The 230,686-nt window shown below is 67.6% G+C and carries 186 protein-coding genes (1 of these 186 cut by a window edge); 89 read left to right on the forward strand and 97 right to left on the reverse strand.

Going from position 1 to position 230,686, the window contains the following annotated elements; genetic code table 11:
• The 26 genes from IPP91_07290 to wecB form a co-directional block, all read right to left on the reverse strand.
• A partial coding sequence (locus IPP91_07290; GenBank protein ID MBL0141867.1) for a hypothetical protein occupies nt 1–903 on the reverse strand: 903 nt, incomplete at its 3' end.
• Nucleotide 904: 1 nt separating this feature from the next.
• Nucleotides 905–2,884: an asparagine synthase (glutamine-hydrolyzing) gene (gene asnB / locus IPP91_07295; GenBank protein MBL0141868.1), complete on the reverse strand. Its 1,980-nt coding sequence runs from the start codon at nt 2,882–2,884 to the stop codon at nt 905–907.
• Nucleotides 2,885–4,888 (reverse strand): asparagine synthase (glutamine-hydrolyzing), encoded by a 2,004-nt coding sequence (gene asnB, locus IPP91_07300; GenBank protein ID MBL0141869.1) that lies wholly within the window; start codon nt 4,886–4,888, stop codon nt 2,885–2,887.
• A 16-nt stretch (nt 4,889–4,904) separates the two neighbouring features.
• On the reverse strand, nt 4,905–6,278 hold the full coding sequence (locus IPP91_07305; protein ID MBL0141870.1) for a class I SAM-dependent methyltransferase: 1,374 nt from the start codon (nt 6,276–6,278) through the stop codon (nt 4,905–4,907).
• Nucleotides 6,275–6,877: a hypothetical protein gene (locus IPP91_07310; protein ID MBL0141871.1), complete on the reverse strand. Its 603-nt coding sequence runs from the start codon at nt 6,875–6,877 to the stop codon at nt 6,275–6,277. The genes IPP91_07305 and IPP91_07310 overlap by 4 nt, the downstream gene beginning before the upstream one ends.
• Entirely contained in the window at nt 6,874–7,662 is a 789-nt protein-coding gene (locus IPP91_07315; protein MBL0141872.1) for a class I SAM-dependent methyltransferase, read from the reverse strand. Before IPP91_07315 ends, IPP91_07310 begins: the two co-directional genes overlap by 4 nt.
• Before the next feature lie 3 nt (nt 7,663–7,665).
• Nucleotides 7,666–8,394 (reverse strand): phosphocholine cytidylyltransferase family protein, encoded by a 729-nt coding sequence (locus IPP91_07320; protein ID MBL0141873.1) that lies wholly within the window; start codon nt 8,392–8,394, stop codon nt 7,666–7,668.
• Nucleotides 8,391–9,020 (reverse strand): gamma-glutamyl-gamma-aminobutyrate hydrolase family protein, encoded by a 630-nt coding sequence (locus IPP91_07325; GenBank protein ID MBL0141874.1) that lies wholly within the window; start codon nt 9,018–9,020, stop codon nt 8,391–8,393. Before IPP91_07325 ends, IPP91_07320 begins: the two co-directional genes overlap by 4 nt.
• Nucleotides 9,017–11,338 carry a phosphoenolpyruvate synthase gene (locus IPP91_07330; protein MBL0141875.1) on the reverse strand — a complete coding sequence of 774 codons (2,322 nt, stop codon included), beginning with the start codon at nt 11,336–11,338 and terminating at the stop codon, nt 9,017–9,019. Before IPP91_07330 ends, IPP91_07325 begins: the two co-directional genes overlap by 4 nt.
• A gap of 9 nt (nt 11,339–11,347) precedes the next feature.
• A complete protein-coding gene (locus tag IPP91_07335) occupies nt 11,348–12,097 on the reverse strand; it encodes a methyltransferase domain-containing protein (GenBank protein ID MBL0141876.1) in 750 nt (249 codons plus the stop codon).
• Nucleotides 12,094–12,627, reverse strand: coding sequence for an adenylyl-sulfate kinase (locus tag IPP91_07340; GenBank protein ID MBL0141877.1), 534 nt, complete (start codon nt 12,625–12,627; stop codon nt 12,094–12,096). The genes IPP91_07335 and IPP91_07340 overlap by 4 nt, the downstream gene beginning before the upstream one ends.
• Nucleotides 12,628–12,631: 4 nt before the next feature.
• On the reverse strand, nt 12,632–13,789 hold the full coding sequence (locus IPP91_07345; GenBank protein ID MBL0141878.1) for a hypothetical protein: 1,158 nt from the start codon (nt 13,787–13,789) through the stop codon (nt 12,632–12,634).
• A 40-nt stretch (nt 13,790–13,829) separates the two neighbouring features.
• Nucleotides 13,830–15,605 (reverse strand): ATP-binding cassette domain-containing protein, encoded by a 1,776-nt coding sequence (locus IPP91_07350; GenBank protein ID MBL0141879.1) that lies wholly within the window; start codon nt 15,603–15,605, stop codon nt 13,830–13,832.
• A complete protein-coding gene (locus tag IPP91_07355) occupies nt 15,598–16,413 on the reverse strand; it encodes an ABC transporter permease (GenBank protein ID MBL0141880.1) in 816 nt (271 codons plus the stop codon). The genes IPP91_07350 and IPP91_07355 overlap by 8 nt, the downstream gene beginning before the upstream one ends.
• 3 nt (nt 16,414–16,416) lie before the next feature.
• A complete protein-coding gene (locus IPP91_07360) occupies nt 16,417–19,041 on the reverse strand; it encodes a methyltransferase domain-containing protein (protein MBL0141881.1) in 2,625 nt (874 codons plus the stop codon).
• A 13-nt stretch (nt 19,042–19,054) separates the two neighbouring features.
• Nucleotides 19,055–21,637, reverse strand: a complete 2,583-nt coding sequence (locus tag IPP91_07365) for a bi-domain-containing oxidoreductase (protein ID MBL0141882.1) — start codon at nt 21,635–21,637, stop codon at nt 19,055–19,057.
• 102 nt (nt 21,638–21,739) lie between these two features.
• Nucleotides 21,740–23,545 carry a glycosyltransferase family 39 protein gene (locus IPP91_07370; protein MBL0141883.1) on the reverse strand — a complete coding sequence of 602 codons (1,806 nt, stop codon included), beginning with the start codon at nt 23,543–23,545 and terminating at the stop codon, nt 21,740–21,742.
• 43 nt (nt 23,546–23,588) lie between these two features.
• Nucleotides 23,589–23,936, reverse strand: a complete 348-nt coding sequence (locus IPP91_07375; GenBank protein ID MBL0141884.1) for a hypothetical protein — start codon at nt 23,934–23,936, stop codon at nt 23,589–23,591.
• The gene (locus IPP91_07380; protein ID MBL0141885.1) at nt 23,933–24,886 is read right to left on the reverse strand and encodes a methyltransferase domain-containing protein; all 954 of its coding nucleotides are present in this window, start codon (nt 24,884–24,886) and stop codon (nt 23,933–23,935) included. The genes IPP91_07375 and IPP91_07380 overlap by 4 nt, the downstream gene beginning before the upstream one ends.
• Entirely contained in the window at nt 24,883–25,728 is an 846-nt protein-coding gene (locus IPP91_07385; GenBank protein ID MBL0141886.1) for a methyltransferase domain-containing protein, read from the reverse strand. The genes IPP91_07380 and IPP91_07385 overlap by 4 nt, the downstream gene beginning before the upstream one ends.
• A complete protein-coding gene (locus IPP91_07390) occupies nt 25,725–26,462 on the reverse strand; it encodes a class I SAM-dependent methyltransferase (GenBank protein MBL0141887.1) in 738 nt (245 codons plus the stop codon). Before IPP91_07390 ends, IPP91_07385 begins: the two co-directional genes overlap by 4 nt.
• 10 nt (nt 26,463–26,472) lie before the next feature.
• Nucleotides 26,473–28,341, reverse strand: a complete 1,869-nt coding sequence (gene asnB / locus IPP91_07395) for an asparagine synthase (glutamine-hydrolyzing) (GenBank protein MBL0141888.1) — start codon at nt 28,339–28,341, stop codon at nt 26,473–26,475.
• 1 nt (nt 28,342) lies between these two features.
• Nucleotides 28,343–29,290, reverse strand: a complete 948-nt coding sequence (locus tag IPP91_07400; GenBank protein ID MBL0141889.1) for a glycosyltransferase family 2 protein — start codon at nt 29,288–29,290, stop codon at nt 28,343–28,345.
• On the reverse strand, nt 29,287–31,455 hold the full coding sequence (locus IPP91_07405) for a Gfo/Idh/MocA family oxidoreductase (GenBank protein MBL0141890.1): 2,169 nt from the start codon (nt 31,453–31,455) through the stop codon (nt 29,287–29,289). The genes IPP91_07400 and IPP91_07405 overlap by 4 nt, the downstream gene beginning before the upstream one ends.
• On the reverse strand, nt 31,452–32,702 hold the full coding sequence (wecC, locus tag IPP91_07410) for a UDP-N-acetyl-D-mannosamine dehydrogenase (protein MBL0141891.1): 1,251 nt from the start codon (nt 32,700–32,702) through the stop codon (nt 31,452–31,454). Before wecC ends, IPP91_07405 begins: the two co-directional genes overlap by 4 nt.
• Nucleotides 32,699–33,820 (reverse strand): UDP-N-acetylglucosamine 2-epimerase (non-hydrolyzing), encoded by a 1,122-nt coding sequence (gene wecB / locus IPP91_07415; protein MBL0141892.1) that lies wholly within the window; start codon nt 33,818–33,820, stop codon nt 32,699–32,701. Before wecB ends, wecC begins: the two co-directional genes overlap by 4 nt.
• A gap of 385 nt (nt 33,821–34,205) precedes the next feature.
• On the opposite strand from wecB, the gene IPP91_07420 reads away from it, so the two are divergent.
• From IPP91_07420 to IPP91_07435, 4 genes are read left to right on the forward strand one after another with little or no spacing between them, the layout of a single operon-like run.
• The gene (locus tag IPP91_07420; protein ID MBL0141893.1) at nt 34,206–36,161 is read left to right on the forward strand and encodes a tetratricopeptide repeat protein; all 1,956 of its coding nucleotides are present in this window, start codon (nt 34,206–34,208) and stop codon (nt 36,159–36,161) included.
• Between the two features lie 5 nt (nt 36,162–36,166).
• The gene (locus IPP91_07425; protein MBL0141894.1) at nt 36,167–38,044 is read left to right on the forward strand and encodes a glycosyltransferase; all 1,878 of its coding nucleotides are present in this window, start codon (nt 36,167–36,169) and stop codon (nt 38,042–38,044) included.
• A gap of 39 nt (nt 38,045–38,083) precedes the next feature.
• On the forward strand, nt 38,084–38,440 hold the full coding sequence (locus IPP91_07430; protein ID MBL0141895.1) for a DUF2304 domain-containing protein: 357 nt from the start codon (nt 38,084–38,086) through the stop codon (nt 38,438–38,440).
• Nucleotides 38,441–38,473: 33 nt separating this feature from the next.
• On the forward strand, nt 38,474–38,971 hold the full coding sequence (locus tag IPP91_07435; GenBank protein MBL0141896.1) for a YcxB family protein: 498 nt from the start codon (nt 38,474–38,476) through the stop codon (nt 38,969–38,971).
• A gap of 179 nt (nt 38,972–39,150) precedes the next feature.
• Here IPP91_07435 and IPP91_07440 read toward each other — a convergent pair whose 3' ends face one another.
• Entirely contained in the window at nt 39,151–39,600 is a 450-nt protein-coding gene (locus tag IPP91_07440) for a class I SAM-dependent methyltransferase (protein MBL0141897.1), read from the reverse strand.
• A 140-nt stretch (nt 39,601–39,740) separates the two neighbouring features.
• Between IPP91_07440 and IPP91_07445 the strand changes: the two genes are divergently transcribed.
• A complete protein-coding gene (locus IPP91_07445; GenBank protein MBL0141898.1) occupies nt 39,741–40,235 on the forward strand; it encodes a hypothetical protein in 495 nt (164 codons plus the stop codon).
• A gap of 135 nt (nt 40,236–40,370) precedes the next feature.
• Here IPP91_07445 and IPP91_07450 read toward each other — a convergent pair whose 3' ends face one another.
• From IPP91_07450 to IPP91_07465, 4 genes are all read right to left on the reverse strand, one after another.
• A complete protein-coding gene (locus IPP91_07450) occupies nt 40,371–41,138 on the reverse strand; it encodes a fumarylacetoacetate hydrolase family protein (protein MBL0141899.1) in 768 nt (255 codons plus the stop codon).
• A 94-nt stretch (nt 41,139–41,232) separates the two neighbouring features.
• The gene (locus IPP91_07455) at nt 41,233–42,225 is read right to left on the reverse strand and encodes a potassium channel protein (GenBank protein ID MBL0141900.1); all 993 of its coding nucleotides are present in this window, start codon (nt 42,223–42,225) and stop codon (nt 41,233–41,235) included.
• 133 nt (nt 42,226–42,358) lie between these two features.
• Nucleotides 42,359–43,330, reverse strand: a complete 972-nt coding sequence (locus IPP91_07460) for an aldo/keto reductase (protein ID MBL0141901.1) — start codon at nt 43,328–43,330, stop codon at nt 42,359–42,361.
• A gap of 146 nt (nt 43,331–43,476) precedes the next feature.
• Entirely contained in the window at nt 43,477–45,363 is a 1,887-nt protein-coding gene (locus IPP91_07465; GenBank protein MBL0141902.1) for an acyltransferase, read from the reverse strand.
• A gap of 90 nt (nt 45,364–45,453) precedes the next feature.
• Between IPP91_07465 and IPP91_07470 the strand changes: the two genes are divergently transcribed.
• From IPP91_07470 to IPP91_07550, 17 genes are all read left to right on the forward strand, one after another.
• Complete coding sequence (locus tag IPP91_07470; GenBank protein MBL0141903.1) at nt 45,454–46,635, forward strand: MFS transporter; 1,182 nt, start codon at nt 45,454–45,456, stop codon at nt 46,633–46,635.
• Nucleotides 46,636–46,648: 13 nt separating this feature from the next.
• On the forward strand, nt 46,649–47,122 hold the full coding sequence (locus tag IPP91_07475) for an OsmC family protein (GenBank protein ID MBL0141904.1): 474 nt from the start codon (nt 46,649–46,651) through the stop codon (nt 47,120–47,122).
• A 115-nt stretch (nt 47,123–47,237) separates the two neighbouring features.
• Nucleotides 47,238–48,686, forward strand: coding sequence for a DNA-3-methyladenine glycosylase 2 (gene alkA, locus IPP91_07480; GenBank protein ID MBL0141905.1), 1,449 nt, complete (start codon nt 47,238–47,240; stop codon nt 48,684–48,686).
• 1 nt (nt 48,687) lies between these two features.
• Nucleotides 48,688–49,182, forward strand: a complete 495-nt coding sequence (locus IPP91_07485; GenBank protein MBL0141906.1) for a methylated-DNA--[protein]-cysteine S-methyltransferase — start codon at nt 48,688–48,690, stop codon at nt 49,180–49,182.
• The gene (locus tag IPP91_07490; protein ID MBL0141907.1) at nt 49,179–50,063 is read left to right on the forward strand and encodes a DMT family transporter; all 885 of its coding nucleotides are present in this window, start codon (nt 49,179–49,181) and stop codon (nt 50,061–50,063) included. The genes IPP91_07485 and IPP91_07490 overlap by 4 nt, the downstream gene beginning before the upstream one ends.
• A 233-nt stretch (nt 50,064–50,296) precedes the next feature.
• Nucleotides 50,297–52,375 carry a thioredoxin domain-containing protein gene (locus tag IPP91_07495; GenBank protein ID MBL0141908.1) on the forward strand — a complete coding sequence of 693 codons (2,079 nt, stop codon included), beginning with the start codon at nt 50,297–50,299 and terminating at the stop codon, nt 52,373–52,375.
• Nucleotides 52,376–52,388: 13 nt separating this feature from the next.
• On the forward strand, nt 52,389–52,700 hold the full coding sequence (locus IPP91_07500) for a c-type cytochrome (protein MBL0141909.1): 312 nt from the start codon (nt 52,389–52,391) through the stop codon (nt 52,698–52,700).
• Nucleotides 52,701–52,824: 124 nt separating this feature from the next.
• Entirely contained in the window at nt 52,825–54,069 is a 1,245-nt protein-coding gene (locus IPP91_07505; GenBank protein ID MBL0141910.1) for a branched-chain amino acid ABC transporter substrate-binding protein, read from the forward strand.
• 120 nt (nt 54,070–54,189) lie between these two features.
• Nucleotides 54,190–55,188 (forward strand): branched-chain amino acid ABC transporter permease, encoded by a 999-nt coding sequence (locus IPP91_07510; protein ID MBL0141911.1) that lies wholly within the window; start codon nt 54,190–54,192, stop codon nt 55,186–55,188.
• A 52-nt stretch (nt 55,189–55,240) separates the two neighbouring features.
• Nucleotides 55,241–55,624, forward strand: coding sequence for a GxxExxY protein (locus IPP91_07515; protein ID MBL0141912.1), 384 nt, complete (start codon nt 55,241–55,243; stop codon nt 55,622–55,624).
• A 180-nt stretch (nt 55,625–55,804) separates the two neighbouring features.
• The gene (locus IPP91_07520; GenBank protein ID MBL0141913.1) at nt 55,805–56,896 is read left to right on the forward strand and encodes an ABC transporter ATP-binding protein; all 1,092 of its coding nucleotides are present in this window, start codon (nt 55,805–55,807) and stop codon (nt 56,894–56,896) included.
• A 1-nt stretch (nt 56,897) separates the two neighbouring features.
• Complete coding sequence (locus tag IPP91_07525; protein MBL0141914.1) at nt 56,898–57,689, forward strand: ABC transporter ATP-binding protein; 792 nt, start codon at nt 56,898–56,900, stop codon at nt 57,687–57,689.
• A 232-nt stretch (nt 57,690–57,921) separates the two neighbouring features.
• The gene (locus IPP91_07530) at nt 57,922–58,629 is read left to right on the forward strand and encodes an ABC transporter ATP-binding protein (protein MBL0141915.1); all 708 of its coding nucleotides are present in this window, start codon (nt 57,922–57,924) and stop codon (nt 58,627–58,629) included.
• 147 nt (nt 58,630–58,776) lie between these two features.
• Nucleotides 58,777–60,555: a hypothetical protein gene (locus IPP91_07535; protein MBL0141916.1), complete on the forward strand. Its 1,779-nt coding sequence runs from the start codon at nt 58,777–58,779 to the stop codon at nt 60,553–60,555.
• Nucleotides 60,556–60,559: 4 nt separating this feature from the next.
• Nucleotides 60,560–62,479, forward strand: a complete 1,920-nt coding sequence (locus IPP91_07540; protein ID MBL0141917.1) for a protein kinase — start codon at nt 60,560–60,562, stop codon at nt 62,477–62,479.
• Between the two features lie 68 nt (nt 62,480–62,547).
• Nucleotides 62,548–63,333 (forward strand): EcsC family protein, encoded by a 786-nt coding sequence (locus IPP91_07545; GenBank protein MBL0141918.1) that lies wholly within the window; start codon nt 62,548–62,550, stop codon nt 63,331–63,333.
• A gap of 2 nt (nt 63,334–63,335) precedes the next feature.
• Nucleotides 63,336–63,629 (forward strand): DUF1330 domain-containing protein, encoded by a 294-nt coding sequence (locus IPP91_07550; protein MBL0141919.1) that lies wholly within the window; start codon nt 63,336–63,338, stop codon nt 63,627–63,629.
• A 77-nt stretch (nt 63,630–63,706) separates the two neighbouring features.
• Here the strand turns inward: IPP91_07550 and IPP91_07555 are convergent, their stop codons facing one another.
• The 7 genes from IPP91_07555 to IPP91_07585 all read right to left on the reverse strand — a co-directional run bounded on the left by IPP91_07555 (nt 63,707) and on the right by IPP91_07585 (nt 74,319).
• The gene (locus IPP91_07555) at nt 63,707–64,939 is read right to left on the reverse strand and encodes a DEAD/DEAH box helicase (protein MBL0141920.1); all 1,233 of its coding nucleotides are present in this window, start codon (nt 64,937–64,939) and stop codon (nt 63,707–63,709) included.
• Nucleotides 64,940–65,260: 321 nt separating this feature from the next.
• Nucleotides 65,261–66,166, reverse strand: coding sequence for an oxygen-dependent coproporphyrinogen oxidase (hemF, locus tag IPP91_07560; GenBank protein MBL0141921.1), 906 nt, complete (start codon nt 66,164–66,166; stop codon nt 65,261–65,263).
• 57 nt (nt 66,167–66,223) lie between these two features.
• Nucleotides 66,224–67,495, reverse strand: a complete 1,272-nt coding sequence (gene purD / locus IPP91_07565) for a phosphoribosylamine--glycine ligase (GenBank protein MBL0141922.1) — start codon at nt 67,493–67,495, stop codon at nt 66,224–66,226.
• 25 nt (nt 67,496–67,520) lie between these two features.
• Nucleotides 67,521–69,089, reverse strand: coding sequence for a bifunctional phosphoribosylaminoimidazolecarboxamide formyltransferase/IMP cyclohydrolase (gene purH, locus IPP91_07570; protein ID MBL0141923.1), 1,569 nt, complete (start codon nt 69,087–69,089; stop codon nt 67,521–67,523).
• 69 nt (nt 69,090–69,158) lie between these two features.
• The gene (locus IPP91_07575; protein MBL0141924.1) at nt 69,159–69,452 is read right to left on the reverse strand and encodes a Fis family transcriptional regulator; all 294 of its coding nucleotides are present in this window, start codon (nt 69,450–69,452) and stop codon (nt 69,159–69,161) included.
• Complete coding sequence (gene dusB, locus IPP91_07580; protein ID MBL0141925.1) at nt 69,430–70,443, reverse strand: tRNA dihydrouridine synthase DusB; 1,014 nt, start codon at nt 70,441–70,443, stop codon at nt 69,430–69,432. The genes IPP91_07575 and dusB overlap by 23 nt, the downstream gene beginning before the upstream one ends.
• 222 nt (nt 70,444–70,665) lie before the next feature.
• Nucleotides 70,666–74,319 carry a hydantoinase B/oxoprolinase family protein gene (locus IPP91_07585; GenBank protein MBL0141926.1) on the reverse strand — a complete coding sequence of 1,218 codons (3,654 nt, stop codon included), beginning with the start codon at nt 74,317–74,319 and terminating at the stop codon, nt 70,666–70,668.
• A 121-nt stretch (nt 74,320–74,440) separates the two neighbouring features.
• Between IPP91_07585 and IPP91_07590 the strand changes: the two genes are divergently transcribed.
• The 3 genes from IPP91_07590 to IPP91_07600 all read left to right on the forward strand — a co-directional run bounded on the left by IPP91_07590 (nt 74,441) and on the right by IPP91_07600 (nt 77,324).
• Nucleotides 74,441–75,409: a TRAP transporter substrate-binding protein gene (locus IPP91_07590; GenBank protein ID MBL0141927.1), complete on the forward strand. Its 969-nt coding sequence runs from the start codon at nt 74,441–74,443 to the stop codon at nt 75,407–75,409.
• Between the two features lie 91 nt (nt 75,410–75,500).
• A complete protein-coding gene (locus IPP91_07595) occupies nt 75,501–76,019 on the forward strand; it encodes a TRAP transporter small permease subunit (GenBank protein ID MBL0141928.1) in 519 nt (172 codons plus the stop codon).
• A 6-nt stretch (nt 76,020–76,025) separates the two neighbouring features.
• The gene (locus IPP91_07600) at nt 76,026–77,324 is read left to right on the forward strand and encodes a TRAP transporter large permease subunit (GenBank protein ID MBL0141929.1); all 1,299 of its coding nucleotides are present in this window, start codon (nt 76,026–76,028) and stop codon (nt 77,322–77,324) included.
• A gap of 22 nt (nt 77,325–77,346) precedes the next feature.
• Here IPP91_07600 and IPP91_07605 read toward each other — a convergent pair whose 3' ends face one another.
• Nucleotides 77,347–77,958 carry a response regulator transcription factor gene (locus IPP91_07605; GenBank protein MBL0141930.1) on the reverse strand — a complete coding sequence of 204 codons (612 nt, stop codon included), beginning with the start codon at nt 77,956–77,958 and terminating at the stop codon, nt 77,347–77,349.
• Nucleotides 77,955–79,847 (reverse strand): PAS domain S-box protein, encoded by a 1,893-nt coding sequence (locus IPP91_07610; GenBank protein ID MBL0141931.1) that lies wholly within the window; start codon nt 79,845–79,847, stop codon nt 77,955–77,957. The genes IPP91_07605 and IPP91_07610 overlap by 4 nt, the downstream gene beginning before the upstream one ends.
• Nucleotides 79,848–80,110: 263 nt before the next feature.
• On the opposite strand from IPP91_07610, the gene IPP91_07615 reads away from it, so the two are divergent.
• The 6 genes from IPP91_07615 (at nt 80,111) to IPP91_07640 (ending at nt 85,610) form a co-directional block, all read left to right on the forward strand.
• Nucleotides 80,111–81,124 (forward strand): TRAP transporter substrate-binding protein, encoded by a 1,014-nt coding sequence (locus IPP91_07615; GenBank protein ID MBL0141932.1) that lies wholly within the window; start codon nt 80,111–80,113, stop codon nt 81,122–81,124.
• A 60-nt stretch (nt 81,125–81,184) separates the two neighbouring features.
• Nucleotides 81,185–81,817: a TRAP transporter small permease gene (locus IPP91_07620; protein MBL0141933.1), complete on the forward strand. Its 633-nt coding sequence runs from the start codon at nt 81,185–81,187 to the stop codon at nt 81,815–81,817.
• A complete protein-coding gene (locus tag IPP91_07625; protein MBL0141934.1) occupies nt 81,814–83,097 on the forward strand; it encodes a TRAP transporter large permease subunit in 1,284 nt (427 codons plus the stop codon). The genes IPP91_07620 and IPP91_07625 overlap by 4 nt, the downstream gene beginning before the upstream one ends.
• Before the next feature lie 50 nt (nt 83,098–83,147).
• Complete coding sequence (locus IPP91_07630; GenBank protein MBL0141935.1) at nt 83,148–84,290, forward strand: ABC transporter substrate-binding protein; 1,143 nt, start codon at nt 83,148–83,150, stop codon at nt 84,288–84,290.
• A 65-nt stretch (nt 84,291–84,355) separates the two neighbouring features.
• Nucleotides 84,356–85,111, forward strand: a complete 756-nt coding sequence (locus tag IPP91_07635; GenBank protein MBL0141936.1) for an NRDE family protein — start codon at nt 84,356–84,358, stop codon at nt 85,109–85,111.
• Nucleotides 85,112–85,364: 253 nt separating this feature from the next.
• Nucleotides 85,365–85,610: a hypothetical protein gene (locus IPP91_07640; GenBank protein ID MBL0141937.1), complete on the forward strand. Its 246-nt coding sequence runs from the start codon at nt 85,365–85,367 to the stop codon at nt 85,608–85,610.
• Between the two features lie 16 nt (nt 85,611–85,626).
• On the opposite strand, the gene IPP91_07645 is transcribed toward IPP91_07640, so the two are convergent.
• The 3 genes from IPP91_07645 to polA all read right to left on the reverse strand — a co-directional run bounded on the left by IPP91_07645 (nt 85,627) and on the right by polA (nt 89,740).
• Nucleotides 85,627–85,905 carry a hypothetical protein gene (locus IPP91_07645; protein ID MBL0141938.1) on the reverse strand — a complete coding sequence of 93 codons (279 nt, stop codon included), beginning with the start codon at nt 85,903–85,905 and terminating at the stop codon, nt 85,627–85,629.
• 65 nt (nt 85,906–85,970) lie between these two features.
• Nucleotides 85,971–86,954 (reverse strand): threonylcarbamoyl-AMP synthase, encoded by a 984-nt coding sequence (locus IPP91_07650; GenBank protein ID MBL0141939.1) that lies wholly within the window; start codon nt 86,952–86,954, stop codon nt 85,971–85,973.
• Nucleotides 86,936–89,740 carry a DNA polymerase I gene (polA, locus tag IPP91_07655; GenBank protein ID MBL0141940.1) on the reverse strand — a complete coding sequence of 935 codons (2,805 nt, stop codon included), beginning with the start codon at nt 89,738–89,740 and terminating at the stop codon, nt 86,936–86,938. Before polA ends, IPP91_07650 begins: the two co-directional genes overlap by 19 nt.
• Nucleotides 89,741–89,761: 21 nt before the next feature.
• On the opposite strand from polA, the gene IPP91_07660 reads away from it, so the two are divergent.
• From IPP91_07660 to IPP91_07675, 4 genes are all read left to right on the forward strand, one after another.
• The gene (locus IPP91_07660) at nt 89,762–90,487 is read left to right on the forward strand and encodes a TIGR00730 family Rossman fold protein (GenBank protein ID MBL0141941.1); all 726 of its coding nucleotides are present in this window, start codon (nt 89,762–89,764) and stop codon (nt 90,485–90,487) included.
• A gap of 71 nt (nt 90,488–90,558) precedes the next feature.
• Nucleotides 90,559–90,906, forward strand: coding sequence for a DUF2782 domain-containing protein (locus IPP91_07665; GenBank protein MBL0141942.1), 348 nt, complete (start codon nt 90,559–90,561; stop codon nt 90,904–90,906).
• 20 nt (nt 90,907–90,926) lie between these two features.
• Nucleotides 90,927–91,877: a homoserine kinase gene (locus IPP91_07670; protein ID MBL0141943.1), complete on the forward strand. Its 951-nt coding sequence runs from the start codon at nt 90,927–90,929 to the stop codon at nt 91,875–91,877.
• Between the two features lie 10 nt (nt 91,878–91,887).
• Nucleotides 91,888–92,631: a hypothetical protein gene (locus tag IPP91_07675; GenBank protein MBL0141944.1), complete on the forward strand. Its 744-nt coding sequence runs from the start codon at nt 91,888–91,890 to the stop codon at nt 92,629–92,631.
• Here IPP91_07675 and IPP91_07680 read toward each other — a convergent pair.
• The 4 genes from IPP91_07680 to IPP91_07695 all read right to left on the reverse strand — a co-directional run bounded on the left by IPP91_07680 (nt 92,618) and on the right by IPP91_07695 (nt 103,113).
• Nucleotides 92,618–95,998, reverse strand: a complete 3,381-nt coding sequence (locus IPP91_07680) for a UvrD-helicase domain-containing protein (GenBank protein ID MBL0141945.1) — start codon at nt 95,996–95,998, stop codon at nt 92,618–92,620. The two genes, IPP91_07675 and IPP91_07680, sit on opposite strands and share 14 nt — an antisense overlap.
• A gap of 107 nt (nt 95,999–96,105) precedes the next feature.
• Nucleotides 96,106–99,498 (reverse strand): IPTL-CTERM sorting domain-containing protein, encoded by a 3,393-nt coding sequence (locus tag IPP91_07685; GenBank protein MBL0141946.1) that lies wholly within the window; start codon nt 99,496–99,498, stop codon nt 96,106–96,108.
• Nucleotides 99,499–99,600: 102 nt separating this feature from the next.
• On the reverse strand, nt 99,601–102,063 hold the full coding sequence (locus IPP91_07690) for an IPTL-CTERM sorting domain-containing protein (protein MBL0141947.1): 2,463 nt from the start codon (nt 102,061–102,063) through the stop codon (nt 99,601–99,603).
• Nucleotides 102,064–102,261: 198 nt separating this feature from the next.
• On the reverse strand, nt 102,262–103,113 hold the full coding sequence (locus IPP91_07695; protein ID MBL0141948.1) for a FecR domain-containing protein: 852 nt from the start codon (nt 103,111–103,113) through the stop codon (nt 102,262–102,264).
• 218 nt (nt 103,114–103,331) lie between these two features.
• Here IPP91_07695 and IPP91_07700 point away from each other — a divergent pair, with 218 nt between their 5' ends.
• The 10 genes from IPP91_07700 (at nt 103,332) to IPP91_07745 (ending at nt 113,587) form a co-directional block, all read left to right on the forward strand.
• Nucleotides 103,332–105,941, forward strand: a complete 2,610-nt coding sequence (locus tag IPP91_07700; GenBank protein ID MBL0141949.1) for a leucine--tRNA ligase — start codon at nt 103,332–103,334, stop codon at nt 105,939–105,941.
• Nucleotides 105,942–105,966: 25 nt separating this feature from the next.
• Nucleotides 105,967–106,425, forward strand: coding sequence for a lipoprotein B transmembrane (locus IPP91_07705; GenBank protein MBL0141950.1), 459 nt, complete (start codon nt 105,967–105,969; stop codon nt 106,423–106,425).
• On the forward strand, nt 106,422–107,420 hold the full coding sequence (locus IPP91_07710; GenBank protein MBL0141951.1) for a DNA polymerase III subunit delta: 999 nt from the start codon (nt 106,422–106,424) through the stop codon (nt 107,418–107,420). The genes IPP91_07705 and IPP91_07710 overlap by 4 nt, the downstream gene beginning before the upstream one ends.
• A gap of 8 nt (nt 107,421–107,428) precedes the next feature.
• Nucleotides 107,429–108,748, forward strand: a complete 1,320-nt coding sequence (locus tag IPP91_07715) for a glutamate-5-semialdehyde dehydrogenase (GenBank protein ID MBL0141952.1) — start codon at nt 107,429–107,431, stop codon at nt 108,746–108,748.
• Nucleotides 108,735–109,430 (forward strand): nicotinate-nucleotide adenylyltransferase, encoded by a 696-nt coding sequence (nadD, locus tag IPP91_07720; protein MBL0141953.1) that lies wholly within the window; start codon nt 108,735–108,737, stop codon nt 109,428–109,430. The genes IPP91_07715 and nadD overlap by 14 nt, the downstream gene beginning before the upstream one ends.
• A gap of 8 nt (nt 109,431–109,438) precedes the next feature.
• Nucleotides 109,439–109,993, forward strand: coding sequence for a ribosome silencing factor (rsfS, locus tag IPP91_07725; GenBank protein MBL0141954.1), 555 nt, complete (start codon nt 109,439–109,441; stop codon nt 109,991–109,993).
• A complete protein-coding gene (gene rlmH / locus IPP91_07730; GenBank protein ID MBL0141955.1) occupies nt 109,994–110,464 on the forward strand; it encodes a 23S rRNA (pseudouridine(1915)-N(3))-methyltransferase RlmH in 471 nt (156 codons plus the stop codon).
• Between the two features lie 4 nt (nt 110,465–110,468).
• Nucleotides 110,469–111,080: a septum formation inhibitor Maf gene (maf, locus tag IPP91_07735; GenBank protein MBL0141956.1), complete on the forward strand. Its 612-nt coding sequence runs from the start codon at nt 110,469–110,471 to the stop codon at nt 111,078–111,080.
• 216 nt (nt 111,081–111,296) lie between these two features.
• Nucleotides 111,297–112,751, forward strand: a complete 1,455-nt coding sequence (rng, locus tag IPP91_07740) for a ribonuclease G (GenBank protein MBL0141957.1) — start codon at nt 111,297–111,299, stop codon at nt 112,749–112,751.
• Nucleotides 112,752–113,296: 545 nt separating this feature from the next.
• A complete protein-coding gene (locus tag IPP91_07745; GenBank protein MBL0141958.1) occupies nt 113,297–113,587 on the forward strand; it encodes a hypothetical protein in 291 nt (96 codons plus the stop codon).
• 72 nt (nt 113,588–113,659) lie between these two features.
• Here IPP91_07745 and IPP91_07750 read toward each other — a convergent pair whose 3' ends face one another.
• From IPP91_07750 to IPP91_07775, 6 genes are all read right to left on the reverse strand, one after another.
• The gene (locus IPP91_07750) at nt 113,660–116,143 is read right to left on the reverse strand and encodes a dynamin family protein (protein MBL0141959.1); all 2,484 of its coding nucleotides are present in this window, start codon (nt 116,141–116,143) and stop codon (nt 113,660–113,662) included.
• A gap of 206 nt (nt 116,144–116,349) precedes the next feature.
• Nucleotides 116,350–116,583, reverse strand: a complete 234-nt coding sequence (locus tag IPP91_07755; protein ID MBL0141960.1) for a hypothetical protein — start codon at nt 116,581–116,583, stop codon at nt 116,350–116,352.
• 178 nt (nt 116,584–116,761) lie between these two features.
• On the reverse strand, nt 116,762–116,935 hold the full coding sequence (locus tag IPP91_07760) for a hypothetical protein (protein MBL0141961.1): 174 nt from the start codon (nt 116,933–116,935) through the stop codon (nt 116,762–116,764).
• A 199-nt stretch (nt 116,936–117,134) separates the two neighbouring features.
• Nucleotides 117,135–117,719, reverse strand: a complete 585-nt coding sequence (locus tag IPP91_07765) for a YggT family protein (GenBank protein MBL0141962.1) — start codon at nt 117,717–117,719, stop codon at nt 117,135–117,137.
• Between the two features lie 2 nt (nt 117,720–117,721).
• The gene (locus IPP91_07770) at nt 117,722–118,534 is read right to left on the reverse strand and encodes a pyrroline-5-carboxylate reductase (GenBank protein ID MBL0141963.1); all 813 of its coding nucleotides are present in this window, start codon (nt 118,532–118,534) and stop codon (nt 117,722–117,724) included.
• A complete protein-coding gene (locus IPP91_07775; protein MBL0141964.1) occupies nt 118,531–119,229 on the reverse strand; it encodes a YggS family pyridoxal phosphate-dependent enzyme in 699 nt (232 codons plus the stop codon). Before IPP91_07775 ends, IPP91_07770 begins: the two co-directional genes overlap by 4 nt.
• Before the next feature lie 87 nt (nt 119,230–119,316).
• On the opposite strand from IPP91_07775, the gene IPP91_07780 reads away from it, so the two are divergent.
• Together IPP91_07780 and IPP91_07785 are read left to right on the forward strand one after the other, a co-directional pair.
• Nucleotides 119,317–120,360 (forward strand): type IV pilus twitching motility protein PilT, encoded by a 1,044-nt coding sequence (locus tag IPP91_07780; GenBank protein ID MBL0141965.1) that lies wholly within the window; start codon nt 119,317–119,319, stop codon nt 120,358–120,360.
• An 18-nt stretch (nt 120,361–120,378) separates the two neighbouring features.
• On the forward strand, nt 120,379–121,518 hold the full coding sequence (locus IPP91_07785; protein MBL0141966.1) for a PilT/PilU family type 4a pilus ATPase: 1,140 nt from the start codon (nt 120,379–120,381) through the stop codon (nt 121,516–121,518).
• Nucleotides 121,519–121,563: 45 nt separating this feature from the next.
• Here the strand turns inward: IPP91_07785 and IPP91_07790 are convergent, their stop codons facing one another.
• Nucleotides 121,564–124,056, reverse strand: a complete 2,493-nt coding sequence (locus IPP91_07790) for an MASE1 domain-containing protein (protein MBL0141967.1) — start codon at nt 124,054–124,056, stop codon at nt 121,564–121,566.
• Nucleotides 124,057–124,102: 46 nt separating this feature from the next.
• Between IPP91_07790 and IPP91_07795 the strand changes: the two genes are divergently transcribed.
• The 7 genes from IPP91_07795 (at nt 124,103) to IPP91_07825 (ending at nt 132,048) form a co-directional block, all read left to right on the forward strand.
• Entirely contained in the window at nt 124,103–124,852 is a 750-nt protein-coding gene (locus tag IPP91_07795) for a response regulator (GenBank protein MBL0141968.1), read from the forward strand.
• A 31-nt stretch (nt 124,853–124,883) separates the two neighbouring features.
• On the forward strand, nt 124,884–126,902 hold the full coding sequence (hyfB, locus tag IPP91_07800) for a hydrogenase 4 subunit B (protein ID MBL0141969.1): 2,019 nt from the start codon (nt 124,884–124,886) through the stop codon (nt 126,900–126,902).
• The gene (locus IPP91_07805; GenBank protein ID MBL0141970.1) at nt 126,899–127,846 is read left to right on the forward strand and encodes an NADH-quinone oxidoreductase subunit H; all 948 of its coding nucleotides are present in this window, start codon (nt 126,899–126,901) and stop codon (nt 127,844–127,846) included. Before hyfB ends, IPP91_07805 begins: the two co-directional genes overlap by 4 nt.
• Before the next feature lie 12 nt (nt 127,847–127,858).
• Complete coding sequence (locus tag IPP91_07810) at nt 127,859–128,518, forward strand: formate hydrogenlyase (GenBank protein ID MBL0141971.1); 660 nt, start codon at nt 127,859–127,861, stop codon at nt 128,516–128,518.
• Nucleotides 128,518–129,969, forward strand: coding sequence for a hydrogenase 4 subunit F (locus IPP91_07815; protein ID MBL0141972.1), 1,452 nt, complete (start codon nt 128,518–128,520; stop codon nt 129,967–129,969). Before IPP91_07810 ends, IPP91_07815 begins: the two co-directional genes overlap by 1 nt.
• Nucleotides 129,970–130,033: 64 nt before the next feature.
• Nucleotides 130,034–131,530: an NADH-quinone oxidoreductase subunit C gene (locus IPP91_07820; GenBank protein MBL0141973.1), complete on the forward strand. Its 1,497-nt coding sequence runs from the start codon at nt 130,034–130,036 to the stop codon at nt 131,528–131,530.
• Complete coding sequence (locus tag IPP91_07825) at nt 131,530–132,048, forward strand: formate hydrogenlyase (GenBank protein MBL0141974.1); 519 nt, start codon at nt 131,530–131,532, stop codon at nt 132,046–132,048. Before IPP91_07820 ends, IPP91_07825 begins: the two co-directional genes overlap by 1 nt.
• A gap of 34 nt (nt 132,049–132,082) precedes the next feature.
• On the opposite strand, the gene thrH is transcribed toward IPP91_07825, so the two are convergent.
• Nucleotides 132,083–132,703 (reverse strand): bifunctional phosphoserine phosphatase/homoserine phosphotransferase ThrH, encoded by a 621-nt coding sequence (gene thrH, locus IPP91_07830; GenBank protein ID MBL0141975.1) that lies wholly within the window; start codon nt 132,701–132,703, stop codon nt 132,083–132,085.
• 139 nt (nt 132,704–132,842) lie between these two features.
• Between thrH and IPP91_07835 the strand changes: the two genes are divergently transcribed.
• From IPP91_07835 to IPP91_07865, 7 genes are all read left to right on the forward strand, one after another.
• The gene (locus IPP91_07835) at nt 132,843–137,867 is read left to right on the forward strand and encodes an SBBP repeat-containing protein (protein ID MBL0141976.1); all 5,025 of its coding nucleotides are present in this window, start codon (nt 132,843–132,845) and stop codon (nt 137,865–137,867) included.
• Between the two features lie 47 nt (nt 137,868–137,914).
• On the forward strand, nt 137,915–138,559 hold the full coding sequence (locus IPP91_07840; GenBank protein MBL0141977.1) for a DsbA family oxidoreductase: 645 nt from the start codon (nt 137,915–137,917) through the stop codon (nt 138,557–138,559).
• Between the two features lie 145 nt (nt 138,560–138,704).
• A complete protein-coding gene (locus IPP91_07845; protein MBL0141978.1) occupies nt 138,705–138,908 on the forward strand; it encodes an amino acid transport protein in 204 nt (67 codons plus the stop codon).
• A gap of 223 nt (nt 138,909–139,131) precedes the next feature.
• The gene (locus IPP91_07850) at nt 139,132–139,464 is read left to right on the forward strand and encodes a two pore domain potassium channel family protein (GenBank protein ID MBL0141979.1); all 333 of its coding nucleotides are present in this window, start codon (nt 139,132–139,134) and stop codon (nt 139,462–139,464) included.
• 90 nt (nt 139,465–139,554) lie between these two features.
• Nucleotides 139,555–140,247, forward strand: a complete 693-nt coding sequence (locus IPP91_07855) for a two pore domain potassium channel family protein (GenBank protein ID MBL0141980.1) — start codon at nt 139,555–139,557, stop codon at nt 140,245–140,247.
• Nucleotides 140,248–140,406: 159 nt separating this feature from the next.
• On the forward strand, nt 140,407–142,110 hold the full coding sequence (locus tag IPP91_07860; GenBank protein ID MBL0141981.1) for a cation:proton antiporter: 1,704 nt from the start codon (nt 140,407–140,409) through the stop codon (nt 142,108–142,110).
• A gap of 68 nt (nt 142,111–142,178) precedes the next feature.
• Nucleotides 142,179–143,144 (forward strand): universal stress protein, encoded by a 966-nt coding sequence (locus IPP91_07865; GenBank protein MBL0141982.1) that lies wholly within the window; start codon nt 142,179–142,181, stop codon nt 143,142–143,144.
• Between the two features lie 51 nt (nt 143,145–143,195).
• On the opposite strand, the gene IPP91_07870 is transcribed toward IPP91_07865, so the two are convergent.
• The 11 genes from IPP91_07870 to IPP91_07920 form a co-directional block, all read right to left on the reverse strand.
• Nucleotides 143,196–144,008 carry a crotonase/enoyl-CoA hydratase family protein gene (locus tag IPP91_07870; protein MBL0141983.1) on the reverse strand — a complete coding sequence of 271 codons (813 nt, stop codon included), beginning with the start codon at nt 144,006–144,008 and terminating at the stop codon, nt 143,196–143,198.
• A gap of 58 nt (nt 144,009–144,066) precedes the next feature.
• Nucleotides 144,067–145,335: an acetyl-CoA C-acyltransferase gene (locus tag IPP91_07875; protein ID MBL0141984.1), complete on the reverse strand. Its 1,269-nt coding sequence runs from the start codon at nt 145,333–145,335 to the stop codon at nt 144,067–144,069.
• A 23-nt stretch (nt 145,336–145,358) separates the two neighbouring features.
• Nucleotides 145,359–146,249, reverse strand: a complete 891-nt coding sequence (gene ubiA, locus IPP91_07880; protein ID MBL0141985.1) for a 4-hydroxybenzoate octaprenyltransferase — start codon at nt 146,247–146,249, stop codon at nt 145,359–145,361.
• A gap of 7 nt (nt 146,250–146,256) precedes the next feature.
• The gene (locus IPP91_07885; GenBank protein ID MBL0141986.1) at nt 146,257–146,781 is read right to left on the reverse strand and encodes a chorismate lyase; all 525 of its coding nucleotides are present in this window, start codon (nt 146,779–146,781) and stop codon (nt 146,257–146,259) included.
• Nucleotides 146,778–149,213 carry an ATP-dependent DNA helicase RecG gene (gene recG, locus IPP91_07890; GenBank protein ID MBL0141987.1) on the reverse strand — a complete coding sequence of 812 codons (2,436 nt, stop codon included), beginning with the start codon at nt 149,211–149,213 and terminating at the stop codon, nt 146,778–146,780. The genes IPP91_07885 and recG overlap by 4 nt, the downstream gene beginning before the upstream one ends.
• A gap of 359 nt (nt 149,214–149,572) precedes the next feature.
• The gene (locus tag IPP91_07895) at nt 149,573–149,920 is read right to left on the reverse strand and encodes a type II toxin-antitoxin system Phd/YefM family antitoxin (GenBank protein MBL0141988.1); all 348 of its coding nucleotides are present in this window, start codon (nt 149,918–149,920) and stop codon (nt 149,573–149,575) included.
• Between the two features lie 876 nt (nt 149,921–150,796).
• Nucleotides 150,797–151,192 (reverse strand): RidA family protein, encoded by a 396-nt coding sequence (locus IPP91_07900; GenBank protein ID MBL0141989.1) that lies wholly within the window; start codon nt 151,190–151,192, stop codon nt 150,797–150,799.
• Nucleotides 151,189–153,372 carry a bifunctional (p)ppGpp synthetase/guanosine-3',5'-bis(diphosphate) 3'-pyrophosphohydrolase gene (locus IPP91_07905; protein MBL0141990.1) on the reverse strand — a complete coding sequence of 728 codons (2,184 nt, stop codon included), beginning with the start codon at nt 153,370–153,372 and terminating at the stop codon, nt 151,189–151,191. Before IPP91_07905 ends, IPP91_07900 begins: the two co-directional genes overlap by 4 nt.
• A gap of 9 nt (nt 153,373–153,381) precedes the next feature.
• Nucleotides 153,382–153,603 (reverse strand): DNA-directed RNA polymerase subunit omega, encoded by a 222-nt coding sequence (locus IPP91_07910; protein MBL0141991.1) that lies wholly within the window; start codon nt 153,601–153,603, stop codon nt 153,382–153,384.
• An 11-nt stretch (nt 153,604–153,614) separates the two neighbouring features.
• The gene (gene gmk / locus IPP91_07915; protein MBL0141992.1) at nt 153,615–154,223 is read right to left on the reverse strand and encodes a guanylate kinase; all 609 of its coding nucleotides are present in this window, start codon (nt 154,221–154,223) and stop codon (nt 153,615–153,617) included.
• Nucleotides 154,224–154,228: 5 nt separating this feature from the next.
• Nucleotides 154,229–155,095, reverse strand: a complete 867-nt coding sequence (locus IPP91_07920) for a YicC family protein (GenBank protein MBL0141993.1) — start codon at nt 155,093–155,095, stop codon at nt 154,229–154,231.
• A 122-nt stretch (nt 155,096–155,217) separates the two neighbouring features.
• Between IPP91_07920 and IPP91_07925 the strand changes: the two genes are divergently transcribed.
• From IPP91_07925 to IPP91_07955, 7 genes are all read left to right on the forward strand, one after another.
• A complete protein-coding gene (locus tag IPP91_07925; protein ID MBL0141994.1) occupies nt 155,218–156,162 on the forward strand; it encodes a serine/threonine protein kinase in 945 nt (314 codons plus the stop codon).
• A gap of 19 nt (nt 156,163–156,181) precedes the next feature.
• Complete coding sequence (locus IPP91_07930) at nt 156,182–157,087, forward strand: serine/threonine-protein phosphatase (protein MBL0141995.1); 906 nt, start codon at nt 156,182–156,184, stop codon at nt 157,085–157,087.
• Between the two features lie 22 nt (nt 157,088–157,109).
• The gene (gene rph, locus IPP91_07935; GenBank protein MBL0141996.1) at nt 157,110–157,826 is read left to right on the forward strand and encodes a ribonuclease PH; all 717 of its coding nucleotides are present in this window, start codon (nt 157,110–157,112) and stop codon (nt 157,824–157,826) included.
• Nucleotides 157,827–157,935: 109 nt separating this feature from the next.
• Nucleotides 157,936–158,538 (forward strand): RdgB/HAM1 family non-canonical purine NTP pyrophosphatase, encoded by a 603-nt coding sequence (gene rdgB / locus IPP91_07940; GenBank protein MBL0141997.1) that lies wholly within the window; start codon nt 157,936–157,938, stop codon nt 158,536–158,538.
• Nucleotides 158,539–158,579: 41 nt separating this feature from the next.
• A complete protein-coding gene (locus tag IPP91_07945) occupies nt 158,580–159,749 on the forward strand; it encodes an oxygen-independent coproporphyrinogen III oxidase-like protein (protein ID MBL0141998.1) in 1,170 nt (389 codons plus the stop codon).
• An 89-nt stretch (nt 159,750–159,838) separates the two neighbouring features.
• On the forward strand, nt 159,839–161,884 hold the full coding sequence (locus tag IPP91_07950) for an elongation factor G (GenBank protein MBL0141999.1): 2,046 nt from the start codon (nt 159,839–159,841) through the stop codon (nt 161,882–161,884).
• 256 nt (nt 161,885–162,140) lie between these two features.
• Entirely contained in the window at nt 162,141–162,698 is a 558-nt protein-coding gene (locus tag IPP91_07955; GenBank protein ID MBL0142000.1) for a DUF2857 family protein, read from the forward strand.
• 41 nt (nt 162,699–162,739) lie between these two features.
• Here IPP91_07955 and IPP91_07960 read toward each other — a convergent pair whose 3' ends face one another.
• Entirely contained in the window at nt 162,740–163,855 is a 1,116-nt protein-coding gene (locus IPP91_07960) for an aromatic ring-hydroxylating dioxygenase subunit alpha (protein MBL0142001.1), read from the reverse strand.
• A gap of 251 nt (nt 163,856–164,106) precedes the next feature.
• On the opposite strand from IPP91_07960, the gene IPP91_07965 reads away from it, so the two are divergent.
• The 5 genes from IPP91_07965 to IPP91_07985 all read left to right on the forward strand — a co-directional run bounded on the left by IPP91_07965 (nt 164,107) and on the right by IPP91_07985 (nt 168,153).
• Nucleotides 164,107–164,343, forward strand: coding sequence for an exodeoxyribonuclease VII small subunit (locus IPP91_07965; GenBank protein ID MBL0142002.1), 237 nt, complete (start codon nt 164,107–164,109; stop codon nt 164,341–164,343).
• Between the two features lie 44 nt (nt 164,344–164,387).
• Nucleotides 164,388–165,236, forward strand: coding sequence for a polyprenyl synthetase family protein (locus IPP91_07970; GenBank protein MBL0142003.1), 849 nt, complete (start codon nt 164,388–164,390; stop codon nt 165,234–165,236).
• Between the two features lie 90 nt (nt 165,237–165,326).
• Nucleotides 165,327–167,225, forward strand: coding sequence for a 1-deoxy-D-xylulose-5-phosphate synthase (dxs, locus tag IPP91_07975; protein ID MBL0142004.1), 1,899 nt, complete (start codon nt 165,327–165,329; stop codon nt 167,223–167,225).
• Nucleotides 167,215–167,691: a hypothetical protein gene (locus IPP91_07980; GenBank protein MBL0142005.1), complete on the forward strand. Its 477-nt coding sequence runs from the start codon at nt 167,215–167,217 to the stop codon at nt 167,689–167,691. Before dxs ends, IPP91_07980 begins: the two co-directional genes overlap by 11 nt.
• A gap of 84 nt (nt 167,692–167,775) precedes the next feature.
• Nucleotides 167,776–168,153, forward strand: coding sequence for a hypothetical protein (locus tag IPP91_07985; GenBank protein ID MBL0142006.1), 378 nt, complete (start codon nt 167,776–167,778; stop codon nt 168,151–168,153).
• Between the two features lie 77 nt (nt 168,154–168,230).
• On the opposite strand, the gene IPP91_07990 is transcribed toward IPP91_07985, so the two are convergent.
• Genes IPP91_07990 through IPP91_08000 form a run of 3 tightly spaced genes read right to left on the reverse strand, consistent with a single transcriptional unit; the run spans nt 168,231 to nt 170,735 of the window.
• Nucleotides 168,231–168,800, reverse strand: coding sequence for a hypothetical protein (locus tag IPP91_07990; GenBank protein MBL0142007.1), 570 nt, complete (start codon nt 168,798–168,800; stop codon nt 168,231–168,233).
• Entirely contained in the window at nt 168,751–169,794 is a 1,044-nt protein-coding gene (locus IPP91_07995; GenBank protein MBL0142008.1) for a site-specific DNA-methyltransferase, read from the reverse strand. The genes IPP91_07990 and IPP91_07995 overlap by 50 nt, the downstream gene beginning before the upstream one ends.
• A 17-nt stretch (nt 169,795–169,811) precedes the next feature.
• Nucleotides 169,812–170,735 (reverse strand): IS1595 family transposase, encoded by a 924-nt coding sequence (locus IPP91_08000; protein MBL0142009.1) that lies wholly within the window; start codon nt 170,733–170,735, stop codon nt 169,812–169,814.
• A gap of 176 nt (nt 170,736–170,911) precedes the next feature.
• Between IPP91_08000 and mgtA the strand changes: the two genes are divergently transcribed.
• Entirely contained in the window at nt 170,912–173,443 is a 2,532-nt protein-coding gene (gene mgtA / locus IPP91_08005) for a magnesium-translocating P-type ATPase (protein MBL0142010.1), read from the forward strand.
• Nucleotides 173,444–173,504: 61 nt separating this feature from the next.
• On the opposite strand, the gene IPP91_08010 is transcribed toward mgtA, so the two are convergent.
• Both IPP91_08010 and IPP91_08015 read right to left on the reverse strand, forming a co-directional pair.
• Nucleotides 173,505–174,206, reverse strand: a complete 702-nt coding sequence (locus tag IPP91_08010) for a glutathione S-transferase N-terminal domain-containing protein (protein MBL0142011.1) — start codon at nt 174,204–174,206, stop codon at nt 173,505–173,507.
• 63 nt (nt 174,207–174,269) lie between these two features.
• Nucleotides 174,270–175,346, reverse strand: coding sequence for an NADH:flavin oxidoreductase/NADH oxidase (locus tag IPP91_08015; GenBank protein ID MBL0142012.1), 1,077 nt, complete (start codon nt 175,344–175,346; stop codon nt 174,270–174,272).
• Nucleotides 175,347–175,452: 106 nt separating this feature from the next.
• Here IPP91_08015 and IPP91_08020 point away from each other — a divergent pair, with 106 nt between their 5' ends.
• From IPP91_08020 to IPP91_08030, 3 genes are read left to right on the forward strand one after another with little or no spacing between them, the layout of a single operon-like run.
• Nucleotides 175,453–176,457 carry an isoaspartyl peptidase/L-asparaginase gene (locus IPP91_08020; protein MBL0142013.1) on the forward strand — a complete coding sequence of 335 codons (1,005 nt, stop codon included), beginning with the start codon at nt 175,453–175,455 and terminating at the stop codon, nt 176,455–176,457.
• Entirely contained in the window at nt 176,458–177,015 is a 558-nt protein-coding gene (locus IPP91_08025) for a GNAT family N-acetyltransferase (GenBank protein ID MBL0142014.1), read from the forward strand.
• On the forward strand, nt 177,002–178,132 hold the full coding sequence (locus IPP91_08030) for a patatin-like phospholipase family protein (protein MBL0142015.1): 1,131 nt from the start codon (nt 177,002–177,004) through the stop codon (nt 178,130–178,132). Before IPP91_08025 ends, IPP91_08030 begins: the two co-directional genes overlap by 14 nt.
• A 16-nt stretch (nt 178,133–178,148) precedes the next feature.
• On the opposite strand, the gene IPP91_08035 is transcribed toward IPP91_08030, so the two are convergent.
• Both IPP91_08035 and metH read right to left on the reverse strand, forming a co-directional pair.
• Nucleotides 178,149–179,111, reverse strand: a complete 963-nt coding sequence (locus tag IPP91_08035; protein ID MBL0142016.1) for a tripartite tricarboxylate transporter substrate binding protein — start codon at nt 179,109–179,111, stop codon at nt 178,149–178,151.
• 47 nt (nt 179,112–179,158) lie between these two features.
• Nucleotides 179,159–182,857, reverse strand: a complete 3,699-nt coding sequence (metH, locus tag IPP91_08040) for a methionine synthase (protein ID MBL0142017.1) — start codon at nt 182,855–182,857, stop codon at nt 179,159–179,161.
• A gap of 262 nt (nt 182,858–183,119) precedes the next feature.
• Here metH and IPP91_08045 point away from each other — a divergent pair, with 262 nt between their 5' ends.
• From IPP91_08045 to IPP91_08060, 4 genes are all read left to right on the forward strand, one after another.
• Entirely contained in the window at nt 183,120–184,163 is a 1,044-nt protein-coding gene (locus IPP91_08045) for a hypothetical protein (GenBank protein MBL0142018.1), read from the forward strand.
• A gap of 75 nt (nt 184,164–184,238) precedes the next feature.
• Entirely contained in the window at nt 184,239–186,173 is a 1,935-nt protein-coding gene (htpG, locus tag IPP91_08050; GenBank protein MBL0142019.1) for a molecular chaperone HtpG, read from the forward strand.
• 40 nt (nt 186,174–186,213) lie between these two features.
• Nucleotides 186,214–186,726 (forward strand): TlpA family protein disulfide reductase, encoded by a 513-nt coding sequence (locus IPP91_08055; protein ID MBL0142020.1) that lies wholly within the window; start codon nt 186,214–186,216, stop codon nt 186,724–186,726.
• Nucleotides 186,727–186,809: 83 nt separating this feature from the next.
• A complete protein-coding gene (locus tag IPP91_08060) occupies nt 186,810–187,961 on the forward strand; it encodes a tetratricopeptide repeat protein (GenBank protein MBL0142021.1) in 1,152 nt (383 codons plus the stop codon).
• Nucleotides 187,962–187,982: 21 nt separating this feature from the next.
• Here the strand turns inward: IPP91_08060 and IPP91_08065 are convergent, their stop codons facing one another.
• A complete protein-coding gene (locus tag IPP91_08065; GenBank protein ID MBL0142022.1) occupies nt 187,983–189,911 on the reverse strand; it encodes an ATP-binding cassette domain-containing protein in 1,929 nt (642 codons plus the stop codon).
• A gap of 340 nt (nt 189,912–190,251) precedes the next feature.
• Here IPP91_08065 and IPP91_08070 point away from each other — a divergent pair, with 340 nt between their 5' ends.
• Both IPP91_08070 and IPP91_08075 read left to right on the forward strand, forming a co-directional pair.
• The gene (locus tag IPP91_08070) at nt 190,252–191,454 is read left to right on the forward strand and encodes a pyridoxal phosphate-dependent aminotransferase (GenBank protein MBL0142023.1); all 1,203 of its coding nucleotides are present in this window, start codon (nt 190,252–190,254) and stop codon (nt 191,452–191,454) included.
• A gap of 8 nt (nt 191,455–191,462) precedes the next feature.
• Complete coding sequence (locus IPP91_08075) at nt 191,463–192,530, forward strand: ionic transporter y4hA (protein ID MBL0142024.1); 1,068 nt, start codon at nt 191,463–191,465, stop codon at nt 192,528–192,530.
• A gap of 16 nt (nt 192,531–192,546) precedes the next feature.
• Here the strand turns inward: IPP91_08075 and IPP91_08080 are convergent, their stop codons facing one another.
• The 11 genes from IPP91_08080 to IPP91_08130 all read right to left on the reverse strand — a co-directional run bounded on the left by IPP91_08080 (nt 192,547) and on the right by IPP91_08130 (nt 208,500).
• On the reverse strand, nt 192,547–192,927 hold the full coding sequence (locus IPP91_08080; GenBank protein MBL0142025.1) for a carboxymuconolactone decarboxylase family protein: 381 nt from the start codon (nt 192,925–192,927) through the stop codon (nt 192,547–192,549).
• Nucleotides 192,928–192,981: 54 nt separating this feature from the next.
• Entirely contained in the window at nt 192,982–194,316 is a 1,335-nt protein-coding gene (locus IPP91_08085; protein ID MBL0142026.1) for an FAD-dependent oxidoreductase, read from the reverse strand.
• Nucleotides 194,317–194,324: 8 nt separating this feature from the next.
• Nucleotides 194,325–196,016, reverse strand: coding sequence for a dihydroxy-acid dehydratase (locus IPP91_08090; protein MBL0142027.1), 1,692 nt, complete (start codon nt 196,014–196,016; stop codon nt 194,325–194,327).
• Nucleotides 196,013–197,092: a LacI family DNA-binding transcriptional regulator gene (locus tag IPP91_08095; protein ID MBL0142028.1), complete on the reverse strand. Its 1,080-nt coding sequence runs from the start codon at nt 197,090–197,092 to the stop codon at nt 196,013–196,015. The genes IPP91_08090 and IPP91_08095 overlap by 4 nt, the downstream gene beginning before the upstream one ends.
• Before the next feature lie 2 nt (nt 197,093–197,094).
• Nucleotides 197,095–198,075, reverse strand: coding sequence for a tripartite tricarboxylate transporter substrate binding protein (locus tag IPP91_08100; protein MBL0142029.1), 981 nt, complete (start codon nt 198,073–198,075; stop codon nt 197,095–197,097).
• A gap of 46 nt (nt 198,076–198,121) precedes the next feature.
• On the reverse strand, nt 198,122–199,342 hold the full coding sequence (locus IPP91_08105) for a CoA transferase (GenBank protein ID MBL0142030.1): 1,221 nt from the start codon (nt 199,340–199,342) through the stop codon (nt 198,122–198,124).
• A 34-nt stretch (nt 199,343–199,376) separates the two neighbouring features.
• Nucleotides 199,377–200,984: an FAD-binding oxidoreductase gene (locus IPP91_08110; protein MBL0142031.1), complete on the reverse strand. Its 1,608-nt coding sequence runs from the start codon at nt 200,982–200,984 to the stop codon at nt 199,377–199,379.
• Nucleotides 200,985–201,098: 114 nt separating this feature from the next.
• A complete protein-coding gene (locus IPP91_08115; GenBank protein ID MBL0142032.1) occupies nt 201,099–202,616 on the reverse strand; it encodes an ABC transporter permease subunit in 1,518 nt (505 codons plus the stop codon).
• A 7-nt stretch (nt 202,617–202,623) separates the two neighbouring features.
• Nucleotides 202,624–206,241, reverse strand: a complete 3,618-nt coding sequence (locus IPP91_08120) for an aminopeptidase (protein ID MBL0142033.1) — start codon at nt 206,239–206,241, stop codon at nt 202,624–202,626.
• Between the two features lie 9 nt (nt 206,242–206,250).
• Nucleotides 206,251–207,141, reverse strand: a complete 891-nt coding sequence (locus IPP91_08125; protein MBL0142034.1) for an ABC transporter ATP-binding protein — start codon at nt 207,139–207,141, stop codon at nt 206,251–206,253.
• A 162-nt stretch (nt 207,142–207,303) separates the two neighbouring features.
• The gene (locus IPP91_08130) at nt 207,304–208,500 is read right to left on the reverse strand and encodes an NrdH-redoxin (GenBank protein ID MBL0142035.1); all 1,197 of its coding nucleotides are present in this window, start codon (nt 208,498–208,500) and stop codon (nt 207,304–207,306) included.
• 138 nt (nt 208,501–208,638) lie between these two features.
• On the opposite strand from IPP91_08130, the gene IPP91_08135 reads away from it, so the two are divergent.
• Nucleotides 208,639–211,296: a cation-transporting P-type ATPase gene (locus tag IPP91_08135; GenBank protein ID MBL0142036.1), complete on the forward strand. Its 2,658-nt coding sequence runs from the start codon at nt 208,639–208,641 to the stop codon at nt 211,294–211,296.
• Here IPP91_08135 and IPP91_08140 read toward each other — a convergent pair.
• Genes IPP91_08140 through IPP91_08150 form a run of 3 tightly spaced genes read right to left on the reverse strand, consistent with a single transcriptional unit; the run spans nt 211,293 to nt 214,946 of the window.
• Nucleotides 211,293–212,699, reverse strand: a complete 1,407-nt coding sequence (locus IPP91_08140) for a HAMP domain-containing protein (GenBank protein MBL0142037.1) — start codon at nt 212,697–212,699, stop codon at nt 211,293–211,295. The two genes, IPP91_08135 and IPP91_08140, sit on opposite strands and share 4 nt — an antisense overlap.
• Before the next feature lie 51 nt (nt 212,700–212,750).
• A complete protein-coding gene (locus IPP91_08145) occupies nt 212,751–214,541 on the reverse strand; it encodes an OPT/YSL family transporter (protein ID MBL0142038.1) in 1,791 nt (596 codons plus the stop codon).
• A gap of 30 nt (nt 214,542–214,571) precedes the next feature.
• Nucleotides 214,572–214,946, reverse strand: a complete 375-nt coding sequence (locus IPP91_08150; protein ID MBL0142039.1) for a VanZ family protein — start codon at nt 214,944–214,946, stop codon at nt 214,572–214,574.
• A gap of 95 nt (nt 214,947–215,041) precedes the next feature.
• Between IPP91_08150 and IPP91_08155 the strand changes: the two genes are divergently transcribed.
• Genes IPP91_08155 through IPP91_08165 form a run of 3 tightly spaced genes read left to right on the forward strand, consistent with a single transcriptional unit; the run spans nt 215,042 to nt 217,529 of the window.
• On the forward strand, nt 215,042–216,199 hold the full coding sequence (locus IPP91_08155) for a CoA transferase (protein ID MBL0142040.1): 1,158 nt from the start codon (nt 215,042–215,044) through the stop codon (nt 216,197–216,199).
• Nucleotides 216,196–216,819, forward strand: coding sequence for a cysteine dioxygenase (locus IPP91_08160; GenBank protein MBL0142041.1), 624 nt, complete (start codon nt 216,196–216,198; stop codon nt 216,817–216,819). Before IPP91_08155 ends, IPP91_08160 begins: the two co-directional genes overlap by 4 nt.
• Nucleotides 216,820–216,827: 8 nt before the next feature.
• On the forward strand, nt 216,828–217,529 hold the full coding sequence (locus IPP91_08165; GenBank protein MBL0142042.1) for an enoyl-CoA hydratase/isomerase family protein: 702 nt from the start codon (nt 216,828–216,830) through the stop codon (nt 217,527–217,529).
• A gap of 8 nt (nt 217,530–217,537) precedes the next feature.
• On the opposite strand, the gene IPP91_08170 is transcribed toward IPP91_08165, so the two are convergent.
• The 7 genes from IPP91_08170 to IPP91_08200 form a co-directional block, all read right to left on the reverse strand.
• Nucleotides 217,538–218,143 (reverse strand): class I SAM-dependent methyltransferase, encoded by a 606-nt coding sequence (locus IPP91_08170; protein ID MBL0142043.1) that lies wholly within the window; start codon nt 218,141–218,143, stop codon nt 217,538–217,540.
• A gap of 109 nt (nt 218,144–218,252) precedes the next feature.
• Entirely contained in the window at nt 218,253–220,652 is a 2,400-nt protein-coding gene (locus IPP91_08175; GenBank protein MBL0142044.1) for a heavy metal translocating P-type ATPase, read from the reverse strand.
• A 328-nt stretch (nt 220,653–220,980) separates the two neighbouring features.
• Nucleotides 220,981–224,112: an efflux RND transporter permease subunit gene (locus IPP91_08180; protein MBL0142045.1), complete on the reverse strand. Its 3,132-nt coding sequence runs from the start codon at nt 224,110–224,112 to the stop codon at nt 220,981–220,983.
• A gap of 1 nt (nt 224,113) precedes the next feature.
• Nucleotides 224,114–225,679: an efflux RND transporter periplasmic adaptor subunit gene (locus tag IPP91_08185; GenBank protein ID MBL0142046.1), complete on the reverse strand. Its 1,566-nt coding sequence runs from the start codon at nt 225,677–225,679 to the stop codon at nt 224,114–224,116.
• Nucleotides 225,676–226,989, reverse strand: coding sequence for a TolC family protein (locus tag IPP91_08190; GenBank protein MBL0142047.1), 1,314 nt, complete (start codon nt 226,987–226,989; stop codon nt 225,676–225,678). The genes IPP91_08185 and IPP91_08190 overlap by 4 nt, the downstream gene beginning before the upstream one ends.
• 63 nt (nt 226,990–227,052) lie before the next feature.
• Nucleotides 227,053–227,436 (reverse strand): hypothetical protein, encoded by a 384-nt coding sequence (locus IPP91_08195; protein ID MBL0142048.1) that lies wholly within the window; start codon nt 227,434–227,436, stop codon nt 227,053–227,055.
• A gap of 92 nt (nt 227,437–227,528) precedes the next feature.
• Complete coding sequence (locus tag IPP91_08200; protein MBL0142049.1) at nt 227,529–228,788, reverse strand: amidohydrolase; 1,260 nt, start codon at nt 228,786–228,788, stop codon at nt 227,529–227,531.
• A gap of 101 nt (nt 228,789–228,889) precedes the next feature.
• On the opposite strand from IPP91_08200, the gene IPP91_08205 reads away from it, so the two are divergent.
• Complete coding sequence (locus IPP91_08205; GenBank protein ID MBL0142050.1) at nt 228,890–229,285, forward strand: rhodanese-like domain-containing protein; 396 nt, start codon at nt 228,890–228,892, stop codon at nt 229,283–229,285.
• On the forward strand, nt 229,245–230,600 hold the full coding sequence (locus IPP91_08210) for an MFS transporter (GenBank protein ID MBL0142051.1): 1,356 nt from the start codon (nt 229,245–229,247) through the stop codon (nt 230,598–230,600). Before IPP91_08205 ends, IPP91_08210 begins: the two co-directional genes overlap by 41 nt.
• A 19-nt stretch (nt 230,601–230,619) precedes the next feature.
• On the opposite strand, the gene IPP91_08215 is transcribed toward IPP91_08210, so the two are convergent.
• Nucleotides 230,620–230,686, reverse strand: the 3' portion of a protein-coding gene (locus IPP91_08215; protein MBL0142052.1) for a DUF3482 domain-containing protein. The gene runs 1,457 nt beyond the window's last position; 67 of the gene's 1,524 nt are visible here — the last part of the coding sequence; its start codon lies off the right edge, out of view; the stop codon is at nt 230,620–230,622.

A 230,686-nucleotide genomic window follows, 5' to 3' on the forward strand; every position in this document is an offset into this window, starting at 1 on the left:
GTCGCTCACGACGACGATGAGGTTCGCCGCGGCGAGGCACAGGTCCTCGATCTCCTCGGCGAGCGCGCCGCGCGCGGGCGCACGCCCCCAGTGGCGGTCGACCCAGATCTCCGAGCCGTTGTACTCGAGCACGAGGGGCACGCCGAGGTCGCGCGCGAGCGCCACGCCCGCGAAACTGTTGAGGCCATAGCGCACGTAGAGGAAAGCCGGGCTGCGCCCCGCCAGCGCCTCGAGCACCATCCGTCGCGCGCGCGCGTTGAAGGCCAGTGCCGGCATCTCGAGGTAATCCCAGTGGCGCTCGTCGGGCAGGACCAGGTGGAACTCGTGCGCGGCGGAAAGCAGCGGGTTCGGTGCCGGAGCGAACACCAGCGGTGGCTCGAAGAACTCGCCGAGGCGGTTCACCACACCCGCCATGTGCGTGACCGAGCCGCCCGCTGCCGCCGAGAGCCACAGGTCCGTCTTGAGGAACACCGGCGGGCCGGGCTTGAGCGCGAGCGCCCGCGGCCCCGCGTCCACCCACTCGCGCAACTCCGTCACGGACCGACTCACCTCGGCGAGGATGCGGTGACGGGCGAGCCCGTCGGCCAGCAGTCGCAACGCGAGTTTGGCGAGCAGCCGCGGCCCGACGGCCACGGCGCCGCCCCCGGGGTCGCGGATCCAGCACCGGCCCCGCGACAGCAGGCGCAGCACCACCGCCACGGCGAATGGCCGGGGGCGCCGGCCCGCCCAGGGAACGACGAGCCCGACCTCGCGCCAGCCGAAGAGCGCCCCCCGAAGCCACCGCAGGTCCCGCACCTGCTCGATGAAGGCCGGAAACTGCATCAGGTCGGCGCCGGCCACGTCCACGTCGGCGGGCACTTCCCCATCGCACACGATCAGCCGCGGGATGCCCGGAGAGACCACGCTACCGGCCCGCGAAGGCGCCCGGCTCGACCCAGCGGTCGTGCCACGCGCACAGATTGTGCAGCGCCCACAGGTTCGTCGCGTAGTCGCGCCGTCCCTCGCGGTGCGCGCGGAAGAGGTGCCGCACATACGCCGGCCGGAACCAGCCCTTCGCGAAGAGCGTCGATTCGAGGATGCCGCGTTCCACGCGCTCGCCGAATTCGCCCTTGAGCCATTGCGCGACGGGCGCCCCGAAGCCGACCTTCGGCCGGTCGATCACCTCGTCGGGCACCAGCCCCCGCACCGCCCGCTTGAGGATCGCCTTGGGCACGCCGCCCGCCGTCTTCCACGCCGACGGCAGTGCGTAGGAGGCCGCCACGAGGCGGTGGTCGAGGAACGGCACGCGCGCCTCGAGGGAATGCGCCATGGTCATCTTGTCCACGCGCATGAGCAGCAGCTCCGGCAGGCGGTACTCGAACTCGCGGTTGATCATGCGTGCGAGCGAGTCTCCGGGCGCAGCGCGGGACACCGAGTCCGCGGCGCGAACGAGCGCGAAGCTGTCGTACTCGCGCCAGGCCGAGTCGTCGAGCAGAAGGTCCGTGGGCCCCTGCCGCGGCAGCGCGTCGCGGTCGAGAAGTAGCGACTTCTGCGTCTCCCAGAAGGTGATGGCCCCGCCCCAGAAAAGTTCGCGGTCGCGCGCGGCGCGGTCGAAGGCATCCGCGACACCGGCAAGATCGGGCCACCAGCGCATCGCGCCTCGCGCGATTCCCGCCGCGAGCGTGCGCAGCGGACGCGGCACGAGGCGCCGGTACGGATCCCAGTAGCGCCGCTCGATGTCGAGGTAGTGCAGGTATCCGTCGTAGCCCGCGAACTGTTCGTCCGCGCCCTCGCCCACGAGCACGACCTTCACGTCGCCTGCCGCGAGCTTCGCCACGTGCCACAGCGGGAAGCAGACCCAGTCGGCGAGCGGCTCGTCCTGGTGGTAGAGGATCTCCTCCCACGAGGCCTCCAGCGTATCGAGCCCCACCACCACTTCACGGTGCTCGGCGCCGAAGCGCTCGGCCATCTCTCGGGCGCGATCGCGTTCATCGAGCGCGGGGAAGCCCTCGTAGCCGACGGAGAAAGTGCGCACGCGCCCCGGCACCACGGAAGACAGCCGCGCGAGGAGCGCGCCCGAATCCACGCCCCCGGAAAGAAACACGCCGATGGGCACGTCCGCCATGCAGTGCTCGTCGAGCGCGTCGTAGAGGATCTCGCGGACGCCCTGCGCCGCCTCTTCCGGCGTCGCGGCCCCCGGCCCGGCGGCTTCCGGCATGCGCCAGTAGCGGCGGACGCTCGCCTTTCCGTCCCGGGCAATCGTGACGCTCGTCCCCGGTGGCAGCTTCTGGATGCCCGCGAAGAGCGTCATGGGCGCCGGCGCCGCCATTCCCCCGAGGTAGTGGTACATCGCGTGCGGGTCGATCTCCCGCGGCACGCCGGGCACGCGCAGGATGGCCTTGATCTCGGAGGCGAACACGAGCCGCCCGCCGCCCTGCCACACGTAGACCGGCTTGATGCCGACGCGGTCGCGCGCCAGGTGCAGCACGCTCGCGTTCGCGTCCCACAGCGCGATCACGAACATCCCGCGCAGGCGTTCGAGCATGGCGTCCCACCCCCACGCTTCGAAGCCCTTCACGATGACCTCGGTGTCGGCGTGGTCGGTGCGGAATCGCTGCCCGGCCGCTTCGAGTTCGCGTCTCAGGGCACGGTGGTTGTAGATCTCGCCGTTGAAGACGACGGTGACGGTTCCCGCCTCGTTCGCCATCGGTTGCGCCGCCGCCGCAGCGAGATCCACGATGGAAAGGCGGTTGTGCACCAGGCCGAGCCGGCGGTCGGGCGCCATCCACAGTCCGAAGGCGTCCGGACCGCGGTGGCGAGTGGCCTCTCCCATGCGCTCGAGCGTTGCGCGCTCGACGGCCGGTCCCGCCGGCGAGTACTGGAAGATGCCGCCGAGGCCGCACATCTACAGGCAGTCCGCCCGGCCTTCGATCCACGACGCGTGCCAGAGCACGGCATTGAGGACGGTCCAGACCTGGAAGCTGTTGCCGCCTTGCCCGGCCATCGTCCGCTTCATCATGCTCTCGAAGTAGGCGTCGTCGAAGAAGCCTTCCTTGCGCAGGGCGGAGCGCCGGTACGCGGCGAGGCAGCGCTCGCCGAACTCCTTCTCGCGGAACCACTGGTCCATCGGCGCGCCGAAGCCCTGCTTCTTCCGGTAGATCATGTCACGGTCGAGGTAGGGCTCGGCCGCCTTCTTGAGGAGCCACTTGCCCTCGCCGTCGCGAAGCTTGTACTCGGGCGGCAAGCGCGTGGCGAATTCCACGACGTCGTGGTCGAGGAACGGCACGCGTGCCTCGATCGAGTGTGCCATGGTGAGCTTGTCCACGCGCATGAGCAGGTGCTCGGGAAGGCGAAGCTTCATCTCCATGTAGGGGATCTTCTGCAGCACCTCGGGATCGACGAGATGCCCGGCGAGCGGGCCGAGATAGTGCGAGACGACCGCGTGACTGTCCACGCTGCCGAATGCTTCCGGCATCAGCCCGGGTACGGGGCACTCCACCGGCTGCGCGAACATTTCGGGGTGCGGCGTGAGCTGTTCGCGCGCGGATCCCCACCAGCAAACCGCGCCGCCCCAGAAAAGTTCTTGCCCGGCCCGCGCGCGTGCCGCGATTTCCGCGTCCTCGGGCGTGAGGCCCGTGGCTGCGCCGGATGCTGCGTGAAGGAGCCGCTTCCACCATGGCGGCGGGCCCGCGAGCGCGGGCTTGTACACGCTCTCGTACTTCTGGCGGTAGTGCTCGCACCACCAGTAGCCGAGGAAATTCTCGTCTGCGCCCTCGCCCACCTGGACGACTGTCGTCTTCGTATCCTTCACCAGCTTCGCGAGGAAGTAGAGCGGGATGCAGACGTTGTCGGCGATGGGCTCGTCCTGCAGCTGCACCAGCAGGGGCAGGAACTCCTGGGCATCGCGGTGACTGATGATCGACTCGTGGTGATCCGTCTTGTAGCGCTCGCTCACGCGCCGCGCGAAGCGGAATTCGTTCGTGTCCTCCTGACCCTCGTAGCCGATGGTGAAGGTGGTCACCGGCCGGTCCATGAGCTCGCTCATGAGCGCCACGTTCATGCTGGAGTCCACGCCGCCGGAGAGCAGCACGCCGAAGGGCACATCCGAGACCATGCGCCGCCTGATCGATTGCTTGAGGAGCCGCGTGAGTTCGGTGACCGCGTCGGCCTCGCTGAGATCGGCGGTCGTGAGCGTCTTCTCGCGGTCGGGTTTGCAGTCCCACCACTGCTTCGCCGTCGCGCGGCCCTCGTGGTCGATCGTCATGCGGTGGCCCGCGGGCAGCTTGAAGATGCCGCGGAAGAGCGTCATGGGCGCGGGGGTCACGATGAACGTGAGGTAATGCCAGAAGGCGGCCCGGTCCATCTCGGGCGACAGGTCGGGGTGCGCGAAGAGCGCGCGGATCTCGGAGGCGAAGAGCCATTCGCCGCGCCCCGTCCGCGCGAAGTAGAGCGGCTTGATGCCCACGCGGTCGCGCACCAGGTGCATGGCCGGGCGGTTGCGGTCGCGCGCGTCGTACACGGCGAAGGCGAACATGCCGTGGAAGCGCTTGACGCAGTCCAGGCCCCATTCCTCGTACGCGTGCAGCAGGACCTCGGTGTCCGAGTGGTCCGTCGTCCAGCGGTACTTGCCCAGCGCCTCCAGCTCGCGGCGAAGCTCGGCGTGGTTGTAGATCTCGCCGTTGAAGACGACCTGCACGCTGCCGTCGCCGTTCGCCATCGGCTGCAGGGCCGCGTTCGACAGGTCGATGATCGACAGGCGGCGGTGCACGAGGCCGCATCTCCCGTCGGGAGAGCGCCACAGGCCCACGCCATCGGGGCCGCGGTGCGGCATGCGGTCGCGCATGGCGGCGAGCACCTCGTCCGGGCAGACATTGGCATTGGGGTGGAAGGCGCCGGCGATGCCGCACATGGATGATTCTCCCGGGCTATTTCCGTCCGACGATCCGGGCAAGGGTGCCGATCGGGTCGCGCAACGCTTTGAGCGCGCGCCGGATCTGCAGGTACTCCTGGTCGGAGCGCACGAGACGCTCGTGGGTCTCGCGAAGTTCCGCCTCTGCAGCCGCTAGCTTCGCACGAAGCTCCTCTTCGTTCGAAAGCGGCGGCATGAGAGCCTCGGCCTGCGCCGCAATTCGCCCATGGCGCAAGCGGCGAAGCTCGGCGATCGGCGCGGTCAGATGCCCGGCCGACTCGCGCCGGCAGGCGACCGCGAAGAGAATGGGCGACAGGAGCGCGAGGCGTTCGATGAGCGAGACCGCGGGGCCGATCGAGGTGAGAACCTCCGCGGCTGCTGGCGGCAGCCCACCGTCGACCGGATTGCCCGCCAGCAGGTCGGCCGCTCCCCGGTGGCCGCCTACCGCGTAGGATGCCAGCTCGAGGAGATTCATGCCGTACTGACAGTCGATGTCGAGGAGGGTGAGGCCGTTTCGCGCCAGGAGCTGCTCGAGGTTGGCCGGCGAGAAAAGATTGATGTGGCCGGCGGTGTCGAAGCCACCGTTCACGAACGCGCAATCGGCGCGCTGCGCGCGCACGAGCGGCGAGAGCTGATTGGGTACCGTGAGGGCGACGAGACCGTCGGCTTCGAGGACGGAGGCGGCCGAGCGCAGCGCAGCGCCCGGGTCGCCGATGTGCTCGAGGGACTCCCAGAAGCTCACCAGGGCGAAGCGCTCATCCGCGCGAAGCGCCTCCACGGGCCGGACATCCAGCCCGTTGCGCTGCCCGATCTCGATGCACTCCGTGGACGACTCAACTCCCGTGCCCGCGAGGCCCAAGCGGGAAGCCGCCTGCAGCGAGTGGCCGAGCCCGCAGCCCACGTCAAGATAGCGCCCTCCGTTGCCGTCCGGCAGCAACGGCAGCAGCGTCTCGAGGTAGCCGCCGATACGCTCGAGGTCGACAGCGACGTTCTCCGGCGACGACCGCTTCGCAAAAGTGCGCGCGCTCACCTCCCGCGCCTCGGGACACGCGGCGAAGAAGCGCTCGAATACTTCCGCCTCCACGACCAGCGGAACGTACCAGCACTTGCACGACTCGCACTCGACGAACGGGTAGCCGTCGTAGGACTCGAAGAGCGCGCGGCGCCGGTCGGCTCCGCACGTCGGGCAGGACCTGGGCCGCATTTTCGTGAGGAACGCGCGCCCGTGGTGGTTCCAGAGCGCGACGGCCTCGGCCCAGTCCGCCTGCGTCGTGTTGTTGAAGGGCGTGGTGAGCGACACGCCCGAGGCGGGCTGCGCCTGCGGTTCGCGATGGAGATGCTCGCGGGCAAGCTCGAGCAGCGCCGAAGTCAGCCGGTCGACCGTCGTCACGGCACACGCCTCCAGCCCGCCGCTCGCTGTCCCGGCAAGCGGGCGAGCAAGCTGGCAAGGGTGAACACGGCTCGCACCACGAGCCGATACGCGCGCAGCCGCCGCGGGCGCGCGTGGAGACGATCCCGCAACAGGCGCGAATCGAGCACACGCATCGTGCCATATGCTTCGTCCAGCGCGAGGTAGAGCGCCGGGATGCGTCCGACCAGTTCGGCCACCGCGGTTTCTAGGGGGCGCTTCACAAGCACACCGTAAGCGTCATATGGAGCGCAGGATACGATGATTCGCGGCGGCGGATCGAGCGCGGCCAGCCTCGAAACCACGCCCGCCCAGTCGCCCATTCGCCAGCCGGGAAACGTCACCGGCATCACGCCGGGACGCGCGGCCACGGCCCAGGCGCGCACGGCGGGAAGGGCCGCTTCCGGCGCGGCGAGATGCGCGACGCAGCCCGGCAGGTGATCGAGCCATCGCGCGGCAGCCGCCTCGCCTGCGGCCGTCTCGTCATCGATCAGGACAAGCGCCGCGACGGGCCCCGAGTGGGTGACGACCGCCGCCAGGTCGCGCAGGAACGCGGGCGTGGGGAAGTTTTCGCGTTTCATTTCCACGCGCGGATCCACAGGAAAAATCCGAAGCGCTTCTCAAGCCAGGCACGCGCAGTCCCGTCGCGGGGGAGGCCGATTTCCGGAATCTGCTCCGGCGTGAGGCAGGAGGTGCGGTACTCGATGCGGGAGAACGCCCCGAACAGCCCGGGCAGATCGCGCGGGCCATAGTGCCATGTCTTCGGGTAGCCAATTCCGTCCGTGTACCAGTCGAGCACCGTGTCCCGGCCGAGCACCGCATTCTCACCCAGCGCCCAGCCGTAGTAGAGGCGTGTCTTCAGCCAGTAGTGAAGGCTCGACCGGTTGTAGAGCATGATTGTCGTTGACCCGCCCGGCCGAAGGACGCGGTGAATCTCTGCTAGTGCCCGACCGATCTCTGCGAATAGCAGCAGCACCCCGCACGAGTACACATGGTCAAAGCAGGCCGCCCCGAAAGGCAACGATCGCGCGTCAGCGCGAAGAATGCGTGACTTCGCGCCCAGCGCCTTCAACATTAACGAAGTGATCACGCAGTGCTTCGGCGTAAGGTCAATTCCGGTAGTGCACGCGCCCTGCGAAGCAAACATGTAGTGGTCGCTCCCTTGCCCAACGCCAACTTCGAGGACGTCCTTGCCTCGAAAGCTGGAAAATTCGGCCATATCGGGAATGTGTGGGTAGAGCTCGTACCGATGGCGAAGTGCTGCACGAAAATAATCTTCGGTGAGATCAGGAAACCGCTCGCCGAGGTATCGACGCGCAAGCTCCTGATCTGATGATTGGTAATAGTCGACGACTCTGGTTGCCACGGGTCACACCGTCCGCAAGCCCTGAAAGACCGCCAAGTCCTCTTCCGAATCTACCTCGCCCCACGGCTCGTCGTAGGGCAATGCAACGATAGGGACTCGCCCGGCGTCAATGACCCGTTGAAGTGTTCCGGTCATGTGTATGCGATCGCGATCCGCCTCGGGCAGCTCGGAACACACCCGCTCGATTTCGTTCCAGCCTTCCGGAGCGATTCGCAAGAGACCCATGTACTGCCCTTGCACCTCCTCGACTGAGTGCGGCTTGTTCCCGATTTCCGCGAGCGTGCCGTCAGGGTTCATTCGGAACGTCTCGGCGTCAAGCAGCGGATCACCGAATCGGTCCTTCCACAATGAAAGCCAGTTGCGGTCGTAGGTCACGGCCAGCGCCGCAGGGCAGTTCGTGAGCGCCACGACCGCCTGCGGAGCATAGAAGATGTCCGAGTAGCTCACCACGCACGGGCCCTCGATCAACCACTCACGGGCACAGGCTAGGGAGGAAACCATGTTGGTCTCCGCCCACCGCGCATTGTGGAATTCCGCGAGCCCCCGCCCTGCGAGTAATTCCCGCTGGTAGCCAGTGACAATCCCAATCTGCGCGATGCCGCCGTCGCGCAGGGCCTGCAATTGCCATTCGAGAAGTGGCCTCCCGCGCAATTCGACCAGACACTTCGGGCGATCGTCAGTGAGCCCTTTCATTCGGCTACCGCGTCCGGCCGCGAGGATGATCGCCTTCACGCTCGCGCTTCCAGCCGGAACAGGGCGCGCGCCCGGTCGATGTTCCAGGCCGCGAACGATTCCTCGCGCTCGGGATGCCACATCCACCCCTCCCAGCTGCGAGCCAAATGGCGGATCGCCTCGATCTCGTCATCCTCGCTGGACGCGAGAACCCCGTAGCCTGCGGGGCACTGAGCCAGCGCCTGGCCATGGTAGCTGTTCACCTCTTCACTGATGGCCCCCCGAAGCGCATGCCGCACGCGAACGTGCCCGGCCACCGGTTTAAGAGATGTTCCCGCGAAGACCGCCAACATCTGCATCCCACGGCATATGCCGAGCACGGGCAGCGCGTGATCCTGCGCATACACAAGCAAGGTCCTCTCCGTCGTGTCGCGCTCCGGAATGTGCCCGACGTCGTTTCCCCCGGACAGCACGATGGCGCAGGGCCGCGTGGCTTCGAGCCAACGACTCAGTTCCTGCACCGCCTCCTCGGGTGCCGCCGCCAGCCAATTCGGGACCGGAATCGGAACCAGCCCGACCGTCACGAGCCATCTCGCGAGCCGCTGGTCCAGCGCATCGCGCCGCTCCGTCCGGTCGGCGTGCACATCCACCCGCTGGCTCACCGCGGCGATGGGACCGATGCTCACGCGAGGATTTCCACGCGTTTGCCCGCGCAGTCAACCTGCAAGCGCCGCGCGGACGACCACCGCCGGAAGAGAACTTCACCGGCCCCGATGACTGCGGGAAGGCCCAACTCGCCGGCCCGGATCGCCATGTGCGAATTCGCGCCGCCCCAAGCGGTGATGAGGCCCGCAATCGGGTAAGAGAACAACCAGTCGAATCCGGGATCGGCGCTGGGAATGCACACGATCGCTCCCGCCAGGGACGCCCGGTCCTCGTAGCGGGTCACGGGAGCCGTGACCTGGCGCTGCGTGATGAAGTTGGGGGATGCGTCAGGCCATCGGAATCCCCATATAGAATCGGGATCTGCGATCACGGGCGGAAGGGAAAGTGCGAGCGTTTCGCGGTGACGAGCCTTACCATGTTCAATGCTGATTTCGAGCGCCTGCCGGGGATCGGACGCAGCCACGTGCAGCTCCTGAAACACGCCGATATCGCAATAAGCGAGGTCCGCTCGCGAGAGGCCAAGCTGGTCGCCGAATTCAGCAGCGAGGGAAAGTGCATCCGAGAGGTTTCGGGTAAAGTGAAATTTCGCGGACTCTCGCAACTCGATACCGGCCTGAAGGAACTCGAAGAGTTCCACCGCGTCCGGATGGAGCCCGTGAGCTTCAAGCTGCCGGACCACTTCCCGCATCTGCGGCAGCGTGACGGAAAAGCGCCCCGCGGGCCCCGGTGGCGGCGGACGCCGATCCCAGTCGAAATAGAGGTCCGGCGCTTCGTCGTAGCGCGGCGAGAGAATGTCGTAGGTCCCGGGACGCAGATGCCCGTACTCAGCCAGGAACTCCCGCTTGCCGAGCTTCGACCGGTCGCCGGCGAGCTGGCTGCTCACCGTCGATACGCCACCCAGGAACGCATCGTAGTCGGCGTCGGTGAACACGCCCGTGGCAACGAGCGAACGCAGCATCTGCACGGCAATGAATCCCGCGCGCGCGAGCCCAGCAAACGGCAATGTTCCGTATCGCTTCGCGTCCTCGAGCAGCCAATAGATGCGTTCGAGCGTGTCTGCGCCCGACGACATCAACTGCTCGCGGCGTGCGCGAAGGATATCGAGCTTTGCGGCATCGTGGCGCCAGAGCCCCTCCTTGGGATGGACGATGCGGTTGGTCAGGCGCCGCAGGCTGTCGGCGATGGCCTCGCGCTCCGGCCCCGTGAATCCTGCGTCGCCCAGCCGCGCCATCCGCTCCGGGAGATCGAGCGTATAGCAGGAGAACACGATCTCGAACTCGACCTTGTCGTGCAGGGCGGGCTCGGCGAGGAGGCGGTCGATGTAGTGGTCGACCAGCCGGCCGGCCAGGGCCTCGTCCAGATCCGCCGGGATGAACGAGTTGAACGACAGCCGGACGTCGATGTACGGCAGCCCGAAAAAATGCGGCATCAAAGGAAAGCTGCGCAGGTTCCGGTAACCGTAGTTGTGGCGCTGATATGCCCAGATGGCGTCCGTCACGAGGTCGCGATAGAGGGAAAGAGCGAGCGGCTTCGGACGTACGCCGATGATCTCGGCGGGATTCCAGTCCGGCATGACGCCGTAGACGGTGCGACGACCCATGAGGAACGGATGCGGGCGCATGCCGCGCACGACCTTCTCGTGAATCTGCCGCAACCGCATCTCCTGCACGGCCTCGTCCTGCGGCGGCTCGCGCAGCACGAGCGGACGCGCCTGGAGCAGCCACAGCGTCTCGCCCGGGTCGCCTGCGGATCGCGTGAACGCGAACTCGCAATCCACTGGGACGCCGTCGCACAACGCGAGCAGGTCCTCGAGCAGCGCAATCACGGGCGCGATGCCGGCCGGCGGATCGATAGGCGAACGCGCGGCTTGCTGCCACGAATGCCCCCCCATTCCGCGGGTCACGATTCCAGTGTCCTCGCCCTCCGCCCAGTTGATTACGCGATACGGCGCGCAGGTATTGGGATCGTGGGAGAAGGCGACGCCGGAAGTGACCACGTAGCGGAGCATCGGCTGGATAAGAACCTCATCCTCCTGGGTCGCCGCGCCGTAGGATGCGATCACCCTCTCGATCGCATCCCGAAGCTGTGCGGGGGCGATATCGGGGACGGACAAGAACGCGCCGGCATTCGACTTTCCGGGTCGATCTTCGCGAACGCAGCTTGATCGCACGATCATGCTGTCGACGCAAAGGCTTGCTCGGACGCGGGCGAGACATTCGTCGGGTCCAGATAGCCATTCCCGCACCGTGATACATACCTGCGGGGCGATCCGGGCGGACCGCAACCGCCCTTCGAGAGCGGCAAGCGTTCCAGCCTTGGTCGAGAAGACGACGGACATGATCCTGGCTCAGGTCCGCCGTGCGACCCAAACGTGCGTCGAATAGGGCACTCTCACGATCCCTTGCGGAAGTCCCGACACGTAGCCCGCAATCTCCTCCACGACGGCGCCGAATGCCGGCCCCGCTTGCCTCTGCAGGGTCGCATGGGAACGCCAGGCCTCGATACACTCGGCCGCTGTCTGTTCGTGGACCACGCGCGAATCCAGATGAACAACGGGGCCGAACAGGCCGCTTGCATCGATCACCGCGGTCTGGTCCTCGCGTCGGGTCCCGTACCCATAGTCGGGCACGCTTCCCTTGATGAGCGCCTCGATACGGGCCTGCACTGGATCGTCAAGCTGCCGATGATTCCAAAGGCAGGCGAACCAGCCCCCATGCCCAAGGATGCGGGCCGATTCCTTCAGTGCCGCCGGGCGATCGCAGACATTGAAGGAACTGCCGAAAGTGACGGCGCGAAACGCGCCGGAAGGCTGGCCCGTGTTCTCACCGGTCCCCTCGTGCCAGCGGACGCCCTCCAGGTGCTGCGTGCGCGCAATTCCGTGGCCGCGCATGGCGTCATTTGGCTCGACAGCATCCACGAAGAGTCCGCGCTTGGCGAGGGGAAGCGCGAGGTGCGCGACGCCCGCGCCGACGTCGCAGACGCGATCGCCGCGTCGGACTGTCATCACCGCGAGCATCGCGTCGATGGCCGCGTCGGCGTAATCGGGGCGCTTCAGGTATGCATCCGCGAGCGCCGTGTAATCCCACTCAGTTTTCAAATTGTTCCCTTCCCCTTCAAACGTTCGAGCAGTTCGTCGGCCAGTGCTTCTGGCGCGCGGGCCGCATCGAACTCGACAACCCAATCGGCCTCCTGAGGCTCGTCTACGGGCAGGTCCAGGCCCGCCACGTCTGCCAGTTCACCCGAGTCGAAGCGCCGGTAGATCCCCTTGGGATCCCGGCGCCGCAGTTCCTCCAGCGGCACCTTGAGGTAAACCTCGAAATAGCCCGGCAGGTTCGCCCGGTTCCACCCATGCACCTCCCGAAACAAGGAGATCGTGGCGATGACGACCGTAAGATCCTGCGACGCCAGCAGCCGGCACAATCGGGCATACCGCATCGCGAGTGCCAGCCGGGCTTCGCGATCGTGGCCGGCAGCCGCCTCGCTTCCGGCACTAAACATCTCGCGCAATTCGTCGCCGTCCAACGCCACGACGGCCAGGCCGCGCCGGCGCAGCTGCCCGGCGACCTGGCTTGCGAGGGTGGATTTGCCCGATCCGGACAGCCCGGTTATCCAGATGCAGGTTGTCATTGTCTCATTGGTTGCGGTAGGAGGTTCGTTCTCGAAGCGCGCGCAAAAACCGACTGCGCTCACGCCACATCGATTCGCGCGCCACGTACCGGCCCTTGCGTCGATCCAGCCGGTCGGCGAACCAGAGTGCCCAGGCCGGCAAACGCGCGGCCCAACGGGCCCTACCCTCCCCGAGCCGAGGGTAGCCCGCCTCGGCGCCGATTCGACCTGCACCCAGTTCGAAGAACACGTGATCCCGGTTTATCCACGAAGGTTTGCGAATCGCCCGGGGCGGCTTGGGTCGACGTCTCGGCTCCGTGTAGGAATCACCCCACCAGGGCAGGCCGTACGCTGTCGGCTCGAGTACTTGCGGGGCGTCCACCGACACGCCGATCCATCGGCAAGCTGCTCCAACCTCCGAGACGGGATCTTGCCGCAGCGCATCAAGATGTACCACGCGAGTGTCCAACTCGCCGGAGCGCAGATATTCCAATCGAAGCCAGTCCTGGACGAGAAGTCGCATGTACAGTTCGAACCAATCACCCGCCTCAGTCGGGGACGCACAGGCCTTTTCACAGAAGGCCTCGGTGGAGTCGATGGTGTCCACCGGATTACGGACAGACACAATGATCTTTTCGGGGCGAATCAGGTCAATGCCGCGCCACGGCAAGTGCGGCTCAATGTTGTAGGTTTCGACGAGATCGTCGGGCCAAAGCCAATCTCCATGGTGCAGGTGGATGAGCATCGCCCGAGTGTTCGCCGTGCTCCAACCGAGGCAGCTTGCCAGCGAAGCGTGAATTGCGGCAACCAGATTCCGGGGGTTACGCTCCGCCCGCGGAAGCGCGGCGGTCATGGCCTCGAGGAACCGGTCGCGGTCGACGGTAACCACGGCGCGCATGTCCTCTCCAAGCCGCCCCCCGTGAATGACGGAGCGGCTGGAATCGAAGAGCGCGTGATGTGCGGGAAAGTCCAAGAATGCTTTGCCGAGATCGGCGCCATCACGGCTCGCGAAGTCAGTGTTGGCCGCCAGGAAGTCGAATAGCTTGAAAGTGTGGGGCCACTGCAGGATCTCATTATGGCCGTCGAGAAACGCTTGGACCAGCATGGACCCGCTACGGCCCGTGGCCACGAGAAACACCAGCGGCAGCGCAGCCAATCTGCCGACCTCGGCGGGGGTGGGCAACGGCGCTTTCCGAGGCGCTTCCGGGGTGGCGTTCACTCCTTCAATGGCCCTGTACGCTTGAGCGCGTCCACGCGCCCGTACCCACGAAGGCCGCGCCCGTCGCGAGCAGGCCTCCCTCGACCACGAACTCGGCCACGTCGGGCAAGCTGAGGTAGACGTCCTCGTTCACCGAATAAAAGCGCGTCTGCTGCCGACTGAAGTAGCCGTTCTTGGCGATGAAGATCCAGACGTCGAAGCGGCCGGTGCCGAAGAGTAGCGGATCGACGCGCAGCATGATCGTCCCCTTGCCTTCGCGCGCATCAAGAGATATGTCTCGGGTCATGATCCGGCTGATCGGCTCTCTTGTGCCGGCCCGGAAATACACGAGGCAGATGTCCGGGCGTTCTGAGAAGTCCCGATCGACGACCTCGTATGTCATAACGAAGGAAGCAGCCTTGCCGTGCTGCAGCTTGCGGCTTGGCGTTCCGAGGTCATCGAGAATCTCGAAGTGGCGGATAGCGATGGCACCTGTGCCATGCGCACCATCCGCTGAAATCCCGGATCCGACGTTTCCCGAGGTCGGATCGCGCTCTTCGATCCTGACGAACTCCACCGTCACGTGTTCCTTCGCGGCTCCCAGCGAGCCCCGGAACTCAATCATTCGCTGCTGGGCGAACATCCGGCAGGAAAGCATCGCGGGGCGATCGCTCGCGCAGCTCAAGGCAATCCCGAGCTGATGGCCCGGAGCCACCTCCCCGCGGCCGATCTCGAGCACCGCAACCGCCTTGCGGAAGATGCCGAAGCCATTGATCCACCGCCCACGCACTCCGCCAAGCGTCTCTGTCCGACCCCAGCACGAACCCGTTTCGACGAGCCCGGGGCCGGAAACCATGGCCTGCGGTTCGCATTCAGCCGGACGCAGCGTCGCCAACGCAACGCCCGATCTCATGAGTGCCAGCGATGCCACGTGGATGGAAACCGGATTTCCGGTGTCGTCGCAGGCCGAAAACTCGAGCAGGACGCGACTACTGCCCGCGTCGTCTGCCGCGCGAATCGCCGATAGTGTCTTCAGCCGAAGCCGCTCCTCCTCCTGCAGGCGGATCGAATCCTCGTAAGCGCGCATCGCCGCTTCCGGCGAACCGTCGAGGAGGATCTGGCCACGGTCCAGCCAGACCATCCGGTCGCACAACCGCGATGCCGCGTAGATATCATGGGACACCAGGACAATCGTCGTCTGGTTCTTTTCGCACATCTCGCGGATGCGGTCGAAGCTCTTCTGCGCGAAATAGGCGTCACCCACCCCCAGGATCTCGTCGAGCACGAGCAGCTCGGGGTCAATGGCCGTCGAGGTGGCGAACATCAGACGCGCGACCATGCCGGTCGAGTAGGTCTTGATTGGCTGGTCGATGTACTCTTCCAGTTCGGCAAACTCGACGATTGCCCCAACTCGCGACTTCGCTTTGTCGCCCGAAATGCCGAGGTGCGCAAGGTAGGCTAGCGCGTTCTGACGCCCAGTAAAATCCGGGTGAAACCCCGCACCGATCTGAAGGAGCGCATGGGCTCCCTGGCTAACCTCGAGGATGCCCGACGTCGGCTCTATCACCCCCGTAATCAGCTTGAGCAGAGTGCTCTTCCCCGCACCGTTGCGACCGATGAGGGCGACCCGCTCGCCGCGTCGGATCGTGAGGCTCACGCCGTCGAGCGCACGATGCTCGGTATAGGCAGCCGGATTGCGCAGCAACCCGAGCATGTCGAGCACCCGATCGCGAGGTCGCGTATACAGCCGGTACGTTTTCGACAGGCCTTCTGCCCTGACGATGAAATCTTCTTTACTCATGGTCTGCGAGGACAGCCTTAAACCGCTCGAAAAACGCGGTGCCCGCCCAGTAGCTCGCGAACGCTATCAGGACGAATCCACCCATCGGGATTGGGGAAGGGGATTGTCCCGCGAGAAGGACTTGGCGGTATGCCTCCACCATGTAGGTAACCGGATTCAGATCCACCAACATCATGAAAGGTTCTGGAATCATTTCGCGCGTATATCCGATCGGCGAGACAAACATCAGCAGCATCAGAAAAAGATTTACGAAGTAGCTCACGTCAGTGAGTGCGACGGCCAAGGAGGCAAGAACAAGCACGATGCCCACCAGCATGAGAACCTGAAGCGCCACCAAAACTGGCAGTAAGAGCGCCTTCCACGCGAGATGGCCGGATGCGGCAAGCAGCGCGAGAAGGAGCGCAAGACTCACCATCTGCGTGGCAAGACTCGCCAACACGCTTCGGACGGGCACGAGTTCAATGGGAAGCATCACGTTCTTGACCAGGTGCATGTTCTGCTTGATGCACAACGTTCCGGCCGACAACGCTTCCGAAAGGCCAATGAATGGAATGAGACCACAGAAGACAAACAGCGCGTAGTCGAATCCCTTGTACTGCGGCAACTGCATGCGGAACACCACCGAATACACGAACAAGTAGATAGCCAGCAGGAGCAGTGGATGGAGCAGCAGCCACAGCATTCCGAGCACGGAGCCGGAATAGCGCTTCTCCAGTTCGACACGTGTCACGGCAACGAGCACCTTGCGGTACCGCCATGACAGCCTAAGGAGCGCGGCTGGCGCGAAGGATTGCCTGCGATCACTCATCGTTCAGAGCGCTCTCGGCTTCCTCGCCTTGAGGACGAGGTTCCAGCCCATGTGGCGCCCCAGCGTCTCCACCGGCACCCACGCGAGCACGCGCGGCACCTCCACGGGAATGAGCTGGCGCTTCACGATCGAGATGTCCTCGAACGCGGCGAACATCGCGCGAAGGCGCCGCGCGGTGTAGACCTTCACGAGGGGACGGGCGCCCGCCTCGCTCAGCTCCACGGTCTCGGACATGACGTCGCCGATCGAGCGCGTGGCGAGCTTGCCGTGCACCAGGCCCTGCCAGCCCACGAGGTTGCGCCAGTAGTGCAGCGAGTTCTCCGCGTAAACCATCACGATCGCCTTTCCGCCCGGCTTGAGCACCCGGAAGATCTCGCCGATCACCGATTGCGTGTTGGGCGTGTGGTGGATGACGCCGTTTGTGTAGACGACGTCGAAGGTGCCGTCCGCGAAAGGGATGCGCTCGGCGTCGTGGTGCACGAAGGTACCCTCGAGTTCGCGCAGCGCGAAGTTCTCCTTCGCCAGTGCCAGGTGTCCCGAGGAGAGGTCCAGGTCGGTGACGATCGCGCCATTCTTCGCGAATTGCGCGAGGTCCGTTCCCATGCCGCCGCCGATCTCGAGCACCTTCTCGCCGGCGTGTCCGGCGAACTCCATCGTCTCGGCCATCCACGGCCCGTACTCGCCGTAGCGGTAACGCTCCGCCTCGGCGAACCAGTCGAGCGTGTGCGGCTGGGCAACCTTCACGTAGTGCGAGCCGCAGGGATCGTTGTCCCACTGGTTCTGGACCTCATCCTTGTATGCGTCGCCCGTGGCGAAGCGCGAGCGCCGCTCCTCGGCCACGAGGGGGCCTGCGGCGGCGACGCCGGACTGCTCGGCGGCGAATGCGAGGAGGCGCTGCACGTGGTGCGCCCACGAATACTCTTCCTCGGCGGCCTTTCTCGCATTGGCACCCAGGGCGCGCGCGAGTTCCGGGTTCGCGCAAAGGTGAACGACCGCCGCCGCGAACTCCTCGACCTCGCCGGGGCGGCAGAGCACGGCCCGCTGGTTCGTGACCTGCGGCCGGCCCTCGAGATCCGCCGGCCTGAGCGCCGGGCTCAGCACCTCGCCGATCTGCTCGAGGTCGCTCGCGACGATGCCGCCGGCGAGCCCCATGTACTCGAAGAGCTTGGTCGGCGAGCCGAAGAACGGGCTGTCCACCATGTGCGAGTCGTGCGGCGAGACGTAGAGGTCGCAGGCCTTGAGCAGCCTCGCCCCCTCCTGCTGCGGCACGCTGCCCGTGCACACCACGCGCTCCCACAGGCGATGCTGCGCGAGGGCGGCGTCGACGATGGGCTTCTTGGCGCCGTCGCCGATGAGGAGAAACTTTGCGTTTGGCGCCTGCGCGCAGACGAGCGGCAGCGCCGCCGCCAACACGTCGATGCCGTGCCAGCCGCCGAAGGTGCCGATGAAGCCGACGACGCAATCCCCGTCCTGGAAGCCGAGGCCCTCGCGGATCGCGCGCTTCTCGCCCGGCGTCGCGGGTGCGTAGGTTTCGATGTCGACGCCATTGGGATTCACCAGGATCTTCGACTCCGGGATCCCGCGCGCGACGATCGAGTCCTTCACGTGCTTCGAGATGACGGAGATGGCGGTCGCCTGGCGGAAGGCACCCTCTTCGATCCGGAGCAACTGGGCCTCGTACTCGAAACCGCCGCCCCCGAAGCTCCGGCTCATGGATATCTCGGAGCCGTTGTACTCGATGAAGTACGGAATGCCGAGTTCGCGCACGAGCCGCGCACCCGCAAAATTGCCGAGGACCAGCCGCTCGTATACATACGACGGGCGAAGGGCCTCGAACGCCGCCTTGAGGCGGGCGTAATAGTGGAAATTGGCGAGCATCACGGCCTGCTCGGACGATTCCTCGTAGGGGGGCGCCACGACCACCTGATCGAGGCCCATTTCGTCCAGCAAAGGAAAGCCATGCCCCATGAACGCCGTGAATCCTTCGCTCGCGCGGGCGAGCTCGTTGGCCACATGGCAGGTGTGCCCGTAGCTGCCGCCGGAGGTGATTCGCGCCCAATAGTCCGTGCGCAGATAGGCCCCGCGTCCCGTCGCCTTCCATCGCCCGTTTTCCCGGGATAGCCTCTTGAGGGGCACCGGCCGCGGATGGCTCGCGATCTCGTTCAGCCCCTGCGTCGCGATGCGCTCCCAGTTGTCCGTCGTGACCGTGCTTGCCTGGATCGGCCCGGGCGCCGAAGGGATCAGCCAGGGCCTCAGGATCCTGACTCGGCGCAGCACGGGCAGCGAGGTCCGGAATGCCGCGTTCGCGAGCCCCAGCCATCGATAGCTCCGGCACCGGTCCTCATCCAGCCGTTCGACGGCCGATTCGGCCGGCCAATAGAGGAAGACGCGGGCCCCCGCCCGAATCCAGCGGTCCGCAATCCGCAACGCCGCGCGCGAAGCGATGCCACTCGCCATCTCGATGACAAGGCCGGCGAATCCGGCCGACGGCTCGGGCAAAGGCGCCTGCGCATCCGGGAACACCGGATCGAGTCTCGCCTTGTGGCGCTCGGTGAACGAGGCGAGTTCTGCGTTCTCGACCTCGCCGACGCGATCCAGCGCGGCGGTGGCATAACGATATCGATGCATTTCGCCCACGAACCTACGCCCTCCCGTGGAGCTGGTCTTCGATCTCGAGGGCGACCGCGGTTGTTTCGACGATTTCCTCGAAGGCGATGGGTGCGGGTCCGCCGGTGGCGAGCGCATCGCCGAAGCGCGAGAGTTCCTCGAAGTGGCCCTTGTCCACCTCCCCCTCCCACAGCACCTCGCCGGTGCGCGCCCGCGTCACGCGCCTGTAGTCGTCGAGCACGTAAGCCTCGCCGTCGCAGAAGACCTCCACGCGCTCCTTGGGCAGGCCCTCCCTGGGCCCAAGCGCGGTGTAGGTGAGCGTGCACAAGCTGCCGTCGGCGTAGCGCAGGGTCGCGGAAAAGTTGTCGCTGCGCAGGTAAGGCAGCGCGCCCGGATCGATGGCGGCCGCCTCGATGGAGGCCACCGGTGCGCCCGCGAGAAAGCGGAAGCAGTCGTACATGTGACAGGCCTCGCCGATATTCCGCCCCCCGCCCTGCGGGCCCTGGATCCAGTGGTCCGGCGGGATGTAGCCGCCGTTGAGGCGGTAGTGCACGACCAGCGGGGTCTTGCGGTTCGCGGTCGCCTCGCGGATTGCGCGCATGGCGGGCGAGAAGCGGCGGTTGAAGCCCACCATCACCATCGGCGCTCTCTCGAGATCCGCATGGGCGCGCGCGACGCGATCGAGTTCCTCCCAGGTGATCGCAAGCGGCTTTTCGACGAAGACCGCCTTGCCCGCCTGCAGGCAGCGAACGACCTGGTCGGCGTGCTCATTGTGTCGCGTCGCGCTCACCACCAGGTCGAATCCCGGGTCGGAGAGCACCGCTTCCAGGTCCGAGGCGAGGACTTCCACCTGGTTGGCGCGGGCGAAGTTGCCCGAGGTGGTGGCGTTGCGGCTCACGACGCCGCGCAGGAAGAAGCGGTCCGGGCGCCTGGCCATCTGCGGCACCAGCATCGAGGTGCCGAACGCGCCCGCGCCCACGAGCGCGTACTTGAGCGGCCCGGCGGGAGCGGGGCGGTGGCCGCGGATGACGATGCGAGCCGCATCGGGGGGCTCCGGAAGCGCGCGCGTCTCGTCCGGATACTCGATGAGCACCGCCAGGGGTGCGGGGGCATCGGACTTCGCGAGCTCCGCATAGGCCCGGGGCGCGTCGTTCACCGCCACCACGCGCTCGACGAGCGATTCGGGATGGATCCTCCCGGCGGCAGCAAGCTCGAGGTAGGCGCGCATGTTGCGGTTGAGCGTCCAGCGCACGTAGGCGAACGGGTAGTCGCGCCCTTCCTCCTCGTAGGCGCGGTCGTAGCGCCCCGGGCCGTAGGAGGTGCTCATGCGCAGGTCGATCTCCTTGCGGTAGAAGTCGTCGCGCTTCGGATGCAGGCCCACGTCGCCCACGATGACGACGCACCCCTTGCGGCGCGAGAGCGCCATCGCGAGATTCATCGGCGCATCGGATTTCGTGGCCGCGGTGATGAGCACGCGATCCGCGCCCTGCCCGCCGCTGCGGTCGCGCACGAGGCGCTGGAAACGCTCCGGGTCGGTCTCGCCGTCGCAGAGCCCGAGTTCGCGTGCCCGCGCGAGCCGGCCCGCGTCGAGGTCGAAACCGAGGACCGTGACGCCGTTGGCCGCGAGGAGCTGCGCGGTGATCTGGCCGATGAGCCCAAGGCCGAGGACGCACACCGTCTCGCCGAGTTGCGGCTCGGCGCGGCGCACGCCCTGCAGCGCGATCGCGCCGACGGTGGTGGTCGCGGCCACCTTGAGATCGCAGCCCGCGGGAACGCGGCACACGAGGTTTCGCGGCACGGCGACGTAATCGGCGTGGTTCGCCTTTCCGGCCCCGCCGCAGGCCACCAGGTCTCCCGCGGAAAGATCGCTCACGCCCGCGCCGACCGCGACGACTTCCCCGGCCGCGGAATAACCGACGTTCCACCCCTGTTGGTCCAGCTCCGATTGCGGAAGGTTGTCTTCCACCGCCGGCGCAAAGCGGATCGCGACGTGGTCGATCCGCACCGTCAGGGGCGATTTCACGCCCGCGTTGGCGACCACGATCGAGAAACGCGTGGAGGCACCCGGCGCGAAGATGAGCCGGTCCTCGAAGGCGCCCGGCGACTGGTTGCGGCTGCCGATCCATTCGGCGCCGCCCTCGCCCAGCAGTCCCACCGAGGCCGGGCCCGGGCCGGAAACGGTGCCACGCACCTCGACGATGGGAACGGTGCCCGCGGGGATCGCGATCTCGCCGGACATTGCCTGGTAGCCGAATTCGGACGAGTCGGTCGTGAGCTCGAATCCGCTGCCGCCCGCGGCGAAATGCGTCGCATCGACTCGGCGCCAGGCGATCGGGCCGGAAAAGAGCTCGGATCGGGATTCGGCGGGAGCCGGCTCGGGAAGGACCTTGCGCACCTCCCGGTAGGCGATCTCGGCGACGCGGCGCACGGCCTTGCGCGGGTGGCGCGCGGCGAGGCCGAGGTAGGTGGCCGCGAGCTTCGCGCGGTCACCGAGCGTGGGCGGCGCTTCGCCGGGCGCGAGGCCGGGGCGGAGCGAGGCAATCTCGGTGCCGGTGCTGATGAGCGAGTAGCGAACGCGCACGAGCACCTCTCCGCGTGCGGGAGTCGGGCGGGGCATCCGGGCGACGAGCGCGCCGGCACTGTTCAGGAGGATCTGCCGCATCTGGGTTGTTCTCTATCCATGCGCCTGCCGGCGACGTCTTGTTCGCATTGTGCCCGGTCACTTGCTGCCCGTGCCGGTTCCGCAGGGCCGCGGGTAGCACTTCAGCTCGAAATCACGAAGTGTTGCTTGCGAGGAACCGCCGGCAGGCTTGAAATTGGAAACGACGACCTTCACGGTATCCCGCTCCCCTGCGTAGCCGAGCAGTTGTCCTTCGAAATCGCCGGCGGACTTCCGGCTCGATAGCGCGATAAAGCGCGACTCGTCACCCAGCAACAGGCCGATGCTGACGCCACCCGAAGCCACGTGACCCGAGAAATGCGCCATGACGACCGATCCCTCGGGAATCTTCACCGTCGCCATCGCCTGATAGTCGAAGGGCTCATTCGAGGTGACGACCTCGAGCGCGCAGTCGCGGCGGACAACCCTTGCCCCCGGCACGAACCCGGAAAACTCGAGCGCGCACAGGTTGTAGCCCCCTGGCAGCGGCCCGCGAGCGGCGCTCGCGGTCGCTGCGGCGAGCATCCGGGCGCCTTTCGCCTCGAGCCTCGCATACGCGAAGACATCCCCGGCGACCCAGGCAGTGACGGCGCAAGCAATCGCGAGGATGCCCAGCCCTGTCCGCCGAAAGCGCTCCCCGACGCGCCCCGCAAGGTAGTCGAAAAGCATGAGGAAGGCGAACAGATACGAAAGGTGCAGGTAACGCACATACCGGGCTTCCCAGTGAGTCATTCCAATGCTTCCCAGCGCGTAGATCACCGGCACCAGGACCAGGAGCAGCCTGCGAGGCGAACGAAGATACAGGAGGGTTGCAAAGGTCACCATGGCCATGCCGCCGAAGTCGAACAACCGCTTGAGCCCGTAGGCCGAGCCGGCTTCAGGCAACCAGTTCTCGGAATCGGTCAGCACGTGCCGCCAGCGCCACGAGATGACGCTCAGCACGAATTCGGGGTGCTCTCGCCAGGCTCGAAAGTATTCGGACGTGAAATAGCGGTTTGCCTCGACGGACAGCCATTTCATGCCCTTCTGCTGAAGGACCTCACCGGCCTTGCGGTCGTCCAGCACGAAACCGTAGTCGTTGGGCAACTCGCCGAGACCTTCCCAGAGCGCATTGCCGCCGCCCGTGGTCGAGAATACCCAGTGGCCGTTCTCGACGCGGTTGTGCAGGCCCCATGCCGCAATCGGGAGCGCGAAGGCCGCAACGAGCACGGCGACGGCCGCGATTCCGCGGCGATTCGCGTGCTGCCAAAGCAACCACAACGCAAGAAGACCCGGCAGCAGCAGCATGTCGGGGCGAATCAGCGCGGCAATGCCGAGGTAGACGCCGGTCGCCGCACAAAAGGCGTGCCGCGGCCTGTCCCCCGCGGCGCAGATCACGGTAAGCGCGAGTGCTCCCAGAATCAAGACGGGCGAGATGAACTCCGCAAGCAGGAACGTGCTTCCGAAGGCCCAGAGCGGATACACGGCATAGAGGACCGCGCCGCAAAGCGCGAGCACCGTCGCGAGACCCGCGCGCCGCAGCAGGAAGTAGACGAGCGGCACTCCGGCACAGTCGATGACGGCCTGCCCGACGCGCATCGTCTGGGGCCCGTCCATTCCGGCGAGTCGAAAGGCCGCGAGTAGCGCAGGGTACCCCGGGGGATAGGCCAGCGAAGTGTAATCGAGCGCGATGACGTCATTCGCAAGCTTCAGGTACATCGGCGTAATTCCGCCGAAATAGTTCTTCGTCGCCCAAACCAGGTAGTCGACTTCCCCGCCCTGGATGGCGATCGCCTGAACGCGGACGTAGATCGCGGCAGCGACCGCGAGAATGAGCGCGACCCAGACCGCGCCAGGCTGCGCACGCGGCACGGAAAGCCGGCTCATGACGGATCCCTTCCGGAAGAGGTGCCGCGGCTGCCGGGAAGCATCATGCCCGCGACCAACCCACCACCGCGATGCCGCTCGCGATGAGCACGATGCCCACCCACTGGGCGGCGCCGATGGGCTCGGAGAGCACCAGGCGCGAGGCGAGGATGACGGCAATGAACTGCGCGGCCGCGAACGACTGGGCCACGTTCAGCGGCAGCCACCCCAGGATCATCACGTAGATGAGCGCGGCCACCCCGAAGGACGCCAGCCCGAGCACGAGCTTCCACGACTGCAGGCGCTCGATCAGCGGGCCGGGAACGGCAAACTCGTCGGCGCCCGTCTTCATGAGCAGGTTGGCCATGACCGTGAAACCGATCATGGCGGCGAACGCGAGCGCGATTTTCACGATGCGGGACCTCCTGGCTTGCGCGCGACGCCGACCACCTGCAGGCCCGCGCGCTTCAATCCCGGCAGGCGCGTGGTGAGCTCGTCGACGGCCGTCGCGAAACGGGTGATGGCGCGTATCCCGGGGATGAAGCGGAACAGCCGGTTGAACACGAGCACGTCGCTGTTCATGAAGAAGCAGAAGCCCAGGAAGCCGTAGGTCTTCCACGACACGACCTCGAGGCCCGCGGCTTCGAGCGGCGGCACGGTCTCGGCCCACAGGAGCGGGCGCTCGGTATCGGCGTCCAGTGCGGGCGACAGGCGATAGATCACGGCGCGGATGAGCCGCCAGAGCACGAAGTCGCTCACGGGCTCCCGGAAGAAGAACCGCCCGCCGGGCTGGAGCACCCGCGCCACTTCCGCGAAGAGCGCCGCGCGATCCGAGACGTGGTGCACGCCTCCGAGCATGAAGACGGAGCCGACCGAGGCGTCCGCGAGCGGCAGGCGCGTCGCGTCGCCTTGCGCATAGAGATAGTCCGGGCGCCCGGCCGCGGCGCGGCGCGCCTGCTCGAGCATCGGCAGCGACACGTCCACGCCCACGCCGAAACGCACGCGCGCGCCGAAGAGCTTGAGCATCTCGCCCTGCCCGCAGCACAGTTCCGCAACGCTCTCGAGGTCCTGCGGCCGCACTTCCTTCTCGAGGCAATGGTCGAGATACGCCATGTACTCCTGCGTATGCGGGTAGGCGAGGTTCTCGCTGTACTGGCGCGCGAACGACTCGTCGTAGTGCTCCATCTGCCGGCGCGCGTCCTCGGATGTGTCGGGAGGCAGCAGGCGCGGGATGCCGGAGGCAGTCACCTCGTAGCGCTCCGCCGTCGAAGGCGTGACCAGCGCGCCGTCGGCGGCCGCGAGCGGCTCGCCCGTGGCCGGGCAGCGCAGCAGCGCGAGGTGCCGGGGGTCCAGGGAAGTCATTTCTCGCCCACCACCGTCCAGCTGTAGCCGCGCCGCGCCGCCGCGCGCACGTTGCGCAATCCCTGGCCCTCGAGGAGGGCCACGGCCTCCTCGCGCGTGTAGTACTTCGCGTAGGCGGGGTTCAGCTGGTCGTAGATCACGAGCCGGCGCTTGTCCGGGCTCATCCGGAAGAGCACGTTCTCGAGATAGTCCCTGAGCGGCAGCGGCACGATGCGGCTGAGCATCCGGTAGGCGACCAGCCCGGCGTACAGGAGCCACACCACCGCCGTGAGGAGAGGGTGCGGCAGGCGCCGCGTGATGGCGCGCAGCGGCAGCACGAGCGCAAGGTAGAGCCCGTTGCCCTCGCGGCCGTAGAGCCACACGAGGAAGCGCCCTCCCGGGACGAGCGCCTCGCGCACGCGCGCGACCACAGGCGCCGGATCGGGAATGTGATGCAGCACGCCGATCGAGAGCGCGAGGTCCGCCGACACGTCGGCCGGCAGCTCGTCGCCGGCGCAGCGCAGCGCGCGCACGCGAGCGGCCGTCTCCGGCGGCAGCGTGGCCACGTTGCTCGCGAGCACGTCGTACGCGTCGGAGGGCTCGACGGCCGTCACCTGCCCGGCGCCGGCGGCGAGCGCCATCTGCACGATGCGCCCCGTGCCGCTGCCGATGTCGAGCACGCGACGGCCGCGGAAATCGGCCGGGTCCACGAGGCCGTTCAGGATGTCGGCGAAGAGCTCCTGCGACCCGTAGAAGCCTTCGTTCGAGGTGTAGCGCGTCCACTGGTCGCCGAAGTCGGCGATCGTCTGCCGCTTGAGGGTGTCTTCGGCAGCGTCGCGCTCGGCGGGGCGGGAGGAGCTCATGGGGCGCTGCGTTCCGCGAGGGCGAGGATGGAGACGCCGAAGGGCGGCCGCAGCACCCGCGCGAGCGCCACGTCGGCCGCGAAAATGGCCTTCAGTATCCCGTTGAGTGCGGGCGTGTTCACCTGGTTCTCGCTCTCGAGCCGGATGCCCAGGAGCCGGATCACCTGGCGCGCGAGCCAGATCGGGACGAAGAGCAGGAAGTTGAAGTGGTACGACTCGCGGCAAGCGAGACCGGCGCGCGTCACGCGCTCGAGCAAGGGCCCCGCGCGGTAGCGCCGCTTGTGGTGCGCGACCTCGTCCTGCAGGCCCCAGAGGGACGGGAACGCCGGCACGGTGAGCAGAAGCGTGCCGCCTGGCTTGAGCACGCGGCGCAGTTCCGCGAGCGCGCCCACGTCGTCGTCCACGTGCTCGATGATGTCGGTGGCGATGACGAGGTCGAACGTGGCGTCGGGGAACGGGATGGCGGCCACGGTGCCCTGGTCCACGACGCCCAGGCCCTTTTCGGCGCACCAGCGGATGGCGTCCGGGCTGGGGTCCAGGCCGCGGTAGCGCGTGAAGCCCATTTCCTTCAGCAGGCGCAGGTTCGTGCCGGTGCTCGTGCCCACGTCGAGCACCGCGGCATCGGCCGGGAGGCGCAGCGCCTCGATATGCGCGCGGAAGAGCCGGCGCCGGCCCACGAACCACCAGTGGGTCTGCTCGACCTGGCTTTCGACCGCGTAGGTTGCGCTGTCCACGAGCCGGGTCCTAGTGAAGCGCCGGGGCGTCGCGCAGGTGGCGCTGCAGCACCAGCCAGCACCACAGGAAAAGACGCTCGTCGCGGCGCCCTTCGCGGTGCGCGGCGAGGTGCCCATCGAACGCGGCCCGGTCGAAGGAAAGCGCGGCCGAAGGCTCTGGAAACTCCCAGTCCTTCAGCCAGGCGGTGAGCGGCATCGCGAAGCCCTTCTTCGGCCGGTCGAGCAGCCGATCCGGCACCCAGCCCCGCATCGCCTTGCGCAGGATGTGCTTGCCCTTGCCGCCGCGGCACTTCATCGAGGTGGGCAGGCGGCGCGCGAGATCGACGACCTCGTTGTCGAGAAAGGGCGCGCGCGCCTCGAGCCCGACCATCATCGTGGCGCGATCCACCTTCGCAAGTACGCTGTCCTGCAGGTAGAAGCGTGCGTAGAACTCCGTCGTGCGGCCCACGGGATCGGGCGCGCCGCTCGACTCCCACGCCTCGATGGCATCGGCGTACACCGCCTCCCAGCTCGCCGGCTCGCGCAGCAGCTCGCCGATCTCGGCCGGTTCCAGCGGCCCCAGCCAGGCGGGGTTCCACGCGCTGGGCGGGTAGTCCAGGCCGCGCAGCGTGCGCTTCACCTTGAAGTCGAGGCTCAGGTATCCCTCGGAGCTCGGCAGGCTCTCGACTCCACGGCGCACCAGTCGCCGAATCGCCGCGGGAACCAGGCGCGTGTAGACCGATGCGGGGCCCAGCGCGCGAAAGGGCGCGTAGCCGGCGAAGAGCTCGTCGCCTCCGTCGCCGCCCAGCGCGACCGTCACGTGCTTGCGCGCGAATCGCGCGAGGAGAAAGGTGGGGACGATCGAGCTGTCGCCCATCGGCTCGTCGAGCAGGCCCATGACCGGGTCCGCGTTCTCGCGGGCCGTGGCGATGTCGAGGATCTCCTCGCGATGCTCCGTGCCCGCGTGCTCGGCCATTTGGCGGGCATATCCCGACTCGTCGAAGCTCCTCTCGCGGAAGCCGATGGCGAAGGTCTTCACGCGATCGACGTTCGTCTCGCGAGCGGCGCACGCCACGATGGCGCTCGAATCCATGCCGCCGGACAGGAAGATGCCGATCGGCACGTCGGCCACCATGCGCCGGCGGACGGCGGCCGACAGGCGTGCCCGCAGATCCTCGGCGACTTCGTCCTCGCCCCGGTTCGCCATCGCGTCATCGGGCTCGACCGCGAAACGGTAGTAGGCGTCGGATCTGGCTGCGCCCGTCGCGAGGTCGAAGTCGAGCCGGTGCCCGCCCGGCAGCTTGGCGATCGCGCGATAGAGCGTGAGCGGCGCCGGGATGAAGCCGTACGCGAAGTAGCGCTTCAGGCCCAGCGAATCGATCTCGCGGCCGACGCCCGGGTGCCGAAGCAGCGACTTGAGCTCCGAGGCGAAGGCAAGCGTGCCCCCGGCGATCGACCAGTACAGCGGCTTCTTCCCGAAGCGGTCGCGCGCGAGGAAGAGCCGGCCCGCCGTGCGGTCATACACGCAGAAGGCGAACATCCCGTTCAGGCGCAGCGGCAATTCGCGCCCCCACTGCCGGTAGCCGTGCACCAGGACCTCGGTGTCCGAATGATCGGAGCGGAAGCGGTGCCCGAGGCGCTCGAGCTCGGCGCGCAGCTCGCGGTGGTTGTAGATCTCGCCGTTGAAGATGACGACCGTGGTGCCGCCGGCATCGGACATGGGCTGCGCGCCGCCCTCGTGGTCGAGGATCGACAGGCGCCGGTGGCCGAGCGCCACGGGACGGTCCGGGCAGCGGTAGAAGCCCTCGCCGTCGGGACCCCGGTGCGCCAGGGCCCGCGTCATCGCCTGGAGCACATGAGGCCCCGGGTCGTGGCCGGCGACTCCCGCGATTCCGCACATCTCACCGATCCTCGAGGTTGAGCGTGTCGCGCACCAGGTACACGGACTTGCCCTGCGATTCGTAGTACGTGCGCATCACCAGCTCGGCCATCAACCCCATGAGGATCGACATCACGCCCGTGATGAAGGACATGACGACCAGGAGCGGCAGCGGCGTGAGGATGAAGGCCACGCCCTCGAAGAGCTTGAGAAAGATCGCATAGGCGCCGGCCACCACCGAAATGAGAATGCTCACCAGCCCGAAGCCCCCGAACACGTAGATGGGCTTTGTGGCGTACTTGGACAGGAACTTCACGACGATCAGGTCGAGCACCACCTTCGCCACGCGCTCCAGGCCGTACTTGGAGGCGCCGTGCATGCGCGGGTGGTGGGCCACCGGGATCTCGGCCACGCGCGCACCGTGCCAGCTCGCGTAGATCGGGATGAAGCGGTGCATCTCGCCGTAGAGCTTCACGCCCTTGATCACGTCCTTGTGGTACGCCTTGAGGGAGCAGCCGTAGTCGTGCAGGTGCACGCCGGAGATCGCGGAGATCAGGCGGTTGGCGATGCGGCTCGGCAGGTTGCGCTTGAGCTCGCCGTCCTGACGGTCCTTGCGCCACCCGGAGACGACCTCGTAGCCCTCCTCGAGCTTGTCGAGAAGGCGCCGGATGTCGGCCGGGTCGTTCTGCAGGTCGCCGTCCATCGGCACGATGATGTCGCCGCGCGCATGGTCGATGCCGGCCATCATGGCGGCCGTCTGGCCGAAATTCTTGCGCAGGTTGATCACCTTGAACCGCGGATCGCGGCCGGCCACCTCCGCCAGGCGCTCCGTGCTCCCGTCGGTACTGCCATCGTTCACGAGGATCACCTCGAATTCGCGGCCGAGGCCCGGCAGCTCGGCGGCGAGCTTGTCGTACAGCAGCGGGATGTTGTCCGCCTCGTTGAAGATCGGAATGACGACGGAGATCATCGGGGGCCTTCGGTTTCCGGCGGCGCAAGGGGACCGGCAAGGATCAACGCCTCCACCGCGAACGCCACCCGCATCGCCTGGAGCTGTGCCGCAAGCGAAACGGGCCACGCGCCGCCCTCGGAGAGGCAGCGGCCGAGCGCGCGCAGCTCCTGCATCTGGCCCTTCTCGACGGTCGTCGAGCGCCACGGCTTGCCCGACCCGCCCGCAACCGTCACCTCGCGGTAGTCGTCGAGCAGCACCGTCATGCCGTCCGCGTGGACCTCCATGCGTTCCTTCGGATGCGACTTCGCGCCGAGCGCGGTGTAGAGGAGTGTCGCCACGGAGCCATCGGAGAGCGACACCGTCGCGCAGAAGTTGTCGTGCTTGTGGAAGGCGCCGGCGCCCTCGACCGCGGCTGCGTTCACCGCCACGGGCTCGGCGCCCGTGAGGTGAAGGAAGAGGTCGTAGATGTGGCAAGCCTCGCCGATGTTGCGCCCGCCGCCCTCGGGCCCGTGCACCCAGTGCTCGCGCGGCAGGAACCCGGCATTCATGCGGTAGTCGATCATGAGCGGCGTGCCGCGGTTGGCGAGCGAGGCCTTCACCGCCTCGATCGCGGGAGAGAAGCGGCGGTTGAACCCCGTCATGAGCACGGGCTTGCCCTCGGTGCCGCCGGCGTAGAACGCCTCGATGCGCGCGAGCTCGGCTTCGTTCAGGGCCAGGGGCTTTTCCACGAAGACGTGCTTGCCCGCCGCGAGCGAGCGCAGCACGAGGTCCGCATGAAGGTGGTGGCGCGTGGCGATCATCACCAGGTCCACCTCCGGGTCCGCGAGCGCGGCCTCGATGTCGGTGCCCGCGTGGGCGGCCTCGAAGCGCTCCGCCACGTTCGTCGCCGTGGCCCCGGTGCGGCTTACCACCCAGCGCAGCTGGAAACGGTCGCGAAGCTTGTCGAGGTTGGGCAGGTGCATGCCCTGCGCGAACCCGCCCGCGCCCACGAGCGCGATCTGGATGCGTCCCGGCCCCCTGGCTGCGGCCGATGCGCCCAGCGCCACCGTTCGCGACGAGGCCTCTTCGCGTGCCGGATAGGCGAGGAACGCCAGCAGCGGCCGATCGGGCGACTGGATGGCCTCGAACGCGCCCGCGGCCTCGTCGATGGGCCACGTGCGCCTCGAAAGCGGCGCAAGCCGCACGCGCCCCGCGGCGAGCATCGCGAGGTAGGCGTCCATGTTGCGATTCTCGGTCCAGCGGACGTAAGGCAGCGGATAGTCCTGCCCGCCCTCCTCGTACGCGGGGTCATAGCGGCCCGGCCCGTAGGAGGTCGAGACGAGGAAATCGAGTTCCTTGCGGTAGAAGTCCTCGCGCTTCAGGTCGAGCCCCACGTCGCCCACGAGCACCACGCGCCCCTTGCGCCGGCACGCGCGCATCGCCTGGCTGATGATCTCGTGACCCGGCCCGGCCGCCGTCACGATCGCGGCATCGGCGCCGAAGCCGTCGGTGAGCCAGAGCACCCGCTCGATCCACGCGTCGCCCTCGGGCACGAGGCCCAGGTCGAGCCCGCAACCCTGCGCAACCGACACGCGGCCCGCGTCCGGATCGACGCCGACCACGCGGCAGCCGTTCGCCTTGAGGAACTGCACCGTCAGTTGTCCGAGGATGCCCAGGCCCACGACGACGATCGTCTCGCCGAGCGTGGGCGCCGCGCGCCGGACGCCCTGCAGCGCGATCGCCCCTAAAGTCACCGAGGATGCGTCCTCGATCGACACGCCCTCCGGCACCTTCGCGGCGAGGTTCACCGGCACATCGATGAGCTCGGCATGGTTCGCGATGCCTGCGCCGGCGCACGCAACGCGGTCGCCCACCGCGAAGCCCTCGACGCGCTCTCCCACCGCCACCACGTGCCCGGCCGCGGAGTACCCGGTGGACTGGCCCGCGGCGAGCATCCCGCGGATCACCTTCGTGGTGCGCGCGATGCCTTCGGTGCGCGCCATCTCGATCGCGAGCAGCACGTTCTTCGGCTGCTTGAGGGCGCGCCGGTAGAGCGGCATCGCGGCGGCGGCAAGTCCCGCGGCCTCGGTGCCCACGCTGATGCAGGAAGCCTCGACACGCACCAGCAGGTTGCCCGCCGCGGCGCCCGGGGCCGGCACGTCGGTCACGACGGCCTTGCCGCCCTTGAGGAGCACCTGCTTCATCGCCAGAACCCGCGCGTGTCGATCACCACCTTGCCCGCCAGGAGCTTGCGGTCGATGGCGGCGAAGGCCTTGTGGTTCACGAGCAGCAGGACGATGTCGGCCCCGCGCACGGCGGTTTGCGCGTCCACGAGCTTCACGTTCTGCCGTCCCGCGAGCGCCGGCGGGAGCTGCGCGGTGAACGGCTCGGCGATGAGTATCGGCCATGGATGCTGCGCGGCCAGATGCGTGGCGATCTCGACAGCCGGCGATTCGCGCAGGTCATCGATGTCCGGCTTGAACGACAGCCCGAGGCAGGCGATGGTGGGCGAGGAAAGCTTCTTCGCCGCCTGGCTCACCTTCTCGATCACCCAGTGCGGCTTGCCGTCGTTCACCTGCCGCGCGGCGCTGATGACGCGCGCGAGGTCCGGTGCGGAATCCACGATGAACCAGGGGTCCACCGCGATGCAGTGCCCGCCCACCCCGGGGCCGGGCTGCAGGATCTTCACGCGCGGATGGTGGTTCGCCAGCTCGATGAGTTCCCACACGTCGATGCCCAGGCGCTCGCAGATAAGCGAAAGCTCGTTGGCGAAGGCGATGTTCACGTCGCGGAAGGCGTTCTCCGTGAGCTTGGTCATCTCCGCGGTGCGCGCGTTCGTCTCCAGGCACGCGCCGGTCACGAAAAGCCGGTAGAACGACACGGCCATCGCCGTGCAGCGCAGCGTCATGCCGCCGATGACGCGGTCGTTGGCGATCAGCTCGTGCAGCACGCGTCCGGGCAGCACGCGCTCCGGGCAATAGGCGATGCGCACGTCGGCATCCTCCCCCGCCTGCTGCGGGAAAGTCAGGTCCGGCCGGGCCGAGGCGAGCCAGGCCGCCATCTGGTCGGTGGCGCCCACCGGCGAAGTCGATTCGAGAATGACGAGGTTGCCCTTCGCCAGCACCGGGGCGATGTTCTTCGCCGCCGACTCGATGTAGCGCAGGTCCGGTTCGTGCGCGCCCTTGAACGGCGTGGGCACGGCGATGAGGAACACCTCGGCCGGCTCGGGAGCGAGGGTCGCGCGGAAGGTTCCCGCCTTCACGGCATCGCGCACCAGCGTGTCCAGGCCCGGCTCGACGATATGGATCTCGCCGCGATTGAGCACGTCCACGATCTTCGGATCGACGTCCAGGCCGACGACCTGCACGCCACGGCTGGCGATCACCGCGGCCGTCGGCAGGCCGATGTAGCCCAGCCCCACGATCGACACCCTCGAAAACGCCTTGTTCATGACTGCGCAAGCCTCCCGACGATTCTTTCGGCCGCCTTCCCGTCTCCGTACGGATTGTGCGCCCGCGACATGGCCTCGTAGGCCTGCGCCGAGTCGAGCAGGCGGCCGGCTTCCTCGACGATGTGCGTGCGGTCCGTGCCCACGAGGCGAACCGTCCCGGCCTCGACGGCCTCGGGACGCTCCGTGGTCTCGCGCATCACGAGCACCGGCTTGCCGAGCGAAGGGGCCTCCTCCTGGATGCCGCCGGAGTCGGTGAGCACGAGGTGCGCGCGGCGCATGAGGTGGATGAAGGGCACGTAGTCGAGCGGCGCGAGCAGGTGCACGCGCGGCGCGTTGCCCAGCAGGCGGCGCACCGGTTCCTGCACGTTGGGGTTCAGGTGCACGGGGTACACCACCTCGACGTCGCCCCTCGCCGCCAGGTCCGCGAGCGCCAGGCAGATGTTCTCGAAGCCCTCGCCGAAGCTCTCCCGGCGATGGCCGGTGACCAGCACGAGGCGCTTCGAGGCGTCGAGAAAGGCGAATTCGGCATCGAGCTTCGAGCGCAGGGCCGCGTCCGCATCCAGTCGCGCGACCATCGCGAGGAGCGCGTCGATGACGGTGTTGCCGGTGACGACGATCCGCTCGTCCTCGATGCCTTCGCGCAGGAGGTTGTGCCGGGCCGTCTCGGTCGGCGCGAAGTGGTCACGAGCGATCACGGCCGTGAGCCGGCGGTTCACTTCCTCGGGCCAGGGCGAATAGATGTTGCCCGTCCGAAGCCCAGCCTCCACGTGACCCACGGGAATCTTCCGGTAGTAGGCCGCCAGGCTCCCGCCGAGCGAGGTCGACGTGTCGCCGTGCACGAGGACGAGATCGGGGCGCTCCGCGTCGAGAACCGGCTCCAGGCCGCGAAGCACGCCGGTGAGGATGTCGGAAAGGCTCTGGCCCTCTTTCATGAGGCCCAGGTCGTGGTCGGGCACGATGCCGAAGGCCTCGAGCACCTGGTCGAGCATCTGGCGCTGCTGCGCCGTCACGCAGACGCGGGAGACGATTCCGGGCGTGCGGGCCAGGCGCATGACCACCGGGGCCATCTTGATCGCCTCGGGACGCGTGCCGAATACGGAAAGCACCTTGCCGGCCACGATACTCGCGCTCCGCCTAGGAAGGGAAAAGGGACGCCGCGGCCGGCCGAGCCGGGCACGCGTTCGAAGATGCGGTCGTGGGCAGTCGGGTGGGTGTCACGGGAAATCGGCTTTTCGGGAACGGGCCCGACCTCGGAAGGCTCGGGCGGGCGATACGCAGATCGGGCTTGACGACCGGGGACGCGACCTGCGGCCGAGCCCCCGAAAATGCGCCGGGGGACCCCGTCGAACACAATCCGGAATGATACAATATTTCAGGTGCTTATGGCACCTCTTGCGCCCTGCGGACGCTCCGGTTGGCGGTGAGCCATCCGCCCGCATTTCCTCCCGGGAACGGCATCCGCATCTCCACGGCAACACAGACGGTTGGACGTATTCGAGCGTTATGACGGAAAAGCTTCGCAGGGACCTTCTCTGGCTGGCCGCCATCGCGGCGGCCTTGCTGGCGATCTATCTTCCCGGCCTGGGCAATCCGCTCGTCTTCGACGACGCCTACCTGGTGGACAGGCTGGCCGACCACCGCACGCTCAGGCTGCAGGCCCGCATGCTGTCGTACGGCAGCTTCGTGTGGCTCATGGACCTCCTCGGCGAGGGCTGGTGGAAGCAGCGCATCGTCAACCTCCTCTTCCATTTCGGCACGGTGGTCGCGCTGGCGGGGCTCTACCGGGAAATCCTGCGCGCGATCGAGCCCCCGCCGGCCGATCCCTCGCAGCCGGGGCGCGCACCCTACGACCAGTCCCCCGCCTTCTGGGTCGCCATCGGCGTCTTCGCGCTCAATCCGGTGGCCACCTACGCCACGGCCTACCTGGTGCAGCGCTCGATCCTCATGGCGACGTTCTTCGTGGCCCTGGGCCTGTGGCTTTTCGCGCGCGGTCTGCGGCTGAAGCAGCCCCTCCTGTACGCAGCCGCGGTGGCTTCCTACGGCCTTGCCCTCGTCTCGAAGGAGCACAGCATCCTCGCGCCGCTCGCTGCCCTGCCCTTGTACATCCTCGTGGCCCGCCCGAGCGCCCGGCGCCTGCTGGCGCTGGCCGCGGTCGGCGCGGTGCTCGTCGGCGGGGCAAGCTACGGGCTGCTGTCCGCCTACGGCAACATCCTCGCCAAGCCTTTCGACGAGACTTCCGAGGTGTACCTCGCGCAGCTCGCGCAGCTGAACCCGGACGCGGCGCGCTACGCCTATCCGCTCAGCGTCATGAACCAGATGTACCTGTTCTTCCAGTACGGCCTGCGCTGGTTCCTGCCGTTCACGGAATGGATGTCCATCCAGATGCGCCCGCCGTTTCCGATCACGTGGCTCACCTTTCCGCACGTGCTCGGGATCGCGGGCTATGCCGCCGCGGTGATCACGGGTTTCTTCTGCGTGATCCGCTACCGGGACTGGCGCGCGTTTGCCGGCATCTCGGTGCTCTTCCCGGCCCTGCTCTTCGCCACCGAGTTCGGGCTCGTCTGGGTGCAGGATCCGTTCGTGCTCTACCGCAGCTACCTCTGGGCGATCGGCGTGCCGGGCGTGGCCTTCATGTTCCTGCACGGCGCGACGCCCCGCGTGACGGGGATCGTGGCGACCGTGCTGGCCGCCTTCCTCGGGTACCAGGCGCTCGATCGCATCATTTCCATGTCGTCTCCGGAGCGCGTGTACTCCGATGCGATCGCCAAGCTCCCCGACGATCCGCGCGCGGTGGGCCGCTGGTTCCCGTACCTCAACCGCGGCAACATCTACTTCGAGCGCGAGCAGTTCGACCTCGCCACCCGCGACTTCGAATCGTCCGCCAGGCTGGGCGACGGCGGGTTCGGCACCTACAACGTCGGGTCCATCCGGTTGCTGCAAGGCAAGCCGCAGGAAGCCCTGCTCGCCTTCAACGACGCCGAGCGCCAGGGCTACAACTTGTCCAACCTGCCGTTCCAGCGCGGGATGGCGCTGCTCAACCTGGGCAAGCCGGAAGAGGCCAATGCCCAGTTCGACGCGGCGTTGAAGCTCAACCCTTCGGGCGAGGATCTGGAGGGACTTCGCCTGTATCACGGCCGGGCATCGCTGCAACTGGGACGGCCGGCCGAGGCGGTTGCGTACCTCGAACCGCTGCTCGCCGTGAATCCGCAGCACGCCGAGGGCCGGTACGTGCTCGGCATGGCCCGGATTGCCCTGGGCGACAACGCCCGCGCGCTCGAGACGCTCGGCCCGCTCTTCGCGCAAAGGCCCCCGCCCAGCGCCTACTACGCCCGCGCCCTCGCGTACCACGGCCTGAAGCGCAAGGCGCAAGCCCTGGCCGACATCGACGCCGCCATCAAGCTCGGCCTCGACAATCCCAACACGCGCCAGTGGCAGGCAAAGATCCGGGCGATGCCCTAGCGACGATGCGTATCCTGCACATCGGCAAATACTTCGCCCCGGTTTCCGGCGGGATGGAGCGCTTCCTGGGCGACCTCGTGGGCGCGCAACGCGCGGCCGGCCACGAGGTGGCGGTGCTGGTCCACGGCGACGGCCGGACCGATCCGGCGGGGGATCCGCCCTGGCTCATGCGCTGCCCGGTGTGGTTCCGTCTCGTCTTCGCGCCGATCAGCCCGGCCTTCCCGGCGTGGCTGCGCCGGGCCATCCGGCGCCATGCGCCCGAAGTGCTGCACCTGCACCTGCCCAACCCGAGCGCGTTCTGGGCGCTCTTCGTGCCCTCGGCCCGAAGGATTCCCTGGGTGGTGCACTGGCATTCCGACGTGGAGCCCTCGACACATCGCCTGTCGCTACGCCTGGCGTACCCCTTCTATCGCATCTTCGAACGCGCCGTGCTCGAGCGCGCCGAGTGCGTGATCGCCACCTCGCCTCCGTATCGGGACACGAGCCTTCCTTTGCGGCCGTGGCTGCACAAGTGCCGTATCGTGCCGCTGGGGCTCGATCCGCAGCGCCTGCCGGAAGTGACGGCCGCGCAGATGCAGGGACTGTGGCAAACGCAGGGGCTACGGGCCCTCGCGGTCGGCCGCCTCACGTATTACAAGGGCTTCGAGACGGTCGTGCGCGCCGCGCTGGCGGCGAAGGACGTGGAACTGGTGATCGTCGGCGAGGGCGAGGAGCGCGCGGGGCTGGAGCGCCTGCTCGCGCGATCCGGCCGTCCGGCGCGCATCCGCCTGGCCGGCGAGGTGGGCGACGAAACGCTTTGCCGACTGATGGCCTCATGCGATGTCCTGTGCCTTCCGTCCCTGGAGCGCACCGAGGCCTTCGGTGTCGTCCTGCTCGAGGCGATGCGCTATGCGAAGCCGTTGCTGGTGAGCGATTTCGCGGGCAGCGGCTTCACCTGGGTTGCGCGGCGGGACCACAACGCCATCCTCGCGGCCACGCAGGATGCGGTCGCCTGGCGGGAGGCTCTTGAAGGCCTGGCCCGGGATCCGGGACGGCGCGAAACGCTCGGCCGGGCCGGCGCGGAACGCTTCCATCGCGAATTCACGATCGCCAACGTCGCCTCGCAAGTGGACCGCGCCTACGTCCAGGCGCTCGACGTGCCGGACGACCGGTTCGAGCCGGCCTCGCGGCCTGCGCACGCCGGGAAGCATGGCGGCCCGGATCGCCTGCTCGTGGTCATGCCCGCGCTCAACGAGGCCGATTGCATCGCCCGGGTGATCGCCGGGGCCCGCGTTCACGAGGGCGTCGATGTGCTGGTCGTGGACGACGGCAGCACGGACGACACGGCCGCGATCGCGCGCGCGAGCGGCGCGACGGTCCTGCGCGCGCCGCTCTGGCAGGGGGCGTGGGGAGCGATCCAGACGGGCCTTCGATACGCGGTGCGCCACGGCTACGCCGGCGTGGTCACGATGGATGCCGATGGCCAGCACCAGCCGGAGGACCTGCCGCGCCTGCGGCAGGCCGCCCGGGATGCCGACGTGGTCATCGCCGCCTGCCCGTCCCGGGGCAGCGCCTTGCGCTACTTCGCCTGGGCCTACTTCAAGTTCCTCACCGGGCTGCGGATCGAGGACCTCACGTCGGGCTTCCGCTACTACAACGCGCAGGCCTGCCGCCTCCTCGCGATGGAGGAAGCGACGCTGCTGGACTACCAGGACATCGGCGTGCTCCTGCTGCTACGCCATGCGAACCTGAGGATCGCGGAAATCCCCGTCGCCATGAACCGGCGCGTGAGCGGGGCCTCGCGCGTTTTCTTCTCGTGGTGGACGGTGGGCAGGTACATGCTGGAGACTTCGCTGCTCTGCCTGGCCCGCTGGAACCGCGGACCCGGCGCTCAAGTGCGCTAGAACCGGCACAATCGACAACCCTTTCCGGCCCAAACGCGAATGCAGACCTTCCACCTTGCCGTCATGATCCTCGGAATCGGGCTGGCGATCGGCATCCTCCTCCTGGTTCGCCGCGACCATCTCTACATCCGCCAGGGCATGTTCTGGATCCTGGTCGCCGGTGTGTCGTTCCTCTTCGGCGTCTGGCCGTCCGTCATCGATGCGCTCGGCAAGATCTTCGGGATCGCCTATCCGCCCACCCTGCTGCTGCTCGGGGCCATCGTCGTGCTGGTGGTGAAGGCGCTCCTGGGCGACATCGCCCTCACCAAGGTGAGCCGCGACTTGAGGCGCCTGAACCAGAGAATCGCGCTGCTCGAGACGGAATGCCCGCCGCGGGAATCCGATTCCCCGAAGTAGGGCCGCGCCCGCCGACCCGCCGCTCCGAACCGCATGCCCGACGAACCCGTCGTTTTCACCGTCCGCTACGCGAAGGACCACTGCCTCGCCACCGCCTGGCGCTTCTGGCAGCGGCGCCTGGGCAAGCGCTATGCGGTCGAGGTGGTGATTGGCGTGGGGCTCATCGCCCTCGCCACGCAGGGCCCGTACCGGTGGCTGGAAATCGGGCTCATGGTGGCGGTGGGCCTCTTCGCCGTCCTGGGCGTCGCGATCTTCCTCATCCACTGGCAGCGCGCGCTGGCGGGGCTCGCCGCACTCGACCCGCCCGAGAGCACCTGGACGCTCACCGAGGAGACCATCGCGCAGAAGAGCAATCTGGGCGACAGCGCCATCGCCTGGGAGGCGCTGCTCGGAGTGTGGCGCTTCGACAACCTCTGGCTGCTCGTCTGGGGCCGGGACGTCTACAGCACCATCCCCATCGGCCAACTGCCGATCGAAGCCCGCAAGATGATCGAGCGGCGCGTGAAGGAAACGGGCGGCGTGGTTCGCTAGCGGTGCCCCTGTTCGAAGCGGTTGGCCAGTTCTCCGATCCCCACGATCGACACCGCGACGTCGCTGCCGGGCCTCGTCGTTGCCATGGTCCGCAAAATCCACTCGAGTCCGACGGGCTGCCAAATCGATCGCGCCGAAAGCCCGCGTCCCGCGAGCGGGCCAAGCAGTCGATCCTGCCGTCAGCGCCTGCGCATCACGACAAGATCGTGAGTGAATATGTACCCTGGAACGATGGCGACGATTTCAAACCATCGAGACCAATGGGACTTGATGTAACGCCCGGAATGAAACACGTTGACGTATTCCTCGGCGGCTTCCACGGCGCCATCCAATTGATCATTCTTGCTTACCTCGAATATTCCAGCCTCATTCACGATATCTCGAAGACTCGCGAATTGCGCAGGATCCAGACCCGCGAAATCGATCGCGGTCTGACCATGAGTCGTCATGAGCAGTATCCCGCCGGGTTGCGTGACCCGACGCAGCTCCTGGAGCCACAGATCCTGAAGATCCGATCGAAAGTGCGTGAAGACGGACACGCCGTAGATGAGTTCAAATGCTCCGTCCGGGAAAGGCAGGGGGGGGTCATCGGCGAGAGGACATACCGGCCCGCCAGATGTTCGCTGCACCAGTTGACATTCTCGCCGTCGACGTCGCAGCCGGTGAACGCGCCGGCGCGTGAGCGTGGAACGTACCTCGCGAGGCGCCCGCAGCCGGAGCCCCAATCGAGCACGGATGCGAAGGTTTCAAATCCCCTACCCGTGAAAGCATGAAGGGCCTTGCACAGGCGGAAGAAATCAGTCGCCCCTCCGAGAAGAAACCCTTTCTCGTCGTCGTTGCCGATGACCCGAAACCGCTGCGCGGACGCGGGAACAGGTTGTTCGAGAGCAGGGTCAAACTGGAACCACGACCGCTTGAGCTTTCGGGGCAGCCTTTCCGCGGGGTTCAGGTAACCGAGTTCAAGGCAACCGTTCCTGAACACCTCGCCCTGCTTTGCCGCCACCTCGCAGAAGAACCCACTCGCGTCGGATTCTTCCCGGTTCCAGAACTTCGCTCCCACGTCCAGCCGCGGCAGGCGAACTCGGCTGACATCGAAATCGCGCTCGTTCCATTGAAACCTCGGGGAAGCGCTGACAAAGCGCCCCATCGGAGGAAATGCCCATCCTTCCAGGACAATCCGGCAGTCGCTCACTTCCAGGCGATCGATAAACCAGGGTTCGCCAGCCAACACTCTGAGCCGGTTGGCCTTCGCAACGTCTCGTGAAAGGAATCTTTTCGATGCATCGCGAGCTTGCCGAAGGCTGCTCATCGTGCCGGGAGCAAGCTTGTTGGCGAGTCGGAGGAAGGAGCGTTTCATTTTTCTTCGAGATCGTGGCCGGTCGGTTGCCGAAGGCGCCCTTCACTCGAAGCGGTTGGCCAGTTCCCCGATCCCCTCGATCGACACCGCGACGTCGCTGCCGGGCTTCATCGAACCCACGCCCACGGAGGTGCCGCAGCAGATCACGTCGCCGGGCTCGAAGGTGAGGTCCTGCGAGATGAGCGACACCAGCTTCGCCGGCGGGAAGAACATGTCGGACGCGGAATAATTCTGGCGCTCCTGGCCATTGAGCACCGTGCGGATCACGAGCGCCGAGGGATCCAGCCCCGTGGCGACCACCGGCCCGAACACGCCGAAGGTGTCGAAGCTCTTCGAGCGCGACCACTGGTCGAAGCTCGCGTCCTTCTTGAGCAGCTCCACCGCGGTGACGTCGTTGATGCAGGTGTAGCCGAAGATGTGCGCGGGCGCATCGGCCTCGCTCACGCGGCAGGCGCGCTTGCCGATCACGATGCCCAGCTCGCCCTCGTAGATCACCTTGCCGGCGTAGGAGGCGGGCACGCGGATCGGCTGCCCACCGGGGTGAAAGCTGCTGTTCGCCTTGAGGAACCACAGCGGCTCCGGCGGCGTGGCCTGGCCCAGCTTCCCGGCGAGCGCGCGATAGTTGTTCCACAGCGCCACCATCTTCGAGGGCACGCACGGCGTCAGGAGCTTCACGGCGGCGAGCGGCACCGTCGCGCCGGTCGCGCGCGGCGAGGAAAACAGGTCGCCCTCATGGACGCGGATGGTGTCGCCTTCGAGCGCGCCGAACTGCGCGCGCGCCTCGTGTTCGAATCGGATCCAGCGGGTCATAGGCTCATCTCCAGTTCAGGTGGTACTCCATCCCGGACCCGAAGCCCGCCTGCGGAAATCGGCGGGCAATCGGCGTTCATCGGCGTCTTCCGCCTTACCCCGCCGCAGGCCCCACCGCCGTCGCGAGGAGCCGCCTGCCGTCCGGACTCACGATCGCCACGATGGTATCGCCCGCCACGATGGCCGTTTCCGGCGCGGGGTTGAAATTCCAGCGCGATTGCGCGTCGCGGATCGCCACCAGCAGCCACTCCTGCCGCCTCCCGAGGGCCTCGACCGTCATCGCGTCCGCACCCTGCGGCACCACGACTTCCTCCACGCGCAGGTTGTCGGCGGTGTGCAGCATCATGTCCATGAGGTTCACCGCGTTGGGCCGAAGCATCGCCGAGGCGATGCGCAGTCCGCCGGTGAAGTCCGGCGAGACAATTTCGTCCGCGCCCGCGCGGCGCGTCTTGTCCACGTTGCGGCGGTCGTGCACGCGGGCCACCACGCGCGCGGCGGGGTTCAGTTGCTTGGTCGAGAGGCTCACCACGAGATTCTTCGAGTCGTCGCCCGTGACCGCGAACACGCCCGCCGCCCTTGCCACGCCGGCCCGCACCAGCAGGTCGTCGTCGGCCGCATCGCCATGCAGCCGGATCCGGTGCCCGGTGCGCTCCTCGTGGGACTCGAGGGTTTGCGCGTTCGCGTCGATCACGACGAAATCGCGCCGGGTCTTGAGCAGCTCGTCGGCCACGTAGCCACCCACACGCCCGATGCCGCAGACGATGTAGTGCCCGCTCATGGCGGAAATGGTGTGCTCCATGCGGCGCCTCCGGTAGGCCTGGTTCAGGTTGGTTTCGAGGATGAAGGCGGTGAAGGTGGAAAAGAGGTACCAGGTCCCCCCGATGCCGAAGAGCGCCACCGTCATCGTGAAGAGCCTCCCCCCGGTTCCCTTCGCGGCCTCGACGGTCTCCGTGAAGCCGAGCGTCGTGACGACGTTGAAGGTCATGTAGAGCGCGTCCATGGTCGACGCCTGCCACCCGGATATTGCGAGGTAGCCCAGCGTGCCGAGCGCGTGCACGAGGATCAGGAACAGGAACCCGCCCCGCAGCTTCGGGTAGTACGGGCTTTCGCGAAAGATCTGGAGAAGGGTGAACAGGGGACGCACTCCGGCGAGCTTCCATTAAGCTGGGAAGATTCCCGCCGACTCCTGACGCGGATCAAACTCCCCGCGTGGCGTACCGCTAATCCCAGTGCCCGGCGACGATCCCCTCGATACGGTCCATCATCGGCGCGGTGATCCGCGGCACCACCTCCAGCGCCATCAGGTTCTCCTTCACCTGCTCGACGCGCGAGGCGCCCGTGATGACGGAGGAGACGTGCGGGTTCTTGGCGCACCAGGCGATGGCGAGCTGGGAAAGCGTGCAGCCCAGCTCCTTCGCAACGTGCTCCAGCGAGTCCACCACGGCATTTCGCTTCGCGTCCGTGAGTTCCGGGACGAGGAAACTCATGCGCGGGATGGCGCCGCGGCTGTCCTTCGGGACGCCGCCGCGGTACTTGCCCGTAAGCAGCCCCGAGGCGAGCGGGCTCCACGTGGTGAGGCCCAGCCCGATGTCGTGGTAGAGGTGGCGGTACTCGCTTTCCACGCGCTTCCTGTGGAACAGGTTGTACTGCGGCTGCTCGACGACGGGCTTGGCCAGGTGGTGCCGCTCGGCGATCTGCCACGCGGCCATGATCTCGGAGGCGCTCCACTCGGAGGTGCCCCAGTAGAGGGCCTTGCCCTGCCTGATCATGTCGTGCATCGCCCACACCGTCTCCTCGATGGGCGTCTCCGGGTCCGGCCGGTGGCAGTACACGAGATCCACGTGGTCGAGCTGCAGGCGCTTGAGCGAGGCGTCGATCGCCTGCATCAGGTACTTGCGGTTGAGCGTGTTCTTCGCGTTGGGGCCGTCGGTGATGCCCCAGAAGAATTTGGTCGAGACCACGAACTTCAGGCGTGGCCAGGCGAGCTTCTTCAGCACTTCCCCCATGATGCGTTCGCTCTCGCCCGCGGCGTACACCTCGGCGTTGTCGAAGAAGTTGACGCCCAGGTCCCACGCGGCGGCCATGCATTCGCCGGCGGCCTTCGCGTCGAGCTGGTTGCCGTAGGTCACCCAAGAGCCGAAGGAAAGCTCGCTCACCTTGAGGCCCGAGCGGCCGAGTCGCTTGTAGTTCATCGTTGAAGGCGCCTTGCAGTGGGAAGTTTTCATTATCAGGGATTCCCGGGCGGTCGGCTTTCCAAGCCCGTCAAGTGCCCCCCGCGACCGGGCGCTTTCCGCCTGCTGCCGGCCTCCCCCGTGCGTTCAGGCAGACCCTGCGGGACTCACCGATGCGCATCCTTGCGCAGATCGTCGGACACCTCGAGTACAACAGGTGCCCGGTCCAATTCCAGGAGCCTCGCAACATAAGTCGCGCCGGAGGTCGTCAGGTGACCCGAATCCCACGTCAGCAGGTCGTCGTCGGCTCCGGGCGTGTGAGTCACGCATTCTCCTGCATGGCACAGCGCGGAATACAGGGAGAGGAATCTCGCTCCTTCACCGGCCGCGATGGCCGCGAGAAACGAATCGGTCGCCTCGTACTGTTTGAGGGCAGGAGCAAGCCGATCCGGCAGGTGACCCTGCCTCGACCAGTACTGGTAGACCGCCTCCGGCAGAAACGGCTGGAAGACGGGAAACGGGCCGACCAGGACGACATCGGCCACCCCCGCGGCCCGAACTTCCCGCAACGTCTTGCGCAAGTCATCGGCAAATGCCCAGTTCGCGTCGAGGCGATCGTGAATCGTGTAATTCAGCCATGCGGCCATGACGATGACCCGCCCGGGTCGCGCGCGTCGAATCTCTTCCATGACCTGCAAATTGCCGACCGCACAGGGATCCGCATCTTTTCTCAGAATCGGAAGGCAACTGCTGCGAGTGAATTGGCCGACCCCGCCAAGGTTTGCTTCGAGGCCCGGGAACAGGCGCGCGGCATGCGAGTCTCCCCATACGACGACGGACCGACTGCGACACTCCGTGCCAAATGGGTCGAGGGTGTCGAGAAGCCAGCATCGCCCGAATCGGGAGCCGTCCCGATAGTCGAATCGACTGATCTTGAGGACAGGGCGGATTTCGGGCGGGTAGCGCCAGAGCCCCTGCTCGCTTGTGTATACGAAGGCGGCAAGACCCGCCGCGACGGCCGTACCCCCGAGGCCGATGGCGGCGCCCCATTTCCTCAGCTGTCCGAAGCGAATCGGATGCTCGACCAGTCGAAATGTGAGCCACGCCAGAGGCACGCTGGCCGCCGCGATCAGCAGTCGCATACCCGGCGTTGCGACTTTCCCGATAGTGACGAAAGACAGCAGCGGCCAGTGCCAGAGGTAGACGGGATAGCTGATCAAGCCGAGCCAGACGAGCGGTCTCCAGGCGAGAGCCGGTGCGCCAGCTGCGATGACGAGCGCTGCGCCGGCCACGGGAGCGATCGCTAGCAACCCGGGAAAGCGGCTCGACCCCGAGAGCAGGAGCGCGCTGCCGACGATCAGGGCCAATCCGGCGAAGGAAAGCTCCCGTCGCATCGGCAGCGCGGGTCGCCAGGAAGCCAGGAGCCCGCCAACTCCGAGCTCCCAAAGTCTCGAGAAGGGCGAATAGAACGCGGCGCCCGGATCGCGATATGTGGCGTAGACGCTGTACGAGATCGAGGCTGCCACAATGAGCGACAGGAATGGAACGAGCCGCCGGGGCCTGCTCCCCAGGACGAAGAGCAGGACCGGCCAAATGAGGTAGAACTGCTCCTCGACACCGAGCGACCACAGATGCAGGAGCGGCTTTTTTGCGGCGCCGACATCGAAGTAGCCGATCTCGTTCCAAAAGACGAGGTTCGGCACGAAGAACGCACTGGCGAGGGCGTGCGTGCCGAGACGCTGGAGATCCTCCAGCCAAAGGGTGGCCATTCCGATCGCGAGCGTCACCACGAGAACTACGGCCAGCGCCGGGAGAATTCGGCGTGCACGTCGCCCGTAGAAATCCGCAAAGCTGAAAGCACCCGCGTCCAGGCGCCCCAGGATGAGACTCGTGATGAGGAACCCGCTGATCACGAAAAAAACGTCGACGCCGATGAAACCGCCGGGAAGATATTCTGGAAATGCGTGGAACGCGACCACCAGGCAGACGGCGATCGCGCGAAGCCCGTCAATGTCGGGCCGGTATCCCTTCGCTTCATGGAATCCTGCGCTCATCTCTGGCCCACGCGGTTGGGTCTCCGGGCTTTCCTGAACCCGCCGGTTCATGGACGCGGGATTCTACACGCCGTGCATTAGAATACCCTGATGGACCATGCCCGCCGCAACGTCTTCCTCCTCGCCTGCTGCCAGGCGCTGCTTTTCACCAACAACGTCACGCTGATCGCGCTCAACGGGCTGGCGGGGTTCGCGCTGGCCGACAACAAGGTTCTGGCCACCCTGCCCGTCACCGGCTACGTCGTGGGGGCGGCGCTTTCCACTTTCCCGGCGTCGCTCTGGATGAAGAAGGTCGGGCGGCGAAACGGGTTCCTGACGGGGACGCTGTTCGGGCTCGCGGGAGGCGCCATCGCCACGCTGGGAATCTACCTGTCCAGCTTCTGGACGCTGGTCCTGGGCACCCTCGTCCTGGGCACCTACAACGCCTTCGGGCAGTACTACCGGTTCGCGGCGGCCGATGCGGCGCCGGTGCAGTGGAAGGCGAAGGCCATCTCGCTGGTGATGGCGGGCGGCCTCGTGGGCGGCATCATCGGCCCCGAGATGAGCAAGCACACGCGCGATCTCGTGCAGCCGACCTTCCTCGCCTCCTACGCCTCGCTCCTGGGCTTCTGCCTGGTGACGATGGCGATCCTCGCGGGGCTGCGCATCCCGGACCCGAAGCACGACGAGGCCCATGGCGCCACGCGGCCGCTGAAGGAGATCATGGCGCAGCCGGTCTTCATCGTCGCCGTCGTCGTGGGCGCGCTGGGCTATGGCGTCATGAACCTGCTCATGACCTCGACGCCGCTCGCCATGGGGTTCTGCGGGCTGCCCTATGCGGCGGCGGCGAGCGTGATCTCCGCGCACGTGATCGCGATGTTCGGGCCGTCGTTCTTCACCGGCTCCCTCATCCAGCGCTTCGGTGTGCTGAACGTGATGCTCGCGGGCGTCGCGCTCATGTTCGCCTGCGTGGGCATCGCGCTCTCGGGCCAGCAGTACGCGCACTTCTGGCTTTCGCTGGCCCTGCTGGGCGTGGGCTGGAACTTCATGTACGTGGGCGGCACGACACTCCTCACGGAGGCCTACCGCCCGGCCGAGAAGGCGAAGACGCAGGGCGCCAACGAGATCCTCGTCTTCTGCACCACGGCCACTTCGTCCTTCACCTCGGGGGTGCTGGTGAACGCGGCCGGCTGGAACACCCTCAACTACGTGGCGCTTCCCTTCCTCGCGATCGCGGGGTCGGCGGCAATTTGGCTGGCCCTGCGGCGCCGCGCCGCGGCGGCCGCAACCTGAAGGAGAGCAACACATGAGCGACAACCACACCTTTGAAGCGACCCTCACCTGGCCCGCCGATCCCGCGCAGAAGCTCCCGCCGGACCCCGCGTTCTCGCGCAATGCCGTGCTCGCAAGCCCCGGGCATCCGCCCTTTCCCGGCTCCGCGCCCACCGTCTTTGGCGGCGAGGCCACGCGCTACAACCCCGAGGAGCTGGTGACGCTGGCGCTCGCCCACTGCCACATGCTCACCTACCTCTCGCTCGCCGCGAAGAAGCGGGTGGCGGTGCTCGCCTACGAGGACCGCGCCACCTGCGTCCTGGGCAAGGACGCGGCGTCGGGGAAGATGAAGATCCTGTCGGCACAGTTGCGGCCGCGGGTCACGGTGGCGCGCGGCACCGACCTGAACGAGGCCACGGCGATGCACGCCAAGGCGCACGAGTACTGCTTCATCGCCAGCTCGGTCAACTTCCCCGTCGCGCACGAGCCGCAGACCGTGGAGGCGTAGCAAAAAAGGCGAAAAAGGGGACAGACCCCTTTTAGCGAAAAGGGGTGATCCCCTTCGCCATTTGCATGTCCGAAAACGGCGAGCATGTCGCCGCACCCGGGCGGATAATGCGTCCATGCATCTCGACCCCGACCAGTGCTTCCGCGCCCTCAAGACGCACGACGCCCGCTTCGACGGCCGCTTCTTCGTGGGCGTGCGCACCACGCGCATCTATTGCCGCCCGGTATGCACGGCGAAGACGCCCCTGCGCAGGAACTGCTCGTTCTTCCCGAGCGCGGCCGCGGCGGAGATCCAGGGCTTCCGCCCGTGCCTGCGCTGCCGGCCGGAGCTGGCACCGGGCTACGCGACGGTCGACGCCAACCGCCGGCTCGCCCGGGCCACCGCGAACCGGATCGAGGACGGGCGCCTCGAGGGCGCGAGCCTCGCCGCCCTCGCGCGCCAACTCGGCGTCACGGACCGTCACCTGCGCCGCGTGTTCGGCGAGGAGTTCGGCGTCTCGCCCGTGGAGTACGCGCAGACGCAGCGCCTGCTTCTCGCCAAGCGCCTGCTGACCGACACGCCCTTGCCGGTGCTCGAGGTCGCGATGGCGAGCGGCTTTTCCAGCCTCAGGCGGTTCAACGACCTCTTCAGGACGCGCTACCGGATGACGCCGGGCGAGCTGCGAAAGCGCGTGCCGGCGAACGCGAACGCCGACCGGCTTTCGTTCGACCTCGCCTACCGGCCGCCCTACGACTGGAGCGCGATGCTCGCCTTCCTCGCGGGCCGAGCGGTGGCGGGCGTGGAGACGGTCGACGGCGGGCGCTATCGCCGCACGGTGCGCATGGCCGGGCCGAAGCCCGCAAGCGGCTGGATCGAGGTCGCCCCCTCGCCACGGAAGGCGGCACTGCGGGTGACGGTCTCGAGCTCGCTCGCGGGGGTGCTTCCCGCGCTCCTCGCGCGCGTGAAGGGCCTCTTCGATCTCGCCTGCCGCCCGGACGAAATCGCCGCTGCCCTCGGGCCGCTCGCCGGGACGCACCCGGGCCTGCGCCTGCCGGGTGCGATGGACGGATTCGAGATCGCCGTGCGCGCGATCCTCGGCCAGCAGGTGACGGTGAAGGCGGCCACGACGATCGCGGGCCGCTTCGCGCGCGAATTCGGCGAGGCGATCGACACGCCGCACGCGGGCCTCGAGCGCCTCTTTCCCCCCGCTGGCGTGATCGCGAGGCAGACGACCGGGGACATGGCCGCGCTCGGGATCATCGCGGCCCGCGCACGCGCCATTCATGCGCTGGCGGCCGAGGTGTCCGCGGGGCGATTGAAGCTGGAGACCGATTCCCGCGTCGAGGAGACGATTGCAGCGCTCGAGGCGATCCCGGGCATCGGCCCGTGGACCGCGCACTACATCGCAATGCGCGCGCTCGCCTGGCCGGACGCCTTTCCGCACCCCGACGTCGCGGTGCTGAAAGCCATGGGGGAGGCCAATGGCCGCCGGGCCGTGGATCGCGCCGAGGCGTGGCGGCCGTGGCGTTCCTACGCCGTCCTGCACCTGTGGAAATCGCTGGAGAAATCTCCCGAAAGGAAATGACATGACACGCTACGCCCGCATCGCGACACCGCTCGGGACGATGATCGCCATCGCCGAGGAAGGAAAGCTCGTTGGCCTCGATTTCGAGGACGCGAAATACGCGCCCGCCATCGATTGCGCCTGGATCGAGGAACCGGCGTTTCCGGCGCTTCGCGAGTGCGCCCGCCAGGTTGCGGAGTATTTCGCCGCCCGGCGCACGCGATTCGACCTGCCCCTGGCTCCCCGCGGAACGCCGTTCCAGCAACGGGTGTGGCGCGAGATCGCGAAGGTTCCTGTCGGCGAAACGATCACCTACGCCGAACTCGCGCGCCTCGCGGGGTCACCGGGTTCCGCCCGCGCAGTGGGGGCCGCCACGGGCCGCAACCCGCTCGCGATCGTGGTGCCCTGCCACCGCATCGTCGGCGCAAACGGCTCGCTCACCGGCTATGCGGGGGGCCTGCCGCGCAAGCGTCGCCTCCTCGCGCTCGAGGCCGCGCCGGTGGCGGCCGCCGCTTGAATCCGGGCGATCTCGCGCGGCTGGTGGCGCTCGGGGCGCTTTGGGGAGGGTCGTATCTCTTCATGCGCATCGCCGTGCCGCACGTCGGCGCCGAGTGGGTCGTGGAAGGGCGCACCCTGAGCGGGGGACTGGTGCTGGCCGCGTTCATCGCCGTCACGCGGCGCCCATTCGCGCTCGCCCGCCATTGGCGCGGCTACGTGGTGGTCGGCTTCATGGGCGTGGCGGTCCCCTTCTGGCTCATCGGCACGGCGCTCAAGACGATCGATGCCTCGACGGCCGCGATCCTCAACACCACCTCGCCCATCTTCTCGGCTCTCGTCGCATCGGTCTGGATCCGCGATCGCCTCACGGTGGAAAAGGGGGCCGGCATCCTGCTCTCCATCGCGGGCATCGCGGTCCTCATGGGATGGACGCCCAGGCCGATGAGCGGCGCGGAACTCCTCGCCTGCGCGCTCGTCCTCCTCGCTTGCGCCAGCTACGGATGGGTCAGCGTCTTCACCAAGGTCCACCTCAAGAACGCGCCGTCGAGCGCGCTGGCCACCGGAAGCTGCCTTGTCGCCGCGGCCGCGCTCGCGCCCTTCACGCCCTGGGCGATGGTGTCGGCGCCGGTTCCGGCGATCGCCTGGGTTTCGGTGATCGCGCTGGGCGTCCTGAGCACGGGCCTCGCCTTCATCCTGTACTACCGCCTCATCGCCGACCTGGGTCCCGTGAAGGCGTTGATGGTGACCCTGCTCATCCCCGTCTTCGGCATGGTCTGGGGCGTGCTGCTCCTGGGCGAGCCGCTCACGCCGGGGCGCGTTGCCGGCTGCGGGATCACTTTGCTCGGGTGTGCGCTGGCGCTGGGGTTGGTTCGTGTTCCTTTTCGCCATTCGGCGGGGTAAACCTTTGGAACACGGATGAACACGGATAAAGGCGGATAAAGATGAGATGAAGCCGGGTTGGTGGTCGGTCGAAGCGATGTGCTCACTGGCACCCACTATTCACCGATCAATGAATCATCCGTGTTCATCCGTGTTCCAAAGGTTTACCCCTGCATCACTCCCAAACACCCAACCCAATTCACCGAACGATGCTTCATCCGTGTTCCAAAGGTTTGCGCTAGCATCACTCGCAAATGCCCAACCGACTCGCGCAAGAAACCAGCCCCTATCTCCAGCAGCACGCGGACAATCCCGTCGACTGGCATCCCTGGGGCGAGGAAGCCCTGCGGCTGGCGAGGGAATCGGGCAAGCCCATCCTCCTTTCCGTCGGCTATTCCGCCTGCCACTGGTGCCACGTGATGGCCCACGAGTCCTTCGAGGACCCCGAGGTGGCCAAGGTGATGAACGACCTCTTCGTGAACGTGAAGGTCGATCGGGAGGAGCGCCCCGACATCGACCAGATCTACCAGCTCGCGCAGCAGATGCTCACGCAGCGCAGCGGCGGCTGGCCGCTCACGATGTTCCTCACGCCCGAACAGGCACCCTTCTTCGGGGGCACCTATTTTCCGAGGCAGGCGCGCTATGGCCTGCCGGGATTCGTGGACCTCATGCGCCGCGTTCGCGGTTACTACGACGGGAAGCGGGGCGAGATCGACGCGCAGAACGGGGAGCTCGTCGCCGCCCTCGCACGCACGCAGCCGCGAGGGGGTGCGCACCCGTCGGCGCTTTCGGACGCGCCGCTGCGCGAGGCGATCGCCGTCCACGAAAGCACCTTCGACCATGAACGCGGCGGCTTCGGCCAGGCGCCCAAGTTTCCTCACCCGGACGCCATCGAGACGTGCCTGCGCCACTACGCCGCGAGCGGCGACGCCGGGTCACTCGCCATGGCCACGACAACGCTTGCGAAAATGGCCGAGGGTGGCATCTTCGACCAGCTGGGCGGCGGATTTGCGCGCTACAGCGTGGACAACGACTGGGCCATCCCGCACTTCGAGAAGATGCTGTACGACAACGGCCAGCTCGTCCGCCTGTATTCCGATGCGTGGGCCGTCACGGGCGATTCCCTGTTCGCCCGCACGGTGGAAGAGACGATCGCGTGGGTGATGCGCGAGATGCAGGCGCCCGAAGGCGGCTACTACTCCTCGCTCGATGCCGATTCCGGGGGCGAGGAAGGCAAGTTCACCGTGTGGACGCGCGAGGAGGTCCACGCCCTCCTCTCGGCGGATGAGAGGGCCGTCGCGATCCCGCACTACGGCTTCGACCGCGAGCCCAATTTCGAGGGCCATGCCTGGAATCCCGTCATCGCCACGCCCCTGGCCGCCGTGGCCGCTTCGCTCGGCATCGCCGAGGCCGACGCACAATCGCGACTCGCCTCGGCGCGTGCCAAGCTCTTCGCGGCGCGCGAAAAACGCATCCGCCCGGGCCGCGACGACAAGATCCTCACCTCCTGGAACGCGCTCATGATCGGCGGGATGGCTCACGCCGGACGCGTCTTCGACCGCCCCGATTGGCTCGCCTGCGCCCGCCGCGCGCTCGATTTCATCCGCGGCACGATGTGGAAGAACGACCGGCTGCTGGCCACCCACAAGGACGGCAAGTCCCATCTCAACGCCTATCTCGACGACTACGCCTTCCTGCTGGCCGCCCTCATCGAGATGCTCCAGGCCGACTTCCGGGTCGAGGACCTCGCCTGGGCCGAGGCGCTGGGCGACGCGCTCCTCGAGTCGTTCCACGACGAGGCCGCCGGAGGATTCTTCTTCACCTCTCACGACCACGAGCGGCTCATCCACCGGCCGAAACCCGGGCACGACAACGCCACCGCCTCTGGCAACGGGGTCGCCGCCTGGGCGCTCAACCGGCTGGCCTTCCTGTCGGGCGAAATGCGCTTCCAGCTCGCCGCCGAGGGCACGCTCGCCCTCTTCTGGCCTGCGCTCGAGCGCAGCCCCGCCGGCTTCGGCAGTCTCCTGGCGGCGCTGGAGGAAACGCTCCGCCCGCCCACCACCGTGATCGTGAACGGCCCCGAAGCGGGGTTCGGCCCGTGGCGCGAGGCGCTGCGGCGCGATTACCGCCCGGATGCGCTGGTGCTGCTCGTTCCCGGCGCCGCGACCGGGCTTCCTCCTGCGCTCGCGAAGCCGGCCGGTCCCTCGGTCAACGCCTGGGTCTGCAAGGGCGTTATATGCATGGCTCCAATCGCGGAGCCGGGACAATTGCGCGAAACGCTGAAACCCCCGAAAATGATGGGTGACGCGCCCACCCCCAACCGTTCCGCCTAAGGAGAAGTTCCAAATGAAGAAGTCCGGTCTCATCATCGCGGCCCTCGGCCTCGCGTTCACCGCCGCCCCCGCGCTGGCCAACCTGGAGCTCGCGACGAAGTCCGCCTGCACCGCCTGCCACGCCGTGGACAAGAAGCTGGTCGGTCCCGCCTACAAGGATGTTGCGGCCAAGTACAAGGGCAACCCCAAGGCCGAGGCCATGCTCATCGAGAAGGTCAAGAAGGGCGGCGTGGGCACCTGGGGACAGGTTCCGATGCCCCCGAATGCCAACGTGAAGGACGCTGACATCGCGACCCTCGTCAAATGGGTTCTCGCCACCAAGTAATGTAAGCGCCTGCTTACAAGGAAAAGCCGACCTAGCGTCGGCTTTTTCATTGGGAAGGTCCTATAATCGCGGGCTTCACCCTTTCGCTTCACCCCTTACCCCCATTTCATCAGGAGATTCACCCATGACCCGTTCCACCAAGCTCGCGCTGGCTGTGGTCCTTGCGCTGGGCGCCGCCGCGTGCGGCAAGACGGAAGTGCCGCCTGCCCCGAAGGCGGAAGCCCCCGTCGGCATCACCGTCACCATCGCCCATGCGGGCCCCCTCACGGGCTCGATCGCCCACCTCGGCAAGGACGACGAGAACGGCGTCGCGCTCGCGGTGCAGCAAGCCAACGCCGAGAAGATCGTGATCGACGGCAAGCCCGTCACCTTCAAGATGGTGAGCGAGGACGACCAGGCCGACCCGAAGACGGGCACCACCGTCGCGCAGAAGCTCGTGGACGCCAAGGTCGCCGCCGTCATCGGACACCTGAATTCGGGCGTGACGATTCCCGCCTCCGAGATCTACAACAAGGCCGGCATTCCGGTGATTTCCGGCGCGGCCACCAACCCGACGCTCACCGAGCGCGGGCTCAAGACCGTCTTCCGCACGGTCGGACGCGACGACCAGCAGGGCCCGGCCATCGCCGCCTACATCGCCGGCGAGCTGAAGGCCAAGAAGGTCGCCATCATCGACGACAAGACCGCCTACGGCGAAGGTCTCGCCAACGAGGTCGAGAAGGCCCTCAAGGGCGCGAAGGTCGCGATCGTCGCCCGCGAGCGCACCACCGACAAGGAAACGGACTTCAAGGCGATCCTCACCAAGATCAAGGCGAAGAAACCGGACGTCATCTTCCATGGCGGCATGGACGCCACCGGCGGGCCGATGCTCAAGCAGGCTCGCGAATTGGGCATCAAGGCGGTGTTCGCTTTCGGCGACGGCGCCTGCACGGACGAGATGTCGAAGCTCGCCGGTGCGGCGGCCGAAGGCTTGGCATGCTCGCAGGCGGGACTTCCGGCCGTGGCCTCCAGCAAGGAGTTCCAGGATGCCTTCAAGGCGAAGTTCGGCGAGATCAAGCAGTACGCGCCCTACTTCTACGACGGCGCCATCGCCATCGTCGAGGCCATGAAGAAGGCCAACTCCGTCGATCCCGCGAAGTTCGCTCCCGAGATCTTCAATGTCTCGTTCCAGGGCGCCACCGGCAAGGTCGAATTCGATGCCAAGGGCGACCGCAAGGATGCCGAGATGACGATCTTCCGCATGGGCAAGGACGGCAAGGTTGCCCCCGTGGCGATCGTGAAGGGCGGCGTCTCGACGCCGTTCGCCCAGCCCGCTGCCGCCGCCCCCGCGGCGCCCGCCGCTGCCCCCGCGGCAGAGCCCAAGAAATAAGAAGCGAAGAAAGACGAGAAGAAGAAGAAGCACGAAACGATCGAAAGCGGCACCGGAAACGGTGCCGTTTTTTTTGGCCTACCTCCCGTAGAATCCGGCTGTAGATCAAGGAGCGGTGACCTGGATACCTTCCTCCAGCAGGTGGTGAACGGACTCACGCTCGGCTGCGTGTACGCCGTCGTGGCGCTGGGCTACACGATGGTCTATGGCATCGTGCAGCTCATCAATTTCGCGCACGGCGAAGTGGTGATGATCGGCTGTATGGTCGCCTTCTCGGTGATCGTGGCGCTCGCCCCCTTGGGTCTGCCGCCGCTCGTGATCGTGGGAGCCGGGATCCTCGTGGCCGTCCCGGTATGCGTGGCCGTGGGCTACGTGGTCGAGCGCGTCGCCTACCGGCCGCTGCGCAACGCGCCGCGCCTGGCCCCCCTCATCACGGCGATCGGCGTCTCGATGGTCCTGCAGCACCTGGCGCTCCTCGTCTGGAGCCGCAACATCATCGCTTTCCCGCAGATCATCGAGCTCAAGCTCTACCACCTCGGGACATCCGAGACGAGTGCGGCCATCAGCAACGTGCAGGTCGCGATCATCGTCACCTCGATGGCGATGATGGGCGCGCTCCTGGCCCTGGTTTACCGCACGCAACTCGGCATCGCGATGCGCGCCACCTCGCAGAATCCGCTGGTGGCCGGGCTCATGGGCATCGACATCAACCGCGTGATCTCGGCCACCTTCGTGATCGGCGCGGCGCTGGGCGCCGTGGCGGGCGTCATGGTGGGCAGCTATTACGGCGTCGCGCACTACCAGATGGGGTTCCTCCTGGGTCTCAAGGCCTTCAGCGCCGCGGTGCTGGGCGGCATCGGCAACCTTGCGGGCGCAGTCCTCGGCGGCATCCTCATGGGGCTCATCGAATCGCTGGGCGCGGGCTACGTGGGCGACTTCACGAACGTGTGCCTGCTGGACGAGTTCCTCCCGGGCTTCTCGGACGTGTGCGCGGCGAGTCCGGAGTCGAGCCTCTTCGGCAGCAACTACAAGGACGTGTACGCCTTCATCGTCCTCATCCTCGTCCTGGTGTTCCGGCCTTCCGGGCTCCTGGGCGAGCGTGTCGGCGACCGGGCCTAGGTGAGCGTTATCAAGTTACGCCACTCAAAGGCGGGGACACGGATGAACACGGATGAACACGGATTTCGGATTGAAGGGATCTGCGGACGTTTCCCGAAGCGTGATCGGTGCCGCGTTTCGGGTAGCGAATGGCCTGGGTATCGGGTTCGTCGAGAAGGTCTATGAGAACGCACTCGCCATCGAGCTTCGACTCGCCGGCCATGACGTGGAGCATCAGCGCCCCATCGATGTCAGGTACCGGGGCGAGGTGGTGGGCATCTGCCAGGCGGATTTGCTTGTCGATCAAGCCCTGGTCATCGAACTCAAGGTTGCCGACGCCGTCTCGCCCGGCCACAAGGCGCAATGCCTCAACTACCTGCGCGCAACGGGCCTTCATACCGGTCTCGTCATCAACTTCGGCCGCCCCCGCATCGAGGTCCATCGCCTCCTTTCCTGATCCTGCTTTCGCCCTATCCGCCCCCGCATCGAGGTCCATCGCCTCCTTTCCTGATCCTGCTTTCGCCCTATCCGCCCCCGCATCGAGGTCCATCGCCTCCTTTCCTGATCCTGCTTTCGCCCTATCCGGGTTCATCCGTGTCCATCCGTGTTCATCCGTGTTCCCGAGGTTTGCGCAACCATGGGCACCCTGACCACCCTTCGCGACAGTCCACGCCTGAAATGGGCAGGCGTGGCTCTCATCGCGATCGCTCTGGTGGCGCTGCCCTTCGCCCTCGCGATGGCCGGTACCGCATGGGTGAGGATCACGAACCTCGCGATCCTCTTCGTGCTCCTGTCGCTGGGCCTGAACATCGTCGTGGGGTTCGCGGGGCTGCTCGACCTGGGCTACATCGCCTTCTACGCGGTCGGCGCCTACGTGTACGCCCTCCTCGCCTCGCCGCACTTCGGCCTGCACCTGCCGTGGTGGGCGATCCTTCCCATCGGCGCGGCGGTGGCATGCACCTTCGGCGTGATCCTGGGCGCGCCCACGCTCAGGCTGCGCGGCGACTACCTCGCCATCGTGACGCTCGGATTCGGGGAGATCATCCGCATCTTCCTCAACAACCTCTCCGAGCCCTTCAACCTCACCAACGGGCCCAAGGGCATCGCCACCATCGACCCCATCCGCTTCTTCGGGCTCGATTTCTCCTCGACGACCCGCATCGGCGAGATCGCGCTTTCCGGCACCATCAAGTACTACTTCTTCCTGCTCGCGGTCCTGCTCGTGGTCATCGTCGTGAACCTGCGCCTGCAGGATTCGCGGATCGGCCGCGCGTGGGAGGCGATTCGCGAGGACGAGATGGCCGCGCGTGCCATGGGCATCAACACCACGCGCATGAAGCTGCTGGCCTTCGCGATGGGGGCCTCCTTCGGAGGCGTCGCGGGGGGCATGTTCTCCGCCATCCAGGGCTTCATCAGCCCGGAGAGCTTCATCCTCACCGAGAGCGTGATGGTCCTTGCCATGGTCGTGCTCGGCGGCATGGGCAACATCTGGGGGGTCGTCCTGGGCGCGGTCCTGCTCTCCTTCGTGCCCGAGGTCCTGCGCTACACCGTGGAGCCCGCGCAGCGCATGCTCTTCGGCCGCTCGCTCATCGATCCGGAGGTGATCCGCATGCTCCTCTTCGGGCTGGCGATGGTGGTGATGATGCTCGTGAGGCCTGCGGGGCTCCTGCCCTCGGCGGTGAGAAAGCGTGAACTCTCGACGGGGCGCGGGAACGATGACGGCGCCTGAGATGCAGGCCGCGCCTCTCCTCGAGATCGAGCGCGTCACCAAGCGCTTCGGCGGCCTCACCGCGCTCTCGGAGGTGAGCTTTTCCATCCGCAAGGGCGAGATCTACGGGCTCATCGGCCCCAACGGCGCGGGCAAGACAACACTCTTCAACGTGCTCACCGGCCTCTACAGGCACGACGAGGGCCAGTTCCGCTTCGAGAGCCGCGCGCTCGTCGAGGCGACCCCGGACCGCATCGCCGCGCTCGGCATTGCGCGCACCTTCCAGAACATCCGCCTGTTCGCGAACCTGTCGGCCCTCGAGAACGTCATGATCGGCCGCCACGTGCGGACGAAGGCGGGCGTGCTGGGCGCCATCGTGCGCAACCCGGCCACGCGCGCCGAAGAGGCGGCGATCGTGAAGCGCGCCCGCGAACTGCTGGACTACGTGGGCATCGGCTCGCGCGGCAACGAGTTCGCGCGCCACCTTCCCTACGGCGACCAGCGCCGTCTGGAAATCGCCCGCGCGCTCGCCACCGACCCGAAGCTCCTCGCCCTCGACGAGCCCGCGGCCGGCATGAACGCGACGGAGAAGCAGGACCTGCGCAAGCTCCTCGACTCCATCCGCAAGGACGGCACGACCATCCTCATCATCGAGCACGACATGCGCCTGGTGATGGGACTGTGCGACCGCGTGCTGGTGCTCGACTACGGCCGGCGCATCGCCGAGGGTCTTCCGAACGACGTGCGACGCGATCCCAAGGTGATCGAGGCCTACCTGGGGGCGCAGCGCCACGAGGCGGGTGTCAGCGAGTGACGCTACCCAAAGACGGGGACACGGATGAACACGGATTATCAGAAATGGCCCGGGGAGATTTCTGTCCATCGGTAAGCTCACCTGGGGACCTGCATGCAGTTGGTCGGGGCGCTTTCAGTCCATCGAAATGTTCGCAGGCGGGCCCACCGGCGATGAACCCGATCCAATATGCTTTCATCCGTGTTCATCCGTGTTCATCCGTGTCCCCGTCTTTCGCATCCGCCAGCCACCGATGAGCCTCCTCGCACTGGAAATGGTCGAAGTCCATTACGGCGGCATCCGCGCCGTGAAGGGCATCGACCTCACGGTGGAGCAGGGCGAGCTGGTCTGCCTCATCGGCGCCAACGGAGCGGGCAAGACCACCACGCTGCGCGCCATCACCGGGCTCGCGCGCGCAGCCGGCCGCATCGTCTATGACGGCGAGGACATCGCGGGCCGCAAGCCCCACGAGGTTGCGAGGAAGGGAATCGCCCTCGTCCCCGAGGGGCGCGGCGTCTTTCCCCAGCTCACCATCGAGGAGAACCTCGAGATGGGCGCCTACACCCGCCGCGACCGCGCCGCCATCGCGAGCGACATCGATCGCGTCTTCACGCTGTTCCCGCGCCTGAAGGAGCGCCGCCGCCAGACGGCCGGCACGATGTCCGGGGGCGAGCAGCAGATGCTCGCCATCGGCCGCGCGCTCATGAGCCGGCCCCGGCTGTTGCTGCTCGACGAGCCGAGCATGGGGCTCGCGCCCCTCATGGTGGAGCGCATCTTCGAGGTGATCCGGCTCATCGCCGCGGAGGGCGTGACGATGCTGCTGGTCGAGCAGAACGCGAGACTCGCGCTGGAAGCGAGCCGCCGCGCCTACGTGCTCGAGAGCGGCCTGGTGACACTCTCGGGCGAGGCCAGCGTCCTGCTGCACGACCCGCAAGTCCGGCAGGCCTACCTTGGAGAATGACGGGGGGGAGGCGGGGCGCGTTTGCGGCTACACTTGTAATGGCCGCGTGACGCGACTCACAGACTCACCCGGCGGCGTACGCGGACAATCGGGAACGCAAAAGGCCGCCATGCGCGGCCCATACGACCCACGAAACCTGGCCAATCCATGACGACCAACCGGGCCGCCCGCGGCGCCCTCCCCGCCATCATCGCGATCGCGCTGCTCGGCATGCTCGCGTTCCTCTATTCGCGCACGGAAGCGATCGACTTCAAGAAGGACGCAGAGGTCCTCTCGCTCCTGGGCGAGCTGAAGGAGCTCGACACGCGCTGGGACGCGGATGCCGCCCGTTACGCGGCCACGCTCGAGCCCGCCATCGCGCCACCGGACCGCGGCTCCACGCTCAGCCGCATCCTGCATGAACTGGGACGCGCCTCCGGCCGGCCCGATATCGCCGCGGCGCTTCCCGCGATCAAGGAAGGCATGGCGGGCAAGACCGCTGCGTGGGAAACGCTCAAGGCTCGGCACGCGAAGTCGATCGAATCCCTCGCCGCCGCGCAGGCCGCGACGCAGGCCCTCGCGAACGAGGCCTTGACGATGCGGCTCAAGGACCCGAAGCACGCGGAGCGCTACACCGCGATTGCGGGCGAAGCGACAGCGCTGGCAGCCATTGCGCGCTCGATGCAAGCCCAGGACGGCCCTTTCGCGGCGCGCCTCGCCACGGTCACGGAAGGCGCGAAGGCCGCCGATCCTTCGCTCGCTGCGCCGGCATCTGGTGCCGACATGGCGTTGCGCGCGTTTTTCGCCGCTCGCGCCGGGGAGCGCGAGGCCGCGGACAAGTTCAGCTTCATCACGGCCGGGGGACGCGTCGAACTGCTCTCGAAGTCGATCTCGCGCTCGGTGCAGTCCGCCCTGGACGACAAGGAGCGCTGGCGCGTTTACCTGTTCTTCTACGCCGCGGCGCTACTCATTCTTTTGGGGTATCTCGCCGCTCGCGTCATTGCCGCGCGGGCCGCGCTCACGGCGGCCAACGAGAGCCTGGAGAAGCGCGTGGTCGAGCGCACCCGGGAGCTGTCCGAGGCGCTCGTGAGGCTCAAGGAATCCGAGGCGCAGCTGGTGCAGAGCGAGAAGATGTCCTCGCTCGGGCAGATGGTGGCGGGCGTGGCCCACGAGATCAACACGCCGCTCGCCTACGTGAAGAACAGCGTGGCCACCGTGCGCGACCGCCTGCCGGAGCTCAAGGACGCGGTGGCGCAGTCCGGGCGCCTGATGGGGCTGCTGCAATCGGACGCCGCCAACCCGGCGGACCTGCAGGAGACCTTCGGCGCCGTGAACGCGCGCCTGGCGCAGCTTCGCGACCACCAGGTTCTGGAAGACCTCGATACGCTCTCCAACGACGGCCTGCACGGCATCGAGCAGATCTCGGAGCTGGTCGTGAACCTGAAGAACTTCTCGCGGCTCGACCGCAGCAAGGTGGCGAGCTTCAACGTGAACGAGGGCATCTCGGCAACTCTCCTCATCGCAAGGCCCCAGCTTCGCGGCGCGCAGGTCGAGCGGCGCTTCGGGGACATCCCGTCGATCACGTGCTCTCCCTCGCAGGTGAACCAGGTGCTGCTCAACCTGGTGACCAACGCCGCCCAGGCCCTCGACAAACCCGACAAGCGGATATCCGTCACCACGCGGCGCGAGGGCGCCGATGCGATCGCGATCGAGGTGGCCGACAACGGCAAGGGCATCGGCGCCGAAACGCTCCCCAGGATCTTCGACCCCTTCTTCACCACCAAGGAGATCGGCAAGGGCACGGGGCTGGGGCTGTCGATCGCCTACAAGATCGTCGCCCAGCACGGCGGGCGGATCGACGTGAGCTCGACAGTGGGCGAAGGAACCGTCTTTACCGTGGTCCTGCCGTTCAAGCCGCCCGCGGAACTCGCGGCGTCCGTGGCGTGAAGCCTTGAAGATCCCCGAGAAAATCGGCAAGTACGCCGTCCAGACGATCCTCGGCAAGGGGGCGACGGGGCTCGTCTTTCGCGGCTTCGATCCCGGCATCAAGCGGCCCGTGGCGCTCAAGGTGATCACCAAGAGCCTGCTCGACCCCGCCGACATCGAGTACGTGATCAGCCGCTTCCGCCACGAGGCCGAAGCCGTCGGGCGCCTCACGCATCCGCGCATCGCCGCGATCTACGACTTCATCGAGACCGACGAGCTCGCCTGCATCGTGATGGAGCTGGTGAACGGCAAGTCGCTCGCGCACCACCTCAAGGAGGTGACGCAGTACGGCTTCAAGGACACCTGGGAGATCATCCGGCAGATGCTCGACGGGCTCGCCTACTCCCACGGACAGGGGGTCATCCATCGCGACCTGAAGCCCGGCAACGTCCTCATCAACGACGACGGACGCATCAAGATCACCGACTTCGGCGTGGCGCGGATCGACACCTCCACGCTCACGGTGATGGGCGACATCGTGGGAACCCCCCATTACATGGCCCCGGAGCAGTTCAGCGGCCTGGAGGCCACCCCGCGCACGGATCTCTACCAGGTCGGGGTGATGCTCTACGAACTGCTCACCGGAACGCGTCCCTTCACCGGCAACAACGTCGAGATCCTGCGCCGCGTGATGAACGATCGCCCTGCCAACCCCTCGACGCACAATCCGAAGGTCACCTGGCAGCTCGACTGGGTGTTGCAGAAGGCGCTCGCCAAGGACCCCTCGGACCGCTTCCAGTCCGCGCGCGAATTCGCCGATGCCCTGAAGGGCGCTCTCGAGGAAAGCCTCGGCGGCCCGCTTGCCACCGCCGCCGCCGCGGCCGGCGCGGCCGGCCCGTCCGGCGCCGCGAGCCTCATGGACAAGGCGCGCCTCATTGCCGGCGCCAGGGACGCGGGCGTGATGGGCGATACGGCCGCCACGGCGGCCTCCGCGTCCACCTTCGCGACGGTGGGCGATTCGAAGAAGGCGCGCGTGCTCTTCGTGGACGATGAAGAGCGGATCCTCAACGCCCTTCGCACCCTTTTCCGCGGCCAGTACCACGTCTTCACCGCCGAGAACGGTGCGCTCGGACTCGAATTCGTGAAGCGCTTCGGCATCCACGTGGTGGTGAGCGACCAGCGCATGCCCAACATGCTGGGCGTGGACCTGCTGCGGCAGGTGAAGGAGCTCTCGCCCAACTCGGTGCGCCTGCTCCTCACCGGCTACTCGGATCTCGCCGCGATCGTGGGCTCGATCAACGAAGGCGAGGTGTTTCGCTTCGTGAAGAAGCCCTGGGACAACGCCGAGATGCAGAAGATCATCGCGGACGCGGTCGCCATCGCGATGGAGCTGGCGGCCGTGCCGCCCGCCTCGCTCGCGCCGCCCGAGCGTATCGACGCCTCGATCCTGGTGGTCGACTCCTCCTCGGCGCTCGCCGACGGGCTCAAGTCCGTCCTGGACGGCGTGGCGCCGATCCGCCTGGTCTCGAGCGCGGAGGACGCGGTGAAGGCGCTCGAGGCCGAAGAGATCGCGCTCATCGTCGCGGACCTTTCCGTGGGGCCTGAGGGGCTCACCACCCTCTTCAAGCTGCTCAAGGCGCAGCACCCGGAGATCCTGTCCATCCTCGTCACCGAATCCTCGGATTCGGAGCTGGTCATCGAGCTCATCAACCAGGCGCAGATCTTCCGCTTCCTGAACAAGCCCATCGACGTGCGCCAGCTTCGCCGCCACATCGATGCGGCCCTCGACAAGTACCGCGCCATCAAGCAGCGCCCCGACCTCGCGCGCCAGCACCAGGTGGCCGAGAGCGTGCAGGCACAGACCTCGCTGTGGGGCGCCAGGCTCTTCGAGCGCATCCGCTCCCTGCCCGACCGCCTCTTCTCGAGAGCGCCGGAGAACCCCTAGGAAAAAGGGGACAGACCCCTTTTCCCGAAAAGGGGTCTGTCCCCTTTTTCTTTAGTAACATCCCGGTCATGACCACGCTCACGAAGGACGATCTCGCGGACCTGAAGCGCGCCAAGTCGCTGCTCGAGAACCCCGGACTTGCCGCCAAGCTTTCCTCGATGCTCGGCTCGCCCGTCGAAAAGGGCATGAAGATGCTCCCGTCCAGGTGGCAGAAAAGCGCGTACAAGGCGACCGAAGGCGCGCTCATGAAGGCGCTGGACGTGGCGGTGACCTCGCTGGGCGAGCGCCCGCGGCTCACGTCGCAGGACAAGTTCCATCGCCTGGCGGCGGCGGCCTCCGGGGCCGCGGGTGGCGCCTTCGGGTTGGCAGCCCTCAGCTGGGAGCTGCCGCTTTCCACCACGCTCATGCTTCGCTCCATCGCGGACATCGCCGCGAGCGAAGGCGAGAACCCCCGCCATATCGACACCAAGCTCGCCTGCCTCACCGTCTTCGCGCTGGGGTCCGGCCGGGACAAGCGCGACGACGCCGCCAATTCGGGATACTTCGCGACGCGCGCGGCCCTTGCCTCGGCCGTCTCGGAAGCTTCGGCGCACCTGGCCAGGAAAGGCCTGTCGAAATCCGGCGCCCCCGCGGTGGTGCGCCTGGTGTCGGCCATCGGCGCCCGCTTCGGCGTGGTCGTCTCCGAGAAGGCGGCCGTGCAGTCCATTCCCATCATCGGCGCAGCCGGCGGCGCGGTCGTGAATACCCTCTTCATCGGGCATTACCAGGACATGGCTCGCGGGCACTTCATCGTCCGCCGCCTCGAGAAAATCCACGGTGCCGAACCCGTGCGCACCGCCTACGCGAAAGTCTGACCATGGCCGCCTACGTCATCGCCGAGATCGACATCACCGACCCCGAGGGCTACAAGGCCTACACCTCGACGGTGCCCGCCACCATCGTGCAGTACGGCGGGCGTTTCATCGTGCGCGGTGGCATGGCGGAGGTTCTCGAGGGTGACTGGCCGCCGCTACGCCGCGTCGTCATCGAATTCCCTTCCACCGAAGCCGCTCGCGCCTGGTGGGATTCGCCGGAATACGCCAGGCCCAAGGCTTTGCGGCGCGCCGCCAGCCGCGGGCGGCTCATCCTCCTCGAAGGATTCGAGGGATAGCAAAAAGGGGACAGGCCCCATTTCCCTTGATTCCGGGAAATGGGGCCTGTCCCCTTTATTGCAGCCGGTTCGTCTTTCTAGCGGCCTTGGCGGAACGACCTGCCCGCAGGCTTGGCCCACGACTTGCCCGCGGGGCGCCGGGCCGGGCCCGACGGCTTCGCGAATCCGCGCGCCTTCGGCTCCAGCCCCGCGATCACGCTGACCGGGATCTGCTGCGCCGTGAATCGCTCGATGGTCTTCACCTGGGCATGCTCGCGCGCGTTGACCAGGCTGATCGCCGTCCCGTTGCGTCCCGCACGGCCGGTGCGGCCAATGCGGTGCACGTAGTCCTCGGCCTGGCGTGGCAGATCGTAGTTGATGACGTGCGAGACGCCCTGCACGTCGATGCCGCGCGCGGCGACGTCGGTCGCCACCAGCACGCGCAGCCCTCCGCGGCGAAGCGCCTGGAGCGTGCGGGTGCGGGCGCCCTGGTTCATGTCGCCATGGAGCGCGGCAGCCGAGAAGCCCTGCGAATACAGGTCACGGGCCAGTTCGTCGGCCGAGCGCTTGGTCGCGGTGAACACGATGGCCTGGTTCATGTCGGCGTCGCGCAGCACGTGGTTCAGCAGCCGGTTCTTGTGGCCCATGTCGTCGGCAAGGTGCAGGCGCTGCGAGATGTTCTCGTGGCGCTCCTGCTGGTTCGAGATCTCGATCCGTGCCGGGTTGCGCAGCAAGGCGCCGGCAAGGCGAACGATGTTCGAATCGAGCGTGGCCGAGAAGAGCAGCGTCTGGCGCGCCGTGGGCATCTTCGCGACGATGGCCTCCAGGTCGTCCTTGAACCCCATGTCCAGCATGCGATCGGCCTCGTCGAGCACGAGCATCTGCAGGCGGGTCAGGTCAACACGCCCGGACTGCATCTGGTCGAGGAGGCGCCCCGGAGTGGCGACGAGGATATCCACGCCGCCCTGAAGCAGGCGGTTCTGCGCCGGGTAGGGCATGCCGCCCACCACGGAGACGGTCTTGATCCGCTTCATGTTGCGGCCGTAGGTTTCGGCGGCTTTCGTGACCTGCATCGAGAGCTCGCGCGTCGGCACGAGCACCAGGACGCGCGGCCCGCGGCCGGCAACCGGATGCGCTTCGGACAGCATCTGCAGCGCAGGCAGCATGAACGCCGCCGTCTTGCCGGAGCCGGTCTGCGAGGAGACCATGAGGTCGCGCCCGGCGAGCGCTTCGGGCACGACGCGCTCCTGCACGGGGGTCGGGTCGGTGTAACCCGCGGCTGCGACGGCGTCGCAGATGGGGGCAGCAAGGCCCAGGGAGTCGAAATTCATTTGCAGTTTTCCCGCGCGTCCATTCCGGTGGGCGCGCCTGTACGGCGATTGCGAAAAAGGCACGCCGCCCGTCGTCGGAAACGGAGTACTCACAACGCCGGTATGGAAAGGGCGCGCGAAGTCGGCAGGCCAAGACACCGGCACCAACCGATTCGCAATCCTTGGGAATTAACCGTGGGGAACTGCAGCAGGAAGAGAGATTTCTCTTCCGGGGAGGTCAGGGACGATGAACGAATGCGATGCGAATTACTGTTTTGCTGCACCGCACAAGCCGCACTATACGCGAAAGATGCCTGATTACCAAGGGAAAATTTAGGGATTTCAGGCCCAGTCCTTCGGGACGAGGAAGTCGGTGATGAGCTTCGCCTCGGGCGTGCCGGCCGCCGGCTTCCAGTCGTAGCGCCACTTCACCACCGGTGGCAGCGACATGAGGATCGATTCCGTGCGCCCACCCGACTGCAGGCCGAAATGCGTGCCGCGATCCCAGACGAGGTTGAACTCCACGTAGCGGCCCCGGCGATAGGCCTGGAAGTCGCGCTCGCGCTCACCGTAGGGAATGTCGCGGCGGCGCTCGACGAGGGGAACGTAGGCCGGCAGGAACGCATCGCCCACGGCGCGCTGGATCGCGAAGCACTGCTCGAAGCCGGGTTCGTTGAAGTCGTCGAAGAAGGTGCCGCCGATGCCGCGCGGCTCGCTGCGGTGCTTGTTGTAGAAGTACTCGTCGCACCACTTCTTGAAGCGCGGGTGGTAGTCCGGTCCGAAGGGCGAGAGCGCCTCACGGTTCACCCGGTGGAAGTGGACGCAGTCCTCCTCGAAGCCGTAGTAGGGCGTGAGGTCCATGCCGCCGCCGAACCACCACACGGCCTTCGCCGGATCGCCGTCCGGTGATTTCGCGGCGAAGAAGCGCACGTTCATGTGCACGGTCGGCACGTAGGGGTTGCGCGGGTGGAAGACGAGCGAAACGCCCATCGCCTCCCACGGGCGCCCCGCGATCTCCGGACGATGAGCGGAGGCCGAGGGCGGAAGGCTCTTGCCCATCACGTGCGAGAAACCCACGCCGCCGCGCTCCAGGAGGTTGCCTTCCTCGATGAGGCGCGACACCCCTCCGCCGCCCTCGGGGCGATCCCACGAATCGCGAAGAAAAGGCTTGCCGTCGAGCTGCGCGAAGCGATCGACGATGCGCTCCTGCAGGCCGGTGAGATAGGTTCCTACCGCGTCGATGTCCATGATTCGCTTTTCCTCACTCCCGACTCCTCTTCCGGGGGAGAGGACCGGGGGAGAGGGTCATTTCCGGTGGATGGCCCGATACCCGATGTCCTTGCGGTACTGCATGCCCTCGAAGCGGATTCCCGCCGCCATTTCGTAGGCGCGGCTGGCGGCGATCTTCACCTTGTCGCCGAGCGCGGTGACGCACAGCACGCGTCCGCCCGCGGTGACCACCTCGCCGTCCCGTTCCGCGGTTCCGGCATGGAAGACATGGCAGTCGTCCGTGCCTCGCGAGAGCCCGGTGATCACGTCGCCCTTCCTCGGCGACCCGGGGTAGCCCTCTGCGGCCAGCACCACGCCCAGGGCCGCGCGGCGATCCCAGTCGGCCTGCGCTTGGTCGAGCGTGCCGTCGATCGCGTGCTCCAGCAGGTCGAGGAAGTCGCTCTTCAGCCGCATCATGATGGGCTGCGTTTCCGGGTCCCCCATGCGGCAGTTGAACTCCACCACGCGCGGCGCGCCATGCGCATCGATCATGAGGCCCGCGTAGAGAAACCCCGTGTAGGGCGTGCCTTCCTTCTCCATGCCCTTGAGCGTGGGCATGATCACTTCGCGCATGGCGTGTGCATGCACCTCGGGCGTGACCACGGGCGCCGGTGAATACGCGCCCATGCCGCCCGTATTGGGGCCGCGGTCGCCGTCGAAGATCCGCTTGTGGTCCTGCGTGGACGCGAACGCGAGCGCGTGCTTTCCGTCGGCCATGACGATGAAGCTCGCCTCCTCGCCGGCCATGAACTCCTCGATGACGACGCGGTGGCCTGCTTCTCCCATGCCGCCGCCGGAGAGCATCATGTCGATCGCCTCGTGCGCCTCCCGGAGCGTCATCGCGACGACGACGCCCTTGCCCGCGGCGAGGCCGTCGGCCTTGATCACGATCGGCGCGCCTTTCTCGTCGAGATGCGCATGCGCCGCGCCGGCGTCCGTGAAGGTGGCGTAGTGCGCCGTCGGAATGCCGTGGCGCGCCATGAAGCGCTTGGCGAAATCCTTGGACGATTCGAGCTGCGCCGCCGCTTTCGTCGGGCCGAAGATCGCGAGCCCCTCGGCGCGGAAGAGATCCACCACGCCCGCGGCCAGAGGCGCCTCCGGCCCCACGACGGTGAGCGCAACCTGCTCGTCCTTCGCGAGCTTCACGAGGTCCGCGTTGGAGGTGACGTCCACGTTCACGAGACCTTCCTCGCGCGCCGTGCCGGCGTTTCCGGGGGCAACCAGGACCTTCGAGACGCGCGGGGAATTCGCCAGCTTCCACGCCAGAGCGTGCTCGCGGCCGCCGGAGCCGATGACGAGAAGCTTCATGGTCCGGGATCGGGCCGGCCGGCCATCAATGCCTGAAATGCCGCATGCCGGTGAACACCATCGCCATGCCGTGCTCGTTGGCGGCGGCGATCACCTCATCGTCGCGCATGCTGCCGCCGGGCTGGATGACGGCCCTCGCGCCCGCCTTCGCCACGACGTCCAGGCCGTCGCGGAACGGGAAAAACGCGTCGGAGGCCGCGACCGAACCGGCGAGCGCAAGGCCCGCGTTCTTCGCCTTCATGGCGGCGATGCGCGTGGAATCCACGCGGCTCATCTGGCCGGCTCCCACCCCCAGCGTCATGCCGTTCGAGCAGAAGACGATGGCGTTCGACTTCACGTACCTGGCCACGCGGAAGGCGAAGACGAGGTCGTTCATCTCGGCCTGCGTGGGCTTCCTCTTCGTCACGTAACGAAGCTCCGCCACGTCGAAGGCATCGGAGGTCTGCACGAGAAGCCCGCCGCCCACGCGCTTCATGTCGAGGCGGTTCAAGTCACGGGCCGCCTCGATCGTGAGCAGGCGCACGTTCTGCTTCGCCGCGAACACCTTCTTCGCCGCCTCCTCGTAGGCCGGCGCGATCACCACTTCGACGAACTGCTTCGAGACCGCCTCCGCCGTGGGCCCGTCCACCGGCCGGTTGAAGGCGATGATGCCGCCGAATGCCGAGGTCGGGTCGGTGAGGAAGGCTCGGCCGTACGCTTCCCGCGGCGACTGGGCGATGGCCACGCCACAGGGGTTGGCGTGCTTGACGATCACGCAGGCAGGCACGTCGAAGGAGCGGCAGCATTCCCAGGCGGCGTCGGCGTCCGCGATGTTGTTGTAGCTGAGCTCCTTGCCCTGCACCTGGCGGAAGCGCGAAAGCGTACCCTTGGCCGGATCGCTTTCCACGTAGAAGGCGGCCGACTGGTGCGGGTTCTCGCCATAGCGCAGCGTCTGCGCGAGCGTGAACTGCAGGTTCAGGCGGCCCGGAAACGCGCGGGCGGCGCCCTTCTCGTCCCTCGCCGTGAGCCACGAGGAGATCATGCCGTCGTACTCGGCGGTGTGGCTGAAGGCCTTGGCGGCGAGCGAATAGCGGTCCGCGAACCCGAGCTTGCCGCCGCTCGCGGCGAGCTTCGTCGCAAGCCCCGCGTAGTCCGCCGGATCGGTGACGATGGCCACGAACGCGTGGTTCTTGGCCGAAGCCCTCACCATGGCGGGGCCGCCGATGTCGATGTTCTCGATGGCATCCATCATCGTGCAGCCGGGCTTCGCCACGGTCTGCGCGAACGGGTAGAGGTTCACCACCACCATGTCGATGGGCGGGATGCCGTGCTGCTTCATGGCCGCCACGTGCTCGGGGAGGTCGCGGCGGGCGAGGATGCCACCGTGGACCTTCGGGTGCAGCGTCTTCACGCGGCCGTCCATCATCTCGGGGAAGCCGGTGTAGTCGCCCACCTCGATGACGGGCAGGCCGGCGGAAGCGAGAAGCTTCGCGGTACCGCCCGTGGAGAGGAGCTCGACGCCGTGCGAGGCCAGGGCCTTCGCGAATTCGACGACGCCGGACTTGTCGGAGACGCTGATCAGCGCCCGTTGGATTCTGATGAGGTCGGCTGGCATTTTGTCGTCCCCGCGCAGGCGGGTACCCCGGTCCGGAAATGTGGGCCCCGCTGGGACGGAGCGGAAACTTCAGTCGATGCCGTGTTCCTGCAGCTTCTTGCGCAGCGTGTTGCGGTTGATGCCGAGCAGCTCGGCCGCGCGGGTCTGGTTGCCCTGCGCGTGGTTCATGACCACCTCGAGGAGCGGCTTCTCGACGGCGTTCACGACCATGTTGTAGATGCCGCAGGGCTTCTCGCCGTCGAGGTCCTTGAAGTACTGCTTCATCATCTTGCGCACGGTCGAGGACAGGTCGTTCTCGCGCTCGGCGGTTTCCGCCCTGGCGGCGGATCGGGCTTGGGTTCTAGGCTGCAAGGGCCACCTCATCATCGTATTCGAGACGCGGCGAACGCTCGGAGAGGCCGTCGAAGAAGAGGCGGACGGCCGCGAGCTGTTCACCCGAGGACTGGAGCTGATTCATGCGGGCGCGGAAAAGGGCGGAGTTCTTGAGCCCCTTCGTGTACCAGGCGATGTGCTTGCGGGCGACGCGCGAGCCGCGCTCGACCCCATAGAAGGCGTAGAGGTCGTCCAGGTGCCCGAGCAGCACCTCGCGGATCTCCGCGACCTCGGGGGGCGCCAGCTTCCCGCCCGTCTTCAGGTAGTGGTCGATCTCGCGGAAGATCCAGGGGCGGCCCTGGGCCGCGCGGCCGATCATGACGGCATCCGCGCCCGTGTACTCGAGCACGTGCTTCGCCTTCTCGGGAGAATCGATGTCGCCGTTGGCCATCACCGGAATGCCGACCGATGCCTTGACCGCCCTGATGGTGTCGTACTCGGCGTCTCCCGTGTACATGCAGGCGCGCGTGCGGCCGTGCAGGGCGATGGCGGCGATGCCGCTTTGCTCGGCGATGCGCGCGATCGTGAGGGCGTTGCGGTTCTCGGTGCTCCAGCCGGTGCGGAACTTGAGGGTGACCGGGACCTGGACCGCCCTCACCACCGCCTCGACGATGCGCGCGACCAGCGGCTCGTCGCGCAGGAGCGCCGATCCCGCGGCCACGTTGCAGATCTTCTTGGCCGGGCAGCCCATGTTGATGTCGATGATCTGCGCGCCCCGGTCCACGTTGTATTTCGCCGCCTCGGCCATCATCGCGGGGTCCGACCCGGCGATCTGGATCACTTTGGGCTCGACTTCTCCCTCGTGGTTTCCGCGGCGGATCGTCTTCTCCGAGCCCCACAGCAGGGAATTGGAGGCGACCATCTCGGAGACCGCCATGCCCGCGCCCATCTTCTTGCACAGGCTGCGGAATGGCCGGTCCGTCACGCCCGCCATGGGCGCGACGATGAGATTGTTGCGAAGGGAAATGGGTCCGATCTTCACGGCGTTTGTAATCGGTATGTGAGCCGCGGAAAAGGCGCCCATTTTATACGCAGTCGCGGCCTCGACAAACTATTTTTGAATCGTGCGTTGCCGATTGGCGACAGATTCTGCGCGAAGTCAAGCGCCCGCGTTTTTCATTCGCAAGTTCAAGAAGCATGCCACCTGAAAAGAGGAAAAAGAGGGACAGACCCCATTTCCGGAAAAGGGGTCTGTCCCCTTTTTCTAGTTTGTCTCTGGGGCGCGTCCCTTGGCGCCGAAGCCGCCGCCGCCCGGCGTTTCGATGACGAAGACGTCGTTCGGCCCGACCTGGGTTTCGTCCGCGAAGCCCAGGTCGGTTCGCGAGCCATCCGCACGCTCGACCCAGTTGCGGCCGACCTCGCCCGGCAAGCCGCCCGCCATGCCGTAGGGCGGCACGCGCCGGTGCCCCGCGAGGATCGCGGCCATCATGGGCTCGAGGAAGCGGACGCGCCGCGTCGCCCCGTTGCCGCCGTTCCACCGCCCCTGCCCGCCGCTGCCGGCCCGGATGGAGTGCGAATCCACCCGCACCGGATAGCGCCACTCGAGGACCTCGGGGTCGGTCAGGCGCGAGTTGGTCATGTGCGCCTGCACCGTGTCGGTGCCCGGGAAGCCGGGGCCGGCGCCGGTTCCGCCCGAGATCGTCTCGTAGTACTGGTAGGTGTCGTTGCCGAAAGTGAAGTTGTTCATCGTGCCGTAGGAGGCCGCCATGACGCCCAGCGCCCCGTAGAGCGCATCGGTGATGCACTGCGAGGTCTCGACGTTGCCGGCCACCGTCGCCGCGGGCGGACGCGGGTTGAGCATCGAGCCTTCGGGAATTCGCACCTCCAGGGGCTTGAGGCACCCGGCGTTGAGCGGGATGTCGTCGTCCACGAGGGTGCGGAACACATAGAGCACCGCGGCATAGACCACCGCCGAGGGCGCGTTGAAGTTGCTCTCGAGCTGCGCGCTCGAGCCGGCAAAGTCGATCACGGCGCTGCGTCGGTCGGCGCCGATCGAGATCTTCACGCGGATGACGGCCCCGTTGTCCATCTCGTAGGCGAATTCCCCGTCCTTCAGCACGCCGATCACGCGCCGCACGCATTCCTCGGCATTGTCCTGGACGTGCTTCATGTACGCCTTCACGACGTCGAGGCCGAAGTGGGCCACCATGCGGCGCAGCTCCTGGACCCCCTTTTCGTTGGCGGCGACCTGGGCCCGGAGGTCGGCGATGTTCTGGTCGGGGTTGCGCGCGGGCCACGTCGCCGAGGCCAGCAGGCGGCGCATTTCGCCCTCGAGCATCTTGCCGTCCTCGACCAGCTTCACGTTGTCGAGGAGGACGCCCTCCTCCTCCACCGTCTTGGAGAACGGCGGCATCGATCCGGGAGTGATGCCCCCGATGTCGGCATGGTGACCGCGCGAGCCGACGTAGAACAATGGCGCGGGGACGGTCCCCGCCTCATGGGGACTGTCCCCATGCCGCTCGGGGTATACCGGCGTGATGACGGTTACGTCCGGCAGGTGCGTCCCGCCGTTGTACGGATCGTTCAATACGTAGACGTCGCCCGGCTTCATCTTCCCGGCGTTCTTCGCGATCACCGTCTTGATCGACTCGCCCATGGAGCCCAGGTGGACGGGCATGTGCGGGGCGTTGGCGATGAGGTTGCCCTCGGCATCGAAAAGCGCGCAGGAGAAATCGAGCCGCTCCTTGATGTTGACCGAGTAGGCCGTCTGGGCGAGGCGCACGCCCATCTGCTCGGCGATGGACATGAAGAGGTTGTTGAACACCTCGAGCATCACCGGGTCGGCGTGGGTGCCGGCCGCGTAGCGCACCGTCCGCGCCACGACGCGCCTGAGCACGAGATGGTCGAGCGCGGTGACCTCGGCCTCCCAGCCGGGCTCCACCACCGTCGTCGCGTTCTGCTCGGCGATGATCGCCGGGCCCGCTACGCGCTGGCCGGGGACCAGCGCCTCCCTCACGAAGACCGGGGTGCGGTGCCGCTCGCCGCCGCTCGTCATTTCCACGTGCTCCGCCGGGTGCGCCGGGCCGCGACCTGCCGCATGGGCGGGGGGGCTTTCCCGCGGCGCGTCGGACTTGCCCACCGCTTCGACGGATACCGCCTCGGCGATTAGCGCGCGGTCGGGCATGAGGAAACTGAAGCGGGCGCGGTAGAGCCGCTCGAAATCCGCGCGCATCGCCTCCGGCGCTCCGAGGGGCACCGCGAGCGAGGAGTCCGTGCCCTCGTACTTGAGGTGCACGCGCTTGTCGACCCGCTCCACCGCGCAGCCCTGCTCCTCCAGCTCGCCCGCGCAGCCCTTCGCCAGGCGCCCCGTCCTTTCGGCCAGTTCGTCCGCCGCGCCCTCGATGCGGCACTCCACCGCCTCCTCGCGCAGCGCGCGCACCTGCGCGAGGCCCATCCCGTAGGCGGAGAGCACGCCAGCCAGCGGGTGGATGTAGACCTGCGTCATGCCCAGCTCGTCCGCCACGAGGCAGGCGTGCTGCCCGCCTGCGCCCCCGAAGCACTGGAGCGTGTATTCGGTCACGTCGTGCCCGCGCTGCACGCTGATGAACTTGATGGCGTTGGCCATGTTGGCCACGGCGATCCTGAGGAATCCCTCCGCCAGTTGTTCCGTCGACTGCGGCCTGCCCGTGGCTGTCCCGATCTCGCCGGCCAGCGCCGCGAACTTCTCGCGCACGACGCCGGCATCGAGCGGCTCGTCGCCCCGGACCCCGAACACCTTCGGAAAGTACTCGGGGTGGATCTTGCCCAGCATCACGTTGCAGTCGGTGACCGCCAGCGGGCCCCCGCGCCGATAGCACGCCGGCCCGGGGTTGGCGCCCGCGGAGTCGGGTCCCACGCGCTGGCGCTGCCCGTCGAAATGCAGGATCGAGCCGCCGCCCGCGGCGATGGTGTGGATGGCCATCATGGGCGCGCGCATGCGCACGCCGGCGACCAGCGTGTCGAATTCACGCTCGAGTTCCCCGGCGTAGTGCGACACATCGGTCGACGTGCCCCCCATGTCGAAGCCGATCACCTTCGGGAAGCCCGCGAGTTCCGCCGTCTTCACCATGCCCACGATGCCGCCCGCCGGCCCGGAGAGGATCGAGTCCTTCCCCTGGAAGCGGTGCGCGTCCGTGAGCCCGCCGGAGGACTGCATGAACATGAGGCGCGCGCGCGGCAACTCCCCCGCCACCTGGTCCACATAACGCCTGAGGATCGGCGAGAGATAGGCGTCCACCACCGTCGTGTCCCCGCGCGAGACGATTTTCATGAGCGGGCTCACGGCGTGCGATACCGAGACCTGGGGGAAGCCCGCCTCGCGGGCGAGCGCCGCCACCCGCGCCTCGTGCGCGGGATAACGGTAGCCGTGCATGAAGACGATGGCGATGGATCGGAAGCCCTCGGCGAACGCCGCCGCCAGGTCGCGCCGCGCGAGCGTCTCGTCGAGCGGCTTGACGAGCTCGCCGTGCGCCCCCACGCGCTCGTCCACCTCGACCACCTTGCGGTACAGGAGCTCGGGCAGGCGGATGTGGCGGTCGAAGATGCGCGGGCGGTTCTGGTAGGCGATGCGAAGCTGGTCGCGGAAGCCGCGCGTGATGAAGAGCACCGTGGACTCGCCCTTGCGTTCCAGGAGGGCGTTCGTCGCGACCGTGGTGCCCATCTTCACCGCCTCGATGCGCTCGACGGGGATGGGTTCGCCGGACTTCACGCCCAGGAAGTGGCGGATGGCGGCGATGGCCGCGTCGCGATAGCGCTCCGGATTCTCGGAGAGCAGCTTGTGCGTGGCGATGGTGCCGTCGGGACGGCGCGCGACCACGTCGGTGAACGTGCCGCCGCGATCGATCCAGAATTGCCAGCGGCCGGGAATGTTCGCGCTCATGGGAGGGCCTTGCGAGGAGGCGCCAATTTGGCCTCCCCACCCCTGCCTGTCAATCGGATTGACAACGGGCTTGTCCGGTAGCTACCGTTCGGGTGCTTCGACCCCCTTCCGGAGAACCCCGATGAGAATCCTTCACGCCCTGCCGGGCGCCCTGGCGCTGGCCGTTTGCCTCGGCGCCGCCGCCCAGACCAAGTGGGACATGCCCACGCCCTACGCCGCCACCAACTTCCACACGGAGAACATCGTCCAGTTCGCGGCCGACGTGGACAAGGCCACCGGCGGCAAGCTCAAGATCACGGTGCACCCCGCCGCCTCCCTCTTCAAGGCGCCCGAGATCAAGCGCGCCGTGCAGGGAGGACAGGCGCAGATCGGCGAGCTCATCATCTCGGGCTATTCGAACGAGGACCCGATCTTCGGCCTCGACTCGATCCCCTTCCTCGCCACCAGCTACGCCGAATCGGCGAAGCTCTGGAAGGTCTCGAAGAAGGCGATCGAGGAGCGCTTCGCGAAGCAGGGCATGATGATCCTCTACTGCGTGCCGTGGCCGCCGCAGGGCATCTACTCCACGAAGCCCCTCAACTCCATCGCCGACATGAAGGGCCTCAAGCTTCGCGCCTACAACCCCATGATTTCGCGCATCGCCGAGCTGGCGGGTGCCCAGCCCGTCACCATCCAGGCCGCCGAACTCGCGCAGGCCATGGCCACGGGCGCCGTCAACGCGAACATCACCTCCGGCTCCACCGGATACGACACGAAGGCGTGGGAGGTGGTGAAGAACTACTACGACACGCAGGCCTGGTTGCCCAAGAACCTCGTCTTCGTCAACAAGAAGGCGTACGACGCGCTCGACAAGGCTTCCCAGGAGGCGCTGCTCACGGCCGCCGCGGCGGCGCAAACCCGCGGCTGGAAGATTTCCGAGGAGAAGACCGTGTTCTACCTCGGCGAACTCAGGAAGCACGGCATGAACGTGGCCCCGCCCTCGGCACAGCTCAAGGCCGACTTCCAGAAGATCGGCGCGACGATCACCGAGGAGTGGCTGAAGACCGCGGGGCCGGACGGCAAGGCGATCATCGACGCATACAAGAAGTGATGCGAAAGAGCGCCCTCACCCCCGACCCCGTCTCCGGCGGAAAAGGGAGGCGCTTTTCTCCCTCTACCTCCGGGAGAGGGCCGGGGTGAGGGTGCGCAAGGCGCTCGATCGGCTTTACGACGCCGCTGCCTGGGTCGCGGCGTTTTTCATGGTGGGCGTGCTCCTGATGGTGCTCGCGAGCGTGGTCGGGCGCCTGGCCGGGTTCAACCTGCGCGGCTCCGACGCCTACGCGGGCTATTGCATGGCCGCCGCGGCCTTTCTCGCGCTGGCGCACACGCTCAAGCGCGGCGAGCACATCCGCGTGAGCCTCTTCCTCGAACGCTTCGGGCAGCGCGTTTCCCGCGCCCTCGAGCTCTGGTCCCACGCCGCGGGCAGTTGCTTTTGCCTGGTGCTGGCGCTCTTCTGCGTGCGCCTCGTCTGGCAGTCGTACACGTTCAATGACGTGTCGCAGGGAAACGATGCCACCCCTCTCTGGATTCCGCAGATCGCGATGGCGGCCGGGGCGATCGTGCTTGCCGTGGCGATGCTCGATGACTTCGTGCTGCACGTCCGCCGTCGCCATCCTCGCACCAGCGCGGAGGCCAGGGCGGAACTGAAGCTCATGGAGTAGCGCCGGATGGACTTCCTCATCACCGCCGTCCTCATCGCCTTCCTCTTCGCGCTGCTCGCGAGCGGAGTGTGGATCGGTCTCGCGCTCCTGGGGGTGGCCTGGATCGGCATGGAGCTCTTCACCAGCCGCCCCGTGGGCGACGCCATGGCCGTCACGGTGTGGGGCTCGATGTCCTCCTGGACGCTCACGGCGCTGCCGCTCTTCCTCTGGATGGGCGAGATCCTGTTCCGAACGAAGCTCTCCGAGGACATGTTCCGCGGCCTCGCGCCGTGGCTGCAGAAGATCCCGGGGCGGCTCCTGCACGCCAACATCATCGGCTGCACGATCTTCGCCGCGGTGTCGGGCTCCAGCGCGGCCACGTGCGCCACCATCGGCAAGATGACGCTGCCCGAACTCAAGCGGCGGGGCTATCCGGAGGACATGACCATCGGGACGCTGGCCGGCGCGGGGACGCTGGGGCTCCTCATCCCGCCCTCGATCATCATGATCGTCTACGGCGTGACGGCCGAGGTCTCGATCACCAAGCTCTTCATCGCGGGCGTGCTGCCGGGACTGCTGCTGGCCGGGCTCTTCATGGGCTACACCGTCGTGTGGTCGCTCCTGAATGCCGGGCGTATCCCGCCGGCGGATGCGCCGTTGTCTTTCCTGCAGAAGATCTCCACGTCGCGCCACCTCATCGGCCCGGTCGCCCTCATCGCGCTGGTGCTGGGGTCCATCTACGTCGGCGTCGCGACGGCGACCGAGGCCGCGGCGCTGGGTGTGGTGGGCTCGCTCGCGCTGTCATGGACGCAGGGCTCGATGAACCGGCGCGTGTTCGGCGAGAGCCTCATGGGCGCCACGCGCCTTTACTGCATGATCGCGCTGATCCTCGCGGGCGCGGCCTTCCTCACGCTCTCCATGGGCTACATCGGCCTGCCGCGCCACCTGGCGGAATTCATCACCGGCCTGGGCCTGTCGCCCTTCTGGCTGCTCGCCTGGTTGATGGTGTTCTTCATCGTCCTGGGCTGCTTTCTCGACGGCATCTCCATGGTCGTGCTCACCATGGGGGTGATCCTGCCCACCATCGAGAAGGCCGGGCTCGACCTCATCTGGTTCGGCGTCTTCATCGTGCTGGTGGTGGAGATGGCGCAGATCACCCCGCCCGTGGGCTTCAACCTCTTCGTGCTGCAGGGCATGACGAAGAAGCAGATCCCGTGGATCGCGCGCGTGACCCTCCCGCTCTTCCTGCTGATGGTGGTTGCCGTCGGGCTGATCTACTTCTTCCCCGGCATCGTCACCTGGCTGCCCTCGAAGATGGGGAACTGAAAAGGGGACAGACCCCTTTTTTTCAGTTCCCCTCGCCGAAGAGGCGCGCGAGTTCCACCGCGCTCTTGACACCCATCTTCTCGAAGACGCGCGCGCGGTAGACCTCGACCGTCCGCATCGCGATTCCCAGCCGGTCGGCGATCACCTTGTTGTAGTGCCCCTCGACGATGAGGTCGAGCACCTCGCGTTCCCGGGACGTGAGGGTGGCCAGCCGTTCCTCGCGAAGGAATGCCTCGCGGGCCGCGTCGAGGCGCCGCCGCGACTCGTCGAGCGCGGCCACGAGCCGGTCCACGAGAGAATTGTCGTTGAACGGCTTCTCGACGAAGTCGAACGCGCCCTGCTTGAGCGCCTCCACCGCCATGGGCACGTCGCCGTGCCCGGTGAGGAAGACCACCGGCCACGCGGAAAACCGGCCCTCGGAGCGCACGCGCTCGAAGAGTTCGGTGCCGCTGATCCTGCCCATGCGCACGTCGAGCAGCACCGCCGCGGGGGCGGCTGGGTCGGCCTCGCCGGTCGCGAGGTAGGCGAGGAAATCCTCTCCCGAGGCAAAGGCTCGGCAATCGAGGTCGCGCGAGCGCAGCAGCCACGCCAGCGCGTCGCGGATCGGTTCCTCGTCGTCGACGACGTGGATCATGGGGCGGGGAAATGCATGCGAAATTCCGTGCCCAGGTCGAGCCGCTCGAAGCCCAGCCGCCCCCCGTGCGCCTCCACGATGGAGCGGCAGATGGAAAGCCCCATGCCCATGCCGTCGGGCTTGGTGGTGAAGAAGGTCGAGAAGAGCTGGCCCGCCACGGAGTCGGGGATGCCGGCGCCGTAGTCCCGCACCACGATGCACGCGCCGCCGCCCTCGCCCGGCTTCGCGCCGATCACGAGCAGGCGCCGGCCCGGCTCGACCTCGGCCATGGCCTCGATCGCGTTTCGCGTGAGGTTCAGGATCACCTGCTCCAGCATCACCGCATCGCCGACGATGGCGGGCACCCCGGGCTCCGACTGGACGCTGATCTGGACCTCCGAGCGGCGCGCCTGCAGTTCGACCAGCGCGCGGCACTCCTCGATGAGTTTCGCGGCCTCCAGCACCGCGCGCTGCGGCTCCCGCTTCCTCACGAACTCGTGCACGCGCCGGATCACCTGGCCGGCGCGCTGCGCCTGCTGGCTCGCCTTGGCGAGAGCGGGCCCCAGTTCCTCCGCGGTCGCGCCCCCGCGCTCGATGAGGTTGAGGGACCCTGCCAGGTAGCTCGCGATGGCCCCGAGAGGCTGGTTGAGCTCGTGGGCGAGCGACGAGGCCATCTCCCCCATCGTGGTGAGGCGCGCGGCCGTCTGCAGTCGCTCGTGCTGCACGCGCTCCCGCTCCTCGGCCTGCTTCTCCTCGGTCGCGTCGATGATGGAGCTCATCCAGCCGGTCTGCCGGCCGTCGGCGTCGCGCAGCGGCGCGTCGTAGATGACCACGGGGAAGCGCTCCCCGTTCGCGCGCTGGAAGACCGTCTCGAAAGGCGCCGTGCTCGCCTGCCCCGACAGCACCTCCTCGACGCGGCGCCGGTATTCGTCCGTGCGCTCCGGAATCCAGTAGGGCATCGGCGGACCGTACCCCACGAGCCCCTCTTCGGGAAGCCCCACCATACGGCAGAAAGCGGGGTTCACGAAGGTCACCCGCCCGCCGAGGTCGCGCGCCCGCAGGCCGATCACGGCCGAATCCCCCATCGCCCGGCGGAACGCCACCTCCTCGCGCAGTCGGTGCTCGGCGGCGACGCGGCGCTGCACATCGCGCCACAGCGCCCACAGGCTCCAGAAGAGCAGGAGCGCAAGCACCACGGTGCCGCCGCGGATCACGTTGGTGATCCAGTCGGGCGGCCCCTTGAGGCTGTTGGTGCCGAGGATGAGCGTCGAGCCGGGGATCTCGAGCGGCGCCTGGTGGGTGTACACCCCGCGTCCCCGGCCGGCCGATGCCCGGCGCGCGCGGACGGTGCCGGTCACGTCGCCGATCGTCACTTCATGGGACTGCGCGAAGGACCAGGGCACCATTTCCTCGAGCAGGCGCTCGAGCCAGTAGACCGCCACGAGGAAGGTGCGCGGCTCGCCATTGACCGGTGCCACCAGCACGAGCCCTGCACCCCACGGCGCCGCGAATGGCGCGCTGAATACCGCCTCGCCCTCGCGCAGGGCGCGCGCCATGGCAGCCTCGATCACGGCGGGCGGAACGGCGTCCAGGGGGTCCATGCTCGCGAATGACGGATCGGTGAGGCTCATCGATGGCGCGAGCGTCGGTCCCGTCCATGCCACCACGAGGGATTCGCGTCCGCGGCGCAGGAAGACCTGCAGCCGTGCCTCGAGCGCGGCGCGGGAAAGCCGCTTGTTGCCCTGGTCCGCGGCGATCAGGCCCAGGGCCTCCGCCTCGCGCTCGAACTGGAACTGCAGCGACTGCCTCACCCACAGGGAGTCGGTCACGAGCTCGTTCTGCGCCTCGGCGCGTTCCTGGGAATCGGACAGGGTCAGGAGAAACGAGGTCGCGCCAAGAAGGAGAATCACGATCGCACCCGGAATCCACCATCGGAGACGGCGCCAGAACCGGGCCGCAGGCGTGGGTGCAACGGCCGCCGTTACGGGGGCGGGCGCAGGAGCGGGCGACGGTGCGGCAGCGATCGACACCCGCCTATCCTCGCGCCCCGGCAGCGGGCTGTAAACGGCCATGTGGAAGTCCACACTGCCCGGCGCCCGGAAAAGACGACAGGATGCGACCGTCACGGCCCGGCTTTCCCGGGCTCGGCTTTTCACTGGAGGAGGAGACAATCATGAAGCGCAGGACTCTCATCGCCGCGGCCATCTCGGCCGCATTCATGCTCGCGGGTGGCACCGCATTCGCTCAGCAGCCCATCGTCATCAAGTTCAGCCACGTCGTCGCCAATGAAACGCCCAAGGGCAAGGGCGCCGACTACTTCAAGAAGATCGCCGAGGAGCGCACCAAGGGCCGCGTGAAGGTCGAGGTTTACCCCAACAGCCAGCTGTACAAGGACAAGGAGGAAATGGAGGCCCTGAGCCTGGGCGCGGTGCAGATGCTCGCCCCGTCGCTGGCCAAGTTCGGCCCGCTGGGCGTGCCCGCCTTCGAGGTCTTCGACCTGCCCTATATCTTCGACAACTACGAGGAATTGCACAAGGTGACGACGGGCCCGGCGGGCGCGGCGCTCCTCGCCCGGCTCGAACCCAAGGGCATCAAGGGCCTCGCATATTGGGACAACGGCTTCAAGGTGATGAGCGCCAACAAGGCGCTCAAGATGCCGGCCGACTTCAAGGGCCTCAAGATGCGCATCCAGTCCTCCAAGGTGCTCGACGCCCAGATGCGCGCGCTCGGCGCCAACCCGCAGGTGATGGCCTTCTCGGAGGTGTACCAGGCGCTGCAGACGGGCGTGGTGGACGGCACGGAGAACCCGCCCTCCAACCTCTATACCCAGAAGATGCACGAGGTGCAGAAATTCGTCACCCTCTCCAACCACGGCTACCTCGGGTACGCGGTCATCGTGAACAAGAAGTTCTGGGACAGCCTCCCCGCCGACATCCGCACCACGCTCGAAGGCGCCATGAAGGACGCGACCAAGTACGCCAACGACATCGCCAAGAAGGAGAACGAGGAAGCGCTCGAGGCGGTGAAGAAGAGCGGCAAGTCGCAGTTCATCACGCTCACGCCCGAAGAGAAGAAGGCCTGGAAGAAGGCGCTGGTGAAGGTGCACCAGGAATCCGAAGCGCGCATCGGCAAGGACCTGATACAGTCCATCTACAAGGAAACGGGCTTCGACCCGTCCAAGCTGTAGCAAGTCAGGCGGGGCGGCGCCATGCCGCCCCCGCTGCGGCAGGGGAGGAGGAGAACAGCGATGCTTAAGGTGCTCGATCACCTCGAGGAGTGGCTCATCGCGCTCCTCATGGCCTCGGCGACGATCATCATCTTCGTGGCGGTCGTGCATCGCTACGCCACGGGCATCCCCATCCCAGGCCTGCAGGACCGGCTCCTGGCCATCAACATGAGCTGGGCGCAGGAGCTGTGCATCTACATGTTCGTGTGGATGGCCAAGTTCGGCGCCGCCTACGGCGTGCGCACGGGCATCCACGTGGGCGTGGACGTCTTCATCAACCAGCTTGGAGGCAGGAAGCGCGCCTTCTTCGTGCTCTTCGGCCTGCTCGCGGGGGCGCTCTTCACCAGCATCGTCGCGACGCTCGGCGCGCACTTCGTCTGGGAGATGGCGCACACCGACCAGGTCTCCCCGGACCTCGAGGTACCCGCCTGGATCCCGTATCTCGCGATTCCGCTGGGCTCCTCGCTCATGTGCTTCCGCTTCCTGCAGGTGGCCTGGGCGTTTTTCCGCACGGGCGAACTACCGCACCACGACCACGGCCACGTCGAGGGCGTGGACGAGGTGACGGTCGAGGACATCATCCCGGTGATGGTCACGCCCGACCTGCATCCGAAGGAAGTGCTGCCCAGGAACAGGGACGGAGGCAAGCCGTGAACGCGACCATCATCTTTGTGCTGCTCTTCGGCCTCATGCTCACGGGCATGCCCGTGTCCATCTCGCTCGGCCTCACGGTGCTTTCGTTCCTGTTCTTCATGACGGACGTTCCGGTGGAGGCCGTGGCGCTCAAGCTCTTCACCGGCATCGAGAAGTTCGAGATCATGGCGATCCCGTTCTTCATCCTGGCGGGCAACTTCCTCACGCACGGGGGAGTCGCGCGGCGGATGATCAACTTCGCCACCTCCATGGTCGGACACTGGCGGGGCGGCCTGGGGCTGGGCGCGGTCGTCGCCTGCGCGCTCTTCGCCGCCATCTCCGGATCCAGCCCGGCCACCGTGGTCGCTATCGGCTCCATCCTGCTGCCCGCGATGGTGAAGGCGGGCTATCCGAAGCGCTTCGGCGCAGGCGTCATCGCCTCCGCGGGGGGGCTCGGCATCCTCATCCCACCGTCGATCGTGATGGTGATGTACGCGGTGTCCACGAACAGCTCCATCGGCGCGCTCTTCATGGCGGGGGTCATCCCGGGAATCGTGCTGGCCTCGATGCTGCTGGGCACGACCTGGTACCGCGCCTGGAAGAACAACTATCCCCGCGAGCCGAAGCGCTCCTGGAAGGAGCGCCTGCACGCGTTCCGCGAATCGGTCTGGGGCCTGCTGCTGATCGTGGTGGTCATGGGCGGCATCTACACCGGCATCTTCACGCCGACCGAGGCGGCCGCCATGAGCGCGGTATACGCGTTCTTCGTGGCCGTGTTCGTGTACAAGGACATGCGCCTGAAGAACGTACGCAAGGTGCTCATCGACTCGGCCAACATGTCGGCGATGCTGCTCTACATCATCACCAACGCGGTGCTCTTTTCCTTCCTGCTCACCAACGAGAACATCCCGCAGGCGATCGCGGAATGGATGGTGTCGCAGGGCCTGGGCATGATCGGGTTCCTGCTCTTCGTGAACGTCCTGCTGCTGCTCATGGGCAACATCATGGAGCCCTCGTCGATCATCCTGATCACGGCGCCCATCCTGTTCCCGATCGCGATGAAACTGGGAGTCGATCCGGTTCACTTCGGCGTGATGATCACGGTGAACATGGAAATCGGCATGATCACGCCACCCGTGGGGCTGAATCTCTATGTGGCGAGCGGCATCACGAAGATGGGCATCACCGAGCTCACGATCGCCGTGTGGCCATGGCTCGTGACCATGCTCGTCTTCCTCGTGATGGTCACCTACTGGCCGCCGCTGTCGATCTGGCTGCCGAAGACGCTGGGACTCATGTAGCCGCACGGGGGCCGGATCGGCCGGAGCAGCGGATGACGAAACGAGGATCCATGAAGCTCATATCGCACCATGCCGCGGCGCTCGTCGCCGCCCTGTGCCTCGCCCCGGCGGCCATCGCGGCTCCGGCGCCCGGCGTCACCTCCGGCGAGATCGTGATCGGGCAGGACATCGACCTCACCGGCTCGATCGCCGTGCGCATGAAGCCGCTGATGGCCGCGGCGGACGCCTACATCGAGCGCGTGAACGCGGCCGGCGGCGTCCACGGCCGCAGAATCAAGGTGATACGCACCGACAGCGCCAACAAGCCCGACCGCACGAAGGAGAACGTGAAGACCCTCGTCGAGCGCGAGCGCGTTTTCGCGATGTGGGGCATCTCCGGCACCGGCAATGTGGCGGTGGCCCTGCCCTATCTCACCGAGCGCGGCGTCCCCCTCGTGGGGTCGACGTCCGGCGCGGACAGCTTCTACGCCGCGACCCACCCGATGCTCATCAACATGAAGGCCGGCTACGGCGACGAGATCCGGCGCATGGCGCGGCACCTGAACGACACCTACATGAAGCGAGTCGGCGTGATCTACCTCGACAACGGGTTCGGCCGCCAGGCCTTCAAGTCCGCCGAGATCGCGTTGAAGGAAAGCGGCCTGGAGATGGTGGCGGTGGCGAAGGTCAAGGAGGACAGCTCGGACCTCCCGCAGGCCGTGCAGGCGGTTAGCAAGGCAACGCCCTCGGCGGTGATGCTGCTCACGCTCTCCGGGCCCGCGCCGAAGCTGATCGAGGAATACCTCAAGTCGGGAGCGCGCCCGCAGTTCCTCGCCCTGTCCATCGTCGCCACGGACGCGCTGTACAAGGCCATCGGCGACAAGGCCCGCGGGATCATCGTGACACAGGTCGTGCCGTTTCCCTTCGACCGCAGCGTGGCCATCTCGCGCGAGTACGGCGAGCTCATGCGGGCCAAGGGCGTGACCGAGGTCTCGCATTCGGGCATGGAAGGCCTCATCCTCGCCAAGGGCCTCGTCGATGGCCTGCGGGCGGCGGGCAAGGACCTCACGCGCGAGCGCCTAATCCGCGCCTTCGAGAGCATGCGCGACCATGACCTCGGCGGCTACAAGCTCTCCTTCTCGCCCACGGACCACAACGGCAGCAAATTCATCGAGATCACGATGATCGGCCGCGACGGCAAGCTCGTTCGCTAGGGACCGGCCGCAGCCGGTCCCGTACGCGGCGCAATGGCGGGCCGTCGCCTCCCCTTCGCAGTCCCATGTGCCTCATCGCGATCGCCTGGCAGGCCCATCCGGAATTCCCGCTGATCGTCGCGGCCAACCGCGACGAATGGCGCGACCGGCCCGCGGTGCCGGCGCACTGGTGGCAGGACCAACCGCAGCTGCTGGCCGGGCGCGACCTGCAGGCGGGCGGCACGTGGATGGGGGTCACGCGCGGCAGGCGCTTCGCCGCGGTGACGAACTTCCGCGATCCGTCCGAGCGGCGCTCGACGGCGCTTTCCCGGGGCACCCTCGTGGCGGAGTTCCTGCTCGGCACGCAGGACCCGGCGCGATATCTCGCCGATCTCGCCAGCCGCGCCGGCCGGTACAACGGCTTCAATCTCCTCGTGGGAGACGAACGCTCGCTCCTCTACTTCGGCAGCCGCGAGGCCGAGGTGCGCGCGGTGGAGCCCGGCGTGCATGCGCTATCGAACCACCTTCTCGACGAGCCGTGGCCGAAGGTATCGAAGGCACGCGAGGCGATGCGAAAGGCGATCGGCGATGGTGACGAACCGCTCTTCGCCATGCTCTCGGACACGGCCACGGCCCCCGATTCGCAGCTTCCCGACACCGGCGTGGGCCTGGAGCGCGAGCGCATGCTTTCGCCCGTGCTCATCGCTGGCGCCGAGTACGGCACCCGCGCGTCCACCGTGCTGCGCGCGGGCCGCGATGCGGCGCGTCTCGAGGAGCGTACGCGCGGCGCCTCCGGCGCCGTGACGCTCGCGGCCGCGTTCGAGTTCGCTTTCGACCGCTGACTTGGGCGGGCCGCCTTGCGGGCGCAGGCCCTTGGCCCACCCCGGGCGATCGGGTTGGAGGGGCCGTCGAGCGGAAGCCGTGGGGATGGCCGAAGGCCGAACGCTGGTCGGGCGGCCCTCCCGGCTCACTGCAAGGGCGCTAGAGATCGACCCTGCCAACGCCCGCGCCGAGCGGCTGGCAATTCCGGGGGGCATGACGAAGCCCTGAAGCCGGTGCAGAATGCAGGGGACCGGACCGCCTGGGAGGGGCTCAATGGACGACAAGACCGTCAAGGACGCCTTCATGGAAGTCGTCGTGAACCAGCTCGAGACGGGCGATCCGCCCGAGACGAAGACCACGCTCGAGCGCCTGATGGCCGCGGGAAACTCCCGCGGCGAGGCGATGCAACTCATCGCGGCCGTCGCGCGAAACGAGATGCAGGCGATGCTGGCCGCGGGGCGGGAATTCGACAACGCGCGTTACGCCAAGCTGCTCGCCAAGCTGCCCGCGCTCGATTAAGGGCGCAGCAGCAGCGCTAGACCATCGGCCCCACGTCGACCACGTGGCCGACCTTCACCACCAGCGGCCAGGTCTGCTTGTGCGTGAAGAGTCCGCCCACCACGACGCCGCCGGCTTTCTCCATCACGTGGATCACGGCCGAATAGGGGTAGTAGTGGGTGATGCCGTCCTTCTCGCCCAGCGCGGCGAAATAGGTGTCCGCAGCCAGCGTCAGCGTCGCGCCGTCGATGTGATACGCGGTATGGTAGTTGAGCCCGATGGACTGGTTCAGGTAGCGGTCGAAAAGCGCTTTCATGGTCCTCACCTTGCTCCGGTTCGTTGCCATCCCATGATCCGCCCCGCTCGCGGGACCCGCAAGCGCTAGGGTTCGTCCTCGATCGCTTCCGCGCCGGCAGCCGCGCGGGCCAGGCGATCGTTCACCGCCTCCCACGCCGGCTGCCTGGGTGGGGCTTCGACCAGGATGCGATCGGCGCCCGCGGCATCGAGCGATCGCAGATTCGCGTAGAGGTCGTGCCCGTATCGCGCGGCATCCGACGGCGCCGCGATCCATGCCTTCGCGCGCGGCAACGCCGGGCGCATCGCGAGCACGGCGCAATGGCCGGGGCCTGCGACCTGCGCCTCGAGCGCCACCGGGTCCACCAGCGTCACCGGCGTGGCCGGCGCGTAATGCGCGGCGAGCGTCCCCGAGGCGCGCGGCGCGTCGGCATCGCGGTTGCCCGGTGCGACGCCCAGGACGCGCGCAAGCTGCTCGCGCGTGATGGCCCCCGGCCGCAGCAGCACGGGATGGCCGCGCGAAAGATCGACGATGGTCGATTCCAGCCCCACCTCGCATGCGCCCCCGTCGACCACGAGCAGATCCGGGCCGAATTCATCGCGCACGTGCTGCGCCGTGGTGGGGCTGACGTGGCCGAACCGGTTCGCGGAGGGTGCGGCCACGACGCCGCTGCCTACCCTGGCGAACTCACGCAGAAGCGCCTGCGCCACGGGGTGCGACGGGCAACGGATGCCCACCGTGTCCTGCCCGCCGGTGACGATGGCCGGCACGCGTGGCGATTTCTTCAGGATCATCGTGAGCGGGCCGGGCCAGAAGGCGGCGGCGAGCCTGCGCGCCTGTTCCGGAATGTCGACGGCCCACTCTTCCAGCCGCGCTTCCGGCGCGAGGTGCACGATGAGGGGATGGTCCGCCGGCCGACCCTTCAGGGCGAAGATCTTCGCGACGGCTTGCGGGTTCGCAGCGTCCGCGCCGAGGCCGTAGACGGTTTCCGTGGGAATGCCGGCCAGCTCACCGGCCGCGAGCCGGGCCGCGCAGGCGCGAACGTCGGCGCTCAATGCGCCTTCTCCCAGTTCTCGCCCACGCCCGCCTCCACCACCAACGGGACCGCGAGCGAGGTCACTCCCGTCATCAGCTTCTCGACCTGCGGCTTCACGCGATCGAGCTCTCCCTCGGGGACTTCCAGCACCAGCTCGTCGTGCACCTGCATGATGAGCATCGTGGCGAGCCCCTCGGACTCGAGCCAACCCTGCACCGCGATCATCGCGAGCTTGATGAGGTCCGCGGCCGTGCCCTGCATGGGCGCATTGATGGCCTGCCGCTCGGCACCCTGCCGCCGCGCCTGGTTGGCGGAGACGATGTCGGGCAGCCAGAGGCGCCGGCCAAACACGGTCTCGACGTAGCCGCGGTCCTTCGCCTCGTTCCTCGTGCGCTCCATGTAGGCCGCGACGCCCGGATAGCGCTGGAAGTACTTGTCCATGTAGCTCTGCGCGGCGGCGCGCTCGATGCCCAGGTTGCCGGCGAGGCCGAAGGCGCTCATGCCGTAGATGAGGCCGAAGTTGATCACCTTGGCGTAACGGCGCTGCTCGCTCGTGACCTCCGCCTGCGCGACGCCGAAGACTTCGGAGGCCGTGTGGCGGTGGATGTCCTCCCCGGCCGCGAACGCGTCGATGAGGCTCCTGTCCCCGGACAGGTGCGCCATGATGCGCAGCTCGATCTGCGAATAGTCGGCCGAGACGATCCTCGAGCCCGGCGGGGCGATGAAGGCCTCGCGGATCCGCCGGCCCTCCGCCGTGCGCACCGGGATGTTCTGCAGGTTCGGCTCCGTCGAGGACAGCCGCCCCGTCACCGCGACGGCTTGCGCATAGTTGGTGTGCACGCGGCCGGTGCGCGCGTTCACCATGCGCGGCAGCTTGTCGGTGTAGGTGCTCTTCAGCTTCGACATCCCGCGGTGCTCGAGCAGGGCCTTCGGCAAGGGGTGATCGAGGGCCAGCTTCTCGAGCACTTCCTCGTCCGTCGACGGGGCGCCGGAGGGCGTCTTCTTCACCACGGGCAGCTTCAGCCGCTCGAAGAGGATCTCGCCGAGCTGCTTGGGGCTCGCCAGGTTGAACGGCTGCCCGGCCAGCTCGTGGACCTTGGCTTCGAGCGCCATCATCTTGGCGCCCAGCTCCCCGCTCTGCGTGGCGAGCAGCCTAGAGTCGATGAGCACGCCGTTTCGCTCCATCGCGAGCAGCACGCCGGCCACGGGAATCTCGATGTCCGCGTAGATGTGGCGAAGCTTTGCGTCCGCCTCCACCTGCGGCCAGAGCACGCCGTGAAGCTGGAAGGTGACGTCGGCGTCCTCGGCCGAATACCCGGTCGCGCTCTCCACCGACACCTGGTCGAAGCAGATCGAGGAGGCGCCCTTGCCCGCCACTTCCTCATAGAGGATCGTCTTCGCGCCCAGATGGCGCATGGCGAGCGAATCCATGTCGTGGCGCTGGTGGCTTTCCAGCACATAGGATTCGAGCAGGGTGTCGTGCACGACGCCCCGGACATCGATGCCGTGGTTGGCGAGTATGTGGCGGTCGTACTTGGCGTTCTGGCCCACCTTGCGATGACGCGCGGATTCGAACCACGGCTTCAGCCTGGCGAGCGTGCCATCGAAATCGAGCTGGTCGGGCGCGCCGGGGTAACGGTGCGCGAGCGGGATGTAGCAGGCCTCGCCCGGCTCCACGCAGAAGGCAATGCCCACGAGCCGCGCGGCCATCGGGTCGAGGCTCGTGGTCTCGGTGTCGAAGCAGGTGAGCTGCGCGCCATCGATCTTCGCCATCCAGCGGTCGAGGGCGGATTCGTCGAGGACCGCTTCGTAGCGCCGGGTGCCGATGAATGCGGCATGGGAATGCGCGGCAGCCCCTTGCGGCTTCGAGGCCTCAGCGGGGGAAGCAGTGGATCCTTTCGGCGCGGAGAGCGGGCTTCTCGCCAGGGCGAATCCCGCTTCGCCGACGCCCGGCGCCTCGCCCTTCTCGAGCGCCTCGCGCAGGCTCCGGAAGCCGAAGCGTTCGTACAGCGCGGCGAGCTTCGCCTTGTCGGGGGTGCCCTTCACCAGCGACTCGATCTCGAACGGGAGCGGCACGTCGGTCTTCACCGTGACGAGCGTGCGCCCGGTGGGCAGCCAGTCGAGCGCCCTGCGCAGGTTCTCGCCCACCACGCCCTTCACTTCGCCCGCGTGCGCCATCACCGCCTCCAGGGAACCGTACTCCCCGATCAGCCTCGCGGCGGTCTTCGGGCCCACCTTGTCCACGCCCGGCACGTTGTCCACCGCGTCGCCCATGAGCGCCAGGTAATCGACGATCCGCTCCGGCGGCACGCCGAACTTGGCCTCCACCGCCTTCGGGTCGAGCGTCTCGTTGGACATGGTGTTCACCCACGTGATGCGCTCGCTCACGAGCTGCGTGAGGTCCTTGTCGCCCGTGGAGATGAGCGTGTCCCACCCGTGCACGCCCTCGGCGTGGCGGGCGAGCGTGCCGATCACGTCGTCGGCCTCGACGCCCTCGACCACGACGAGCGGCCAGCCCAGCGCGCGGATCGTCTCGAAGAGCGGCTCGATCTGGGCGGCGAGGTCCTCGGGCATCGCCTGCCGCGTCGCCTTGTACTCGGGGTAGATCTCGTCGCGGAAGGTCTTGCCCTTGGGATCGAAGACCGCGGCGATATAATCCGAGGGGTAGTCGCCCCCGAGCTTTCGCAGCATGTTCACCACGCCCATGATCGCGCCCGTGGGTTCGCCCGCGGGGCTGCGGAACTCCGGCATCGCGTGGAAGGCGCGATAGAGGTAGCTCGAGGCGTCGACGAGCAGCAGGCGTTTCTTCGTATCGTTCATGTCACCGCTTGAGGGCCCGCCATGCACAACAAGATTCCGAAACCGTCCGATCCGCAACTGGCGCAAAGCACGCAGTCCTCGGCGCGCGAGGCGTGGCGGATGTTCGAAATTATCGCAGAGTTCGTCACCGCCACCGAGCGGCTGCGCTCGATCCACCCGGCCGTGACGATCTTCGGCAGCGCCCGCGTGAAGCCCGGCGAGCCCTACTACGTGCTGGCCGAGGACATCGCGAGGCGCCTCTCGGAGGCCGGATTCTCGGTCATTTCCGGCGGCGGCCCGGGAATCATGGAAGCGGCCAACAAGGGCGCCTTCGCCGGCCCCAGCCCCAGCGTGGGGCTCAACATCCAGCTTCCGCACGAGCAGCACGCCAACCAGTACCAGGACATCTCGCACACGTTCCAGCATTTCTTCGCGAGGAAGGTCATGTTCACGAAGCTGTCCTCGGCGTTCGTGATGCTGCCGGGAGGCTACGGCACGCTCGACGAGCTGTTCGAGGCGCTCACCCTCGTGCAGACGGGCAAGGTCCGGCGCGTTCCCCTGATCCTCGTGGGCTCGGCGTTCTGGCGCGGCTTGACGGACTGGATCCGCGACCGCCTGGCCGCCGACGGCATGGTGGGCCCCGAAGACGCACAACTGCTGCAGGTGATCGACGAGCCGCAGGCGATCGTGGATGCGATCTTCACCCATTACCACTCGCGCGGCTTCGATCCCTCGCCCGCGGAGCGCGAGGCCGAATTCGCGCTCTGACGCCGTTTGATTCCCCGGCTCGTTCCTCGACCACGCAGGTGCTAAACTGGACTTCAATTCCGCGAGCCGCCATGCGCATCCTTCTCGCCATCCTTGCACTGACCCTTGCCGCCGGCGCGTTCGCGCAGTCCGCGCCGCGACCGCTGCCCCCGGGAACGAAACCCCTGGAGGAGCCGCCACCGCCGCCCGCCGTGGTCGAACCCGATCCGGCGCTCGAGCCGCAGATCACCATCCGCAGCGAGGGGGACCAGACGGTTTCCGAGTACCGCATCAAGGGCAGGCTCTACATGATGAAGGTGACGCCCGCCCACGGCCGACCCTACGTGCTCATCGACAACCGGGGCGACGGCCAGTTCGCGCGCCAGGACAACCTGGATTCGGGCCTGCGCGTGCCCCAGTGGGTCCTCCTCGAATTCTAGGTTCCGCAACCTTTCACCCCATGTCCGTCTTCACGCCAGTCTCCAGTGACGAGGCGCGCGCCTTCCTCGCGCGCTACACGCTGGGCGAACTCGAAAGCCTCGAGGGCATCGCCCAGGGGATCGAGAACACCAACTATTTCCTCGACACGACGACGGGGCAGTACGTTCTCACGCTCTTCGAGAAGATCGCGCGCGAGGACCTGCCCTTCTACGTGGGGCTCATGCACCACCTGGACGAGCACGAGATCCGCTGCCCCGCGCCGATGGCCCTCCAGGACGGCAGCTTCCTCGCGCAATTGAACGGCAAGCCCGCGGTCATCGTGACGCGCCTGCCGGGGGTGCCGCACCTGTCGCCCACCCCCGAGCAGTGCCACAAGGTGGGCAGGATTCTCGCCGACATCCACGAGGCGGGACTCGAGTACGACGCGGGGCTCGCCAACTGGCGAGGACAGGCCTGGCGAGAGAGCCTCGCCCAACGCCTGCGGCCCAAGCTCGCCGCCGACGAGGCGGCCCTCGTCGAAAGCGAAAACCGCTACCAGATGCTGCACGACGACACCGTGCTGCCGCAGGGCGTCATCCACGGTGATCTCTTCCGCGACAACGTGCTGTGGGATGAAGAGGGCGAGGGCGGCGTCATCGATTTCTACTTCGCCTGCGATGACGCCCTGCTCTACGACCTCGCGATCACGGTGAACGACTGGTGCACGGATTCGTTCGCCACCCTCGATCCAGTCCGTGTCGGGGCGCTCCTGCAGGGCTACGATGCCCACCGGCCCCTCACGGATCTCGAGCGCGAGCTCTGGCCCGTGATGCTCCGGCGCGCGGCGCTGCGCACCTGGCTCGGGCGCCTGGAATACAACCACTTTCCGCAGGCCTCCGAAATCACGATCCCGAAGGACCACGCCTTCTTCCGGCGGCTGCTCGAGCACCACATCGTCCACGCGCGCGCCCTCGAAGCGGCCGGTGACTGAGTCCCGCGCCGTGAGCACACCCCTTCGCGTTCGCGATGTGCGTTCCTCACGCGGGCCAGCGTGGCTCACCGGCGGGTGGCGCCACTTTCGCGGCGCGCCCATGGTGTGGATCGGCCTTTCGGCCGGCTGGATGCTGATCACCTTCGCGATGGTGCTGGTGCCAGTCATCGGGGGCGTGGCCGCGAACCTGCTTCAGCCCGTCTTCTTCGCGAGCTTCGCGCTCGCCGCGCGCAAGCAGCTTTCCGGCGAGGCTCCGGAGATGGGCGACCTCTTCCTGGGATTCCGCCGCCCCCTGAGGCCCCTCATCAACCTGGGCGCCATCCTGCTCATCGCGGAGATCGCCATCTTTTTCCTGATGTCGCTGCTGGGCCTTCCGGGCGCGTTCGGCGGGCCCGAGGAGGTCGCGACCGTCGCCGACTACGTGCGGCTGCTTCAGGGCAAGGAATGGATCCTCCTCGTGGGGCTGGTCCTCACGGCGCTGGTGAAGGGCGCGCTGTGGTTCTCGCCGGCCATACTCGCTTTCCACGAGCTCTCCACTGCCCACGCCGTGCGCTGGAGCCTCTACGCGGCCCTGTCCAACGTGGGGGCGATGCTGACCTACGGCATTGCACTCACGATCATCTTCATGGCCGGGATCCTGCCGTGGGGGATGGGGTTGCTGATCGTGGTGCCGATGATGGTGGCGAGCACCTACACGGGATACGCGGAGGTCTTCGAGGACGCCGCACCGGAGGAAGGCGCTACGCCGGCGTGAGCCTGGCGTACTGGAGCGCCAGCCACTTGGTGCCTTCCGTCCGGAAGCGCACCTGCACCCGGGCATCGAGCCCGCGGCCCTCGACGTTGATCACCACGCCCTCGCCGAATTTCGCGTGGCGCACGTTCGCGCCGATGGCAAAGGGATGCTCGTCCGGCCGCGAGGTCTCGAAGCTGGCGCGCGGCGCGCTCGCGTAGCGGTCGGCTTCCGCCTTCGGGGCGCGGCCCCCGCCCGCGGACCAGGCCTCGCCGCGGCTGCCTGCGCCCCATGCGGGCGGCCTGTCCCAGGAGTTCTTCTGCGGCGTGGCCCATGCCTGCTTCTCCGGCAGCACGATCCACTTGCACAGCTCGGCCGGAATCTCCTCGACGAAGCGCGAGACGATGCCGTAGCGCGACTGGCCGTGCAGCATGCGGCTGCCGGCGTAGCTCAGGTAGAGGCGCTTGCGGGCCCGCGTGATGGCCACGTACATGAGGCGCCGCTCCTCCTCGATGCCGCCGTCCTCGCTCAGGCTGTTGTCGTGCGGGAAGAGGCCCTCCTCCAGGCCCCCGAGGAACACCGCATCGAACTCGAGGCCCTTCGAGGAGTGCACCGTCATGAGCTGCAGCGCGTCCTCGCCGACTCCGGCCTCGTGCTCGCCGGCTTCCAGGCTCGCGTGCGACAGGAACGCGGCCAGCACCTGCTGCTGGTGCGTTCCCGGCACCGGCGCCACGTCTTCCTGGGCTTCGCCCGCGGGCTCGACGCCGATCTCGAACTCCTCGTTGAAGAGCGTCGCCGCATTCACCAGCTCGTTCAGGTTCTCGACGCGGTCCTGCCCGTCGCGCTCGGCCGCGTAATGGTCCTTGAGCGAGGATGCGGCAAGCACTTCCTCGATGAGCTCCGGAAGCGTGAGCGATTCCGACGCCTTGCGCAGCCGCTCCACGATGGCCATGAAGCCCGCGATGGACGCGCCTCCACGCCCCGCCACCGCCCCCGCCTTCGCCGCGTGCGCGAGGCTGCCCAGGCCCGACTGCGCGGCCTCCTGGAGCTGCTCGACGCTCCTCGCCCCGATGCCGCGCGGCGGGAAGTTCACCACGCGCGTGAATGCCGTGTCGTCGTCGAGGTTCGCCGCCAGGCGCAGGTAGGCCAGCGCGTGCTTCACCTCCTGCCGCTCGAAGAAGCGAAGCCCTCCGTACACCTTGTACGAGATGCCGGCGCGAAAGAGGGAGTGCTCGAGGATGCGCGACTGGGCGTTCGAGCGGTAGAGCAGCGCCATGTCGGCGAGCGCGGTGCCCTCGCGGTGCAGTTGCTTCACCTCGTCCACGACGAAGCGCGCTTCCTCCTCGTCGCTCGCCGCCGCGAAGATGCGCAGCGGCTCGCCCCGGCCTTCGGAGGTCCACAGGTTCTTGCCCAGGCGCGCCTTGTTCTGCGCGATGACCGCGTTGGCCGCGTCGAGGATCGACCCCTGGGAGCGGTAGTTCTGCTCGAGCTTCACGACCTCGCGCACGCCGAAGTCGCGCAGGAACTCGTTCATGTTCCCCACGTCAGCGCCCCGAAAGCGATAAATCGAGTTGTGCGTGACGATCCCGTTCGCGATGAAGTTGTGGGTCGGGGGGACGTCCAGGTCGAATACGGGCTTGCCGCGCCCCGCCACCCGACGCACGGCGGTCACGATTTCCACCTCGCCGCTCCCGGAGACCATGACCATTCCGGACCGCACGCTGGCCGCCCGCATGAACGGGAGCGACTTTCCGTGCAGGTTGGCGCGCTGGACGATCTTGCCGCCGAGTGCCCCGGACGCGGCGCGGGCCAGTTTCATCGCCTCGCCGTAATCGACACGGACCGTCTCGAATCGCCAGCTTTTCGAGCCCCGTTTCGCCGGCCGCACTGCGATGCCGGCCTTCGCGAGCGCCTTTCGCCCCGCCTCGTCATTTCCCATCACCGCAACACGGTGCCCCGGTCGCCCTCCCCGCCGGTCGCCGCAGAGCGTGATCACGATGTTCCGTCGCTTCGAGTCGCGGGAGATCGGCGCATGGTGGGGTTCGTCCGGGGACAGGCCGCAATCGGACAGCAGCCGTTGCGCGCCGGATGCGGTGTCGATCTCCCGGTAAAGGCGCTCGATCCAGTGCGGATCGTGAACGAGCCCGTTGACCGCCTTGCCCTTTCGCGCCACGAACGGCAGCGTCGGAAGGCCGTACTTCAGGGAAAGCGTGATCTCGTCGAACCTCGCCTCGTTTTCGCTTGCGTGCGTCCCGACGATCCAGACGGCGTCGGCGTGCTCCTGGGTGGACCGCTGGCGATATCCCACCCTGGGTTTCACCTGCCCTCGCGTGTAGACCTGCGAAGTACCCAGGCGATAGCCGACGCCCTCCTTGTGCATGAGGCAGGTGAAGAAGGTTTGCGGCGTCTCGCCCGGGACGTAGGCAGCGAAGTGCGTATGCTCGGGCGTGCTCACGATCCGCTTGCCGCTGCGCGTGCGGATCTCGATCAAGTCCCCCTTTGACGCACGGCGATAGACACGTGCGACTTCCGCGGGGCGGAAATCGCCGCTGCCGTAACAGGACAACACGCGATCGCCGGGCCGGACCGTTGACACGACCTTCGTCCGCCCGTCGGCCATCGTCACGCGCGTATCCCCGGTGACGCACTGGTCGTCGTCGCCCACCGCGAACACGCACCCGTTCGACCCGGCCAGCATGCGGATCCACTTGTACTGCAGCTTGTTGGTGTCCTGGAACTCATCGACCAGGATGTAGCGGAAGCGTTCCTGGTAGTGGGTCAGCAGGTCCAGGTTTCGCGAGAGCAGCTCGAAGGTGCGCAGCAGCAGCTCCGCGAAATCGACCACGCCCTCGCGGTTGCACTGCGCGTCGTAGTCGGCGAAGAACGCGACCATGCGGCGCGTGAAGTCGTCGCCCGCCTCGACGGCGTTGGCCCGAAGGCCCGCTTCCTTGCAGTTGTTGATGAACGCCTGAAGCTGGCGCGGCGCGAACTTCTCCTCGTCCAGGTTCTGCGCGCGGGCCAGGCGCTTCACGATCGAAAGCTGGTCGCCGGAATCGAGGATCTGGAAGAGCTGCGGAAGGCCCGCGTCGCGATGGTGCGTGCGCAGGAGCCGGTTGCACAGGCCGTGGAAGGTGCCCACCCACATGCCGCGCGTGTTGATGGGCAGCATCGCCGACAGGCGCGTGAGCATCTCGCGCGCCGCCTTGTTGGTGAAGGTGACCGCGAGGACGCCCACCGGGCTCGCCTCGCCCGACTGGATGAGGTGCGCGATGCGCGTGGTGAGCACGCGCGTCTTGCCGCTGCCGGCCCCGGCAAGGATGAGGGCGGATTCGCGTGGAAGGGTGACGGCCCGGAGTTGCTCGGGGTTCAGGCCTGCAAGGAGATCGGACATGCGCGGAGAACGGGAAGCGGACGCAAATTATAACCGCGCCACGCGGCGCGGCGGCCGATAACGCGCGGCACGCGGCCCTCCCCGATGGGGTCCCTGCGAAGCCTCGGCTATCGGCGTCGCGACGCGGCCACCGCGCCCGACCCCGCAAGGAGCGCCGCCAGCAGGATCATCGCCCACTCCGAAAGCGCCGGCACTCCCGCGGGCGCCGCCGCCACGGCCCCCGACAACACCGTGAGCACCGCGTCGTTGCCCGTGCCGCCGACGTAGGAGATGCGCAGCGTCGCCCCGTTGAACGCGAGCGTGGCTCCCTCGGGCAATCCCGCGAAGGTGCCCACCATCGGATCCGCCCCGTCGTTGGTAATGATCGTGAAGGTGTTGCCCGTGAGCGGCGCGTAGGCGCCGGCCAGCGTGAGCGTGCCCCCGGCGATCGTCACCGTGCCGGTGACGTTCGTGTTGTCGTATTGCGTGCCCAGCGTCGTGCCCTCGATCTCCACGAGGAACGCGCCACCCAGCACCAGGTTGCCGGTGTTGGTGATGCCCGGGCTCAGCCCCGGGGCGAGCGTGCCACCGGCGTTGATGGTGACGAGGCCGCTGACGGTGCCCGTTCCACCCAGCGCCGCCCCGGCGTTCACCACGACCGGACCGGGAATCGTGCCATTCACGAGCAACGTGCCGCTGTTCACCATGGTGCCGCCCACGTAGGAGCTCGCGCCCGAGAGCGTGAGGCCGCCCACGCCGGTCTTCGTGAGTCCCGCCGCACCGCCGATCGGTCCGGACAGCGTGAGCGCCGATGAATTCGACACCGTCAGCGCCGCCGTGAGCGTGATCGGGTTCGCCAGGCTGTGCACCGCTCCGGACGCATTGAGCTGCGCCCCGGCGCCTGCGAAGCTTATCGCCTGGCCGGTCATGGCGTATGCCGTGGCGCTCGCGATGTCCATGCGGTTGATCGTCCACGGCGCATCCACGACCGGGCCGAAGCGCGCGGATGCCGCATTGAACGTGACGAAGGTGGTGTTGCCGTTGGCGGGCGCCGCGCCGCCGACCCAGTCAAGGCCCGTGCTCCAATTGTCGTTGGCGCCAGCGCCGTTCCAGGTGGTCGTGACGGGCGAGGGCGCGGAGAGTGTCACGTCGTTGCCCGTGCCCCCGATGTAGGAGATGCGCAGCGTAACGCCGTTGAAGACGATCGTTGCCCCCTCCGCAAGCCCCGCGAAAGTGCCCGTCACCGCGTCCGCGCCGTCGTTCGAGATGATCGTGAAGACGTCGCCCAACGCGGGCGCGTACGCGCCCGAAAGCGAGAGCGTGCCGCCGGCGATCGTCACCGTGCCGGTCACGTTGAGGTTGTCGTACTGCGTGCCCAGGGCGGCACCCTGGATCTCGATGGCCGCGATGCCGGCGAGATTCAAGTCGCCCGTGCTGAGGATACCCGGGCTCAGCCCCGGCGCGATCGTGCCGCCCGCATTCACCGCCACCGGCCCGCCGATCGTCCCTGTCCCGCCGAGCTGCGCCCCCGCCCCGACTGTCACCGGGCCGGCGAGGGAGCCCGTGACGATGAGCGTCCCGACTCCGATGAACGCGCCGCCCGTGTTCGTGCTCGCGCCCGAGAGCGTGAGAGTCCCCGGGCCGAACTTGCCCACGGCGCCCGTGCCCGCGATCACGCCGGCGAAAGTGGTGCTCGCGTTGTCGCTGAGATTGACTCCTGTGCCTGTCGTGTTGAGCAGACCAGCGCCCGAAAGCGAAAGGAATCCGCTGTTGTCGCCCGCATCCACCTGCCCGCCCGCTGCGATCGTGAGGGGGCCGAATCCGCTGAAGAGTCCCGCGAGGGCGCCGCCGGCGTTGACGACGGTGCCTCCCGAGTGGTTGAGGTGGCCGGCACTGGCCACGGAGCCGCCCAGGACCGTGAGACTGCCGACGCCGCCGCTCACACCGGCGGTGAGCGTCGTGCCCGTCGTCACCTGGAATTCCAGGGCCCCGTTGTTGAATATCGCACTGTCGATGACGGCCGGTGCCGAAACGCCGTCCCCGAAGCGAAGCGTGCCCGCCGTGATGGTCGTGGGGCCGGCGTGCATGGTCGGGCCCGACAGTGTGAGGCGCCCCGTCCCGACCTTGATCAGGTTGTTGCTGCCGCTGAGCGGCCCGGAGAACAGCGTGCTCGCATTATCGCCGCCGACGGTGAGAAAGTTGAAGGTCAGCTGGCCGGCGCCGGAGAGCGAGGCGATCACGCTGGATCCGGACGTGAACATCTTTCCGCCCGCTTCGATCGTGAGCGGCCCGCCATTGGGAAAGTTTCCGATGAGCGACGCGCCGGCCCGGATGGTGGTGAAGCCGGTATGGGCGAGCCCGGGTCCGTTGCTCGTCACTTCACCAGAAATCACGGTGAGGTTGCCGGTTCCGACCAGGTCCTGGAACAGATTCACCCGCATGCCCGGGGCCGGATCGACTTCGAACTCGAGATCCGAGTTGTTCACAATCGGGCCGGAAATCGCGCCGGGTGCGGCCACCCCGTCGCCGATACGCAGGACGCCCGCGCTGACCGTCGTGGTGCCGTCGTGGAAGGGCCCGGCATTCGCCAGGGTGAGGCGCCCGGTGCCCACTTTCGTGATGCCTGCGGTCCCGACGAACGGACCGGTGAAGATCGTGCTCGTGTTGTCCGCGCCCACCGTCACCGAGCCGGGGTTCGTGAGGAGCTGGCCGGATCCCGAGAGCGAGGAAAACACGCTGTCGCCGGTGATCGTGACCCCCCAGTCATTCACCAGCGGGCCGCCGCCGAGAAACTGGCCGCTGGCGATACCCGAAAGCGCGTGCGTGAGGCCGGTGTACGTGAAGGGGGGCCCGCCGCTCGTCACCGCTCCCCCCAGTACCGTCAACCCGCCCGATCCGCTCATGGCCTGTGCGAGGACCAGCGTTGCGGGGCTGGCGATGAATTCGGCGGCCGCGTTGTTGACCACCGGCCCGGCGATCGAGCCGACGTAGAACAGCACCGTCCCCGAGACGATCGTGGTGGTGCCGTCGTAGATCGCGTCGGAAGGCGGGGAGACGATCGTAAGCCGCCCGGGGCCGGACTTCGTGAGCCCGCCCGGCCCGCTCATCCCGCCGGTGAAGGTGATGTCGTCCGCGGTATTGAACGTGACGGTGGACGAGAGCACCAGGGGTACCTGGGGAGCGTGCGTGCCGGACACGTTGATCTGCGGTGCGGCGCCAGCGAAGGTAAGCGGGCTGCCCGTCAGGCCGTAGCCCGGCGGGCCGACGAAATCGAGCCGGTTGATGGTCCAGGGCGCATCGACGAAGAGGTTGGTCACGCCCGCGGCGCCGAGCGTGATGAACGTTGTGTTGGCGCTCGCGGGCGCGACGCCTCCCACCCAGTTTCCCGGCGTGCTCCAGTTGAAGTCGCCCCCGAGTCCGCTCCAGTCGACTGCGGTTGCAAGACCGGGGGCTGCCGCAAGCAGGAGGCCAATGGCGATGGTCTTCCCGCGCCCATCGATGCTACGACGAATTGTTTTCACGTAGGGGAGAACGGATTCGCCTCCCGCAACCGGTCATGGCGCGGAACCCGGCGGTATCGCCGGGCCGGATAACCGCCTCGTCCCGCCGCTGGCTGGACCATGCTAGTTGCGCCTCCTGGCCGCGAGCATGCCGCTGGCCGCGAGCAGCGTGGCGAGCAGGACCATCAGCCATTCGGAGAGCGTCGGCACCGGCGCCGCCGCTACGGCCCCCGACAATACCGTGAGCACCACGTCGTTGCCCGTGCCGCCGACGTAGGAGATGCGCAGCGTCGCCCCGTTGAAGCCGATCGTCGCTCCCTCCGCAAGCCCCGCGAACGTCCCCGTCACCGCGTCCGCGCCGTCGTTCGAGATGATCGTGAAGACATCGCCCAACACGGGCACATACGCGCCCGAAAGCGAGAGCGTGCCGCCGGCGATTGTCACCGTGCCGGTCACGTTGATGTTGTCGTACTGCGTGCCCAGCGTCGTGCCCAGGATCTCGATCGCCGTCGCGCCACCGAGCGTTACGCTGCCGGTATTGATGACCCCCGGGCTCAGGCCCGGCGCGATCGTGCCGCCGGCGTTCACCGTCACCGATCCGCTCACGGTTCCCGTTCCGCCCAGCGTGCCGCCCGCATTCACCGTGACGGGCCCGGTCATCGAGCCGGTGACGAGAACGGATCCACCGCTCACCGACATGGTGCCCAGGTTGGTGCTGGCGCCCGCAAGCGTGAGCCGCCCCGTGCCCACCTTCGTGAGCGCACCGAACCCGGCCAGGATCCCGGTGAAGGTCGAGTCCGCATTGTCCGTGCCCACGGTCACCGGGCCGTTGATGTTGAGCGTGCCCGTGCCCGTGAGCGAGGCGAAGGAACCCAGGCCGGTATCGAGCGCCGAGCCCGCCCCCAGCGTGAGCGGCCCGCTCTGCGTGAAGTTCCCGCCCGCGTATGCGCCGGGTTCCAGCGTCGTCGCCCCCGTGTGCGTGAAGTCGCCGAACATCCCTATCGCCCCACCGGACACCACCGTCATCGACCCCGTGCCGCTCACCCCGGACAGGTTGACGAAGCCCTGGATTTCCAGCGCCGCGCCGTTGGATATCGGGCCGACCGAGAGGGGCCACGTCACGCCATCGCCAACCCGGAGCGTGCCCGCGCTGACCGTCGCCGTCCCCGTATGGAAACTTGGCACGCCCAGCGTGAGCCGCCCCGTGCCCACCTTCGTGAGCGCACCGAACCCGGCCAGGATCCCGGTGAAGGTCGAGTCCGCATTGTCCGTGCCCACGGTCACCGGGCCGTTGATGTTGAGCGTGCCCGTGCCCGTGAGCGAGGCGAAGGAACCCAGGCCGGTATCGAGCGCCGAGCCCGCCCCCAGCGTGAGCGGCCCGCTCTGCGTGAAGTTCCCGCCCGCGTATGCGCCGGGTCCCAGCGTCGTCGCCCCCGTGTGCGTGAAGTCGCCGAACATCCCTATCGCCCCACCGGACACCACCGTCATCGACCCCGTGCCGCTCACCCCGGACAGGTTGACGAAGCCCTGGATTTCCAGCGCCGCGCCGTTGGATATCGGGCCGACCGAGAGGGGCCACGTCACGCCATCGCCCACCCGGAGCGTGCCCGCGCTGACCGTCGCCGTCCCCGTATGGAAACTTGGCACGCCCAGCGTGAGCCGCCCCGTGCCCACCTTCGTGAGCGCACCGAACCCGGCCAGGATCCCGGTGAAGGTCGAGTCCGCATTGTCCGTGCCCACGGTCACCGGGCCGTTGATGTTGAGCGTGCCCGTGCCCGTGAGCGAGGCGAAGGAACCCAGGCCGGTATCGAGCGCCGAGCCCGCCCCCAGCGTGAGCGGCCCGCTCTGCGTGAAGTTCCCGCCCGCGTATGCGCCGGGTCCCAGCGTCGTCGCCCCCGTGTGCGTGAAGTCGCCGAACATCCCTATCGCCCCACCGGACACCACCGTCATCGACCCCGTGCCGCTCACCCCGGACAGGTTGACGAAGCCCTGGATTTCCAGCGCCGCGCCGTTGGATATCGGGCCGACCGAGAGGGGCCACGTCACGCCATCGCCCAACCGAAGCGTGCCGGAATTGACCACGAATCCACCGCTGAGGTCCGAGGCAGCGAGGGACGTGAGCCGGGCAGCGCCATTCTTCGTGATCGCCCCGGGGCCGGTGATCGCGCCGGAGAGCGTCACGTCGACTGAATGGCTGATCGTGAGGGGACTGGAAAGGGTGAGCGCGTTGGCGATGGAGTGCGCGGCACCCGACATATCGAAGACCGCCCCGGCGCCGTTGACCGTCAGGGCCGAGCCCGTGAGGGCGTAGGCAGTCGCCCCCCCGAGCAGGAGGGCATTGACCTCCCAGGCGGCGTCCACCACGGGCGAGTAGTTCCCCGATGGGCCGAAGACGAGCGACGTCGTGGTACCCGTCGCGGGGGGCGCGACACCACCGGTCCAGTTCGCCCCTGTGCTCCAGTTGCTGTCGCCGCCCAGACCGCTCCACGACTGTGCCGAGGCGCAGAGGGGCCACACGGCGAAGGCCATCGTGATTGCGCGGATGCAGGTACTTGCCGCGTTGCGGATGCGGTGCGTGCCTCTCATTTTCGGACCCCCGGTATCGCGGCTTCCTGGTCTGATACTACAAGACGAAGGCCGGCGCCGCATGGACATCGGGGCGCCCGGGGGTGCTCTCGCCGTTGTTGCCGGCATAGAGTCCCCGTAGAGGGGAAAACGGATTCACCGCCCGCAAGCGGCCTGGGCACGGAAACCGGCGATCCCGCCGAACCCGAAGCCCGCCGGTTACCGCTCGACCGACGAGTTGGTGACGCCCTCCACCGACCGCAGGTTCTGCATGAGCGCCCGCGCTTCCTCCTCGCCCGCGAGTCCCACGACACGAACCGAGAACGGCCCCGCCTGCCCTCCCGTCACCTGCGCGGGATAGCCCTGCGCCCGCAAGCTGCGGCTCAGCGCCAGCGCGGCATCGCGCGCCGGAAGCGTCGCGGCGATCACGCGCCACTGCCCGCCAACCTGGCCGACGGGCCCGTCCTTGCGCGTTTCGGTCTCGAGCGCCCATTGCTCGAGTTGCTTCTGATCCACCTTCGCCACGGCCGGCGCTCCGCCGCGCGGCACCTGGTAGAAGTCGAGCGGCTGGTCCAGCTTCACCGTGGGGTTGCCCGCGGATCCCACCGATATCGTGCCCTCGATGAGGCATACGAGATCGCGCTCCTCGGTGCTCTTGCCCCAAAGGTCGGTGCCGCGGATGCCGATGGTCACGTTGCGCACCTGGATCGAGACCGACCGCCGCGGGGAGATGCGCAGCCCTTCGCCGGCAAAGCGAAACGCGCCTGCCACGACGCGAAGGGAAGCGCGCAGGAAGCCGGGGTCCTCCGCCCGCTCGATCTCGAACTTTGCGTTCTCGCCCAGCTTCACGGTGCTGCCGTCCGCGAACTTGAGCTTCGCCCGCGCGTTGCCCCCCGTTCGCACCTTGTCCCTGCCCTGGAGCTCGACGCCGGGCACCAGGGGCACGGTGTTGCCGCCGCGTTCGAGCCACGCGGGGAATTGCACCGCCTCGACGGTGACGACGGGTGCGGCGGCGGCCGACGCGAGGAACAGGGCACACAACGCCCCGGGGAATGCGATGCCGAGCCTCATCCGGTTCTCCCGAAAAAAAAGGGCGCCGATCCGGCGCCCAGAGTGCTTTGTCCCACTAGCCAGGTCACCCGCACAAGGAAAGCGGGCACCCGACCAATAGACACGCCCTGCGCCGCACTAGTTCCAGGGTCGGATACCGCGCGCCAAATCAAGGGCTTGGAAGCACCCCGCTGCTATAATTCCGCAACGCACAATGCGCTTCACGATCGAAAACTGCAATGGACTCCCAATACCACCCGAAGACCCTCGAACCGGCCGTGCAGAAGGAGTGGGCCGACACCAGGGCCTTTGTCGCACCCGACGCCTCCGCCAGGCCCAAGTACTACAACGTGGGCATGCTCCCCTATCCGTCGGGGAAGCTGCACATGGGGCACGTGCGCAACTACTCGATCAACGACGCGCTTTGCCATTTCCTGCGCATGAAGGGTTTCAACGTCCTGCAGCCGATGGGCTGGGATGCGTTCGGACTGCCTGCCGAGAACGCCGCGATGGCCAACGGCGTGCCGCCCGCGAAGTGGACGTGGGACAACATCGCGTACATGAAGAAGCAGCTCCAGTCCCTGGGCTTTGCCATCGACTGGACGCGCGAGCTGGCCACCTGCTCCCCGGACTACTACCGCTGGAACCAGTGGCTCTTCCTGCGCATGCGCGAGAAGGGCATCGCCTACAAGAAGACGGGCACCGTCAACTGGGACCCGGTCGACCAGACCGTGCTCGCCAACGAGCAGGTGATCGACGGCAAGGGCTGGCGCACCGGCGCCACGGTGGAAAAGCGCGAGATTCCCATGTGGTACCTGCGCATCTCGCAGTACGCCGACGAGCTGGTGGATGCGCTCGACGGCCTGGGCTGGCCCGAGCAGGTGAAGCAGATGCAGCGCAACTGGATCGGCCGCTCCCGCGGCGTCGAGTTCACGCTGCCCTATGACGCCGAGACGGCGCGGCGCATGGCGGATGGCAAACGCGGCCTCAAGGTCTTCACCACGCGCGCCGACACGGTCATGGGCATCACCTTCGCCGCCGTCGCTGCCGAGCATCCGCTCGCCGCCGAGGCCGCCAGGGGCAACGCGAAGCTCTCCGCCTTCATCGAGGAGTGCAAGAAAGGCGGCGTGATGGAGGCCGAGCTTGCCACGATGGAGAAGAAGGGCATGCCCACGGGCCTCTTCGTCCTGCACCCTTTCTCGGGCGACAAGGTCGAAGTCTGGGTCGGCAACTACGTGCTCATGGGGTACGGCGAGGGCGCGGTGATGGCGGTGCCCGGCCACGACGAGCGCGACTTCGCCTTCGCGAAGCAGTACGGGTTGCCCATCGCGCAGGTGATCGACGTGGACGCGCAGCCCTATTCCACCGACGCGTGGCAGCCGTGGTACGAGGCGCCGGGCGTCAACGTGAATTCCGGCAAGTACGATGGCCTCGCGCAGCCGGCTGCCATCGACGCGGTGGCCGCGGACCTCGAGGCGGCGGGGCTGGGCGAGAAGCGCGTGCAGTTCCGGCTTCGCGACTGGGGCGTCTCGCGCCAGCGCTACTGGGGCACGCCCATCCCCATCGTGCACTGCCCGAAGTGCGGCGACGTGGCCGTCCCCGACGACCAGCTTCCCGTGATCCTTCCCGAAGACCTCGTCCCTGACGGCTCCGGAAGCCCCCTCGCCAAGTCGCCGGCGTTCTACCAGTGCAAGTGCCCGGCCTGCGGCGCCGACGCAAGGCGCGAGACGGACACCCTGGACACCTTCGTCGACTCGTCGTGGTATTTCATGCGCTACACCTGCCCCGGCGCGACGACGATGGTGGACGGGCGCGCCGACTACTGGATGCCGATGGACCAGTACATCGGCGGCATCGAGCACGCGATCCTTCACCTCCTGTACGCGCGCTTCTGGACCAAGGTGATGCGCGACATGGGGCTGGTGAAGGTCGACGAGCCGTTCAGGAACCTCCTCACGCAGGGCATGGTGCTCAACCACATCTTCTCGCGCCGCACGGACAAGGGCGGCATTGCCTACTTCGCGCCCGAGGAGATCGAGGTCAAGGCGGACGAGGACGGAAGGATCACGGGCGCCACGCTCAAGGCCGACGGCAAGCCCGTGGAGTACGGCGGCATCGGCACCATGTCGAAGTCGAAGCGAAACGGCGTCGACCCGCAGGACCTCATCGACCGCTACGGTGCCGACACGGCGCGGCTCTACGTGATGTTCGCGAGCCCGCCCACCGACACCATCCTCTGGTCGGACACCTCGGTCGAGGGCTCGTTCCGGTTCCTGAAGCGCGTGTGGAAGCTCGTGCACGACCATCTCGCCGCCGGCGCGCCGGTCGACTCCGGGATGCAGGGCGAGCTGCCGAAGGAACTCAGGGACCTGCGCTTCAAGCTGCACAAGACCATCGACAAGGTGGGCGATGACTACGGCCGGCGCCTGCAGTTCAATACGGCCATTGCCGCGGTGATGGAGCTGCTGAACGCGCTCACCGATATCAGGGAGTCCTCCGCGGCCGCACGCGCGGTGGCGCAGGAAGTGCTCGAGAACGCGGTGCTGCTCCTGTCGCCCGTCGTCCCGCACATCGCCACCGCGCTCTGGGCCGAGCTGCGTCCCGGCACGCGCCTCCTGGACCAGCCCTGGCCCGCGGCCGACAAGGCGGCGCTTGTGCAGGACACGATCGAGCTGGTGGTGCAGGTGAATGGCAAGCTGCGCGGACACGTTTCCGTGCCCGCCACGGCATCGAAGGAGGAGATCGAGAGGATCGCCCTCGCGAGCGAGGCGGCGGTGAAGTTCATGGAGGGCAAGCCCGCGAAGAAGGTCGTCGTGGTGCCCGGCCGCCTGGTGAACATCGTTGTCTAGGCCGGCCGCCGCCCTGCTCTGCCTGATGCTGTCCGCTTGCGGCTTCCAGCTTCGCGGCGACACGGCCACGGGACTCAAGTCGCTCTACCTGTCTACTGCCGCGTCCTCGCAGGTGGCCGTCGAGATCCGCCACCAGCTTTCGGGCGGCCCCACGAAGCTGGTCACGACCCCAAAGGACGCAGAGGCGCACCTGCGCATTCTCTCCGAGAGCACGGAGAAGATCATCCAGACCCTGACCGGCGCGGGGCGCGTGTTCGACTATCGGCTGCGCCTGAAGGTGGGGTACCAGGTGACGGATGCCGCCGAGAAGCCGCTCATCGAACCCACCGAGATCGAGCTGTGGCGCATCGTCACCTACTCGGAATCCGCGCCGCTCGCGAAGGAGGCGGAGGAGCAGTTCCTCTACGTCGACATGCGCGTCGAGGCCGCCTCCCGGATCCTTCGCCGCATCGCCGTCGCACGCGCCAACGCGCCGCCGCGATGAAGATCGCCACCCGCCAGCTCGCGCAGCACCTGAAGAAGGGCCTGGCGCCCCTCTACGCCGTGCACGGCGCGGAGGCGCTGCTCGCGCTCGAGGCGGGCGACGCCATCCGCACGGCTGCCCGGAAGGCAGGCTGCACCGAGCGAGAAGTCTTCACGTCGGAGCAGGGCGCGGACTGGTCGAAGCTCACCGCATCCGCCGCCAACCTGTCGCTCTTCGCCTCGAAGAAGCTCCTCGAGATCCGCATCCCGACGGGCAAGCCCGGCATCGAGGGCGGCCGCGCGATCGAGGCGCTTTGCGCGCGCCTGCCCGAGGACACCGTGGTGCTCGTGATGCTTCCGCAGCTCGATTGGCAGCAGTTCAAGACCGCGTGGTTCGGTGCCCTCGAGGGCGCGGGCACGGTGGTGGAAGCCAGGGCCATCTCGCGCGAGGAGCTGCCCCAGTGGCTGGCCGAGCGCCTGGCCACGCAGCAGCAGAGCGCCCGCCTGGAGACGCTCGAATGGATGGCCGACCGGGTGGAGGGCAACCTGCTCGCGGCCAGGCAGGAGGTGCAAAAGCTCGCTCTCCTGCTACCCGCCGGTGAGATCTCCCTCGAGGCCATCCGCGAAGCGGTGACCGACGTATCGCGCTTCGAGCGCGACGGCCTCATGGAGGCGATCCACGAGGCCGACGAGGGCCGGATCGTGCGCGCCGTCGATTCGCTGGAGGCCGAAGGCGAGCCCCTGCCGCTCCTCCTGTGGGCCCTCACCGAGGAGCTTCGCCTCATGATGCAGCTGTCGGGGGGCGAGCGCCCGCGCCGCTTTCTCGATCCCGATCGCGTGCAACGCATCCAGCGCACCGCGCGCAAGCACGACGCCGCATCCTTCGACCGGCAACTCTTGCGAGCGCACCGGATTGACCGCATGATCAAGGGCGTAGAAACGGGCGACGCGTGGGAGGAGATCCTCGAGCTGTCCCTCGCGCTTGCCGGCAAGCCTGCGCTGCGGGCCGTGGCGTGAAAGAACCCATGAACGACCTGGACACCAGCAACGACGCGCAGGCCCTCGTCTCCGCTCTGGGCCAATCGGCCCGCGAGGCGAGCCGGTTTCTCGCGCGCGCCGGCACCGCCGCCAAGAACCACGCCCTCGAAGTCGCGGCCGATTGCCTCGTCGATCGCGAAAAGACGATCCTCGCGGCCAATGCCCGCGACGTGAAAGCGGCGCGGCGCGGGAGCGACGGCACCGGCAATCGGACGAACGGCGCCGACGACGCCTTCATCGACCGCCTCAAGCTGACGGCCAAGGCGATCGAGGAGATGGCCGAGGGGCTGCACCAGGTCGCGAAGCTGCCCGACCCGGTGGGAGAGATCACCGACTTGCGCTACCGCCCCTCCGGCATCCAGGTGGGCCGCATGCGCGTGCCGCTGGGCGTGGTGGGCATCATCTACGAGTCGCGCCCCGACGTGACGGCAGACGCGGGCGCTCTGTGCCTGAAGAGCGGCAACGCGGCCATCCTGCGCGGCGGAAGCGAAGCCCTGCACTCCAACCAGGCCATTGCCGCCTGCCTGCACCTGGGCCTGAAGGCCGCAGGCCTGCCGGAGACGGCGATCCAGCTCGTGGGTACCACGGACCGCGCAGCCGTCGGCGAACTCATCACGGCGGAAAAGTACGTGGACGTGATCGTGCCGCGCGGCGGCAAGAGCCTCATCGAGCGCATCTCGAAGGAGGCACGGGTGCCCGTCATCAAGCATCTCGACGGCGTTTGCCACGTGTACATCGACGCGAGCGCCGATCCCCTGAAGGCTCTTGCCATCGTCGAGAACGCCAAGACCCAGCGCTACGGCACCTGCAACACGATGGAGACGCTCCTCGTCGCGCAGCCGGTGGCGGCCGTGGTGCTGCCGGCCATCGGAAGAATGTTCGCGCAGAAGGGCGTGGAGATGCGCGCCTGTCCCGAGTCCAGGGCGATACTCGAGGGCGCGGGCGTGACGGGCGTGAAGGACGCCGCCGAGGAAGACTGGTACGCCGAGTACCTCGCGCCCATCGTCGCCATCGCGACCCTGCCCGGCCTCGAGGAGGCCATCGCGCACATCGCGAAGTTCGGCTCGCAGCACACCGATGCCATCGTCACCCAGGACTGGGGGCGCGCGCAGCGGTTCCTGCGCGAGGTCGATTCCGCCTCCGTCATCGTGAACGCCTCGACCCGCTTCGCCGACGGCTTCGAGTACGGCCTCGGGGCCGAGATCGGCATCTCCACCAACAAGCTCCACGCGCGCGGCCCCGTCGGGCTCGAGGGGCTCACGTCGCAGAAATGGATCGTGCTCGGCGACGGACATGTCCGCGGCTGACCGGTTGGCTTCCCCCCTCGGCCTCTTCGGCGGCACCTTCGACCCGGTTCACTTCGGGCACCTGCGGCTCGCCGCCGAAGTGCGGGACGCCTTCCGCCTCGAGCGCGTCGTGTTCCTGCCGGCCGGGCACCCGTGGCAGCGCTCCCGCGACACGTTCGCAAGCGGCGCCGACCGCGTGGCGATGCTGCAGGCAGCCATCGCGGGCGAGGCCACCTTCGCCGTGGACGACCGCGAGGTGCGCCGCGAGGGCCCCACCTACAGCGTGGATACGCTCGGGGAATTCCGCCGCGAGTGCGGCCCCGATCGGCCGCTCGTGTTCCTGTGCGGCACGGACGCCTTCGCGCGCGTCGAGACCTGGCACCGATGGGAGTCGCTCTTCGACCTCGCGCACTTCGCCGTCGCCGTGCGGGCCGGCGACCCCGAGTGGCATTCCCGCGGCCCCGGCGCGATTCCCCGGTCCCTGTGGCCGCGCGTGACGATGGGCCTGAAGGACGTCCTCGGCACGCCCGCCGGGCGGATCATGACCTTTGCCATGACGCCGCTCGCCATCTCTTCCACCGCCATCCGCGGCCTCGTGCAGGCCGCAGCATCCATCCGCTACCTCACACCCGACCCCGTGGTCGATTACATCCACCAGCACCAGCTCTACGGAACCCGAGGGTTCCCGGCGACGCTGGAATAGACGAAAACATGACCCGCCAACTGACCACCCTTGCCAAGAAGAAACTCGTCGTCGCCGCCCTCGAAGACATCAAGGCCCGCGACATCCTTGCGATCGACGTGAGGAAAATAACCTCCATGTTCGACTGGATCGTGGTCGCGAGCGCCGACTCCGCCCGCCAGACCAAGGCCCTCGCCCGCCATGTGCGCGACAAGCTGAAGGAGGCCGGCTGCGCCATCATCGGCACCGAGGGGGAGGAAGGCGCCGAGTGGGTGCTGGTGGACTCCGGCGACATCGTGACGCACGTCATGCAGCCGGCGATTCGCACCTACTACAACCTCGAGGAACTCTGGGGCGAGGGCAAGTTCGACCGGCCGGCCAATCCCGGCTCCCAGGCAGTCCAGCGCCTGCCGAAGGCGTCGGAGGAAGACGTGCCGACGCTACCCCACGAGAGACCGAAAACCCGGAAAACCTCCGCAGCGCGATCGCGCAAGGCCGCGCCGGCTTCCGGCAAGGCGCCGCGAGCGCGCGCAACCGCCACCCCGGGCGCCAAGCGCCCCCGGCGCCGCAAGCCATCCGCCTGAATGCGCCTCACGATCATCTCGGTCGGCCACAAAATGCCCGCCTGGATCCAGTCGGGCTACCGCGAGTACGTGAAGCGCCTGCCTCCGGAGATGAAGGTCGAGCTGGTCGAGCTCAAGCCGGAGGACAGGACTTCCGGCAAGACAGTGGACAAGGCCAAGGCGCTGGAGGGCGAGCGCATTCTCGCCGCGATTCCGGAGGGCGCCACGGTCCTCGCGCTAGACGAGAAGGGCCGGATCGTCACCACGCCGGGCCTTTCGGTGATGCTCACCGGGTGGATGCGCGAAGGGGTCCATCCCGTCTTCGTGATCGGCGGGGCGGACGGGCTCTCGGAAGGAGTCATCGAGCGCGCGGACAAGCTGGTCTCGCTCTCCGCGATGACGCTCCCGCACGGGCTCGCCAGGGTGATCCTCGCCGAGCAGCTCTACCGTGCCTGGTCCATCCTCGCCAACCATCCGTACCATCGCGAGTAGGCCGATGAGCGTCATCTACCTCGCGTCCCGAAGCCCCCGCCGCCGCGAACTGCTCGCGCAGATCGGCGTGCGGTTCGAGATGCTCCTCTTCCGCGAGGGCTCGAGGCAGGACTCCGATACGCTGGAGGACCCTTTTCCGGGCGAGCACGCCGACGACTATGTGCGGCGCGTGACGCGCCTGAAGGTGGAAGCCGCATGGCAGCGCGTGGTGTTGCGCAAGGGGCTGCGGCGCATGCCGGTGCTCGCCGCCGACACCACCGTTGCGCTGGCGAACGAAATGCTCGCCAAGCCCGTGGATGCCGCCGACGCGGCGCGCATGCTGCGCCTGCTCTCCGGCACGCGGCATCGCGTCCTCACCGCCGTCGCCGTGACCCTCGAGGGACGGATCGAGATGCGCGTGAGCGAGTCCCACGTCACCTTCTGCCCGCTGGACGAGGCGCGGATCGACGCCTACATCGCCTCGGGCGAGCCCTACGACAAGGCGGGCGGTTACGGCATCCAGGGGCGCGCCGGGGCGTTCGTGCAGCACCTGGAGGGCAGCTACAGCGCAGTCATGGGGCTGCCGCTTTTCGAGACCGGCGAACTTTTGCGAGAATTCGGATTGACCGTACCGTAAGATGGGGGCGTAAACCTCTGGAACACGGATGAACACGGATAAAGGCAGATGAACACGGATTCTTCGGGATGGAGATGAGTCCGTCCTCCTGATCGATCTGCCGGGTGGGGTGGTGACATCGGGCACCAACGTCCCCGCGCCAGGCTTCATCCGTGTTCATCTGCCTTTATCCGTGTTCATCCGTGTTCCAGAGGTTTACTCCTCCCGTGAGCCCCGATGAACGAGCAGATCCTCATCAACATCACCCCGCAGGAAACGCGGGTCGCGGTCACCGAGCAGGGCGCGGTGCAGGAGCTGCACATCGAGCGCGACTCCTCGCGCGGAATCGTGGGCAACATCTACCTCGGGCGCGTGTGCCGGGTGCTGCCCGGCATGCAGTCCGCATTCGTCGAGATCGGCCTGGCGCGCGCCGCCTTCCTGCACGTGGCCGACATCTGGATGGCGCGCAACAGCGACGGGCAACTCAAGCCGATCGAGAAGATCCTTTCGGAAGGGCAGACCCTGCTGGTGCAGGTGGTGAAGGACCCCATCGGCTCCAAGGGCGCACGCCTGTCCACCCAGGTCTCGATTGCGGGACGGCTCCTCGTCTACCTGCCGCAGGACCCGCACATCGGCATTTCCCAGCGCATCGAGGACGTTGCCGAGCGCGAAATCCTGCGCGAGAAAGTGCATTCCCTCATTCCCGAGGGCGAATCGGGCGGGTTCATCGTGCGCACCGTCGCGGAGACGGCGACCGACGCCGAGCTCAAGGCCGACATCGACTACCTGGTCACTCTCTGGACACAGATCCAGCAGGCCGCCACGACCGCAGCCCCGCAGGCGCTCCTTTACCTGGACCTCGCCCTCGCCGCGCGCGTGCTGCGCGACCTCGTCACCGACACCACCGAGCGCGTGGTCGTGGACTCGCGCGAGACCTTCCACCGGCTCAGGGATTTCGCCGAGAAGTTCACGAGGAAGGCGCTCCCCGTCCTCGAGCACTATTCGGGGGAACGCCCGCTGTTCGACCTCTTCGCCGTCGAGGAGGAAATCGAGAAGGCGCTGGCGCGGCGCGTGGACCTGAAGAGCGGCGGCTATCTCATCATCGACCAGACCGAGGCCCTCACCACCGTGGACGTGAACACCGGCGGCTTCGTCTCCGGTCGCTCGTTCGACGACACCATCTTCAAGACCAACCTGGAGGCCTCGCAGGCCATCGCGCGGCAGCTGCGGCTGCGCAACCTCGGCGGCATCATCATCGTCGACTTCATCGACATGGATACGCAGGAGCACCGCGACGCGGTGCTGGCGGAGTTCAGGAAGACGCTGGCCCGCGACCGCACGCGCGTCACCGTCAACGGGTTTTCCCAGCTGGGGCTCGTGGAGATGACGCGCAAGCGCACGCGCGAATCTCTCGCCCACGTCCTTTGCGAGCCGTGCCCGACCTGCACCGGCCGGGGCGAACTGAAGACCGCGCAGACGATCTGCTACGAGATCCTGCGCGAGATCCTGCGCACCGAGCGGCAGTTCGGCGCCAAGGAGTACCGCATCCTCGCCTCCCAGATGGTGATCGACATGTTCCTCGACGAGGAGGCGAACGCGCTCACCATGCTCGGCGACTTCATCGCCAAGCCCATCTCCATGCAGGTGGAAACCGCCTACAGCCAGGAACAGTACGACGTCATCCTGGTGTGAAAAAGGGGACAGACCCCTTTTCCTGAAACGGGGTCTGTCCCACTACTGTCCGGTTAACGTGACGGGGTGAGACAAAAATGTCTTATCTGACGAGACGTTACGGACGGGACGCCACGCGGCTGCGGGCGGGCGTGTGCGGGGGACGGGGGGGGGGGGGGGCGGCCGGGGGGGGGGGCGGGGGGGGGGGGGGCGGGGGGGCGGGGGGCGGCGGGGGGGCGGGGGGGGGGGCGGGGGGGGTTTGCGCGGCGTCCACGCGGCCGATGCCAACAGGCGACTGGCGACGGGCCGATCGCGCAAGTGCTGATCGCGGGGCGCACTTCCGACAGCCTTGCCGGTCTGGCCACACGGGGGGTGGGGTGTTTCCGGCCGGGCGTTCTTCGTCACCGGCCCGATCGAACATGGATGCCAGGCGCCTGTACCCGCCCCAACCGCAGCACCGGCGTGATCTGCGACCAAACCATCGCCCTCAACGGCTTCTATGCGAGAAAGACTACCCCGAGCAGTTGCGTCGCACCCTTCAAGTGCCCGAATCGGGCAAGACCCTGGTGTTCCTGACCAACAATACGACCCTGCCGGCATTGACGATCGCCGGCTCTCAAGAGCCGTTGGCAGGTCGGCTGTTCTTCAAGTGGATCAAGCAGCATCTGCGGATCAAGCGCTTTATGGCACCACGGAGAACGCCGTCAAGACACATCTGGACGGCCGATCCGTCTACGTGCTGGTGGCCACTGAAAAAGGAGTGCTCTCGAAGCCTCGCTCTACGCGACAGTTCTCTCGGTCACCGTATCGAAAAATGCCGCTGCAACAAGCCCTTGTCGACGATGCGCGACTCTTGACCAACCCCCTCAACCCCAACCAACTGACTCTTCTCGGTTTTTAACCGGACAGTAGTGGGTCTGTCCCCTTTTTCATGATTTCTGCGGGAGGTCCTGTGGCCGGCGTTTGGCTTCCTGGAGCTTCTCGATGGAAAGGTCCAGCCGCTGGGTGCGGGTGAGGTCGAGTTGCTGCGTCTTCTCCGCGCCCTGGGGTTGGGCACCGGAGAGGTCGAGCTGCTGCGTCTTCTCCGCGCCCTGGGGCTGCGGCGAGGGCGCCTCGGACTTCTTCGAGCCGTCCGGGTTGTAAAGACGCGGGTCGAAGGCGGGCAGCCGCTGGGTCTTGTCGCCGTCGGCGGCGCGCTCGTTGACCGTATCGTCGGGACCGCTGCGCGCGAGCGCAGCCAGCATGTCGCTGGAGATCATCGGGGCTTCCTGCGGCTTCGCGGGCGCAGCGGGCCGGGGTGCGACGGGCTTCGGCGGCTCCTCCTTCACGTGCGCCACCTCGCGGAATACCTCCTGCGCGCGGGCGGCTCGCCGGGAGATCGTGAGCGGCGCCTCGAAGACCGAGAGCCGGGTGGTTTCCATGAGCTCGGCAGGCATCATCGGCTCGGTCCGATCGGTCCCCGCCTGGGCCGGGGCCGCGGCCGAGGCCGCCTCGGTGCGCGAGACGCGCTGGAGCAGCCCCTCGATCATCTCGCGCTGCCTGGCGAGATCCGCCTCCACGCCCTTGAGGACGGCAAGCTGCTCGTTGATGCCGGTGGATTTCTCGTTGATCTTCGACAGGTTGTCCAGCCGCGACTGCAGCAGCTGCTTGTGGTCCTTGATCTGGGTTTCCAGCGGCAGCGTCACCGCCTGCAGCCAGCGCTCGCTCTGGCCGCGCGAATCGTTGAACAGCGAGCGGGCCTGCGCGACGAGGGAGGCGTAGAACTTCTTCACGAAGAAGCTCTTGTAGTTGGCCACGTTGACCGGGTCGCGGCTGAACTCGTCCGTTTCCGCGACGAGGAGCTTCAGCTTGGTCGCATGCAGCTCCAGGTCCAGCGAGGGAAGGTTCATCTTCTGGAAGCCGAACTTCTCGACGAAGGTGTTGTACACCCCTTGCATCAGCTTCTTGATGTCTTCGCTGGCGGCGAAGACCCGCTCGAAGTCCGCACTCATGAGCTTGGCCAGCTCGCGCATGCCGCGCTGGAGCCCGACCGTGGTCCACGAATCGTCGAGAGCCTGCGCGCTCTTCGCGAGCATCATGTCCAGCTTCGCCGGGTTGAGCATGTCCATCAGCGCCGAGCGCTTGGCCGAGAAGGTCGAAAGGTTCACCTTGTACTCGGCCAGCGCCGCGTTGTAGGCGCCCTTCTCGGCGGCAATCTTCTGCCACAGCTTGGTGACCACCTCGCGGCTCTTGCCCACCAGGCCCTGCAACTCGGCCATCGACGCCACGTTGGCCTTCTGCCTGTTCGCGATGGAGGCGCGCGACGAAACCATCATCGCGCCGATCTCGTTCATCACCGCCTTGCACAGGATCTGCCGGCGCATCGGCACGATCTGCTTCGCAAGGTAGTCTTCCAGGCTCTCGATGCCGCTCTTCCTCACCAGGCCCGCGTCTTCCCGGATCTTGCCCACCAGGGCCTTCTGCGCGGACAACGGGAAGATGCGCGAGGCGTCCAGGGAGAGCGCCTTCGCGGTGGTCTCCACCATGCGCAGCACCGCGCGGTCGATCTCCACGGGCGTCTTCAGCTCGTCCCACATCAGGTCGATCTTGTTCAGCACCGCGATCTTCTGCGGCAAGCCCGGCCTCACGTAGCGGTCCCAGATCTCCAGGTCGCTCTTGGTGACGCCCGTGTCGATGGACAGGAGGAAGAGGATCGCGTGCGCGCTGGGCAGCGTCGACACGGTGAGCTCCGGCTCCATGCCCAGCGCATTGAGGCCCGGCGTGTCGAGGATGGACAGCCCGTTGGAGAGCAGCGGGTGCGGGTAGTTGATCATGGCGTAGCGCCACGCCGGCACCTCGATCAGTTCCTCCTCGCCGGGCAGCTCGCCGTTCTCGTTCACCATGGGCGCCAGGCCGAGCATGCGCGCCTCGAGCGCATAGACCCGCTTCGTGTCGGCCAGCGCGGAAAGCGCCTTCTTCATCTCGGTCGCCGAGCCCGTGTTGAGCCGGATCTTGCTCCATTCCACGGGATTGTTCTTGAGCTGCGAGATCGATTCGTCGCGGTAGCGCGTCTCGACGGAGAGCAGCTTGAGGTAGGGCTCCTCGCCCGGATCGTGGAAGATCTCCGTCGGGCACATCGTGGTGCGGCCGACGTCCGAGGGCAGGAGCCGCTCCTTGAAGCTGGAGAAGAAGAGGGCGTTGATGAGTTCCGATTTCCCGCGTGAGTATTCCGCGAGGAACGCGAGCATGAGGCGACCCTTGTTCAGGTTCTCGAGCAGGTCGTAGAACCGGATCGACTGCTGGACGTCGAGCTGCCCGTTGGCCTCCAGCCAGTCGTGGTACGCGGTGACCGAGCGCGTTAGATCCTCCCGCCAGCGGTTGTAGCGGGCGATCTCGCCTTCGAATCGGGTGTCGACAGGAGAGACGGGGTTCACGGGCGCGCTCGGAATCTCGGGGCACCAGTGTAACCGAGACCCCGCGAAAAGCGGCGCCGGGGCGCCCGCCCGCCCCGGCCGGGGGCGCGTTCGCGAACACGCCCCCAAAAAAATGGCCGGACGCGAGGTCCGGCCGGCAAGGAGGAGGGGGATTCATCCCCGGAGGCGCGACCGCCCTGATCGGGTCCGGTCCTTCGGCAGCGCCTTCAGGCGACGCGGCGGAAATCCGGGTCGTTGGCGGGCGTCTTCGGGCGGGCGGAGGCGGTCGCTTGCGGCACCGTGTTCGCGGCGCGGCGGGTCATCTCGAACGGCCCCGCGCTCGGAAGGAGCAGCGTGCCACGTTCGCCGCCGAGGGCAAGGAACAGGTTCATGCCGGCGAGCATGAGGATCGGGGAGGCGATGGCGAAGAGTTGCGCGTAGTTTTCGATGAAGAGGTTCATGGTCGGTCTCCTGGCTGTTCGGTTTTGGGTCGGTGTCCCGCCCCCGGATCGGGGCGGCGCTTCTTTTCGTCCTGCGTTGGATCGCAATCTAGGTTCCCGGCTTCTTGCTCGCCAGCCTCATGCGACGAACGGGCGAAATCCGGGGTCGAAACGCTTTCCGGCGAGGGGTTTCGGGGTCCTACTCCCCACCCGGACTGCGGCCGAATACCACCTCGGCCAGCGTCCGGCCGCTGCGGTCCACCACCCGGACGCGGCCTACCCGGCGCTCAACCAGCCAGGCGGCCAGGGCCAGAAGCCCGGCCAACGGGAGCGCCACCAGGAGAAGGCTGATCGCGAATCGTGACAAGTCCATGTTGTTTCCTCTACCTGCGCTTGCGGCCCCCCGGGCAGACCCCTGCCGGATTCGGGCGGCGCGACATTTCGTTTCGCGCTGGTTCCCACATTACGCATCCCCCGCCCGGGAATCGGCGGAGGAATGCGCCGGTTACGGATGCAATAGACGACGCCGGATTGTGCGAAAACGCACACCCGGGCGCGATGCAGGACGGGGGCTAGGAGGCGAAGCGGCCGATCATGTGCAGGGACTCGGCCTCGAGCCAGGAGACCGGCAGCATGAGGACGAGCTGGCAGCCGATGAGGACGAGCACCGGCGTGATGTCCACGCCGCCAATGGGGGGAATCGCCTTCTGGAAGGGCTTGAGGAAGGGGCGGGTGAGGGCTTCGAAGAACGGCGCCACGGGGTGGTAGGGGTTGACCCAGGAGAGCAGCGCCTGGAGAAGCACCGCCCCCATGATGATGTAGATGGTGAGGCGCAGAAGTTTCACCAGCGCCAGGAAAATGAGCGCCGAGAACACCGCCCCGCTCACGAGCTCCACGCCCTGAAGGAGCGACAGGATCGCCAGGAGCACCAACTCCGCCCCCCATGCGACCGCGAGCGAAGCCAGGTCGAGGCCCCAGAGCCCCGGCAGCAGGCGGCGCAGCGGCTTCACCGCGAAGTCCGTGAGCGCCATGGTGAACTGCGCGAGAGGGTTGCGGGCCGGCGCGCGCAGCGCCTGCATCCAGAAGCGCACGAGCGCCGACAGGATGAAGAGGTCGAAGATCGACTCGACGACGAAGGCGATGGCCTGGATGAGCATGGTCAGTCGCGCCCGAATTGCTCGCCCAGCTCCTTCGAGCGGGCGCAGGCGGCCTTCACCGCCTCGACAAAGCGCGCCTTCAAGGCCGCGCCCTCCATTTCACCGAGGGCCCGTTCGGTCGTGCCGCCCTTCGAGGTGACCTGCGCGCGAAGCACCGCCGGATCCTCGCCGCGCTCCTTCGCGAGCTTCGCAGCGCCGGCGAACGTGCCGAGCGCGAGCGCGCGGGCCGCCTCGGGGGCGAGGCCAAGTTCGCGGCCCGCCTGTTCAAGCGCTTCGACGAAATAGAAGACGTAGGCCGGCCCGCTGCCGGAGACGGCGGTCACCGCATCGAGATCCCCTTCCCGCGGCAGCCACACCGTTTCGCCGACCGCGCCCATGAGTCTTTCCGCGCAGCCGCGCCCTTGGGCATCGACTGCGTCGGGCGCGTACAGGCCCGTGACGCCGGCGTGCACCAGGGCGGGCGTATTGGGCATGGCGCGCACGATCGCGGCGTGCCCGCCCAGCCAGCGCGACAGGTCCGCGATGCGGATGCCCGCGGCAATGGTGACGACTAGCGTGGCGGGCGCAAGCGGCAGGAGCGGCTTCACGGCCTCGCGCATGTGCTGCGGCTTCACCGCGAGCACCAGGGCGTCCGCCACGGGAAGGTCCGTGCCGGCCGACTCCCGTACGGTCACGGCGAAGCGCGAGGCCAGCGCCTGTCGCGCGAGGGCGCCCGGGTCGATCACCGTGATGTCGGAGGGGGGAAACCCCCGCCCCACGAGACCGCCGATGATGGCCGCCCCCATGTTGCCTCCTCCGAGAAAGGTCACCTTCATGGCCTGTCCCCCGCGGGACGCGGTTCGCGCGCCCCGAAGATGGCCGTTCCGATTCGCAGCATCGTTGCGCCCTCCGCGAGCGCGGCCCGCCAGTCCTGCGTCATGCCCATGGAAAGCGTGTCGCAGGCAATGCCGGCGGCACGGATCGCCTCGAGCTCGCGGCGCAGCATGGCGAACTCCCGCCTTGCCGTCGCCTCGCTGCCCGACGGGCTCGCCATGCCCATGAGCCCGCGAAACCCGAGTCCCGGAAGCGTGGCGACATGCCTGGCGAGGGTCAGCGCCTCGCCGGGCTTCACGCCGGCCTTGGTCGCCTCCTCGCTGATGTTCACCTCCACGCACACCTGGAGCGGCGGCCTGCCCTGCGGGCGGTGGCGCGACAGGAGGTCCGCCATCTTCTCGCGGTCCACTCCGTGCACCCAGTCGAAGTTCTCCGCGACGTCCCTTGCCTTGTTGCCCTGAAGGGCGCCGATGTAATGCCAGGTCGCACCCAGGTCCGCCAGCTCGCGGATCTTCCCGACCGCCTCCTGCACGTAGTTCTCCCCGAAATCGCGCTGGCCGGCGGCGTGCGCCTGCCTCACCATGCCGGACGGGTGCGTCTTCGAAACCGCCACCAGCGTGACGGCACGGCTATCCCCTTGTAACGCTTCGGAAATGCGCCGTTTCAGTTCTTGCAGGTTTTCCGCGATTGGAGACATAATCGACTCGCTTTCGAGGCGCATTCTACTCTGGCTGAAAGCTGCCCCTTCCCTGCGCCGCCCCCTTCCACAGCCCCGAGAACATAGATGGATATCGCCGAACTCCTCGCTTTTTCCGTCAAGAACAAGGCTTCCGACCTGCACCTGTCCGCGGGATTGCCCCCGATGATCCGCGTGCACGGGGACGTGCGCCGCATCAACGTGCCGGCGCTCGAGCACAAGGACGTGCACGGGATGGTCTACGACATCATGAACGACTCGCAGCGAAAGGTGTACGAGGAAACGCTGGAGGTGGACTTCTCCTTCGAGATCCCGAACCTCGCGCGCTTCCGTGTGAACGCCTTCAACCAGCAGCGCGGCGCGGGCGCGGTCTTCCGGACGATTCCCTCCAAGGTGCTCACGCTCGAGGAGCTGCACTGCCCGAAGATCTTCGCGGAGATCGCGAAGTACCCGCGCGGCCTGGTGCTGGTGACCGGCCCCACGGGCTCGGGCAAATCGACGACGCTGGCGGCGATGGTCAACGACGTGAACGAGAACGAGTACGGCCACATCCTCACGGTGGAGGATCCGATCGAGTTCGTGCACGAGGCGAAGAAGTGCCTCATCAACCAGCGCGAAGTGGGGCCGCACACGCTCTCCTTCGCCAACGCGCTCAGGAGCGCGCTTCGCGAGGATCCGGACATCATCCTCGTGGGCGAGATGCGCGACCTGGAGACCATCCGCCTGGCCATGACCGCGGCCGAGACGGGCCACCTCGTGTTCGGCACGCTGCACACCTCCTCGGCCGCGAAGACCGTGGACCGCATCATCGACGTGTTCCCGGCGGCGGAAAAGGAAATGATCCGCGCCATGCTCTCGGAATCGCTCCGCGCGGTGATCTCGCAGACGCTGTGCAAGACCAAAGACGGCACCGGCCGCGTCGCGGCGCACGAGATCATGATCGGCACGCCCGCGATCCGCAACCTCATCCGCGAGGCGAAGGTCGCGCAGATGTATTCCGCCATCCAGACAGGCCAGGCGATCGGCATGCAGACGCTGGACCAGAACCTGCAGGACCTCGTGAAGCGCAACATGGTTTCGATCCCCGAGGCGCGCCTGAAGGCTTCCAACAAGGACGCATTCATCGGCTAGACCAGGCCGGGAGACGCCATGGAACGCGAACAATCTCTGAAATTCATGCACGACCTGCTGCGCGCCCTCGTCGCGCGCAAGGGCTCCGACCTCTTCATCACGGCGGGCTTCCCCCCCGCGATGAAGGTGGATGGCAAGGTGACGCCGGTTTCCCAGCAGAGCCTGTCGCCGATCCACACGCAGGAGCTCGCCCGATCGATCATGACGGACAAGCAGGCGGCCGAGTTCGAGGCGACCAGCGAGTGCAACTTCGCCATCAGCCCGTCGGGCATCGGGCGCTTCCGCGTGAACGCCTTCGTGCAGCAGGGCCGCGCGGGGCTGGTGCTGCGCACGATCACGACGACGATCCCGAAGTTCGACGACCTGGGCCTGCCCGCCGTCCTGAAGGACGTGGCGATGACCAAGCGCGGCCTCGTGATCTTCGTGGGCGGCACGGGCTCGGGGAAATCGACCTCCCTCGCCGCGATGGTCGGGCACCGCAACGAGAACAGCTACGGCCACATCATCACGATCGAGGACCCGGTCGAATACGTGCACGAGCACAGGAACTGCATCATCACGCAGCGTGAGGTCGGGGTCGATACCGACAGCTGGTTCGCGGCCCTGAAGAACACGCTGCGCCAGGCCCCCGACGTGATCCTCATCGGCGAGGTGCGCGAGCGCGAGACGATGGAATACGGCATCGCCTTCGCGGAAACGGGGCACCTGTGCATGACGACGCTGCACGCGAACTCCACCAACCAGGCGCTCGACCGCATCATCAACTTCTTCCCGGAGGAGCGGCGCGCGCAGCTGCTGATGGACCTGTCGCTGAACCTGAAGGCCATCATCTCGCAGCGTCTCATCCCGAAGAAGGGCGAGAAGGGGCGCGTGGCCGCCATCGAGATCATGCTGAACTCCCCGCTCATGTCGGACCTGATCTTCAAGGGCGAGGTGCACGAGATGAAGGCGCTCATGAGCCGCTCTCGCGAGCTGGGCATGCAGACCTACGACCAGGCGCTCTTCGACCTCTTCGAGCAGGATCTCATCACCTACGAGGACGCGTTGCGAAACGCCGACTCGGTGAACGACCTGCGCCTGAAGATCAAGCTCGAGAGCAAGAACGCGAAGAACCGCGACCTGGGCTCAGGCCTCGACCACCTCGAGATCGTCAAGTGACTTCTCCCCTCCAGCCTCGGGAGTAGGGCTGGCGGCGAGGTCCCGTCAGGCCGCGCCGAAGAATAACCGCAGCGCCTCGCCGATGTCCTGCATCCGGTAGGGCTTGCGCAGGATCCGGTTCACGCCCGCGGCCAGCGCCCGCGTCTCGAAGCCCGCGCCGCCGAATCCGGTTGCGATCACGATGGGGATGGCGGGGTTCGCCCGCCGCAGCTCCACGGCCAGCTGGGTGCCCGTGAGGCCGGGCATGACCTCGTCGCTGATCACCGCCTCGAAACGGCGCGGGTCGGCGCGGAATGCCTCGAGCGCGGCCCGGCTGTCGGTGTAGCCGACGGGCTCGTAGCCCAGGGTCGCGAGCATTTCCTCGAGGGCCGCGAGCACCTCGGGCTCGTCGTCCACGGCGAGGATGACCTGCCCCCGGCCCGCGATCGAGGCGGCTTCGCCGGCAGGTTCCACGCCCGCGCCGTCCACCCTGGGCAACCACACCGTGAACGTCGTGCCGCGTCCCGGCTCGCTCGCCACATCGATGGCGCCGCCGTGCTCGCGGACGATGGAATGCACCAGCGCGAGTCCCAGTCCCGTTCCGCGCCCCGCGGCCTTGGTCGTGAAGAAGGGCTCGAAGATGCGGTCGATCACCTCCGGCGGGATGCCTTGCCCCGTGTCCTTCACCTCCAGGACGGCCCACTCGCCGGGCGCCACTTCGGAAAGCCGCGTTCGCGCCGGGGAGGCGAGCGTGCGCCGGCCGAGCGAGATCTCGAGCACGCCGCCGCCGGGCATCGCCTGCATGGCGTTCGAGGCGAGGTTCATGATGAGCTGGTGCAGGCGCGTGGGGTCGCCCACCACCATCGCCTCCTCCGGCGCGACCGCGAGTCGCAACTCGATGTCGGCCGAGGAGGATCCGCGCAGCAGGTCGCACACCTCGGCGGCAACGGAGCCCAGGATCACCGGCTCGTGGATCCCGCTCTCGGCGCGGCTGTAGGAAAGGATCTGCGCCACGAGCGCCTTGGCACGGTTTCCCGCATTCACGATCGTGTCCACGTAGCGCTTGAGTTGCGGGTCTTCCTGCACACGCGCCTGGGCGAGCTCGCCGTAGCCGAGGATCGCGCCCAGGATGTTGTTGAAGTCGTGGGCGATGCCGCCCGCCAGGCGCCCGACCGCCTCCATCTTCTCGGCCTGGCGCAACTGCGCGGCGAGTGCCTGCCGTTCCGCCTCCGCGCGCACACGCTCGGAGACGTCGCTCACGAACCCGATGATGCGCCGCCGCCCCGCCTTGCGCCGCGTGGGGTCGTCGATCGCATAGCCGTTCACGCCGATCGTGATCCATTCCCCTTTGCCGCGGGTGACGCGGTACTCGGTGGCGATATGGGAAATCTCGCCGGAAAGGAGCTGCCGGCCGCTCGCGCGGGCGCGCATGCGGTCGTCGGGGTGCACGCGCCCCAGCCATTGCTCGACGGTCGAGATCCCCTCGGCCGGCAGGCCCAGCACCGCCCGCGTATCGCCATCCCACAGGAGGCGCCCGGAAGACGGGTCGAGCTCGTAGAGGAGGTTGCCGCTGGCGCGGATGGCCGCTTCGTAGCGCCGGCGCCATGCCTCTGTCGCCTGCGCGGCCCCCTCGCGCTCGGCGAGCAGGGCCGCGGCGAAAAGCGTGGTGACCACCGCCGTCGCGAGGAAGCCCTGCAGATGCAGGAGCGACATCCACTCCGTGGTCCCGAGGGTCGCGAACGGTCCGCGCCCGTGCGCCGTATGCCAGTAGCAGATGAGGGCGAAGGTCACCAGCCCCAACGTGGCCGCGCGAAGCCCGAAGCGAAGCGCCGCCCAGATGAGGAGCGGCGAGCACAGGTACGCGAGCGGCGCGATGAACCCCGGCGCGTCGGGCCGCATGCGGAAGACGAAGTGGGTGGCGACGACGAGTCCCGCGAAGAGCACGATCACCTCGGCGGCCCGGCCGCGCAACGGGGCAGCCGCCTCGTCCCGCCGTTCCCGGAACCAGGCGAGCACGAGGGGGGCCACCACGACCATGTTCACGAAGTTGGAGACGAAGGTCACCGTCCATTGCGCGCGGAAATCCGCCCCGACGCGCCACCAGGTGAAGGTTGCGTCCCCCAGGGAAACCACGGCCGTGAGCGGCACGAGGTTCACGAGGAACCCGGTCAGGCCGAGCAGCGTGCCGATGTGCACGCGACCGCCCGCGAGCCGAAGCAACCCCGCGGCAATGATCGCCGGTTCCGCGACATTCACCAGCGCCGGGAACGCGGATGCGGCGAGCGGCATGCCGGCCTGCAGTCCGGCAACGAGGGAACCCGCGAACGCGAGCACGAGGCACGCAATCCGTTGCGGGCGCGACGCGACGAGGAGCGCACCGAGGAGGAGCCCGTCGCCGGGCCAGATGAACGGAGGAACGTGCGCCTGGCCGGGCAGCGCGAAGGCGAATACCGAAAGCGCGTAATAGGCAAGCCCGAAGGCCGCGACGAGCGTCGCCTCGCCCCCCGGAAGAACGGGGCTTGCGCCGCCGTCCTGGATCCAGCCGGTCGTGGTCTTCACGGAAAATGTCCCCTGATCGCGCGATTCTACGGGCTCCCGGCGTAAAATGGCCCGAAACAACCGCGCCCGCAGGGACATCCCATTGGAAGCTCATATTCTCGTCGTCGACGACGACCCCGCCATTCGCGAGCTCGTGCGTGACTTCCTGCGCCAGCACGACCTGGAGGTTTCCACCGCCGGGAGCGGCGCGGAGATGGACAAGGTGCTCGGGGGAGGCATGGTGGATCTCGTGATCCTCGACCTCAAGCTTCCCGACGAGGACGGTCTCGCCATCGCGCGGCGCCTTCGCGAGAAGCTCGACATCCCGATCATCATCCTCACCGGCAGCCGCAAGGAGGAGCTCGACCGCGTGATGGGGCTGGAGCTCGGTGCGGACGATTACGTCACCAAGCCCTTCAGCCAGCTCGAGCTCCTGGCCCGGATCAAGGCCGTCCTGCGCCGCACGGAGGGCCAGCGGGCCGCCCGTCGCGTGGAAACCGTGCGTGCCTATCGTTTCGCCGGCTGGGAGCTGAACACGGGGCTGCGGCGCCTGAAGTCGCCCGACGAGCGCCAGGTCGAGCTCACCAACAGCGAGTACGCGCTTCTCGTCGCCTTCCTTCGCGCGCCGCAGCGCGTGCTTTCACGCGACCAGCTCCTCGAATCCAGCCGCCTGCACGACGACATCTACGACCGTTCGATCGACGTGCAGATCCTGCGCCTTCGCCGGAAGATCGAGGAAAAGGCGAACGAACCGAAGCTCATCCGCACGGAGCGAGGAGCGGGTTACTTCCTCGACACCTCCGTGGAGACCGTGTGAGCGTCTCAGCGCCGCGCCCGTAGCGATCGCCATGGGGACGTTACCGAACCTCCTCGCGATCGACGGCGTCATGATCATCGTCGCCGTCTGGTTCGCGATCGGATTCATCGGCCTGGCGGCGCTGCACAACTTCCGGTTGATCGGGCGAATCCTGTTTCCCGCCTCCGCCGCATCGAGCCTCGCCCTCGCCGGCTTCGCCCTCATCGCCCTGCCGGGCGCGCCGCAGACCGCGGTGCTCGCGATCGGGCTGCCCGATCTGCCCTTCCACCTGCGCCTGGACGCGCTCTCGTCTTTCTTCCTGGCGCTCCTGGGCCTCGCGAGCGCCGGCATCTCGGTCTTCGCCGGGGGCTATTTCCGCCAGGGCGAAGGCACGCCGCCCGGGCTCCTGTGCCTGCACTACCACGTCTTCCTCGCAAGCATGACGATGGTGCTGCTCGCCGACGACGCCTACGCCTTCATGGTGACCTGGGAGATGATGGCGCTTTCCTCCTTCTTTCTCGTCACCACCAACCACCGCATCGCCGAGATCCGCCGCGCGGGCTTCCTGTACCTGCTCGTCGCGCACATCGGCGCCATCGCGATCCTGCTGTGCTTCGGCGTACTGCAGGCCAACACCGGCGACTACACGTTCGCCAACATGAGGGCGCAGCACCTGTCGCCGTTCTGGGCCTCGTGCGCGTTCCTCCTGGCGCTCTTCGGCTTCGGCGCCAAGGCGGGGATCCTGCCGCTGCACGTCTGGCTTCCCGAGGCGCACCCGGCTGCCCCTTCGCCGGTGTCCGCCCTCATGAGCGGCGTGATGCTCAAGACCGCCATCTACGGAATGGTGCGCGTGAATTTCGACCTCATCGGCTCGCCGATCTGGTGGTGGGGCGTCGTCGCGCTCAGCGTGGGGCTCGCCACCGCGCTCTTCGGCGTCGTGTTCGCCGCCGCCCAGGTGGACATGAAGCGCCTCCTCGCGTACTCCTCCATCGAGAATATCGGCCTCATCGTCGTGGCGCTCGGGCTCGCGATGATTTTCACCGCCTACCGCATGCACTCGCTCGCGGCGCTGGCCCTCGTGGCCTGCCTCTACCACTGCGTGAACCACGCCCTCTTCAAGAGCCTGCTCTTCCTGGGCACCGGCTCGGTGCTGCACGCCACCCAGGAGCGCAACCTCGGCAAGCTCGGCGGCCTCATGCGCTTCATGCCCTGGGTCGCGTGGACCATGCTCGTGGGCGTGATCGCGAGCGCGGGGCTGCCGCCGTCGAACGGCTTCGTCTCCGAGTGGCTGCTGCTGCAGGGCTTCCTCTTCACGGCCGAACTCCCGAACCCGTACCTGCGCATGCTGGTGCCGGTCTTCGCGGCCGGCGTCGTGCTGGTGGCGGCCCTGGCCGGCTACGTGATGGTGAAGTTCTTCGGCGTGATCTTCCTGGGCCGGCCGCGCGAGGAGAAGCTCGCCAACGCCCACGACGCCGGCGGACTCGAGCGCCTGGGCCTGCTCTGGCTCACCGCGGGCTGCATACTCCTGGGCCTCTTCCCGGTGGCGGTGATCGAGGTGATCGACCCGGTCACCTACGCCCTCGTGGGCCGCGGCCTCGCGCAGAGCGGGCGCATCGGCGACTGGCTGCTCCTGGCGCCGGTCTCCGCCGAGCGGGCTTCCTACAGCCCGATCCTGTTCCTGCTCGTCACGGCCGCGGTCGTGATCCTCGCCTATTTCCTCGTGCGCCGCTTCTACCACGGCAACGTGCGCCGGGCGGCTGCCTGGGACTGCGGCTTTCCCCTGCAGACGGCACGCATGCAGGACACGGCCGAGGGCTTCGGACAGCCCATCCGGCAGATCTTCGAACCGTTCTATCGAATGCACCGGGAACTGCCCACGCCCTTCGAAAGCGCGCCGCGCTACAAGGTGACGGTCGAGGACCCGATGTGGGGATGGATCTACCTGCGGATCGCCGCCACGACCGAGGCCGTCTCGCGATGGGTGGGGATGCTGCAACGCGGCCGCATCTCGATCTATCTGCTCTACAGCTTCGTCACCCTCGTGGCCCTCCTCTTCTTCACCCAGCTATGAACTTCGAAGGCATCTTCGCCCAGCTCCTCGCGATGGCCGTCGCCCTTGCGGGTGCGCCGCTGCTCTCGGGGTGGGTGAACCAGTGCCGCGCGTGGCTGCAGAACCGCCGCGCCCCCCCACTCACGATGCCCTTCCGCACGCTGCACAAGCTCTTCTGGAAGGAGTCGGTCGTCGCCCACGACGCCTCGCCCATCTTCCGGCTGGCGCCCTACATCGTGTTCGGGTGCATGGCGCTCGCCTCGATGATCATTCCGACGCTGTCCACCAACCTGCCGCTGGCCCCGGCCGCCGATGCCATCGCGCTGGTGGGCCTCTTCGGCATCGCGCGGCTCTTCATCTCGCTCGCCGCCATGGACATCGGCACCTCCTTCGGGACCATGGGCGCGCGGCGCGAGATGCTGGTGGGCTTCCTCGCCGAGCCCGCCTTCCTGATGGTGCTGTTCACCGCATCCCTCATCTCCAGCTCCACATCCCTCGCGAACACCGTCTCGACGCTCGCCCACCGCGAATTCGCGATCCTTCCGAGCCTCGCCTTCGCCGGACTCGCCTTCACGATGGTCTCGCTCGCCGAGAACGCGCGCGTGCCGATCGACAACCCGGCCACCCACCTCGAGCTCACGATGATCCACGAGGCGCTCATCCTCGAGTACTCGGGGCGCCACCTCGCGCTCATCGAGTGGGCGGCGTCGCTCAAGCTCTTCGCCTACTCCTGCGCCGGGCTCGCGATCTTCTTCCCGTGGGGCATCGCCGAGGCGAGCGACCACGTGGCGCTGCTCTGGGCGCTGCCGGCGCTCGCCGCGAAGCTCGTGGTCGGCGGTTTCACGCTCGCCCTCATCGAGACGATCCTCGCGAAGATGCGAATCTTCCGCGTGCCCGAGTTCCTCGCCACCGCCTTCCTGCTGGGCGTGCTGGCGATCCTCGTCCACCTCCTCCTGGGAGCCTGAGACCCAAGCGCCATGTCGCCCCTCACCGGCCAGATCATCAACCTCTTCGCCTCCGTGCTCCTGCTCATCGCCTTCGCGATGCTGGCGCAGCGGCGCATCGTGACCCTGATCAACCTCTTCGCGCTGCAGGGGCTCGCGCTGGTGGGCTCGACCCTCACCGTCGCCTGGGCCACGGGCCAGCACCACCTGTACTGGTCGGCCGGGATCACCTTCGTGCTCAAGGTCGTCGTCCTGCCGTTCATCCTGCACCGCCTCATCCGCAGCCTGAACGTGAAGTGGGACATCGAGACCCTCATCAACATCCCGACGATGATGCTGGTGGGGATCCTGCTGGTGGTGTTCGCCTTCAACCTGGCGTTGCCCATCTCGCAGTTCTCGCAGTCGATCGCGCGCGCCACCCTGGGCATCGCGCTCGCGTGCGTGCTGATGTCGTTCCTCATGATGATCACGCGCTCCAAGGCGGTTCCGCAGGTGATCGGCTTCCTGTCGATGGAGAACGGCCTGTTCTTCGCGGCGACCAGCGCCACCTACGGCATGCCGATGGTGGTGGAGCTCGGCATCGCGCTGGACGTGCTCGTGGGCATGGTCATCCTGGGCGTGTTCATGTTCCAGATCCGCGAGCAGTTCGATTCCCTCGACATCCATCACCTCGAGAAGCTCAAGGAGGATTGATGGAAGCGTTCTTCGTCCTCCTCGCCATTCCGCTCGCCGGCGGACCGTTCCTGTGGCTGCTCGGCGATCGCGACTTCGCGCCCGAGGTGAACTCCGCTTTCAGCTTCGCGACCTTCGCGGCCTCCGCGTGGCTTACGGCCGTGGTGATTTCTGGCGGGTCGATCACCGCGTGGGGCGAGCAGTTCTTCGTCGATGCGGTGAACGTCTTTCTCGTGACCCTCACCGCCTTCGTGGGGTTCACCACGTCGCTCTTCTCGCGGCCCTACATGCGCGTCGAGCGCGAGAAGGGCAAGATGACGGGACCGCGCCTTCGCCTGTACCACAGCATGTACCAGGCGTTCATGTTCACGATGCTGCTCGCGCTCACCACCAACAACATGGGGATCCTGTGGGTGGCGATGGAGGCGGCGACGCTCGCCACGGTGCTGCTCGTCTCGGTGTACCGCACGGCGGCGAGCCTGGAGGCGGCGTGGAAGTACTTCATCCTGTGCGGGGTGGGCATCGCGCAGGCGCTCTTCGGCACGATCCTGCTCTACTTCGCGGCCGAGCGCGTGCTGGGCGCGGAGGGCAACGCGCTCCTGTGGACGCACCTCAACCTGGTCAAGGCGGACCTCGAGCCGGCCATCATGTCGCTCGCCTTCGTGTTCCTGCTGGTGGGCTACGGCACCAAGATCGGCCTGGTTCCCCTGCACAACTGGCTCCCGGATGCGCATGCCGAGGGCCCCACGCCGATCTCGGCCGTGCTTTCGGGCCTGCTCCTGAACGTCGCCCTCTACAGCGTGATCCGCTGCAAGGTGCTGGCGGACGGCGCGCTGGAGTCGCGCTTCGCCGGCAACCTGATGATGGGCTTCGGCCTCGTGTCGGTGGTGGTCGCCGCCTTCTTCCTGTCGCGCCAGCGCGACGTGAAGCGCATGTTCGCCTATTCCTCCATCGAGCACATGGGCCTGGTCACCTTCGCCTTCGGCATGGGCGGGCCCATCGCCAACTTCGCGGGCCTGCTGCACATGACGGTGCACTCGCTCGTGAAGAGCGCCATCTTCTTCGCCGTCGGCCACGCCGCGCAGAAGGCCGGCACGCAGGTGATGGAGGACATCCGCGGCCTCATGAAGGTGAGCCCGACCGTGGGCTGGGGACTCATGATCGGGACGCTGGCCATCCTGGGCATGCCGCCCTTCGGCGTGTTCGCGAGCGAGTTCCTCATCCTCACCACCGCGATGCGCGAGCACCCGTGGGCGACTCCCTTCCTGCTTCTCGCGCTCGGGGTCGCGTTTGCGGCCGTCTTCAGCCGCGTGCAGCCGATGGTGTTCGGCGACACCCACATCAAGGCGCTCGCGCACCCGCCGGCGCTCGTGCCGGTGTTCGTCCACCTGGGGCTGGGGCTCCTGCTCGGCCTCTACATTCCCCCCTACCTCGCCGCCTGGTACGCCGAGGCGGCGAAGCTCCTGGGCTGACATCGTGCGCATTCCGGGCCTGAACCTGAAGTGGAAGTCGCTCCCGGGCGACGCCCCGGCGTCGATGGCGAGCGTGGGCGAATGGCAGTGGACGGAGGCGGCGCGCCTCGCGCGCGAAGGGGGCGGGCGGCTCGTGGCGCTGTGGGGCGCCGACCACCGCGACCTGGCCGACGACGCGGACGAGTACTCCGTCTATGCCGCCTATGCCGTGCGCGACGGGCTCGTCGTCGTGGAGCTGCTCGTGCAGGATTCCGCGCCGTCCTATCCGGACCTGTCGGGCCTCTTCCCCGCCGCCGTCCGCATGCAGCGCGCGCTCCACGACCTCCTGGGCATCGGCGCCTCGGGCGCCGCCGACACGCGCCCGTGGCTGCGCCACGGCGCATGGCCCGAGGGGGTGTTCCCGCTGCGCCGCGATTTCGACGCCGCGGCGCTTCCGGCCAATGCGCTCGCAGACTACGCGTTCGTGCGTGTCGAGGGCGACGGCGTGCACGAGATCCCCGTCGGGCCGATCCACGCCGGCATCATCGAGCCGGGCCATTTCCGCTTCTCCATCGTCGGCGAGAAGGTGCTGCGCCTCGAGGAGCGCCTGGGCTACACGCACAAGGGCATCGACAAGCGATTCGAATCCTTCACGGTGGCGGAAGGGTACCGCCTCGCCGGACGCGTATCCGGCGACTCCACCGTGGCGTTCGCCTGGGCCTACGCGCAGGCCGCCGAATCTCTGCTGGGCGTCGTGCCGCCGCCGCGCGCGCGCTGGATCCGCGCGCTCGCGCTCGAGCGCGAGCGGGTCGCCAACCACCTCGGCGACCTGGGCGCGCTCGGCAACGACGCCGCACTGGGCTTCGCGCTCGCGCAGTTCATGCGGCTGAAGGAGGACTGGCTGCGGGCGAGCGGCGAGGTGTTCGGCCACCGCCTGCTCATGGACCTCGTGGTTCCCGGAGGCGTGGCGGCGGGCTTCGACGCGGTGCAGGCCGAGCGCCTGGTGAACCAGTCGCACGCCATCGAGGCCGAGGTGCGCGAGCTGCGCGCGATCTTCGACGAGCACGCGGGGTTGCAGGACCGCTTTCTCACCACCGGGCGCGTTACGCCGGATCTTGCCAGGAAGCTGGGCCTCACCGGCCTCGCGGGGCGGGCGAGCGGGCAGGCGAGCGACCTGCGTGCGGACTTTCCGGCCGTGCCCTACGGCGAGCTTTCCGTGAAGAAGGCCGGCCAATCGGCCGGTGACGTCGCCGCCCGGGTGCACGTTCGCTTCGACGAGCTCCTCGAGTCCCTGCGGCTGGTGCGCGCCATCGCGATCGGCGCTCCCGACGGCGAGCTTCTCGTGGAGCTTCCGCAGCCGCGTCCGCAGGCGTTCGGCGTGGGCTGGGTGGAGGGATGGCGAGGCGAGGCGTTCGTCGCGCTGGAGGCGGGCGGGGACGGCATGATCCGCCGCGGGCACGCGCACGATCCTTCGTGGCAGAACTGGCCGCTGATCGGGCACGCGGTGATGGGTAACATCGTTCCCGACTTCCCGCTCATCAACAAGAGCTTCAACCTTGCCTATTCGGGGCAGGACTGCTGATGATCCGCATCCTTCGGAAAATCGTGAAGACAGGCATCGTGAGCGAGGCCCCTCCGGAGGCCTCCGAGCTGCTTCGCGTGCGCGCGCCGCAGATCCAGGACGAGATCCTGCGCCTGTTCGGCCGGGCACTGGCCATCCGGCAGGTGGACGCGGGTTCCTGCAACGGCTGCGAGCTGGAGATCCACGCGCTCAACAACCCGTACTACAACATCGAAGGGCTGGGCATCCGCTTCGTTGCGAGCCCGAGGCATGCCGACCTGCTGCTGGTCACGGGGCCGGTGTCGAAGAACATGGAACACGCGCTGAGGATCGCGTACGAGGCGACACCGAATCCGAAGCTCGTCGTCGCCGTGGGCGACTGCGGCTGCACCGGCGGCATCTTCGGCGAGAGCTACGCGAGCTGCGGGAGGGTCTCCAACGTGATTCCCGTGGACGTCGCGGTGCCCGGCTGCCCGCCGCCGCCGATCGCGATCCTGCAGGGAATTCTCACGGCCGTCGCGGCGCGCCTGCCCGCCTGAAGACGGTCGGGTTGCGATTCCGGCTCGTGCAGCCTCAAGGCGCTTCGCCGATCCTCCTGTCCGCCTCGTCTATCGCGGCCATCAGCTCGCCGTAGTCGCGCGTCACCGGAAACTGCGGAAACTCGCCGGTGATGCTGGCGGGGGGGCAGTAGAAGATCCCGGCGTGCGCTGCCCCCAGCATCGCGGTGTCGTTGTAGGAGTCCCCGGCCGCGATCACCTTGAAGTTGAGCGCGCGCAATGCGTTTACCGCGGCGCGCTTCTGGTCCGGCATGCGCAGCCGGTATCCGCGAACGAATCCGGCGTCATCGACCTCGAGGCGATGGCAGAAGAGCGTCGGACGGCCAAGCTGCGCCATCAGGGGGCTGGCGAACTCGTAGAACGTGTCGGAGAGGATCACCACCTGGAAGCGGGAGCGCAGCTCGTCCAGGAACTCCCGCGCCCCGGGCATCGGACCCATGCCGCCTATCACCGCCTGGATGTCCGGCAATCCCAGCTTGCGCTTGCCCAGCAGGTCCAGCCTGAAGCGCATCAGCTTGTCGTAGTCGGGCTCGTCGCGCGTGGTGCGAGACAGCTCCGGGATGCCGGTGCGTTTCGAGAATTCGATCCAGATTTCCGGGACGAGGACCCCTTCGAGGTCGAGGCAGACGATGCGCAAGGCTTTCTCCGTGGCGGCGCGACACCTTGTCGCGCGACGAAGGTCGAAGTTTACGCTGCGCGGCCTCCGGCGAGGCGCCACCGGTAGCGTTGCGTCCGAGTGGGGCATAGACTCGGACACTCCTCGCAGGGGGTCACCGATGCGAAATCCCGTCGCGCGTTCCTCACGGCTGTTCGCCCTCTTCCTGTTCATGCTCGCCTGGGGTGAAGCGTGTGCGGGCCTTGGCACCAGTGCCTATGGCACGCTGCCCCTCGCGTTCGAGAAGAACCTGGGGCAGACGGACCGGCAGGTGGAATTCCTCGCCCGCGGGGCCGGCTTCGTGCTCTTCGTCACCCCCACGCGAGCGGTGTACAAGCTGCAGGGCAATGGCGGCGCGAGCATTGTGCGCATGGAGCTCGTCGGTGCGCGCAGCGAGGCGCGCGCCCGGGGCGTCGAGCGTCTTGCCGGAGAAAGCCATTACCTCCCGGGCGCCGACCCCGGCGGATGGACCACTCATGTTCCGCTCTACGGGCGCGTCGAGCTTTCCCAGGTCTATCGCGGCATCGATCTCGCCTATTACGGCAACGCTTCGGAACTCGAGTACGACTTCTCGCTCGCCCCGGGTGTCGATCCGCAGGCGATCGAGATCGAAGTTGAGGGCGCACGCGATCTCCAGATCGACGACGACGGCCGGCTCCTGGTCCATACGTCATCCGGAAGCCTGGCGTGGAAGCGCCCTGCCGCCTACCAGGAGAGCGCTGGCGGGAAACGGATGGTCGCTGCCGACTATGTCCTGCGCGCAAGCCATCGCTTCGGATTCCGGGTGGGGAACCACGACCGCAGCCTGGCTCTCGTCATCGACCCCATCCTCGCGTATTCCACATTGGCCGGCGGGACCGGGCACGACCACGCTTACGCCGTTGCGGCCGACGCCACGGAAGCGGCCGTGATCACGGGCGAAACCGCCTCGAGCGATTTTCCGACGACGGCCGGCGCGTACCCGGATGCCGGCGGCGGCGTCTTCGTCGCCAAGCTGAACGCAGCCGGATCGGCGCTCGTCTATTCGACATTCCTCGGGCCCGGCCGCGGCATGGGGATCGCGCTTCACGGCGGCAATGCCTACGTGACGGGAGTGGCGCCCGCGTCGTTCCCGGTCACGGCGGGCGCATACAACAATGCGCTGGCTGGCGACAACGTATTCGTCGCGAAGCTCGCACCCGATGGCTCGGCGCTCGTCTACTCGGCGCTCTTCGGCGCCGGCCTTTCGCAGGGAAGGGCGATCGCGGTCGACTCGACGGGAAATGCATACCTGACGGGCACGACGCAGTCCCCGGCCTTCCCGGCGACGGCGAGCGCGTTCCAGCCGACCCGCCCGACCCTCGGCCAGGTCTACCTGGGCGACATCGACGCGTTCTTCGCGAAGCTCGACGCAAGCGGTTCGTCTCTCCTGTACTCGACCTACCTGGGAAGCACCGAGAATGATTTCGGGGAGGGCATTGCCGTCGATGCGGGCGGCAAGGCTTACGTTGCGGGAACCACCACCGGCCGCGCCGCGCCGTGGAACGGCTTCCCGGCGGCCGACTCCCCGTTCCCGACCACGGGCGGCGCGTACCAGGCAGCTTTCACCGGAGGGGCCAGCGCATTCGTCGCCCAGTTCGATCCGGGCGCCACAGGGGCGGCCTCCGTGGTCTATTCGACACTGCTGGGCGGAATCGACGCGACCGCGCAGGGGCACGGGGTTGCCGTCGACGCTTCGGGAAGCGCCTACGTCACGGGCAGCGCAGGGGCCGGCTTTCCGCTGACATCGGGAGCCTACGGGGCAGCGTCGCCGGTCGCGGGCGCGTTCGTCACGAAGCTCGACGTATCGGGTTCGATGCTGTCGTACTCGGCGATGGTCGCCGGAGCCGACGGCCGTGCCATCGCGCTGGACTCCGCACGCAATGCGATCGTCGCGGGCCTCGTTTCCTCGAGCGCGGATTTCGTTTCGGTCGACCCTGTGGCGGGAGTGACCGGCGCAGCGCTGTTCCTGACGCGGATCGATGCGGCGGGCGCGACAGCCGCCTACTCCACCCCCATCGACGGCCACGCCAGCGTGCCCCTCGGCGTGGCCGTCGATCCTTTCGGCTCCGTCTACGTGGCGGGCACCGCCTTCCAGCAGTTCGGCGCGACACCCGGCGCTTACCGGACCGTGCTCGCCGGGGGCACGGACGCGTTCGTGAGCAAGGTCGTTTCCAACCGGGCTCCGGTAGCGAATGCGGGAGCCGACCAGAGCGTGATCCTCGGCAACTCCGTCACGCTCGATGCGAGCGGATCGTTCGATCCCGACGGCGGCAGCCTCACCTATTCATGGCGCGACGCCGGCAACCTCATCGTCGGCACGGGGAGCATCGTGACCCTTCCCTCCGCAGCCCAGGGCGTTCATGTCTTCACCCTGACGGTGAGCGATGGCATCTACAGCGCATCGGCGTCCGTGCGCATCACCGTCGAGGCGGTGCTGACCATCAACCTGTACGGCACGTTCACCGGCCGCGTGACTTCGACCGATGGACGCATCGACTGCGATTCCACCGGCGGCCCCGCCTGTTCAGCCCGCTATTCGGCGCCGACCCCGGTCACGCTCACCGTGACGCAGGGGGCGGACGTCGCCTTCCTGGGATGGATGCCACCGTGCGCCGGGACGGGTCCTTGCCTCGTCACGGTCGACGCCAACGTGGGCGTGGGCGCGCGGTTCGACGCGAAGATGCAGGCCCTGTCGGTCGTGAACGGGGGCCACGGGACGGTCACTTCAGGGGCGGGTATCAGCTGCGGCGCGACCTGCTCCACGACGGCGCCTTTCGGTTCGACCGTCTCGCTCACCGCGGTCGCTGATGCGGGCTATCTCTTCGACCAATGGGGCGGAAACTGCAGCGGGCCGGTGCCGGATTGCTCGCTCACGATGGACGCGGATAAATCCGTCACGGCATCGTTCAGGGCGATCACGCTCGATGCCGTCGCCTTGACGCCGGGCGCCGCCGGCGTGGCGGTCGGTAGCCAGCGCCGCTACACCGCGACCGCGAACTTCAGCGATGGCGCGGCGCGCCCCGTCAGCGCCGATCATTCGGTGGAAGCCTCGGATACCGATGTCTGCGCGATCACCCGCGACGGGACCGTGAAATGCTGGGGGGCGCGCTATCCGATCCCCGTGGCCGTGCCCGCATTCAGGAGTGCGATCGCCCTTTCCGCCGGCACCGGCAACCTCTGCGCCCTGTTCGCCAATGGGACCGTGAATTGCGAAGGGAACGCGATGGCGTCGATCACGGGCGCCGCGGCGATCGCGGCGCAAAGCCAGGTCAACTGCGTCCTGGTGGGCGCCGGCTCCCTTCCGCCGCCCGGATCGATTCAGTGCTGGAATGGGGTATCGCCCGCGGCGCCCCTCGTGACGGTGAGCGGGATCTCGAATGCCGTGGCCATCGGCGCCGAGGGCGGCAGCGATGCCTGCGCCGTGCTCTCAGACGGATCGGTCAGTTGCTGGACCGGCCTGGGCGACGCAAGCCCGGGCAGCTCCGTCCCGCAGCGCATTGCCGGAGTCCTCAATGCCACCTCGGTTGCGTTCGGCACTCAGCATGGCTGCGCGCTGATTTCCGACGGCACGGTAAGCTGCTGGGGAAACAGCGTGTATGGCCAGGTCGGCAACGGCCACATCTGCCCGGCGGGTGATCCGGATCCGCCGGCGCCCTGCCTGCCGCGGCGGGGATACACGGTCGTCGAGCCCGACCCGGCCAATCCCGCTGCGAACCGGCCGCTGGCGGACGTGGTGAGCGTCGTCACCGGCGACTACCATGCGTGCGCGCTGACTTCGAGCGGGACGGTCAAGTGCTGGGGCCGCGCCAATTCCGGTGGCAGCGCTGTCGACTCGCCGGTGGCCACGACGGTTCCCTCCCTCACGGCGATCGCGATCGCGGCGGGCGCTTTCACGACCTGCGCCACGCTCGGCGATGGGACGTTGAGGTGCTGGGGGGACCGCGCGTCGGGAGGCCTGCCGATCCCGCAAGCCACGCTGGTGCCGCAGCCGGTGGCGGGGATGGACAACATCCTCGCCTTGTCGTGGACGAGCTCCGACCCCGCCGTGGCGCGAATGACTGCCAACGGCGCTGCGGTCGGCGTCGGAGCGGGCACGGCGACGATCAGCGCGACGAGCGGATCGTCGAGCGCGAGCGTGAGCCTTGCGGTTACTGGAGGGGCGAACGTCACGACGCGGGCGATCGCGGCAAACGCGGCCGCCCCCGCGGTCACCGTAAGCTTTCCGGGCGTCACGCAATCGGGAACGACCACCCTGGCCGTCACGGATCCCTGTCCGTTCCCGCCGCCCGCCGGGTTCCAGCTGGGGACTCCCGCAACCTGCCTCGACCTGGCGACGACCGCGGTGTTCACGGCACCCGCCACCGTCTGCATCGAATACGGCCTGTTCGCTTTCACCGGAACGCCGCAGCTATTCCACTTCCAGGGCGGGGCATGGACGGACGTCACGACCTCCGTGGACACCGTCGGCAAGGTCGCGTGCGGCGCCGTGCCGTCGTTCTCGCCCTTCGCGCTGATGGAGCGGTCCGGGCGCAGGCTGCATGCCGATGCCGGACCGGACCAGGCCCTCGAATGCAGGAGTCCCCGCGGAACTGCGGTCACGCTCGACGGCTCAGGCTCGTCGCACGGGGCCAACCTGACCTATGTGTGGAAAGGCAGGTTCGGAACGGCGGAAGGGATGGTCGCGACCGTGACGCTGCCGTTGGGGGAGTCCGAATCCAGGCTCGAGGTGAGCGACGGCGTCGGGAAGTCGCAGGACGAAGTCAGGATCAGCGTGCGCGATACCCGCGCCCCGGTGATTTCCGCCGCCAAGGCGAACCCATCCGTCCTGTGGCCACCGAATGGCAAGATGGTCCCGGTGACGGTGTCGGTATCGGTGGCCGATGTGTGCGATGCGAACGCGCGCTGTCGCATCGAGAAGGTGCAAAGCAACGAGACGTCGGACGTGGATCCACGCGACAGGTCCTCGTCCGACTGGGAGATCACGGGCGACCTGACGCTGCGCCTTCGGGCGGACCGCTCGGGCCGCGGGAACGGCCGGACTTATTCCATCACGGTCGCGTGCATCGACGGGTCGCACAACCGCGCGCTGCGCATCGTCGAGGTCACCGTTCCCCACAACCGGTGACCTCGCGCCCGGGCCCGCAGGCGCAAACCCGGGTAACCTTCGCCTTCATGGACCGACAGCCGCTCGATATCGCCTTCGTCTCCGACGTCGCCTGCCCCTGGTGCGCGATCGGCCTGTATGCGCTGGACATCGCGCTCAATCGCCTGCAGGGCGAGATCGACGCGAAGCTGCACTTCGAGCCATTCGAGCTGAACCCGGACATGGGAAGCGAGGGCGACGAGGTCGTGCCGTACCTCGCGCGCAAGTACGGAATCACGCCAGAGCAGGTGGCGCAGAACCAGGCACGGCTGCGCGAACGCGGTGCGGCGGTGGGATTTGCCTTCGCGCCGCGCGTCCACGTGTGGAATACCTTCAACGCCCATCGCCTGCTGCATTGGGCCGGGCTGGAAGGCCGTGGCAGCGAACTCAAGCATGCGCTGCTGCGGGCGTACCACGGCGAGGGCCGCAACCCGGGCGCGCCGGAGGTGCTCGTCGAGCTGGCCGCGAACGTCGGGCTCGACGCGCAGCGCGCGCAGGCAATCGCGGCTGGCGACACGTACGCCGCCGAAGTGCGCGAGCGGGAGGCCCATTGGCAGAAAAGAGGGATCCACGCCGTGCCCTCGATCATCGTCAACGACCGGCACCTGATCCAGGGCGGGCAGCCGCCAGAGGAGTTCGAGCGGGCGCTGCGCGAGATCGCCCGCGCCCCCTAGCCCGCTCTTCGCTTCAGCGCGCGCCATCCCGGACCGGATCGGGTATCGGGTCGCGGCGGGTACCGCTGATCTCGTGACTCCATGTACCCTACGGCTTGCCGTCAGTCGGAGGCTTCGAGGTACGCCGGCCGCAAGCGAGAAAGCAATGTCCACGTCCCTGCTTATCTTCGGTGTGCTGTTCAGCGCGATCGGGCTCGGCTATTTCTTGTACGGCAAGAAGCAGCGTTCCGTGGTGCCGCTGTTGTGTGGTCTTGCGCTCATGGTTGTTCCTTACTTCATTTCCAGCACCACGCTGCTGGTTGTCGTCTGTACCGTGTGTTCAGCCATTCCATACTTTGTGAGACTCTGAGCCATGCCCACTTCAAGCCGAAATCCCCGCGCTCATCGTGTTGATGCGGCAGTTTTGCGCGGAGCCGGATTGTGCGCTTGACCGACGATGCTCGGAGGCACGAGTCGAGCAGCTTCTCACCAATGAGGCGCTCGGGAGCAGGGGAAGTTCCTTTCATTCGTCGGGACGCATTCAAGGGGTGCTGGCGTTGATCAAACCTGGAGAGGGCGTGGATCCGCGCGTACTGAGACGAAATTTCATGGCCGGGCTGCTCGTCGGGTTGCGGGTGGTATGGCCCATCCTGTCGGCATTGCTCGCCATGATGGCGCTGGTTGGACTGGTTGTCGGCATGCTCGAAGGCTGGTCGGTGCAGGAATCGATCTACTTCTCCTACGTGACGGGGCTGACGATCGGCTATGGAGATCTCGCGCCCAAGACCCTGCTTGCGCGCACGCTTGCAATTCTTATCGGCGCATGCGGCATCCTGCTGACGGCACTGATCGCAGCGGTCGCCGTGAAGGCGCTCACGGTCGCGCGGGACGACCCATCCGGGCCGCAAGAAGACGATGCGCGCTGACGCGTCGTTCAACCGGACCGGGTACGCCGGCAAGCGGTGCGTCCTCCGAGATGACGAACCAAGGCAATGCAAACCAGGGGAGAGGTGACGATGGCTATCGATGCCACGCGCGACGCGCTGTCGCACATTTTCTACCAGCGCTGTTTCTGGCTGTTCGTCGTCCTGATCGTTCTCATCGTCGCGGTGTCGTTCGTCCCGGCAAACGATCATGGCCGCCTGGTGGTGAACGGTGTCAACATTCTCGTCCTCATCACGACGGTGGCCGCTGTCGGCCGCACGACACTGTCATTCGTCATTGCGCTGTTACTCGCCGTCCCTGCCGTGTGGTTCCAGTACGTCGGCCTCTGGCACGACAGCGACATCGATCTGGCGGGATCGTGGATGTTCAGCGCCGCGCTCTTTTTCGCCGCCATCGCGTATCTGCTTCGCTACGTTTTCCAGCCCAGGGTCATGACGCAGGACAAGCTGTTCGGCGCAGCGGCTGCCTATCTCATGATCGGCCTGTTCTGGGCGTACCTCTACGCGATCGTCGGATTCATCTATCCCCTGTCGTACATGATCCTCGGGCAACCGGGGCAGCTCGTCTATGCCGATGCGCTGTACCTGAGCATGACCGTGCTCACCAGCACGGGCTTCGGGGACGTGACGCCGCTCACGCGCCCGGCGCGCGGCATATGCATGGTCGAGCAGATTGCCGGGGCTCTGTTCATCGCGATACTCATCGCCCGCCTGGCCGGGGTCTACCCGCCGCGGGAGAGCTACGTCGACGACAAGGCGGCGTAAGCTGCCACCAATCGAGCCATCCCCGCCGATTCGCCGGGCAGTGCTCGACAAGCTGATATTGCGCTTCGGTGATTTCCATTCCCGCGGCATCTCACGGAACTGATCGTCGGCGTTTACAGGCCGCAGGTCGCCAGGCTTTCACGGTGAATCACGGACATGATGGAATATCTGGTTCAAATCATCCTGCTTCTGTCCGTGGCGATCACCGTCGTGGTCATCTTTCAGCGCCTGCATATCCCGACCAGCCTGGGATATCTGCTGGTGGGGATCATGCTCGGGCCGCACACGATCGGGCCGGTCGTTTCGATGCCGGAGCTGGAAACGCTCGCGGAATTCGGTGTCGTGTTTCTGCTGTTCACCATTGGACTCAATTTCTCCCTGCCTCAACTGCACGCGCTGCGACACCAGGTTCTCGGGCTGGGCACCGGGCAGGTCGTGTTCACCACCCTGGGGGTTGGGGCGGTGGTGTGGCTCGCGGGCCTGCCGGTTGCGGCCGCGTTCGTGTTCGGCGCCGCTTTCGCGCAATCTTCCACGACGATCATTGCCAGCCTGCTCACCGAGCATGGCGAGGAAGACACTCAGCATGGCCGCCTTGGGCTCGCGATGTCGGTTTTCCAGGACGTCACGGCTGTTCCATTTCTCGTGGTCATACCCGTGCTGGGTGTGGCGGTCACGGCGGATGTACTGGGGGGCAGGCTGGGCCTGGCCCTTGCCAAGGCCGTGCTCGCCTTCGCGCTGGTCTTCTTTGCGGGGCGCTGGTTGCTGCGTCCGTTGTTCCATGTGATTGCCGAACGCAGATCGGTCGAGATGTTCACCCTGGCCGTGCTGCTGGTCGCCTTGCTCGCCGCCTGGATCACAAACAGCCTGGGCTTGTCGCTGGCATTCGGAGGGTTTCTTGCCGGAATGATGCTGGGCGAAACGGAGTTTCGCCACCAGGTGGAGTCCAGCATCAGCCCGTTTCGGGATGTGTTGCTGGGCCTGTTCTTTATCGGCATCGGCATGCGCTTCAATCCGGCGGCGATACCCCCCATCTGGCACTGGGCCGTGCTGGGCGCCCTGCTCATTGTCACGAGCAAGACACTGATCGTTGCCGGCATGGTGCGCAGGGCCGGAGTCGATGCCCGGATGTCGTGGCGTACCGGATTGATGTTGAGTGTGGGCGGCGAATTCGGGCTCGCGCTCATCGCCATTGCGCTCGAGTCCGGCGTGATCGACATGCAGTTGGGTCAAATCGCGATAAGCGCCGTGCTGCTGTCGATGATTGCCGGCGCCCTGCTGATTCATTTCAATGGCGCGATAGCGGCCTGGCTCGTCAGAGCGCCTCGCGCAACGGCTCACGTTACTGCGGAATTGCCGGAGGCCGCCAGGCAGCAGGTGGTGATCGGCGGTTACGGGCGCGTGGGCCACACCATCGCCGTGCTATTGCACGCAAGCGGCATTCCCTTTGTTGCCTTCGACACCGATCCGAAGCGGGTGGCCCAGGGACGGGCGGATCGGCATGCGGTCTGGTTCGGCGACATCGCCGACCCCGGATTGCTTTCCGCGATCCATGTGGAAAGGGCTGCTCTGGTCGTGATAGCCGTTGACAGACCGGAGACCGCGCTGGGCGCGATGTCGTATATAAACAGAACCTGTCCGCAGGTGCCTGTCATCGTGCGCGCACGGGATCTCGAGACCAGTACGCGCCTGCTTGCCGCCGGTGCCGCCCACGCCTATCCGGAAGCGATTGAATCGAGTCTGCGCCTGGGCGCCACCGCGCTGAAAATGCTCAATGTAAGGAGCGATGAAATCGACGAAATGGTTCAAGGCGTGAGAGACAGGGGTTATCAGCCCGTTCTGGATAATGAGACAGGCAAACCGTAAGATGTTTCATCGGCTGCGGAAGTCGTCGAGTACGAAGCCCGCTCCATGAAAAAGGGAAGTCCATCGGGATGAAGTCATTCAGAAATATTCTGTACGTATCCGAAAGCGCCGTGGCCCAGGAGGCCTCGATCTTGCGAGCCGTGTCGCTGGCGGAAAACAACCAGGCGGACTTGACCGTCATCGACGTGGTTCCGGCCGTCACGGCGGGCATGGGCATGCCGCGCGGCGCTCCGATAGGTCATGAACTGCAGGCCGCCACGGTGAACGAGCATCGAAAGAGGCTCGAGGCGCTGGTCGAGCCTTACACGAAGCGCCTGGGCATCCGGCTGGACGTACTGGTGGGCAGAACGTTTCTCGAAGTCATTCGGTTCATTTTGCGCAACGACCACGATCTGCTGATCAAGCCGGCCCAGAATCCGGGCTTCATCGAACGGCTGTTTGGCAGCGACGACATGCAGTTGCTGCGCAACTGTCCGTGTCCCGTATGGTTGACGGGCGCGGAGGAGACCTCGAAGTGCCAACGAATACTCGCCGCCGTCGATTTCGATCCGGACAAGCCGGATGCAATAGAGCAGGACCTCAACCGGCAGATACTTGGATTATCCGGTTCTCTCGCATTCTCCGACTTTGCCGCGCTGCATGTGGTTCATGTCTGGGATGCCCCGGCCGAAGCGATGTTGCGCATGTGGGCCGAAAACGCGCAGGCGACGAGCAGTGCCTATGTCGAGGGCGTGCGTGCAAGCCATGAAAGCGCCTATAACCACCTGCGCAAGCAACTGATGGAGCGTGTCGGCAAAGATGCCGGCGACCATCTGTCTCCTGAATTCCATATGCGTCGAGGGGTCGCCGCCACCGTCATACCAAGAATGGCAAAGCAATTGGAGGCTGACTTGGTGGTCATGGGCACGGTAGCCCGAACAGGTATCGCCGGCTTGCTCATCGGGAACACCGCCGAGGCCATTCTCGAACAGCTGCAATGTTCCGTGCTTGCCGTCAAGCCTCCCGGCTTTGTCTCACCGGTAAAGCCCGCGTAGGCTGGGGTTCGGAAGAATGGCAAGCACGGGGTCGGGGACCGGGTGACCTCTTCAGTCGCGAAACAAGGGCGGGCGCCTCTCGCGTGCGGCGGCGCCCGCTTCGGCGAGGTCCTTCGACAGCAGCATCGCGGCATTCCAGGTCGCCACGTAATTGAGCCCGTCCGCCACGGAATGATCGCGCGAGTAGTTGAGCATTTCCTTGCAGCCGCGGATCGCGAGGGGTGATTTCGCGGCGATCGACCCCGCGATCTCCATCACGCCCGCGTCCAGCGCCTCGGGGTTCGCGAAGACGCGGTTCACGAGGCCGATCTCGCGGGCTTCGTCCGCCTCGAACGTTCGGCCCGTGTAGACGAGCTCCCGGGCCATGCCCTCGCCCACGAGGCGCGGGAGCCGCTGCAGCGTTCCCACATCGGCCGCCATGCCCACGTCGATCTCCTTCACCGAGAAGCGCGCATCCGCCGAGCAATAGCGCATGTCGCAGGCGGTGATGAGGTCGATGCCGCCCCCGATGCAGGCCCCGTGCACCGCGGCGATCACGGGCTTGCGGCAGCGCTCGATGCTCGTGATCGTGTCCTGCAGGTCCAGGATCAGCCGGCGCAGCTTCTCCCTGCCGCGCGCCTCGTCCTCGTCACGGATGTGCGCGCCGATGCCGGCGAGCATGGCGAGGTCGATGCCGGCGGTGAAGTGCTTGCCCGCACCTTTCACGATGACCACGCGGACGCCGGGCGTCGCATCGGCCCAGCGCATCGCCTCGCGAAGCTCGTGCCACATCGCCTCTTCCATGGCGTTGGCCTTGTCGGGGCGGTTCAGGGTGACGGTGGCGACGGCCTCGTGCCGGCCGATCGCGAGCGTGCTGAATTCCATGGACACTCCGTTGGGATGTGAAACGAAATGGGGGCGGGGTCCGGCGATCAGCCGTCCGTCACGCGGACTCGAGCAGAGCCACCGTGCCCAGGCCCCCGTCCGCGCAGATCGATGCCACCGCGCGCTTGCCCGGCCCCAGCGCGGCGAGCTCCTTCACCGTCTGCGAAAGAATTCGCGCACCGGTCGCGCCAAAGGGGTGGCCGATGGCCACGCTGCCGCCGTTCGGATTCAGCCGGTCCCACGGGAACCTGCCGAGCGAGGCGGCGATGCCGGCCTTCTCGCGCACGAACGATTCGTCCTCGATCGCCGCGACGTTGCACAGCACCTGCGCGGCGAAGGCTTCGTGGATTTCCCACAGGTCGATGTCGGCGAGCGTGAGGCCACGACGCGCCAGGAGGCGCGGGATCGCATAGGCAGGCGCCATCAGCAGGCCTTCGTGAAAGACGTCAACCGCGGCGATTTCCCAATCGACGAGGCGCACGCGCGGCACGCCGGCCGGCAACCTGGCGAGCCCCGCATCAGTGGAGACCCACAGGGCCGCGGCGCCGTCGGTGAGGGGAGAGGCGTTGCCGGCGGTGATCGTGCCCGCCTCGCGGGCGAATGCCGGGCGCAGCCTCCCGAGCTTCTCGATCGTCGTGTCCGCGCGCGGAATGCCGTCGCGCACGGCCTCGCCCGCAGGAATGACGAGGTCATCGAAGAACCCGAGCGCCAGCGCCTTCACCGCGCGCTCGTGGGAGGCAAACGCGAGGCGGTCCTGTGCCTCGCGCGCGATCTTCCAGGCCTGCGCCATCTCCTCGCAGTGCTCGCCCATGCTCTTGCCCGTGGCGCGGTTCTTCACGCCGGGCACGTGCAGCTTCACGTCGGCGAGGCGCAGGTCGAGAAGGCGGTCGATGCGCTCGCCCACCGTTCGCGCCTGCGTGAGCCGGCGCAGCCAGTCGGAGAGCCCCTGCGAAAGCGCGATCTGGACGCGGCTCATGCTCTCGACGCCGCCCACGAGTGCCAACTGGTGCGTGCCGCCCAGCATTCCTGCCGCCTCGAAGGCCGCGACCATGCTGGTGGAGCATGCGAGCACCGTGGAAAAGGCCGGCGTCACGGGGTCGAGGCCGGAATCGACGATGACCTCGCGCGCGATGTTGCTCCACCCGAGGTTGGAGGCGACCGTGCCCCACACCATCAGGTCGGGGCGCGTGCCCGGCGCAAGCTGCGCTCCCATGGCTTTGGCCACCGGTACGGAGAGCGCCACCGCATCGAGGGCGCGCAGGCCTGCATCCACGCGCGCGAAGGGCGTGCGCACACCCGGGACGAGCCACACGGGAGCCTGGGACATCACGTTGCCGTTCATGGCGGTTCCTATCCGAGAGCGTGCTTCGGAAAATGGGTATCGAGGAGAACGCCCGCGAAGACCGCGAGGCCGATCCAGTGGTTGTGCCCGAAGGCCCGAAAGCACCCTACGCGCGAGCGATCGCGGATCCAGAGGATGTGATAGCCCGCGATCACTCCCCCGCACAGCAGGCCGGAGAAGTAGAACGGGCCATAGCCCTGCCAGAGGCCGATCGACGCCATCGCCGCGAAGAAGAGCCCGTAGCAGGCGAGCACCGCCAGGACGTCGAAGCGCCCGAAGAGGATCGCGGAAGTCTTGATGCCGATCTTCAAATCGTCGTCGCGGTCCACCATCGCGTATTCCGTGTCGTAGGCGAGAACCCAGAAGAAGTTGGCCGCCAGAAGCGCCCACGCGAGCGCAGGAACCTTGCCCGTCTGCGCCGCGAAGGCCATCGGAATGCCGAAGCTGAAACACATCCCCAGCCACGCCTGCGGTATGGCGAGGAAGCGCTTGGTGAACGGGTAGATGGCCGCGATGACGGCCGCCACGACGGCCAGGCCCACCGTGAGCAGATTGAACATCCAGACCACCATCATGAACGCGAAGAACGCGAGGGATGCGGCGACCAGCACCGCCTCCTCCGGATGGATCGCGCCCGAGGCGAGCGGCCGCCCGCGCGTGCGTTCCACGCGCGAGTCGTAGAAGCGGTCGGCCCAGTCGTTGATCGCGCATCCGGCCGAGCGCATGAGGACGGTGCCCATCACGAATATCCAGAGCACGCGCCAGTCCGGCACTGCGCGAACCGCGAGCCACAGCCCCCAGAGCGTCGGCCACAGGAGCAGCAGGATCCCCACGGGCTTGTCCAGCCGGACGAGCTTCTCGTAGGCATCGATGCGCGCGAGGATGGCGGCGAGCTTCACGCGGCCCTCATCCGAGCGCGATGAGCGAAGGCAGGAAAACCTCCGTCACCAGCAGCGGCCGGCCGCGCTTCACGAAGCGCGAGCGGCGCGCCCACAGGACCGGGAAGTCGTGCCCGAACACCCGGCGCGCCCGCTTTCCGAGGGGATGCCGCGAATCGATGCGCACGTACTCGAGCGATTCGCGCGCAACCAGCGGGTCCGTGAAGAGCTCCTCGGCCAGGGGACGGCTGCCCAGCCCGCGCAGGCCGCGCCAGACGCCGTTGAGGTCGCGCCACGCGGCGATGGAATGCGCAAGCACCACGGGCGTTCCGTTCGCGTGCAGCACCACCTCGCGCACCAGCGCGCGGCGATGCGCCGGCTGGCACAGGCACGCATACTCGTCCTCGTTGGGAATGTGCAGGCCCTGCCGGATCACCTCGACGCGGAAATCGCGTGCGCGCGCCGTGATGCGCCAGGTGAGCGATCCGCGCCAGGCGAGCCAGGGGCGCCAGGGATCCGTGTGCGGCGGCGCGAGCCGTTTCCATCGGTTCATGCCTTGAGGTAGAACTGCCGGTGGCCGAGCCAGCGGTCCAGGTGCCTTTCCACCGCGTGCGAGCGCTCCGCGATCATCGTGTCGGCCACCCCCCGCGCGAGCTCGATCAGGTCCGCGTCGCGCTCGAGATCGGCGAAGCGCAGCAGCGGCGCCCCGCTCTGCCTCGCCCCGAGGTACTCGCCCGGGCCGCGCAGCAGCAGGTCCTGGCGCGCGATCTCGAAGCCGTCGGTGTTGCCATAGATGATCTTGAGCCGGGCACGGGCCGCCTCCGACAGGGGTTGATGATACAGGAGGATCGCCAGGCTCCTGGCTGTGCCGCGCCCCACGCGTCCGCGCAGCTGGTGCAGCTGCGCGAGCCCCATTCGCTCGGCGTGCTCGATCACCATGAGCGTCGCGTTGGGGACGTCCACGCCCACCTCGATCACGGTGGTGGCCACGAGGAGCTGCACGCGCTTCGCCTTGAAGTCGGCCATCACCTGCGCCTTCTCGTCGGGCTTGAGGCGCCCGTGCACGAGGCCCACGGCGAGGTCGGGAAAGGTGGCCTTCATCGTCTCGAAGGTCTCGAGCGCCGTCTTCAGCTGCAGCGTCTCGGACTCCTCGATGAGCGGGCACACCCAGTACGCCTGTGCCCCTTCGCGGCAGCTGTCGCGGATGCGGTTGATCACGTCGTCGCGGCGCGATTCATCGACGAGCTTGGTGACCACGGGCGTGCGCCCGGGCGGCAGCTCATCGATGACGGACACGTCGAGGTCCGCGTAGTAGCTCATCGAGAGCGTGCGCGGAATGGGCGTCGCACTCATCATGAGCTGGTGGGGCTCGAGGCCTTTCGACGCAAGCGCCAGCCGCTGCGCCACGCCGAAGCGGTGCTGCTCGTCCACGATGGCGAGTCCCAGCCGGTCGAATTGCACGTCACCCTGGAACAACGCATGCGTGCCGATGGCAAGCTGCGTCTCGCCCCTGGCGATCGCCTCCAATGCCGCTTTCTTCGCGCGCGCCTTGAGGCTCCCGGCGAGCCAGCTCACCTTCACGCCGAGCGGCTCCAGCCAGTGCGAGAGCTTGAGGTAGTGCTGCTCGGCGAGAATCTCCGTGGGCGCCATGAGCGCGGCCTGCCAGTCGTTCTCGATCGCCTGCAGCGCCGCCAGTGCCGCGACCAGGGTCTTGCCGCTGCCCACGTCGCCCTGCAGGAGCCTTCGCATCGGGTGCGGCTGCGCGAGGTCGTGGGCGATGGTGGCCAACGCCTTCCGCTGCGCGCGCGTGAGGCGGAACGGCAGGGACTTCACCAGCGCGTTGGTGAGCGCGTGCCTGTCGGGCATGCGCGGCGCGGCCTTGCTGCGCCGCTCGCGGTAGGCGATGCGCATCGCGAGCTGCTGGGCGAGGAGCTCGTCGAACTTGAGCCGGCGCCACGCCGGGTGCGTGCGCTCGTCCAGGCTCGCGGCATCGACGTTCGGCGGCGGGCGATGCAGGAAGAGGACGCTTTCGCGAAAGCCCCCGAGCGCCAGGCGCTCGAGGAGCGCGGGCTCCAGCGTGTCGTCGAGGAGCAGCGTATCGAGCGCATGCTCGATGAACCCGTGCAGGTTGGCCTGCGACATCCCCGCGGTCGTGGGGTAGACCGGCGTGAGGGAGGAGGCGAGGGGCGAGTCCTTCTCCACCACGCGCACCTTGGGATGAACCATCTCGGCGCCGAAGAAGCCCGGGCGCACTTCCCCGAACAGGCGAAGCCTGCGACCCGGCGCCATCTGCTTCACCTGGCTCGGATAGAAGTTCAGGAAGCGCACCCACAGCTCCGACGGGCCGTCGGCCAGCTTCACGACCAGCGTGCGGCGCGGGCGGTATTTCACCTCGCACTCCACGACGTCGGCTTCGACGAGGACCGGCTCGCCCGAGCCCGCCCTGGAGAGCGGCGTGAGCTTCGTCTCGTCCTCGTAGCGCAGCGGCAGGTGCAGCACGAGGTCGAAGCGCGAGTGTATGCCGAGTTTTTCCAGCTTCGCGCGGACGGCGGGACCCGCCACCAGGTCGTCGCGCGGTGGCACGGGGGTCGGCTCGGCGACGATCGCCGCCACGGACCTGGCGGAGCGCTTCGATACGGGCGCGCTCACGGCTTCACCCTCCCGGAATGCAGTCGCATCGCGGCCGCCACGATCGGCTTGGCCCAAGGAGGCGTCGCCGACAGGTTCGCGGGACCCGTGATCCGGCCACGCTCGAGGTGCAGCAAAAGCCGCGGCCTGGGGCTCTTGCCCGCGGCGGGATCCGCTTCGACGCTGTTGTCGTAGACACGAAGTGCCGCGAGCTGCGGCATCAGGTGCACGAGGTTCAGGCGGCTGTGCTCGAAGCGGCGACGGATGTCGGACTCGGGAATGTCGTGGCCGCCCCTGTGCACGCGTGCGCGCACGCGGCGGATGTGCAGCTCCGGCGTGGTGAGCCCCACGTACCAAACACGCACCTCGAAGCCCTCCCCGGCTGCCTCTCTTAGCAGACGCGGGATGGTGCTCGCGCCCAACGTGGTCTCGATCGCGAAATCGAGCCGGCCCGCGATGGCCTTCTCGAGCAGGCGCCTGCCCTGCTGCCAGGCGGCGCTGTTGGCTTCGTCCTGCCGTAGCCCGGGATTCACCGTCATCAGCGCGCGGGCAGCCTCGTCGGGGTTGTAGTAATCGGCGCCGAATGCGCGGAAGGCCGCTCCGCCCAGGCTACTCTTGCCCGCGCCATTGACGCCCGCGAGCACGTAGAGCCGGGGAGTAGCGCGTGCCACGATCGCGGACCCGGGGGCGGAAGCATCCGGCGTAAAGGGCGCCCGTCAGCGACGCCTGGCGGCCTTGGCCGCGGCCTTGCCCACTTGCGCAGGCGCGGCGTCAAACGCGGCCGCCATGGCCTTCCTCGCCTTCGGCTCCTGCATTCCCGCGAGCAGGCCGTCGAACTGCCCGGACAAGTCGTCGAGATCCGGAAAGCGCGATCGCACCAGCGCCTCGAATTCCGCGTAGGAAATGAGCACGGCCTTGGGCGCGTCGTGCTTGGTGATGGCCACTGCTCCGCCCAGGGCCGCCTTCTCGAACACGGCGCCGAACTCGTTCTTGAAACGGCTGGCGGCGACGGTTGGCAGGGCGATGAGCTCGCCCTGGCGGTTGCGATAGGTGAGGGTGGACATGGGGCCTCCGACTTCCAATTGGCCATTATAGCCAATAAGGACAATACCGGGGGGCTTGTCCAAAAGGCCTCGGCCTCGCCGCTGCGCGCCGGAAATCGAGCCGACTGCGAATCCCCAGGTCTTAGGTACGAGCCCTATTGGGGGAGATTTCTCAGACAGCACGACATTGCGCTTTGAGATGCATTTGATGCGGGCGGCCTATCGAGATCGGGCTGGCAGCGGGCAAAGTCGGATCTTGGCATTCGCCTCCAATGGGGTCGGCGCGCCAGACGAGCGCTGGATCGTCTCATACCCCAATGACCCCATCTCCATATCGACGAGCCTGCCAATAGCTTTCAGAACAGGGCATTGGGCGCCGTGCGATCCAGTCAGGTGGCGTTTCAGTCCCGCCTTCGTAAGGCCGGTCGCATACGTTCGTACTTGCCGATCGGACCGACAAAGCGGACAGATAGCCCGAGGCGAATCATGGTGTTGTCGGACGTCGCCGCCGAGCACGCCGCCACGCTCAAACTCCACTGCCGCAATTGTCTGAGGGGCCGCACTATCGAACCACAACGCCTTTACATATCGGGGCTTGTTGGGGAGAGTCGTCAGCCGCTCGATGAAAAGCGTCTCTTTTTCACGTAACGCTTCACTGATTCACGGCGGGAAAACCGTAATCAGCACTTCCAGCGCCTCGATGATCAGGCGCCGGGTCTCCGCAAGCTCGCGTTTCGGAATCGTGAGTGTGGCCCCGGTATTGGGTACCAGCTTTAAATTTCTCCCAGCCATGATCGTACCTTTTTCGGGTGAACTTCAACTGACCCATAACGTGCGCTTGCGCTTTGGGGCATTGGCGCTGTTCGCGGCAACATGAATCAGTTTGTGGGCAACTAACTAGCCCGGGCTTTTCGGAGACGCGATGTGCATGACCGCGTCGATCTCGACGGCCGCGCCGCGCGGCAGCGACGCCACGCCCACGGTCACGCGCGCCGGAAAAGGCTCGCGGAAATACGCCGCCATGATCTCGTTCACCTTGGGGAAGTTCGCGAGGTCGGTGAGATAGATGGTCACGCGAACGACGTCATCGAAGCTGCCGCCGGCCGCGCCGCATACCGCGAGCAGGTTGTCGAAGACGCGCCGTACCTGGCTCTCGAAGCCCTCCACCAGTTGCATCGACTTCGGGTCGAGCGGGATCTGGCCGGAGAGGTACACGGTATCGCCGGCGCGCACGGCCTGCGAATAGGGGCCGATGGCGGCGGGTGCATCGGGGGTCGAGATGGTCTGTTTCATGTGGGCTTCTTCTTCAGGCGGGAGAGTCTGACGACTTCGGGGATGCGGCGCATGCGCCGGAAAACCTGCGCCAGGTGCGTGCGGTTCCTCACCTGGATCGTGAACACGATCGTGGTGTAGGCGGTGCTCGAGCGCTCCTCGGTTTCGATGTGGTCGATGTTGGAATCGGCCTCCGAGATTTCCGCGGCCAGCCGCGCGAGGACCCCGCGCTGGTTGGCGGCCGTGAGGCGCACGTTCACGTCGAAGAGGCGCTCGGGGGCCGGGTCCCACTGCACGTCGACCCACTTCTCCGGGTCGAAGTGGAAGGGATGGATCGCCGGGCAGTCGTGCGTGTGCACCAGGAGCCCCTGCCCCTTCCTGATCTGCGCGATGATCGGGTCGCCGGGAATGGGCCGGCAGCACGGTGCGAACTGCACCGCCAGGCCCTCGGTGCCGCGGATGGTGACCGAATCGAGGCGGTGCGTTCCCTCGGCCATCGCCTCCGGGGTGGCGAGGAGCTTCTTCGCCACGACCACCGCGAGACGCTTGCCCAGCCCGATGTCGGCCAGCACCTCGGCGCGCCCCCTGCCGGCGTCGCCCTTGAAGAAGCGCTTCCAGTGCTCGTCCCCGATGTCGTCGGGATTGGCCCTGAGCGAGCGCAGCGCCTGCACCAGCAGCAGCTCGCCCACCTCCGCCGATTCCGCGGACTGCATCGTCTTCAGGTAGTGCCGGATGTGCGAGCGCGCCTTGCCCGTGGCCACGTAGGAGAGCCAGACCGGGTTGGGCCGCGAATCGGGGTCGGTCACGACCTCCACGCGGTCGCCGTTGCGCAGGGCCGTGCCCAGCGGCACCGTCTCGCCGTTCACGCGGGCCGCGATGCAGTGGTTGCCCACGTCGGTGTGCACCGCGTAGGCGAAGTCGATGGGCGTGGCGCCGCGCGGCAGCGAGAAGATCTTGCCCTTCGGCGAGAAGACGTAGACCTCCTCCGGGAAGAGGTCCACCTTGATGTGCTCGAGGAACTCGAGCGCATCGCCCGACTCGCTCTGGATCTCGAGGAGCGACTGCAGCCACTGGTGGGTCTTCAGCTGCACGTCCTTCGACTGCTCCTCGGCGCTCTTGTAGAGCCAGTGCGAGGCCACGCCGGCCTCGGCCACCTTGTGCATGTCGGGCGTGCGGATCTGCACCTCGACGGGCATGCCGAACGGGCCGAAGAGCGTCGTGTGCAGCGACTGGTAGCCGTTCGCCTTGGGGATGGCGATGTAGTCCTTGAACTTGCCCGGGATCGGCTTGTAGAGCGTGTGAAGCGCGCCCAGGGCCAGGTAGCAGGCCGCCACGTCCGGCACGAGGATGCGGAAGCCGTAGATGTCGAACACCTCGGAGAACGAGATGTTCTTCTCCTGCATCTTCTTGTAGATCGACGAGATGTGCTTTTCCCGGCCGTGCACCTGTGCCTCGACCTTGAAGTCGCGCAGCCGTGCCTGGATCGCCTCCTTCAGCTTTCCCACGGCGTCGCGCCGGTTGCCGCGCGCGCGCTTGAGCGCCTTCTCGAGCACGCGGAAGCGCGTCGGGTGCAGGTAGCAGAAGCCCAGGTCCTCGAGCTCGTAGTAGATGGCGTTGAGCCCCAGCCGGTTGGCGATGGGTGCGTAAATCTCGAGCGTCTCGCGGGCGACCCGTTCCTGCTTCTCTGCGTGCACGGCGTCCAGCGTGCGCATGTTGTGCAGCCGGTCCGCGAGCTTGATGAGGATGACGCGCACGTCGCGCGCCATCGCGAGCAGCATCTTGCGGAAGTTCTCGGCCTGGGCGTGCTGGAGGGTCGCAAACTCGATGCGATCGATCTTCGACACGCCGTCCACCAGCTCGGCCACGGCCTTGCCGTATTGCTTCGCGATTTCCGTCTTGGTGGTGGGCGTGTCCTCGACCACGTCGTGCAGCAGCGCGGCCATCAGCGCCTGCGGATCGAGGTGCCATTCGGCCAGGATCTTCGCCACCGCGAGCGGGTGGGTGACGTAGGGCTCGCCGCTCTTGCGGTACTGGCCCGCATGCGCGGCGCGCGCAGTTTCGTAAGCCCGCTCGATCTGCGCGATGTCCTCGGGCTTGAGGTAGCCCAGCACCGAGGAGAGCTCCGATGCGTCCGGGCCGGGCGGGGTCGTGCCCGGGCCCTTAAGGCCTCCCGCGACCGTCTGGACGCCGGGGAGGGACATGACTGCAGGTCAGAGGACGGGCGGCGTCGGAGCCGGCGGGGCGAGGAGTTCCTTGCCGACCTTGCCGCCCGCGATCTCGCGCAGCGCGATGACCGTGGGCTTGTCCCGGTTGGCCTCGACGAGGGGTGAGGCTCCCAGGGCGATCTGCCGCGCGCGGTTCGTGGCCGCGAGCGTGAGCTCGAAGCGATTGGAGAAATACTTGATGCAGTCGTCGACCGTGATACGGGCCATGGTGAACTCCGTTACCTGAATTCTTCGAGGAGGCGCGAGAGGCGGTTTCCCCGCCGGTCCCGCGAAAGACGCGCCGCGCGCACCACCGCACTCAAGTCGGCGAGCGCCACGTCGAACTGTTCATTGACAATTATATATTCAAATTCAAGAACATGCGAGATTTCTTCGCGGGCGCTCGCCATGCGCCTTTCGATCGCCTCGGCGGAGTCCTTTCCGCGTGCCGTGAGCCGGCGGCGAAGCTCGTCGATCGAGGGGGGCAGGATGAAGATCCCGACCACGCCCGGAAAGAGCTTACGCACCTGCCGGGCGCCCTGCCAGTCGATCTCGAGGAGCACGTCGTGCTCGCCCGCAAGCTCGGCCTCGATCCACCTGCGCGAGGTGCCGTAGAAGTTGCCGTACACGTTGGCGTGCTCGAGGAAATCGCCTGCAGCGTTCATAGCATCGAACGCCTCGCGGGAGACGAAGTGGTACTCGCGGCCCTCGACCTCGCCTTCGCGCGGCGTCCGGGTCGTGAAGGACACGGAAAGGCGGATGCCGCGTTCGGCCTCGAGCATCGCGTTCACGAGGCTGGTCTTGCCGGCGCCGGAGGGCGCCACCACGACGAAGAGGTCGCCGGACATGAGGGCTACTCGATGTTCTGGACCTGCTCGCGCATCTGCTCGATGAGCACCTTCAACTCCACCGAGATGCGCGTCATGTCCGAGGAGACCGACTTCGACCCGAGCGTGTTGGCCTCGCGGTTGAGTTCCTGGCAGAGGAAGTCGAGGCGCTTGCCGCAGGCCCCCCCCTTGTCGAGGACGCGCCGGAACTCGGCCACGTGGGCGGACAGGCGCTCGAGTTCCTCGTCAACGTCGATGCGGGCCGCGTAGAGCACGACCTCCTGCTGGACGCGCTCGTCGGCAGGCGAGGCGGCGGCCTCCGCGAGGCGGGCGGCGAGCTTGTCGCGGAAGGCCTTCATCACCTCGGGCATCAGCGGCTGCGCCTGCGCCACGAGAGCGGCCATGGACTCGAGCCGCTCGCGAAGCACGTTCGCGAGTTTCTCGCCCTCGCGCCGGCGCGTCTGGCTGAGCTCGGCCACGGCCTGCGCGGCGAGCCTGGAGACATCCTCGCGGATGCTGTCCGCGGCGACTTCAGCGTCGGCCAGCACGCCCGGCCAGTGCAGCACCTCGTTCACCGACAAGTTGCGCGCCTGCGGGAACGCGGAGGATACGCGCGCCGAAGCGGCGGCCAGCGCGGCCATGGCCTTTTCGTCCGGCGCCAGGCCCCGCTCGCCCGCGGCGGCGGGCGTGAAGGTGAGACGGCAGTCGATCTTGCCGCGCGTGAGACCCGAGGCGACGACCTCGCGAAGCACGGGTTCGAGCGCGCGCAGATCGTCCGCGAGACGGCACTGGAACTCGAGGTAACGGTGGTTGACGCTCTTGAGTTCCACCGCCAGTTGCCCGCCGGCGATTTCGCGGGTGGCGGCGGCAAAGCCGGTCATGCTGGCGATCATGGCGCGCTCGATTCCATGGGGGATGGCGGGGCCGGCGGGGGAAAGACCCTTCGCATCGCGGCTTTACAAGCCGATTTCGATTGCCGACAATGCATTGAATTATAGCGGAACCTCCGCATCCCATGCCTTCGCAGGTGAACCAGCCGTTGCCGGGAGGTTACGTCCTCAACGGCTATCGCATCGACAAGCCTCTCTCCTCCGGCGGTTTCAGCATCGTCTATCTCGCCTATGACGAGAAGCAGACGCCCTTCGCCATCAAGGAATACCTTCCGGCCTCCCTCGGGCTGCGCTCGGAGGGCACGGAAGTGAAGATCGAGGACGAGTCGAACCTCTCGTCGTTCCGGCACGGCCTCAAGTGCTTCTTCGAGGAAGGGCGCGCGCTCGCGGTCATCTCGCACCCGAACGTGGTGCGCGTGGAGAACTTCTTCCGCGCCAACGAGACGGTGTACATGGTGATGCAGTACGTGCGCGGGCGGACGCTGCAGTTCCACATCCAGAGGAACCGCGCCGAGTTCACCGAGACCTTCATGCGCCGCATCTTCATCCACCTGATGAACGGGCTGCGCGAGGTGCACGCCAACAAGCTGCTGCACCTGGACATCAAGCCCGCCAACATCTACCTGGCGATGGACGGACGGCCGGTGCTGCTCGATTTCGGCGCCGCGCGCATCACGCTTTCCGACGAGCCGCTGAAGCTCAAGCCCATGTACACCGCGGGATTCGCCGCGCCCGAACAGTACAAGTTCGAGCCCGGGCAGCTCGGGCCGTGGAGCGACATCTACTCGGTTGGCGCCACTCTCTACACCTGCATCGCGGGAACGCCGCCGCAGGCGGCCGACGCGCGCATCGAGAAGGACCGCCTGATCCCGCCGCGCACGCTGGCTCGCCAGAGCTACTCCGACGAGCTCTACTCGATCGTGGATGCGTGCCTGAAGCTCGACCACATGGCGCGGCCGCAGACCGCCTTCGAACTGCAGAAGCTCCTCATGGTCGAGCCGCCCGATGTCGGCCGGAAGGGGTTCCTCGACACCCTGAGCAAGCCCCTCTCCAGTTTCTTCACGAAGTAGGCGGCCCGGGACAAGGACGATGCGATTCACGATCTTCCGGGACAGCCGCCAGGGCGACCGCTCGGGCAACGAGGACCGGATCGGGTATTCGTACGGCAAGGACGTCCTGCTGATGGTGGTGGCCGACGGCATGGGCGGGCACCTGCAGGGCGAGGTGGCCGCGGAGATCGCGGTGACCGAGATCACGCGCCTCTTCCAGCAGGAGGCGAGGAACCGGCTGCGGCGCCCGTCTGACTTCCTCGTTTCCGTGATCAATGCCGCACACCGCGCGATCGTCTCGCACGCCGTGGCGGAAAACCTGCTCGAGTCCCCGCGCACGACGTGCGTGGTGTGCATCGTCCAGGGCGGGACCGCCTGGTGGGCCCATTCGGGCGATTCGCGCCTCTATGTCCTGCGCGGCGGCAAGCTCGTCGCGGCCACGCAGGACCACTCGCGCGTCCAGCAGCTGGTCGATTCGGGCGTGATCACGCCGGAGGCCGCGGCCACGCACCCGGAGAGGAACAAGATCTTCAGCTGCCTGGGTGGCGTCGTGCCCCCGGTCATCGCCGTGGGAAGCGAATTCGCGCTGCAGACGGGAGACACGATCCTCCTGTCGAGCGACGGCTTCTGGAGCCAGATCCCCGCCGCCCTCATCGCGAACCTGCTGCGCAAGCAGGACATCGTCGGCCTGCTGCCGGGCCTGCTCACCGAGGCCTACAAGCGCGCCAAGGGCGAATCCGACAACCTTTCGATCGTTGCGATGACCTGGGAGGCGCAGGACGACCCGCGTTACGCGGACACCGAGCAAGTCGACGCCGAGCATTTCACGACCTCGTCCAATACGCTCGACCCCGACCGTTCTCCCGCCGCGGACGACGTGACCGACGATGAGATCGAGAAGGCGATCGCCGAGATCCAGAGCGCGATCAAGAAGGTTCCCCGCTAGCCAGCCTGCCCGAAGGATTTCCATGCCCCGATTCCAGGACCGCCCCGCGGACGCCTTGCGCCCGGTGCGCATCACCCGCCATTTCACCCGCCACGCCGAAGGCTCCGTGCTGGTCGAGTTCGGCGAGACGCGCGTGCTGTGCACCGCGAGCGTCGAGGAGAAGGTGCCCGGCTTCCTGAAGGGCAAGGGCTCCGGCTGGGTCACGGCGGAATACGGGATGCTGCCGCGCGCCACACACACGCGCGGCGCGCGCGAGGCGGCCGCGGGCAGGCAGTCGGGCCGCACGCAGGAGATCCAGCGCCTCGTCGGCCGCGCGCTGCGCTCCGTCGTGGATCTTTCGGCCCTCGGCGAGCGCCAGGTCACGATCGACTGCGATGTGCTTCAAGCGGACGGGGGCACGCGCTGCGCCTCGATCACGGGCGCGATGGTGGCGCTCGCGGACGCGGTGTCGTGGCTCAAGGGCAAGGCACTGGTGACGCGCGAGCCCATCCGCGACTTCGTGGCGGCGGTCTCGGTTGGCATCGTCGCGGGCGCACCCTGCCTCGACCTCGACTATGCCGAGGATTCCGCCTGCGACACCGACATGAACGTCGTGATGACCGGCGCGGGCGGGTTCGTCGAGGTGCAGGGCACGGCCGAGGGAGCCCCCTTTTCACGCGACGAGATGGACCGGCTGCTAGCGCTCGCCTCGAATGGCATCGCGCAGATCGTCGCGATGCAGAGGCGCTCGCTCGCATGAAGCCCTCACCCCCAATCCCTCTGCCGCGAGCGGGCAAGGGGAGAAACCAGGAAGGGGCATCGCGCGAGGGGCTTGCGTCTCCTTCCGGAGTAGGGCCGGGGGTGAAGCCATGACCCGCCTCGTTATCGCGAGCAACAACGCCGGCAAGCTCGCGGAGATTTCGGCGATCCTCGCGCCGCTCGGCTTCGAGACGGTTCCGCAGGGCGCGCTGGGCGTGCCGGAGGCGCAGGAGCCCCACCACACCTTCGTCGAGAACGCGCTCGCCAAGGCGAGGAACTGCGCGCGCCATACCGGGCTCGCGGCCCTGGCCGACGACTCGGGCCTGTGCGTCGAGGCGCTTGGCGGCGCGCCCGGCGTGCATTCGGCGTACTTCGCCGGTCGTCAGGGCACCCGAGAAGAGCGCGACCACGCGAACAACGCCCTCCTCGTCGAGAAGCTCGAGGCGGCGACGAACCGGCAGGCCCATTACTACTGCGTCATGGTGCTGGTCCGCAACGTCGATGATCCGGAGCCGCTCATCGCGGAAGGCCGGTGGCAGGGCGAGATCGCCAGCACGGCCTGCGGCACGGGCGGCTTCGGTTACGACCCGTATTTCCGGATTCCCGCGCTCGGACGCACCGCGGCGCAGCTTCCGGCAGCGCAGAAGAACCGCCTGAGCCACCGCGCGATTGCCGCCTCGCGTCTGGCCGCCCGCCTACGCGGCGAGGATTGAAGCCGTCCGTGAAGCCTGTGACGGTGGCCTTGCCCGGGCGCATGCGCCTTGCCGCACTCCCGCCCCTCGCGCTCTACATCCACGTGCCGTGGTGCCTGAAGAAGTGCCCCTACTGCGATTTCAACTCGCACGAGGCGAAGGGCGAAGTGCCCGAGTCGCGCTACGTGGACGCCGTGATCGCGGACCTGGAAGCGAGCGTGCCGAAGGTGTGGGGCCGCCGGGTGCACGCGATCTTCCTGGGCGGCGGCACGCCCAGCCTTTTTTCCGCGAACGCGATCGACCGCCTCCTCACGGCGGCGCGCACGCTGCTGCCGGTGGAAGCCGATGCCGAGGTCACGCTCGAGGCCAACCCCGGCACGTTCGAGCAGGCCAGGTTCAGCGGCTTCCGCAGCGCAGGGGTGAACCGGCTCTCGGTGGGCATCCAGAGCTTCGACGCGCAGCGCCTGAAGGCCATCGGCCGCGTGCACGACGCCGACGAGGCCCGACGCGCCGTGGACATCGCGCTTTCCCTCTTCGACAACGTGAACCTGGACCTCATGTACGCGCTGCCGGGGCAGGGCGTGGATGAGGCGCTCTCGGACATTCGCACGGCCATCGCGTTCGGTCCGCCGCACCTGTCCGCCTACCACCTCACCGTGGAACCCAATACCTGGTTCCACCGCTACCCGCCGCCCCTTCCGGACGACGACACCGCCGGTGTGATGCAGGAGGCGATCGAGGCCGAACTCGCACAAGCCGGCTACGAGAACTACGAGACGTCGGCCTTCGCGAAGCCGGAGCGGCGCTCGCGCCACAACCTCAACTACTGGCGATTCGGCGACTACCTCGGCGTGGGCGCCGGCGCCCACTCCAAGCTCTCCTTCCGCGACCGGATCACGCGGGAGGCGCGCCACCGGCAGCCGAAGGCTTACCAGGACAAGGCGCTCGCGGGCGATGCCGTCCAGGAGGCGCACGAGGTTCCCGCGGGCGACGTCGCCTTCGAGTTCATGATGAACGCGCTGCGGCTCTCGGAAGGCTTCCCCGTCGAGCTGTTCGGCGAGCGCACCGGGCTCGCGCTTTCCGTGGTGGAAGGCGCTCTCGCGAGGGCGCAGGCCGCCGGCCTCCTCGAACGCGATGCGATCCGCATCCGACCCACGTTGCGCGGCCGGCGATTCCTGAATGACCTGCTGGGTTTGTTCCTTCCGGAGGCAAAGTCGCCCCGGAAAGTGTAAATTCGGGGGGCAGAAGGTCCGAGAACCCCTGGAACACTCATCCCCCCGCAAATCCCCGCTCCCCCGGCTCCGTCAAGAGGAACAGCATCGTGCCGAAGTACACCGAGTCCATCCACACCCTTGCTCTCGTCGGCCATGGCGGTGCCGGCAAAACCACGTTGGCCGAGGCCCTGCTCTGGAAGGCGGGTGCCATCCCCGCCATGGGCTCCGTCGAGAAGGGCAGCACGGTCTGCGATTTCGACCCGCTTGAAAAGGAGTACCTGCACTCGCTCAATTCCTCCCTGGTGAATTTCGACTGGGAGGACATGCACATCCACATGATCGACACGCCCGGCATGCCCGACTTCGCCGGCCAGTCGATCGCCGCGCTCGCGGCCGTGGAGACCGCGGTCGTCGTGATCAACGCGCAGAACGGCATCGAGCTCAACACCAGCCGCATGATGAAGTGGGCGAAGACGCGGGGCCTGTGCCGCATGATCGTCGTGAACAAGATCGACGCGGACAACGTCGATCTTCCGGGGCTGCTGCGCAAGATCCAGGACCACTTCGGCAAGGAGTGCCTGCCCATCAACCTGCCGGCCCACGACCGCAAGGACGTGGTGGACTGCTTCTTCACCCCGGACGGCGATGCCGATTTCGTCGGCGTGAAGGCCGCGCACACCGCCATCGTCGAGCAGGTGGTCGAGGTGGACGAGGCGCTCATGACCCTCTACCTGGAGCAGGGTGAGGAGCTCAAGCCCGAGCAGCTTCATGCGCCTTTCGAGAAGGCGCTGCGCGACGGCCACCTCGTGCCCGTGTGCTTCACCTCCGCGAAGACCGGCGCGGGCATCCCGCAGTTCCTCGAGATCCTCGCGCGCCTGGCGCCCAACGCGACGGAGGGCAACCCGCCGCCCTTCGTGAAGAGCGACACGACCGAGGGCGAGGAATTCCACGCCGAACCCGACCGCACGAAGCATGTCCTCGCGCACGTCTTCAAGGTCCTGGTGGACCCCTACGTGGGCAAGGTGGCCTTCTTCCGCGTCCACCAGGGAACGATCACGAAGGACTCGCAGCTCTACATCGGAGAAGGCAAGCGCCCCTTCAAGGTGGGCCATCTCTACACCATCCAGGGCAAGGAATTCATCGAGGTGAACGAGCTCTTCCCCGGCGACCTGGGCGCCGTGGCGAAGATTGACGAGATCGAGTTCAACGCGGTGCTGCACGACTCGCACGACGAGGACAACATCCGCCTGCGCTCGCTGGATTTCCCCACCCCCATGCATTCCATCGCGGTGGAGACGAAGAAGAAGGGCGACGAGCAGCGCCTCTTCGAGGTGCTGCACAAGCTCGAGATCGAGGACCCGTGCCTGTGGATCGAGCGCCACCCCACCACGCACGAGACGGTGGTGCGCGGCCTGGGCGAGCTGCACATGCGCGTGAAGCTGGAGAAGATGTCCACGCAGTACAAGCTGGAAGTGGACACCAAGCCCCCCAAGATCCCCTACCGCGAGACGATCACGAAGAAGGCCGAGGGCCACTGCCGCCACAAGAAGCAGACGGGCGGGGCCGGCCAGTTCGGCGAGGTGTACCTGAAGATCGAGCCGCTTTCGCGCGGCAGCGGCTTCGAGTTCGTGGACCAGGTGAAGGGTGGCGTGATCCCGACGGTCTTCATCCCGGCCGTGGAGAAAGGCGTGAAGCAGGCGCTCGACAACGGCGTCATCGCGGGCTACCCCGTCGAGGACATCCGCGTCATCGTCTACGACGGCAAGAGCCACGCCGTGGATTCCAAGGAGATCGCCTTCGTGACGGCGGGCAAGAAGGCCGTGATCGACGCGATTCTCAAGGCCGGCGCCATCATCCTCGAGCCCATCGTGAACATCACCATCACCGCGCCCGACCGCTTCGTGGGCGACATGACGAGCGACATCTCGTCGAGGCGCGGGCAGATCACGGGCACGGAATCCTCCGGCGGCGACCTCATGTCGATATCCGGGCAGGTGCCGCTTTCCGAGGTGGCGGAATACCAGTCGCGCCTTCGCTCGGTGACGGGCGGGCAGGGCTCCTACCAGATCGAGTACAGCCACTACGCGATGGTGCCTCCGCAGACGCAGTCGGCGCTCACCTCGGAGTTCAAGCTGGCGAAGGAAGAGGACTAGCGCTCCGGCCTTCCAGAGGCAGAGCGGATCTTTTCCCTGCAACTTCGCGCCCTTGCGGCGCGAAGTTGCAGCGCCTTCATCGACGGCGGGCGCGGAGCAAGTTCGATGCCCGCCTGGCGATGCTGCGGCGCGACACGAAAATTTTCCCTTTTCGCGTTGACACGATTAACGTCCGTTGGCACCTTCGGTCTCTCGCACATATCCGCGGTCCCGCCGCGGCGACAGCGCAACCGGCGCGCAAGGGGGAGAACGAGCGATGATCGAGATCCGCGACCAGCAACTGCGCCTGCTCTTCCTCACCCATCTCATCCGGGAACTGCAGCGTAGCGCCGACGAAAACCGCCCTGCGCCGCCGGGCCTGAGCGAGGCGCAGTTCGACGAGCTGCGCGCCCTCAGCACCGACGACCTCGTGCGCCTCTCGGAGATGCAGGAGCCGCGCGTGGCCGTTCAGATCGACGCCGGCTCCTTCGAGCACGGCCTGCGCCAGGTGGGCTACATCGGCAAGCGCTCCAAGCAGATCGAGCACTTCATCCGCCACGGCGCCACCTCGGCCATGCTCACGAAGCTCTTCCGCATCTCCTCCACCGACGTGACGCTCAAGCGCCGCCTCTTCGCGGGAACCCACGACAAGCTGCGCCGGCCGGCGATGCCCGTGCCCGCGGTTCGCGAAGCCATCCAGAAGCGCTGGTGGGAGATCCGCAAGGGCAAGGAGCGAGAGCCCCTGCGTCCCGAGGACTACGAGGACCTGCACGCGGACTTCCCCGTCCACACCTACGCGACCCTCTGGGCCGTGGTGCACGAATTCGGGGGCTAAAAAAGGGGACAGACCCCCAATAGAGGGTCTGTCCCCTTTTTCTAGAGGTGCCGCGCCACCTCGCGGCGCATGAACTCGTGGAAGTGGACCATCCCGTCCTCCATCGGGGACTGGTACGGCCCGTGCTCCTCGCGGCCCTCGAGCCACAGCGCGCGTCGGCCCTGCGTCATGCGGTCGCAGATCTCCTTGTCCTCCACCGCCGTCTCGTCGTAGGCCTTCTGTTCCGCCTCGACGAACTCGCGCTCGAAGAGGGCGATCTCCTCGGGGTAGTAGAACTCGACCACGTTCACGCACTTCTCCGGCCCGCGCGGCCAGAGCGTGGAGATCACGAGCACGTGCGGGTACCACTCGACCATGATGTTGGGGTAGTAGGTGAGCCAGATGGCGCCGTGCGGCGGAGGCTCGCCGTTGCGGAATTTGAGCACCTGCTCGTGCCACTTCGCGTACACGGCGCTGCCCGGCTGGGCGAGCGACTTGTTCACGCCCACCGTCTGCACGCTGTACCAGTCGCCGTATTCCCACTTGAGGTCGTCGCAGGTGACGAAATGGCCGAGGCCCGGGTGGAAGGGAGCGACGTGGTAGTCCTCGAGATAGACCTCGATGAACGTCTTCCAGTTGAAGTCGTAATTCACGACCTCGATCTTGTCGAGCACGTAGCCGTCGAAATCCAGGTTGTTCGCCGCGCCCATCGAGGCCAGGTCGCGCGCAATGTCGCGCGGCCCGTTGAAGAGCAGGCCGCGCCACTGCTGCAGATCCTGCCGCGGCAGGTCCAGACAGGGGTGATCCGGGAAATGCGGCGCGCCGATGTGCTTGCCGTGGCTGTCGTAGGACCAGCGGTGCACGGGGCAGGTGATGGTGCCGCCGGGGAGCTGGCCCGCGCCCGCGAGCATCACCGCCTGCCGGTGGCGGCAGACGTTGGAGACCATGTCGTGGCGCCCAACGTTGTTCACGAGCGCCCAGCCGGGGCCGTTCCCGCGCCAATCGAGGACGCGATAATCGCCGGGCTGCGGCGCCATCTTGGCGTGTCCGACGTAGCCCGGGCCGCGGTCAAACAGGAGCTTTTGCTCGATGTCCGCCACTTTCGGATCGAAATACCACGAAAGCGGCAGATGGGTAGGCGTCCGGGTGAGCGCCAGTTGGCTCGCCAAGTCCGACATGTTCCGCACCTCCGATGAATCCAAAGATGAAAACCACAGCGGGCTAATCGAGTCAGCTAGCTTTTAACTCTGCAGCTCCGTCCCGAACCAGCATAGAATTTGAGCAGGCCAGTTTGCCCTTAGTTCCGTTCTTTTTCAAGGATTCCGGCGCGTCGCGTTGAGGGGCGTCAAGGATGCGGCGAACGGATGCGGATCCGCCCGGATGCCGCGCAAAATGACGGCAGGGACCAATTGCGTTAAGGTGCCGACCCATGCCCAAGACGACTCCCATCACCGCCGACATCCCGTTCGAGAAGGCCCTCGAGGAACTCGAGGCCCTCGTGGCCCGGATGGAGGACGGCAAGCTTCCCCTCGAGGAGTCGCTTGCAGCCTACCAGCGCGGGGCGGAACTGCTGCGCTACTGCGAAGGCAAGCTTTCCGCCGCCCGGGCGCGCATCAGCGTCCTCGAGGGCGAAGTGCTGAAGGACCTTCCCGCGGCCGAATCGTGAGCGCCATCGATTTCGCCGCCTGGTCGCGCGAGGTGGGCGGCCGCATGGAAGCCGTCCTCGCGCAGGTCCTGCCCTCCCCGCACATCGCACCCTCGCGGCTGCACGATTGCATGCGCTATGCCGCGCTGGGCGGCGGCAAGCGCGTGCGGCCGATGCTGGTCTTCGCAGCCGGCGTCGTTTCCGGGGCCGATCCGGGACGCCTGGAGCTCGTCAGCGCCGCGGTGGAGCTGATACACGCCTATTCCCTGATTCACGACGACCTGCCCTGCATGGACGACGACGTGCTCCGGCGCGGCAAGCCCACCTGCCACGTGGAGTTCGACGAGGCCACGGCGCTTCTGGCCGGCGACGCGATGCAGAGCCTCGCCTTCCAGCTCCTGGCCGAAAACCGCCTCGCCGACGACGCCGCAGTGCAGTTGCAGATGATCCAGGTCTTTGCGGTCGCCTGCGGCTCGCGGGGAATGGCCGGAGGGCAGGCCATCGACCTCGATGCGGTGGGCAAGCTCCTCACGTTGCCGGAGCTGGAGAACATGCATATCCACAAAACCGGCGCCCTCATCCGGGCATCCGTCCTGCTGGGCGCCCATTGCGGCGAGGTCCTCGGCGAGGATTACCGGGCCGGCCTGGACCGCTATGCGAAATGCGTAGGCCTCGCCTTCCAGGTGGTGGACGACATCCTCGACGAGGAAAGCGACTCCGCGACTCTGGGCAAGACCGCCGGCAAGGACAGGCAGGCCGGCAAGCCGACCTACACGAGCCTGCTCGGCACCCCGGGGGCGAAGCAATTCGCCGCCGGCCTCCTCGCCGACGCCCACGACGCCCTCGCCTCGTTCGACGCCCGCGCCGATCGCCTGCGCGAACTGGCCGACTTCATCGTGAAGCGCGACCGGTAGGGGAAAGGGGTCGGATTTGAGGCAGCGCAGACGGGAATCGGCCAGTTGCGGCAAAATGCCTTGGTCCGGCCTGCCTGCCGGCCCCAGACAATGAACACCTACCCCCTCCTCGAGACGATCAACGATCCGGCGGACCTCCGGCGGCTCGACCGCAAGCAGCTACCCGTGCTGGCCGCGGAGCTTCGCCGTTTCATCGTCGAGTCCGTGGCGTCCACCGGGGGGCACCTCTCCTCGAACCTGGGGACGGTGGAACTCACCATCGCGCTGCATTACGTCTTCGCAACCCCGGAGGACCGCATCATCTGGGACGTGGGCCACCAGACCTACGGCCACAAGATCCTCACCGGCCGGCGCGCGGGCATGGCGCGGCTGCGGCAGAAGGGCGGCATCGCCGGCTTCCCGCGGCGGGAGGAATCGATCTACGACACCTTCGGCACCGCGCATTCCTCCACCTCGATTTCCGCCGCCCTGGGCATGGCGGTGGCGGCACGGCACCTCGGGCGCGACCATCGCGCGATCGCGGTCATCGGCGACGGCGCCATGACCGCCGGCATGGCCTTCGAGGCGCTCAACAACGTGAAGCACTCCGGCGCCAACGTGATCGTGGTCCTGAACGACAACGACATGTCGATCTCCGAAAACGTGGGCGCGCTCAACAACTACCTCGCGAAGCTCATGTCGGGGCGCTTCTACGCGGCGACGAAGAAGACCGCCGACAAGATCCTGTCCGTGTCGCCGCCGATGAAGGAACTCGCCAAGCGCTTCGAGGGGCACGCCAAGGGCATGCTCACGCCTTCCACGCTCTTCGAGGAATTCGGCCTCAATTACACCGGCCCCGTCGATGGCCACAATATCGAGGCCCTCATCGACACGCTCTCCAACGTGAAGCGCCTGGACGGCCCGCAGTTCCTGCACGTGGTCACGAAGAAGGGCCAGGGCTACGCCTTCGCCGAGGACGACCCGATCGCCTACCACGGCCCCGGCAAGTTCGACCCGGGCGTGGGCCTCGTGAAGCCCGTACCGGTAGCCGACGCCCGGCCGCGGCCCACGTACACGCAGATCTTCGGCGACTGGCTGTGCGACATGGCCAGGGCCGACCGCCGCCTGGTGGGCATCACGCCGGCGATGCGCGAGGGCTCGGGCATGGTGCGCTTCTCGCGCGAGTATCCGGACCGCTACTTCGACGTCGGCATCGCGGAGCAGCACGCCGTCACTTTCGCCGCGGGCCTCGCCTGCGACGGCATGAAACCGGTGGTCGCGATCTATTCCACGTTCCTGCAGCGCGCCTACGACCAGCTCATCCACGATGTGGCGCTGCAGAACCTGCCGGTGGTCTTCGCGCTCGATCGCGGCGGCCTCGTGGGCGCCGACGGGCCGACGCACCACGGCGCCTTCGACATCTCGTTCCTGCGCTGCATCCCCAACATGACGGTGATGGCCCCCGCGGACGAGAACGAGTGCCGCCAGATGCTCTACACCGGCTTCACGATCGACGGCCCTTCGGCGGTGCGCTACCCGCGCGGCGCGGGCGCCGGCGCGGAGGTGCTGCAGCAGATGAAGGCGCTGCCGGTTGGGGAAGGCGAGATCCGCCGCGAGGGCCGCAGGATCGCGATCCTCGCGTTCGGCTCGATGGTAAAGCCGGCGCTGGATGCGGCCACGGAACTGGGAGCCACCGTCGCCAACATGCGATTCGTGAAACCGCTCGACGAGGCGCTCGTCCTGCGCCTGGCCACCACCCATGAACTCGTCGTCACCGTCGAGGAGAACGCCCTCGAGGGGGGCGCCGGATCCGCGGTCCTCGAGTCGCTCGCGGCCCAGGGCATCGAGGTGCAGGTGCTGCAACTGGGCCTGCCCGACCATTTCGTCGAACACGGCGATCCGGCGCAATTGCTGGCCGACTGCGGCCTCGATGCGTCCGGTATCGTGCGTGCCATCCGTGAAAGGCTTTCGCAAGGCGATGCGTCCCAGAGACCGGGCATTGCGGCTTAGGGCCGCGGCATTCCTCCTCGCGGCCGCGGTGCTTCCCGCTGCCGCCGCCGACAAACCCTGCGATGCGGCCGACAAGGCCGTCGACGGCGTGACCTCGTGGTCCGCGCTGCAGACGGCGGTCCGCGACTACGGCCACTGCGACAAGGGCCCGACTGCCGATGCGTTCACCGAGGCGATCCTGCGCGTGGTGATCAGCGGATGGCCGAAATTGGGCGACGCCGGTCCCATCCTCGAGAAGGACGCGACTTTCCGCGACTGGCTCAACCGGAGACTGAGCAGCCCCACCCTTTCCACCCAGGACTCGGGGGAGATCCGCGACCTGGCCAAGGGAAGCTGCCCCAAGGGTCAGCAGAAGGTGTGCGCCGACCTGCTGTCGTCAGTCGAAATGGGCCGCTCCATCTCGGCGCCCGACCTCATGCTGCTGCCCCCGCCCGCGGTCCCCGCACCCGCCAAGGGCAAGCCTTGAGGCTGGACGGTCGCATGGCGCTCGTTACGCACGGGCGCCGTTCACGGTAAAATTCACAGCCTCGCGATCGAAAGGAATCCGATGATGAAAGGCACCGCTTACGCACTCGCCCTCGCCCTGGGCGCCACCACCGCGCTTGCGCAGGCACCCGCGACGCCACCGGCCGCCACGGCGCCGGCCGCCACCGCGCCGACCGCCCCCGCGGCCGTGGTTCCCCAGCCGAAGTGCGAACCCAAGCCGGTTTACCCGGGCCCGACGGGCATGCAGGACGAGAAGAAGGTCGATGCCTTCCGGGCCACGCTCAAGGCCTACCAGGATTGCGTGAAAGCCTACGTCGCGGAGCGCAAGACGGTCATCGACGCGAGCAACACGGCAATCCGCGCCCTGGTCGAGGAGCACAACGCCGTGATGAACAAGATCCGCCTGGAACAAGAGGCCCTGAAGAAGGAAGCGGGCAAGTAGGGTCTTCGCGCCCCTCGCCGGAAAGGGCCGGGTCGCCGGGAGGCGATCCGGCCCCTTTTCCTTCGGGAACTACATACTTAACCACCTAGCGTTGGCTTGCCGCCTCTGAGGACGATGCCGGGCAGCATATAAGCCGCCGCACCCTTGAGCTTTTGCGCGGGGCACAGAACGCCAAAAGTATGGGTTCGCCCGCCCTTGCCTATGCCAGCCGTGCTGGTTTCGTACTTCCAGTCCCCAGAGGTCAGGAACACCACGTCGACCCGCCAGACAACAACTGGGCAGCCCGGTTTGATCGACAGCGTTGTGTCCACGAGATAACGCCAGACCACGTACCAACCCGGATGGTTGTAGTGCGACTGGATGGCCCATGGGCGACTGCTGCCCTTCGACTCCAAGGCAAGCTCCGGCGGTGGGTTGACCTTGCCGCCCAAGGACAGGTCCGGGAATCGCTGTTGAGCTACGTCGGGGTGCTTGTGCTTCTTGTAGGGACTGACCGCGTGGAGCGCCTTCGTACCGAAGATGCCAACAATGGCGCTAAAGACGTTCGCCTGCTCAAGGTATATCTCGATGAGTTCGGCGGTTCCCTTTTCGACGTACTCAACCGCTTTTTCGATGTGCAGCGGCGTAAGGTCTTTCGGCAGCGGCATCCGTTTCCCCTGTAAGCCCAAGGGGCAATTGTGCGCCGGAGACCTGAAACGCGGCAAGTTTAGGAATTGCCTTATCTGCCACGTCGAAGTACTCCGGGTCAATCTCGGTGCCAATGCTGGTGTACCCGACGGCACTAGCGGCGGCAATCGTGGAGCCCCCGCCCATGAACGGATCGAACAATACGCCTGTGCCGAGGGGCAGCATCGCGCGAACGATTTGCCGCATGAATGCCTGTGGCTTGAGCGACGGATGCGGGGCGAGGTTTCGCTCTTCCGGTCGTGTCGGCGCAGATCTGATCACGTCCAAGAAAGGGTCATCTTGAGACACGCGACGTAACCCGCCCACGCCCCATTTGCGGAGGTTGTCTTGCACGCGCCCGTCGAGCGGTTTGCGGAACAATCCCCACGGCTCCCACCCGGAGCGAGGCATCACGCTCACGTCGTTGAACTCTTCATGCGCGTTTTTCGGGCGGTCGCCACCCCGCAGGGTTTGAACCAATCTGATGACTTCGCCGCGCTTCTCAAAACCTGCCTCGATGAGGGGTACGTAAACCAAGTGCGACAGCAGAGGATTCGTTGCGATGACAATGTGCCCTCCGGGAACCAAAACACGGAAAGCGCGTTGCGCGAAGTCCTCAAAGAACATTTGCAGGACCTGAAGGTCCGCCTCATCCAGCACCGTGAAGCGCGGAACCGGCATGCGCTCGATACCATCGAATGACGGCGGGATGCGCCACACTCCGCCCTTGCCCTTTCGCAACTTGGACTGCTCCTCGTCTGAATACTCTTTCAAACCATAGGGCGGGTCGGTAACGACGCCGTGGATGGACTGGGGCTCACGCGCGTCCATCCACGCGAACGCATCGGCAAGGTGGATTGTGTACGGACCGCGCTGTTCTGCCACGGCAGCGATGCGCTGCGCCTTCGTTTGCTTGCGCTCAGGGTTGTAACGCAGCACCGCATCCGCGATGCGATCAAGCCCGCTGGTGTCCATCGTTCCCTCCGATGTTGTTATTGAACCGTCAGTTGACGGTAAGTAATGCGACGACCCACGGCCGCTTCCACAAAGCTATCCAACCGCACCAAAGTATGACGGCCGACATTCTCGTCATTCAGGCGGAACGTGAACTCGTCAACGTAGCGAGACAGATGCTTGTCGCTGACTTGGTGATACACGCCGTGAAGGCCACGTTTGAGGACCCCCCACACGCTCTCGATGCTGTTCGTTGTAACACCACTACGAACGTATTCGCGTTGCTTGTGGTTGACCGTCTCGAGACCGAAGAACAGCGGGCCAAGGCCCTTGTACGCCGAATGCTCGTCGGTGTGCAGCGTAGTGCCCAATTCGAGGTTTTCATGGATCGCCCCATGAAGGCTGTCTGTGTCGGTACTGGCGACCTTTTTGGTTCTGGTGCGCCCACCGCGCTCGCGCATTCCCACGATCACTTTCTTGCCAACCGTTCCGCGACCCGCGTTCAGCTTCTTCTTGGCATGCTTGTTCATTTCCTTGCCGCCAATGTACGCCTCGTCCACTTCTACGATGCCGCTCAGCATGTTGGGATCATTACCGCACGCCTCGCGGAGGCGTTGTAGGACAAACCACGCGGACTTTTGCGTGATGCCGATTTCCTTGGAGAGTTGGAGCGAGCTAATGCCCTTGCGCGACTTGACGAGCAGGTACATCGCGTACAACCATTTGTTGAGCGGAACGTGCGACCGCCCGAATATCGTTCCGGTGCGGATCGTGAAATCGAGCTTACAGGGGTTGCAGCGGTAGAAACCGTTCTTGCGCGGAGTAACGCGCTCAATGGTTCCGCACGTCGGGCACTTCGCCCCTGTGGGCCAAAGGCGGCCTTCGAGATACACGCGGGCAGACTGCTCGTCGGGGAATTTCTTGAACAGTTGGAAGGTGCTTATTGTTATCTTGTCATCCATGGCCTGACCCCCTGACGCGATAGGTAGATGATTACCTAAAGCATTTAGGTAGACAAGTATATAATTCCCTTTCCTGTCTGGCGAGGCATTGCGTGCGGTCAAGCGTTCCTGGTGCCCGCGGCATAGCCTGATCCCATCGGATTGCCGGAAGCGATCCCGTGGACACTCCCGATAGCGTGCAGGGCACGACGGCCTGGTGGAGCGTTGCCGCCGCGGATGTCGCCGCCCAACTGGGCTGCGGCGACAGTGGGCTTGCGCCCGCGCAGGCGCAAAGGCGCCTTCGCGAAACCGGGCCCAACAAGGTCACGCAGGATCGCAACAGCAGCTGGGTGTGGCTCCTGGGCCGCCAGTTCGCCAGCCCGCTCGTCCTCATTCTCGTCTTCGCCGCGCTCGTCTCCCTCACGCTTCGCAACTGGATCGAGGCCGCGATCATCCTCGCCATCGTCGCGGGAAGCGCGCTCCTGGGTTTCGCGCAGGAGTTTCGCGCCTCGAAGGCGGTGGCCGAGCTGCAGGGCCGCCTCGCGCTCAAGGTCCGCGTGCGCCGCGGCGGCGAGACGCGCGTCGTCCCGGCGCTCGACCTCGTGCCCGGGGACATCGTGCTGCTCGCCGCGGGCAATCGCGTTCCCGCCGATGGGCGCGTGCTGGAAGCGCGCGACTTCATGGTGAGCGAGGCTTCCCTCACGGGCGAGTCCTTCCCCGTGGAAAAGCGGCCCGGCACGGTGGGCGCCGATACGCCGCTGGCCGCGCGCACCAACAGCGTGTTCCTCGGCAGTTCCGTGCGCAGCGGCACCGCCACGCTGCTCGTCGTGCGCACCGGCCGTTCGACCGCGCTCGGGGAAATCGCCGCGCGGCTGGGCTCGCAGGCGCCGGAGACGGAGTTCGCGCGCGGCATCCGCCGCTTCGGCTACCTCCTAGTGCGCGTCATGGTGGTCATGGTGGTATTCGTGATGGCCGTGAACCAGTGGCTGGGGCGGCCGGTCCTCGATTCGCTGCTCTTCGCGGTGGCGCTCGCGGTCGGGCTCTCGCCGGAGCTGCTCCCGGCGATCATGAGCGTGACGCTTTCGCGCGGCGCGCGCCACATGGCCCGCCGGGGCGTGATCGTGCGGCGGCTGGAGGCGATCGAGAACCTCGGCGGCATGGACATCCTGTGCACCGACAAGACGGGCACGCTCACCGAGGGTACGGTCTCGCTCGATGCGACGCTCGATCCGGAAGGGCGCGATTCACCCGATGTGCGCCGGCTGGCCCACCTCAACGCCGCCTTCGAGACCGGCATCGAGAACCCGCTCGACACGGCGATCGTGGAGGCCGGCCTGCGGGACGCACTCACGACCGCGGGCTGGAGGAAGGTCGACGAGATCCCGTACGACTTCATCCGCAAGCGCCTGACCATCGTCGTCGAGGAAGAAGCCCGCCCGGAAGCGGCCCTCATGATCACCAAGGGCGCGTTCGACACCGTGCTCTCCGTGTGCGGCTCCGTGGGACGAAGCGCAGGGGCGCAGCCCCTGGACGACGCCGCGCGTTCCGCCCTCGAGGCGCTCTACCGCGACATGGGGGAAAAGGGATACCGCGTGCTCGCCCTGGCGAAAGGCCGCGTTGAGCAACGCAGCCGCTACGAGCGCGACGACGAGCACGACCTCGTGTTCGCGGGGTTCCTGCGCTTCGCGGACCCTCCCAAGGCCGACGCGCAGCGCACGATCCGCGACCTGGCCGCCATGGGCGTGCGCGTGAAGATCATCACCGGCGACAACCGCTACGTCGCGGGCCACCTCGCCAACGTCATCGGCCTGGATCACGGCACCCTGCTCACGGGCGCGCAGATCGCGGCCATGCGCGACGAGTCCCTGTGGCACCTTGCGGAGGACACGGCGCTCTTCGCCGAGATCGATCCGCAGCAGAAGGAACGCATCGTCCGCGCGTTGCAGCACGGCGGGCACGCCGTGGGCTACCTGGGCGACGGCATCAACGACGCCCCGGCGCTGCACGCAGCCGACGTGGGCATCTCGGTGGAAGGCGCCGTGGACGTGGCGCGGGAAAGCGCGGACGTGATCCTGCTTCGCCCCGACCTCGACGTGCTTCGCCGCGGCGTGGCGGACGGCCGGCGCACCTTCGCCAACACGCTCAAGTACATCAAGATCACGACCAGCGCCAACTTCGGCAACATGGTGAGCATGGCGCTCGCCACGCCGCTGCTGCCCTTCCTGCCGCTGGCCGCCAAGCAGATCCTGCTCAACAACTTCCTCTCCGACCTGCCTTCGGTCGCGATCTCGACCGACCACGTCGATGCGCAGCAGGTGGCAGCCTCGCAACGCTGGGACGTGGCCGAGGTGCGTCGGTTCATGATCGTCTTCGGGCTGCTCAGCACCGTCTTCGACCTGCTCACCTTTTTCCTGCTGCTGCGGGTCTTCGACACCGACGAGGCCACCTTCCAGACCGTCTGGTTCGTGGTCTCGCTGCTGACGGAGCTGGCGGTCGTGTTCGTGCTGCGCACGCGCGGGTCCGCGTTCGCGAGCCGTCCGAGCGCGCTGCTGGCCGTCACCTCGCTCCTGGTCGCCGCGGCCGCGCTCGCCACGCCGTGGCTGGGCGCCTTCTCGTCCGCATTCGGCTTCGTGCCCGTCTCCGCGGGGCTCGCCTGTGCCTCGGGGCTGGTGGTCGTCGCCTACCTGGCGGCCACGGAATTCGCGAAGCGCCGCTACTACGGCACCTGAAACGGAAGGCGGCGGCCGGCATCGCCGCGCCCCATCGTCGGGACGGGAATGGCCGGGCGCGCTATTTCAGGACACGCCTGTCCTGCCCGAAGAGAATCCTTCTTTCCTGTTCCGTGATGGGGCCGCGCGGCGCGGCGTTCACTTCCTTCGCCCGGGCATAGGCGCGCGTGGTGCCGGGACGCGCGCGGATGGCGGCGTGCCAGCGCGCGAGGTTCGGGAACTCGGAGAGTTCCTGCCCCTGCCGCTCCGGGATGATCCACGGGTAGGAGGCCATGTCGGCGATGGAGTACTGCTTGCCGAGGAGAAAATCGCGGCCCGCGAGCCGCCTGTCGAGGACGCCATAGAGGCGATTCGTCTCCTTCACGTAGCGGTCGATTGCGTAGGGAATCTTTTCCGGCGCGTAATGCTGGAAGTGGTGGTTCTGGCCGAGCATCGGGCCCAGCCCTCCCATCTGCCACATGAGCCACTCGAGCGCCTCCACCTGCCCGCGCAGATCCTTCGGGATGAACTTCCCCGTCTTGCCGGCGAGGTAGAGCAGGATCGCGCCGGACTCGAAGACGCTCAACGGCTTGCCTGCGTCGGCCGGCGCATGGTCCACGATGGCGGGGATCCTGTTGTTGGGCGAGATCTTGAGGAAGTCGGCCGCGAACTGATCGCCCTTCGAGATGTTGATCGCGTGCAGGCGGTACGGGAGCCCCGCCTCCTCGAGATACATCGTGATCTTGTGGCCGTTGGGGGTGGTCCAGTAGTAGAGATCGATCATCGATTCCTCCTTCAATTTGCGGCGTCAAACTGAAAAAGGGTCGCCTGTTCCTGACCCCTTTTCCTAGCGCCCGAGCGGGCCGGTATCGCAGCGCTTGTACTGGTCGGGCCAGGCCATCGTCACGCCGAGCGCCTTCGCGGCATGGCGCGGCCAGTAGGGATCGCGCAGCATCGCTCGCGCAAGGCACACGGCGTCGGCCTGCCCCGTGGCGAGGATGTGCTCGGCCTGCACCGGCTCGGTGATGAGCCCCACCGCCGCCGCGGGAATGCCGCAGTCGCGGCGGATGGCAGCGCAGAAGGGCACCTGGTAGCCGGGACCGAGCACGATTTTCTGGTCCGCGGCGTTACCGCCGCTCGACACGTCGATCATGTCCACGCCCAGTTCCTTCAGCTCGTGCGCGAAGGCGATCGACTGCTCGAGCGACCAGCCCCCCTCCTTCCAGTCGCTCGCGGAAATACGCACCATCACGGGCAAATCCTTCGGCCACGCGCCCCGAACCGCGCGGATCACGGTCAGGGGGAAGCGCATGCGATTGGAAAGCGATCCGCCGAAATCGTCGCTTCGCTCATTCGACAGCGGCGAAAGGAACTCGTGCAGCAGGTAGCCGTGGGCCGCGTGAACCTCCACCACCTCGAAGCCAGCCTGCAGGGCGCGGTCGGCGGCCAGATGGAAATCCGACACGCACGCCTCCAGGTCCGACGCGCTCATGGCCCGCGGGGCGGGGTAGCTGCCGAAGGGCAGATTGCTGGGACCGCGCGTCCTCCATCCCCCGGAGCCGGGTGCGAGAGGCTTGCCGCCGTTCCACGGCTTGTCGCAGGAGGCCTTGCGTCCCGCGTGCGCGAGCTGGATGCCGGGCACGCAACCCTGCGCCTTGATGAACGCAACGATCGGCTTCCAGGCCTCCCTGTGCCCGGCCGACCAGATGCCCGCGTCCCACGGCGTGATGCGTCCGTCCGGCGAGACGCTCGCGGCCTCCGTGAACACCAGGCCCGCGCCGCCGACGGCGCGGCTGCCCAGGTGCACGAGGTGCCAGTCGTTCGGGACGCCGTCCTCGCACGAGTACTGGCACATCGGAGAGACGAACACGCGGTTGGGAATCGTGACGGAGCGAAACTTGATGGGGCTGAAGAGGAGGGACATGGCTCGCAGGGGGAGGCTAAGGCGATGAGCCGATGAATCTAGCACGGCGCGCGGGAAATGGCCCTGCCGGTCGGCTAGAATCGAAGCGCATCCCATGGAGAACGCCATGAAGCATCTCGCCGCGGCGATCGCCGCCGCCGCCGGGCTTTCCGCCCTCGCCCAGGACAGGCCCTTCGCCATCGCCATCCACGGCGGCTCCGGCACGATCACCCGCGCCTCGCTCTCGCTGGAAAAGGAATCCGCCTACCGGGCCGTGCTGGCGCAGGCGCTGCAATCCGGGCAGGAGATCCTCGTCGCGGGGGGCACCAGCCTCGACGCGGTCGTGGCGGCCGTCAAGGTCATGGAGGATTCGCCCCTCTTCAACGCCGGCAAGGGCGCCGTGTTCACGAACGCGGGGACCAACGAGATGGACGCTTCCATCATGGATGGCCAGGGCCGGCGCGCGGGCGCCGTTGCGGGCGTGACGATCGTGAAGAATCCCGTCGAGGCGGCTCGCGCGGTGATGGACAGGTCGCGCCACGTGCTGCTCGCCGGCAAGGGCGCCGAACAGTTCGCCCGCGAGCAGGGGCTGGCGATCGTGGACCCAGCCTATTTCCGCACCGAGGAGCGCTGGCAGCAGCTCCAGCGGGCGAAGGAGCGCGACAGCATCCCCATGGATCACGAGACGCCGGGCAAGTCGGGCGCCCTCGAGGAGCACGAGAAGCTCGGCACCGTGGGCGCCGTGGCGCTCGACCGGGCGGGCAACCTCGCCGCCGCCACCTCCACCGGCGGGCTCACCAACAAGCGCTTCGGCCGCATCGGCGACTCGCCCCTCGTGGGCGCTGGCACATGGGCGGAGAACGAGAGCGTCGCCGTGTCCGCTACCGGCACCGGCGAGATGTTCATCCGCGGCGTGGCCGCCTACGACATTGCGGCGCTCGTGAAGTACAAGGGGCTCTCCACGCAGAAGGCCGCGGACGAGGCGCTCGGCCGGGTGAAGGCGATCGGCGGTCGCGGCGGCGTCATCGTCCTCGACAGGGCCGGCGAACCCGTCTTCTCGTTCACCACCGAGGGGATGTACCGCGGCTTCGCGAAGGGAGCGGCGAAGCCCGAGGTCCTCATCTACCGCTAGATGCGCCCCGACATCGAACCTGCGGAGCTCGAGACGCCGCGCCTGGTCCTGCGACCGTATTGCGACGCCTATGCGAAGGAGCTGCATGCGGCCGCGCGCGAGTCCGTCGCCACGGTCGGCGCCTGGATGCCGTGGTGCCACGCCGGCTACACCGAGGACGACAGCACTGCCTGGGTGAGAAAAGCCCGGTTGGCCTGGCGCAACGGCGAGGAGTTCGCCTTCGCGATGTTCGATCGCACCGGACGCTACGCCGGCGGGGCGGGGCTCAACAACTTCAACGCCCTGCACAACCTCGCCAACCTCGGCTACTGGATCCGCGAGTCGCGCCAGCGCGAGGGGCTCGCCGTCGAATCGACCATTGCCCTGGCGAAGTTCGGCTTCCAGGTGCTGGGGCTCACGCGCATCGAGATCGTGGCCGCCGAGGGCAACCGGCCCAGCCGGCGCGTCGCGCAGAAGGCTGGCGCGACCTTCGAGTGCCTCGCGCGCAACCGCCTCGTGATCCATGGCGTGCCCGTCGTGGCCGCCGTCCATTCCCTCGTTCCCGGTGACATTCCCTAAGGCAACCGGCGCCCTCACGATCCGCGCCGGTCCGCGCGCCCTCGCGGCGATCCGCGCCGACGGACTTCGCGCGGCCGACATCGCCCTCGTTCCCGGCGCGGCGGGAGGACCGAAGGCGCTCGGGCTGCACGGGCTGGACGTCGCGCTCTTCGGCGAGTGGTTTCCGAAAGCACCGCGCGTTCGCCACCTGGTCGGCGCATCGATCGGCGCGTGGCGATTTGCCGCCGCGTGCAGGCCGGATCCGGCGCAGGGGCTGCGGGAACTCGCCCGCCTCTATGCCGAGGAGCGCTATCCCCCGCGGCCCGGCGCCGCGCTCGTCACGCGCAAGGTTCGCGAGATGCTTGCCGCCCTTTTCGACGGGCACGAGAACGCGATCCTCGCCCACCGCGACTACCGCCTGCACATCCTGGCCGTGCGCGGCCGCGGCCTTCTCACCCGCGATGCCGGCATGCGGCTTACGGTCGGCTTCGGCGCCGCGGCATTCGCCAACCTCGCCGGACGCAGGCACCTGCGGCATTTCCTCGAGCGGACGGTCTTCCACGATGCGCGCGGGCGCCCTCCGTTTCTCGACGACGCGGCCCTGTCCGGGGATCTGGTGCCCGCCAGTGGCGCGGCGCCGATCCGATTCGACGCCTTCCATACGCACGCCGTGGCCCTCGGCCGCGACAACCTGCGCGAGGCGCTCGTCGCCTCCGCGGCGATCCCGATGCTGATCCATGCGGTTCCGGACATCCCGGGCGCGCCGGCCGGCGTGTACTGGGATGGCGGGCTCATCGACTACCACCTGCACCTGCCGTATTCACGCAGCGAGGCGCTGGTGCTCTATCCGCACTTCACGGACCGCATCGTCCCCGGCTGGCTCGACAAGGCGCTGCCGTGGCGGCGCGCGCGCGGCGAGTGGCTGGACAACGTGATCCTCGTCTCCCCGTCGCGCGAGTACGTCGCGAGCCTTCCCTTCGGAAAGCTCCCGGACCGCAAGGACTTCAAGCGCTTCGAGTCGGATTTCGATGGGCGGCTCGCCTGCTGGCGCAGGGCGATCGCGGAGAGCGCGCGACTGGGCGATGAGTTCCTCGCTTTTGCCGAGCGGCCCGATCCCTCGCGCGTGCTGCCGCTCTAGGGAAGCGGGCCGCTTCTCATTCCAGCGTGAGCCCCAGGGCCCGACCGATGCGCGCCCACTTCCGCGTTTCGGCACGCACCACGCGGGCGGCCTCCTCCGGGGTCGATCCCACCGGATCGATCCACTGCTTGTCCCACAACCGCGCCTTGAGTTCCGGCATGCGGATGATTCTTGCCAGCTCGGCGTGCAGGCGCTTCACCGCTTCCGGTGGCGTTTTCGCGGGCACGACGATCGCCATCCACACGAGCGCCTCGAATCCGGGGAACCCCGACTCCGCAACCGTCGGCACGTCCGCGACCAGCGCGGAGCGCGTCGCGCCCGTCTGCGCCACGACGCGAATCCTTCCTGCCTGCACCTGCGGGATGATCGCCGTCGGGTTGAGCGAGAGGACCTGCACGTCGCCCGCCAGGAGGGCCGTCACCGCAGCCGCGCCGCCGTTGTAGGGGATGTGGACCATCTCGATGCCGGCGGCGGCGTTCAGCTGCTCCATCGAAAGCTGCGAGACGCTGCCCTTGCCCACGGAAGCAAAATTGAGCCTGCCGGGCTGCGCGCCGGCTTTCGCGACCACCTGCGCCAGCGTCGCCGCACCGAGAGACGGATGCACCGCGATGAGGTTGGGTGCCGTGCCCACGAGCGTCACGAAAGCCAGGTCGCGCTCCACGTCGTACGGAAGATTCTTCGCGAGCGCCGGGCTGATCGCGAGCGGGCCATTGGTTCCCATGAGGAGCGTGTGGCCATCGGGTGCGCTCTTCGCCACCGCGTCGGCCGCGATGTTGCCGCCCGCACCGGGGCGATTCTCGACCACGACGGGCTGGCCCAGCGCCCTGGAGAGCGGCTCCGAAAGCGCGCGCGCCACCACGTCGGGCTGGCCGCCGGGGGCGAAGGGAACGACGATCCTGACCGCCTTCGAGGGCTGCCAGTCGGCAAACGCCGGCAGCCCGGGAACAAGCAGTGCAATGAACAGGGGGAGAATGCGCATGGCCATTCGGGGACGTGCTCGCAAACCGGTTCCCGATCGATACCCGGTCAGTAATTGAGCACCGGCGCGAGCCATCGCTCGCACGCCGCGAGGTCCATGCCCTTGCGATGCGCGTAGTCGGCGACCTGGTCCCTCTCCACCTTGCCCACCGCGAAGTAGCGCGACTCGGGATGCGAGAAGTAGAAACCGCTCACGGCCGCCGTGGGCAGCATCGCGAACGATTCGGTGAGCGTGATGCCGGCGTTCCTCTCCGCGTCGAGCAGGCGGAAGAGATCGGCTTTCTCGGTGTGGTCCGGGCAGGCGGGATAGCCGGGCGCGGGGCGGATGCCGGCGTACTTCTCGTTGACCAGCTCCTCGTTCGAGAGCTTCTCGTCCGCCGCATAGCCCCAGTATTCCATCCGCACGCGATGGTGCAGGTGCTCGGCGAAGGCTTCGGCGAGGCGATCGGCCAGCGCCTTCACGAGGATGGCGCTGAAGTCGTCGTGCTTCGCCACGAACTCCTTGACCCTCGCCTCGATTCCCCCGCCCGCCGTGACGGCGAACGCGCCGAGGTAATCGGGAATGCCCGAATCCTTGGGCGCCACGAAGTCGGCAAGGCACTGGTTCGCGTTGCCCGACGGTTTCTGGTTCTGCTGGCGCAGGTTGTGCCAGGTCATCAGCACATGCTGGCGCGTCTCGTCCGAGTAGATCTCGATGTCGTCGCCGACCGCATTGGCGGGCCAGATCCCGAACACCCCGTTGGCGGTGACCCAGCGCCCCTTCACGATGCGATCGAGCATCGACTGCCCGTCGCGAAAGACGTTGCGCGCGGCCTCCCCCACCACCGGGTCCTGGAGGATGGCGGGGTACTTGCCCACCAGATCCCACGCCTGGAAGAACGGCGCCCAGTCGAGGAAGGGCACGAGCTTGTCGAGGGGGTAGTTCTTCAGCGACACGAGCCCGAGCTGCTTCGGGCGCGGCGGCGCGTAGCCCTTCCAGTCGATCCGCACGGCATTGGCGCGCGCCTCCCCGAGCGAAATCGACTTCTGCCCCGTCTTTTTCGCGTGCGCGTCGCGCACCTTGAGATATTCCTGCCGGACCGAGCTCACGTAGTGGTCGCGATGCTCCTCGCTCACGAGGCTCGTGGCCACTCCGACCGCGCGCGAGGCGTCGGGCACCCACACCGTCGGCCCGGAATAGTGCACCTCGATCTTCACCGCCGTATGCGTTCGCGAGGTCGTGGCGCCCCCGATGAGGAGCGGCACCTTCATGCCGAGGCGCTCCATTTCCTTCGCGAAGTGCGCCATCTCCTCCAGGGAGGGGGTGATGAGGCCGGAGAGCCCGATCATGTCGGCCTTCTCGCGGGCCGCCGCCTCGAGGATCTTCTCCGCCGGGACCATGACGCCCAGGTCGATCACCTCGAAGTTGTTGCACTGGAGCACCACGCCCACGATGTTCTTGCCGATGTCGTGCACGTCGCCCTTCACGGTCGCCATGACGACCTTGCCCTTGGCCCGGGCGTCGGCGCTGCCCAGGAGCCTCTTCTCCTCCTCGATAAAGGGGATCAGGTGCGCCACCGCCTGCTTCATCACGCGCGCGCTCTTGACCACCTGCGGCAGGAACATCTTGCCGGCGCCGAAGAGGTCGCCGACCACGTTCATGCCGTCCATGAGCGGGCCCTCGATCACCTGGATGGGGCGCGCGAACTGGGTCCTCGCCTCCTCGGTGTCCTCGACGACCCACTGCGTGATGCCCTTCACCAGCGCGTGCGACAGGCGCTGCGCGACCGGAGCGTCGCGCCACGCGAGGTCCTCGGCCTGGTCCTTCTTCTGGCCCTTGAAGGTTTCGGCAAAGGTGACCAGGCGCTCCGTCGAGTCCGGGCGGCGGTCGAAAATCACGTCCTCGACGCGCTCGAGAAGGTCGGGCGCGATGTCGGCATAGACCCCGAGCTGCCCGGCGTTCACGATGCCCATCGTCATGCCGGCCTTGGCGGCGTGGTAGAGGAACGCGGTGTGCATGGCCTCGCGCACCGGCTCGTTGCCGCGGAACGAGAAGGAGAAATTCGACACGCCCCCGGAAGTCCTCGCGTGCGGCAAGTGGCGATGGATCCACGCCAGCGCCTCCAGGAAATCCAGGCCGTAGCGGTTGTGCTCCTCGATGCCGGTGGCGACCGCGAAGATGTTCGGGTCGAAGATGATGTCCTCGGCAGGGAAGCCCACCTCGTCCGTGAGGATCCGGTAGCAGCGCTCGCAGATGGATTTCTTGCGCTCGAGCGTGTCCGCCTGGCCCTTCTCGTCGAAGGCCATCACGATGACCGCGGCGCCGTAGCGGCGGGCGAGCTTCGCGTGCTCCACGAACTCCGCCTTGCCTTCCTTGAGGGAGATCGAGTTCACGACGCTCTTTCCCTGCACGCACTTGAGCCCTGCCTCGATCACGCTCCACTTGGAGCTGTCGATCATGACGGGAACGCGGGAGATGTCGGGCTCGGCGGCGACGAGGTTCAGGAACTTCGTCATGGCCGCCTGCGAATCGAGCATCGCCTCGTCCATGTTCACGTCGATCACCTGCGCGCCGTTCTCCACCTGCTGGCGCGCGACGGAGAGGGCCTCTGCGTAGTCGCCGGCGAGGATCAGGCGCGCAAACGCCTTGGAACCCGTGACGTTGGTGCGCTCGCCCACGTTCACGAAGAGCGACTCGTCGCCGATGTTCTGCGGCTCCAGGCCCGACAGGCGCAGCTTCGGCTCGATTGTCGGCGTGACGCGCGGCTTGCAGGAGGCGACGATCTGCGCGATGGCCTTGATGTGCGCGGGCGTGGTGCCGCAGCAACCGCCGGTGATGTTGAGCCAGCCGGCCTCGGCCCACTCACGGATGTAGGCGGCCGTCTCCTCCGGCAGCTCGTCGTATTCCGCCATCGCGTTCGGCAACCCCGCGTTGGGATGCGCGGAAACGAGGGTGTCGGCGATGCGGGCGAGCTCCTCCACGTGCGGGCGCAGCTGCCGCGCGCCCAGCGCGCAGTTGAAGCCGATGGAAAGGGGCCTGGCGTGGCGCACCGAATTCCAGAACGCCTCGGGCGTTTGCCCCGAAAGCGTGCGGCCCGAGGCGTCCGTGATCGTGCCGGAGATCATGATCGGAAGGCGCTCGCCCCATTCCTCGAAGAACTCGTCGATGGCGAAGAGCGCGGCCTTGGCGTTCAGGGTGTCGAAGATCGTCTCGACCAGGATGATGTCGGCCCCACCCTCGACCAACGCGCGCGTTGCCTCGAGATAGGCGTTCTTCACCTGGTCGAAGGTGACGGCGCGGTAGCCGGGGTCGTTCACATCCGGCGACAGGGAAAGCGTGCGGCTCATGGGGCCGAGCACGCCGGCCACGAACCGGGGCCGGGCCGGGGTCTTCGCCGTGAACTCGTCCGCCACCTCGCGGGCCAGGCGCGCTGCTTCGCGGTTGAGCTCCGCCACGATCGGCTCGAGGCGGTAGTCCGCCTGCGAGATGGTGGTCGAGTTGAAGGTGTTGGTCTCGAGGATGTCCGCCCCGGCCTCGAGGTATTGCGCGTGGATTTCCCGGATCACCTGCGGGCGCGTGAGCGTCAGGAGATCATTGTTGCCGCGCAGGTCGTGGGCGTGGCTCGCGAACCTCTCGCCGCGATACTCGGCCTCGGTGAGCTTGTAGCGCTGCACCATCGTGCCCATCGCGCCATCCAGCACGAGGATGCGGGTGGCCAGGGCGTCGTGGAGCGCCTTCAGGCGGGCGGATCGGTCAGCGTCTATCATCGTCGTCATTCCCGCGCGGGCGGGAATCCAGTCCCCATAAGCAAAAAACCCGTCAGCGCCGGGCGACAGGTTTTCGGGCCGGTCGCTTTAGCAGCATTTATTGAGCGCCCGCAAGCTGAAGGGTCAAATCGGCGCTTGTCGTCATTTTATCCTTCATAGGTACCGCCGGGCAATTGCGACGCGACCGGAGTTGCGTGCTCCCGCCTGGCCCGCCCAAAGGTGGGTATTCTGGAGGCACGCGGACTTCCGCGGAGAGTCGGGCATGCGCCCGATCGATTTCATGAATCCCAACATCCTTCTGCTGCCGATCCTCGTGCTGGGAATGCAGTCCTGCGACTCGGGATCGACTCCGGCGACCGGGGGCGGCACATCGCCGCCCTACGTTTCGGCGCCGGATTGCGTTGGCGCCGGCAACATCATCGCGGAAGAAGCCGCCGCCCCGTTCAATGCCACCTACGTCCGCGTGCAGCACATCGGCGATCGCGGCACCGCGGAGCTCGGCGGGGAAGTCGCCAATCGCGTGACCTGGAGGGTCGGTGAATTCACCGGTCTCTTCCCTCCGGAGTCCACGGTCGGCGATTTCCAGCGCGGCTACCGCGACGACCCGCCGCCCGTCTCGGCGAGCGCTTTCCAGCTATGGTGCAACGGCGCGGGATTCTTCATCAACACGTGGCAATTCGGCCACGCGATCGCGCTCGTCGGCGAGGGGCCCAGCGTCAGCATCGCACGCGATCTTTCCCCCGCCCCCGCACCCTTCCGCGACTCCGGTTCGGCGCTCACCCTCGAAGCAGCGATCGACGTGCGGCACGCGAACTACCAGGCGCCGCACGTCGGCGACGGAACGGCGCAGGTGAGCTTCTACTATTACGTCCAGGACCGGACCAGCGGCGTGGTCCTTGCCCATCTCATCATCCTGTTCGACAGCCGGCCGTTCGGCGTCGGCGGCTCCGGCGTGGAAAGCGTCGGTTCGGACGGGCACAATGCGTTCGTTTCGAGTCCGCTGCGGGAGACCGACGCCACCGGTGCGCCCGTCCGCTTCGTGCGCGCCCTCCCCCAATCCGCGCCGATGCGAGTGGTAACCCCCTGGGCCCGGCCGGATCTCTTCCGGGCCCAGGTAACCCGCGACATGTTCGGCGCCCTGCTTGCGCGGCTCAAGGCCGGACCGTTGCCCGCGATCTCCGCCGGCCCCGAGGACTATGACGTGCTTTCATTCGGCGTCCTGGCGGAGGTTTTTCCCGGCACGGGAGGGGAGCACAACCTCAGTTTCGGAGGCAGCGTCCTCGACCTGAGGCTGTCGGGAAGCTGAGGCGCCGGCGGGACGGCCTTGAAATTCGGCCCGTCGCACCCACATTGCGTTTTTCCGTTCCACGAGGATTCCCCCATGAGCGAAGGCACGACCGAACGCAGCGCGCGCGAGACCCGCGGCTTCCAGGCCGAGGTGAAGCAGCTGCTGCACCTCATGATCCATTCGCTGTACTCGAACCGCGAGATCTTCCTGCGGGAGCTGATCTCCAATGCTTCCGACGCCTGCGACAAGCTGCGCTTCGAGGCGCTGCACGATCCGAAGCTGTTCGAGGATGATTCCGACCTGAAGATCCGCATCGACTACGACCCGGCCGCGCGCACGCTCACCCTCGCCGACAACGGCGTCGGCATGAACCGCGAGGAGGTGATTTCCAACCTCGGGACGATCGCCAAGTCCGGCACGCGCGAGTTCTTTTCGCAACTCACGGGCGACCAGCAGAAGGACGCGCACCTGATCGGCCAGTTCGGCGTCGGCTTCTATTCCTCCTTCATCGTGGCGGACAAGGTGACGGTGCTCACCCGCCGCGCCGTGGAGAAGCCGGAGGAGGGCGTGCGCTGGGAGTCGGACGGCGGCGGGGAATTCGCGATCGAGGGTGTGGAGCGCGCCGCGCGCGGCACCGAGATCACGCTGCACCTTCGCGAAGGCCAGGACGACCTGCTGGACGGCACGCGCCTGCGCGCCATCATCCGCAGGTATTCCGACCACATCGTCCAGCCCATCCTCATGGCGAAGGAGGACTGGAAGGACGGCAAGACGCACAAGCTCGCCGAGCTGGAGACGGTGAACCAGGCCTCGGCCCTTTGGGCGCGCGCCAAGGGCGACATCACCGACGAGCAGTACAAGGAGTTCTACAAGCACGTCGGGCACGACTACGACGATCCGCTCGCGTGGACCCATGCCCGCGTCGAGGGCCGGCAGGAATACACGCAGCTCCTCTACATCCCGTCGCACGCGCCCTTCGACCTGTGGGACCGCAACGCCCGCCACGGCGTGAAACTCTACGTGCGCCGCGTCTTCATCATGGACGACGCCGAGCAGCTGCTGCCCACGTACTTGAGGTTCGTCCGCGGCGTGGTCGATTCGAGCGACCTGCCGCTCAACGTCTCCCGCGAGATCCTGCAGGAGTCGAAGGACATCGAGGCCATCCGCGCCGGGTGCGCGAAGAAGGTGCTGGGGCTGCTGGAAGGCCTGGCCGAGAACGAGAAGGACAAGTTCGCCACGTTCTGGGGCGCCTTCGGTCGCGTGCTCAAGGAGGGCATCGGCGAGGATTTCGCCAACAAGGAGAGAATCGCGGGCCTGCTGCGCTTCGCCTCGACGAACCTCGATACGGCCGACGAGACCGTCTCGCTCGCCGAATACGTCGCCCGCGCGAAGGAGGGGCAGGACTCGATCTACTACGTGACCGCCGAGACCTTCAACGCCGCGAAGAACAGCCCGCATCTCGAGGTGTTCCGCAAGAAGGGCATCGAGGTGCTGCTGCTTTCCGACCGCGTCGACGAGTGGGTGGTGAGCCATCTCACGGAATTCGGGGGCAAGGCGCTGGCATCGGTTGCCCGCGGCGGCCTCGACCTCGGCAAGCTCGAGGACGAAGGCGAGCGCAAGGCGATCGAAGAGGAGGCGACGCAGTTCAAGGGGCTCGTCGAGCGGATCAAGTCGAGCCTGGGCGAGCGGGTCAAGGAAGTCCGCGTGACCCATCGCCTGACCGAGTCGCCCGCCTGCCTCGTCTCCGACGAGGACGACGTGAGCGGCAACCTCGCGCGGCTGCTCAAGGCCGCCGGGCAGGGCGTGCCGGCCGCGAAACCGATCCTCGAGATCAACCCGAAGCACCCGGTGGTGCTGCGCATCCAGGGCGAGGAGGCGAAATTCGACGAATGGGCCTCGGTGCTCTTTGACCAGGCCCTCCTGGCCGAGGGCGGGCAGCTGGACGACCCCGCTGCGTTCGTCCGGCGCATCAACGGCCTGATGCTCGACCTGGGAGGCGGCCCGTCGCGAATCGTCCTGCCGGGGTAGGCTCCCGGCCGGAATCGGAGGGGTTGCTACACTGCCCCGCATGAGAGCGCCCCTCCTCCTCGCCCTCGGACTGCTCATCACTTGGGCGCCGGTCGACGCCGCCACGCCCGGCGAGGTTCCCGTGGGCGCTGTCCTGCGCGAGGCCACGCTCTACGGACTCACGCTCGACTACCGCAAGCTCTCCGACTTCCGAGGCAAGCCGCTCGTCATCAACGTCTGGGCGAGCTGGTGCGGCCCGTGCGTGGCGGAAATGGGTTCCCTGGATCGCCTTGCCCGCAAGTACAACGGCCGGCAGTTCCACATCATCGGGATTTCCACCGACGACTACGCGGAGAAGGCGCAGAAATTCGTGGTCGCCGCCGGCGTTTCGTTCGACAACTACGTCGACAGGAACCTGCTGCTCGAGACCATGCTCGGGGGCAGCCGCATCCCCCTCACGGTCCTAGTGGACGCGCGCGGGAAGGTGCTGATGAAGGTCTATGGAGCCCGGCAATGGGACAGCCGGGAGAACAAGGCGCTCATCGCGAAGACGCTGGGCGTGAAGCTCGACTGATCCCGCCAGCCCGCTCCCGGGCCGGCCGCGCACGAAGCAGCCATTTCGTCGCACAATGGCATCCGGCCTCCAAGGAGACGCCAATGAAATCCTGGGCAACGCTGCTGCTTCCCCTGGCGCTCGGCGCCTGCGCGGTCTCGCCGCCGGCCACCGAATCGGACCGCTTCTTCGCCGATGCCCGGTTCCGCGCCCCATCCGAAACCCCCGATGCCGCGGCGGTATTCGCGGTCAACGAGGCGATGCGGCGCTACCTCGCCACCGAACTGCGTGACACGCCGGGCTCCAAGGGCCGGCAGCAAGCGCTCATCGACGCGCTGCGCAGCAAGGATCGCCTCCAGCTCGAATACGACGCGGCGTACACGCGCAACGCCCGGCAGGCGTTCAACGCGCGCACCGGCAACTGCCTGTCGCTGGTGATCATGACCGCTGCCCTCGCGAAGGAGATGGGCATCGGGGTCCGCTTCCAGAGCGTGTCGGTGGAAGAGACGTGGACCCGGCGCGACGACCTCTACTTTTCCGTTGGCCACGTGAACCTCACGCTGGGACGCAGGCCTCCCGCCCTCGGGTCGCGGATCGACGACGGCGAGCAGCTCACGATCGACTTCCTGCCGCCCCCCGACCTGAAGCGCATCAACTGGCGGGTCATCGACGAGAAGACAATCCTCGCCATGTACATGAACAACCGGGCGGCCGAGGCGTTCGCCGCCGGCAAGGTGGACGACGCGTACTGGTTCGCGCGCGAAGCCATCCTGCAGGATTCGGGGTACATCGCCGCCTACAACACGCTCGGGGTCATCTACCAGCGCCGCGGCCACTACGCGCAGGCGGGGCGGATCCTGGCGTACGCCCTCGATCGCGAGCCGCGCAACACGACCGTGATGTCGAACCAGGTGTCCGTCCTCGCAAGCCTGGGCCGCACCGAGGAATCCCGGGCGCTCGCGCGGCAGCTGGCCGAGCTCGAACCGCATCCCGCGTTCGCCTACTTCAACGAGGGCCTCGCGGCGATGCGCGAAGGCCGGTACGCGGCCGCACGCGACCTTTTCGAGAAGGAGATCGACCGCGATCCCTACTACCACGAGTTCCGCTTCTGGTATGCCCTCGCCCTGGCCAACCTGGGGGAGACGGACCGCGCCCGCAAGCAACTGGCCCTCGCGATGGAGAACAGCACGACGGCTAAGGATCACGACCTTTACGCGGCCAAGCTGAAGCGCATCAAGTCGGCGCGCGCGCAGTAACTCGCCCCGCCTTCCCGGTCGTCAGGACAACGCGGCCTTCCGGGCTTCCAGCTCCTCCCACCGCGACAGGAGCGCCGTGAGTTCCTCATCGATCGCGGCGTGGCGCGCGTTGAGCGCCTTCAGGTCCACCGTGCGGTCGGCATAGAGCGCGGGGTCGGCCAGGCGGCCCGCCAGCCCGGCCTGCTCGCGTTCAAGCGCCTCGACCTTCGCCGGCAACTGCTCGAGTTCGCGGGCCTCGTTGAATCCCAGCTTTGCGCGCTTCCGGGTGCCGCGCGCGTCGCTCCTCGGGGCGGGCGCCTGGCCCGTGTCTTCGGCTTGCGCTTCGGCGGGCGCCCTGGTCCCGGCGGCCCGGGCGCGCTGCCAGTCGGCATAGCCGCCCGCGTACTCCTTCCAGCGCCCGGCGCCCTCGTACGCGATGGTCTGGGTCACCACGTTGTCCAGGAACGCGCGATCGTGGCTCACGAGGAAGAGCGTTCCCGCGTAATCCTGGAGCAGGGTTTCCAGAAGCTCCAGCGTCTCGATGTCCAGGTCGTTGGTGGGTTCGTCCAGCACGATCACGTTGGCGGGGCGGCTGAACAGGCGCGCGAGGAGCAGCCGGTTTCGCTCGCCTCCGGAAAGGGTCCGCACCGGCGCGCCGGATCGCTCGGGGGGAAAGAGGAAATCGCCGAGGTAGCTGATCACGTGCTTCCTCGCCCCGTCGATTTCGACGAAGTCTCCCCCGGGCGAGATGGTCTCGGCGAGCGTGGCCTCCTCGTCGAGCGCGGCGCGGAACTGGTCGAAGTAGGCCACGGCCACCTTGGTGCCCAGTCGCACGGTGCCCGCATCGGGAGCAAGCTCGCCCAGGATCAGCTTGAGGAGCGTGGACTTGCCGCAGCCGTTGGGGCCGATCAGCCCGATCTTGTCGCCGCGCAGGATGCGCGTGGAAAAGCCCTCCACCACCCGCTTGTCGCCGAAGCGCTTGGTGACGTCCTCGAGCTCCGCGACCAGCTTCCCGGAGCGCTCGCCGGGCGAGAGCGCGAGGTCCACGCGCCCGACGCGGTTGCGCCGCGCCGCCCGTTCGAGGCGCAGCGCCTCGAGGCGCCGCACCCGTCCCTCGTTTCGCGTACGCCTCGCCTCCACGCCCTTGCGGATCCAGGCTTCTTCCTGCGCCAGTTCCTTGTCGAACTTGCGGTTCACCACCGCCTCGATCGCAAGCATCTCCGCCTTGCGCTTCTCGTAGGCGCTGTAGTTGCCCGGGAAATCGGCCAGCTTGCCGCGATCGAGTTCCACGATCCGCGTGGCCACGCGGTCGAGGAAGCGCCGGTCGTGCGTGACGAAGAGGACGGCCCCGGCGAAGCCCGCGAGCATTTCCTCCAGCCACTCGATGGCCGCGACGTCGAGGTGGTTGGTGGGCTCGTCGAGCAGCAGCAGGTCGGGATCGCGCACCAGCGCCCTGGCGAGCGCGACGCGCTTCTTCAACCCCCCGGAGAGGTCGGCCACCGGCGTATCCGCCGGCAAGGCGAGGCGGTCCAGCGTCGCTTCGATGCGATGCTCGAGCGTCCAGCCGCCGGTGGCCTCGAGGGCTTCCTGCAGCTGCTGCAGCCGCGCCATGAGCGCCGCCTCCTGCTCGCCGCCCGGGTGCGCTGCCAGCGCATGCGTCGCGGCGTGGTAGTCCACGAGAAGTTGCGTCCCCTCGCCCAGGCCCTCGGACACCGCCTCGAAGACGCTTTGCCCCGGCGCAAACGACGGCTCCTGCGCCACCGTCGCGAGCTTGAGCCCCGGCTCGAGCCACACCTTTCCGTCGTCGGCGCGCGCGGCGCCCTCGATGATCCTCAGGAGGCTGGACTTCCCGGTGCCGTTGCGCCCGATGAGGCCGATGTGTTCGCCTGCTTCGATCACGAGGTCCGCGTGGTCGAGGAGCGGCACGTGCCCGAAGGCGAGCGAGATTTCGGAGAGCTGGAGAACGGGCATGTCAGCCTGCCGGGCGCACGTCGTACGGGTCCGGCGTGCGGTATCGCCTGGCGAGCCGCCGCTGCGCGAGCGTTCGGCTCGCCTTACCGGTGTCCTCCGGCGCGTCCGGAGTGTCCTGCTTGTGCGGCATTGTCTTGTTGCCCGTTTCTCGGGAGCCCGATGATAGTCCGGCTGCCCGAACCGCGCAGAATGCCCTGGCGTTTTGCAGCGCCGCGGCAGGCTGGCGAAACCGGTGCCCCGTCGATGCGGCCGGGCATCGCGCCGTGCGCCGCTGCGACTTGCCGTAACATTGCGGGTGAATCCGGCCTCCGGCCGGCCCCTCGCAACGACGGAAATCCCCATGCCCTCCATCAGCCGCCGCGCCGACCAGCTCGGCACCGAAAACGCGTTCGTGGTCCTCGCCGAAGTGGGCAAGCTGCAGGCCGCCGGCAAGGACATCATCTCGTTCTGCATCGGCCAGCCCGATTTCCCGACGCCGCTGAACATCCAGGACGCGGCCGTGAAGGCGATCCGCGGCGGCAAGCACGGTTACACGCCTTCGGCCGGCATCGTCGAGCTGCGCGAGGCCATCGCGACTTACGTCTCGCGCACCCGCGGTATCTGCGTGAGCGCCGACGACGTCGTCGTGGGCGCGGGTGCCAAGCCGTTCATCGCCTACACGATCCTGTCCGTCACCGACCACGGCGCGGGCGACGAGGTGATCTACCCGAACCCCGGCTTCCCGATCTACGAGTCGCAGGTGAAGGCCATGGGCGCGGTGCCCGTGCCCATCTACCTGCGCGAGTCGCGCGGCTTCAACTTCGACCCCTCCGAGCTCGAGGCGAAGATCACGCCCAGGACGAAGCTCCTCATCCTGAATTCGCCGCAGAACCCGACCGGGGGCATCGTCTCGAAGAAGGACATGGAGGCCATCGCCTCGATCCTGGCGAGGCACCCCGATGTGTGGGTGTACGCCGACGAGATCTACTCGCGCCTCGTGTACGACGGCGCTTTCGCCTCCCTTGCCGCCATCCCCGGCATGCTGGAGCGCACGATCATCTGCGACGGCGCCTCCAAGACCTGGGCCATGACCGGCTGGCGGCTCGGGTACGCGGTGAACAAGGCGCTGGCGCCGGTGTTCACGCGCTGGGTCACGAACACGGAGTCCTGCGCTTCCCACATCAGCCAGTGGGCCGCGGTGGAGGCGATCAACGGCCCGCAGGATGACGCGGAGAGGATGCGCGCGAGCTTCCTGGAGCGGCGCGACCTCATCGTGGGCCTGCTGAACAAGGTGCCGGGCGTCACCTGCCAGAGCCCCGGCGGCGCGTTTTACGCCTGGCCCAACGTGACCGAGGCGTGCCGGCTGGTCGGCGCGAAGGATTCCGAGGAGTTGCGCGTGCGGCTGCTGAACGAGGCCGGCGTCGCCGTCCTTGCCGACATCCACTTCGGCCCGCGCGTGCCCGACGAAGGCCAGCACATCCGCTTCAGCTACGCCGCCTCCAGCGAGGCGATCGGGAAGGGCGTGGCGCGGATGGCCGACTTCGTCCGCCGGAACACGCGATAGGCGCGCGTATGCCGGCCTGGGCATGGCTCGTCCCCGCGGTTGCCGCGGCGACGCTGGGAGCGGCGATCGCGCTCGACGTGGGGCCGATGCTCGCGGCCCTGTGCGCTGTCGCCCTCGTCGGCGCGGTGTTTGCGGCCGTGCACCACGCCGAGGTCGTGGCGCACCGCGTGGGCGAGCCCTTCGGCACGCTCCTGCTGGCGGTCGCGGTGACGGTCATCGAGGCTTCCCTCATCCTCTCGATGATGCTCACCGGCGGCGCGGGGCAGGCCGCATTGCCGCGCGACACGATCTTCTCCGCCATCATGATCATCGCAAATGGCGTGATCGGCGTGTGCCTGCTCGTGGGCGGGCTGCACCACCGCGAGCAGTCCTTCCGCGCCGAGGGCGCGGCGCAGGGCCTGACGGCGGTGATTGCTCTCTCGACGCTCTCGCTGGTGCTGCCCTCGTTCACGACCACCACGCCGAACTCGACCTACAGCACATCCCAGCTCGCCTTCGCCGCCATCGCCTCACTCGTGCTCTGGGCCGCCTACGTGTTCATGCAGACGGTGCGGCACCGCGACTATTTCCTGCCCACCGGCGACGCCTCCAACCAGGACGCCCATGCGCAGCCTCCGTCCGCCGGCGCGGCATGGGCGAGCTTCGGCCTCCTGATCGTCTCGCTCGTGGCCGTGGTGGGGCTCGCGAAGATGCTCTCGCCCACGATCGAACGGGCCGTGGCCGCGGCGGGCGCTCCCAAGACGGTGATCGGCATCGCCATCGCCCTGCTGGTGCTGCTGCCGGAGACCTGGGCGGCGGTGCGGGCGGCGCGGGCCAACCGCTTCCAGACGAGCATGAACCTTGCGATGGGCTCGGCGGTCGCGAGCATCGGCCTCACCATCCCGGTGGTCGCTTACGCTTCCGTGGCCTACGGCATTCCGCTCACCCTGGGCCTCGATGCGAAGGACATCGTGCTGCTCGTGCTCACGTTCGTGGTGGGCGCCATCACCATGGGCACGGGCCGCACCAACATCATGCAGGGCGTCGTGCACCTGGTGATCTTCGCGGCGTTCCTCTTCCTCGCGCTCGTCCCTTAGCGTTCCGTCAGGGGGTTCAGGCCCGGTCCTGCTCGGCGAACACCTCGCGCGCAATGCGGAAGGAATCGATCGCCGCCGGCATGCCGCAGTAGGCTGCAACCTGCAGGAACACTTCGCGCATTTCGTCGCGCGCGACGCCATTGCGAAGCGCCCCGACGACGTGCAGCTTGAGTTCGTGCGGCCGGTTGAGCGCGCTGATCATGGCGAGGTTGAGGAGGCTGCGGGTCCTGCGATCGAGTCCATCGCGCCCCCAGACCGCGCCCCAGCACGATTCCGTGACCAGCCACTGCATGGGCATGTTGAAGTCGTCGGCGGCGGCGAGCGCCTTGTCGACGTATTCCGCGCCGAGCACTTCCCGGCGGATGGCCAGACCGCGGTCGAACAGGTCGTCGTTCATGGGAACCTCCCTGACTTGAAAATCTGCGACAGCGTTGCGGTACGGCACGGGGCGCTAGGCGAGGGCAGGCGTGAGGATCACGCCGTGGCGCTCCAGCGAGCCTTGCAGCAACTCGATCGGGACGGCGCGGACATTTGCGCCCGCGGCCAGGCTCGCCGCCGCGGCCGCGCCGGCGGCCTCTCCCATGGCCATGCACGGGCCGGCGACGCGAACCGAGGCTTGCGCCACATGGGTTGCGGACAGGTTTCGTCCCGCCACGAGGAGATTGTCGAACCCCTTCACCACGAGACAGCCGAACGGGATGCCGTAGTACTCGCCGTCGGGCAGGAAATCCCACTGGGTGCTGGTGCCGCGGCCATGGGTTTCCAGCGGCCACGACGAGCAGGCGATGCGGTCGGCGGGCTTCACGCATCCGCGAACGTGCGCCTCGGTGAGCACGGCATCGCCGTGGATGAGCCGCGTCTCGCGCACGCCCACCCGTGCGCCGATGTCGATCACCCGCGCTCGCTCGAACCCGGGCACGTAGCGGCGGAAGACCTCCTCGTACATCCTCACCTGGCGCCGGCCCTCGCGCTCCGCATCGCCCAGGTCATCGGGGTCCACCAGGTTGAAGGGGCTGCCATCGGGCTTGCCGAGCTTGGTGACGTTCAGGTGCGCCACGCCTTCGAGCGGGTTCAGGTGCACGCCGGTCGCCGTGCGCGGAAGGGGATAGCCTTCGCTCGCGGCGCGCTCGAGGCACTCGCGGATCTGCGCCCGCGCAAGCTGGCCGGCGCGAACGGTGTCCACGCCGCCCAGCCGGAACATCGCGGAGCCGTACTGTGTCTCGCCCTCGTGCCCCAGGTCGAAGCCTGCCCCGGCACGCGCAGCGACGTCGCCGTCGCCCGAGCAGTCCACCACCACCCGGGGCACGATCGCGCCTCGCCCGCCCTTGTTCTCCACCACCACCGCGCTCACGCGCGCGCCTTCGGTCATCACCGCCACGGCGCCCGTGTGCAGCATCACGCGCACGCCGTGGGCGGCGACCATCTCGTCGGCCACGCGCTTCATCGACACCGATTCGTAGGGCACGCCGACGATTCGGCCATGACGGCGTGGCGGGAGTATCGCGTCGACTTTCGCGAGCCGCTCCTCCAGCTCGAGGCACAGCCCGCCAACGACGCGGCCCAGGCGCTCCTCGTCGATGACGGCGTGAATGCCGCAGAAGCCACCCAGCGTGACAATCGTGAGCGTGCCCCCCAGGCATCCGTAGGATTCCACGAGCAGCGTCGAGGCACCGGCGCGCGCGCTGGCACAGGCGGCAGCAAGGCCCGCGGGACCGCCCCCCACCACGAGCACATCGGGCTCGGCCAGGACCGGCAATTCGCGGGCGGGCTCGGTGAGACGGCGCACGGCCGGGCTCACTTGCGCGGCCCTTCGGCCGGGCGCACCAGCACCGCGCCGCGGGACATGGGTTCCACGACGCGTGCGTAGATCGACAGCCACCCGTTCTCGCGGGCGGGTTCGTGCGCCACCAGCCGCCCGGCGCGCGCCTCGAGTTCCGCCTGCGGCACCTGCAGGGTCACGCAATGGCGTTCCATGTCGATCCGGATCACATCCCCATCCTCCACGAGCCCGATGGGCCCGCCCAGGGCCGCCTCGGGCGAGACCTGCCCGATCGCGATGCCGCGATTCAGGCCCGAGAGCTGCCCGTCGGTGATCACCGCGACGCTCGTCGACAGGCCGGCGCCATCGACCGCCGCCACGAAGCCCGAGGCGAGCGCCATGCCCGGGCCGCCGCGGCAGCCCATGCCGCTCAGCACGGCAATCGTGCCCGGCACCAGGCGCCCTTCGCGAAGCGCCGCGAGCGCCTCTTCCTGAGAGCCGAACACGAGGGCCCTGCCGTCGAACACCGACTGTTTGGCGCTGGCATCTCCCAGCTTGAGGATCGCGCCTTCGGGAGCGATGTTGCCGCGCATCACGATCACCGAGGGCTTGCGCGAGAGCGGGTCGTCGAGCGTGCGCAGCACGCTGCCGACAGCGAAGGGCCGCGCAAGCTCCTCGCCCCACGAGCGTCCCGAAACGGTGAGCGCCTCGCGGTGCAGCAGGCTCTCCAGGCGCTTCATCACGGCGCGCGTTCCGCCGGCCGCTTCCAGTTCCTCGATGCGCGTCTCGCCATTCGGGCGCACCGCACAAAGCAGCGGCACGCGCGGGCCGAGACGGTCGTACAGCTCGTAGATGTCGACGGGGCACTGCGCCTCCATCGCGACGGCCTGCAGGTGGCGCACGAGGTTGATCGAGGCCGAGAGCGCGAGGCCGGCCATGACCGCGTTCTCGAAGGCCTCCTTCGTGAGGAGGCGGCGCGGATTGAGTCCCTCGCGCACCATCTCCACGATGCGATTTCCCGCGGCCTGCGCGAACTCGAACATGCGCGCACTGTTGGCGAGCACCGGCGTGCTGCCGGGCAGGGCGAGGCCCAGCGCCTCGGTTGCGATATGCATCGTGTTGGCGGTCCCCATGCCCGCGCAGACGCCCGGACCGGTGATCGCCACGTCGCACATCGCGGCCAGGCGCTGCAGCGTGATGACGCCGGCGCTCACCTTGCCCACGCTCTCGTAGACCTCCTCGATGTCCACCGCCTGGCCATCGAGGCGGCCGTGGGGCTGGTAGCCGCAGGGCACGATGATCGTCGGAATGTCCAGGCGCGCAGCGGCCATGAGCTGGCCCGGCGCCGTCTTGTCGCAGGAGGCGAGGCAGACCATGCCGTCGAGCATCGCGCCTTCCACCTGCACCTCGATGTCGTTCACCATCAGGTCGCGGCTGGGCAGGATGTAGCGCCCCTGGCGCCCGGCGCTGGTGATGAAGTCGCTCGGGGCCGCGGTGCGCACCTCGAACGCGAGCGCGCCCGCGGCGCGGATCGCCTCCTTCACGCGGGCGGCCACGCCGTCGAGGTGGCTGAAGCAGATCGAGAGCTCGGAGGAGGAATTGACGACCGCGATCTTGGGCTTCTCGAGATCGGCCTCGGTGAGGCCGAGCGCCCGCCATTGCGCGCGCCGCACGGCCCAGCGGGGGGATCCGGGTTCGAAGTTGCTGCGCAGGGGCCTCGCGTTCATCGACGGGCTTTTCCCTTCGAAGTCGGCGCGGGAGGAAAGGGCGTTCGCGCGGTGGAGCCGCGGATCACCAGTTCGTTGGGCAGGCAGCGATGCGCCACGGGTGCTTCGCTGCCGGCCACGCGCGCAAGCAGCAGGTCGATCGCCTGCGCCACCATCAGCTCCATGGGCTGGCGCACCGTCGTGAGGTCGAAGGCGCCCCACGAGGCGAGTTCAATATCGTCGTAGCCGACGATCCACAGGTCCCCGGGCACGCGCAGGCCGCGGCCGCGCGCCCCGTCCATGGCGCCCAGGGCGAGCACGTCGTTCACACAGAAGATCGCGTCGGGCGGCGCGCCCAGGTCGAGCAGGCGCTTCACCGCCTGCTCGCCGCTCGCGTGCGAGAAGGTGTCGGACCGATAGTAGTAGTGAGGCGGCAGCTCCACGCCGCGGCGCCTGAGCACCTCGCGAAAACCCTTCTCGCGGTCGCGGATCGTGCTCGCACGCGGCACGCCCCCGATCAAGGCGATGCGCTTGCGCCCGCACCGCACCAGGTAGTCGGCCACGCGCCGGCCGCCGTCCAGGTTGTCGCTGGACACCTGGTCGCTCGCGTAGGAATCGACGATGCGGTTCACCAGCACCACCGGGAAGCTGCCCGCGGAAACGTCGCGCAGGAACTCGGACTCCTGGGTGGCCGCGGTGAGGATCACGCCATCGACGATGCCCTGGCGCAGCGCCCGGCTCGCGGGCGCATCGCCTCCGTGCTCGGAATCCCAGACGATCATCCGCTGGCCGAGGCGGGCGAGTTGCGCGCCGATCGCCTCGAGCATCGCCGGATAGAGCTGGTAGGACAGGCGCGCGACCACGACGCCGATGGAGCCGGTGCGGCTGGTGCGAAAGGCTCGCGCCGCCGCATTGGGCTCGTAGCGCGTCTCGGCCAGCACCTTGAGGACACGGTCGCGCGTCTGCGGGCGCACTTTCGGGTCCTGCCGGAGCACGCGCGAGACCGTGGCCTGGGACACCTGCGCGAGGCGTGCGACGTCGTGACTGGTCACCGCGCCGGCGCCGCGCTCGGCAGCCGCGGAGGGCGCCTTGGGCATCTTCAGTCGAGCGTCACGTTGTTGTCGCGGGCAACCTTGCCCCACTTCGCGATCTCCTCCTTCACGTACAGGTCGAATTCCTCGGGCGTGCTGCCCACGATTTCCGCACCCAGCCCCGTCAGTTTCTGGGCGATGTCGGGCATCTTCAGGATCTTGAGGATCTCCGAGTTGAGGCGGTTGATGATCTCCCTGGGCGTTCCGGCCGGCGCCATCACGCCGCCCCACGACACCGCCTCGAATCCGGGAAGGGTTTCGGCGACGGTCGGCACGTCCGGCAGCGACGGGAGGCGCTTGCTGCTGGTCACCGCGATGGCGCGCAGCTTCCCGGATCGCACGTGCGGCATGCCCGCGATGGCCGTCGGCAGCGCCACGTTCACCAGGCCCGACATCACGTCGATCATGCCGGGGGCGTCGCCCTTGTACGGGATGTGCTGCATCTTGATGCCGGCCATGGCGTTGAAGAGCTCGCCCGACAGGTGGTTGGACGCGCCATTGCCGGCGGAGGCGAACGTGACCTTTCCGGGGTTCGCCTTCGCGTAGGCAATCAGGTCGGGGACCGTCTTCACGGGCAGCGAGGGCGTGACGACCATGATCTGCGGCACGATCGTCGTGAGCGTGATCGCCGCGAAATCCTTGATGGCATCGTAGGGAAGCTTCTTGTACACGACCGCATTGATGGCATTGGGCCCGAGGTTCGCCATGAGGATCGTGTAGCCGTCCGGCGCGCTCTTGGCGACGTACTCCGTCGCGATGATGCCGTTCGCGCCCGGCTTGTTCTCGATCACCACGGACTGCCCGAGGGATTCGGTCAGCTTGGCGCCGATGAGCCGGGCCGTGACGTCGGAGGCCCCGCCGGGGGGGTACACGACGATGAACTTGATGGCCTGCCTGGTCGGCCAGCCCTGCGCCTGTGCGGCCATCGGAATCGCCAGGGCGGCAACGAGGCCCAGGGCGAAGTGTCGAACGATCGAGGCAAGCTTCATGTCCATATCCTCCTTCTGCGGGTTGGGCTTCCTGCCGGGGCCGGCTCTAGATGACGCCCCGGTCCTTCAATGACGCGATCTCCCCGGGCGCGAGCCCCAGCATGTCGCCCAGCACCTGCTGCGTGTGCTGGCCGAGGACGGGGGGCGCCGTGGAGTACTCGATTGGGGTTCGCGAGAAGCGGATGGGGTTGGCCACCTGCGGCACGGTGCCCGCCTGCGGATGCGGCAGGTCGAAGCGCAGGCCGCGCTCGATCACCTGGGGGTCGGCGAACACCTGGTCGATGGTGTTGATCGGGCCGCAGGGCACGGCCTCGGCTTCCAGCACCACCATCCATTCCTGCGTGGTTCGCGTCTTCATCGCCCCGGCGATGTGCGCCACCAGGGCGCTGCGGTTCGCCAGGCGCGAGCGGTTGTCGATGAAGCGCGGCTCCATCGCGATGGCCAGACCCGCAACCGCGCAGAACTTGCGGAACTGGTTGTCGTTGCCGATCGCAAGGATCAGGTTGCCGTCCTTCGTGGGGAAGCTCTGGTAGGGCGTGAGGTTGGGGTGCGCGTTTCCCCAGCGCACCGGCACCTTCCCCGAGACGAGGTAGTTGAGGTTGTGGTTCATGAGCCACGAGACCTGGGAGTCGAGCAGCGACATGTCGATGTGCTGGCCCCGCCCGCTCGAATCGCGCTCGCGCAGTGCGGCGAGGATCGCGATCGTGGAGTACATGCCGGTCATCATGTCGGCGATGGGCACACCGCATTTCTGCGGCCCGCCGCCGGGCAGCTCGTCGCGCTCGCCCGTGATGCTCATGAGCCCGCCCATGGCCTGGATCATGAAGTCGTAACCCGCGCGCGCGCGGTAGGGGCCGGTCTGGCCGAAGCCGGTGATGGAGCAATAGACGAGGCGCGGGTTCACGGCCGAGAGCGTCTCGTAGTCGAGGCCGTAGCGCTGCATGTCGCCGAACTTGTAGTTCTCCACCAGCACGTCGCTCTTCGCGGCGAGCGCGCGCGCCAGGCGCTGGCCTTCCGCGCTCGCGATGTCGAGCGTGATCGACTGCTTGCCGCGGTTCGTGGAGGCGAAGTACGCGGAGTCGGTCGTGTCCGTGCCGTCGGGCCGGTGCAGGAAGGGCGGGCCCCAGGCGCGCGTGTCGTCACCGCTGCCCGGGCGCTCCACCTTGATCACCTCCGCGCCCAGGTCCGCGAGCACCTGCGTGCACCACGGGCCGGCGAGGATGCGGCCCAGGTCGAGGACGCGGATGCCGTTCAGCGTGCCGGGCATGGGTCCTGCCGATCGGGATGGCGAAGGGGTGCGGTCACGGGTCCACCAGGATGCCGGGATTCAGGATGAGCTTCGGGTCGAGCTTGTGCTTCACCACGCGCAGCGTCTCGGCGAAGAGCGGAGGGATTTCCCTGTCGTACCACTGGCGGTGGTCGGGACCGAGCGAATGGTGGTGCGTGATCGTGCCGCCCGCGTCGCACATCGCCTGCGAGGCGGCCGACTTGATGGCCCAGAACTGCTCGACCAGCTTCGACTTGTCGCCGAACGCGTGCCAGGTGAAGTAGGGCGCCGGTCCGTCGGGATAGACGTGGGTGAAGCGCACGGTGCAGGTGCCCGGGCGGCCCGTCACTTCGCGGATGGCGGCCAGCGTTCGCTCCTTCACGCTCGCCTGGAAGGCCATGTAGCGGTCCCACGTGATGCAGCTCTCGCTCGTGTCGCGCATCACGCCGCGGGCGATCGCGTGCTGGCGCAGGTACGGCCCGCGCAGGAACTTGTTGCGCCAGTTGCCGGCCGCGCCCTTGCGCTGCGAATCCTCCTCCTGCAGCGCCTGCTTGTCCCATTCCCCGCCGTGGTCCGCGCAGATCTCGAGCGCGCGGTTCATCCACGGCTCGAGCGGATGGTCGCCCGACTCGAAGGTGAGCACGAGGATGTCCTTCGTGCCGTCGCCGGCCTCCGTGAACAGCGCCTCTTCGCGCTCGAGGAGGCGCGCATTGGCGGGGTTCAGGCCCGACTGGCTGATCACGCGCACCGCCTCCACCGCCCTGGCGTAGTCGCCGAAGCGCACCGTCGTCGCAAGCCGGAAGGTGGGCTTCTTGTGCAGGCGCACCCACGCCTCCGTGACGATCCCCAGCGCGCCTTCGGAGCCCAGGAACAGGCGATCGGGATTGGGGCCGGCGCCGGAGGTGGGCCAGCGGCGCGATGCGATGAGGCCTGCAGGCGTCACCACGCGCAGGCTCTCGATGTGGTCGTCGATCTGCGTGTAGGCCGTGGCGTAATGGCCCGCGGCGCGCGTGACGATCCAGCCCCCGAGCGTGGAGAACTCCCAGGCCTGCAGGAAGAAGCGCATGGTGAGGCCCGTGGGCTTCAGCTGGCGCTCCATGTCCGGGCCCAGGACGCCGGCCTGGATGCGCGCGGCCTGCGAGGTCTTGTCCACCTCGAGCACCTTGTCCAGGTGCTTGAGGTCGATGGTCACCAGGCCCTTGAAGCGCTCGTCGCGGGTGTGGTTCACGCCGCCTGTCACGCTCGAGCCGCCGCCGAAGGGAACGGCCGCGTAGCCGTTGGAGCCACACCAGTCGAGCACCGCGGCGACATCGGCCTCGTCGCGCGGATAGGCCACCACGTCGGGAGGATTCGAGAAATCGCGCCGATGGATCATGCGCGCCAGGTCGTGCACCGAGCGGCCGTAAGTGTGGAAGAGGCGGTCGTACTTCTCGTCGGTGCAGAAGGCCTTGAGCGGGCCGGGAATCGCCACGCGCGAGGCGCGGATCGTGGTCTCGGATTCCACCGGCATCGGCGCCGGGTCGAAGCGATCGACCTTGAAGAGGGTGGACCACGTCTTCTCGAACCAGCCGAGTTCCTCCGCCGAGACGGCATCCTCCTCGTACCCCCAGCCGTAGAAACTGCGCCGCTTCCCGCCCGTCATCGCGTCACCCATCGCCTGCCTCCTTCCCGCTGCCCGTGGAACCGCTGTGAATACATAGTCAGACGGAGTTCCAAGCGCTCAGGGACCCCGGAAAGCGCAATGATGACTACGTAGTCATTGTTTGTCAACGGATTCCGCGCCGGGGGCGGGCGCCGGGCACAGCCAGCGCTCCCCAAGCTCGAAGGCGGCATGCACGGCAAGGGCCAGGGCCGCGGCCGGGATGGCCCCCGCGAGAAGGAGGGCGTTGTCGTTCACGGCGAGCCCCTGGGCGATCCGCTCGCCGAAGCCGCCCGCGCCGACGAATGCCGCGATCGTCGCCGTGCCGACGTTCACGACCGCCGAGGTCTTAACTCCCGCGAGGATCATCGGGAGTGCCAGCGGCAGCTCGATCCTCGCAAGCGACTGGCCCGGCGTGAGCCCGAGCGCCAGCGCCGCATCCCGCAGTCCCCGGGGCACGCCCAGCAGCCCCGCATGCGTGTTGCGCGCGATGGGCAGCAGGGCATAGAGGAACAGGGCGAGGAGCGCGGGCCCGGCGCCGATGCCGGTGAGGGGAATGAGAAAGGCGAGGAGCGCCAGCGACGGCACCGTCTGCACGAGGCCCGCCAGCGCCAGCACCGGCTGCGCGAAGGCACGCACGCGAGCCGCGAGGACCCCCATCGGTACGCCCAGGGCCACGGCCGCCGCAAGCGAGGCGAAGACCAGCGTCACGTGCTCGATCGCGAGCCGCGCGAAGTCGGGTGCGAAGACGGCCGACCAGAGACCCCGCGAGGCGCCTGCCGGCCCGCCGCCCAGGAATTCGCCCGCCACCTGGTCGAAGGGCACCCGGTCGAGTTCCGCCCGGGCGTTGAGGCGGATCATCGTCCGCTCGTCGAGCCGCCCTTCGAGCGCCTTCCACGCAGCGAATGCCGCAGGGTGGCGGGCCGGTGCGTCGATGCGGTGCAGCACCACGGCGTCGTAGCGCGGGAAGAATCCCCGGTCGTCGATGAGCACACGCACGGCGAAGCGTGCGATCTTCGCGTCCGTCGTGTAGATGTCGATCACGTCGACCTGCCCGGCGCCGAGCGCCTCGTAGGCAAGGCCGTGGTCGAGCCCGCGCGGGCTTGCCTGCGGCAAGGCGTACGCCGCCTTGAGCCCCGGCCATCCGTCCTCGCGCCGCAGGAATTCGTGCGACAGGCCCAGGGCGAGATCCCCATGGCGCGCGAGATCGGAGACGGTCGCGATGCCCTTGGCGGCGGCCACACTCTCGCGGATGCCCAGCGCGTAGCCATCGGAAAATCCGAGCGGAATGCTCGCCGCCAGCCCCATCGGCGCAAGCCGGCGGTTCAGGCCCGCCAGGTCGAGAGGTTGCGTTTGCTTGAGGATCTCGCGCGCGATCGTGCCGGTGTACTCGGGGTAGGCGTCGATGGCGCCGCGCGACAGGGCCTCGAAGAGGATCGCGGTATTGCCGAGGCCGGGGCGCAGTTCGACCCGCTCGCCCGCGCGTTCGGCCGACTGGGCGAGAAGCTCGCCCAGCACGTAGCTCTCGGTGAAGCGCTTGGAGCCCACGCGCAGGGGCTCCGCGCCTTTGGCCGGCGCGATGAGCGCGGCGATGAGGGCGAGGAAGGCGGCGATTCGGGCACGGCTCGGGATCATGGACGACTCACGAAGCGGGTTTCACCTCCGTGAGATTGTCGTCCGAATTGCGGTCGATGCGCTTGTTGAACGGGTCGACGCCCACCCACTTCGGCTGCTGGTCGACGACCAGGTCGATCTTCGCGGTGCCGGAGACCACCGTGCGCCGCTCGACCAAGAGCACGCTCGCCTTCGAAAAGCCCTTCTTGCCGGGCTGTGCGGTGAAGACCCCGATCTCGAACGGCTCCGAGAGCGGCGCTTGCGTCTCCTTGCCCTGGCCGTCGGCGTAGAGCTTCCTGCCCTCGACCGAGAAGCTCACCTCGTACCGGCCGTCGCCGCGCTTCTTCCACGTGGCGTCCTTCGCCTTCATGTCGTAAAGCGTGATTTTCTCAAAGAGATCGGAAATGAGCGCCTCGTGCTGCGGCCCCGCCTCCTCGCGCAGCATCCTCACGAACTCGCTCGAGGAAGGATAGGGCGCGGGCTTGAAGGCGTATTGCGCGATGAGCCGGCGCAGCGCCCGGTCCACCGCCTCCTCGCCGACGGCCTCCTTCAGCCAGTACATGACGAGCGCGCCCTTGCGGTAATGGACGTAGCCCTGGTTCTCCACGCGCACGAGCGGCAACTCCTCCACCACCTCGCCGCCGCGGGCGCGCAGGTAGCCGTCCAGCTCGTACTTGAGGAACTTGCGCATCATTTCCGGCCCGTAGAGCTTCTCCATGACGAGCATCGCCGAATACTGCGCGAAGCTCTCGGAGAGCATCGTCATGCCCTGCTTGTCGGCGCCGATCACCTGGTGTGCCCACCACTGGTGCGCGATCTCGTGCGCCGTCACGTAGGTGACGAGGTCGATCTTCTCGTCGCCGTCGGCCGTCTTCGCCGGATGGTTCTGGATGAACCCGATTGTCTCGGAATAGGGAACCGTGTTGGCGAAGGACTGGGCGAAGCTCTCGTAGCCGGGAAACTCGAGGATGCGCGCCTGCCGGAACTGGTAGGGCGAGAACGCGCGGGTGAAGACCGCGAACGAGGCCTTCATCGCGTCGTTCATGAGCTGGGCGTTGTGGCCGTGCTCCGGGTGGTGGTACACCGCGAGCGCGACGGACTCGCCCGCGGCCGGCTTCCACACGTCGGCCTTCACCGCGTACTTCGCCGACTGCATCGAGAAGAAGTGCATGATCGGCGCTTCGGTCCGGGTGTGCAGCGTGCGCCTGCCGTTTGCGGTTTCGTCCGAGAGGGCATAGCCCGGCGCGACGGGAATCTGGTCGGCGTCGGTGCTGACGGTGAGGTCGGCTTTCACCCAGTCGCTGTCGTGGCGGATGTAGTTGTTGGCCCGCGCGCCCTCGTCCTCGAGCTTCGCCGGCCTGAGCTCCGGCGGCAACCCGTACTTGCGCCGCTTGGCACGGTCGGTGAGGAGCATCGCGTGGTCCATGCCCAGGAGCGGGGCCACCTCGAAGTTGTTGAGGAAAGTGCCGTTCGCGACGATCCGCGTGAGCGGCCGCGCGTTCGGGAAACCCCGCTCCTCGAGCGTCGAGGCGAAGCGCACGGTGCGCCGTTCGCCAGGCTGCATCGGCACCTCGAACCGGTAGATGCGGTAGTGCAGGTCCGCGTATTCCTTCTCGAGCTTCGCGCCCTCGACGGCAAGCTCCGTCATGGCGAGCCGGGAGTCGGGATTCCAGCGCACGTGCACGACGGGGAGCGCCGCGTCCGTGCGGTTCTCGATCGCGTATTCGCCGCGAGTCAGCGCGCGCACCTCGCGCGGATACAGGTCCACCGCGAGCTTCACGTCCGTGATGCGCGGCTGCGGCACTTTCTCGTAGGCAAGCAGCGTCTTCTCGTACTCGGCCATGGCCTCCTCGCGCTGCGGGCCGGTCATGTACCTGTTGAGCCCGTTCGTGTTGTGGAAGATGAAGGCCCCCGTGCCCGCGAATCCGGCAAGGCCGATCGCCAGCGCGGCCCCGGACGCACCGCGAAGGCGCGTGCCCAGGCGAGCCAGGCGCGGCGCCAGGCGCATTTCCGTGCCGCGCCGCCACAGGCAGTGCGAGAGCACGACGAGCACGAAACCGAAGGCGAGCCAGTACGCCTGGAACCAGGCCTGCCCGATCCAGAAGCGCCCCAGGCCGTTCATGTCGGACAGGGGCGCGGGCGGGACGCCGGCGTAGCTGTAGAGGTTGTGCTCGAAGCCCGCTGCCGCGAGCGAGATCGTCGCGACCAGGTAAACGAGCATCACCGCCCAGCCCATGAACTTGTGGGGAACGAGCACCTGGATGAAGACCGATAGCGCCGCCATCTGCAGGGCCGCGATCACGCCGGGCAGCGCGAACCACAGCAGGTAATGGCCGATCTCCAGGCGCGTGTAGCCGTGCCAGAGCTGGAACCCGACGCCGACCAGGATCCCCGCCACGTACGTCGAGACGAGCACGCCCGCGATGGCGAGGATCTTGGGCACGACGAACGCCCAGTCCGGGGCGGCGCTCGCGCCGACGATCTCGTGCATGCGCCGGTCGTGGTCGCGCCAGACGAGCTCGCCCGCGTAGTAGATGGCGATGATGATCGGGATGATGGAGAAGGATCCCTGGAGCACCTCGACCATCGCGCGCGTGACCGGAAAGTAGTCGACGCCGCGCAGCGTGGTGGACCCGGCCATCCCGCCGAAGGCGTTGAACATGCCGACGGCGAGCAGCACGAAGAACGCGGGGCTGCGGAACACGAAGCGCATGTCGAAACGCGTGAGGGCGCCGAACTGGCTCCGGCTCGTTGCCGGGCCGGCCCGGGGAGCGGATACGGCACGCGGGACCGGGGCGGGTCTCCCCCCCTCGTCCAGGGCCTTCGCGCTCGCCATCGATATCGCCGCGCCCTGCGTGCCGAAGCGGAAGCGCCAGTAGGCCAGCAGGAACAGGACAGCGCCCACTGAGACCCAGATGAGGCGGTTGTAGAGCATCAGGCCCGAGATCGGCGGCAGCATCGTGTTGCGCTCCGTGGCCGTCCAGTAGCGCGTCATGCGCGTGAGCGCGCTCATGCCGAACGGGTCGGTAAGGCTCGCGATCGCGTCGTAGGCGGGGTCGCGCATCAGTACGCGGCTCGTGGTGAAGAGCACGAGAAAGGCCACGAGCCCCACGTAGGTCCACATCATCGAGCGCGTCACGGTGGCCAGCGCGAAGAAGCCGGCGGCCATCACGAGGAGGGTCGGGAGCCCGATCACGAAGAGCGCGTAGAGGTAATGGCCCGCGACGAAAGGACCCACCTTCTCGGGGTCGAGCCACGGCATCCACGACCCGACGAGCATCCCGAGCGCGACGGACGAGAGGACGAGGAAGGCGACGAGAGCGGCGCCCGCGAAACGGCCCACCAGGTAGTCGAGCTTGGTGATCCGCGTGGCCTGCAGGAGCGGCGCGAACCCGGTCTCGTCGTCGCGCACGATCACGTTTGACACGAACGCGGTGACGATGAACACCGCGAACACGCCCATGACTCCCACCGTCTGGGCGATGGCGAACGGGGAATTCACGTTGACGTTGCCCTTCCCCCCGATCTGGATCTCGTCCATGGTGACCGAACCGAAGGTGAGCAGGAAGAAGAGCGCGAAGCCGACCGCGAAGAGCGGGGCGCGCAGCTGGTAGCGGACCTCGAAGGCCGCGATGCGGGCGAGCATGGTGGCGCTTCAGGCGGCAGCGGCGACGGTACGCCGGTGGGTCGCGAGCGTGGCGAAATACAGGTCCTCGAGGCTCGCCTCCACCGGCTCGAAGCCCCCGGCGGGCGCGGCGTCCGCGGCGACGTGGATCTCGGTGCGGCCGGCGCGAAGGCGGGTGGAGATCACATCCAGGCGTTTGCGCGCCTCCTCGAGGTGCGACTTGTCGATGACGCTCCTCCAGATGCGGCCCTTGAGCGCGTCGAGGAGGCGCTGCGGCTCGCCCACCTGCACGATGCGCCCGCCCACGATGATCGCCATCTGCGAGCACAGGTCCGTCACGTCGTCCACGATGTGCGTGGAGAGGATCACCACGACGTTCTCGCCGATCTCGGCGAGCAGGTTGTTGAAGCGGTTCCTTTCCTCCGGGTCGAGGCCGGCGGTCGGCTCGTCCACGATGATGAGGCGCGGATTGCCGATGAGCGCCTGCGCGATTCCGAAACGCTGGCGCATGCCCCCCGAGAAGCCCGCCACGGCCTTCTTGCGCACGTCCCAGAGGTTCACCTGCTGCAGGAGGTTATCGACGGTGTCCCTGCGCTCGCCCTTGCGCGAGATGCCCTTCAGGATGGCCAGGTGGTCGAGCAGCTCCCGGGCCGAGACGCGCGGGTAGACGCCGAAGTCCTGCGGCAGGTAGCCCAGCGTCGCGCGTAGCCGCTCCGGTTCGCGCACGGCGTCGATGTCGCCGAAGCGGATGGTGCCCTGCGACGGCGTCTGCAGCGTCGCGATGCAGCGCATGAGCGTGGACTTGCCCGCGCCGTTGGGGCCGAGCAGGCCGAACATCCCGGTGGAGATCGTGAGCGTGGCGTCCTCGAGGGCGCGCGTCCCGTTGGGATAGACGTGGGTGACGCCTTGGAGCGTGAGCATGAAAGGGCCTTTCGTGGAGATCGGCATGCCGGCCGGGGGCGGGTGAGCGCCGCTGCCGGCAGTCTCGGCGAAAGGGGGCCGGGGGGCAACGTCGGCGGCATGAAACGCCGGATCGGGCGGATGGAATGCAGGCGGCGGCCCCCGGCGCGCGCTGCCCGCCCGTCAGCGCGGCGCCAGGACCAGGTAGAGGCCCAGCCCCAGCATCACCAGGCCCGAAAGCAGTTTCAGCAGCCGGCCTTCCTTTTCCTGCAGCCGCTTCTGGCTGAGCGTGACGACGCCGATCGAGAGCACGACGACGTCGTCCAGCATGTACACGACGTTGTACAGCACGAGGTAGCCGTAGTAGGCCCAGGGGTCGAGCTTCCTGAGCGTGAGGATGCGCGTATAGAGCGCCGGCAGTCCCGAGGTGCACAGGAGCTCGACGAGCTGCACCAGGATCGCGAGCACCACCGTCCCCGCGATCGCCAGCCACAGGCTCTGCTCGCGCATGAGCCGGCGCATGCGCGCGACGATGCCCGGCTTGGACGCCGCCGGAATGGAAAGCGTGATGCCCCGCCCGAAGGCGAAGAAGTCCTTCACGTTGATTAGCCCCGCCACCAGCGCGATCACGCCGAGGACGATCTCGGAGGCGCGCGAGATGCCGATCAGGAGGAAGAGGTTCAACCAGGCCGCCATGAAGGCGAAATAGGCGATGCCCTCGATGACCACGAACGTGCCGGCGATCGCAAGCATCCTGCGGCGGTCGCCGATCGCGGCCAGCATCGAGATCATCATGATCAGCACCCACATCGAGCACGGGTTGAAGCCGTCGAGCAGGCCGATCGCGATGGTGAACGCCGGCAGGCCCACTTCATCGATGCTGATGCGCGTGCCGATCCACGGCAGCTCGATCGAACCGGCATCGGGATCCGCCGGTGCGGCGCAGGGCGTCTGCGCTTCGATCTTGCACATTCCGTCGGGCCCGCCGTCCGGCCCCGCGGGCGGCGCCCGGGAGAGCAGCGCGCGAACGCGCGCCCCCGAGGCTTCCTCGCCCGCAAACCCGACGACGAGATCCCCACGCACGTGAAAGGCGGGAACGCCCGAGATCCTGCCGGGCGTGGCGGCCACGAGCTCCTGCAGCCGCTTCATGGCGCCCGGATCGCGGCTCACGTCGCGGACCGTCACCGTGAGGGCCGGCTGTTCCCGGCGCAGCCTCTCCACGAACCGCTCCGCATCCGCGCAATGCGGGCAGCCTTCGCGCACGAAGAGCTCCAGCTCAAGGGCCCCTGGCGCGCTCGCGGCCTGGGCGGCCGCCGACACCGGGCATGCAAGCGCCATCGACAGGACCGCAATCAGCAGGGCGGCGCCGAAGCCGCGCATGCGGTTTGCGAACGTCGATTGCGACAGGTCAAGTGAGCGATGCGGCATGGTGGGAGGATGGTCCGGTAACGGGATGCCGCCCTGCGGCGCTGCTCCCGGGATCGAAGGCACCGCCATTGCTGCGTGCCGTCTTGCCCGATGAACATTATCAACCTCCCGATCGCGGAAGTTCTGACGAGCCTCAAGACGTCGGAGCGCGGGCTGGGCGGCGGCGAGGCGGCCAGGCGCCTCGGGGAATTCGGCCACAACCGGATCGAGGAGGTGAAGGGCAGGCCGCTCTGGCTGCGCTTCCTTCGCGAGTTCACGCACTTCTTCGCGCTGATCCTCTGGGTTGCCGCCGCTCTGGCGTTCTTCGCGGAATCGAGGAGCCGCGGCCAGGGCATGTGGCAGCTGGGCGCCGCCATCCTCGCCGTGATCGCGATCAATGGCGTCTTTTCCTTCTGGCAGGAGTACCGCGCCGAACGTGCCGTCGCGGCGCTGCGGCAATTGCTGCCGCAGCAGGCCAGGGCCGTGCGCGACGGGCAACTGCAGGAGATGGACGCCGATCTCCTCGTGCCGGGCGACGTGGTCCTCCTCGAGGGGGGCGACAACGTACCCGCGGATTGCCGGCTGGTCGAGGCCTCCGGCGTGCGGGTCAACCTGTCCACGCTCACCGGGGAGCCGCTCGCCAAGGCGAGAACGGCGGAGGGGATCGCGGACGGCAGGACGCTCGAGGCGAAGAACCTGCTGCTGGCCGGCACTTCGCTGGTTTCCGGGCAGTGCCGCGCCGTGGTCTTCGCAACCGGCATGCGGACGGAATTCGGCAGGATCGCGCACCTGACGCAGACCGCGGGCGAAACGGGCTCCCCGCTGCAGCGCGAGATCGCCCGCGTCTCGAAGCTGGTCGCGGTATTCGCCTCCGTGCTGGGCCTTGTCTTCTTCGCCATCGGCACGGCCATCGGCCTGCCGTTCTGGGACAACGTCATGTTCGCCATCGGGATCATCGTGGCCAATGTCCCGGAGGGGCTGCTGCCGACCGTGACGCTTTCGCTCGCGATGGCCACCCAGCGCATGGCGAAGCGCAACGCCCTGGTTCGCCACCTGCCCTCGGTCGAGACGCTGGGATCGGCCACGGTCATCTGCAGCGACAAGACCGGCACGCTCACGCAGAACCGGATGTCCGTGAAGCAGGTCTTCACCCCCGGGATGCCGCGCCCGACGGGCGACATGACCGCGGTGGCCGGCAACACCGCGCTGCTGCGCAATGCGCGGCATTGCAACAGCCTGAAGCGTGGCCGCCGCAACGGGCACTACGGATGGCTGGGCGATCCGATGGAGGTCGCGTTCGCCGAGTTCGCCGGCACCATCCCCGACGACGCCACTGTCGTGGGCGAGATCGCCTTCGACAGCGATCGGCGCCGGATGTCGGTCGTCGTCGATCACGACGGCGAGCGCTGGCTCTATTGCAAGGGGGCGCCCGAGGGGGTCCTGCGCCTGTGCGACCGCATCGACGATCACGGGGTACCGGCGCCCCTCGACGAACCGGCACGGCGCCGCGCCACCGAGGCGCAGGACGCCATGGCCGAATGCGGGCTGCGCGTGCTCGGCTTCGCCTGCCGCAGGCTGGAGGCCGGCGAACCGCCCGAGGAAAGGAATCTCGCCTTCTCGGGGTTGATCGGGCTGCAGGATCCACCGCGCACCGACGTGCCCGAGGCCATCGCCCGCTGCCGCACGGCGGGCATCCAGGTGATCATGGTCACCGGCGACTACCCGCACACCGCGGTCGCGATCGCGCGCGAGATCGGATTGGCAAGGACTGCGTCCCCGGTGGTCGTGCTCGGCGAGACCCTGCGCAGAATGACGCCGGCGCAACTGCAGATCGCGCTCGACAGCCCCGAGATCCTGTTCACCCGCGTCACGGCCGAGCAGAAGATGCTGGTGGTCGAGGCACTCAAGGCCAAGGGACACGTGGTCGCCGTGACGGGCGACGGCGTGAACGACGCCCCCGCGCTCAGAAGCGCGCACATCGGCATCGCCATGGGGATCGCCGGCACCGATGTCGCCAAGGAAGCGGCCGACATGATCCTGCTCGACGACAACTTCGCGAGCATCGTCAATGCGATCGAGGAAGGCCGCGCCGTCTTCGAGAACATCCGCAAGTTCCTCACCTACATCCTCACCTCGAACATCCCCGAACTCGTGCCCTACCTCGCCTTCGTGCTGTTCCGGATCCCGCTGCCGCTCACGGTCATCCAGATCCTCGCCGTGGACCTGGGCACGGACATGCTGCCGGCGCTGGCCCTGGGGGCCGAGCGGCCCCATCACGCCCTCATGCAACGGCCCCCGCGGCCGGCGGGGGAAAGGCTGCTCACGTGGCCGCTCGCTGCGCGCGCGTACCTCTGGCTGGGCATGCTCCAGGCCGCGATCGCGATGACGGTCTTCTTCTTCGTCCTGCAACAGGGCGGCTGGGACTACGGGCAGATGCTGGGGCGCGCCGACCCCCTCTATCTACAGGCGACGACCGCATGCCTCGCCGCGATCGTCGCGGCGCAGGTGGTGAACGTGTTCCTCTGCCGGCACCCGCGGGAATCGGCGCTTCGCTTCCGGCTGGCGGACAACCCGCTGCTGCTGCTGGGGCTCGCGGTCGAGATCGCCATGATCCTCGCGATCGTGTACACGCCAGTGGGCAACGCGGCATTCGGCACGCGGGCGCTGCCGGCGGAGCCCTGGCTCCTCATGATCGCGCTTGCGCTGGGCATGGGCGTACTGGAGGAGTTGCGCAAGCTGGGCGCCGCGCGACTCTCCGGGCGAACCTAGAAGCGCGTCCGTCCCTCGCGCAGGCCCCGCGTGACCGTGAGCGCCGGGGCCGCCGGGGCATGGCGCACGGCCCGTGATCCCGCCGGCATCCGCTCGATCTCGACCTGGCCCCCGGCCTCCTCGTCGCCGATGCGGAATGCGCTCGCCGCCGCGACCAGCTCGTCGGCCTGGCGGCCCGTCGCGTCGGTCGCGGCCGAGAGCTGCGCCACCACGTGCGAGTAGCGCTGCGTGGCGTTGTCGAGGTGACCGACCACGGTGGCGACCTGCGAAAGCCCTGCGCTCTGCTCCCGCGAGGCGCTCGCGATCCGGTCCATGAGGTCGCGCACCTCGCCGGTGGATTCGACGATCTCCAGCATCTTGGCGCCCGCCTCCCCGGCCTGCGCCGACGCCGACCGGATCATTTCCAGCGATTCGCCGATGACGCCCCGGATGTCGCGCGCGGCGGCGGCGCTTCGCTGCGCAAGGCTACGCACCTCGCTCGCGACGACGGCGAAGCCCCGGCCCTCCTCACCGGCCCTGGCGGCCTCGACGGCGGCGTTGAGCGCGAGGATGTTGGTCTGGAACGCGATGCCGTCGATCAGCGTGACGATTTCGGAGATGCGGCTCGAGCTTGCCTGGACCGTGGCCATCTTGCCCGCCACGTTGTCGACCATCTCGCCGCCGTCCTGGGCGAGCAGGGCGGCGGTCTGCGCGAGCTGGCTCGCCTCGCGCGCGGAGTCCGCATGGACGGAGACGCTGGCGGACATCTGTTCGGTGGCGGAGGCTGCCTCCTCGAGGGACACGGCCTGCTGCTCGGCCTCCCGGGACAGGTCCGAGTTGCCCGCGACGAGGCTTCGCGTCGCGGCGTGAACCGTGTCGGCCGACCGGCGAACGCGCGCCACGGTGCCCGCGAGGCTGTCGTTCATCTCCCTTAACGCGGCGAGGAGCTGGCCCGTCTCGTCGCGGCTCGCCACCTCGATGCGCGTCGTGAGGTCGCCGCCCGCGATCGTTCGCACCACCTGCATCGCGGCGAACACGGGCTTCAACACCGAGACGATGATCCAGAGGGCGAGCAGGGCGAACACGACCATCCCCGCGGTCGAAACCGCCGCAAATGCGATCGTCGCCGTGCGCTTCGCCTCGAGGACCGCGGAATCGGCGGCAGCGATCTCGCGCGCGATCCTCTCGCTCGCGGCTTGCGTCGCCCCGCTTGCAGCCACGCCGGGCACGCCCGACCGGGCTGCGTCCTCCCGCAACTGCGCCACGAGCTGATCGCGCAACCGCGAGCCGCCCTCCATCGCTTCCACTATGGCCGCGTCGCTCCAGAACATCGTGAGGGCGGTCGCGATCATCATCGCGAAACCGATCACCGCGCAGGTGATCACCTTGGTCTTGATCGTGAGGTTCGAAAGGATCGTCATCATGGTTGTTGCCCCGTGCTGGGCAAGGCGTTCATCGTCGTGCGCTCCCTTTTCCTAGCCGAGCACCGTGCCCAGCAGCCCCGCGATCCCCAGTCCCAGCGCCGCGAGCGAGTCTCCCGCGATGAGCCCGCCACCCACGAGCGACGCGGTGCTCATGTCCTCGGGCATCGCCTTGCCGTCTGCGGGCTTCTTCCTCGGGATCGAGTTGAGGAGGCTCGACAGCACGCCCCCGCCGCCGAACCAGAGCGAGGTATGCAGGTTCACGAACCCGCCGAAGGAGGAAGCGTAGGGCGACGGCAGGAATACCGCGTCAACCAGGAAATCCGTCGCGAAGCCCGTTCTGCCGCTGGCCACGAAGCGCTTGTAGGACGAGTTCTCCCGGATGAGCTTCCTCGCGAGCTGGAAGGCGAAGCCGATCCCCACGCCCACCCAGATCGCCGTCCGCTGGTAGGGCTTGTCGTCGGTGAGGCTGCGCAGCACGCCCACGAACTTGTAGGTCATCGCCGCGCTCCACTCCGAGGGCTGCTCGCCCGCCTTCATCACCGTCTGGTCGAGCAGGAGCACCGGGTAGGCCGTCATGAAGAGCCTGGCGAAGACGACCGCCAGGACGGCGCCCATGAGCACGCCGGCCACCTGGTAGCGGAACTGCAGCACGCGGTTGGTGCCCAGGCGCCATCCCGTGGAGCGGTCCTGCTGCATGTCGCACGCGACGCTCGTGGAGATGAGCAGGATCATCCCGGCCATCAACCCCACCACCGGGTCCTTGAGGCCGAGAGCCGCCATCAGCACCACGCTCACCACGAACGCCGAGGAAATCGGGTTGGAATCGCTGATGCCCTGCGAGATGCCGTTGACCATCGCGAACACGAAGACGAGCAGCACGGCGAAAGCGAGGAAGCCGACGGGCTGCCCGAGGACGAAATGGCCGGAGAGGACGACACCGACGCCCCAGAACAGCACCCACAGCACGAGGCGCGTCGTGTTCACGCGCTTCCACTCCGCCTGCGGCTCCGCGTTCCCGCGCATGCGGGTGGAAGCCTCCTTCAGCACGAGCGCGATGTCGATGATGGCCGCGCCCATGATGAGGCCCAGCGCGATGAGAAAGGCGATCTTGCGGAACGGATCCCCCGGTTGCAGCCAGCCGATCGAGACGAAGTAAGGAATCAGCGCCCAGAAGACAAGCCCGGAGGTGATGGCGGGGATGCCTATGCGCGCGCCCACGAGCATCCCGGCGCCGAGGGTGGAGGTGGAGAGCTCGATGGCGCCCAGGAGGGCGATCTTGCCCGCCGCGATTCCCCCGATGATGCCTGCCGCGATGCCGCTGCCCAGCTTCGCCACCGATTGCCGCAGCAGCACCGGATCGGTGAGCGCGCGCAGGATGTTGGCCACGGCGAGGCCCGAGGGGTACGTGAGCCGCATCCTGTCCACGAGCATCGGCGTGTAGAGCATCCCCACGCCGACGCCGAACATGCCGATGCAGAGCATGTAGAAGACGAGCTGCCACACCGGCGGCTGCGCTATCCCCATCCACACCATGGCCTGGATGAGCACTCCCATGCCGCTCATGCCCGCCACGGAGGCTGCCGCCGTCTGTATGTAGTTGGCCCCATGCTTGCCTTCGGCGCCGTAGCCGTAGGTGACGGTGGAGCCGAGGATGCCCGCGAGCACCTGCCCGCCCACGAAGAAGCCGAGCGAGAAGTTCATGTAGGAAGCCGTCACGCCGCCCAGGGGCCCCAGCACGAAGATGCCCAGCCCCAGCAGCAACGCGTGGTACTTCCAGGTGCCGACGGCGGGAAGCCAGGACCAGCGCGGGGCGGCGGGGGCGGGAGAGGCGATCGAAATCATGGGCGCGAGTGGAGTGGGTCGCGCCCGATATTAGTCCTTTGCCTTCCTGCGCAATACCGGAAAGCGCAAAAGCAGCGGCAGGCAGGCGGCGTAAAGGGCGATTCCCACCCCATCGGCCAGCACGTCGCCCAGCGAGGCGTCCCGGTAAGGAATGAAGTACTGGATCGCCTCGATCGACAGCCCGAATCCCAGCAGCGCGAGCATCTTGGCGATCCCGAACCGGGTTGCGGGAAACGAGTAGTCGGTGAGCGCCGACAGCACCACGAAGGCAAGCGCGTGGTTGACCTTGTCGGAAATGCGTTCGATCAGCGGATAACTGCGGTCGGTGGTGGCCAGGTGAATGACGACCGCGACCGCGATCACGAGCAGGATCCGCGCAAGGGCGCGCAGGGTTCGGGGATTCATGCCGCCAAGGGTATCAAGATGCCAGAGGCCACGCCTCACCGGTGTATCCTGCTGGCGACCGGTGCAGCGCCGGACTTCGCCTCGAGATCCGCCCCATGCCCTCCCCTGTCGCCCTGCCCCTCGCGGGCATCAAGGTCGTCGAGTTCTGCCAGGTGGCCGCGGGCCCTTACTGCGCGATGCTGCTCGCCGACTTCGGCGCCGAGGTGGTCAAGGTCGAGCCGCCCGAGGGCGACGCGATGCGCCAGTGGCCGCCGGTGAACGGCGGCTACAGCGAAAACTTCGCCTCCATCAACCGCGGCAAGCAGAGCGTGGCGCTCGATCTGAAGAATCCCGCCGACCGCGATTTCGCACGGGCGCTGGTCCTCGACGCCGACGTGCTCGTCGAGAACAATCGCCCCGGCGTCATGCAGCGGCTGGGGCTCGGGTGGGACTGGTTCGGCCCGCGCAAGCCCTCCCTCGTCTATTGCTCCATTTCCGCCTTCGGCCAGTCGGGGCCGCGTTCCACGGAAGGCGGGTTCGATCTCACCCTCCAGGCCGCCGCGGGCGTGATGAGCGTCACGGGCGAGGAGGGCGGCGCGCCGGTGAAGTGCGGCGTGCCGATCTCGGACTTCACGGCGGGGCTCTACGCCGCTTTTTCCATTGCGTCCCTCATCGCCCGCGTGCGCGCCGGCGGCCCGGGCGGCGCAATCGACATCCCGATGTTCGCGACCACGATTGCCATCGCCGCCCTGCAGACGAGCGAGCTCTTCGGCACCGGGAAGAACCCGCGCAAGCTCGGTTCCGCGCATCCGAGGAATGCGCCTTACCAGGCTTACCGCGCAGCAGATGGCTGGTTCGCGATCGCCGCGGGCAACAACAAGCTCTGGCAGTCGGTGTGCGAGGTCGTGGGCGCGCCCGAATGGGCGAACGAGCCGCGCTTCGCAACGACCACGCTGCGAGCGGCAAACCAGGACGCCTTGAAGCAGATGCTCGAGGCATGCTTCTCCGGCGACACCGTCAGCGCGTGGCTGGAGCGCTTTCGCGCGGCGGGCATTCCCTCGGCCCCGATCAACGGCTATGCGCAAGCGCTGGCCGATCCGCAGGCTGCAGCCCTGGGGCTCGTCGTTCCGGCGATGCTGCCCGGCGGACAGGCCACGCGCACGGTCGGCTGCCCCATCCGGCTCGACGGGGAGGCCGTCACGGTGAACGCCACATTTCCCGCACTGGGTGAACATACCGTCGCCCTGCGTGCTCGAATCCCGGAGGCGACATGACGAAGAACGGCATCGACCGCATCGCGCCGCTGCGCGAGTTCGTGAAAGCCATGACGCGGCTCGTGGACCGTACCGACGACGAGGCGGCGCTACTCGCCGGCGCGCGGCCGCTGCTCGCGGAATTGATCGCGGGCGACTCGTGGCTGCCCGATGAATGCGCGAAGCCCGACCCGCAGTTCTATCGCCAGTACCTGCTGCACTGCGACCCGCTGGAGCGCTTTTCGGTGGTGAGCTTCGTCTGGGGCCCGGGGCAGAAGACGCCCATCCACGACCATACGGTGTGGGGCCTCGTGGGCATGATGCGCGGAGCGGAGCGCTGCCGCCGGTACGAGCGCACGAAAGACGGCACGATCCGCGCCCTGGGCGAGGAGCAGGTGCTGGAGCCCGGCGGGATCGAGGCCGTGTCGCCGACCGTGGGCGATATCCACACGGTCGCCAACGCGCTGGGCGATGCGCCCTCGATCAGCATCCACGTGTATGGCGCCAACATCGGCGCCGTGCGCCGGCATGTGTTCGATGCCGCGACGGGGGCGGTCAAGGATTTTGTTTCCGGCTACTCGGCCGCGACGGTTCCCAACCTCTGGGACCGCTCCGCCAGCGCACGCGTCGGAATCCGGTGAGCGGGGGCGTGGCCACGGTCTGGCTGGACCGGCCGGAGAAGGGCAACGCCTTCTCGGCCGCAGCGGTCGAAGCGCTTTCCGCTTCCGTCGCGTCGGCAATTGCCGACCCCAGGGGGCATACGCTCGTGATCCGCGGTCATGGCAAGCACTTCTGTACCGGGTTCGATCTGTCGGACCTCGAGGCGGAGTCGGATGCCACGCTTCGCGCGCGCTTCATCGCCCTCGAGAAACTGCTGCAGAGGGTTTGGCATGCGCCCGTACGTACCGTCGCGGTGGCAACGGGGCGGGCGTGGGGTGCGGGCGCGGATCTCTTCGCCTCCTGCGACATCCGCGCGTGCTCGAACGACGCGACCTTCCGCTTTCCCGGCTCTGCATTCGGGATCGTGCTCGGCACGCGCCGGCTCGTGGAACTCATCGGCTGGGATCGCGCGCGGCCGCTCGTCTCGGAGAGCGTCACGCTCGATGCCGCCGGGGCGTTGGCCGCCACCCTCGCCACGGACCTCGTGGCCGGTGACATCGAGGCCTGGCTTGCGACGCGTTGCGCGGCGCCCGTCGCCGATCGCGCCACGCTCGCAGCGATCCGTTCGGCAACCCGGCCCGACCATCGCGGCGAGGACCTCGGCACGCTCACCGCTTCCGCCTCGGTGCCCGGCCTCGTCCAGCGCATCGACCACTACAGGAAGAGCCTGCGCGCCGACCGCGTGAAGTAGGTGCGCGATCAGGCGGGGCGCCGTGCGATGAGCGTGCGGAAGCGCTTCACCTTGTCCCCCGGCGCCGGAAACTCCTCGACGCTGTCGTGCAGGGTTTCCCAGCCGGCGAAAGGCGCCGCAAGCTCCTCCGGCTTAAAGAGGCAGTAGGCATCGGGATCGAACATCGCGAAGAAAGTGGTGCCCTCGACCAGCGCGTTCACGATCACCACGCCGCCGGGCGCCACGGCATCGCGCACGGCGGCCAGGCCCGCCCGCGCATCCGCGGGGGCGAAGAACATGAGGAGTCCGATGCAGTTGACCGCGTCGTAGGTTTCCTCCGGCCGCCAGCGCTGCAGGTCCACGGCGCGCACGGAGACATCGAGGCCGGAAGCGATCGCCCGCTGCGCGAGATCCTCGACCGCGTTCTCGCAGGCGTCGTAGGCCGTCACCCGCGCGCCGCGCGCGGCGGCGGCGAGAGAGAGGTTTCCCAGGCCGCAGCCGAGGTCCAGGACCCTGCCCGACAGGTACGGCAGCGCCCGCTCCTCGAAAGGATTGAGTTTGTAGTCGCGGGCGGCGATCTGGCGCTCGAATTGGGCGCCGAAGTACTCGACCGCGTGGGGATTTTCGTTGGCCATATCCACCCCGGATCCTACCGTAGAAAACCGGGCTACTGCATTGGCGCGCCCGATCGCCACCCGCCGCGGGCAACGAGCACCTTGGCGACGAATATCCTTCCTGCCGGATCTACACTCGCGCGGAGCGCAATCTCAGCGCGTTCATGATCACCGAGACCGAGCTCATGGCCATCGCGGCGCTGGCGATCATCGGGCTCAGCAGCAGGCCCAGCCACGGAAAGAGCACGCCGGCAGCCACCGGCACGCCGACGAAGTTGTAGGCGAAGGCGAAGAACAGGTTCTGACGGATGTTGCGCATCGTTCGTTCGCTGAGCACGCGTGCCTTGGCGATTCCGCGAAGGTCCCCCTTGACCAGGACGATCCGCGCGCTGCTCATGGCAATGTCGGTGCCGGTCCCCATGGCGATGCCCACATTCGCCTGAGCCAATGCAGGCGCATCGTTGATGCCGTCCCCGGCCATGGCGACGATTCGACCTTCCTTCTGCAGCGCTTGCACGTGCAGGTACTTGTCCTGAGGGAGTACCCCGGCCTTGACCTCGTCCAGGCCCAGCTTCTTCCCGACGGCGGCGGCGGTTACCGGGTTGTCGCCGGTGAGCATGACGATCCGGATGCCCGATGCACGCAGCAACTGGATGGCCTCCGGCGTGGTCGCCTTTACCGGGTCCGCCACGCCGAGGTAGCCTGCGAGCCGGCCGGCGTCGGCGACGTACATCACGGTTTGTCCCTGCGCCTGCAGGGCCGCGACATCCGCCCCTACCGAGGACACGTCGATGCCGGCGTCCTGGATCAGGAGGGCGTTGCCAAGCAAAGCTGCCCGGCCATCGATGGTGCCACGCACGCCCTTGCCGGTGACGGCGTCGAATTCGCGGACTTCCTGCAGCATCTGCTTGTCGGCCTGCGCCCGCGAGACGATGGCCTGGGCCAGCGGATGCTCGCTCGGCTTTTCGAGGCTCGCCGCGAGGGTCAGCACCTGCCCTTCGGTGAATCCCGCGAGAGCTTTCACGCCTTGCACCTGAGGCTTGCCTTCGGTGAGCGTTCCCGTCTTGTCGACCACAAGGGTATCGACCTTCTCCATGAGCTCCAGGGCCTCGGCGTCCTTGATCAGCACGCCTTCCCTCGCTCCGCGGCCCACGCCAACGATGATGGACACCGGCGTGGCGAGGCCCAGGGCACAGGGACAGGCGACGATGAGCACGGAGATCGCGACGACCAGGGCGTTCGCCAGCGCCGGGGGAGGGCCGACGAGCGCCCACACGGCAAACGCGACGGCGGCAACCAGCATCACCGCGAGCACGAACCAGCCGGCGACCTGGTCGGCGAGCTTCTGGATCGGGGCCCGGGTGCGGGCCGCTTCGCTGACCATCTGCACGATCCGCGCGAGCAGCGTTTCCGCGCCGACCTTATCGGCCCGCATCTGGAACGACCCGGTCTGGTTGAGCGTTCCACCCGTGACTTTCATGCCGGGCACCTTTTCCACCGGGATGGGTTCGCCGGTCAGCATGGACTCGTCCACGCTCGACTTGCCGTCGGTGACTTCGCCGTCGACCGGGATCTTCGCGCCGGGCTTCACTCGCAGGATGTCGCCCGCAACGACGCGCTCGAGCACGATTTCCTCGTCGGTCCCGTCCGCCTTCACCCGGAAGGCCTTGCTCGGGGCGAGGCCGAGCAGGTCCTCGATGGCGCCCGAGGTCTTGGCTCTCGCCCGCAGCTCGAGCACCTGGCCGAGCAGGACGAGCGTCACGATGACGGCGGCCGCCTCGAAATAGAGCGGCACGCCGTGCCCGGTGTGAAACGCCTGCGGCAGGCTTTCGGGAAAGAAGATGACGTACAGGCTGAAGAAGTAGGCGGCGCACACGCCCACGCTGATGAGGCTGAACATGTTGAACTGCCAGGTCCGGAACGAGCGCCAGCCGCGTTCGAGGAACGGCCATCCGGCCCACAGCACGACCGGGGTCGCAAGCAATGCCTGCAAGCACTGCGACCAGGTCACGGACTTGAGTTCGGGAAGCCCGGAACCCCGAGCCAACTGCTCCACCCACGCACCGGGGTCCAGGCCCGGCACCATCTCACCCATGGCCAACAGGAGCAGGGGTAATGCCATGGCCAGTGCCGCCCAGAACCGCCGTGTCATGGACACCAGCTCGGGATTGCCAGCATCGTTCGCGGCGGGCGCGACCGGCTCCAGTGCCATTCCGCAGATGGGGCAGCTGCCCGGGCCGACCTGGCGGATCTGCGGGTGCATGGGACAAGTGAAGATGACGCTCGCGGCGGCGGGCGCCTGCGCGACCTTGGGGGTGCCCGAATCGACCTTGGCGTACTTCGCCGGATCGAGGCGGAATGCCTCGGCGCACTTGCGGCTGCAAAAGCGATAGAGCCCGTCCCGGTAGGTTGCCGAGTCCGGCGCGTCAGGCCCCACGCGCATGCCGCAGACCGGGTCGATCCCGCTGCCGGCAATCGGCAACTCGCCGGTACCGGGCTTCGGCCGATCGTGGAGATGAAGGGAGGACATCGTGATCTTGTTCACGCGGAACTCCTCATGCGATGGTTTGACGCCGCCGTCGCGGTGGCGCGACACGGCAAGGATTCGCTGACGCTGGCCTACTTCTGGTTGCGGGAGAAAACCACGACGGCGGCGATGGCGACGACGATCGCCAGGATCCATCCCCCGAACATCCAGCCGGAACCCATGCCCGAAAACCAGCTACCCATATATTCGTTCATCATGTTCGTGCTCCCAAAATGGGTACGCTACGCGCCGCACGGGCCACGTGTCTGTACGCTGCCCCGCAAAGGCCCCGCTTGAACGGTTCGTCGCCGGATGATCAGTCTCGTCGCGATCATCGGCCGGGCGCGTCGAGAAGCCCGCGGCCCTTCACGAGCGCGTAGATCGCCGGAATCACGATGAGGGTGAGGATGGTCGAGGACACCATGCCCCCCACCATGGGCGCGGCGATCCGGCGCATGACCTCCGACCCGGTCCCCGTGCTCCACATGATCGGCAGCAGGCCCGCCATGATGGCGACCACGGTCATCATCTTGGGCCGCACGCGCTCGACGGCGCCCTCCATGACCGCCGCATAGAGGTCGGCCGCGCTGGCGTGGGTCCCACGCTCCTCGCGGATTCGCTTCCAGGAATGCTCGAGGTAGATGAGCATCACCACGCCGGTCTCCGCCGCCACCCCGGCGAGCGCGATGAAGCCGACGGCCACCGCCACGCTCACGTTGTAGCCCAGCGCCCACACCAGCCACACGCCACCCACCAGCGCGAAGGGCACGGAGAGCATCACGATCAGCGTCTCCGTCATGCGCCGGAAGTTGAGGTACAGCAAGACGACGATCGCGAGGAGGGTCAGCGGCACGACGATCTTCAATTTCTCCACCGCGCGCTCCATGTACTCGAACTGGCCGCTCCACGCGATGTAGTAGCCCGGCGCGAAATCGACCTTCGTCGCCACGGCCCTCTTCGCATCCGCCACGAAGCTGCCGATGTCGCGGCCCTGGATGTCGACGTAGATGTAGGCCGACAGGAGCGCGTTCTCCGTGCGGATGGCGGGGGCGCCCTTGGTCACCTTGAGCCTGGCCACCTGGCCCAGCGGAACCATGGCGGGCGCCTGGCCCATTTCCGGCATCGTCGGCACCAGCACCTGGTCGGCGATGGTCTGCGGATCCGAGCGCAGCCCCCGCGGATAGCGGACGATCACGCCGAAGCGTTCACGCCCTTCCACGGTCGTCGTGACCATCTCGCCGCCCAGCGCCGTCTGGATCACGTCCTGCAGGTCGCCGATCGCCAGGCCATAGCGGGCCAGCGCGGCGCGGTCGGGCTCGATGTCCAGGTAGTAGCCGCCCGTGATCCGCTCCGCATAGGCGCTGGTCGTTCCGGGCACGTCCTTGATAACGGTCTCGATGTCGCGCGCGACCCGCTCCATCTCGTCCAGGTCCTTGCCGAACACCTTGATGCCGATGGGCGTGCGGATGCCCGTGGAGAGCATGTCGATCCGCGCCTGGATGGGCATCGTCCAGGCGTTCGCCACCCCCGGGAACTGCATCGCCTTGTCCATCTCCGCGATGAGCTTGTCCACCGTCATTCCGGGCCGCCACTGCGCCTCGGGCTTCAGGTTCACGATGGTCTCGAACATCTCGAGCGGCGCCGGGTCGGTCGCGGTCTGCGCGCGCCCGGCCTTGCCCGCCACGCTCGCCACTTCCGGAAAGCTCTTGAGGATGCGGTCCTGGATCTGCAGCAGTTCCGCCGCCTTGGTCACCGACATGCCCGGCAGCGACGTGGGCATGTACAGGATCGTCCCTTCGTTGAGCCGCGGCATGAACTCCGTGCCGAGCCTGGATGCGGGGATGACCGTGACGCCGAGAATCACGACGGCGATCAGGAGCGTCGTCTTCTTCCAGCGCATGACCAGGGCGATGAGGGGTCGGTACATCGCGATGAGGAACCGGTTCAGCGGATTCTTCGACTCGGGGATGATCTTGCCCCGGATGAAGAGGCCCATCAGGACCGGCACCAGCGTCACGGACAGGATCGCCGCGCCGGCCATCGAGAACGTCTTGGTGTAGGCGAGCGGGGAAAAGAGCCGCCCTTCCTGGGCCTCGAGGGTGAACACGGGCAGGAACGACACCGTGATGATGAGGAGCGAGAAGAAAAGCGCGGGGCCCACCTCCCTGCACGCCTCGATCATCGCCTCGGCGCGCGATTCGCCGGGCTTCAGGCGTTCGAGGTGCTTGTGCGCGTTCTCGATCATCACGATGGCCGCATCCACCATCGCGCCGATGGCGATGGCGATTCCGCCCAGGCTCATGATGTTGGAGTTGATGCCGAGCGCGCGCATGCAAAGGAAAGCGATCAGCACGCCGATGGGCAGCATCACGATCGCCACCAGCGCGCTTCGCACGTGCAGCAGGAAGACGATGCAGACCGCTGCCACGATCACGCTCTCCTCGAAGAGGGTGGACTTCAGCGTCTCGATGGCGCGGTGGATGAGGTCGGACCGGTCGTAGACCGTCTCGACGGTCACGCCCTCGGGCAGGCCGCTCGCGATCTCCGCGATCTTGTCCTTCACGTTGCGGATGACGTCGAGCGCGTTCTGGCCGTAGCGGGCGACGACGATTCCGGAGACCATCTCCCCGTCGCCGTTGAGTTCCGCGATTCCACGGCGCTCGTCGGGGCCCATCTCCACGCGGGCGATGTCGCGGATCAGCACGGGCGTGCCCTTCTGCGCCTTCACGACCAGGCCCTCGATGTCCGCCTTGCCGCGCAGGTAGCCGCGGCCGCGCACCATGTACTCCGTCTCCGCCATCTCGATCACGCGCCCGCCCACGTCGCGGTTGGAGTCGCGGATGACCTGCGAGACCCTCATGAGCGGCACGCCATAGCTTCGCAGCTTCACGGGGTCCACGATCACCTGGTACTGCTGGACGAAGCCGCCGACGGAGGCCACTTCCGAGACGCCGGGCGCCTTCGTGATCTGGTAGCGCAGGAACCAGTCCTGGATGGTGCGAAGCTCCGCGAGCGTGCGGTTCTTCCCCTGCACCGCGTACTGGTAGACCCAGCCCACGCCCGTGGCATCGGGACCGAGCTGCGGCGTGACGCCCCGGGGCAGGCGCCCTGCGGCGAAGTTGAGGTACTCGAGCACGCGCGACCGGGCCCAGTAGATGTCGGTGCCGTCCTCGAAGATCACGTAGACGAAGGAGGCGCCGAAGAAGGAAAAGCCGCGGACCACCTTCGACTTCGGCACCGAAAGCATCGCCGTCGTGAGCGGGTAGGTGACCTGGTCCTCGACCACCTGGGGCGCCTGGCCGGGCATCTCGGTGTAGATGATCACCTGCACGTCGGACAGGTCCGGCAGCGCATCCAGCGGCGTCTTCACCACCGCGAAGATGCCGGCCAGCGTGACCGCGAAGCTCGCGAGCAGGACGAGGAACTTGTTCCTCGCCGACCATGCGATGAGGGCGTTCAGCATCTCAATGCCCCTTGCCCGCGCTGCCCGGCGTGCCTTGCGGACCGATCGCGGTGATCACCCATTCGCCGGGCTTCCTCTCCACGAAATCGAAGCCGATGGCCGCGCCGGGTTTCACGCCCGAGACGAGCGAGGAGTTGGCCAGCGCGAAATCCATGGTCATCCCGGGCCACTTGAGGCTCGCGACGGGCTGGTGCGTGATGGTCACGGTGCCGGCCTTCGCGTCGATCGCATCGAGCGTGCCGTCGGCATGGTGGCTCACGGAACCCTTCGCTTCGCCGCCGCCCTTGGGCGCGCCGCCAAGGCCGCTCAGCGCGGCACGCAGGTTGCTCTCGGCATCGATCAGGAAGTTCGCGGCCACCACCACGGCATCGCCTTCCTTCACGCCCGACTTCACTTCCACCCACTCGTCGCTGCGCGCGCCCAGCTCCACGTCATGTGGCTCGAACCGGCCTTCGCCCACCTGCACGATCACGACACGGCGCACGCCGGAATCGATCACCGCCGACACCGGGACCGCGATCACCTGGCCCGCGCCGTGCGAGGCAAGCTCGACCTGCGCATACATGCCGGGCTTGAGGAGCCCGCCGGGATTGGCAAGCTCGAGGCGCACGGGAACGGTGCGCGTCTCCATCTTCAGCGTGGGGTAGACATAGGTGACCACGCCCTCGAAACGCTTGTCCGGATAGGCGTTGATGCGCACCTGCGCCTTTCGCCCGTTGGCGATCAGGCCGATGTCCTGCTCGTTCACGTCGGCGAGCACCCAGACGCGCGACAGGTCCGCCACCTGGTAGAGCATCTCGCCGGGCATGAAGCGCATTCCCGAGACCGCCTTCTTCTCCATCACGATGCCCGTCGCCGGGGAGCGGAAGGTGATGCTGCGACTGGCTTCGCCCGTCTTCTCGAGAGCGGCGATCTGCTCGTCGGAGACATCCCAGTTGCGAAGGCGCGTGAGGCTCGATTCGGCCAGTTGCGCCATGCCCGAGCGGCTCTCCGCGTTCGCGTCCTTCAGGGCCTTCACGCCGCGGGAGGCGATCGCGTACTCGCGCTGCGCGGAGACGAGCTCGGGGCTGTATGCCTCGAAGAGCGGCTGCCCCTTGGTGACCGGCTGCCCGGTGATGTTCACGTGCAGGCGCTCGACGTATCCCTCGAACTTGGGCGCGATCGTGGCCAGGAGCCGCTCGTCGACCTCCACCCGGCCCGAGGCGCGCACGATCCGCTCGATCGCGCGGCGTTCCGCGACCTGCGTTCGCACACCCAGCTTCTGCAGGCGATCGATCGGGATCCTGAGCTCGTTCCCGGACGGGGCGGGTTCTTCCCCTTCATAGACGGGGATGTATTCCATGCCCATCTGGTCCTTCTTGGGCACGGGCGAGGTGTCGGGCAGGCCCATGGGGTTGCGGTAGTAGAGAAGCTTCCTCTCCTGCTTCGCCGCGGGTGCCGATGCAGGCGCGCCAGCGCTGGCCATTGCCTGCGCGGGACTCGTCGCCTGGCGCGTTCCGAGGACGTATCCGCCCGCCGCGGCCGCCAACACCACGACACCCACGACGATTGCGATTCCGGTCTTCATAGTTCCTCTCCCACGATGCGTTCGATGTCGGCCAGGCGCATCTGCGCCTCCGCCTGGGCCTTGAGCCGCTCCTGCTTCGCGCGCCGGATCTGGCGCTGCGCGTCCAGCAGCGTGGCGAAGTCGACCTTGCCGTTCTCGTAGCCGGCGAGCGCGGACTCGTAGGTGAGCTGCGCCTGCGGCAGCAGGCTGCCGGCGGCCAGCGCCTCGGTGCGGACCGCGGCATCGAGGGCGACGAGGGTTTCGCCCAGTTCACCGAGAGACGAAACGGTCGCGGCGTCGAGGCGCGACCGGGCGGCCTCGAGCATCGCGCGCGCCTCGCGCTCCTGGGCGCGCCGGCTGTCCTGCTGCAGGGGAATGTTCAGCTCGAGCATCAGCCCCCATTCCGCGATGCGGCTCCCCATCTGCGTGGGCGACACGCCGATGCTCAGGTCGGGATAGCGGTTCAGGTCGGCGAACTCGATCGCCTTTCCGGCGGAGCGAACGCGCGCCTCTTCGGCCGCGAGGACCGGGTTGCGGGCCCGATAGCGCTCCTCGAGATCCGCGGGCCGCAGTCGCGCCGGCGGCGGGATGGGGCGGATGCGCTCGGGTTGCGCGAGCGGGGACGCCGCGGGGCGCGCGACCAGCGAGTTGAGGCGCGCGGCTGCGCGGCGCTTCTCCGAGTCGATCACCACGAGGTCCGTGCGCATCGTCGTCTGCTCGACCTGCGCGCGGATCGCATCCTGCTGCGCGGCGAGACCCCCCGAGTAACGCGCCTGGGCGATGCTTTCCAGCCGCGCCATGAGATCCAGCAGCTCGCGAACAAGCTTTTCGTTCTCGGAGGCGTAGTAGTACTGCGCGTAGGCCACCTTCACCCGCGTGGCGAGTTCCAGCCATGTTCCGTCGGCCTTGCTCGCGGCTGCCTCGGCGTCGGCCACGGCGCCCTCGCGCTTCGCGTCGCGCTTGCCGAACCAGGGCAAGGGCTGCGAAAGCGTGTACTTGGTGCTGCCGATCCGCGACGGCACGATGCTCGGATTCGCGTCCGTGCCCGCGTTCGTGATGTCCATGAGTTCCACCTTGAACATCGGGTCGGGCAGCGCGCCTGCAGACTCGGGGCGCTCGCGGGCGGCGGCGGCTTCGTGGCGCATGGCGGCCAGCTCCGGGTTGCGATCGCGAGCCAGCTCGAGAAAGCTCTCGACGCTGCGGCCCGGCAAGGCGGATTGGGCCAGGCCCGGCGCGAGAGCCAGGGTCGCGAGGATCGCGGCGGCCACCCGGTGCAGGGGTGGGGCGGTCTTGCGTGTCCGTTGCGGGCGGACGAAGGATGGAATCGACATGTGACCTCCGGAAGCGATGAAAGCCGGCCGCGAACGCCGCGGACCGGAAACATCACCGGGAGGTCAGATGCGCAGGACGCCGAAGAGGATGGCGGGTGGGGGGGGTGCCGCGGCGAGCGCGAAGCGCCAGTCCGGGCGCGCATCGGCCGAGGCGGCCGCTGCGGGAGTCTCGACGCGAAGAACCGGGCCGTCGGTATCCACCGCGGCGGCGGGCTGCGCGTTGTCGAAGGAGGCGCTTCCGTACTGGCAGTGGCCGGCGCAGACGCCATCGCCTGCCGGTGTCTCGTCCTTCTGCATGGACCCGGCGCACCCTTCATGGTGAGCCATCACTTCGGCCTTGGCCGGCGATTCATGCAGCGTGCACACGTGCGCCGACACCGCCAACTGCGCGAACAGCAGCGCGAACGCGGCAAAGAAAGCGGCAATGGTGCGACGGCGGCGAGTCATGGTGGGCAAGTATGACCTGTAACGGATGCGGGGGCATTTGATCCTGCGCAACCGCCCCTGCAAGTCCCAAAAAAGGGGACAGACCCCTTTTTCTAATTCGCGGCGAGCCAGTCGAGGGCAAGGGCGGAGAGGGTCTTTACGCCGAGCTTGAGGCAGGCCTCGTCCACGTAGAAGCGCGGGCTGTGGTTGGGCGCGGCGGTGAGCGAGTCCTTGTCCGGCGGCGTGCAGCCCATGAAGTAGAAGAAGCCCGGCACGGCCTGCTGGTAATAGGAGAAATCCTCGGCCCCGCACACCTTGTCCACGACCTGCACGTTGCCTTCGCCCGCGATGCGCGACAGGGTCGGGAGCGACCACTGCGTGAGGCCGGGGTGGTTCACCGTGACGGGATAGCCCCGGTGGATATGTACGTGCGCCTTCGCCCCGCCGGCCGCTGAGATCATCTCGGTGATGCGCGTGACGTGCGCGTGGATCTCGTCGCGCTGATCCTCGTCGAAGGTGCGGATGGTGCCCTCGAGCTTCACCTCGTCGGGAATGATGTTGTTGCGCACGCCGCCCTGGAACACGCCCACGGTGACCACCGACGGCTCCTTGGCGATGTTGAGGCTGCGCGAGACGATCGTCTGCAGGCCCATCACGACCTGCGATCCGACGACGATGGGATCCACGCCGCGCCACGGCATCGCGCCGTGGGTCTGCACGCCGCGGATGAACACGCGGAACTGGTCCGCCGAGGCCATGAGCGGCCCCGAGCGGTAGCCGATGCGGCCCGTGGGATGGATCGAGGTGACGTGCAGGCCGAAGATCGCCTCCACCTTCGGATCGGCGAGGCAGCCCTCCTCGACCATCAGCTTGGCGCCCCCTTCCTCCCCGATGGGCGGCATTTCCTCCGCCGGCTGGAACACGAAGACGACGGTGCCGGGTATCTCCGCGCGCATTCCGGCGAGCACCTCGGCCACGCCCATGAGGATAGAGGTGTGCGCATCGTGCCCGCAGGCGTGCATCACGCCGCACTGCTGGCCGTTCCACTCGGCCATGACCTTGCTCGCGAAGGGGACATCCACCTCCTCCTTCACGGGAAGCGCATCCATGTCCGCGCGCAGCGCCACAACCGGGCCGGGCTTGCCGCCCTTGAGCACCCCCACCACGCCGGTCACGGCAACCTTCTCGCGCACTTCGTCCAGGCCCAGGGCGCGCAGGTGCTTCGCCACGATGGCGGCCGTGCGCACCTCGCGGTTGCCCAGTTCCGGATGCTCGTGGAAGTCGCGGCGCCAGGAGACGACTTTCGCCTCCACGCGCTCGGCAGCGGCGGCGATGGCGGAATCGAGGCGGAACGGGGTGTCGGGAGCGTTCATGGCGGTGGCGAGTGGATCGAAAACGGGGATGTCATTGTAGCCCGGCCCGCGCGCAGCGCCGTCTATAATGGCCCGTCGCTCCTTTGCCACGCCCATCGACCATGGAACATCTCGAGCCCAAGGAAGCCCACGCCTACCTCCAGGACCACCCGGACGCGGTCTTCATCGACGTGCGCAGCGAGATGGAGTTCATGTTCGTGGGCCATCCCGTGGGCGCGATGATGGTGCCCTGGTACGACGGCGCCGAGTGGGACCTGAACCCGCATTTCGTGGGGCAGGTGAAGAAGCTCGCGGGCGCCAACTTCCGCAACCGGCCGATCCTCCTCATCTGCCGCAGCGGCAACCGCACGGTCGAGGCGGGAAACGTGCTCGAGGCCGCCGGGTTCCAGCACGTGGTCAACGTGCTGCACGGCTTCGAGGGTGACCTCGACGAGAGCCACCACCGCAACTCGAAGAATGGCTGGCGGGTCGCGGGGCTGCCTTGGCAGCAGTACTGAAGCTCGCGCCGCAAGTTTCCGGACGGTGAGCCCAGGCCGCGGGTATCCGCCCGCTTCCCTCGCCTGGCTGGTCTGGGGACTGGGCGCCGCCCTCTACCTCATCGCGTTCTACCAGCGCGTTGCGCCCGCGGTGCTCGTGCAGGAGCTCACGCGCGAGTTCGCGCTCACGGGGGCGGGGCTCGGCAACCTCTCCGCGTTCTACTTCTACAGCTACGTCGCCATGCAGATTCCGACCGGGCTCATCGCGGACCGCTGGGGACCGAGGAAGCTGCTCACGGCCGGCGCGGCGCTCACGGCCGTGGGCACGCTCGTCTTCGCCCTCGCGCCCACGGCCTACGTCGCCAATGCCGGGCGCCTCGCGATCGGTGCGGCCGCCGGCGTGGCGTTCGTCGCGATGCTCAAGCTCGCGAACCACTGGATGCCGTCGCGCCAGTTCGCGCTGGCGAGCGGAATGGCGCTCTTCGTGGGCGTGATGGGCGCAACCCTGGCAGGCGCCCCGCTACGCCTCGTCGTGGACATCATGGGCTGGCGAGCCGTGATGGTCGCGAGCGCCGCGGTGACGGCGTGCGTGGCGGTGGCCATCTGGCTCGTCACACGCGACGATCCTTCGGAGCGCGGCTTCGACTCGTATTTTCCGCATGCCTCGGGCGGAGCGAAGGACGGCTCGGTCTGGGCGGACCTGCGCGCCGTATTCGGCTACCGCAACACCGCGCTGATCTTCTTCATACCCGGCGCGTTCTCGGGCATCGTGCTCATGTTCGCGGGGCTGTGGGGCGTGCCCTTCCTCACCACCCATTACGGATACACAACGGCCGAGGCGGCGCTGCTCGCCTCGCTCACCCTCGTCGCGTGGAGCGTGGGCAGCATCGCCTACGGGCCGATCTCGGAGCGCCTGGGCGGACGCAAGCTGCCCTTTATCGCGGGGTTGCTCGGCACGATGGTGCTCTGGGCGGTGATCGTCTGGGTGCCGGGCTGGAGCCGCACGATGCTCGCCGTGCTGCTGGCCTTGCTCGGCCTCGTCGGCGGCGCCTTCATCCTCACGTTCCCGTTCGCCAAGGAAAGCGTTCCCGCGCGGCTCGCGGGAACGGTATCGGGAATCGTGAACATGGGCGTGATGATCGGCGGGCTGATCATGCAGCCGCTGGTCGGCTGGGTGCTCGACCGCCACTGGACGGGCGCGCTCACGCCCGGCGGCGCGCGGCTCTACGACCTCGCGGCCTACCGCAGCGCCTTCTCGATGCTCTTCGCGTGGGGCGCGCTCGCGCTGGTTCTCCTCGTGTTCACGCGCGAGACCCGCTGCCAACAAACTGCGTAGGCGCGAAGCACCCGGGCTCTCAGGGGATCTCGCGGTCCGGATCGGATGCTGCCTGGCCGGCACCGCCCAGATCGAAGCCGCCGGGA

It is taken from the genome of Betaproteobacteria bacterium (assembly GCA_016720855.1).
Taxonomy (GTDB): domain Bacteria; phylum Pseudomonadota; class Gammaproteobacteria; order Burkholderiales; family Usitatibacteraceae; genus FEB-7.

What these genes read in the sequence shown, in the direction of transcription:
- asnB (MBL0141868.1), bottom strand. Translation starts at nt 2,884, where the DNA reads ATGTGCGGCCTCGGCGGCATCTTCCAGTACTCGCCGGCGGGACCGGCC.
- asnB (MBL0141869.1), bottom strand. Translation starts at nt 4,888, where the DNA reads ATGTGCGGCATCGCCGGCGCCTTCCACCCCAATGCCAATGTCTGCCCG.
- IPP91_07310 (MBL0141871.1), bottom strand. Translation starts at nt 6,877, where the DNA reads ATGAAACGCGAAAACTTCCCCACGCCCGCGTTCCTGCGCGACCTGGCG.
- IPP91_07330 (MBL0141875.1), bottom strand. Translation starts at nt 11,338, where the DNA reads ATGTCCGTCGTCTTCTCGACCAAGGCTGGAACGCTTGCCGCTCTCGAA.
- IPP91_07340 (MBL0141877.1), bottom strand. Translation starts at nt 12,627, where the DNA reads ATGACAACCTGCATCTGGATAACCGGGCTGTCCGGATCGGGCAAATCC.
- IPP91_07350 (MBL0141879.1), bottom strand. Translation starts at nt 15,605, where the DNA reads ATGAGTAAAGAAGATTTCATCGTCAGGGCAGAAGGCCTGTCGAAAACG.
- IPP91_07355 (MBL0141880.1), bottom strand. Translation starts at nt 16,413, where the DNA reads ATGAGTGATCGCAGGCAATCCTTCGCGCCAGCCGCGCTCCTTAGGCTG.
- IPP91_07360 (MBL0141881.1), bottom strand. Translation starts at nt 19,041, where the DNA reads ATGCATCGATATCGTTATGCCACCGCCGCGCTGGATCGCGTCGGCGAG.
- IPP91_07365 (MBL0141882.1), bottom strand. Translation starts at nt 21,637, where the DNA reads ATGCCCCGCCCGACTCCCGCACGCGGAGAGGTGCTCGTGCGCGTTCGC.
- IPP91_07370 (MBL0141883.1), bottom strand. Translation starts at nt 23,545, where the DNA reads ATGAGCCGGCTTTCCGTGCCGCGTGCGCAGCCTGGCGCGGTCTGGGTC.
- IPP91_07380 (MBL0141885.1), bottom strand. Translation starts at nt 24,886, where the DNA reads ATGACTTCCCTGGACCCCCGGCACCTCGCGCTGCTGCGCTGCCCGGCC.
- IPP91_07385 (MBL0141886.1), bottom strand. Translation starts at nt 25,728, where the DNA reads ATGAGCTCCTCCCGCCCCGCCGAGCGCGACGCTGCCGAAGACACCCTC.
- asnB (MBL0141888.1), bottom strand. Translation starts at nt 28,341, where the DNA reads ATGTGCGGAATCGCGGGAGTCGCCGGCCACGACCCGGGGCCTCATGTG.
- IPP91_07400 (MBL0141889.1), bottom strand. Translation starts at nt 29,290, where the DNA reads ATGATCTCCGTCGTCATTCCGATCTTCAACGAGGCGGACAACATCCCG.
- IPP91_07405 (MBL0141890.1), bottom strand. Translation starts at nt 31,455, where the DNA reads ATGAAGCAGGTGCTCCTCAAGGGCGGCAAGGCCGTCGTGACCGACGTG.
- wecC (MBL0141891.1), bottom strand. Translation starts at nt 32,702, where the DNA reads ATGAACAAGGCGTTTTCGAGGGTGTCGATCGTGGGGCTGGGCTACATC.
- IPP91_07420 (MBL0141893.1), top strand. Translation starts at nt 34,206, where the DNA reads ATGACGGAAAAGCTTCGCAGGGACCTTCTCTGGCTGGCCGCCATCGCG.
- IPP91_07425 (MBL0141894.1), top strand. Translation starts at nt 36,167, where the DNA reads ATGCGTATCCTGCACATCGGCAAATACTTCGCCCCGGTTTCCGGCGGG.
- IPP91_07430 (MBL0141895.1), top strand. Translation starts at nt 38,084, where the DNA reads ATGCAGACCTTCCACCTTGCCGTCATGATCCTCGGAATCGGGCTGGCG.
- IPP91_07435 (MBL0141896.1), top strand. Translation starts at nt 38,474, where the DNA reads ATGCCCGACGAACCCGTCGTTTTCACCGTCCGCTACGCGAAGGACCAC.
- IPP91_07445 (MBL0141898.1), top strand. Translation starts at nt 39,741, where the DNA reads ATGAAGGGCCTTGCACAGGCGGAAGAAATCAGTCGCCCCTCCGAGAAG.
- IPP91_07450 (MBL0141899.1), bottom strand. Translation starts at nt 41,138, where the DNA reads ATGACCCGCTGGATCCGATTCGAACACGAGGCGCGCGCGCAGTTCGGC.
- IPP91_07460 (MBL0141901.1), bottom strand. Translation starts at nt 43,330, where the DNA reads ATGAACTACAAGCGACTCGGCCGCTCGGGCCTCAAGGTGAGCGAGCTT.
- IPP91_07465 (MBL0141902.1), bottom strand. Translation starts at nt 45,363, where the DNA reads ATGAGCGCAGGATTCCATGAAGCGAAGGGATACCGGCCCGACATTGAC.
- IPP91_07470 (MBL0141903.1), top strand. Translation starts at nt 45,454, where the DNA reads ATGGACCATGCCCGCCGCAACGTCTTCCTCCTCGCCTGCTGCCAGGCG.
- IPP91_07475 (MBL0141904.1), top strand. Translation starts at nt 46,649, where the DNA reads ATGAGCGACAACCACACCTTTGAAGCGACCCTCACCTGGCCCGCCGAT.
- alkA (MBL0141905.1), top strand. Translation starts at nt 47,238, where the DNA reads ATGCATCTCGACCCCGACCAGTGCTTCCGCGCCCTCAAGACGCACGAC.
- IPP91_07485 (MBL0141906.1), top strand. Translation starts at nt 48,688, where the DNA reads ATGACACGCTACGCCCGCATCGCGACACCGCTCGGGACGATGATCGCC.
- IPP91_07495 (MBL0141908.1), top strand. Translation starts at nt 50,297, where the DNA reads ATGCCCAACCGACTCGCGCAAGAAACCAGCCCCTATCTCCAGCAGCAC.
- IPP91_07500 (MBL0141909.1), top strand. Translation starts at nt 52,389, where the DNA reads ATGAAGAAGTCCGGTCTCATCATCGCGGCCCTCGGCCTCGCGTTCACC.
- IPP91_07505 (MBL0141910.1), top strand. Translation starts at nt 52,825, where the DNA reads ATGACCCGTTCCACCAAGCTCGCGCTGGCTGTGGTCCTTGCGCTGGGC.
- IPP91_07515 (MBL0141912.1), top strand. Translation starts at nt 55,241, where the DNA reads ATGAACACGGATTTCGGATTGAAGGGATCTGCGGACGTTTCCCGAAGC.
- IPP91_07520 (MBL0141913.1), top strand. Translation starts at nt 55,805, where the DNA reads ATGGGCACCCTGACCACCCTTCGCGACAGTCCACGCCTGAAATGGGCA.
- IPP91_07525 (MBL0141914.1), top strand. Translation starts at nt 56,898, where the DNA reads ATGCAGGCCGCGCCTCTCCTCGAGATCGAGCGCGTCACCAAGCGCTTC.
- IPP91_07530 (MBL0141915.1), top strand. Translation starts at nt 57,922, where the DNA reads ATGAGCCTCCTCGCACTGGAAATGGTCGAAGTCCATTACGGCGGCATC.
- IPP91_07535 (MBL0141916.1), top strand. Translation starts at nt 58,777, where the DNA reads ATGACGACCAACCGGGCCGCCCGCGGCGCCCTCCCCGCCATCATCGCG.
- IPP91_07545 (MBL0141918.1), top strand. Translation starts at nt 62,548, where the DNA reads ATGACCACGCTCACGAAGGACGATCTCGCGGACCTGAAGCGCGCCAAG.
- IPP91_07550 (MBL0141919.1), top strand. Translation starts at nt 63,336, where the DNA reads ATGGCCGCCTACGTCATCGCCGAGATCGACATCACCGACCCCGAGGGC.
- IPP91_07555 (MBL0141920.1), bottom strand. Translation starts at nt 64,939, where the DNA reads ATGAATTTCGACTCCCTGGGCCTTGCTGCCCCCATCTGCGACGCCGTC.
- hemF (MBL0141921.1), bottom strand. Translation starts at nt 66,166, where the DNA reads ATGGACATCGACGCGGTAGGAACCTATCTCACCGGCCTGCAGGAGCGC.
- purD (MBL0141922.1), bottom strand. Translation starts at nt 67,495, where the DNA reads ATGAAGCTTCTCGTCATCGGCTCCGGCGGCCGCGAGCACGCTCTGGCG.
- purH (MBL0141923.1), bottom strand. Translation starts at nt 69,089, where the DNA reads ATGCCAGCCGACCTCATCAGAATCCAACGGGCGCTGATCAGCGTCTCC.
- IPP91_07575 (MBL0141924.1), bottom strand. Translation starts at nt 69,452, where the DNA reads ATGAGGTGGCCCTTGCAGCCTAGAACCCAAGCCCGATCCGCCGCCAGG.
- IPP91_07585 (MBL0141926.1), bottom strand. Translation starts at nt 74,319, where the DNA reads ATGAGCGCGAACATTCCCGGCCGCTGGCAATTCTGGATCGATCGCGGC.
- IPP91_07590 (MBL0141927.1), top strand. Translation starts at nt 74,441, where the DNA reads ATGAGAATCCTTCACGCCCTGCCGGGCGCCCTGGCGCTGGCCGTTTGC.
- IPP91_07600 (MBL0141929.1), top strand. Translation starts at nt 76,026, where the DNA reads ATGGACTTCCTCATCACCGCCGTCCTCATCGCCTTCCTCTTCGCGCTG.
- IPP91_07605 (MBL0141930.1), bottom strand. Translation starts at nt 77,958, where the DNA reads ATGATCCACGTCGTCGACGACGAGGAACCGATCCGCGACGCGCTGGCG.
- IPP91_07615 (MBL0141932.1), top strand. Translation starts at nt 80,111, where the DNA reads ATGAAGCGCAGGACTCTCATCGCCGCGGCCATCTCGGCCGCATTCATG.
- IPP91_07620 (MBL0141933.1), top strand. Translation starts at nt 81,185, where the DNA reads ATGCTTAAGGTGCTCGATCACCTCGAGGAGTGGCTCATCGCGCTCCTC.
- IPP91_07630 (MBL0141935.1), top strand. Translation starts at nt 83,148, where the DNA reads ATGAAGCTCATATCGCACCATGCCGCGGCGCTCGTCGCCGCCCTGTGC.
- IPP91_07635 (MBL0141936.1), top strand. Translation starts at nt 84,356, where the DNA reads ATGTGCCTCATCGCGATCGCCTGGCAGGCCCATCCGGAATTCCCGCTG.
- IPP91_07640 (MBL0141937.1), top strand. Translation starts at nt 85,365, where the DNA reads ATGGACGACAAGACCGTCAAGGACGCCTTCATGGAAGTCGTCGTGAAC.
- IPP91_07645 (MBL0141938.1), bottom strand. Translation starts at nt 85,905, where the DNA reads ATGAAAGCGCTTTTCGACCGCTACCTGAACCAGTCCATCGGGCTCAAC.
- polA (MBL0141940.1), bottom strand. Translation starts at nt 89,740, where the DNA reads ATGAACGATACGAAGAAACGCCTGCTGCTCGTCGACGCCTCGAGCTAC.
- IPP91_07660 (MBL0141941.1), top strand. Translation starts at nt 89,762, where the DNA reads ATGCACAACAAGATTCCGAAACCGTCCGATCCGCAACTGGCGCAAAGC.
- IPP91_07665 (MBL0141942.1), top strand. Translation starts at nt 90,559, where the DNA reads ATGCGCATCCTTCTCGCCATCCTTGCACTGACCCTTGCCGCCGGCGCG.
- IPP91_07670 (MBL0141943.1), top strand. Translation starts at nt 90,927, where the DNA reads ATGTCCGTCTTCACGCCAGTCTCCAGTGACGAGGCGCGCGCCTTCCTC.
- IPP91_07680 (MBL0141945.1), bottom strand. Translation starts at nt 95,998, where the DNA reads ATGTCCGATCTCCTTGCAGGCCTGAACCCCGAGCAACTCCGGGCCGTC.
- IPP91_07690 (MBL0141947.1), bottom strand. Translation starts at nt 102,063, where the DNA reads ATGAGAGGCACGCACCGCATCCGCAACGCGGCAAGTACCTGCATCCGC.
- IPP91_07695 (MBL0141948.1), bottom strand. Translation starts at nt 103,113, where the DNA reads ATGAGGCTCGGCATCGCATTCCCCGGGGCGTTGTGTGCCCTGTTCCTC.
- IPP91_07700 (MBL0141949.1), top strand. Translation starts at nt 103,332, where the DNA reads ATGGACTCCCAATACCACCCGAAGACCCTCGAACCGGCCGTGCAGAAG.
- IPP91_07705 (MBL0141950.1), top strand. Translation starts at nt 105,967, where the DNA reads ATGCTGTCCGCTTGCGGCTTCCAGCTTCGCGGCGACACGGCCACGGGA.
- IPP91_07710 (MBL0141951.1), top strand. Translation starts at nt 106,422, where the DNA reads ATGAAGATCGCCACCCGCCAGCTCGCGCAGCACCTGAAGAAGGGCCTG.
- IPP91_07715 (MBL0141952.1), top strand. Translation starts at nt 107,429, where the DNA reads ATGAACGACCTGGACACCAGCAACGACGCGCAGGCCCTCGTCTCCGCT.
- nadD (MBL0141953.1), top strand. Translation starts at nt 108,735, where the DNA reads ATGTCCGCGGCTGACCGGTTGGCTTCCCCCCTCGGCCTCTTCGGCGGC.
- rsfS (MBL0141954.1), top strand. Translation starts at nt 109,439, where the DNA reads ATGACCCGCCAACTGACCACCCTTGCCAAGAAGAAACTCGTCGTCGCC.
- rlmH (MBL0141955.1), top strand. Translation starts at nt 109,994, where the DNA reads ATGCGCCTCACGATCATCTCGGTCGGCCACAAAATGCCCGCCTGGATC.
- maf (MBL0141956.1), top strand. Translation starts at nt 110,469, where the DNA reads ATGAGCGTCATCTACCTCGCGTCCCGAAGCCCCCGCCGCCGCGAACTG.
- rng (MBL0141957.1), top strand. Translation starts at nt 111,297, where the DNA reads ATGAACGAGCAGATCCTCATCAACATCACCCCGCAGGAAACGCGGGTC.
- IPP91_07755 (MBL0141960.1), bottom strand. Translation starts at nt 116,583, where the DNA reads ATGAACCTCTTCATCGAAAACTACGCGCAACTCTTCGCCATCGCCTCC.
- IPP91_07760 (MBL0141961.1), bottom strand. Translation starts at nt 116,935, where the DNA reads ATGGACTTGTCACGATTCGCGATCAGCCTTCTCCTGGTGGCGCTCCCG.
- IPP91_07765 (MBL0141962.1), bottom strand. Translation starts at nt 117,719, where the DNA reads ATGCTCATCCAGGCCATCGCCTTCGTCGTCGAGTCGATCTTCGACCTC.
- IPP91_07770 (MBL0141963.1), bottom strand. Translation starts at nt 118,534, where the DNA reads ATGAAGGTGACCTTTCTCGGAGGAGGCAACATGGGGGCGGCCATCATC.
- IPP91_07775 (MBL0141964.1), bottom strand. Translation starts at nt 119,229, where the DNA reads ATGTCTCCAATCGCGGAAAACCTGCAAGAACTGAAACGGCGCATTTCC.
- IPP91_07780 (MBL0141965.1), top strand. Translation starts at nt 119,317, where the DNA reads ATGGATATCGCCGAACTCCTCGCTTTTTCCGTCAAGAACAAGGCTTCC.
- IPP91_07785 (MBL0141966.1), top strand. Translation starts at nt 120,379, where the DNA reads ATGGAACGCGAACAATCTCTGAAATTCATGCACGACCTGCTGCGCGCC.
- IPP91_07795 (MBL0141968.1), top strand. Translation starts at nt 124,103, where the DNA reads ATGGCCCGAAACAACCGCGCCCGCAGGGACATCCCATTGGAAGCTCAT.
- hyfB (MBL0141969.1), top strand. Translation starts at nt 124,884, where the DNA reads ATGGGGACGTTACCGAACCTCCTCGCGATCGACGGCGTCATGATCATC.
- IPP91_07805 (MBL0141970.1), top strand. Translation starts at nt 126,899, where the DNA reads ATGAACTTCGAAGGCATCTTCGCCCAGCTCCTCGCGATGGCCGTCGCC.
- IPP91_07810 (MBL0141971.1), top strand. Translation starts at nt 127,859, where the DNA reads ATGTCGCCCCTCACCGGCCAGATCATCAACCTCTTCGCCTCCGTGCTC.
- IPP91_07815 (MBL0141972.1), top strand. Translation starts at nt 128,518, where the DNA reads ATGGAAGCGTTCTTCGTCCTCCTCGCCATTCCGCTCGCCGGCGGACCG.
- IPP91_07820 (MBL0141973.1), top strand. Translation starts at nt 130,034, where the DNA reads ATGGCGAGCGTGGGCGAATGGCAGTGGACGGAGGCGGCGCGCCTCGCG.
- IPP91_07825 (MBL0141974.1), top strand. Translation starts at nt 131,530, where the DNA reads ATGATCCGCATCCTTCGGAAAATCGTGAAGACAGGCATCGTGAGCGAG.
- IPP91_07835 (MBL0141976.1), top strand. Translation starts at nt 132,843, where the DNA reads ATGCGAAATCCCGTCGCGCGTTCCTCACGGCTGTTCGCCCTCTTCCTG.
- IPP91_07840 (MBL0141977.1), top strand. Translation starts at nt 137,915, where the DNA reads ATGGACCGACAGCCGCTCGATATCGCCTTCGTCTCCGACGTCGCCTGC.
- IPP91_07845 (MBL0141978.1), top strand. Translation starts at nt 138,705, where the DNA reads ATGTCCACGTCCCTGCTTATCTTCGGTGTGCTGTTCAGCGCGATCGGG.
- IPP91_07855 (MBL0141980.1), top strand. Translation starts at nt 139,555, where the DNA reads ATGGCTATCGATGCCACGCGCGACGCGCTGTCGCACATTTTCTACCAG.
- IPP91_07860 (MBL0141981.1), top strand. Translation starts at nt 140,407, where the DNA reads ATGGAATATCTGGTTCAAATCATCCTGCTTCTGTCCGTGGCGATCACC.
- IPP91_07865 (MBL0141982.1), top strand. Translation starts at nt 142,179, where the DNA reads ATGAAGTCATTCAGAAATATTCTGTACGTATCCGAAAGCGCCGTGGCC.
- IPP91_07870 (MBL0141983.1), bottom strand. Translation starts at nt 144,008, where the DNA reads ATGGAATTCAGCACGCTCGCGATCGGCCGGCACGAGGCCGTCGCCACC.
- IPP91_07875 (MBL0141984.1), bottom strand. Translation starts at nt 145,335, where the DNA reads ATGTCCCAGGCTCCCGTGTGGCTCGTCCCGGGTGTGCGCACGCCCTTC.
- IPP91_07885 (MBL0141986.1), bottom strand. Translation starts at nt 146,781, where the DNA reads ATGAACCGATGGAAACGGCTCGCGCCGCCGCACACGGATCCCTGGCGC.
- IPP91_07895 (MBL0141988.1), bottom strand. Translation starts at nt 149,920, where the DNA reads ATGTCCACCCTCACCTATCGCAACCGCCAGGGCGAGCTCATCGCCCTG.
- IPP91_07900 (MBL0141989.1), bottom strand. Translation starts at nt 151,192, where the DNA reads ATGAAACAGACCATCTCGACCCCCGATGCACCCGCCGCCATCGGCCCC.
- IPP91_07905 (MBL0141990.1), bottom strand. Translation starts at nt 153,372, where the DNA reads ATGTCCCTCCCCGGCGTCCAGACGGTCGCGGGAGGCCTTAAGGGCCCG.
- IPP91_07910 (MBL0141991.1), bottom strand. Translation starts at nt 153,603, where the DNA reads ATGGCCCGTATCACGGTCGACGACTGCATCAAGTATTTCTCCAATCGC.
- gmk (MBL0141992.1), bottom strand. Translation starts at nt 154,223, where the DNA reads ATGTCCGGCGACCTCTTCGTCGTGGTGGCGCCCTCCGGCGCCGGCAAG.
- IPP91_07920 (MBL0141993.1), bottom strand. Translation starts at nt 155,095, where the DNA reads ATGATCGCCAGCATGACCGGCTTTGCCGCCGCCACCCGCGAAATCGCC.
- IPP91_07925 (MBL0141994.1), top strand. Translation starts at nt 155,218, where the DNA reads ATGCCTTCGCAGGTGAACCAGCCGTTGCCGGGAGGTTACGTCCTCAAC.
- IPP91_07930 (MBL0141995.1), top strand. Translation starts at nt 156,182, where the DNA reads ATGCGATTCACGATCTTCCGGGACAGCCGCCAGGGCGACCGCTCGGGC.
- rph (MBL0141996.1), top strand. Translation starts at nt 157,110, where the DNA reads ATGCCCCGATTCCAGGACCGCCCCGCGGACGCCTTGCGCCCGGTGCGC.
- rdgB (MBL0141997.1), top strand. Translation starts at nt 157,936, where the DNA reads ATGACCCGCCTCGTTATCGCGAGCAACAACGCCGGCAAGCTCGCGGAG.
- IPP91_07945 (MBL0141998.1), top strand. Translation starts at nt 158,580, where the DNA reads ATGCGCCTTGCCGCACTCCCGCCCCTCGCGCTCTACATCCACGTGCCG.
- IPP91_07955 (MBL0142000.1), top strand. Translation starts at nt 162,141, where the DNA reads ATGATCGAGATCCGCGACCAGCAACTGCGCCTGCTCTTCCTCACCCAT.
- IPP91_07960 (MBL0142001.1), bottom strand. Translation starts at nt 163,855, where the DNA reads ATGTCGGACTTGGCGAGCCAACTGGCGCTCACCCGGACGCCTACCCAT.
- IPP91_07965 (MBL0142002.1), top strand. Translation starts at nt 164,107, where the DNA reads ATGCCCAAGACGACTCCCATCACCGCCGACATCCCGTTCGAGAAGGCC.
- IPP91_07970 (MBL0142003.1), top strand. Translation starts at nt 164,388, where the DNA reads ATGGAAGCCGTCCTCGCGCAGGTCCTGCCCTCCCCGCACATCGCACCC.
- dxs (MBL0142004.1), top strand. Translation starts at nt 165,327, where the DNA reads ATGAACACCTACCCCCTCCTCGAGACGATCAACGATCCGGCGGACCTC.
- IPP91_07985 (MBL0142006.1), top strand. Translation starts at nt 167,776, where the DNA reads ATGAAAGGCACCGCTTACGCACTCGCCCTCGCCCTGGGCGCCACCACC.
- IPP91_07990 (MBL0142007.1), bottom strand. Translation starts at nt 168,800, where the DNA reads ATGCCGCTGCCGAAAGACCTTACGCCGCTGCACATCGAAAAAGCGGTT.
- IPP91_07995 (MBL0142008.1), bottom strand. Translation starts at nt 169,794, where the DNA reads ATGGACACCAGCGGGCTTGATCGCATCGCGGATGCGGTGCTGCGTTAC.
- IPP91_08000 (MBL0142009.1), bottom strand. Translation starts at nt 170,735, where the DNA reads ATGGATGACAAGATAACAATAAGCACCTTCCAACTGTTCAAGAAATTC.
- IPP91_08010 (MBL0142011.1), bottom strand. Translation starts at nt 174,206, where the DNA reads ATGATCGATCTCTACTACTGGACCACCCCCAACGGCCACAAGATCACG.
- IPP91_08015 (MBL0142012.1), bottom strand. Translation starts at nt 175,346, where the DNA reads ATGTCCCTCCTCTTCAGCCCCATCAAGTTTCGCTCCGTCACGATTCCC.
- IPP91_08020 (MBL0142013.1), top strand. Translation starts at nt 175,453, where the DNA reads ATGAAGCATCTCGCCGCGGCGATCGCCGCCGCCGCCGGGCTTTCCGCC.
- IPP91_08025 (MBL0142014.1), top strand. Translation starts at nt 176,458, where the DNA reads ATGCGCCCCGACATCGAACCTGCGGAGCTCGAGACGCCGCGCCTGGTC.
- IPP91_08035 (MBL0142016.1), bottom strand. Translation starts at nt 179,111, where the DNA reads ATGCGCATTCTCCCCCTGTTCATTGCACTGCTTGTTCCCGGGCTGCCG.
- metH (MBL0142017.1), bottom strand. Translation starts at nt 182,857, where the DNA reads ATGATAGACGCTGACCGATCCGCCCGCCTGAAGGCGCTCCACGACGCC.
- IPP91_08045 (MBL0142018.1), top strand. Translation starts at nt 183,120, where the DNA reads ATGCGCCCGATCGATTTCATGAATCCCAACATCCTTCTGCTGCCGATC.
- htpG (MBL0142019.1), top strand. Translation starts at nt 184,239, where the DNA reads ATGAGCGAAGGCACGACCGAACGCAGCGCGCGCGAGACCCGCGGCTTC.
- IPP91_08055 (MBL0142020.1), top strand. Translation starts at nt 186,214, where the DNA reads ATGAGAGCGCCCCTCCTCCTCGCCCTCGGACTGCTCATCACTTGGGCG.
- IPP91_08060 (MBL0142021.1), top strand. Translation starts at nt 186,810, where the DNA reads ATGAAATCCTGGGCAACGCTGCTGCTTCCCCTGGCGCTCGGCGCCTGC.
- IPP91_08065 (MBL0142022.1), bottom strand. Translation starts at nt 189,911, where the DNA reads ATGCCCGTTCTCCAGCTCTCCGAAATCTCGCTCGCCTTCGGGCACGTG.
- IPP91_08070 (MBL0142023.1), top strand. Translation starts at nt 190,252, where the DNA reads ATGCCCTCCATCAGCCGCCGCGCCGACCAGCTCGGCACCGAAAACGCG.
- IPP91_08075 (MBL0142024.1), top strand. Translation starts at nt 191,463, where the DNA reads ATGCCGGCCTGGGCATGGCTCGTCCCCGCGGTTGCCGCGGCGACGCTG.
- IPP91_08080 (MBL0142025.1), bottom strand. Translation starts at nt 192,927, where the DNA reads ATGAACGACGACCTGTTCGACCGCGGTCTGGCCATCCGCCGGGAAGTG.
- IPP91_08090 (MBL0142027.1), bottom strand. Translation starts at nt 196,016, where the DNA reads ATGAACGCGAGGCCCCTGCGCAGCAACTTCGAACCCGGATCCCCCCGC.
- IPP91_08095 (MBL0142028.1), bottom strand. Translation starts at nt 197,092, where the DNA reads ATGCCCAAGGCGCCCTCCGCGGCTGCCGAGCGCGGCGCCGGCGCGGTG.
- IPP91_08100 (MBL0142029.1), bottom strand. Translation starts at nt 198,075, where the DNA reads ATGAAGCTTGCCTCGATCGTTCGACACTTCGCCCTGGGCCTCGTTGCC.
- IPP91_08105 (MBL0142030.1), bottom strand. Translation starts at nt 199,342, where the DNA reads ATGCCCGGCACGCTGAACGGCATCCGCGTCCTCGACCTGGGCCGCATC.
- IPP91_08110 (MBL0142031.1), bottom strand. Translation starts at nt 200,984, where the DNA reads ATGACGGGCGGGAAGCGGCGCAGTTTCTACGGCTGGGGGTACGAGGAG.
- IPP91_08115 (MBL0142032.1), bottom strand. Translation starts at nt 202,616, where the DNA reads ATGATCCCGAGCCGTGCCCGAATCGCCGCCTTCCTCGCCCTCATCGCC.
- IPP91_08120 (MBL0142033.1), bottom strand. Translation starts at nt 206,241, where the DNA reads ATGCTCGCCCGCATCGCGGCCTTCGAGGTCCGCTACCAGCTGCGCGCC.
- IPP91_08125 (MBL0142034.1), bottom strand. Translation starts at nt 207,141, where the DNA reads ATGCTCACGCTCCAAGGCGTCACCCACGTCTATCCCAACGGGACGCGC.
- IPP91_08130 (MBL0142035.1), bottom strand. Translation starts at nt 208,500, where the DNA reads ATGCGCGGCTTCGGCGCCGCCCTGCTGATTGCGGTCCTGTCGATGGCG.
- IPP91_08135 (MBL0142036.1), top strand. Translation starts at nt 208,639, where the DNA reads ATGAACATTATCAACCTCCCGATCGCGGAAGTTCTGACGAGCCTCAAG.
- IPP91_08140 (MBL0142037.1), bottom strand. Translation starts at nt 212,699, where the DNA reads ATGATGACGATCCTTTCGAACCTCACGATCAAGACCAAGGTGATCACC.
- IPP91_08145 (MBL0142038.1), bottom strand. Translation starts at nt 214,541, where the DNA reads ATGATTTCGATCGCCTCTCCCGCCCCCGCCGCCCCGCGCTGGTCCTGG.
- IPP91_08150 (MBL0142039.1), bottom strand. Translation starts at nt 214,946, where the DNA reads ATGAATCCCCGAACCCTGCGCGCCCTTGCGCGGATCCTGCTCGTGATC.
- IPP91_08155 (MBL0142040.1), top strand. Translation starts at nt 215,042, where the DNA reads ATGCCCTCCCCTGTCGCCCTGCCCCTCGCGGGCATCAAGGTCGTCGAG.
- IPP91_08160 (MBL0142041.1), top strand. Translation starts at nt 216,196, where the DNA reads ATGACGAAGAACGGCATCGACCGCATCGCGCCGCTGCGCGAGTTCGTG.
- IPP91_08170 (MBL0142043.1), bottom strand. Translation starts at nt 218,143, where the DNA reads ATGGCCAACGAAAATCCCCACGCGGTCGAGTACTTCGGCGCCCAATTC.
- IPP91_08175 (MBL0142044.1), bottom strand. Translation starts at nt 220,652, where the DNA reads ATGTCCTCCCTTCATCTCCACGATCGGCCGAAGCCCGGTACCGGCGAG.
- IPP91_08180 (MBL0142045.1), bottom strand. Translation starts at nt 224,112, where the DNA reads ATGCTGAACGCCCTCATCGCATGGTCGGCGAGGAACAAGTTCCTCGTC.
- IPP91_08185 (MBL0142046.1), bottom strand. Translation starts at nt 225,679, where the DNA reads ATGAAGACCGGAATCGCAATCGTCGTGGGTGTCGTGGTGTTGGCGGCC.
- IPP91_08190 (MBL0142047.1), bottom strand. Translation starts at nt 226,989, where the DNA reads ATGTCGATTCCATCCTTCGTCCGCCCGCAACGGACACGCAAGACCGCC.
- IPP91_08195 (MBL0142048.1), bottom strand. Translation starts at nt 227,436, where the DNA reads ATGACTCGCCGCCGTCGCACCATTGCCGCTTTCTTTGCCGCGTTCGCG.
- IPP91_08200 (MBL0142049.1), bottom strand. Translation starts at nt 228,788, where the DNA reads ATGAACGCTCCCGACACCCCGTTCCGCCTCGATTCCGCCATCGCCGCC.
- IPP91_08205 (MBL0142050.1), top strand. Translation starts at nt 228,890, where the DNA reads ATGGAACATCTCGAGCCCAAGGAAGCCCACGCCTACCTCCAGGACCAC.
- IPP91_08210 (MBL0142051.1), top strand. Translation starts at nt 229,245, where the DNA reads ATGGCTGGCGGGTCGCGGGGCTGCCTTGGCAGCAGTACTGAAGCTCGC.